This window comes from Streptomyces sp. NBC_01471, assembly GCF_041438865.1.
In the GTDB taxonomy this organism is placed as follows: Bacteria; Actinomycetota; Actinomycetes; order Streptomycetales; family Streptomycetaceae; genus Streptomyces.
The window spans coordinates 1,546,026-1,712,500 of record NZ_CP109450.1 but is presented as its reverse complement, the minus strand read 5'-3'; the positions used below and the strand labels follow the sequence as shown (position 1 = coordinate 1,712,500).

Here is a 166,475-nt window from a genome sequence, read left to right as displayed (position 1 = left end):
CGTGCCTTTTGAAGAATGAGCCTGCGAGTTAGCGGTGTGTAGCGAGGTTAACCCGTGTGGGGAAGCCGTAGCGAAAGCGAGTCCTAATAGGGCGTTTGAGTTGCACGCTCTAGACCCGAAGCGGAGTGATCTAGCCATGGGCAGGTTGAAGCGGCTGTAAGAGGTCGTGGAGGACCGAACCCACCAGGGTTGAAAACCTGGGGGATGACCTGTGGTTAGGGGTGAAAGGCCAATCAAACTCCGTGATAGCTGGTTCTCCCCGAAATGCATTTAGGTGCAGCGTCGTGTGTTTCTTGCCGGAGGTAGAGCACTGGATAGGCGATGGGCCCTACCGGGTTACTGACCTTAGCCAAACTCCGAATGCCGGTAAGTGAGAGCGCGGCAGTGAGACTGTGGGGGATAAGCTCCATGGTCGAGAGGGAAACAGCCCAGAGCATCGACTAAGGCCCCTAAGCGTACGCTAAGTGGAAAAGGATGTGGAGTCGCAGAGACAACCAGGAGGTTGGCTTAGAAGCAGCCATCCTTGAAAGAGTGCGTAATAGCTCACTGGTCAAGTGATTCCGCGCCGACAATGTAGCGGGGCTCAAGCGTACCGCCGAAGTCGTGTCATTCCAGCAATAGGGCCAACGCCTGCTGGGATGGGTAGGGGAGCGTCGTGTGCCGGGTGAAGCAGCCGCGGAAGCGAGTTGTGGACGGTTCACGAGTGAGAATGCAGGCATGAGTAGCGATACACACGTGAGAAACGTGTGCGCCGATTGACTAAGGGTTCCTGGGTCAAGCTGATCTGCCCAGGGTAAGTCGGGACCTAAGGCGAGGCCGACAGGCGTAGTCGATGGACAACCGGTTGATATTCCGGTACCCGCTTTGAAACGCCCAATACTGAATCCTCTGATGCTAAGGCCGTGAAGCCGTCCTGGAGCCTTCGGGCAAAGGGGAGTGGTGGAGCCGCTGAACCAAGGTGGTAGTAGGTAAGCGATGGGGTGACGCAGGAAGGTAGTCCAGCCCGGGCGGTGGTTGTCCCGGGGTAAGGGTGTAGCCCGTTGTCCAGGTAAATCCGGATGACATGGTGGGTGAGACCTGATGCCGAGCCGATTGTGGTGAAGTGGATGATCCTATGCTGTCGAGAAAAGCCTCTAGCGAGTTTCATGGCGGCCCGTACCCTAAACCGACTCAGGTGGTCAGGTAGAGAATACCGAGGCGTTCGGGTGAACTATGGTTAAGGAACTCGGCAAAATGCCCCCGTAACTTCGGGAGAAGGGGGGCCATTTCTGGTGATCCAATTTACTTGGTGAGCTGGGGGTGGCCGCAGAGACCAGCGAGAAGCGACTGTTTACTAAAAACACAGGTCCGTGCGAAGCCGTAAGGCGATGTATACGGACTGACGCCTGCCCGGTGCTGGAACGTTAAGGGGACCGGTTAGTCACATTTCGGTGTGGCGAAGCTGAGAACTTAAGCGCCAGTAAACGGCGGTGGTAACTATAACCATCCTAAGGTAGCGAAATTCCTTGTCGGGTAAGTTCCGACCTGCACGAATGGCGTAACGACTTCTCGACTGTCTCAACCATAGGCCCGGTGAAATTGCACTACGAGTAAAGATGCTCGTTTCGCGCAGAAGGACGGAAAGACCCCGGGACCTTTACTACAGTTTGATATTGGTGTTCGGTTCGGCTTGTGTAGGATAGGTGGGAGACTGTGAAGCGGCCACGCCAGTGGTTGTGGAGTCGTCGTTGAAATACCACTCTGGTCGTGCTGGATGTCTAACCTCGGTCCGTGATCCGGATCAGGGACAGTGTCTGATGGGTAGTTTAACTGGGGCGGTTGCCTCCTAAAGAGTAACGGAGGCGCCCAAAGGTTCCCTCAGCCTGGTTGGCAATCAGGTGTTGAGTGTAAGTGCACAAGGGAGCTTGACTGTGAGACCGACGGGTCGAGCAGGGACGAAAGTCGGGACTAGTGATCCGGCAGTGGCTTGTGGAAGCGCTGTCGCTCAACGGATAAAAGGTACCCCGGGGATAACAGGCTGATCTTCCCCAAGAGTCCATATCGACGGGATGGTTTGGCACCTCGATGTCGGCTCGTCGCATCCTGGGGCTGGAGTCGGTCCCAAGGGTTGGGCTGTTCGCCCATTAAAGCGGTACGCGAGCTGGGTTTAGAACGTCGTGAGACAGTTCGGTCCCTATCCTCTGCGCGCGTAGGAATATTGAGAAGGGCTGTCCCTAGTACGAGAGGACCGGGACGGACGAACCTCTGGTGTGCCAGTTGTCCTGCCAAGGGCATGGCTGGTTGGCTACGTTCGGAAAGGATAACCGCTGAAAGCATCTAAGCGGGAAGCCTGCTTCGAGATGAGTATTCCCTCCCCTTTGAGGGGTTAAGGCTCCCAGTAGACGACTGGGTTGATAGGCCAGATGTGGAAGCCCGGTAACGGGTGGAGCTGACTGGTACTAATAGGCCGAGGGCTTGTCCTCAGTTGCTCGCGTCCACTGTGTTAGTTCTGAAATAACGAACGACCGTGTTGTTATCCGGTGTTGGTTAATTTCATAGTGTTTCGGTGGTCATTGCGTTAGGGAAACGCCCGGTTACATTCCGAACCCGGAAGCTAAGCCTTTCAGCGCCGATGGTACTGCAGGGGGGACCCTGTGGGAGAGTAGGACGCCGCCGAACAATCTTTCAACGTCGGCCCCTGAACTTCGGTTCAGGGGTCGACGTTTTTTTATGCCCTGTCACTTGGTGTTCACGTGCGCCTAGCAGCATGCAGGCATGAGTACCGCGAGGTTCCTGAAGTCCGCAGGCGTCCGGGTCGGCGACGAGGTCGTCGTGCCGGCGTACGGTGATGCCGAAGCGGCAGCGGCCGTGGTCATGGTCGGGGCCAGGCCCGTCTTCGCCGACATAGATCCCGGGAGTTACTGCCTCGACCCGGACGCGGTCGCTGCCGTACTCACCTCACGTACTACCGCCGTGGTGGCGGTGTCCGCCTTCGGGCACCCGCCGGACCTGGCGCGGATCGGTGAACTCGGCCGTATTCATGGGCTGCTGGTCGTGGGACCCGGAGAGCCTCAGGGGGAGATCGTCACCGCCGACGAGGTGGAGCAACGCCGTGCCCACGCCGCCTACCTGGGCGACCGGCTGACCGGCGTACGGACACCGGTGCCGAACGCGGCCCACACGTACCAGCGTTACGTCGTGCGGGTCCCGGGCAACGGGCGGCCCGACCGTGACGCTTTCGCCCAGGCCCTGCGCCGCAGGGGAGTGGGGTGTGAGGTGCCCGTGACGACGCCCGTCCACCGCATGCCTGCCTTCCGCCGCGATGTACGGCTGCCCGAGACCGAGCGGGCAGCCGATGAGACCCTCGCGCTCCCCGTGCACGGTTCACTGCGCCGGCGCGAACTGCAGCGCATGGTCTCCTCCTGCAACGCCCTCGGTGGCTTGCTCCAACCGGCTTTCTGAGCAGTCGGTTTGGACCGGTGCGGGGCGGCGGCGCGTGGCGGGCGTGGTGGCGGGGAGCACTCTCGACTTCGGGTATGATCTATCTCGTTGCTGCGCCCCAATAGCTCAGTCGGTAGAGCGTCTCCATGGTAAGGAGAAGGTCTACGGTTCGATTCCGTATTGGGGCTCTCACACCGAAAGGCCCCCGCCGGTTGGCGGGGGCCTTTCGCGTATCGGCTACTTGGGCGGCTCGGGCACGCGCATGGCCAGGATCGCCATGTCGTCCGATGCGGGTTCGGCGGCGAACCGCTCGACCGCACGCAGGATACGGCCGGCCACCGCGCCCGCCGTCAGGCCGGTGCAGGTGCTGAGCACGTCGGCCAGTCCGTCGTCGCCGAGCATCCGGGTGCCCTCGCGGCGCTCCGTGACGCCGTCCGTGACGCAGAGCAGCACGTCGCCCGGTTCCAGGGTCACGTTCTGCTCGTAGAGCTCCAGGTCCTCCATCACACCGAGGAGCGGCTGAGGCTCCGCCGCGGGCTCCACGGTGCCGTCCTGACGCAGCCGCAGGGGGAGCGGATGCCCGGCGCAGACGACCTTGAGGAGGGCGCTGCCGTCCTCCTGGGGCCACAGCTCGCCGTAGAGGAGAGTGAGGAAGCGGCTGCGGGCGCCCTCGTCGAGGATGGCGGCGTTGAGCCTCTCCAGGACGGCGGGGCCGCCGAAGCCCTCCCGGGCGAGCAGCCGCAGCGCGTGGCGGGCCAGGCCGGTGACGGCGGCCGCCTCCGGGCCCGTACCGCAGACGTCGCCGATGGCGAAGCCGTACGCCCCGTCCCGGATCGGGAAGAGATCGTAGAAGTCGCCGCCGACCTCGTTGCCCTCGCCCGCTGCCCGGTAGATGACCTCCACCTCGACATTGGGCACGTCCGGCAGGCCAGGAGGCAGCAGGCTGCGCTGGAGGGCCTGGCTGATGGCGGTGCGCTCCGAGTACAGGCGGGCGTTGTCGAGCGCGAGTGCCGCACGGCGCGAGAGGTCTTCGGCGAGTTCGAGGATCTCCTGGCGGAAGTGGTCGTCGGACGGCTTGCCGAGCGTGAGCATGCCGATGACCCGGTTCCGGGCGACCAGCGGCAGGACGACGGTCTCGCCGCCGACCGCGGCGGCCGTGGCGAGCGTGGTTCCGATGCCCGAACCGAGCGCCGGGCTCGACCCGAGGCCCAGGCTGCGCATGGACGACGTCAGCGCCGCCTGGTGTGCCGCTTCACCGGGGGCGGCCCAGCTCCGGGCACCCGGGGTCGGGACGGGCTCGGGCGGGCTGATCCGGGAGAGCAGGGCCTTGAGCCCGTCGATGCGGTCCTCGTCCTCGTGCAGGACATAGGAGAGGTACGGCTCCGACGACTGGTCGGCGATCGTGTAGACGGCGCACCAGGCAGCCAGCGTCGGTACGGTCATCTGCGCCATGAGCGCCAGGGTCTGATCGCGGTCCAGGGTGCCCGCCAGCAGGTCGGACGCCTCGACGAGGAAGGAGAGCGAGCCGCGGCGCAGCTTCTCCAGCTCGCCGAGCCGGGCCGACTCGACGGCGAGCGCGATGCGGTCGGCGGCGAACTGGAGGCGCAGGGCCTGCTCGTTGGAGTACCGGCCGGGGGCTTCCGTGGAGACGCCCAGCGAGCCGGTGAGGCGGCCCTCGACCTTGAGCGGGACGGTGACGACTGAGCGCATGCCCGTGCCGTTCAGCAGCGGTACGGCGCCGGGCACGGCCGCCAGGTCTTCGTGGACTGCGGGCATCCGCGCCGATCCGTACCGTCCGGTGCCCGCTTCGACCGGGACCCGGGCGAACCGCTGGCGGGCCGATGGCAGCCCCGTCGTGGCCCGTACTTCCAGCTCCGTCTCGTCGTCCGTCGCGAGCAGCAGGAAGGCCGCGTCGGCGTCGAGCATGTCGCGGGCGCGTTCGACGGTGCGCTGGAGGAGGCCGTCGAGATCGTCGGGTGCGGGGGAGCCGATGAAGACTTCGAACGGGTCGGTGGTGCGGTGGTCGGAGAGGGCGTTCGAGTCGTTCTGCGGGGTGCGCGCCGGCGTCTGGAGGACCGCGCGCTCGAAGTCGTTGACCAGCAGGCAGACGGTGCTCGGTTCGCCCTGTGCGTCCCGCACCCGCAGATGCGCGGCGTACACGGGCACGACCCTGCCGTCGGCGGTACGGATGCCGTAACTGCCCTCCCAGCGGGACAGCTGGAGGGCGTCCGCGATACCGGTGCCGGTGCCCGGGGTGTGCGGCCAGGCCGCGAAGTCGGTGAGCTGCTTGCCGACGACCTCATCGGCGGGATGGCCGAAGAGCTCCGTCGCATCCTCGTTCCAGGCGGAGACGGCGCCGGTCCGGTCGATCTGGATCACTGCCACACGGACCCGTCCGTCCGTCACGGGGAGCAGCTCCGCGGGCAGCAGCGGGCCCGCCGAGCGGGCGCCCACCGGGCGCTGTGGCAGGTCGAGTTGGAACCAGACCTGCTTCTGGGTGGGTGTGTAGTCGACACCCCAGCGGGAGGCGAGCGCCGCGCAGAGCAGCAGTCCGCGGCCGCCCTCCCGGTCCGGGCTGCCGAAGGACTGGCCGCTGCCCTGGAGCGGGACCTCACGCTCCGGATAGTGGTCGGCGACCTCCACCCGTACGCCGTCCTCGGTCCGCAGGCACAGGACATCTGCGTTGGTGCCCGCGTGGACCACCGCGTTGGTGACCAGCTCGCTGGTGAGGACGACCGCGTCGTCGACGACGTCGGAATACCCCCACCCCTGGAGGGTGTCACGCACAAAGGTGCGGGCGGTCGCTACCGACCGTCCGACCGGTTCGAAACTGGCAGCCGCCCGCGCGGTGATCACAGAACTCCTCGTACGCGTCTCGACGCCCGGCTCTGCCATGTCGGCCCGCCCCTCGCTGCCCGGTGGTAGTACTGGTGCCTCCGCCCCCGCCGGGCGGACCGGGACGGTTGGACAGCCGGATGCCAGGTTACTTACCTTCCCGGTCCGTGCGGATGCCGGTTACGGGGTTTCCGCCCCGAGTGGGCGGGGACGGTATGCAAAGCTGCCGAACTGTTATGGCCTGGTCCTGCCATGGTGAAACACTGGGCAAGCTTCTCGGTACAGCCCGGGCAGTACGGCCAACCCCTGCGGGAGGGACACGGTGGAGTCTGGCACGGCGGCGCGTGACAAGAACACGCGCGCAAAAAGCGGACAGTCGCCAAAAAAGCGACACCACGGGACAACTGAAGTGGATACCGCAGCCCTGGGCAGACTTCTGACCGCTCTGGCCGCGATGCGCGACGGGAACTTCCGGCGGCGTCTGACGGTCTCGGGCGACGGCACGATGGCCGAGATCGCGGCCGTCTTCAACGAGGTCGCCGACCGCAATCTCCATCTGACGGGTGAGGTCGCCCGGGTACGCAGGATGGTGGGGCGCGAGGGCAAGCTGACCGAGCGGCTGGAGACCGGGGCCCTGGAGGGCTCCTGGGCCGTCGCGATCGACGCGGCCAACGAGCTGGTGGACGATCTCGCGCGGCCGGTGTCCGAGGTCGGCAGGGTGCTGTCGGCGGTGGCCGAGGGTGATCTGGAACAGCGGATGGACCTGCGGTCGCAGGCCATGGACGGCGTGGAGCGGCCACTGCGCGGCGAGTTCCTGAAGGTCGCCCGCACGGTCAACAACCTGGTTGACCAGTTGTCGGCGTTCACGGACGAGGTGACACGGGTCGCTCTGGAGGTCGGCACCGAGGGCAAGCTCGGCGGCCAAGCCCAGGTGCGGGGTATGTCCGGTTCGTGGAAGGGCCTCACGGATTCGGTGAACACCATGGCGTACCGGCTGACCGCGCAGGTACGTGACATTGCTCTCGTCACGACCGCCGTCGCCCGGGGTGATCTGTCACGCAAGGTCACCGTCCATGTGGCCGGCGAGATGCTCCAGCTCAAGAACACCGTCAACACGATGGTCGACCAGCTGTCCTCGTTCTCCTCCGAGGTGACCCGGGTCGCGCGCGAGGTGGGCACGGAGGGCGAGCTCGGCGGTCAGGCGGCTGTGCCCGGCGTGGCCGGTGTGTGGAAGGACCTCACCGACTCGGTGAACACGATGGCCGGGAACCTGACGTCGCAGGTGCGCGGCATCGCCGAGGTCACCACCGCCGTCGCCAACGGGGATCTCTCGCAGAAGGTCACGGTGAGCGCGCGCGGCGAGGTCGCCCAGCTCGCCGAGACCATCAACCAGATGACCGAGACGCTGCGTACCTTCGCGGACGAGGTGACCCGGGTGGCCAGCGAGGTCGGCGCCGAAGGGCTGCTGGGCGGCCAGGCGCAGGTGCCGGGCGCCGCGGGCACCTGGAAGGATCTCACCGACTCCGTCAACACGGTCTTCCGCAACCTCACGACGCAGGTGCGGGACATCGCCCAGGTGACGACCGCGGTCGCCAACGGTGACATGACGCAGAAGGTCACGGTGAACGTGGCCGGGGAGATGCTGGAGCTGAAGAACACCGTCAACACGATGGTGGACCAGCTGCAGTCCTTCGGTTCCGAGGTGACCCGGGTGGCGCGTGAGGTCGGCGTCGAGGGCCGCCTCGGCGGGCAGGCCGAGGTGCCGGGCGCCGCCGGTACGTGGAAGGACCTCACGGACTCGGTGAACACGGCCTTCCGTAACCTCACCGGGCAGGTCCGGGACATCGCCCAGGTCACGACGGCGGTCGCCAACGGCGACCTGTCCCAGAAGGTCACCGTGGATGTGGCCGGGGAGATGCTGGAGCTGAAGAACACCGTCAACACGATGGTGGCGCAGCTCTCGTCGTTCGCCGACCAGGTGACACGGATGGCGCGGGACGTGGGCACGGAGGGCCGCCTCGGCGGGCAGGCCCGGGTGGACGGTGTCAGCGGTACGTGGAAGGAACTCACCGACTCCGTCAACTTCATGGCGGGCAATCTCACGTCGCAGGTGCGCCAGATCGCCCAGGTGACCACCGCCGTGGCCCGTGGTGACCTGTCGCAGAAGATCGACGTGGATGCCCGCGGCGAGATCCTTGAACTGAAGAACACCATCAACACGATGGTCGACCAGCTCTCCGCCTTCGCCGAGCAGGTGACCAGGGTCGCCCGCGAGGTCGGTACGGACGGCCGGCTCGGCGGTCAGGCGCAGGTGCCCGGGGTGGCCGGGGTATGGCGCGATCTGACCGACTCGGTGAACGGGATGGCGGGCAACCTCACCGCGCAGGTCCGCAACATCGCGCAGGTCGCGACCGCGGTGGCCCGTGGTGACCTGTCGCAGAAGATCGACGTGGACGCCCGCGGCGAGATCCTGGAGCTCAAGAACACCCTGAACACGATGGTCGATCAGCTGTCGTCGTTCGCGGAGCAGGTGACGCGGGTCGCGCGTGAGGTGGGCACCGAGGGGATCCTCGGCGGCCAGGCGGAGGTCCAGGGGGTCTCCGGCACCTGGAAGGACCTCACCCAGTCCGTCAACTTCATGGCGAACAACCTGACCTCACAGGTGCGGAACATCGCCGAGGTGACCACGGCGGTCGCCAAGGGCGATCTCTCGAAGAAGATCACTGTCGACGCCAAGGGCGAGATCCTCGAACTGGTCACGACCGTCAACACCATGGTCGATCAGCTGTCGTCGTTCGCGGAACAGGTGACGCGGGTCGCGCGCGAGGTCGGCACCGAGGGCATCCTCGGCGGCCAGGCCCGGGTGCGCGGGGTCACCGGTATCTGGGAGGACCTCAGCGACAACGTGAACCTGATGGCCAACAACCTGACCAGCCAGGTGCGGAACATCGCCCAGGTCGCCACGGCCGTCGCCAACGGCGATCTCACCAAGAAGGTGACGGTGGAGGCGCGCGGCGAGGTCGCGCAGCTCGCTGACACCGTCAACACCATGGTGACGACCCTGTCGTCCTTCGCGGACGAAGTGACGCGAGTGGCACGTGAGGTGGGCACGGACGGTTCGCTCGGCGGTCAGGCGCGGGTGCCGGGAGTCTCCGGTACGTGGAAGGACCTCACCGAGTCGGTGAACTCGATGGCGTCCAACCTGACCGGGCAGGTGCGCCAGATCGCCACGGTCACCACGGCCATCGCCAAGGGCGACCTGACGAAGAAGATCGACATCGACGCCCAGGGCGAGATCCTGGAGCTGAAGACCACCATCAACACCATGGTCGATCAGCTGTCGAGCTTCGCCGAGCAGGTGACCAGGGTGGCCCGCGAGGTGGGCACCGAGGGCCAGCTGGGCGGGCAGGCACGGGTGCGTGACGTGGACGGCACCTGGCGCGACCTGACCGAGTCGGTGAACGAGATGGCCGGGAACCTGACCCGGCAGGTGCGCGCCATCGCGGCCGTGGCCACCGCGGTGACCCGCGGTGATCTCAATCTCAAGATCGATGTGGACGCCGCCGGCGAGATCCAGGCGCTCCAGGACAACATCAACACGATGATCGCCAATCTGCGTGACACCACGGTCGCCAACAAGGAGCAGGACTGGCTGAAGGGCAACCTGGCCCGGATCTCCGGCCTGATGCAGGGGCGCCGGGAACTGGTGGACGTGGCCTCGCTCATCATGAGCGAGCTCACGCCGGTGGTCTCGGCTCAGCACGGCGCGTTCTTCCTGGCGGTGCCGACCGGGTCGGCCGCGGAGAGCGGTGCGGGGGCCGAGAACGCGTACGAACTGCGGATGCACGGCAGTTACGGCTACTCGGCGGGCTCCATGCCGACGACGTTCCGGCCGGGGGAGACGCTCATCGGCACGGCCGCCGAGGAGAAGCGCACGATTCTGGTGGAGAACGTGCCGCCGGGGTACCTGAAGATCTCGTCCGGGCTCGGCGAGGCGCCGCCCGCCCACGTGATCGTGCTGCCGGTGCTCTTCGACGGGAATGTCCTCGGGGTGATCGAGCTGGCCTCCTTCCAGCCCTTCACGCACATCCAGAAGGACTTCCTCAACCAGATCGCGGAAATGATCGCGACGAGCGTCAACACCATCAGCGTCAATTCGAAGACCGAGGTGCTGCTCAAGCAGTCGCAGGAGCTGACCGAGCAGCTGCGGGAGCGTTCGGCGGAACTGGAGAACCGGCAGAAGGCACTTCAGGCGTCCAATGCCGAACTGGAGGAGAAGGCCGAGCTGCTGGCCCAGCAGAACCGCGATATCGAGGTGAAGAACACCGAGATCGAGGAGGCCAGGCAGGTGCTGGAGGAGCGTGCCGAGCAGCTCGCCGTCTCGATGCGCTACAAGTCCGAATTCCTGGCCAACATGTCGCATGAGCTGCGCACACCGCTCAACTCGCTGCTGATTCTCGCCAAGCTGCTCGCCGACAATGCCGAAGGGAATCTCTCCCCGAAGCAGGTGGAGTTCGCCGAGACCATTCACGGTGCGGGTTCGGATCTGCTCCAGCTGATCAACGACATCCTGGATCTGTCCAAGGTCGAGGCGGGCAAGATGGACGTCAGCCCGACCCGGATCGCGCTGGTCCAGCTCGTCGACTACGTCGAGGCCACCTTCCGTCCGCTCACGGCCGAGAAGGGTCTGGACTTCTCCGTACGGGTCTCGCCCGAACTGCCAGCGACGCTGCACACGGACGAGCAGCGGCTGTTGCAGGTGCTGCGGAACCTCCTCTCCAACGCGGTGAAGTTCACCGACACCGGGGCCGTCGAGCTGGTCATCAGGCCCGCCAACGCCAATGTGCCGAACGCCATCCGCGAGCAGCTGCTCGAAGCGGGCTCGCTGCGCGACGCCGACGCGGATCTGATCGCCTTCTCGGTCACCGACACGGGGATCGGTATCGCGGCGAGCAAGATGCGGGTGATCTTCGAGGCCTTCAAGCAGGCGGACGGGACCACCAGCCGCAAGTACGGCGGTACGGGGCTCGGCCTGTCCATCAGCCGGGAGATCGCGCGGCTGCTCGGCGGTGAGATCCACGCGGCGAGCGAGCCGGGACGCGGTTCGACGTTCACGCTGTATCTGCCGCTGTACGCCAGTGAGCTGCCTCCCCAGGGGTATCCGCAGCTCAGTCCCGGCGGCCTGGAGCGGCTGCCCGGCGGGAACGGGGACGGGGGGCGGCCCGAGACGGGCCAGGCACCCGGCATGGCGGCCACGGACGGCCAGGGCGGGCCCGCGGAACTGTTCCGCCGGCGGCGCAGGTCGCTGGGGCCGGCCGGCGGTCAGCCGGCTCTGCCCGCCAGTTCAGGTGTGACAGCCGCGACCGCGGAGCCCGAGTCGTGGGCGGAGGAGACCGAGGAAGCGGCGAAGCCGCGCCGGGTCTTCCAGTTCAACGCCGAGAAGGTGCTGATCGTCGACGACGACATCCGCAACGTCTTCGCGCTCACCAGCGTCCTCGAACAGCACGGACTCTCGGTGCTGTACGCGGAGAACGGGCGCGAGGGCATCGAAGTCCTTGAGCAGCACGACGATGTGACGCTCGTTCTGATGGACATCATGATGCCGGAGATGGACGGGTATGCGACGACGACGGCCATCCGCAGGATGCCGCAGTTCGCCGGGCTGCCGATCATCGCGCTCACCGCGAAGGCGATGAAGGGCGACCGGGAGAAGGCGATCGAATCCGGCGCTTCCGACTATGTCACCAAGCCTGTGGATCCTGATCATTTGCTCACAGTAATGGAGCAATGGATGCGCGGTGAGTGATCGATTGATGAGTGAATCTCTATGAGTTGCTGACTGACTGTGGTCGAAGGCGTGTGAGGCGGACGTATTCGGGGAACCTTCTGGTCCCCCGGCGCGTTTCTGCTACATGTGCCGTGACATCGCGGTGACAGGGTGTGGCGACAGGCGGGGTGCGGTTACCATGACCGGCACAAGGACGGACGGCGTTACGGAGCTGTCCCCTGGGGCGGCGCCCGGTGCACTGCCGGGACGAGGAGGACGGGCCATGGTGCAGAAGGCCAAGATCCTCCTGGTCGATGACCGGCCGGAGAATCTGCTGGCGCTGGAGGCCATTCTCTCCGCGCTCGATCAGACACTGGTGCGGGCATCGTCCGGGGAGGAAGCGCTGAAAGCGCTGCTGACGGATGATTTCGCAGTGATTCTGCTGGACGTCCAGATGCCGGGCATGGACGGTTTCGAGACAGCCGCGCACATCAAGCGGCGGGAGCGGACCCGGGACATCCCGATCATCTTCCTCACCGCGATCAACCACGGGCCGCACCACACCTTCCGGGGCTACGCCGCGGGGGCTGTGGACTACATCTCGAAGCCCTTCGACCCGTGGGTGCTGCGCGCGAAGGTGTCGGTCTTCGTCGAGCTCTACATGAAGAACTGCCAACTGCGTGAGCAGGCGGCGCTGCTGCGCCTCCAGCTCGACGGCAGCGCTCCCGCGGCCGGTGACACCAAGGAGCCCGCCGGGCTGCTGGCCGAACTGTCCGCCCGCCTCGCGGCAGTTGAGGAGCAGGCCGAGGCGCTCTCCAAGCAGCTCGACGAGGAGTCGGCGGACGCGGCCGCGGTTGCCACGGCGGCTCATCTGGAGCGCAAACTCACCGGTCTCCGCAGGGCTCTGGACGCGCTGGAGCCGGGCACCGGCGGCCCGACCGCGGCGGTCCCGTCGCAGAATTGACGGCCTGTCGGGTAGCCGCGCCCGCTGAGGACGTGTCACCGCACGTCACCGCGCGTCAAGAAGGCGTGATCACTCCGGCGACACGAACGGGTGAAGCGGTCAGCACACGTGTCCGGCGCCGCGGACACAGGTAACCTCGGCTCCATGGCCTCACGTACGTCCGGCAAGGGTTCCCCAGGCGCGGCGGGCACCGCCAAGCCGCGTGCCGGCCGTACCGGCCCAGTCAAGAAGGCAGCTCCGGCGAAGAAGGCCGCTGCGAAGAAGACCGCCCCCGCGAAGCGGGCGCCCGCCAAGAAGGCGGCAGCGAAGCCCGCGCCGAGACCGGCGCCGTCCCCCACCGGGGGCGTGTACCGGCTCGTACGGGCCGTCTGGCTCGGCGCCGCCCACGGCGTCGGGGCGATGTTCCGCGGCATAGGCCGCGGCGCGAAGGGCCTCGACCCGGCCCACCGCAAGGACGGGGTGGCCCTGCTGCTGCTCGGCCTGGCGCTCGTCATCGCGGCAGGCACCTGGTCGAATCTGCACGGCCCGGTCGGCGATCTCGTCGAAATGCTGATCACCGGCGCCTTCGGCCGGCTCGATCTGCTGGTCCCGATACTGCTGGGAGCCATCGCCGTACGGCTGATCCTCCACCCGGAGAAGCCGGAGGCGAACGGCCGGATCGTCATCGGGCTGTCCGCGCTGGTCCTCGGAGTGCTCGGCCAGGTCCACATCGCCTGCGGTTCTCCCGGGCGCGGGGACGGGACATCGGCCATGCAGGACGCCGGCGGCCTGATCGGCTGGGCCGCGTCCAAGCCGCTGGTCTTCCTGATGGGCGACGTCCTCGCCGTACCGCTGCTCCTGCTGCTGACCGTCTTCGGGCTGCTGGTCGTCACGGCCACCCCCGTCACCGCCATCCCGCACCGGCTGAGGGCACTCGGGGCCCGGCTGGGCATCGTCGAACCCGAGCCCGCCGCTCGCCACCTGGACGAGCCGGACGACGAGCGGTACGAGGAGCAGTGGCGCGAGTCGCTGCCCGCGGGCCGCCGTCCGGCCGCACCGCGCGGTGCCACCCCCGAGCTCTACGACGCCGAAGCGGCCGAGGAGCAGGCGCTCACCAAGCGCCGCAGCAAGCCGCGCAGGCCCTCCGTGCAGCCCGCACCCGGCCGGCCGATGGACGCGGTGGACGTCGCGGCCGCCGCCGCTGCCGCACTGGACGGGGCCGTGCTGAACGGGCTGCCGCCCTCCCCGCTCGTCGCGGACCTGACCCAGGGTGTGGCCGTCGAGCGCCCCGAGGCCACCCCGTCGGGCGCTCCGGCCGCGGCGCCCGTGCCGTCCGCCCGGGAGTCGGCGAAAGCCGGGAAGCCCGAAGGCGCGGGCGCCGCCGCGGCGGATGCGTCCGTGCCCGACCTGACGAAGAAGTCCCCGAAGCCGCCCGAGTCGCAGCCGCTGCCCTCCCGCGCCGAACAGCTCCAGCTCGCCGGCGACATCACCTACTCGCTGCCGTCACTGGACCTGCTGGTGCGCGGCGGTCCCGGCAAGACCCGCAGCGCCGCGAACGACGCGGTCGTCGCCTCGCTGTCGAACGTCTTCAAGGAGTTCAAGGTCGACGCGGCCGTCACCGGCTTCACCCGCGGCCCGACCGTCACCCGCTACGAGGTGGAGCTGGGGCCGGCCGTCAAGGTCGAGCGGATCACCGCGCTCACCAAGAACATCGCCTACGCGGTGGCCAGCCCGGACGTGCGGATCATCTCCCCGATCCCGGGAAAGTCCGCGGTCGGCATCGAGATCCCGAACACCGACCGCGAGATGGTCAACCTCGGCGACGTGCTGCGCCTCGCGGACGCGGCGGAGGACGACCACCCGATGCTGGTGGCGCTCGGCAAGGACGTCGAGGGCGGCTATGTGATGGCCAACCTGGCGAAGATGCCGCACGTCCTGGTCGCGGGCGCGACCGGCTCCGGAAAGTCCTCCTGCATCAACTGCCTGATCACCTCGGTGATGGTGCGGGCGACACCCGAGGACGTACGGATGGTGCTGGTCGACCCCAAGCGGGTCGAGCTGACCGCGTACGAGGGCATCCCGCACCTGATCACCCCGATCATCACCAACCCCAAACGCGCCGCCGAGGCGCTCCAGTGGGTCGTCCGGGAGATGGACCTGCGGTACGACGACCTCGCGGCGTACGGCTACCGCCACATCGACGACTTCAACCAGGCCGTGCGCAGCGGCAAGGCCAAGGCGCCCGAGGGCAGCGAGCGCGAGCTCACCCCGTATCCGTATCTGCTGGTCATCGTCGACGAGCTCGCCGACCTGATGATGGTCGCGCCGCGTGACGTCGAGGACTCCATCGTCCGGATCACCCAGCTGGCCCGCGCCGCGGGCATCCACCTGGTGCTGGCCACCCAGCGGCCGTCGGTCGACGTCGTCACCGGTCTGATCAAGGCCAACGTGCCCTCGCGCCTCGCCTTCGCCACGTCCTCGCTCGCCGACAGCCGGGTCATCCTCGACCAGCCGGGCGCGGAGAAGCTGATCGGCAAGGGTGACGGACTCTTCCTCCCGATGGGGGCGAACAAACCGACCCGTATGCAGGGCGCCTTCGTCACCGAGGAAGAGGTCGGTGAGATCGTCCAGCACTGCAAGGACCAGATGGCCCCGGTCTTCCGCGAGGACGTGGTGGTCGGGACGGCCAAGAAGAAGGAGATCGACGGAGACATCGGCGACGACCTCGATCTGCTGTGCCAGGCCGCCGAACTGGTTGTCTCCACACAGTTCGGCTCGACGTCGATGCTCCAGCGCAAGCTGCGTGTCGGGTTCGCGAAGGCGGGCCGGCTGATGGACCTGATGGAGTCGCGGAACATCGTCGGGCCCAGCGAGGGCTCGAAGGCCCGCGATGTGCTGGTGAAACCGGATGAACTGGACGGCGTCATCGCGGTCATCCGCGGCGAGACCGAGCCGTAGCCGGTCGGAGGGCAACCGTTTCCTCCGGCCGTACGTCAAGTTGGACAAGAACCAGGAATCACGAACACAGGACAGGTAAAGGTCCGGGGATGTCCCGCAGTCGGGTTGTCTCCGGGTCCGCCCGGCGGGTCGTCCGTGATTCGCCGACCTGATGGCGTACAAAGTGCGCGCTCAGGTTGCCCCACCCTTTCACCACCCCCCTAGACTGAACATGCAGCAGGTGGCTCACGCTCGAAAGGCGCCCCCGTGTCCATCGGCAACTCCCCCGAAGACGACCGGCCTTCGATCGGTCGCACCCTCCACCAGGCCCGCATCACCGCAGGTCTGACGGTTGAGGAAGTCAGCTCGGCGACACGGGTGCGCGTCCCCATCGTGCACGCGATCGAGCAGGACGACTTCTCCCGCTGCGGCGGCGATGTGTACGCCCGCGGTCACATCCGCACGCTGGCGCGCGCCGTCGCCGTCGACCCGGCGGCCCTGGTCGACCAGTACGACGCCGAGCACGGCGGCCGGCCCGAGCCCACCCCGGTCGCGCCGCTCTTCGACGCGGAACGGATCAAGCCGGAGCGCCGCCGTCCGAACTGGACGGCTGCCATGGTCGCGGCGATCGTCGTCGTGGTCGGCTTCGTCGGGTTCACCATGTTCAGCGGCGGCAGCGGCGACAAGGGCGGCAAGCAGGTCGCCGAAGGCCCCACGACCGCCACGAAGGCGCCCAGCGCCAAGCCCAGCAAGCCGGCCGACCCGAAGCCCAGCACCCCCGCCGCATCGGACAGCGCCATCGCGGCCGTGCCGAAGGACAAGGTGACGGTGAAGCTGTCCGCGGTCGACGACAAGAGCTGGATCTCCGCGAAGGCGCACAACGGAAAGCTGCTCTTCGACGGTGTGCTGGCCAAGGGCGAGTCCAAGACCTTCACGGACGCACAGCAGGTCGATCTGATCCTCGGGAACGCCGGAGCGATCCAGCTCTTCGTGAACGGCAAGGACGTCCACAACGACTTCCAGACCGGCCAGGTGGAGCGTCTCTCGTACACCAAGGGCGACCCCGAGGCGGGCTGATCACCCTCGCGCGACGGGTGTGGGCCGGGACAAAGTAGTCTTGAGCCCATGCCCGAACGCCGTACCGTCGCCCTTGTCACTCTTGGCTGCGCCCGTAACGAGGTGGACTCGGAGGAGCTCGCAGGCCGCTTGGCAGCGGACGGCTGGGACCTCGTCGAGGACGCCGCCGCTGCGGACGTGGCCGTCGTCAACACCTGTGGATTCGTCGAAGCCGCCAAGAAGGACTCCGTCGACGCCCTGCTCGAAGCCAACGATCTCAAGGAGCACGGCAGGACGCAGGCCGTCGTCGCCGTCGGCTGCATGGCCGAGCGGTACGGCAAGGATCTTGCCGAAGCGCTGCCCGAGGCCGACGGGATCCTCGGATTCGACGACTACGCCGACATCTCCGACCGCCTCCAGACCATCCTGAACGGCGGGATCCACGCCTCGCACACCCCGCGCGACCGCCGGAAGCTGCTGCCGATCAGCCCGGCCGAGCGCCAGGACACCGCCGGGGTGTCGCTTCCCGGCCATGCGCAGGACACTCCGCCCGAAGACCTTCCCGAGGGCGTCGCCCCGGTCTCCGGGCCGCGGGCTCCGCTGCGCCGCAGACTGGGCAACAGCCCCGTGGCCTCCGTGAAGCTGGCCTCCGGCTGCGACCGGCGGTGCTCCTTCTGCGCCATCCCGTCCTTCCGGGGCTCCTTCATCTCGCGGCGTCCTTCCGACGTGCTCGGGGAGACGCGCTGGCTGGCCGGCCAGGGGGTCAAGGAGGTCATGCTGGTCTCCGAGAACAACACCTCGTACGGCAAGGACCTCGGCGACATCCGGCTCCTGGAGACGCTGCTGCCCGAGCTCGCCGAGGTCGAGGGCATCGAGCGGATCCGGGTCAGCTATCTGCAGCCCGCCGAGATGCGGCCCGGGCTCATCGACGTCCTGACGTCGACGCCGAAGGTCGCCCCGTACTTCGATCTCTCCTTCCAGCACTCGGCGCCCGGCGTGCTCCGCGCGATGCGCCGCTTCGGGGACACCGACCGCTTCCTGGAACTGCTCGGCACGATCCGGAGCAAGGCGCCGCAGGCCGGCGCGCGCTCCAACTTCATCGTGGGCTTCCCCGGTGAGAGCGAGAGCGATCTGGCCGAGCTGGAGCGTTTCCTCACCGGCGCGCGGCTCGACGCCATCGGGGTCTTCGGGTACTCCGACGAGGACGGCACCGAGGCGGTCGGCTACGAGAACAAGCTGGACGCCGAGGTCATCGCCGAACGGCTCGAACACATCTCGCGGCTCGCCGAGGAGCTGACCGCGCAGCGGGCCGAGGAGCGCCTGGGAGAGACCCTCTCGGTGCTCGTGGAGTCCGTGGACGGCGAGGACGGCGCGGTGGGCCGGGCGGCGCACCAGGCGCCCGAGACGGACGGGCAGGTGGTCTTCACGGCAAGCGAGGGCCTGGTCCCCGGCCGTATGGTCGTGGCGAAGGTGGTCGGGACCGAAGGTGTCGACCTGGTGGCCGAATGTCTTGGTGAGGAGGCAGCCAGATGACCGGAGTCCCGGCATCCGCTACGGGCGGTACCGGTGCCAAGCCGGCGCCCGCCGGAAAGCTGGGCGCTGCGGTGGTCAATCAGGCCAGCCTCTGGAACGTCGCGAATCTGCTGACCATGGTGCGGCTCGTCCTCGTGCCGGGCTTCGTCCTGCTGCTGCTCCACGACGGTGGCTACGACCCGGTCTGGCGGGCCTGGGCCTGGGCCGCCTTCGCCGTCGCGATGATCACTGATGTCTTCGACGGCCATCTGGCGCGGACGTACAACCTGGTCACCGACTTCGGGAAGATCGCCGACCCCATCGCCGACAAGGCGATCATGGGGGCGGCGCTGATCTGCCTCTCGTACCTCGGTGACCTGCCCTGGTGGGTGACGGGCGTGATCCTCTTCCGGGAGCTCGGGATCACCCTGATGCGGTTCTGGGTGATCAGGCACGCAGTCATCCCCGCCAGCCGCGGCGGCAAGATCAAGACACTCGCGCAGGGCACGGCCGTCGGGATGTACGTCCTCGCCCTGACCGGGCCGCTGGCGACCATGCGGTTCTGGGTGATGGCGGTCGCCGTGGTGCTGACCGTGGTGACCGGGCTCGACTACGTACAGCAGGCCGTGACCGCGCGCCGCAAGGGGCTCGCCGCCGAGCGGGCCGCCCGGTGAGTTCGGCGGCCGCGGCCCGGGTACTGGACCTGCTGGCGGAACGGGGGGAGACCCTCGCCGTCGCCGAGTCGCTGACCGGCGGTCTGCTGGCCGCCGAGCTCACTTCCGTCCCGGGTGCCTCCCGGGTCTTCCGCGGGTCCGTCACGGCGTACGCGACGGCCCTCAAGCAGGATGTCCTCGGCGTCGACGGGGCTCTGCTGGCCGAGCGCGGTGCGGTGGATCCCGGGGTCGCCCGGCAGATGGCGGCCGGGGTGCGGCGGGTGCTCGGCGCGGACTGGGGGATGGCCACCACCGGGGTCGCCGGTCCTGACATGCAGGACGGGCAGCCCGTCGGGACGGTGTACGTCGCTGTTTCCGGACCGGGAGGGGCGGAGAATATGGCCCCATTGCGGTTGAACGGAGACCGGGCGGAAATCCGTAGAGAGAGCGTGCTGGGCGTTCTCGGACTGCTCTGCGATGAACTTCGCGCGAATGCGCGGACACAGGATACGGAAGAGAACGGGGGGAATTGATGTTTGCAGCCCTGAGTGAACACGACATCGCTCCCCGCACGGCCGCGGCGCAAGGCGGTACGGTGGGGCGTGAAGGATGCGGCTACGCGGTCCGAGGAGGGAGCCACCGATGATTCTGCTCCGTCGCCTGTTGGGAGACGTGCTGCGTCGGCAGCGCCAGCGCCAGGGCCGTACTCTGCGCGAAGTCTCCTCGTCCGCCCGAGTCTCTCTCGGTTATCTGTCCGAGGTGGAGCGGGGGCAGAAGGAGGCATCCTCCGAGCTGCTCTCCGCGATCTGCGACGCGCTTGACGTACGGATGTCCGAGCTCATGCGGGAAGTGAGTGACGAACTGTCGCTCGCGGAGCTGGCCGAGTCGGCAGCGTCGACTGAGCCCGTGCCTGTGCCGGTACGCTCGATGCTCAATTCCGTATCCGTGACGTCGGTCACGGGTGTTCCTACCGAGCGGGTGACGATCAAGGCGCCCGCCGAGGCCGTGAATGTAGTAGCGGCCTAGTACGAGCTTCCCGGCTCCGGCTGGTCCTCAGGGACCGGTCGGGGCCGCTTTTCTGTCTCGGGTGTCCGGTTTACGGATATTTGTGCCATGGTGGTGAAAACGTACGAACATATTGGGAGGCCTCGCATGTCTGGCGTGAAGAGTTCTCTGCCCGAAGCCGATCTGAAAGTGGTCGGAGACGCGCTCCAGGGTGCGCTCGCGGACCTGGTGGACCTGTCGCTGGTCGCCAAGCAGGTCCACTGGAATGTGGTGGGACCTCGCTTCCGCTCGATCCATCTCCAGCTCGACGAGGTGGTCGACACCGCCAGGCAGTACACGGACACGGTGGCCGAGCGGGCCTCCGCGATCGGTGTGACACCGGACGGCCGGGCCTCGACGGTGTCCAAGACGAGCGCCATCCGGGAGGTCCCCGAGGGCCGGATCAACGACGCGGACGCCGTACGGACGCTGGTGGCCGCGCTCGGGGCCGTCATTGCCCGGATGCGAGAGCGCATCGCCGCCACCGACGACCCCGACCCGGTGACACAGGACCTGCTCATCGGAGTCACCGCGGCCCTGGAGAAGCACGCCTGGATGTACCAGGCGGAGAACGCGTAACGGTGCGTATACGTGCCGGGCGGGCACTTCGTGCGCTCTCCCGCCGGGTGATGGGCCCCGGTCGGTGCCGCGGCCGGAAAGGGTTCCCGTGCGCCGCGCGCCGGTGCGCCTTTCCGGGGGCGGCACCGGCGTCAGCCGGAGGAGGCGGCCATGGTGCGGCGGTGGGTGCCGGCGGTGACGCTGGCTTTCATACTCGGCGGTCTGTGGTGGTGGGCCGTCCTGCGACTGGTGCTGGCGCCCGGTGAGTCCGGGCCGCTGGAAGGCGCAGTCGCGGCGGGGGGATGGGGGCTGAGCCTCCTGCCGGTGCATGTGGTCGCGCTTCCCGGCGGCCGCTCGGCGGCCCGGCGCCGTGCGCGTGCCCCGCGCTCCGCCGGAGTGCTGAGACGCCGGCCCGATGTGCGCCGGTCCGATGTGCGCCGGTCGGTGCTGCGCCGGACTACCAGGGCATGGCGACGCCGCCGTTCGGGCGCAGGATCTGACCCGTCGTGAAGGCGGCGGCGTCGGACGCGAGATGCAGTACGGCGTGCGCGATCTCCTCGGGCGCGCCCACCCGGCCCAGCGGCGACATCCGGGACATCAGTGCCGCGGTGTGCGCCTGGGCCTCGCTGTTGTTGTGCCGCTCGGTCATGGGTGTACGGATCCAGCCGGGGGCGACCGCGTTGACGCGGATCCCGTGGGGGCCCACCTCGGTCGCGAGGGTCTTGGTCAGCTGGAACACGGCCGCTTTCGTCACGCCGTAGCAGAGCAGCCCCGGTCCGCCGGTGTCCACGGCGCCCGATGCCATCGTGACGATGCTTCCCGCCGTGCCCGTCGCGATCATGCTGCGGGCCGCGGCCTGGCAGGCGTACAGCACGCCCTTGAAGTTGACGGCGAGGACGCGGTCCAGGTCCTCGTCCCGTGTCTCCAGGACCGGACTGCTGTGCATGATCCCCGCGACCGCCGCCAGGATGTCGAGCCGGCCCGAGGCCTTGGTCGCCGCGTCGACGGCTGCTTCCACGCCGCTGCGGTCGGAGACGTCCAAGGGATGGAGCTGCGCGGCGCCCCCCGCCGCGGTGATGGCCGCCACGGTATCGCGCAGTCCCGGTTCGTCGAGGTCCGCGCAGTGGACGGTGGCGCCTGCTTCCGCCAGAAGCACCGCGCTGGCGCGGCCGATGCCGCTCGCGGCGCCGGTGATGAACGCGGTGCGGCCGGTGAGGTCGTACGCCGTGACGGGCATGACGGGACCGTACGACCATATCTGACGAACCGTCAACCAGCAGGTGGGGGCGGAGGCTTCGCGGTGCTGGCGGGGTTGGTGGGCTTGGTGAGGTCGCCGGGCGGGGTGAGGTTGGTGGGTCCCGTCTGGCAGGTGGGGCACCAGTACGTCGGGCGCTGATGGCTGCCGTTGGCGTGACCGCTGTCCGTCCGGTCGGCCCGGCGTACGGAGGTACCGCAGCGAAGACAGGGGCGGGGCGCGCGTCCGTAGACGTACAGTCGCTGATTCGGCCGGCCCGTGGTGGAGCGGACGGGGCGGTCGCGGTTGGCCTCCAGGAGTTTCTTCGCGAGGGTCACCGCCCTTTCCGGCCGGGGGAGTTCGCCGATGGGAAGCCAGGGTGTGGCGCGCAGCAGAAAGCAGATCTCGGCCGCGAAGACATTGCCGATACCGGCGAGGTTGCGCTGGTCGAGAAGGGCTTCGATCAGCGGCCTGCCGGGGTCTGACAGCAGATTGGCGAGCGCGCCGGCCGGCTCCCAGTCCGGGCCGAGGAGGTCCGGGCCGAGGTGGCCGACGACCCTGTGCTCATCGGCGGTCCGCAGCAGTTCGAGTACGGGCAGGCGATAGCCGACCGCGGTGTGCCCGGCAGTTCCGACGACGGCGCGGATCTCGTACGAGGGGCCGCCGCGCCAGCGCTCGCCCGGGGCGTAGACCTTCCAGGCGCCTTCCATCCGCAGATGGCTGTGCAGGGTGAGGCCGCCCTCGACGCGCATCAGCAGATGTTTGCCGCGCGGAGTGACGTCGAGGACGGTACGCCCGGTGAGGTCAGCGGTGGCGAACCGGGGAACCCGCAGGTCGAACCGGGTGAGAGCGCGGTCGGCCAGCACCGAGTGCAGCCGCCGGGCGGCCTGGTGGACGCTGTCTCCTTCGGGCATGTCTCCATGATGCGGGCTTCGCGCGCGGGGTGAGGTCTGCGGCTGCTGCGGGGGGCGGCCGCACCGGGAGTGGCCGCGTCGTGCGGTGGTCGTGTCGTGGAGCGGTCGCTCCGTGGTCGTGCGGGCTGGTGCCTCTGGGGCACCAGCGCCCGGGGGCATCAGCCGCAGACACACCCCGGCACCCCTCAGCCGGTCCTCGGGTGCCGGACCCTGGCGGGTGGGGCGGGCGCGGCCTCCTGGGGCGGTGTGGAATTCCCCGGCACCGCAGATGTTCGTTTGCCCCGGCCGGAGCACCGGAACGCTGTTCCGCATTGTTGTCGGCCGGGCGTTCCGTTCGGTTGTCCCCGTGGCGCGATTCAGGCCCGCAGCCGCAGCCCCCGCGGGGTGGCGACGAAACCGGCTGCCTCCAGGGTCCGGCCCAGGTCGGATGTGAGGGCGGCCGCGCCGTTGGTGCGCTCCACGGTCACGGTGCCGAGCGCCCCCGAAGCCGCCGCGGCGGCGAGCGCCTGTCCGGCGGCCAGCAGTGCCGGATGGTCGGGCTCGGAGGGCCAGGCCAGCAGACTCTTGCCGCCGCGCTCCATGTAGAGGATCAGCTCTCCGTCCACCAGGACGACCAGCGCGCCCGCCTTGCGGCCCGGCTTGTGGCCCACCCCGCCCGGGGACTCCGGCCAGGGCAGCGCCGCTCCGTACGCGTTGGCCGGATCCGCAGCGGCCAGCACCAGCGCCCGGCCCGGTGCGCCCGCGTCCGTACGGTCGCGTGCGGTGGCCGCCGCACGCAGCCGGTCGACCGCGCCGTCCATCGCGAACTGTGCCGCTCCCAGGCCCTCCACGACATAGCCCCGCCGTGCCTGACCGCTGTCCTCGAACGCGGAGAGGATGCGGTAGACCGCGGAGAAGCCGCCCTCGACCCCCTCGGCCGATACCGCGCCGCGGGTGACGACACCGTGCCGGTCCAGGAGGGTGCGGGCCAGGGCGTGTCCGCGGCGCGTCGCGTCCGGCTCGGCGGCGGGGAGCACGGACCACCGGCCCGCCACCGTCGGCGGGCCGGTCCGAGACGCGGGGCGCGCTGCCGCGGTGAGTGCGCCGTACCGCCCGCGTGGGACCGTCCGGCGGGCGCGGTGGGCGGTGGAGCCGGCCGTCCGGCCCGAGCCGAGCAGGGAGCGGAGAGGGGCGAGCGTGTCGTTGGTCAGCCGCCCCGACCAGGCCAGGTCCCAGATGGCGTCGGCCAGTTGGGGATCGGTGCAGTCTGGGTGGGTGGTGGCGCGGATGTGGTCCTTGAGCTGGCGGAAGAAGAGCCCGTAGCCGGGGGCGAGGGCCTGGAGCACGGACTCGTGCAGTGCGCTCAGTTCCAGTGGGTGCGGCGGCGGGACGAGCAGCGGTGCGCTGTCCGCCAGGAAGAGGGAGATCCAGCCGTCCTTGCCCGGGAGCGCGCCCGCCCCGGCCCAGACGACCTCACCCGTGGTGGTGAGTTCGTCCAGGAGAGCCGGGGTGTAACCGGACACCCGCGACGGCAGGATCAGCTTCTCCAGCGCGGAGGCGGGGACGGGCGCCCCTTGCAGCTGCTCGACGGCGCGCGCCAGACCGTCGATACCTCGCAGACTGCCCGCGCCGAGGTGCTGCCACTGCGGCAGGAACGACGCGAGCGCCTCGGGCGGTACTGGTTCGAGCTCCTCGCGCAGGGCCGCGAGGGAGCGGCGGCGGAGTCTGCGCAGCACCGTGGCGTCGCACCATTCCTGGCCGATGCCGGACGGGTGGAACTCGCCCTGGACGACCCGGCCCGCCGCGGCGAGCCGTTGCAGCGCGCCGTCGGTGACCGCGCTGCCCAGACCGAAGCGCGCCGCTGCCGTCGATGAGGTGAACGGGCCGTGTGTACGGGCGAAGCGGGAGAGCAGGTCGCCGAGCGGATCCTTGACCGGCTCGGTGAAGGCCTCGGGCACACCCACCGGGAGCGCGGTGCCCAGCGCGTCGCGCAGTCTTCCCGCGTCCTCGATCGCCGCCCAGTGGTCGGTGCCCGCGATACGGACCCGGATGGCCCGGCGGGCGGCGGCGAGGTCCGGCGCCCACTGCGGCTCGGCCCCGCGCTCGGCCAGTTCGGCGTCGGTCAGCGGGCCGAGCAGCCGCAGCCGGTCCGCGACCCCCTCGGCGTCCTTGATCCGCCGGTCCTCCGTCAGCCACTGGAGTTCGCTCTCCAGCTCGTCCAGCACGTCGGCGTCGAGCAGTTCACGCAGTTCGGCCCGGCCGAGCAGCTCGGCAAGCAGCCGGGAGTCCAGCGAGAGGGCCGCCGCCCGGCGCTCGGCGAGCGGTGAGTCACCCTCGTACAGGAACTGGGCGACATAGCCGAAGAGAAGTGAGCGGGCGAACGGTGAGGGCTCGGCCGTGGTGACTTCGACGAGCCGCACGCGGCGGGACTCGATGTCGCCCATCAGCTCGGTGAGCCCCGGTACGTCGAACACGTCCTGGAGGCATTCACGGACGGCTTCGAGGACGATGGGGAACGAGCCGAACTCACTTGCCACCTGGAGGAGCTGGGAGGCCCGCTGCCGCTGCTGCCACAGCGGAGTCCGCTTGCCGGGGCTGCGGCGCGGCAGGAGGAGGGCACGGGCGGCGCACTCGCGGAAACGGGAGGCGAAGAGGGCCGAGCTGCCGACCTGGTCGGTGACGATCTGGTTGATCTCGCCCTTGTCGAAGGCCACATCGGCCGCCCCGAGCGGGGCCTGTTCGGTGTCGTACTCGACGCCCGGGGCGGCCGGATCGGCGTCCAGCAGGTCGAGGCCCATCAGATCCGCGTCGGGAAGCCGCAGCACGATCCCGTCGTCGGCGTGCATGACCTGGGCGTCCATCCCGTACCGCTCGGAGAGCTTGGCGCCCAGCGCGAGCGCCCAGGGGGCGTGCACCTGCGCGCCGAACGGGGAGTGGACGACCACCCGCCAGTCGCCCAGCTCGTCGCGGAACCGCTCGACGACGATGGTCCGGTCGTCCGGCACGTGGCCGCAGGCGCGGCGCTGTTCGTCCAGGTAGGACAGGACGTTGTCGGCGGCCCAGGCGTCGAGCCCGGCGGCGAGCAGCCGCAGCCGGGCGTCGTCCGGCGCCAGACCGCCCACCTCGCGGAGGAACGCGCCCACGGCACGGCCCAGTTCGAGTGGGCGGCCGAGCTGGTCGCCCTTCCAGAACGGCAGCCTGCCCGGCACCCCGGGGGCCGGGGTGACCAGCACCCGGTCGCGGGTGATGTCCTCGATGCGCCAGGAGGTGGTGCCCAGGGTGAAGACGTCGCCCACTCTGGACTCGTAGACCATCTCCTCGTCCAGTTCACCGACTCGCCCGCCGCCCTTCTTGGGGTCGGCCCCGGCGAGGAAGACTCCGAAGAGGCCGCGGTCGGGGATGGTGCCGCCGGAGGTGACAGCCAGGCGCTGTGCCCCGGGGCGGCCCGTGACCGTACCGGCGATCCGGTCCCACACCACGCGCGGGCGCAGCTCCGCGAAGGCGTCCGAAGGATAGCGTCCGGCGAGCATGTCCAGGACGGCTGTGAATGCGGACTCGGGAAGCGCGGCGAACGGCGCCGCACGGCGCACCACCGCCAGCAGGTCGTCGGCCTGCCAGCTGTCGAGAGCCACCATGGCGACCAGTTGCTGAGCCAGCACGTCCAGCGGGTTCGACGGGATCCGCAGCGCCTCGATCGAACCGGTCCGCATCCGCTCGGTCACCACGGCGGCCTGCACCAGGTCCCCCCGGTACTTGGGGAAGACGACACCGGTGGAGACGGCGCCCACCTGGTGCCCCGCGCGCCCCACCCGCTGGAGACCGGAGGCCACCGACGGAGGTGACTCGACCTGGATGACCAGATCGACCGCACCCATGTCGATCCCCAGCTCAAGACTGGAGGTGGCCACGACGGCGGGCAGCCGGCCGGCCTTCAGATCCTCCTCGACCTGGGCCCGCTGTTCCTTGGACACCGAGCCGTGATGGGCGCGGGCCAGCAGCGGCGGCGCACCCTTGGCGGCGCCCGACTCGGCCATCACCTCGGCGGGGGAGTGGGCCTCCGGCATGACCTCCCCGGTGGCCCGCTCGTACGCGATCTCGTTGAGCCTGTTGCACAGGCGCTCCGCCAGGCGGCGGGAGTTGGCGAAGACGATCGTCGAGCGGTGTGCCTGCACCAGGTCCGCGATGCGCTCTTCGACATGTGGCCAGATGGAGGGCTTCTCGGCCTTGTCGGGGTCCGTGTCGGAGGCCGGGGAACCGCCCAGCTCACCGAGGTCCTCCACGGGGACGACCACCGAGAGGTCGAATTCCTTGCCGGAGGGCGGCTGCACGGTCTCGGCCTTGCGCTGCGGCGAGAGATAGCGGGCGATCTCGTCCACCGGCCTGACCGTCGCGGACAGACCGATACGGCGGGCCGGGCGCGGCAGCAGCTCGTCCAACCGCTCCAGGGACACGGCGAGATGGGCACCCCGCTTCGTCCCGGCCACCGCGTGGACCTCGTCCAGAATCACCGTCTCGACGCCCGCCAGCGCGTCCCGCGCGGACGAGGTGAGCATGAGGAACAGCGACTCCGGGGTGGTGATCAGGATGTCCGGCGGCCGGAGCGCCATCGACCGCCGCTCGGCGGCTGGGGTGTCGCCCGATCGGATACCGACCCGCAGATCGGGCTCCGGCAGCCCCAGCCGCACGGACTCCTGGCGGATGCCGGTGAGCGGGCTGCGGAGATTGCGCTCGACGTCCACGGCGAGCGCCTTGAGCGGGGAGACGTACAGGACCCGGCAGCGCTTCCTGGCATCGGCGGGCGGTGGCGCCGACGCCAGCTGGTCGAGGGCGGCCAGGAACGCGGCGAGCGTCTTGCCGGAGCCGGTCGGGGCCACGACCAGCACATCGGACCCGGCACCGATCGCCCGCCACGCACCCTCCTGGGCGGGGGTGGGCGCGGTGAAGGCCCCCGTGAACCAGCCACGGGTCGCGGGGGAGAAGGAATCGAGCGCTGACCTCACCATGTCCCCATCGTGCACCCCGCCACTGACAACCGCCCGGACCTGGGGAAACAATGGAGGCATGGGAACGGGTGTACCGGACGGCGAGGAGCGTGCACGGCACTGGCGGCTCGACGGGCTGCCGGGGGTGGACCTGCTGCATGCCCGCTACATCCGCAAGTCCTTCGCCCGGCACACGCACGAGACGTTCGTCATCGCCGCGATCACGCACGGCGTCGAGGCGTTCCGCTACCGCGACCAGCTGGTCAGGGCAGGAGAGGGGGAGCTCGCCCTCGTCAACCCCGACACCGCGCACACCGGGTTCGCGGGCGTGCCCGAGGGCTGGGTCTACCGCACCCTCTACCCGCCCGCCGAACTGATAGCCGAGGTCGCCGCCGACATCAGCACCCTGAGCGGTCCGGTCGCTTTCACCTCACCTGTCGTCGATGATCCACAGGCCGCGCGGTTCGTCGTCGGAGTTCACCACGCGGCCGAGCAGGGCAACGCGCTGGCCGCCGGCAGCCTGCTGCGGCTCGCCGTCGCCCGGCTGCTGCGCACCCACGGGGGCCGGCTCCCCGAGCGTCCGCTCCGCACGGCCGGCACCGAGAACGCGGCCCGCGCGCGGGCCGCGCTGGAGGAGCGGATGGTGCGCCCGCCGTCCCTGGACCGGCTCGCCGCCGACCTGGGCACCAGCCCCTTCGCCCTGCTGCGCGCCTTCCGGGCGGAGTACGGCATGCCGCCGCACACCTGGCTCACCGACGCACGCGTGCGCCGGGCCAGGCACCTCCTGGATGCGGGTACGACACCCGCGGAGACGGCTGCCGCCGTCGGATTCACCGACCAACCGCATCTCAACCGTCATTTCACCCGGATCGTCGGGGTGCCACCGGGCGCGTACCAGCGGGAGCGCGCAAGAACGTACAAGACCGGGCCCGGCCGTACCTCGTAGCGTCCGCCGGGTGACAAGGGAACAGACAGCACTCACGCACGCCGGCGCAGGAACGGAACCGGAACCGAGACCGGACTCGGCCGTCATCAGGGACGGGCTGGGCGTCGGTGTCGCGGTAGGGCTCTCCGGGGTCGCCTTCGGCGTGACCTCGGCCGGCTCCGGTCTCAGCCTTCTGCAGACCTGTCTCCTCAGCCTGCTGGTCTTCACCGGCGCCTCGCAGTTCACGCTGGTCGCCGCGCTGGCGGCGGGAGGCAGCCCGTTCGCCGCCGCCGCGGGCGCCTTCTTCCTGGGGGTCCGCAACACCTTCTACGGTCTGCGGCTCTCCCAGTTGCTGGCTCTGCCGCGCGCGATACGTCCCTTCGCCGCCCACTGGGTGATAGACGAGACGACGGCCGTCACCCTCGCCCAGCCCACCCGGCGTGCCGCCCGGATCGGATTCACCACCACGGGCCTGACGCTCTATGTGCTGTGGAACCTCACCACGCTGCTCGGCGCGCTGGGTGCGGAGGCGCTCGGCGACACCGCCGCATGGGGCCTCGACGCGGCCGCACCCGCGGTCTTCCTGGCACTCCTCGCCCCCATGCTGCGGACGACGACGGAGCGGGCGGTCGCCGGGCTCGCGGTCGTCCTGGGGCTCGGACTGCTGCCGGTGCTGCCCGGCGGGGTGCCGGTACTGATCGCCGCGCTCGCGGCACCGGCCGTGCTGCTCTTCGAGGGGCGGGCCGGCGGACGTAGGACCGGGGCGGAGAAGAGAGACCGTTACGGCCGGGAAGACCAGAGAGACCAGAGAGACCAGGCGAACCAGACAGACCACGAACGGGCAGACCACGAACAGGCAGAGAAGAAGGGGCAGGAGCGTTGAGCGTCTGGATCGCGATCGGGGCTACGGCCGTCGGCTGTTACCTCGTCAAACTGCTCGGTCTGCTGGTCCCCGCAGGGATGCTTGAGCGGCCGGTCGTCAAGCGGCTGTCCCTGCTGCTCCCGGTCGCGTTGCTGGCGGCCCTCACCGCCCAGCAGACCTTCGGGAGCGGGCCCCACCTCTCGCTGGACGCGCGAAGCGCAGGGGTCGCGGCGGCGGCGCTCGCACTGGCGCTGCGCGCCCCCTTCCTCGTGGTCGTCGGGGCTGCCGTGGCGGTCACCGCCGGGGTCCGTGCCCTGGGCTGAACCCGGTGCGCCGGACAGCCGCCTTCCCTCCCGTACCGCTGCGTGCCGGGCGGCCCGGTCAGGCGACGGCCCGGTCAGGCGACGGCGCGGCCGTGGGCCCGCAGCGTCAGCAGCGCCTGGACCGTCACCATGGGCCGCGCCTCGATCTGCGGACCCGGTGCCCAGGAGTGCCAGTTGACCGGCCAGCCGCCGTCCTCGTGCTGCTCTCCCGCCAGATGGTCCAGCGAACGGGCCATCTCCTCGTCGGTGAACCAGCCGCGCGCCAGCGAACCGGGCACCCGCGCGTAGTCGTACGGAAAGTGTTGTTCCCCCGGCGCGTACCCCGGCGCGACCGGGTACGACGCGCGGTCCTCCGGGTCCAGCACGGCCAGCCGCTGCTCACGGACCTGCCGGCCCAGCCGGTCCGCCGCCGCCTCGGCCCGCGAACGGTCGGGGACGCCGTCCAGGAAGGCGACCGCCGCCTGGATCTCGTACGGATGGGAGTGCTCAAGGGCGTCGACCGCCTCCCAGCAGAAGTCGGTCGCCCGGAAGAGCCAGGCGTGCCAGACCTCGTTGCGGTGCAGTACGCCCACCACGGGCCCGGTGGCCAGCAGCTCGCTCGGCGGGTCGTCGACGACCGGGATGAACGGCGCCGACGGGTAGCCGCGCTGCGAGGGGTGGACCGCGGGCAGTGCGCCGTCTCTGGTGGACACCTCGGTCAGATACCGGCACACCCGCTCCACCCGCATCCCGCCGCAGCGCCCCACGGAGTCGAGTACGTGCAGGGCGTGCGCCGTGTGCAGCGGCTGGCTCACCGGTCCGCGCAGATCGGGTTCGAGCCCGTGTCCGTACCCGCCGTCCTCGTTGAGATGGGCGGCGAGCGCGGCCTCCACCGCGTCGGCGCGTCCGTCGAGGAAGTGGTACGCGAACCGCCGCTGTTCCAGCACCCGGGCCGTCAGCCAGATGAAGTGCTCGGCACGTGCGAGAGGAGATGCTCCGGTTCCAGCCATGCTCCGAAGGTAGAGCGGAAAAAGCTCAGGGCAAGGGTGACGGGCGAGGCTGCACTCTCAGGGGCTGGATACTGAAGTCATGCGGTTGACGATTTTCTGGGAGCGGATGGCGGAGCACTTCGGCGAGGGGTACGCCGATTCGTTCGCACGCGACCACGTGATGGCGGAGCTGGGCGGCCGTACGGTGCACGAGGCACTGGCCGCAGGCTGGGAGACGAAGGACGTCTGGCGGGGCGTCTGCGCGGCGGCGGGCATCCCCGCGGACCGGCGCTGAGCGCTGCCGGGTCCCGGGGCGTGCGGCCGGATGTCACACCGGTACGCGAGACTGGGTCTGTGCTGCCGACCGCCCCTGCCACCGACCGATGACCGATGAGACTGCCGAGGACCAGATGACCCCGGACGAGACCGCCGCCGACCGGACGACCGCGGGCGGGACGACCACGGACCGGACCCCGGGCGCCGTGCCGGCGCCTCCCGCCGCCGGGTCCGGCGCGCCGGCGGGCCGGGCGGCGATGCCCCGCTGGCTGCCGAAGGCGATGGTGCTCGCTCTGGCCCTCGTCGCCTGCTTCCAGCTGGGCAGCTGGGCGTTCTACCAGCTCATCGGGTTGCTGACGAATATCCTCATCGCGTTCTTCCTTGCTCTGGCGATCGAGCCGGCGGTGGGACGCATGGCGGCCCGCGGCATGCGCCGCGGCCTCGCCACCTTCCTTGTCTTCTTCGCGGTGGCGCTCGCGGCGGCCGGATTCGTCTTCCTGCTCGGCTCGATGCTGGCCGGACAGATCGTGGAGATGGTCGAGGAGTTCCCCAGGTACCTGGACGTGGTGATCAACTGGATCAACCACACCTTCCACAGTGAGCTGTCCCGGGTGCAGGTCCAGGACAGCGTGCTGCACTCGGACTGGCTGCAGAAGTACGTCCAGAACAGCGCGAGCGGTGTGCTCGACGTGTCGACCACCGTGCTGGGCGGCCTCTTCCGGCTCCTGACGATCTTCCTGTTCGCCTTCTACTTCGCGGCCGACGGCCCGCGGCTGCGGCGCGCGCTGTGCTCCGTACTGCCGCCGTCGAAGCAGACCGAGGTGCTGCGGGCCTGGGAGATCGCGGTCGACAAGACCGGTGGCTACCTCTACTCGCGGGGTGTGATGGCGCTGATCTCCGGCGTCGCGCACTACATCCTGCTGGTCGTGCTGAATGTGCCGTACGCCCCCGCGCTCGCGGTGTGGGTCGGCCTCGTCTCCCAGTTCATCCCGACCATCGGCACCTATCTGGCGGGCGCGCTGCCCATGCTGCTCGCCTTCACGGTGAACCCCTGGTACGCGCTGTGGGTGCTGGTCTTCGTGGTCGTCTACCAGCAGTTCGAGAACTACGGGCTCCAGCCGAAGCTCACGGCGAAGGCCGTCGACATCCACCCCGCGGTGGCCTTCGGCTCGGTCATCGCGGGGACCGCGCTGCTGGGGGCGGTCGGTGCGCTCATCGCCATTCCGGCGGTGGCGACGCTCCAGGCCTTCCTGGGTGCCTATGTGAAGCGGTACGACGTGACGGACGATCCGCGCGTCCACGGCAGGCGCGGACTCCGTGACGTACGGGGGCTGCGGGACGCGGCCGCGGTACCCGCGCGGCTCAGGGGTTCCCTCCGGGGGCGGGTCCCGCGACCGGGGAACGGAGCCGAGGACACCGATGTGACCTAGCACTTCAGCTGGCCGGTTGAGCATCACAGCTGGCCCCGTCATGTCCTCTTGCGTGAATACCTTCGACTGCCGTCGAGAAAGACGGTGGGCGGAGACGCCGGGGCCCTGAGCGCCCGACCGTTCCGTGCCGGTCCCGCCCGGGACGCGAGGTGCCATCGTGTACCAGGCGACGGCCGGGAGCCCGTACGAGGCGGCCCTGGCCCGGCTCTGCGACGCGTCCGGCGGGTGCTGATGACCCGTGCAGTGGGGCCCGCGACCCGGGCCCGGCCGACCGTTCGGGGCCAACAGCGCTCAGTCACGACCGGCGGGCTGAACACCCGTGTGTGCGCTTGACAGTGAAATCGAACAGCCGTTCTTATGGGGTTCTGGCCCGGTACTCGGACGAGTTGTCGTCCGAGTTGTCCACCGAGTTGTCCACAGGCGGGACGGGCTTCGGGGCCCATTGTCAGTGGCAGGGGTTAGCGTCATTGACGTGAAGCGATCGACTCAAGCAAATCGGGTGGAACCCATGGCAGCAGGTAACGACCGCGAGAAGGCGCTGGACGCCGCTCTCGCCCAGATTGAACGGCAATTCGGCAAGGGCGCGGTGATGCGCCTGGGCGAGCGGCCCAATGAGCCCATCGAGGTCATCCCCACCGGGTCGACCGCCCTCGACGTCGCGCTCGGTGTCGGCGGTCTGCCGCGCGGCCGGGTGGTCGAGGTGTACGGCCCGGAGTCCTCCGGCAAGACGACGCTGACGCTGCACGCGGTGGCGAACGCGCAGCGGCTCGGCGGCCAGGTGGCCTTCATCGACGCCGAGCACGCTCTCGACCCCGAGTACGCGAGGAAGCTCGGCGTCGACATCGACAACCTCATCCTGTCCCAGCCGGACAACGGCGAGCAGGCGCTGGAAATCGTCGACATGCTGATCCGCTCGGGCGCGCTCGACCTGGTCGTCATCGACTCCGTCGCGGCTCTGGTGCCGCGTGCGGAGATCGAGGGCGAGATGGGCGACTCGCACGTGGGTCTGCAGGCCCGGCTGATGAGCCAGGCGCTCCGCAAGATCACCGGTGCGATGAACCAGTCCAAGACCACCGCGATCTTCATCAACCAGCTCCGCGAGAAGATCGGTGTCATGTTCGGCTCCCCGGAGACGACCACCGGTGGCCGGGCGCTGAAGTTCTACGCGTCGGTACGGCTGGACATCCGCCGGATCGAGACGCTGAAGGACGGCACCGACGCGGTTGGTAACCGCACCCGGGTGAAGGTCGTCAAGAACAAGGTCGCGCCGCCCTTCAAGCAGGCCGAGTTCGACATCCTCTACGGCCAGGGCATCAGTCGCGAGGGCGGCCTGATCGACATGGGCGTGGAGAACGGCTTCGTGCGCAAGGCGGGAGCCTGGTACACGTACGAGGGCGACCAGCTCGGGCAGGGCAAGGAGAACGCCCGGAACTTCCTGAAGGACAACCCCGATCTGGCCAACGAGATCGAGAAGAAGATCCTGGAGAAGCTGGGCATCGGTGTCAGGCGGGAGGCCGAGCTCGGCGCCGAGCCGGGGGCGGACGCCGCAGCCGCCGTCGTGGCCGACGAGGCAGCGAAGACGGTTCCCGCTCCGGCCGGCGGCAAGGCCAAGACGGCCAAGACCGCCGCGGCCAAGAGCTGACCCGTGGTCCGGAGAACCGAATGGCCGGAAGCCACGGACTCCGGGGGCGACGACGGACATGGGGGCAGCGGGCAAGGGGACAGCAGCTACGGGGAGAGCGGATACGGGAACGGAGAAGCGGGACCGCGGCGGCAGCGGTCCCGGCAGAAGCGGTCCCAGGATCAGGGTCCGCAGAAGCCTCAGGATCCGGCGGAGCAGGCGCGGGCCATCTGCCTGCGTCTGCTCACCGGGACCGCACGCACCCGTAAGCAACTGGCCGAAGCACTGCAGAAGCGGGACATCCCCGACGAGGTCTCCGAGGAGGTGCTGTCCCGCTTCGAAGAGGTCGGGCTCATCGACGACGCGGCTTTCGCGGATGCCTGGGTGGAGTCCCGCCACCGTGGGCGGGGGCTTGCCAGACGGGCGCTCGCGCGGGAGCTCCGTACCAAGGGCGTGGACTCCGCGCTGGTCGAGGAGGCCGTCGGACAGCTGGACTCCGAGCAGGAGGAGGAGACCGCACGGGAGCTGGTCGCCCGCAGGCTCCGCTCGACGCGGGGGCTGGACCGCGACAAACGGCTGCGCCGCCTTGCGGGCATGCTCGCCCGCAAGGGATACCCGGAGGGCATGGCCGTGCGGGTGGTGCGGCAGGCGCTGGAGGCGGAGGGGGAGGACGACCTGGCGGACCTGGAGCATGACGAGTTCCAGGGCGGGGGGTTCTAGATGGCCCGGTTCCGGAGTGGAGGGGTCTGGATAGGCCGGTTCCAGGGTGGGGGTTCGGATCGGCCGGGCGCAGGGGGAAAGCATTCGACGGAGACGGGTGGCCGGGCGACGGCTCCCGCCGCCGCCCGGACGGCTCAGGGCGCGTCGACCGGGAGCCCTGCCGCGCGCCAGGCCTGGAAGCCGCCGATGAGGTCGGTCGCCCGGTACAGGCCCAGCTGTCGCAAGGACGCCGCGGCGAGGGACGACGCGTAGCCCTCATTGCAGATGACCACGGTCCGCAGGCCGTGGCCGGTGGCCTCCGGGGCACGGTGGCTGCCCTGCGGATCGAGCCGCCACTCCAGCTCGTTGCGCTCGACGACCAGCGCCCCGGGGATCAGCCCGTCACGCTCCCGCAGCTCCGCGTACCGGATGTCCACCAGCAGCGCCCCCTTTGCCGCGGCGTCGAAAGCGTCCCGGGGCCCGATCCGGTCGAGCCCCGACCGGACCTTCTCCAACAGCTCGTCCACGGAGACCGGCTGGGACACGGGGAGCTGCTCGGGCGCGGGGTCCGGCTCGTTCACTCCCACTCCCCGGGTCGCTCGACCTGCTCCAGGCGGAGCAGGGGGCCGGTGCGGCTGTAGCGGCGCATCAGCGGCAGCGGTGGATAGTAGACATGCACCGAGACGGCGTGGTCGGCGGCCGATTCATTGAGCACCTGGTGGACGTGGTGGGAGCCGAAGGCCCGTCCGTCGCCCGCCGTCAGCTGCCGGGTGCGGTCGACCCCGTCGGCAAGTTCGAGGGTCTTCCACCCTTCGGTGGGCAGTCGCGCGGCCAGCGAGTCCTCCGTGAGGACGCCGGTCGCTGTGGCGAACGCGCCCTGGGAGCCGCCGTGGTCGTGCCAGCCGGTACCGGTGCCCGGCGGCCAGCCGATCAGCCAGGCCTCGCTGCCGCCCGGACCGTCCAGCCGGATCCAGGTGCGGCCCTCGGGGTCGAGCGGGAGAGAGCGGATGAGTTCGGAGTCGGCGGCGGTGCGGCGTACGAAGTCGAGGAGCCGGCTCGCTGTGGGCGCCGTGGAGCGCACGGTCGCCGGGGCAGACAGGGGTGCGGAGAGAGACATGATGACCGTCCGGAATGGTTCGCGAGGACGTGCGGCGCGGCAGCCCGGAACAGCGCGGGGCGGCGCAGGCACGAAGGGAAAGGGCGAATCAGCGGGACGGGGGACACATGCAGCCCGCATAGCGGACGAGGTCCATATGGACCCTCCGCCACAGGCGCACATCGGTGTCGGTCACGCTCCGCAGTACACCATGTGCGCCCACGTCGGTCAATTGACGTCCGCGGTGCTCTCCTCCGGGACGGCCGTCGCCGCCCCGCCCCGCGCGGCGTCGGCCGCTTCGTACAGTTCGGCGGGGCGCACCCCGTTGAAGGCCGCCACCAGATGTCCGTCGGGACGCACCAGCAGGACCGTGTGCGCCGAAGCGCCGGGATAGGTCTCGGCCACCAGGAGTTCGCCCCTGACCGGGAGCGCGCTCACCGCGGCGGCCAGCCTCGGCATCACACCCGCCTTCACCCAGTGCCGCCGGTCCCACACCCCCGTACCCGGCGCGATCAGCACGACCAGCAGCCGCCCGCGCCCGAGCCGTTCGCGCAGGCGTACGGCAGTGCCGTCCGGCGCCGTGACCCGTACGTCGGCGACCGGAGCGCCGGCCCCCGTCCCCACCGCGGTCTGCGAGGGGGTGCGGGGCGGCGCCAGGGGCGAGTGGGCGTACACCGGGGGCGCGCCCAGCGCACCGCTGCCCAGATGTCCGTCCGCGAGGAGGGCGTCGTGCCCGCGCGCCCGCCCTGGCAGATACGCCCGCAGCCCTCCGCCGCCGCGCAGTATCGGCAGGGACTGGTCAGCGGCGCGCAGCCGGGCGGCGACAGCCGTACGCCGCTCCGTCTGGTAGCTGTCGAGCAGCGGATCGGAGGCCCCGTGGTGCCAGGCCTGTGCCAGTTTCCAGGCGAGGTTGTCGGCGTCCCGCAGCCCCTCGTCCAGCTCCTGGGTGCCGAGTGCGCCCAGCAGATGCGCGGCGTCCCCGGCGAGGAAGGCCCGGCCCACCCGCCAGCGCCTGGCCAGCCGGTGGTGGAGGGTGTAGACGCCGGTGTCGATCAGTTCGTACGGGGGTGTCTCGCCGCCGCACCAGCCCGCGAGGGCGGCCCGGACCCGTGCCACCAGCGCCTCGGGGGTGACCAGTTCGGCACGCGGGGGCAGCAGCCAGTCGATCCGCCAGACGTCGTCCGGCAGCGGACGGGCCGTCACCTCTTCTCCGCCGGTCCGCCACGGTGGCAGCCGGTGCAGCAACGCCTCGCCGGGCCAGGGCAGTTCGGCGCGCAGTGCGGCCACCGCGTGCCGTTCCACCGCCGTACGGCCGGGGAACCGGATGCCCAGCAGTTTGCGGACGGTGGACCGGGCTCCGTCGCAGCCGACCAGATGGCTGCCGCGCCACCAGGTGCCCTGCGGGCCTGCCGTGTGCACGGTGACGCCGTTGCGGTCCTGTTCGACGGTGTCCACCCGGCTGCCGGTGACGAGCTTCACCTGTTCCCGGGTCGCCACCGCGGCCCGCAGGGCACGGGTCAGCACGTGCTGGGGGAGATGCACCGGCGAGAGCTCTCCCGGGCCGGGCCCGCCAGACCTCTCGGCCAGGTCCGGCCCATCGAAGCCATTGGCCTCACCGCCCCCACCGGCCTGACCGGCGCCATCCGCTCCGTCGGCCTCCTCGGACCCGGGAAACCCGTACGGGCCGGATGAGCCGGATGGGGTGGCAGGGTCCGGAAGGCCGTCGGGCCCGCCCCGCGCGCCGCTCGCGCCGGGGGCGCCCATTCCACGGCCGCCGGGCCCCCCGGCGAGCCCCCGGCCGCTGTGCTCGACGAATCCGGCGGCCCCCCACCCCGGCTCGTCGAAAACGATCCGTTGCATCTGTTGGCTCCGCCTGATGGACCGCCAGGCGGCCCAGCGCGCGGTCTCGCCCGGTGAGGTCGTACAGCCGAGCCGGCCCAGGAAGTCAGCGGTGTCCGGGCGCAGTACGACCGTGCGGGCGGGGCGCGGTCCGTCCTCGCCGGTTCCCTCGTCCAGGACGACGGATGGCACATCCTGCGCGGCGAGCGCGAGGGCCAGCGCCAGCCCGACCGGGCCCGCGCCGACGATGATCACCGGGTCCACGGTGCGGCTCCTCGAACCCGTGCGGAGAAGTGACTGATGGCAGGTAGAGCCCGGTGCGCGATCACAGAACGTATGCAACCCACTGCGCGTGCTTGCGTCAAGTGACGGCGGGATGCGGCGGAGCCACTGTCACCCGCCGAGCTGCGGAAAGCGGCGGAGACGGGCGGACGGCGGGCAGCCTGAGCCGCTGCCCGCCGTCGGTGCCCGGAACAGGTCCGTGGCTGCAATGCTTCCGTGCCGTGAACGCGTGCGCACCCAGCACGTCCTGACGTGGGTTCACCTCACCCGCGTCGTTCTGCACATCCCGTGGTCTCCGCCGCCCGATGTGCGGAGCGGCGGAGACCACGGGATGTGCTCAGACCCCGGCCGGGCTGCCCCCGACCGCGTCGGACGCGCCCTGCACCTCGGGGGGTACGGCCGCGGGGCCCACGGAGATCCCCGTCTTCGTCCGGCGGCCGCGCTTCTCGATCCAGGTGGCGAGCGCCGACAGGAGCAGGCACATCGCCAGGTAGATGGCGCCGATGACGACGATCGTCGAGACGTACGGGTACTGCCCGTTGACCGGCGTGTTGCTGGCGATCAGCCGTGCGGTCGCCAGCAGCTCCGGATAGAGAATGATGTAGCCGAGCGACGTGTCCTTCAGCGTGACGACCAGCTGACTGATGATGGTCGGCAGCATCGCGCGGACGGCCTGCGGCATCAGCACCGTCGCCACGACCTGCGACTTCCGCATACCCAGGGCGTACGCGGCTTCGCGCTGCCCCTTCGGCACGGAGTTGATGCCGGCCCTGAGCACCTCGGCCTGCACACAGCCGTTGTAGACCGCCAGACCCAGAGCCAGCGCCCACATCGAGTAGTCGGTGAGGAACCCGACCCAGATCGCGTAGATGGTGATCAGCAGCGGGAGGGAACGGAACAGTTCGATGAACGCGGTCGCCAGCCACCGCACCGGGCGGTGGTCGGAGAGCCGGCCGACGACCAGCACCACGCCCAGGATGAGTGAACCCGCCGCGCCCAGCGCGAACGCCTTCAGCGTGGCGACGACGGCGTCGGCGATGTTCGTGCGGATACCGCTGTAGTTGAAGATGTCCCACATACCACCGTCGAGGTCTCCCTTGCTGGAGAGACGTACGACGGCGACGACGATCAGCGCGAGGATGGCCGCACTGCCGAGGACCGAGAAGATCCGGTTGCGTACGACGGCCTTGGGGCCGGGTGAGTCGTAGAGCACGCTGGCACTCATCGGGCGACCTCCATACGGCTCTCGACGAGGCGGAAGATGCCGCTGATCGCGAAGGTGATGATCAGGTAGCCGATGGCGACCCAGATGAAGATGGGGACGATTCCGTACCCCAGATCGCTCATGGCCTTCTGCCAGCCGAAGAGTTCGGTGACGCTGAAGGCACCCGCGATGGCGGAATTCTTGGTGAGCGCGATGATGATGCTGCTCAGCGGGGCGATGACGGTACGGGTGGCCTGCGGCAGCACCACCATCCGCAGGGTCTGCGAGAAGCTCAGACCGAGCGAGCGGGCCGCCTCGGCCTGTCCGACCGGGACCGTGCCGATACCGGACCTGATGGCTTCGCAGATGAACGACGAGGTGTAGAAGCCGAGCGCGAGCGATGCCAGGAGGAAGGGGCTCATGCCCGGGAAGAAGATCTCGGGGACCACGAAGGTGGCGACGAGGAAGAGCAGGGTCAGTGGGGTGTTCCGCAGGATCGTGACCCAGGCCGTCCCGAAGAACCGCAGCGGGGGCACGGGCGAGACCCGGAAGCCGGCGATGACGATGCCGAGGACGCAGGCGATGACCGTGCTGATGACGGTGATCTCCAGGGTTCCTATGAAGCCGTCGCGGAACGCCGAAAAGTGGTCGAAAAGTACGTTCATGAGGTCTCCGCGTCGGCGGGCAGCAGCTGGAAGACAGGGGGCGCGGCGCCCCGTACCCGGGTACGGGGCGCTTCAGCGCTTACGGACAGGCGGTACGGGCCGGCCGTTGGGGCGGCCGGTCCGCGGTGCCGGGTGGATCAGTAGCGCTCTACGGCCGGCGGTGCGACGTACGAGGAGCCCGACAGGCCCAGGGTGGCGTCGTAGATCTTCTTGTACGTGCCGTCCTTGACGTGCTTCTCCAGGGCCGAGTCCATGAAGTCGCGCAGCGCCTTGTCGCTCTTGTTCATGCCGATGCCGTAGGGCTCCACGGTGAACGGCTTGCCGACCACCTGAAGCTTCTTCGGGTTCTGGGCCGCGTACCCCTTGAGGATCGCGTCGTCGGTGGTGACCGCGTCGACCTGCTTCGTCAGCAGCTCCTGCACGCAGTCGGAGTACTTGGCGAGCTCGGTGGTCTTCGCGCCGTACTTCGGCTTCTCGATCTCCGCGAGCGGGGTGGAGCCCTTGATCGAGCAGACCTTCTTGCCCTTCAGGGTCTCCGGACCCGTGATGGCCTTCTCGTCCTTGCGGACGAGCAGCGAGGCGCCCGCCTTGTAGTAGGGGCCGGCGAATCCGACGAGCTTCTTGCGCTCGTCGTTGATCGAGTACGTGCCGACGAAGTAGTCGACCTGGCCCTTGGAGATGGCGGTCTCACGGATACCGGAGTCCACGGTCTTCCACTCGATCTGGTCCTTCGAGAAGCCCAGGTCCGCGGCGATCATCCGGGCGACCTCGACGTCGAAGCCGGAGCGCTCCTTGGTCGACTGGTCCTCGAAGCCGAGGTACGGCTGGTCGGCCTTCGCGCCGATGACCAGCTTGCCGCGCTTCTTGGCCCTCTTGAGCGTGGCGGAGTCGAGGGAGACGTTCTTGGCGACCGTGTACGTGGGGAGCTTGGGAGCGTTGGCGGCGCCGGGCTCCGCCGCGCCGTTGTCGCCGGCCGAACCAGACTTGCCGCCGCAGGCGGTTCCGGTGAGAGCGAGCACGGCGATCGTCGCGAAGGCGGCGGACTTACGGAACTTCATGCTGAACATCCTCTATTTCGGCGCACGTTGGACGTCTGTCTCATCAGTGGTGAAGGATCTTCGACAGGAAGTCCTTCGCGCGGTCACTGCGGGGGTTGCTGAAGAACTGCTCCGGGACGGCCTCTTCGACGATCTTCCCGTCGGCCATGAAGACGACCCGGTTGGCAGCGGAGCGCGCGAAGCCCATCTCGTGGGTGACGACGATCATCGTCATGCCGTCACGAGCCAGCTGCTGCATGACCTCGAGGACCTCATTGATCATCTCGGGGTCGAGCGCCGAGGTCGGCTCGTCGAAGAGCATGACCTTGGGGTCCATCGCCAGCGCCCGTGCGATGGCGACGCGCTGCTGCTGGCCGCCGGAGAGCTGCGCGGGGTACTTGTCGGCCTGCGCTCCCACGCCCACCCGGTCCAGCAGCGCACGCGCCTTGTCCTCGGCGGCCTTCTTCTCGGCCTTGCGCACCTTGATCTGGCCGAGCATCACGTTCTGCAGAACCGTCTTGTGCGCGAAGAGGTTGAACGACTGGAAGACCATGCCGACATCGGCGCGCAGCCTGGCCAGCTCCCGGCCCTCGGCGGGGAGGGGCTTTCCGTCGATCGTTATCGCGCCGGAGTCGACTGTCTCCAGACGGTTGATGGTGCGGCACAGTGTGGACTTGCCGGACCCCGAGGGCCCGATGACGACGACGACCTCGCCGCGGGCGATGGTGAGGTCGATGTCCTGGAGTACATGGAGCGCGCCGAAGTGCTTATTGACGTTGCTCAGTACGACCAGGTCGTCCGACACCGGCAAAGAGTCCTCGGCGGGCTCGGCGGACTTGGTCACTGGCACTCCGCTCATCGGCTGTTCGCTCCGTCCTCCTCAACCGCAAGTGCGGTCGGGGTTGATGAGGACAGTAATGAGATGCCCCTACCAGCGTCATCACATCTGAGCGGAAATTGAGCATCACGATCTGGTTGCACGTGGGCACGGCCCGGCCACTCCTGGTGAGCGAGGTCATGACCGGAGTACCGGGTGCGTAACGGAACCCCCGCAGGAACCGGAACACCCTTGACTGGTGCGGCAGCCATCGGCATGGATGACGAGACGTACGGATGACGGAAGAGCGCACCGCAGAAGGGGCCCATGAGACTGCTGCTCGTCGAGGACGACAACCACGTGGCCGCCGCCCTGTCCGCCGTACTGGCCAGGCACGGTTTCAAAGTCGTGCACGCCCGTAACGGTGAGGAGGCGCTCCGCTCCCTCCTGCCGGACGAGCAGGAGCCCTTCGGCGTCATACTGCTCGACCTCGGCCTGCCCGACCTGGACGGATACGAGGTCTGCAGCAAGATCCGCAAACGCACGGCGACCCCGGTGATCATGGTGACGGCCCGGGCCGACGTGCGGTCCCGCATCCACGGCCTGAACCTCGGCGCCGACGACTACGTCGTCAAGCCCTACGACACGGGCGAGCTGCTCGCCCGGATCCATGCCGTCAGCCGGCGCAAGGCTGCGGGCGAGGACACCGGGCCGGTCCCGGCGGCCGCGCTCCGGGTCGGGCCCGTCGAGATCCAGCTCCCCACCCGGCGCGTCAGTGTGGAGGGCAGCGAGATCCAGCTGACCCGCAAGGAGTTCGACCTGCTGGCGCTGCTCGCCCAGCGCCCCGGCGTCGTCTTCCGCCGGGAGCAGATCATCAGTGAGGTCTGGCAGACCAGCTGGGAGGGGACCGGACGCACCCTTGAGGTGCACGTCGCGTCGCTGCGCTCCAAACTGCATCTGCCCGCCCTGATCGAGACCGTGCGCGGCGTCGGCTACCGCCTCGTCGTCCCGGCCTGAGGCGCGGCCCGGCCCGTGCGCGCCCGACTGCTTCCGCTGCTCATCGTCCTCATGGCCGGAGTGCTGCTCGCGCTCGGCTTCCCGCTCGCCATGAGCGTGGCCGCCGCCGCGCAGCAGAACGTGGTCGTCGACCGGATCGACGACACCGCGCGGATGGCTGAGGAGGCGCAGTTCGTCACCGAGATTCCGGCCAGCGAGCAGGAGCGGCACGACACGCTCCAGAAGGAACTGGCCCGCTACGAGACGGTGTACGGCATCCGGGCCGGTGTCTTCTACCGCGACGGCATCGCCATGGCCGCGGCCCCGCAGTCCTGGACGGTACCGGCGCGCGGTGAGGGCCGGACCGCCTTCGAGGACGCGCTCGCGGGACGGCGCAGCCGGGACCCGGCGCAGATCTGGCCCTGGCAGCACGGGCGGCTGATCGTCGCGTCGCCCGTCGTGAGGAACGGCGACGTGATCGCGGTGGTGGTCACCGACTCGCCCACCGACCAGATGCGTTCCCGGACCCTCCGCGGCTGGCTGCTCATCGGCGCGGGCGAGGCGGGGGCGATGCTGCTCGCGGTGGGCGCCGCCTTCCGCCTCACGGGCTGGGTGCTGCTTCCGGTACGGACGCTGGACGCCGCCACCCACGGCATCGCGACCGGGCTGATGAAGTCACGGGTCGCCTCCGGCAGCGGTCCGCCGGAACTGCGCCGTCTGGCGCGGTCGTTCAACGAGATGGCCGACAACGTCGAGGACGTGCTGGAGCAGCAGCGGGCCTTCGTCGCCGACGCGTCCCACCAGTTGCGCAATCCGCTCGCCGCGCTGCTGCTGCGGATCGAGCTGCTGGCCTTCGAACTCCCCGAGGGCAATGAGGAGATCGCCTCCGTACGTACCGAGGGCAAGCGGCTGGGCCAGGTCCTCGACGACCTCCTCGACCTCGCGCTGGCCGAGCACACCGCCGCGGAACTGCGGCTCACCGACATCGCCGAGCTGGCGGCCGAGCGGGTCTCGGCCTGGCGCCCGGTCGCGGAGGGCAAGGGCGTCCGGCTCACCGAGGTGGGCGCCGCTGCGGTGACCGCCTGGGCCGACCCCGTCGCGCTCTCCAGCGCCCTGGACGCGGTGATCGACAACGCGCTGAAATTCACTCCCGGAGGAGAGGAGGTACGGGTCGAGACCGACTCCCACGGCTCCACCTCCCGGATCACGGTCGCCGACGGCGGACCCGGCCTGAGCAAGGACGAACTCGCCCGGATCGGCGACCGCTTCTGGCGCAGCGGCCACCATCAGAACATCAAGGGCTCGGGTCTCGGCCTCTCCATCTCGCGCGCCCTGCTCACAGCGGGCCGCGGCACGATCTCGTACGAACAGAACGAACCGCACGGGCTGCGGGTGACCGTGACGGTCCCGCGCACCTCGCCGGAAACCTAGGCTCCCGGCGCGCCGGTGTGCGACGCCGCCCCGGTCAGGGCTTGACCGACCGGTAGTAGCGCCGTGCGCCCTCGTCCAGCTTCAGCGGGTCCGTATAAATAGCCGTCCGTACGTCGACGAGCTGCGCCGCGTGCACCTGCCGCCCGATGCGGTCGCGGCTGCGGATCACGCTGCGGGTGAAGCCCTCGGTCAGCTTCGGGTCCTCGCGGTCGGTGGTGACGAGTACGTTCGCAACCGCGAAGGTGGGTACCGGGGCGCCGTTACGGGCCTGGCGGTAGGCGTCGGCCGGCATCACGGCCGAGCGGTAGTAGCGGGTGGTGCCGCCCGCCGCGTGCAGCCGCGTCACCAGATCGTCGAGCGGAATCAGCCGGATCGGATCGCGCGCGGCCAGATCGCGTACCGCGTCGGTCGGCAGCCCGCCCGACCAGAAGAACGCGTCGATCTTGCCGGCCTTGAGCAGCCCCGGGCTGGTGTCGATCCCCGCCGGCACGGCGGTGATGTCCTTGTGCGGGTCGATCCCGGCAGCGCGCAGCGCACGGTCCGCTATCAGCCGCACACCGGATCCGGGCTGGCCCACGGCGACCCGCTTGTGCCGCAGATCGGCGGCGCGCCGGACGGGGGAGCCGTCCTCGACGGCGAGCTGCACGTAGTCGTCGTACAGCCGCGCGCAGCCGCGCAGCCGGTCCGCGCCCGGCTTGCCGTCCTCGATGTACTTTGCGATCGCGTCGGCAGTCGCGATGGTGAAGTCGGCCTTGCCGGTCGCCACCCTGGCGAGATTCTGCTGGGAGCCCTCGCTCGGCTGGAGGCGTATGTCCACCCCGGGCAGGTCGTGGGCGAGCGTGGGGCTGAGCAGCTTCCCGTAGAGCTGGTACACGCCGGTCCGCACCCCCGTACTGAAGGTCACGGTTCCATGCGGGGAGGGCGAGCCGATGGGCAGCAGCCACCACATCAGCGGCCCGGAGATCACCAGTGCGGCCGCCGCGCCCTGGACGGCGCGGCGGCGGCTGATACGGGGCAGAGCCTTGGGCATGCGCGCGATCCTGCCAGTTCACGCCCCTGGCGAACAGGGGAGCGGGACAGCGGACGGGGTGGAGCGCCGGGGCGCGGTCCCGGCCCGTCGCCGTGCGCTGCCGGGCGGTCGCTCCTCCGTCACCCATCCGGAATTATTCGGTCCGGTCAGTGGCTGTCACTATTGATCGTTGATCACCAGTCGGCAGCCGATTGCCGCTGGACCGTGCCCCGGAGGACCGCAGTGACGTCGAGCCGAACCGTCGGACAGATGATGTCGACCAATGTCGTACGGGTGCAGCGGGGGACGTTCCTCAAGGAGATCGCCCGGCTGCTCACCGAACACCGGATTTCGGCCGTTCCCGTCGTGGATGACGACGACCGGCCGGTGGGCGTGGTCTCCGAGGCCGATCTGCTGCGCAAGCAGCTGGGCCTGACCGCCCTCCTGCCGGCCGTCCGGCAGGAGTCCGAACACCGGTCCAAGACCGAGGCGACCACCGCGGAAGGGCTCATGACCAGCCCGGCGGTGGTCGCGCACCCGGACTGGACCATCGTCGAGGCCGGCTGGCTGATGCAGGCCCGGAGCGTCAAACGCCTGCCGGTCGTCGACGACACCGGCCGGCTGGCCGGGGTGATCAGCCGCAGTGACCTCCTCCAGGTCTTCCTGCGCCGCGACCGCGCCATCCAGGAGGAGGTGCTCGAAGGCGTCCTGACCCGGACGCTGGGTCTCTCACCCTCCGCGATCACGGTGGACGTCAGCGACGGCCACGTCATGCTCAGCGGTCTGGTCGAGCGGCGGAGCGTGATTCCGGCGGCGGTACGGCTGTGCCGGGGGGTGGACGGCGTCGTCGAGGTCTCCCAGCGCCTGCAGTACGACGTCGACGACAGCACCGGCGGGAGCTGAGGGCCCCGGGCCCGCGTCCACGGCCGGGGCGGGAGCTCCGCCCGGCACCGCCTACCCTGGTGACATGACCGCGCAGGACACCCTGAACCGAAGTTACGAGATCCGCACCTACGGCTGCCAGATGAACGTCCACGACAGCGAACGGCTGTCGGGGCTTCTGGAGGACGCCGGATACGTCCGTGCGCCGGCGGGCGCCGACGGGGACGCCGATGTCGTCGTCTTCAACACCTGCGCGGTGCGCGAGAACGCCGACAACAAGCTGTACGGCAACCTCGGCAGGCTCGCCCCGATGAAGACCAGGCGCCCCGGCATGCAGATCGCGGTCGGCGGCTGCCTGGCCCAGAAGGACCGGGACACCATTGTCCGGCGGGCGCCGTGGGTCGACGTCGTCTTCGGCACCCACAACATCGGCAAGCTCCCGGTGCTGCTGGAGCGCTCCCGGATCGAGGGCGAGGCGCAGGTCGAGATCGCCGAGTCGCTCGAAGCGTTCCCCTCGACACTGCCGACCCGGCGCGAGAGCGCGTACGCCGCGTGGGTCTCGATCTCCGTCGGCTGCAACAACACCTGCACCTTCTGTATCGTGCCCGCGCTGCGCGGCAAGGAGAAGGACCGCAGGCCCGGCGACATCCTCGCCGAGATCGAGGCGCTGGTGGACGAGGGCGTCTCGGAGATCACGCTGCTCGGCCAGAACGTCAACGCGTACGGCTCGGACATCGGCGACCGCGAGGCCTTCTCCAAGCTGCTGCGCGCCTGCGGGAAGATCGAGGGTCTCGAGCGGGTCCGCTTCACCTCGCCGCATCCGCGGGACTTCACGGACGACGTGATCGCGGCGATGGCCGAGACGCCGAACGTGATGCCGCAGCTGCACATGCCGATGCAGTCCGGTTCGGACACGGTCCTCAAGGCGATGCGCCGTTCCTACCGGCAGGAGCGTTTCCTCGGGATCATCGACAAGGTGAGGGCCGCCATCCCGCACGCCGCGATCTCCACCGACATCATCGTTGGCTTCCCCGGCGAGACCGAGGAGGACTTCCAGCAGACGATGCACGCGGTCCGCGAGGCGCGCTTCGCACAGGCCTTCACCTTCCAGTACTCCAAGCGGCCGGGGACCCCGGCCGCGACCATGGACGGCCAGGTCCCCAAGGAGGTCGTCCAGGAGCGCTACATGCGGCTCTCGGCGCTCCAGGAGGAGATCTCCTGGGAGGAGAACAAGACCCAGGTCGGCCGCACGGTGGACGTCATGGTCGCCGAGGGCGAGGGCCGCAAGGACGGCGCGACGCACCGCCTCTCCGGACGGGCGCCGGACAGCCGGCTGGTGCACTTCACCAAGCCGGACACCGAGGTGCGCCCCGGCGATGTGGTGACGGTGGAGATCACTTACGCGGCGCCGCACCATCTGCTCGCCGAGGGCCCGGCCATGGCCGTGCGGCGCACCCGGTCCGGGGACGCCTGGGAGAAGCGCAACACCGCGGCGGCGGCCAGGCCGGCCGGAGTCATGCTCGGCATCCCGGGCATCGGCGCACCGGCGCCGGAACCGGCCTCGGCCGGAGGCTGTGGCTGCGACTAGGCCCTGTCCGGCCGGTCTTCGTGGATCAGCCCGCGACGCCCGGCACCAGGGTCTGCCGCCCCAACAGCCGCCCGGTGACGGCACCCTGGCCGTGGCGGCGGGTCTCGGGCTCCGGGCGGACTAGGCTGCGGATCATGCTCGTAGCCGCCGCCGTATGCCCCTGTCCGCCCCTGCTCGTGCCCGAGGTGGCCGCGGGTGCGGCCACCGAACTCGACGCCGCGAGGGCCGCCTGCCTCGACGCGGTCGGGGTGCTCGCCGCGGCCCGGCCCGACCTGCTGATCGCCGTGGGACCCGCCGGTGCCGCGCACCGGGGGACGCACCCCGAAGGCACCACCGGCTCGTTCAGCGGCTTCGGCGTGGACCTCCGGGTACGGCTGGGAACGTCGGACGCCAGGGGCGGAAGGGAACTCCCGCCGTCGCTCGCGGTCGCCGCTTGGCTGCTGGAACGCGCGGAGTGGGCCGGTTCACCGGTCGAGGGCCTGGGCGTCGGCGAACCGCTTGAGCCCGAACGCTGCCTGGCGGCCGGACAGGAGCTGGCCGCTCGCGCCGAACGGGTCGCGCTGCTGGTCATGGGCGACGGCAGTGCCTGCCGCACCCTGAAGGCACCCGGATACCTGGACGAGCGCGCCGCCGGCTTCGACGCGGCTGCCGCCCGTGCGCTGGGCGCGGCGGACGTGGCCGCGCTGAAGGCGCTGGATGTCCGGCTGGCGTACGAACTGCAGGCCGCGGGCCGGGCGCCCTGGCAGGTCCTGGCGGGCGCGGCCGAGGGCATGGAGCCGGGCGGACAGCTGCTCTACGCCGACGCTCCGTACGGTGTCGGGTACTACGTAGCCACCTGGACCTGAGACCCGACGGGGCTGTGCCCGGCGTCAGGGCTGCCCCCGGGCCCCGGAAAGAGCCCGAGCGGGGCCGCTCCCGGAACAGGCTGTCCCGGAACGCGGCGGGCGGTCGTGGAGCACCTTCGCTCCACGACCGCCCGCCGTGCCGGTTCAGGAAGCAGTGGGCGGCTTGGTCGTACCGCCGCCGTCCTTGTGCGAGAGGCGGTCCAGGGCTTCCTTGGCCTTGCCGGTGCCCGACTCGATCTTGTCGCTGTACTTGCCGTTGGTCCGGGCGTCGACCGTGTGGGCGGCCTTGTCCAGACCCTCTCCGATCTTGTCCCCGTGCTGCTGCGCGAGGTCGGAGACCTTGTCCTTGGCCGGTCCGAGCTTGGCTTTCACATTGTCCAGGAATCCCATGGCATACCTACTTCCCTCTGGAGGGCGTCCTACTTGCGAACGCCCTCACCGGCTTCGTTGTCCGCGGCCGCGGCGGCGGACTGCTGACGCGGGATCTCCACGCCCTCGGCGGTACCGCCAGCGGTGTTCTCCGCGGGCGTGTCCGCCGAGGACTCCCCGGCCCGGTCGTCGGACGCCGGCTCCGGGGCCGAGCTCTCGGCCGACTGCTCGGCAGACTTCTCATCCGGCTCCTGGGCCGGAGCGTCGGTCCGGGCATCCACGGCCGACTCCTCGATGGCGTCCTTCGCCTTCCGGCGAAACACTGCAAAAATACCCATATTCACTCCATAACGTACTCGTGTGAGCGAAATTCCTCGCCACCCGGGGCGGCTGATTGCGCCGACCGGGGCCACCGGTCGAAAGCCGTCGGCCGGAACCTCGGAAGAGGAAACGAATCCGGGCACCCGGCCGTCACGTAACTCATTCGGGGACAGGCCCCCGGGTTTGCGAGACTGAGGCGGTGAGAAGTGCAGCTCCCGCAGCGCGGGTCATCGCCGTCGTCGGTCCCACAGCGGCCGGAAAGTCCGATCTCGGCGTCGCCATCGCCCGGCATTTCGGCGGCGAGGTCGTCAACGCCGACTCCATGCAGCTCTATGAGGGGATGGACATCGGAACCGCCAAGCTGACGCTCGACGAGCGCGGCGGTGTGCCGCACCACCTCCTCGACATCTGGAGCGTGACCGAGGCGGCCAGTGTCGCCGAGTACCAGAGGCTTGCCCGCGCGGAGATCGACCGGCTCCTCGCCGCCGGCCGGATGCCGGTGCTGGTCGGGGGCTCCGGGCTCTACGTCCGCGGGGCCATCGACGCGCTGGAGTTCCCTGGCACCGACCCCGGCGTACGGGCACGGCTGGAGGACGAGCTGGAGCGGCACGGTCCGGGGGCCCTCCACGACCGGCTGGCCGCCGCCGACCCGGAGGCCGCCGCGGTGATCCTGCCCAGCAACGGCCGCAGGATCGTCCGGGCCCTGGAGGTCATCGAGATCACCGGAAAGCCCTTCACCGCCAATCTGCCGGGCCCCGACCCGGTCTACGACACCGTGCAGATCGGCGTCGACGTCGGGCGCCCGGAGCTGGACGAGCGCATCGCCGTGCGCGTCGACCGGATGTGGGACGCCGGCCTGGTGGACGAGGTCCGCACTCTGGAGGCCGGGGGGCTCCGCGAGGGGCGCACCGCATCGCGCGCCCTCGGGTACCAGCAGGTGCTCGCGGCGCTCGCGGGGGAGTGCTCCGACGACGAGGCGCGCGCCGAGACCGTACGTGCCACGAAACGCTTCGCGCGCCGCCAGGATTCATGGTTCCGCCGTGATCCACGGGTGCACTGGCTCAGCGGCGCGGCCGCCGACCGGACGGAACTTCCCGGGCAGGCGCTGGCCTTGGTCGAACGGGCGGTCACAGCCTGATCACGTGATGGCATCGGGACGCTCAGCCCGTCAGTCCGCGGTCGGGGGCCGTGCCATCATCGATCTGCGATCGACAGTGGAGTCCGAGTGGGGAGGGCGTGTGGCGATGGAGGCCGGCCCTCGCGACAGCGAACGCGACGGAGAGCGCGGCAGCGGCCAGGCGCACCCCGACGAGGCGCCGCGGCTCAGCCCCGACGGGCCCGACGCGCTGGACAGCCCCGAGGTGGCCCCCGAGGTCGAGGTCGAACTGCGGCCGCAGCGCAGACTGCGCATCTGGCAGCTCGCCCCGATCGTGGCGCTGGCCGCCGTCGGATCGCTGATGTTCGCGTTCCCCCTCGCCTTCGAGTTCGGTGACGGTGGCCCCGTGGTCGCGATGCTCGGGCTCCTGATCAGCTGCTGCGCGGCCGGCTGGGGCATGATGGCCGCCCGCCGTGTCGGCTACACCTGGCCGGGTCTGCCCGCCAGGGGCTCGGGGGTGCGCCCGGACTGGCGGATGGCAGCCCTCTACGTCCTGGCCTTCTGCGTGATCGTGGCGCTCGCCGTGGGTCGCGTGGCCCGGCTGCGCTGAACCGCACCCGTCCGCCCGTACCGCTGCCCACCTCGTACGATGGCAGAGTGACCACCTCGCAGATCGCCTTCCTCAAGGGCCACGGCACCGAGAACGACTTCGTGATCGTCCCCGACCCGGACAACGTCATCGGCCTGCCCGCATCCGCGGTCGCCGTGCTGTGCGACCGCCGGGCGGGCATCGGCGGCGACGGCCTGCTGCACGTCGTGCGGTCGGCCGCGCACCCGGAGGCCCGGGCGATGGCCGGGGAGGCGGAGTGGTTCATGGACTACCGCAACGGCGACGGCTCGACCGCCGAGATGTGCGGGAACGGCGTCCGCGTCTTCGCCCGCTACCTGCAGCGCGCCGGGCTGGTGGACGCCGGGGACCTGGCCATCGCGACGCGCGGCGGAGTGAAGCGGGCCCACCTCGCCAAGAACGGCGACATCACCGTCTCCATGGGCCGGGCGGTGCTCCCCGCGGACGGCGTGACCGTCACGGTCGGCGACCGCGCCTGGCCCGCGCTGAACGTGAACATGGGCAACCCGCACGCTGTCGCCTTCGTCGACGATCTGGCGGACGCCGGAGCCCTGCTCTCCGTACCGCAGTTCGCCCCGGCGTCCGTCTACCCGGACGGTGTCAACGTCGAGTTCGTCGTGGACCGCGGCGAACGCCATGTCGCCATGCGGGTGCACGAGCGCGGCTCCGGCGAGACCCGGTCCTGCGGTACGGGCGCCTGCGCCGTCGCCGTCGCGGCGGCCCGCAGGGACGGCACCGACCCCGCGCTGACCGGCGAGCCCGTGACGTACACCGTCGACCTCCCCGGCGGCCGGCTGGTGATCACCGAGCTGCCGGACGGCGAGATCGAGATGACAGGCGGCGCGGTCATCGTCGCCGAAGGCACGATCGACGCCGCGTTCCGGGAGACCGCCCTTTCCTAGGTCGTGTCCGGTCGGTCGTCGCGGGCCCGCGACGACCGACCGGACAGGATCCGGGCCGACACCGGGAGTACGCACCGGACGCCGCTCCGTGGCGGGCAAACGTTCCCTCCCGCGGTACGGGACGTCGCTCGAATGGGTGATCCGTTTCACGCTGGGCGGGAGCGGGCGGGCACCGCGTGGTGGGCTCGGTAGCATCAAGCACCGGCCCGGAGCGCCCAGTCGCAGCCAGCCCACCGCCGGTCGACACTGCCGGAGGTGCCATGAGTGCAGAGGCCGCCAGCCCCAACGGTGCGTCCCCGGAGATCCATCCGGTGGACCGCCCGGGCCGCAGACGCGGTCGCGCCAGAATCGACCTGCGCAGACTCGGCCGCGCCGCACTGTTCGGCCCCGCCTCGCGCGGCGGTCTGCCCGATGCCATCGGCCATGTCGCCGAGGCCCACCGCGCGCACTTCCCGGATGCTGATCTCGCCGTCCTGCGGCGGGCGTACGTCCTTGCTGAAACGTCCCACCGCGGCCAGATGCGCAAGAGCGGCGAGCCCTACATCACGCACCCGCTCGCGGTGACCCTGATCCTCGCCGAACTGGGCGCCGAAACCACGACCTTGACCGCGTCGCTCCTCCACGACACGGTCGAGGACACCGAGGTGACCCTCGATCAGGTACGGGAGGGCTTCGGCGACGAGGTCTGTTATCTGGTCGACGGCGTGACCAAACTGGAGAAGGTCGACTACGGGGCCGCCGCCGAGCCGGAGACCTTCCGCAAGATGCTCGTGGCCACCGGCGACGACGTCCGGGTCATGTCGATCAAACTCGCCGACCGGCTGCACAACATGCGCACGCTGGGCGTGATGCGCCCCGAGAAGCAGGAGAGGATCGCAAGAGTCACCCGCGACGTGCTGATCCCGCTGGCCGAACGGCTCGGTGTGCAGGCGCTCAAGACCGAGCTGGAGGATCTGGTCTTCGCGATCCTGCGCCCGGAGGAGTACGAGATCACCCGGGCCCTCATCGCCGCCCAGGACGCCACCGCCGACCCGCTCGTCACCATTGCCGAGGACGTCCGAAGGGTCCTGAGGGAGGCGGGGATCGCCGCCGAAGTCCTCATCAGGCCCCGTCACTTCGTCTCCGTGCACCGGGTCAGGATGAAACGCGGCGAGCTCTGTCCGGCCGACTTCGGCCGGCTTCTGGTGCTCGTCGGCGAGGATGCCGACTGCTACGGCGTACTGGGCGAGCTGCACACCTGTTTCACGCCGGTGATCTCCGAGTTCAAGGACTTCATCGCCTCGCCCAAGTTCAACCTCTACCAGTCGCTGCACACGGCCGTCGTCAGCACGGGCGGGGACGTCGCCGAAGTCCTCATCCGCACTCACCTGATGCACAAGGTCGCCGAGGCCGGGGTCGTCGCGCTCGGCAATCCGTACGTACCGCTCGACGGCCCGCCCGCCACCCCCGCGCACGCGGCCGCCGACGCGGCGGACGGTGAACGCGCCGACCCCACCCGCCCCGGCTGGCTCTCCAGGCTTCTCGCATGGCAGGAGTCGGCGCCCGACCCCGACACGTTCTGGTCCACCCTCCGCGCCGACCTCGCACAGGACCGGGAGATCACCGTCTTCCGGGCCGACGGCGGGACCCTCGGCCTGCCCGCGGGGGCGAGCTGTGTGGACGCGGCCTACGCGCAGCACGGCGAAAAGGCGCACTCCTGCATCGGCGCACGCGTCAACGGGCGCCTGGCGACGCTCAGTACGGTGCTCAGCGACGGCGACACCGTCCAGCTGCTGCTCGCCGAGGACACCGCGTCCGGACCGTCGCCCGACTGGCTCGGCCATGTGCGCACCCCCGGCGCGAGGATCGCGATCACCGGCTGGCTCGACGCCCACCCGGAAGGCACGGCCGTCCCGGCTGCGGCCCCCCGGCCGAGCGCCTCGGTCACCGGCGGGGCGATGCGCAGGGCGGCCGCCGGAGCCGTGGTGGGCGTGCCGAACGCGACCGTGCGGCTGGCCGGCTGCTGTACGCCGGTTCCGCCCGACGCCGTCACCGGATTCACCGTGCGCGGCGGCGCCGTCACCGTCCACCGTGAGGGATGCCCGTCGGTGACCCGGATGCTGTCCCTGGGACGGCCCCCCGTCGAGGTGAACTGGGGTGCCGCAGGAGACTGCAGGGTCACCCTGGTCGCCGAGGCGTTCGGACGGCCGCAGCTCTTCGCCGACCTCACCGAGGCCATCGCCACGGCAGGTGTCGCGGTCGTCTCGGCCACCGTGGAACCGCCATCGGAGCAACGCGTACGCCACACCTACACGCTGCAACTCCCGGACGCCGCAGGGCTTCCCGCGCTGATGCGCACCATGCGGGACGTGCCGGGCGTCTTCGACGTGAGCCGCGCCCAGCACCCGGCCACCGCCTGACCACACGACCGCCTGACACACGACCGGGTGACCACACGTTCGGGTGGCCCCTGCCGCGCTGCGCCGGGGCACGCGCGGCACGGGCTGGTAGCCGTAGTCCATGCTGCACATCTCCCGGCGGTCGCGAGCCGTCCTGCTCGCGACCGCGTCGGCGGCCCTCGTCGCCGCCACGCTGCCCGCTCCCGTTCCCCTCGGCATCGGCGATCCGCTCTTTCCACACCTGGGCAACCCCGGGTACGACGTCCTCTCGTACGACATCGGCCTCACCTATCCCGGCAGCAACAACGAACCGCTGGAGGCCGTGACCAGAATCGACGCCCGGACCACAGCGCCGCTGCGGCACATCAACCTCGACTTCGCGCGCGGCACCGTGCACTCGGTGGAGGTGAACGGTGAGCCCGCCGGGTTCGCCACCGCCGACGAGGACCTGGTCGTGACCCCGCACCACGCGGTCGGCGCCGGAAGTCCGCTGCGGATCACCGTGCAGCACACCAGTGATCCGCGGGGCACCGCGGACGGCGGCTGGATCAGGACCCCTGACGGTCTGGCCATGGCCAACCAGGCGGACGCCGCCCACCGCGTCTTCCCCTGCAACGACCACCCCTCGGACAAGGCCTTCTTCACCTTCCGGGTCACCGCCCCGCGGAAACTGACCGTCGTCGCCAACGGCCTGCCCGGGCCCCGGGCGACCCGCGCCGGCCGCACGACCTGGACCTACCGGACCCGCCACCCCATGGCCACCGAACTGGCCCAGGTGTCGATCGGCGACTCGGCCGTGATCCACCGGGCCGGACCGCACGGACTGCCGGTCCGTGACGTCGTACCGGTGGCCGACCGCAAGAAGCTGGAGCCCTGGCTGCGGAAGACACCCGCCCAGCTGGCCTGGATGGAGTCCAAGGCCGGGCCCTACCCCTTCGAGACGTACGGGGTCCTCATCGCCGACACGGACACCGGCTTCGAGCTGGAGACCCAGACCCTGTCGCTCTTCGAACGCCGGATGTTCACCGGGGACTCCTTCCCCGAGTGGTACGTCGACTCGGTCATGGTCCACGAGCTCGCCCACCAGTGGTTCGGCGACAGCGTCTCACCGCACAGCTGGTCCGACCTCTGGCTGAACGAGGGCCATGCCACCTGGTACGAGGCGCTCTACGCGGACGAGCACGACGGGAGGCCGCTGGCCACCCGGATGCGCGACGCCTATCGGCAGTCGGACGGCTGGCGGGCCGCGGGCGGCCCGCCGGCGGCCCCCAGGCCCCCGGTGGCCGGGCAGAAGATCAGCATCTTCCGGCCGGTGGTCTACGACGGCAGCGCGCTCGTCCTCTACGCACTGCGCCAGGAGATCGGGGCTGCGGCCTTCTCGGCGCTGGAGCACAGCTGGGTGAGCCGCTACCGCGACAGGTCGGCCACCAGCGCCGACTTCGCCGCGCTGGCCTCGCGAGTCGCCGGGCGCGATCTCTCGGGATTCTTCCAGGGCTGGCTGTACGGGAAGAAGACCCCGCCCATGCCCGGCCACCCCGACTGGCGGAGCGCCGTGCCCCCGCGGGCGCACAAGGGCTGAAACCCGGGTGACGGGCGTGAGCGCACCATGTCACTATCGACCCGTCGGCGGCGCTGCCGGACCCGGTGGGGCCTCAGGGAATCATCGGCGGCCGTCACGCGTTGTGACTGACGAACGAATCTTTCTACCGGCTCGACGTAAGGATCCAATGACCTCCTCTTCTTCCACTTCCCAGGACGCGCACGAGCAGGAAGCGCTGAGCTTCAACGAGAGCCTTCGGGCCGATGCCCTGATGGAAGAGGACGTCGCCTGGAGCCACTCGATCGACGGTGAGCGGGACGGTGACCAGTACGACCGCTCGGAGCGCGCCGCGCTCCGGCGGGTGGCCGGTCTCTCCACCGAGCTCGAGGACGTCACCGAGGTCGAGTACCGGCAGCTGCGTCTGGAGCGCGTCGTGCTGGTCGGCGTCTGGACCTCGGGCACAGCACAGGACGCGGAGAACTCCCTCGCGGAGCTGGCGGCCCTCGCCGAGACGGCCGGCGCGCTGGTCCTCGACGGAGTGGTCCAGCGCCGAGACAAGCCGGACCCGGCCACCTACATCGGGTCGGGCAAGGCGCAGGAGCTGCGGGACATCGTGCTCGAATCCGGTGCGGACACCGTCGTGTGCGACGGTGAGCTCAGCCCCGGCCAGCTGATCCATCTCGAAGACGTCGTCAAGGTCAAGGTCGTCGACCGTACGGCGCTGATCCTGGACATCTTCGCCCAGCACGCCAAGTCCCGGGAGGGCAAGGCTCAGGTCGCGCTCGCGCAGATGCAGTACATGCTGCCGAGGCTGCGCGGCTGGGGCCAGTCGCTGTCCCGGCAGATGGGCGGTGCCGGTGCGGGCGGTGGTGGCGGTATGGCCACCCGTGGTCCCGGTGAGACGAAGATCGAGACGGACCGGCGCCGGATCCGCGAGAAGATGGCGAAGATGCGCCGGGAGATCGTGGAGATGAAGACCGGGCGTGACATCAAGCGGCAGGAGCGCAAGCGTCACAAGGTGCCGTCGGTGGCCATCGCCGGATACACCAACGCGGGCAAGTCCTCGCTGCTGAACCGGCTGACAGGCGCGGGCGTACTGGTGGAGAACTCGCTGTTCGCCACCCTGGACCCGACCGTGCGCAAGGCCGAGACACCGAGCGGGCGGCTCTACACGCTGGCGGACACCGTCGGATTCGTCCGGCACCTGCCGCACCACCTGGTCGAGGCGTTCCGCTCCACCATGGAGGAGGTCGGCGAGTCCGACCTGATCCTGCACGTCGTGGACGGTTCGCATCCCGCCCCGGAGGAGCAGCTCGCCGCCGTGCGTGAGGTGATCCGTGAGGTCGGAGCCACCGACGTCCCGGAGATCGTGGTGATCAACAAGGCGGATGCGGCCGACCCCCTCGTTCTGCAGCGGCTGCTGCGCATCGAGCGCCGGGCCATCGCAGTGTCGGCCCGCTCGGGGCAGGGCATCGTCGAGCTGCTCGCGCTGATCGACGAGCAACTGCCCAGGCCGCAGGTGGCGGTCGAGGTTCTCGTGCCGTACACGCACGGACAGCTCGTCGCCCGCGCGCACTCCGACGGGGAAGTGATCTCCGAGGAGCACACCCCCGAAGGCACCCTGCTGAAGGCGCTGGTACACGAGGAACTGGCAGCCGATCTGGCGCCGTACGTACCCGTGGCGCCCTGACGCACTCAGCGCCACAGCCTCCTGGTGTTCTTCCGGCACCTTCCGTGCTGTCGGATGCCAACGGCCGAGGGCCTGACCACTCTGCGCAGAGTGGTCAGGCCCTCGGCCGTTGCCGGTGCTCCACACCGGCCTTCCGTCCTACTGGTTCGCGTACCGGTTGCTCATCGCCCGGTAGAGCTGCTCGGCACCCTGGCCGAGCCGCGGCCCTGCCAGCCAGCCCGAGATGACCGGGCCGATCGAGGTGTTGGAGACCAGCTCCGACTTGCCGTCAGGACCCGCGACGAACCAGCCGCCACCGGACGAACCGCCGGTCATCGTGCAGCCGATGCGCCACATCGCCGGTGTGCCGGGACCCACGGACAGCTGCCCCGGCCGGTCGACGCACTTGTTCATCAGCTGCCCGTTGAACGGTGGGGCGGCCGGATAACCCCAGGCGCCCATCGCGGAGATGCTCTTGGCCGCGGGGGCGTTGAAGTCGACGGTCAGCGCGTTGCCGACGGTCTCTTCGAGGGACTTGCCGCCGTTCTCCGGCTTCACGTGGAGCAGGGCGTAGTCGTACGCGGCGCCCTGCCCGCCGGTGGGGCCGCCGTCCTTGATCCACGCGTTGGACGTCATGGCCCAGTCGGCCCAGTAGTCGCCGTACGGGGCGACTTCCTGCGGCTGCGCGTTCCGCAGCTGGGCGATCGACTTGCCCTGGTCGTTGTACGACGGCACGAACATGATGTTCCGGTACCAGCCGCCCTTGCCGCCCGCGTGGACACAGTGGCCCGCGGTCCACACCAGATTGGACTTGCCCGGGTGCTTCGGGTCCTTGACGACTGTGCCCGAGCAGACCATGGAGCCCTCGGGGGAGTCGAAGAAGACCTTCCCGACGGGCGCCGCGTACCGGTGGTACGGGTGCTTCTCCTCCTGGGCCTTCACCGGAGCCGGTTCCGGGTCGGTCACGTTCTGGTCGCCCGAACTGTCGCCGTAGGCCATGGTCTTCTGCGGGTCCTTGGCCGTCTTCATCCGGTCGGGCTTCCACAGCCCCTTGATCACCGGATTCGCGAAGTCCTTGGCATCACGGAGCCACGTGTCCTTGTTCCAGTTCTTCCACTGGCCGCTCTTCCACTTCGCCAGGTCGACACCGTGGCGTTTGAGGGCGTCGGCCACCCCGGCCGCGGCATCGGCGCCGGACGCCGGGGACGCCGCGGATGCCGAGGAGGTGCCGGCCGCCGGAGCGGCGGCCTTGTCGTCACCACCGCCACACGCGGTGGCCGTCAGCGCCAGGGCCGCGGCCACTCCGGTGGCGGTCAGTATCGGACGGATGGATCGCATGGAACTGTTCCCCCTGATGGTGCGTGATCGTCGCCGCTGTCCACGGGACAAGGCGGGACAAGGTTGGGCCTACTGGCCTACTGGCCTGCGTACTTCTTGCTGACCGAGTCGTAGACGCCCTTGGCCACCTTCCCGAGCCGCGGACCGGCCAGCCAGCCTGCGGTCACCGGGCCTATGGAGGTGTTGGACACCAGCGTGGGCTTGCCGTCGGCGCCCTTGGCGATCCAGCCGCCGCCGGAGGATCCGCCGGTCATGGTGCAGCCGACGCGGTACATCGTCGGGTCGGCCGCGGAGAGCGAGAGCCGGCCCGGACGGTCGGAGCACTGGAACAGCTTCTGGCCGTCGAAGGGCGGCGCCGCGGGATAACCGGTCGCCGTCAGGCTCGGGATCTTCGGCACCGCGGGCGCGTTGAAGTTCACCGGAAGCGCGCCTCCGACCGTCTCCTCCAGGGACTTGGTGCTGCCCTTCTCCGGAGTGACGTGCAGGACCGCGAAGTCGTACGGGGCGCCCTGCCCACCGGTGGGGCCGCCGTCGTTGATCCACTGCTCGGAGGTCTGAGCCCAGTCCGCCCAGAAGACGCCGTACGGAGCGACCTCGTCCTTCTGGGCGTTCTGCAGCTGGGCGGCGGACTCGCCACTGTTGTTGTACGAGGGGACGAAGGCGATGTTCCGGTACCAGCCGCCCTTCTTCCCGGCATGCACACAGTGGCCCGCGGTCCACACCAGGTTGGACTTCCCGGGATGCGCGGGGTCCTCCACGACCGTGGCCGAGCAGACCATCGACCCTTCGGGGCTGTCGAAGAAGACCTTGCCCGCCTCGGGGATGCTCTGGTGGTACGGGGCGTTCACGCCCTGCGCGGTCACCGGCGCCGGAGTCGGGTCGGTCACCCCCTTGTCACCGGAGATGTCGTTGTCGACCGGCTTCTCCGGGGGCTTGGACGCGTGCCGCATCCTGGACGGATCCCAGAGCCCGGAGATCACCGGGTTGACGAAGTCCTGCGCCTCGCGCAGCCACTTGTCCCTGTTCCAGTTCTTCCACTCGCCGTGCTTCCACTTGTCCAGGTCGATGCCGTGCTTCTTCAGCGCGCCCTTGACGTTGTCCGGTATGACGACCTTGCCGTCCGAGGACGATGAGGTGCCGGAGGCCGGTTTGTCACTGGCGCCGTCGTCGCCCGGACCGCAGGCGGTCACGGTGAGGGCGAGCACCGCCGTCAGGCCAACCGCGGTCATGGCGGGGAGGGTTCGCCGGGATGCGCGCCTCCCGTGGCGTTCGGTGGAAGTCGGGTGCAGCGGTCGCATGTGGTGATTCCCCCTGGGACTCCGGAACAACAGATTTCGGCACTGTGGATGGGTACCGCACGGGTACCGCAATCGGTACTGCGGAGCTGAGCGGAACCAAAGTGCGGGCCCCACTATGCCGGTGCCGATGTGGACGGCATAAGGCAGGGCCACGGTTCCGCCACCGCAAGGATCTTCCGACTTACCCGTGATCCCCGGGTGACTTCGTCGTTGGTACGGATGGGGGCCTTTGGGCTGCGTTCGGCGCCGGGGCGACGGTCGTGGGGCGAGCGGCGCGACGGCCGATCCGTACAGCGGGAGGACCAACAGCAGTGGCCGTGACCGAAGCCGCACCGGCGACGACAGCGCACGAGGGGATCCTGCGCCGGCAGTCGCTGCGTGAATCCGCAGCCCGTACCTACGCGCGGTCGCTGCCGATCGTGCCGGTGCGCGCTCGCGGGCTGACCATCGAAGGTGCGGACGGACGGCGCTATCTCGACTGTTTGTCGGGGTCGGGGACCCTGGCGCTCGGACACAACCACCCGGTCGTACTCGAAGCGATCAAGAAGGTGATCGACTCGGGTGCGCCCCTGCATGTCCCGGATCTCGCCACGCCGGTCAAGGACGCCTTCACCACCGAGCTGTTCGAAACGCTGCCGCGCTCCTTCGCCGACCAGGCACGGGTGCAGTTCTGCGGGCCGGCCGGTACGGACGCGGTCGAAGCGGCCCTCGCACTCGTCCGCACCGCGACGGGGCGCAGCGGGATCCTCGCGTTCGCCGGTGCCTGCCACGGCATGACGGCCGGAGCGCTGACGGTGTCCGGCGGCGCCCCCGACGTGCAGGTCACCCGGCTGCCGTATCCGCAGGACTACCGCTGCCCGTTCGGCATCGGTGGTGCCCGGGGCTCGGAGCTGGCCGGCAACTGGACCGCGAACCTTCTCGACGACCCCAGGAGCGGGGTGGTTCCGCCCGCCGGGATGATCCTCGAACCGGTGCAGAGTGAGGGCGGGGTGATCCCCGGCCCGGACAGCTGGATGCGCCGCATGCGGAAGATCACCGGTGACCGGTCGATTCCGCTCATCGCGGATGAAGTGCAGACCGGCGTCGGCCGCACCGGTGCCTTCTGGGCGGTCGAGCACAGCGGGATCGTGCCCGACGTGATGGTGATGTCCAAGGCCATCGGCGGTTCCCTCCCGCTCGCTGTCATCGTCTACCGGTCGGAACTGGACTGCGGGGAGCCCGGTACCCACGCGGGTACTTTCCGCGGCAATCAGCTCGCCATGGCCGCGGGCGCCGCAACCCTTGCTCATGTCCGTGAGAACCGGCTCGCCGAACGGGCGGCCGACCTGGGCGCACGGATGATCGGCAGGTTGCGGGGCCTGGCCGCCGACCACCCCGTCATCGGAGACGTACGCGGCCGGGGCCTGATGATCGGCCTGGAGCTGGTCGACCCGGAAGCCGCCGAAGCCGCCGAAGCCGCCAGTACTGAAGCTGCCAGAACAACCGCCGCCGCGGATGCCCGCGGCCCGGGCGCCGGCGTCCCCGCCCCTGATGGCCCCTCTCCCGCTGACCCCGTGCTCGCGGCCGCTGTACAGCGGGCGTGTCTGGCCAGGGGGCTCATTGTCGAACTTGGCGGCCGCCACGCGAGCGTCGTACGTCTGCTGCCTCCCCTCACCCTCACCGACGAACAGGCGGAGGCCGTTCTGGACCGGCTGGTAGATGCCCTGTCCGCCGCCGAACGCGCCGTACACGGCCGCCTTGACACTTGCCCCCGCACTGAACCACCTCCCCCCCTTCCCCCCGGCCGCGCAAGGAAGCACTCCGTGAACCCCACGCCCGACCCTGATGCCCCCGAGACCGGTGACTCCGCCGTTCCCAGCAGTCGTACGGCAGGTCCGCTCCCGGCCAACCCGTTCCGGGCCGACTCCCTCACTGTCGGCCCGGTGTCGGCCGGTTCGCTCTCGGCAGGCCCGGAGACGGTGCCGCGCCAGATGCAGGCAGGCCGTACCCCGGACGGGCACCTGGCATCCGGCCTCTTCGAAGACCCCATCGACGCATCGGACTCCAACACGGCCGCCGAAGCTGCGGCCGTCGAGAACCTGCTCCGCTGCTGGGTACGGGAGACCAACCTCTCCGCGCCCACCGGGCCCACACTGCGCATTCCCCTCAACGCCAGCGGCATCGCGCTGCTCGTCCCTGTCCTGTACTGGTCGGCCACCGGCTGGCACCGGTTCGGCAAGCCGGTTCTCGAAGGCGGATCGATCGGTGCGCCCCGCGCCGACGCCGTCACGATCGCCGCTCTCCTTGGCAGGGAGGCGGGTCAGAGCGACAGCACTGAGATGGTGGGCCGGGTCGCCGACTCGGTCCAAAGGACCGCCGCGTTCATCACGGAGCGCCGTCTCAGTCCGGAGCCGTCCAGTGAGGCGGACCCCTTCCTGACCGCCGAGCAGTCTCTCCTGCTGGGTCACCCGCTGCACCCCACCCCGAAGAGTCGCGAGGGGCTGTCGGACGCCGAACTCCGACTGTATTCACCGGAGTTGCACGGTTCCTTCGCCCTGCACTGGATGGCCGTCGACCGTTCCGTGCTCGCGCAGGACTCGGCATGGACGGAAGGGGGGCGCACGCTGCCCGCCGACCAGCTCACCGTTCGCCTTGCGGGCGCCCTCCAGCACCCCGACAACACTGCCCTTCTGCCGCTCCACCCCTGGCAGGCCCGGGACTTGGCCCACCGCCCCGCAGTGGCCTCCCTTCTCGACGCGGGGCTGCTCCACGACCTCGGTCCGTACGGCGAGCGCTGGTATCCCACTTCCTCCGTACGCACCGTCCACCGCCCGGGCGTCGAAGCGATGCTCAAGCTGTCCCTCGGGGTCCGCATCACCAACTCCCGGCGTGAGAACCTCCGCAAGGAACTGCACCGCGGTGTGGAGGTCCACCGGGTGCTGAGGAGTGGCCTCGGTGGGGCGTTGCAAGCGGCTCACCCAGGGTTCGACATCGTCCGCGACCCCGCCTGGCTGGCCGTCAACACCCCTGACGGTGAACCGCTTCCGGGCTTCGACGTCGTCCTGCGCCACAACCCGTTCAGCACCACCGACGACGCCGTCTGCGTCGCCGGTCTCACCGCGATCCGCCCCCGCCCCGGCGGCTGCGCCATGCGCTCGCGGCTCGCCGACATCGTGACCGCACTCGCGGCCAGGACCGGGCGGTCCACCGGAGCGGTCGCCACCGAGTGGTTCCTGCGCTATCTCGACCACGTGGTACGCCCGGTGCTGTGGCTGGACGGCACCGCAGGCATCGCCCTCGAAGCGCATCAGCAGAACACCATCGTCATCCTCGGCCCCGGCGGCTGGCCCGTCGGCGGCCGGTACCGCGACAACCAGGGCTACTACTTCCGGGAATCCCACCGCTCCGCACTGGAGAAGCGTCTCCCCGGGATCGGGGCCGTAAGCGACACCTTCGTCGCCGACGACGTCACCGATGAACGCTTCGCCTACTACCTCGCCATCAACAACGTGTTCGGCCTGATCGGCGCCTTCGGCGCCCAGCGACTCGCCGACGAACAGCTGCTGATCGCCGCCTTCCGACAGTTCCTCACCCGAGCCACCGCACTCGGCTCCCCTTTGCCCGCTCAACTTCTGGACACCCCCGTTCTTCGTACCAAGGCCAATCTGCTGACCCGACTCCACGGGCTCGACGAGCTCGTCGGCCCGGTCGACACCCAGTCCGTCTACGTCCGTCTCACCAACCCCCTTCATCCCACTGGGGCATGATCCGACCGATAGCTGAGCAGAAATGAGGAGCGTGGCCGTGCACTCCACAGATGCGAGCACCGATACCGGGACAGGACCTGTCCCGCGGACCGACGAGGGGTCCGAGGACACCCTTGATCTGCAGTTGTCCGAGGATCTGCTGTCACTGCTGCGCACTGGTGACCCGGCACACGCTCCGTGGCCCGTCGCTCCCGGCTCCGCCGGGGGCGACCTGCTGGACAGACCCGGCGCCTGGAAGCCGGCCGCCACCCCGGCCGGTGTCTTCCAGCTCGTCCCCGTGGACATCGAACGCGACCTCTCTCTCCTCAGCCACTGGATGAACGACCCTGCCGTCGCCGCCTTCTGGGAACTGTCGGGCCCCGAGTCCGTCACCCGCGCTCACCTGCGTCCCCAACTGGACGGCGACGGCCGGAGCGTCCCCTGCCTCGGAGTACTCCAAGGCACTCCCATGAGCTACTGGGAGGTCTACCGCGCCGATCTCGATCCCCTCGCCCGGCACTATCCGGCACGCCCCCACGACACCGGTCTGCACCTTCTGATCGGTGGAGTCGCCGACCGGGGGCGTGGCACCGGCACCACCCTGCTGCGTACCGTCGCCGATCTCGTACTGGACAACCGACCACAGTGCACCCGTGTCGTCGCCGAGCCGGACCTGCGCAACACCCCCTCCGTGTCAGCCTTTCTCGGCGCGGGCTTCCGCTACTCGGCTGAGGTCGACCTTCCCGACAAACGTGCGGCGCTGATGGTCCGCGACCGCGCCTTCCGTGACCTGATGTGAACGCCTCCCTCCACCACCCCTCAGCGACCGTCCTCCGAGCGCCTGCTCTTACACCGCTCGCTTACCTCTGCACCCCCGATCCGTAGCTTTCTGTTCTCCACGCATCCCCGCCCGTGACGATCTGCTGCTTTTGATACACCGCCCGTCCCGAATCGGTTCCACCCCGAGGAGTCCCCGTGCTGAACCCGTCTGCTGGCTTCGACTCCGAAGCAGAACCGACCCTGCTCGCACCCGCCGAACTGAACCCCGAGGACTGGGACCGTGCGGCCCGCCGTCTTCTCGCCAAGATGCTCAGCGCCTTCGCCTACGAAGAGATCATCGAGCCGGTGGTACGGACCGGCGGCCGTTGCACCCTCACGCTGGACGACGATCTGCCGCTGACCTTTCATGCCCGGCGCGGCGCCTACGGGCACTGGCACATCGACCCGGACACCATCGCGCTCCAGGGCGAACCGTTCAGCGACCCGCTCCGCTTCCTCGTCCTGGCCCGCAGGCTCCTCGCACTGGACGGGGCGACTCTCGGGCACCTGGTCCGTGAGCTGACCACCACGCTCGCCGCCGACGCCCGTATCGATCACACCGCGCTCCCCGCCGCCGAACTCGCCGAACTCGACTACGCGCAGCTGGAAGGCCATCAGACCGGCCACCCCTGGCTCGTTCTCAACAAGGGCCGGATCGGATTCTCCGCGGCCGACGCCGCCCGCTGGACACCGGAGTCCCGCCGGCCCGCCCGACTGCCGTGGATCGCGGTCAGCACGGAACTCGCGCAGTACCGGGGCGTCACCGGCCTCGCGACACCCGACCGGCTCTACCGCCGCGAGCTCGACCCCGCAGTCCGGGAGTCCTTCGCCGCCGAGTTAAGGGAACGTGGGCTGGATCCGGAAGGCTATCTCTACCTTCCCGTCCACCCCTGGCAGTGGGACGAAGTGATCCTTCCGCTCTACGCACCGGCCATCGCCCACAGCCAGATCGTCCCGCTCCACGCCGATGCCGATCCACGACTGCCACAGCAGTCCATCCGGACTTTCCTCAACGTGGAACACCCCGAGCGGCACACCGTGAAGCTGCCGCTGTCGATCCTCAACACCCTGGTCTGGCGGGGCCTGCCCACTGAGCGCACTCTCGCCGCTCCGGCCGTCACCGCCTGGGTCCAGGGACTGCGCGACAGCGATGCGTTCCTGCGCGACGAGTGCGGCGTCATCCTGCTGGGCGAAGTCGCCTCCGTCGCTGTCGCGCACCCTCTGTACGACCATCTGCCCGAAGTCCCGTACCAATACCGGGAACTCCTCGGTGCCATCTGGCGCGAGCCGCTCGGTATCCAGCTGGCCGCCGGCGAAGGGGCTCGTACGCTCGCCTCCCTGCTCCACACCGATATTCAGGGGCGCTCGTTCACCGCGGAGCTCGTCGCCCGGTCGGGACTCACACCCACCGCATGGCTCGGCCGTCTCTTCGCGGCGCTCCTTCCCCCACTGCTGCGCTTCCTCTACCACTACGGGACGGTCTTCTCTCCGCACGGTGAGAACGCCATCGTCGTTTTCGACGCCCACGATGTCCCCGTACGGCTCGCGATCAAGGACTTCGTCGACGACGTCAACGTCAGCGCGGAGTCGCTGCCGGAACACGACTCGATGCCCGCCGACGTACGGGACGTGCTGCTGACCGAGGAGCCGGCTTTTCTGACGCAGTTCATCCATTCCGGACTCTTCGTCGGAGTGTTCCGCTACCTCGCCCCTCTCTGTGAAGATCAACTAGGAGTGGCGGAGGCCGATTTCTGGCGGCTGGTACGTGCCGAGATCCTCCGCCATCAGGCCAGGTTCCCCGAGCTCAAGGAGCGATACGAGATGTTCGACCTGCTCACTCCCCGGATCGAACGGCTCTGTCTGAATCGCAACCGGCTCCACCTCGACGGCTACCGCGACCGCCCGAACCGGCCGCACGCCGCCGTGCACGGGACGGTCGCCAACCCTCTGCATGAGGTGTGACCCCGATTGTCAGTGCTGCCCCGTAGGGTGGTCCCGCTATGACGAAGCCCTCCCTCCCCGAGCTCCTGCACGCCGCCGTGACCGCTGTGGGCGGTACGGAGCGGCCCGGCCAGGTCACCATGGCCGAGGCTGTTGCCGAAGCCGTTGACGACAACGCCCACCTGCTGGTCCAGGCCGGTACCGGTACCGGAAAGTCGCTGGGGTACCTGGTCCCCGCGCTGGCTCACGGGGAGCGGGTGGTGGTGGCCACCGCGACGCTCGCACTCCAGCGGCAGCTCGTGGAGCGCGACCTCCCGCGTACGGTCGAGGCCCTGCACCCACTGCTGCGGCGCCGCCCGCAGTTCGCCATGTTGAAGGGGCGGTCCAACTACCTCTGTCTGCACCGCCTGCACGAGGGCGTACCGCAGGAAGAGGAGGAGGGGCTGTTCGACCAGTTCGAGACGGCCGCCCCCAGCAGCAAGCTCGGCCAGGACCTGCTGCGTATGCGGGACTGGGCGGACGAGACGGAGACGGGGGACCGTGACGATCTCACTCCGGGTGTCTCCGACCGCGCCTGGGGGCAGATCTCCGTCTCCTCCAGGGAGTGTCTGGGGGCGAGCAAATGTGCCTACGGGGCGGAGTGCTTCGCCGAGGCCGCCCGTGAGCGGGCCAAACTCGCGGATGTCGTGGTGACCAACCATGCCCTGCTCGCCATCGACGCGATCGAGGGCGCCCCGGTCCTCCCGCAGCACGAGGTGCTGATCGTGGACGAGGCTCATGAGCTGGTCTCACGGGTCACCGGCGTAGCCACAGGCGAGCTCACTCCGGGCCAGGTCAACAGGGCGGTACGGCGGGCGGCCAAGCTCGTCAACGAGAAGGCGGCGGACTCACTCCAGACTGCTTCCGAGACTTTCGAACGTGTCATGGAGCTGGCGCTTCCGGGCAGACTCGAGGAAATTCCCGAGGATCTCGGATATGCGCTCATGGCCCTGCGTGACGCGGCCCGGACGGTCATCTCGGCCCTCGGTGCCACCCGGGACAAGTCCGTCCAGGACGAGGATGTCGTGCGGAAACAGGCGCTGGCGTCCGTCGAATCCATCCACGACGTCGCCGAGCGGATCACTCTCGGATCCGAGTACGACGTCGTGTGGTACGAGCGCCATGACCGTTTCGGGGCTTCCCTGCGAGTCGCGCCGCTCTCCGTCTCGGGGCTTCTCCGGGAGAAGCTCTTCGCCGACCGCTCCGTCGTCCTCACCTCCGCGACGCTCAAATTCGGGGGTGACTTCAATGGGGTCGGCGCCTCCCTCGGTCTCTCACCCGAGGGCGCCGAGGGGGAGGACGTCCCGCAGTGGAAGGGCCTGGATGTCGGCTCGCCGTTCGACTACGCCAAGCAAGGCATCCTGTACGTCGCCAAGCACCTCTCGGCCCCGGGCCGCGAGGGTTCACGTACCGACATGCTGGACGAGTTGGCCGAACTGGTGGAGGCATCGGGCGGACGCACACTCGGACTCTTCTCCTCCATGCGGGCCGCTCAGGCAGCGGCTGAGGAGCTGCGCAGCAGGCAGGACAGGCGTGTGCTGCTCCAGGGCGAGGAGACGCTCGGTGAGCTGATCAAGAATTTCGCGGCCGATCCCGAGACCTGCCTCTTCGGGACACTGTCCCTCTGGCAGGGTGTCGATGTGCCGGGACCGAGCTGTCAGCTGGTGGTGATGGACCGGATCCCCTTCCCCCGCCCCGACGACCCGTTGATGAGCGCTCGGCAGAAAGCGGTGGAGGAGGGCGGTGGCAATGGGTTCATGGCCGTTGCGGCGACGCATGCCGCTCTGTTGATGGCGCAGGGCGCCGGCCGACTGGTCAGGGCCATGGGGGACCGCGGCGTCGTCGCGGTGCTGGATCCCAGGCTGGCCACCGCGCGCTACGGCAGCTACCTGCGGGCTTCGCTGCCAGACTTCTGGTTCACCACGGACCGAAACCAGGTCCGCCGGTCACTGGCGGCAATCGACGCAGTGGCCAAGGAGGCCGGTCGGTAGGCCGTGACTGCGCTGCTGTGCCGCCAAAGCGAGAAACGGCGACAAGGGTCGAGAGGCTGAAAAAGCATGGGGAAGCGCGCCTGGATAAAGGCGCGGGAAAATGCTGAGAAATGGCAGGGCCCCGGAACCGGCGCAGTGAGTTCCGGAGCCCTGTTCAGGGCCGACGCGGTGCTCACACGCGTCGGAGCACAGCCACTACCTTGCCGAGGATCGTGGCGTCGTCACCGGGAATCGGCTGGTAGGCGGCATTGTGCGGCAGCAGCCACACGTGGCCGTCCTCGCGCTTGAAGCGCTTGACCGTGGCTTCGCCCTCCAGCATGGCTGCCACGATGTCGCCGTTCTCCGCGACCGGCTGGCGTCGCACGGTGACCCAGTCGCCGTCACAGATCGCGGCCTCGATCATCGAGTCGCCGACGACCTTGAGGACGAACAGCTCGCCGTCACCGACCAGCTGGCGGGGGAGCGGGAAGACATCCTCGACCGACTCCTCAGCCAGGATCGGCCCACCGGCGGCGATCCGGCCGACCAGCGGGACGTACGACGCTGCGGGCTTGCCCGTGGTGTCGGTGGTCTGGGTGCTCGGCTGGTCGGAGCCCCTGACCTCGTACGCCCGGGGCCGGTGCGGGTCGCGGCGCAGGAAGCCCTTGCGCTCCAGGGCCATCAGCTGGTGGGCGACGGACGAGGTGCTGGACAGCCCCACCGCCTGGCCGATCTCGCGCATGGAGGGCGGGTATCCACGGCGTTGCACGGAGTCCCTGATCACCTCGATGACCCGTCGTTGCCGGTCGGTGAGCCCGGAGCTGTCCGCCCGGATGCCGGGAGGCCGTCCGGGCAGCGAGCGCGCGGGGCGCGGGGGCAGCTGGCCCTCCGGGCCCGTAGCTGCGTCATTCATGGCATGCACCGGCTCGAGTCGGTTCTGCGAACGATCCTGGGCGGTGATGGTGGCGGTGTCTGCGGTCGTGGTCACGTCGTCGGCCCCTCTCGAGATGTTCTCTCCCTAGTTGGACAACGGTAGTGGCTTTCGAAAGGTTGCGCCAAACACACGTTCGAGTGAAAAAATGAAATATCCTTCACGTGAGCGCAGTGTCGGGTGTAAGAGCGCGGCCAGGGCCGAAAGGCAATTCGGTCGATTACGGTACCGTCCGCCGGTTGCGTTCGATGCCGCGGGGCGGTCGGCTGCGGAGCGTCGCACTGGGATCCCCGCCCGTCATCACCTTTTGTGCTGCCTGTGGCTGCCCGTCGTCGGCCGGTGGTCCCTGGTGGCCCGCGATCCGGCCGCCGAGGTGCTTCCCGTACTCTCTTGCGAGCCGGGCCGTCGCGGCGGCCGAGCGCGACACGCGCTCCGTGAAAGCGGTGGTGAACCCCAGATCTAGTGGTTGGATTGAAACAGCCACCCAGAAGTTGTGGTCCCTGGTCCTTCGTGGCTCGGGTCATCGCCTATGCTTGGGGCTGCTTCGAGGGGCTCGTTCCGGGCCCGGCGAGGCTATTCAGTCGTACTGCGAAGGAGGCTCGGGAACCATGCACTGCCCCTTCTGCAGGCACCCTGACAGCCGCGTTGTCGACAGCCGCACCACGGACGACGGCACGTCGATCCGCCGGCGTCGCCAGTGCCCCGACTGCTCCCGCCGTTTCACCACGGTGGAGACGGCCTCACTGATGGTGATCAAGCGCAGTGGGGTCACCGAACCGTTCAGCCGTACGAAGGTCATCTCGGGTGTGCGGAAGGCGTGCCAGGGGCGGCCGGTCACCGAGGACGCTCTCGCGAAACTCGGCCAGCAGGTCGAGGAGGCGCTGCGCGCCACCGGGGGTGCCGAGCTGACCACCCACGATGTCGGGCTGGCCATACTCGGCCCGTTGCAGGAACTCGACCTTGTCGCGTATCTGCGCTTCGCGTCCGTATACCGGGCTTTCAATTCGCTCGAAGACTTTGAGGCCGCCATCGCGGAACTCCGCGACGCGCAGCCCCCCGCAGTGGGATGTGAGTGCGGAGCGGCCCCTGTGGCCCCCGTACCCGCCACTGCTACCGACTGACCCTCCGGGGTCGGCGGACACAGACCTGCCTGCGGTGCTTCCTGCGCCGCAGGTGTCAGACAGACACAGTGCCATGGGAAGAACTGGGCACTTTTGGGCGTTTTAGCCCGCATATGGGAGGCGGCATGACAGAGACGGCGAGCGGCCCGGCACGAGGTTCCCGCGCGAAGGGAGCCAAGGCGGCTGCAAATCGGCAGGGGCTGCGCAGCGAGCGCATCCACACCACTCCCGGCGTGCATCCGTACGACGAGGTCGTCTGGGAACGCCGTGATGTCGTCATGACCAACTGGCGCGACGGCTCGGTCAACTTCGAGCAGCATGGCGTCGAGTTCCCCGACTTCTGGTCGGTGAACGCGGTCAACATCGTCACCAGCAAGTACTTCCGCGGCGCGGTCGGCGCGGACAACCGCGAGAACAGCCTCAAGCAGCTCATCGACCGTGTGGTGAAGACGTACCGCAAGGCTGGCGAGGAGAACAGTTACTTCGCCTCTCCGGAGGACGCCGAGCTCTTCGACCACGAGCTCACCTACGCGCTGCTGCACCAGGTCTTCAGCTTCAACTCGCCGGTCTGGTTCAACGTCGGCACGGCCCAGCCCCAGCAGGTCAGCGCCTGTTTCATCCTCTCCGTCGACGACTCCATGGAGTCCATCCTCGACTGGTACAAGGAAGAGGGGATGATCTTCAAGGGCGGCTCGGGCGCCGGCCTCAACCTCTCCCGTATCCGTTCCTCCAAGGAACTGCTCTCCTCCGGCGGCAACGCTTCGGGCCCGGTCTCCTTCATGCGCGGGGCCGACGCCTCCGCAGGAACGATCAAGTCCGGTGGCGCCACCCGCCGCGCGGCCAAGATGGTCGTCCTCGATGTCGACCACCCGGACGTCGAGGCCTTCATCGAGACCAAGGTGAAGGAGGAGGAGAAGATCCGCGCCCTGCGCGACGCGGGCTTCGACATGGACCTGGGCGGCGACGACATCACGTCCGTCCAGTACCAGAACGCCAACAACTCGGTCCGGGTGAACGACGAGTTCATGCACGCGGTCGAGGCCGGATCCCAGTTCGGTCTGCGCTCGCGCATGACCGGCGAGGTCATCGAGAAGGTCGACGCCAAGGCCCTCTTCCGCAAGATGGCCGAGGCCGCGCACGTCTGTGCCGACCCCGGGATCCAGTACGACGACATCATCAACCGGTGGCACACCTCGCCCGAGACGGGCCGGATCACCGCGTCCAACCCGTGCAGCGAGTACATGCACCTGGACAACTCGTCGTGCAACCTCGCCTCGCTCAACCTCATGAAGTTCCTGCGCGACGACGACCGGGGCAACCAGTCGTTCGACGCCGAGCGCTTCGCCAAGGTGGTCGAGCTGGTCATCACTGCGATGGACATCTCGATCTGCTTCGCCGACTTCCCCACCGAGAAGATCGGTGAGACGACCCGCGCCTTCCGTCAGCTCGGCATCGGCTACGCCAACCTCGGCGCGCTGCTCATGGCGACCGGTCACGCGTACGACAGCGACGGCGGCCGCGCGCTGGCCGGCTCCATCACCTCGCTGATGACCGGCACCTCGTACAGGCGCTCCGCCGAGCTCGCCGCGGTCGTCGGCCCGTACGACGGCTACGCCCGGAACGCGGACGCCCACCAGCGCGTCATGAAGCAGCACGCGGACGCCAACGCGTCGGCCACGCGCACCGACGACCTGGACAGCCCGGTCTGGGCCGCAGCCACGGAGGCCTGGCAGGACGTCCTGCGCCTCGGCGAGAAGAACGGTTTCCGCAACGCACAGGCTTCGGTGCTCGCACCGACCGGCACCATCGGTCTGATGATGGACTGCGACACCACAGGAGTCGAGCCCGACCTGGCCCTGGTGAAGTTCAAGAAGCTCGTCGGCGGCGGCTCGATGCAGATCGTGAACAACACGGTCCCCAAGGCCCTCAAGCGTCTCGGGTACCAGCCGGAGCAGGTCGAGGCGATCGTCGCCCACATCGCCGACCACGGCAATGTCGTCGACGCCCCCGGACTCAAGCCGGAGCACTACTCGGTCTTCGACTGCGCCATGGGTGAACGTTCCATCGCGCCCATGGGCCACGTACGGATGATGGCGGCCGCCCAGCCGTTCCTCTCCGGAGCGATCTCCAAGACGGTCAACATGCCGGCGTCCAGCACGGTCGAGGACGTCGAGGAGATCTACCTCCAGGGCTGGAAGCTCGGCACCAAGGCGCTCGCCGTGTACGTCGAGAACTCCAAGGTCGGCCAGCCGCTCTCGGCCAAGACCAAGTCCGCAGGGGAGGCTGAGGAGAAGACGGAGCCGAAGACCGAGAAGGTCATCGAGTACCGCCCGGTCCGCAAGCGCCTGCCGAAGGGCCGCCCCGGCATCACCACCTCCTTCACGGTGGGCGGCGCCGAGGGGTACATGACGGCCAACTCCTACCCGGACGACGGTCTCGGTGAGGTCTTCCTGAAGATGTCCAAGCAGGGGTCGACCCTCGCGGGCATGATGGACGCCTTCTCGATCGCGGTCTCGGTCGGTATGCAGTACGGCGTCCCGCTGGAGACGTACGTATCGAAGTTCACCAACATGCGCTTCGAGCCGGCCGGTATGACGGACGACCCCGACGTACGGATGGCGCAGTCGATCGTCGACTACATCTTCCGCCGTCTGGCGCTCGACTTCCTGCCCTTCGAGACGCGCTCGGCGCTGGGTATCCACTCGGCCTCGGAGCGTCAGCGCCACCTGGACACCGGTTCTTACGAGCCGGGCGACGACGACGTGGACGTGGAGGGCCTGTCCCAGTCCGCACCGCGCCAGGTGGAGGCCCCGAAGGCAGCCACGCCGCAGCCGGAGGCCGCTGCCGAGGTGCCCGCTCCGAAGCAGGCGCACAACTCGACCGAGTTGATGGAGATCACGCTGGGCCTGAACGCCGATGCCCCGCTCTGCTTCTCCTGCGGTACGAAGATGCGCCGTGCGGGCAGCTGCTACCTCTGTGAGGGGTGCGGCTCGACCAGCGGCTGCAGCTGACACGGGCAGCAATCGCGGCTGACGCATTCCTGAGCACCGGCCGCCGGGGACGCTGAACCGCGCCGGAGAGGGCGCCGACCACTGGTCGGCGCCCTCTTCCCGTGGCTCCGGAGGCCGCGGGGTGGCCCAACAGACCGTTGTGACCGCTTGGTTGACCGCAATGACCGACTATGTGATCGGTAGGGAAAGCGGCCCGGACGTATGCGGTAGCGGATCAGGACGGGCTTCGCCGGAGCGTGAGCGGCGTCACTCTCCTGGCCGTACGATGGCGCGGTGCTGGTCAAGTGGATTCGCTGCACGGTGACAGACCCCAGAGGGTTCGAGCAGGGGCAGCGGAGGTGGGCGGGGCTGCTGGGTGAGCCGGGATTCCGGGGGCAGGGGGGCGGTTGGAGCCGCGGTCGGCCGAGTGTGGCGCATGTGTTCGCCTTCTGGGAGAGCCGGTCCTTCTACGACTCGTTCATGGCGCGTGCGCACGACCGGCTCGCTGCCGCGCAGGCAGGCACGTTCAAGGACATGCAGGCCAAGCTCTTCGAGCACCGGTTCGATGTGAGAACAGGGTTCGAGCCCCGCTTCGGGGACGCGGACGTGGTCCGGGTCGCGCACTCCCGTGTGCACTCCGAGCGGGCCGAGCACTTCGCGCTGATGCAGGAGAAGATCTGGAACCCGGCGATGGCGGGGTCACCCGGGATGCTGCGCGCCATGTTCGGAGAGGCGCCCGGGGACGAGTTCCTCGTGCTCTCGATGTGGCAGTCGGCGGCCGAGCGCGGGAAATACCGGCCGGAGCGGATCGAGCGGCTGTCGCTGCGGGCCCAGACCGACGCGGATGTGGCGGCGCTGGCGGGCGACGTCGTTCAACTGGAACCGTCCTGGACCGTATGAGCGGCCATCGGCCGGTCGGACAGGCCAGGGGCTCATTGGCTCAGTCGGCGGCCATCCGATCTACTGTTTTGGCATGGCACGACCACAACGCATCGTTCTCGTCCGGCACGGGGAGTCGGAGGGCAACGCTGATGACACGGTGTACGAACGCGAACCCGACCACGCCCTGAGGCTCACCCCGAGCGGCTGGAGGCAGGCGGAGGCGACCGGGGCGCGGCTGCGGGAACTCTTCGGCCGGGAACAGGTGAGCACCTATGTCTCGCCGTATCGCCGCACCCACGAGACCTTCCGGGCCTTCGGTCTCGATCCGGAACAGGTAAGGGTCAGGGAGGAGCCCCGGCTGCGCGAGCAGGACTGGGGGAACTGGCAGGACCGGGACGAGGTGCGTCTCCAGAAGACATATCGCGACGCCTACGGCCACTTCTTCTACCGGTTCGCACAGGGGGAGTCCGGGGCCGATGTCTACGATCGCGTCGGATCGTTCCTGGAGAGCCTCCACCGGAGCTTCGAGGCGCCCGACCATCCGCCGAACGTCCTGCTGGTCACGCACGGGCTGACGATGCGGCTCTTCTGCATGCGCTGGTTCCACTGGTCGGTCGCGGAGTTCGAGGCGCTGTCCAACCCGGGGAACGCGGAGTCGCGGACACTGGTGCTGGGGGAGGACGGCAAGTACACGCTGGACCGGCCGTTCGACCACTGGCGCGTTCCGGAACCGTATGGCGTCACCGGTTAGAGTGGGGGCGAGATGACCGCTGAATCCTCTTTTCACTCCGTTTCCGGATCTCTTCCCGATGCTTTCGGACGCGCGCGGGCCAGCCTGCGCGGGCTCTCCGTCGGTGATGCCCTGGGCTCCCAGTTCTTCGCACCTGACAACTATCCGCTGCTGGCCCGGCGTGAGCCGCCCGCAGGTCCCTGGCGGTGGACCGACGACACCGAGATGGCCTGTTCGGTGCTGGCGGTACTGGCGTCGGAGGACCGGATCGACCAGGACGCACTCGCCACTTCCTTCGCCGCGCACCATGACTTCGACCGGGGCTATGGCCCGGCGGTCAACCGGATGCTGCGGCTGGTCAGGGAAGGGGGCGACTGGCGGGAACTGGCCAGCGCGCTCTTCGACGGCCGGGGTTCGTGGGGGAACGGCGCCGCGATGCGGATCGCCCCGCTCGGCGCCTGGTACGCCCACGATCCGGAGCAGGCCACGCACCAGGCCGAGATCTCCGCCTACACGACACATCAGCACCGTGAGGCGGTGGTGGGCAGCATGGCGGTGGCCGCTGCCGCCGCTCTGGCCGCCGATCCTGCGGGGCCCCCGACCGCAGCGGCCCTGCTGGACGGCGTGATCGGACTCGTACCGCGCAGCGCCGTGGAAGCGGGACTGCGCCGGGCCAAGGACATGCTGGACTACGACGACGCCGGTACGGTCGCCGCAGTGCTGGGATGTGGTCGGCGGACCAGCGCGCACGACACCGTGCCGTTCGCGCTGTGGTCGGCCGCGCGGGGCCTCGGTGATTTCGAGCGGACGTTCTGGACGACGGCCCAGGTAGGCGGTGACGTCGACACGACCTGCGCGATCGCGGGAGGCGTCGTGGCCGCGGGGGTGGGCGGTGTGCCGCCTGCCGATTGGCTGGAGCGGACCGAGGAACTCCCCGAGTGGACACCGTCGCGCCCGTCGTGACGTGACGGGCGCTGTGTTTGCCACTGGCGGGGTCGCCGCGCGGGGAAGGACGGGGAAGACGCGTAAGGCCGCCCGTTTGCCGATGTCGGCCGTCCAAGGAGCTCGTGTCGCCGACACGCTGTGGGCCGCGCTGCACGGACTGGTGACCGCCGCGACCGGCCAAGCCACTGTCGCAACGATCTTGGCCGGCTGTGCCAGGGCCCGCGACGCGCTGTTCTCCCCGCCGGGATTTGCGGTGCGCACCATACTTCACGAATGTGACAACGCTGCAGTGGAACGGTCCCATGAGCCGAACGCTGGCTGGTCGCCGCGCCATTCGCCCGACTCATCAAAGAGGTTGTGCAGCAACGAATCAGAGGTGGTGGGCGTTCGCCCGGACGGGTGGGCGATCTGATCTGCGGCGTGGGACCAGGGTCGAGGATGTCCCATTTGAATGTGTGCGGATGTGAATTTTTGGACAATGACATCGCCTGAACTGTCGACACAGTGATGGTGTCGCTGCCGCGTCGCTGGGGTCGTTGAATCCGGAGGCGGTACCGGGGTGTCGCGGGAGGTGTCAGGCGGCGTACCCTGACTGGCGCCATGCCGTACGAACCACCTACGCACACCGTCGAGCGCTCACTGCGCGCCACTACGGGTGCCAAGACCGTCGCCGGCGTCGACGAGGTCGGACGCGGAGCCTGGGCCGGTCCCGTCACCGTCTGCGCCGCAGTCACCGGACTGCGTCGACCGCCGACCGGACTCACCGACTCCAAGCTGATCAGCCCCAAGCGCCGTACGGAGCTGGTCGGCCTGCTGGAGTCGTGGGTCACTGCCTTCACACTCGGGCACGCCTCTCCGCTGGAGATCGACGAGCTGGGGATGACGGCAGCGCTGCGACTGGCCGCCGTGCGGGCACTCGAAGCACTTCCAGTCCGCCCGGACGCGGTGATCCTCGACGGCAAGCACGACTATCTCGGTCTTCCCTGGCGGGTCCGAACGGTGATCAAGGGTGACCAGTCCTGCGTCGCCGTAGCGGCCGCCTCGGTGATCGCCAAGGTGCGCAGGGACGCGATGATGGCCGAGCTCGCTGCGGAGTCCGATGTGTGCGGGGGCTTCGCCTTCGAAGCCAACGCGGGCTATCCCTCGCCTGTGCACAAAGCGGCGCTGGAGGAGCGGGGGCCCACCCCGCACCACCGGCTCTCCTGGTCCTATCTGGACGGGCTGCCCCAGTGGCGGCACCTGAAGAAGACCCGTCTCCCCACGGAGGCCGTCGCGCTGGAAAGCGGAGGCCAACTCGGCTTCGACTTCTGAACTTTCAGTGGACCGGCGGAGAAAAAATCTGTCCGAATCGCACTGACGTGCCCACCCGGTGGTGCCACGTGCGCCACCGTTTGATAGACATCCATTCATGCCTCTCATCCCCGAGGAGTCTCAGATTCACGAGAGTGCCCAGGGTCCCCGCGTTGCTCCGGCCGCCGGCCGTACTGCGTCGACCCCTCGTCCCGTACCCGGCCCGCGTCCCGCGGCCGTGCCACGCCCCGCTCGTCCGGGGCCCCGTCCTGCTGCCAGGCCTGCGCCCACCGCGCCTCCCGCGCAGCGGACATCCTCTTCCCAGCGTTCGGACAACCGGTCGGGCAACCGTCCGGAGGCCCGTCCTGAGACACCTGCTGGAGACTCTTCCGCGCCGCAGGTCCAGCTGATCCCCGCTTCGGCGGACGGTGCGCTGGACGCGGCGGAGGAAGCGGTCGACCTGCTGCTCGACGCCGGTCGCGCACCGGGCGACGTCCTGGTGTTCACCACCGGCGAGCAGCACCCGTGGGCAGCTCACGAGCTGTCCTTCGGTGAAGTCGCCTACTGGGCGCAGCACGATGCCCGCGAGGACGTCTTCTACGCGAGCGCCGATGCCGTGGGCCGGGCGAAGGCCCGTCCCGTAGTGGTGGTCGCGCTCAACGGCGGAACCGATGAATCCATTGCCCAGGTGCTGCCTGCGGCAAGGGAGTACGCGGGCGCGCTGCTGATCGTCTGTGGTGACCCGCAGCGCGTCAGTGCCGGGCTCGGTGCAGGCGTCTGAACCGTACGTCCCGTCCCGCCCGGCCCACTCCGGCAAGGAGTGGGCCGGGCGGAGCACGTTCGGCCGGGGGCTTGCCTGGCGCGGAAGGTACGGCAACGGACGTTGTTGCGGCGAGTCGTTGGGTGCCCCTCAGACGGCCTCGGTCAGCGGGCCGCGACCCGGCGCAGCGCGGCCGGTGCACCCGAACGGATAGGCGCCGGGGGCGAGTCGGTGCCGCTGCTGCCGATGCCGGCCGGGTGGGAGAGCGAGTTGGGCCGCCGCCCCCCGCGACCCTCGCCCAGCACCTGCCAACCGCCCCGGGTGAGCGTGATGTACGCCCCGCAGCGCAGCCCGTGCAGCGTGCAGGCATCGCGCAGTCCCCACATCCACGCACCGTCCTCCTCCGTCCACCGCTCGTCCCCCTCGCGGCAGTAGAGCAGTACGGCGGTGCGGATCGGCGTGCGGCGGCGGAGATCGTGCGGGACGACCCGGCGCAGATGGTCGAGGAGCGCGTTGCGCAAGTCCCAGCCGTCCGCGGGAGTGGAACGGCGGGTGAACGAGGCGCTGGCGACGAGCCGTTCCTCATGATCGAGCACGGCCACGACGGCGGTCGAAGGAGTGGGGTGATGTCTGGAGTGCAGACCGCTTACGACCTCACGGGGGCTGCGGAGCAGGGGTATGCCCGCGGCGGCCCACTCGGCAGGTTCCAGCATCCGCCCGATCCGGTTGCCCGAGTCTGCGGACACGGACGTCGAAGAGGCTGTCAGGGCGGCGGACGGAGCGAATCCGAAGGTCATGGTCCTCCCTTCGCATACGCGCCCATGGTGCGGGCAGGGTCGGGTGAGGCGCACCTGGACACAGCCCTTCCGAACACAGGCGGGCTGTGCGGGGAGCAATCCCAATTCTTCCCGCCGTACGGGTGGGCGGCAACGAGCAATTCGTACGACTGACGCGATTCTTCGTGGGTGGCTCACATATCCATGCCCACCGTGGCCCCTGGCGACCCCTGCCTTCACCCCTGAATGGCGAGGACCAGCGGAAACACCCCCTTCGCTCCGGACCGGCACAGCAGCCTGGCCGCCACGGCGAGAGTCCATCCGCTCGCCGAGAGGTCGTCGACCAGGAGAACGGGACCGCCGGCGGAGGCGAGCGCCGCGGCCAGTTCGGGTGGCACCGTGAACGCTTCGTGCAGCGCGCGCACCCGCTGGGCGCTGTTGCTCGGCGGGATCCGTTCGTAGGCCGACTGTGCGTACTCGACCCGGCCTAGCAGCGGCATGCGCCCGATGTCCGCGATGCGATGGCCGAGTGATTCGATGAGCTGGGGCCGGGTGTGCGAGGCGATGGTGACGACACCCACCGGCCGGGGCGGTGCGTCCTGACCACCCGAGGCCCATCCTCCCGGTCCCCGGGCCCAGTCGGCCAGCACGGTCACCACAGCGTCCGCCACCGCGTCGGGCACCGGGCCGTCGGGGGCCTGCGGTGCGAGCATCGGGCGCAGTCTGTTGCCCCAGCCGATGTCCGAGAGCCTGCCGAGCGCCCTGCCGGGAAGTGCCTGTTCGCCCTTGGCGATGCGGCCCTTGAGGTCGATGCCGACCGCTGCGAGTCCCGTCGGCCACATCTTCCGGGGCTCTACTTCTACGCCCGGCCTGCTCAGTTCACCCCGCGCCCCGTCCAGCGCCGCAGTGGAAACGTCTGCGGTGAAGCGGCCGCCCGCGCAGTTGTCGCAGCGACCACAGGGCGCTGCCTCCTCGTCGTCCAGCTGCCGGCGCAGAAACTCCATCCGGCAGCCGTCGGTGGTCGCGTAGTCCCGCATGGCCTGCTGTTCCGCCGCCCGCTGTCTGGCCACCCAGGCGTAGCGCTCCTCGTCGTAGGTCCAGGGCTGTCCCGTGGTGGTCCAGCCGCCCTTCACCCGGTTCACCGCGCCGTCGACGTCGAGGACCTTCAGCATCGTCTCCAGCCGGGTGCGCCTCAGCTCGACCAGGGGCTCGATGGCCGGCAGCGAAAGGGGCCTCCCCGCCTGGGCAAGGACGTCGAGGGTGCGCCGCACCTGCTGTTCGGGCGGGAAGGCGACCGAGGCGAAGTACTGCCAGATCGCTTCGTCCTCCTTTCCAGGCAGCAGCAGGACTTCCGCATGCTCGACACCGCGGCCCGCGCGGCCCACCTGCTGGTAGTACGCGATGGGGGAGGAGGGCGAACCGAGGTGGACCACGAACCCGAGATCGGGTTTGTCGAAGCCCATGCCCAGTGCGGATGTGGCGACGAGTGCCTTGACGCGGTTGGCGAGCAGATCGTCCTCCGCCTGCTGGCGGTCGGCGTTCTCGGTCTTGCCGGTGTACGAGGAGACGGCGTGGCCGCGCTGGCGCAGATAGGCGGCAACCTCCTCGGCAGCGGCGACCGTCAGTGTGTAGATGATTCCGGAGCCAGGCAGCTCGTCGATGTGATCGGCAAGCCAGGCCAGTCGGTGTGCGGCGTCCGGGAGCTGTACGACACCCAGGCTCAGGCTCTCCCGGTCGAGCGGACCCCGCAGGACCAGTGCGTCCGTACCCGCTCCTGTCCCCAATTGGTCGGCGACATCGGCGGTGACTCGCGAATTGGCCGTGGCCGTGGTGGCGAGCACGGGCACACCCGGCGGAAGGTCCGCGAGCATGGTACGCAGCCTCCGGTAGTCGGGCCGGAAATCGTGGCCCCAGTCGGAGATGCAGTGGGCCTCGTCGACCACGAGCAGACCAGTGGCCGCCGAGAGCTTGGGCAGTACGTCGTCCCGGAAGTCCGGATTGTTCAACCGCTCCGGACTCACCAGCAGCACGTCGACCTCGCCTGCGGACACTTCGGACTGGACCGTTTCCCATTCCTCAGTGTTCGAGGAGTTGATGGTGCGCGCCCTGATGCCGGCCCGTGCTGCGGCGTCCACCTGATTGCGCATCAGCGCCAGGAGGGGAGAGACGATCACAGTGGGGCCGCTCCCCTGAGCCCGCAGGAGCGAGGTCGCCACGAAATAGACCGCGGACTTGCCCCACCCGGTCCGCTGCACGACCAGCGCCCGGCGCTTGTCCGCGACAAGGGCCTCAATGGCCCGCCACTGGTCCTCGCGCAGTGTGGCGGCGCCGGTGGGGTCGCCGACGAGACGGGCCAGTACGGAGTCGGCCGATGCCCTGAGGCCGGAGCGGTCTGAGTTGGTCATGCCCCCATGCAACCTGATCGCACTGACAATGCGCGAATGAGACGGCCAGCCTGTGGATAACGTTATCCACAGGGGTCGCGGACCCGGGCGGATCGCGGGATCTTCGAGCCATGAACAAGCACGACGAAACAAACGGTCCTTCGCCCGTCCAGGAACAGGTCACGTTGCGCGGCCCTGCCGAACTCGCCGATGCGCTCCCCTATTTGCTCGGGTTCCATCCGACCGACTCAGTCGTGATGGTCGCGCTGCACGGAGCCCGTGGCCGTTTCGGCGGACGGCTCAGGCTCGGCATTCCACGCTCGCCGCAGGAGTGGCAGCCGGTCGCCGGCCAGCTCGCCGACGGGCTGGTCACCGGCAGTGAGAACCGGGGCCGGCGGCCGGAGGGCATCATCGTCTTCCTCTGCCAGGACCCTGGGCCGGGGGAGACCCCGGCGGACGTCATGGAACGCCTTCGTCCGTTCGCCCAGCACCTGCGTACGGCCTGCGGTGCCCTGGATGTGCCCGTTCCCGAAGCCCTCTGCATCTCAGACGGCAGATTCTTCTCCTACTGCTGTCCCGACACTCGATGCTGCCCTTCCGACGGGAATCCCATGGCCCTGCCCGGCACGTCGGTGATGGCCGCGGCTGCGGCGTACGCGGGAATCCAGGTGCGCGGATCGCTCCAGGAAATGGAGGCCAGGCTGACCCCGTGGCAGCCGCCTCGCACAGAGGCTCAGGAACGTGCACTGGACGAGGCGGCGGGCGCCCTGGTGCCGAAGATCCTGGCCGGAGCCGATCGTGAACAGGTAGGACAGGAGACGCTGGATGCGGCCCGGCGACTCGTCCGCCGCATCGGGCGGTCGCCGCAGGCGCCGGGCTGGGCCGAGGCCGATGCGGCGGACGATGCGCTCATCACCGACGATGAGGCCGCACTGGTTCTTCTGGGGCTCCAGGACCGCACGACACGCGACCGCGCCGCCGAGTGGATGGAAGGCCCGTCCGCCGGATCGGTCGTTCGGCTGTGGCGTGCTCTGGCCCGCCGCTGTGTCGGCCCGTACGCCGAATACGCCGCGGCGCCACTGACTCTCGCAGGATGGGTGGCCTGGTCGACAGGCGACGAACCGAGTGCCCGGGTGGCCCTGGGACGCGCTCTCGCCCTCGACCCCGGATACGTCTTCGCCCGGTTGCTTCACCAGGCGTGTAACGAAGGTCTCGACCCCGAGGCGCTCCGGCACTGCCTGCGCCGGGAGCGGAGCAATCGGGTGGCATCCGGGAAACCGCCGGCGCGGAGCGGCCGGCGTACCCCTCCCAAACCGCCGGGTGCCCGCCAGGACCCCCTTCCGGGAACCGATCGGCCCGGGACGCCGGCCGGGCGCGGCCGTTCGCGCCGCCGCAGCGGTCAGCGCGGGACGAGGAGCGGCCGATGAGAGCGGGACACAGGTGTGGCCGTGACCCGGCCGTGTCCGGCGCCGTTCATCCGGGTGGTGGTGCGCGGCGGTCCGCGCCGGGAGCTCCGCCGCAACCGGCCGCAGCGCTCAGGAGGCGGAAGATGGCTCTCAGCGTCCCTTCAGGAACACGCGGTGCGGCCGGGGGCCGTTCCACGGCGCCCGCTCCCGGGGCTGTGCCCGTAGGCCCGCGTCGGCGGGGCGAACTGCCCTCCGTGCACAACGCGTTGATCTGCGTGGGCCTTCCCGGACTCGCCATTTCGCCTGAGCACGGGCAACTTACCGGCCAGGGCTTCGACGGCTATTACCAGTCGGGGCGACGGCTCCTCTCCCGCTGCCATGTGCGGGTGTCCGGGCGTGAACCGGTTTCCGTCCGGGGCGGGTTGATCGCAGCCGGCCGGGCCCGGTTCGTCGCCGTTGTGCGTCTGCCCGGCGCGGCGGGGCCCGACCCCGAGCTGGTCGTGGAGCGCCTCCGCTCCGCGGATGGCACCGAGCGGATCACCCTGCGCAGCGCCTCGGACCGGGTTCTGCGGGTGCCGGTGGAGATCGGGCTCGGCACGGACCTGGCGTTCCTGGGAGCCGTCGCGGCCGGATCCCCGGGGGCGGAACTGCCCGCTACTGTCCATGGAGCAGGTCTACGCTGGGCGGGAGACGGGTGCCATGCCGTCGTCACGGCAGACCCTCCGCCGGAGGATGCGCTGGCCGCCACAGGACTGCTCAGGTGGCAGCTCGAAGTCCCTGCGGGGGGCTCCACAGACATTGAACTCCGAATCCGTACGGACACGCCGACCCGTCCGGCGGGCCCGCTGTTCACGGGCGCGCTCTCCCCGGCGAGTGCGGACGGCGACGATCCCCGGGCGCAGTCCCTGCTGCGCTCCAGCCTTGCGGATCTGCGCGCGATGCTCGTGCGCGATCCGGGCCACCCCGCCGACATCTATCCGGTGGCGGGCGTGCCATGGCGCTGCGGGTTCGCGCCGGCGGAGATCCTCTGGACCGCCCGGATGACGCTTCCCCTCGGTACACGTCTCGCCGCCGCCGCGCTGCGCAGACTCGCCCGCACCCAGCTCGGGGGGACCGGGCCCGGTGCCGGTCGTATCCCGGGGCCCCTCAGGGATGCCGGCCCCCATCTCCCACCCAGCTGTACCGGGGTGGAGGCGACGCTGCTCTTTCCCGTGCTGCTGGCGGAGGCCAGGCTCTGGGGCCTGGCCGAGCAGGAAGTGACAGCGCTGCTCCCGGCAGCCGAGCGATGTCTTGCATGGCTTCGCGCGGCGGCGGACGAGGAGAGCCTGCTCGGCGAGCCCGGAGCGGGAGGTCTGCAGCGCGCGGAGACCCAGGCGCACGCCCACCGTGCCGCGGTTCTCGCGGCCGAGCTGCTCGACGGGTGCGGCCGTCCGGGCGCGGACGGCTGGCGTCAGTGGGCCGCCACGCTCCGGGGCGGGTTCCGGCAGGCGTTCTGGATCGAGGACCGGACAGGGGGCAGACCCGCCGCCGCTCGTACCCCCGACGGCCAACTGGTTCCGCATCTGGGCGCCGGGACGGCTCATCTGCTGGACACCGGGCTGCTGGGCGGCGGCAGGTTCGCCGAGGGGCTGCTGGACAAGGTGCGGACCGAGCAGGTCGCCAGACTGCTGGGCGGTCCGGCGATGGACTCCGGCTGGGGGCTCCGCGGCCTCGGTGCCAGGGAGCGAGGCCACAATCCGTTCGGGCACCGGGGTGGAGCCGTACGAGTGCATGAGACGGCTGTCGCGGTCGCAGGGCTGGCGGCCTCGGGGTTCGAGAAGGAGGCGTCCTCGCTGCTCGGCGGAGTGCTCGCCGCGGCCGAGTCCTTCGGCCATCGGCTTCCTGAAATGTACGCCGGGGTGCAGCGGACTGAGGGTGGCGTCCCCCTTCCGCATCCGGCTGCCTGCCGTCCGGCGGCCGTGTCCGCAGCGTCCGGGATCCATCTCCTCATGACTCTCGCGGGTGTCCGTCCCGATGCTCCGGCAGGAACGGTCGCACTCAGACCGATGAGCAGCGCTCCGCTCGGCGCGATCCAGCTGTCGGGGCTGTCGGTGGCCGGACAGCCTTTCTCGGTGCGCGTCAGCAGGCTGGGTCTCGGGATGGTCGAGGAAGCCGCGGCCGGACTCCAACTGGGGTTGTGAACGGGCATGAGAGGCGACGGAGTACGGGTGAATTGGAGAACACCGTGGATGCCGAAGCGCGTGTTTATCGTCAGAGAGACGACTATGATCATGCCATGTCGCCCTACGACCCGTCGGCCTTTCCGCCCTTCGCTGTCACCGTCGATCTGGTCGTGCTCACGGTGCGCAGTCATGCGCTGTGCGCACTGGCTGTGCGCCGCGGAGAGGCGCCCTTCCAGGGCCGGTGGGCGCTGCCCGGCGGTTTCGTCAAGACGGATGAGGATCTCGGCGCAGCCGCTGCGCGGGAGTTGGCGGAGGAGACCGGGCTGTGTGCCCTCGATCCCTCGACCCCGGTCCCGGCTCCCGGCAACGGTGCGCATCTCGAACAGCTGGGCACCTACGGTGACCCGAAGCGTGACCCACGCATGAGGGTCGTCAGCGTGGCCCACCTGGCACTCGCCCCGGATCTGCCCGCGCCCCGTGCCGGTGGCGACGCCCACAGTGCCCGGTGGGCGCCCGTCGAAGTCCTCCTGGGCCAGGAGGGCGCAGTCGTCCGGGCTGCCGAGCCGCCCGAGCCCCTTGCCTTCGATCACGCGCGGATCCTCGCGGACGGTGTGGAGCGGGCCCGGTCGAAGATCGAATACTCCTCGCTGGCCACTGCCTTCTGCCCTCAGGAGTTCACGGTCGGTGAGCTCCGCCGGGTGTACGAGGCGGTATGGGGCGTGGTCCTCGATCCCCGTAATTTCCACCGCAAGGTCACCGGTACGCCGGGCTTCCTGGTTCCCTCGGGAGGCACCACGACCCGCCAGGGCGGTCGTCCCGCACAACTGTTCAGAGCGGGAGGCGCGACGCTGCTCAACCCCCCGATGCTCCGCCCCGAAGTGTGAGAACCACTGCCACGCTGCACCAAAAGTCCTAAATGTCGCGTTATCTTGCTTCGGTAGCCGCCCACGCCGCCCGGCGGCCCTGCTACCCGCGAGAGAAGCGATGCTCCAGGCCATCGGACTCACCAGCAACCCCCGCAAAGATGTGCCACCCGCGGTGGATGATTTGACCTTCGAGGCCGAAGCCGGCCAGATCACGGCACTGCTCGGCGCTCCGGGCGCCGGCAAGACCACCGCCCTGCGGCTGATGCTCGAACTGGACCGGGGTCGTGGCATCACCTACTTCCGTGGTCTTCCGCTGCATCGGATCGCCCGCCCGGCCGCCGAAGTGGGTGCGCTGCTCGGTGATGTGCCGGGGAACCCCGTGCGAACCGTGCGTGGGCAACTGCGCATGCTCTGTGCTGCGACGGGGGTGCCGGTCTCCCGCGCCGACGAATTGCTCGAAGGTATGGATCTCGAGAGCCTCGCCGATCAGCGGCTGGGCACGCTCTCCCACGGAATGGACCGCAGGCTCGGCCTCGCGGTCGCCCTGCTCGCCGATCCGCAGACGCTTGTCCTGGACGACCCGGCTGAAGGGCTCTCGCCGCGGGACAGCAGCTGGCTCTTCGGGCTGCTTCGCGACCATGCGGCCCAGGGCGGCACCGTTCTGTACACCACAAGCGACCCCAAGGCGGCGGCCCGCACGGCGGACCATGTCGTCACCATCGACGCCGGACGGCTCGCGGCGGACCAGAGTGGAGCCGAGTTCGCCCGCACCCGGCTCCGCCCCCGGGTTGCCGTACGCACACCCCACACGGCACGCCTTGCCGGACTGCTCGGCCGGGAGGCGCGCGAGGGACACCGCTCCGTGGAAGTCGTGGCTGAGAGCGGCAGCAGGCTCTCCGTCTACGGAAGCAGTTGCGCCGAGGTCGGCGAGACCGCGTTCCGGCACGGAGTTCTGATCCATCAGCTCGCCGACGAAACCGGCGACATGGGCCCGTCCGGCGAGACCGGCGCCCTGGTTCCCGGCGCGGTCGGCTCCGAACCCTTTGATCCCGGGCCTTCCGCGCCTCAACCCGTCCACCCGGAAGTGCCCGGCCCGGATGGTTCCCCCCGCGGCGCATCGGATCAGGATCACGGACCCTTCGACTCTGTGGGTTCTGCTGCTGACGCCCCCGTACCCGCGGCCCGATCCGCGCTTCCGGAGCTCCAGTCCCTGATCGCGGCGCGATCCGAACTCTCCGAACGGCAGCCGATGATCACTCCCCTCCCGGCCAGGGGGCCGATCAGGCCGCTCCGTTACGAGTTGCGCCGAGTCTTCGGCGTCCGGACGACGCTTCTCGTCGTAAGCGCTATCGTCGCCGTCTCCATCGTCCTGTCCGTCGTGCTCGCCAGGACCGGGCAGGCGCCGCTCTCTCATTCGCTGATGGCGTGGCCTGCGCTCCTTCCCCTGCCGCCCGCAGCCTTCGCGGCCGGGCTGCTCGGAGCTCTCGCGTTCGGTGACGAATTCCGCTACCCGACGCTGGCTGTGGGTCGTGGCGGTGTCCCGAGGCGGTTCGGCCTGCTCGTCGCCAAGCTCGCCGTATCGGGTGCGACGGCCCTCCTGCTGGCCCTGATCACGGCCGCGGCCGATGCCGGGGCCCTCCGCCTCGTGTACGGGGGCGACTTGGGCGACCTCCCGCAGAATTGGCTGTCCCTGGTGGTGGGTTGGTCGGGGCTGGCCATCGGCTGCGCCTGGGCGGGGCTGCTGGGTGCCGGTGTCTTCAGGAGTACGACAGCGGGGCTGGCCGCCGTACTCTCGGTCCCGGTCGCCGTAGTGCCGCTGGTGCAGGCCGCACTGGCGGCACCGGCCGCCCGCTCGGTCGCGGGGCTCCCCGGCAGGCTCCGTGAACTCGCGTGGGGCTGGCCCCACGAGGCGGACCGCTGGCTGATCGCTGGTCTCCGGCTCCTGTCGCAGCCTGTCGGCGTGGCCCTCTCGGTGTCGCTCGGGGCCCTGCTCTGCGCATATCTGCTCACCGGCCTTCGAGGCAGGGCCCGTTGGTGATCATCCAGGCCCGCTTGGCTGCGCCTTGCAGGCAACTCCTGGGAGTATGCCCGGTTCTTTCCGATAAGGCGTCAATTGCGGGGAGGTCGGTGATCACCCTTTCGTGTGCTTTTCACCAAAGACCTCAAGGGGGGCCCTGGGCGCGCCGACAAAGGATGCGTGACTACCCTTGCGCACTCCATGATGACCAACGCCCGCTCCGCCGAGTCCGGCCTCGCAGGCTCGGGTGAACTCGACCGCTATCCGTACGCAGAGGCACCCGGTGCCGGCCGCGCCGGAGCTCCTTCCTGGAACGGCGGCGATGCCGAACTGGGAAGGGCGGGCCGGCGGGCGACGGGCAGCCGTGGCCGCGGTCTGCACGGCCAGCTGGTTCAGCAGCTCGGCCAGATGATTGTCTCCGGCGACCTCGGTGCCGACCGCCCGCTGGTTCCCGAGGAGATCGGTCAGCGTTTCGAGGTGTCCCGCACGGTGGTGCGGGAGTCGTTGCGTGTTCTTGAGGCCAAGGGTCTGGTCAGTGCCCGTCCCAATGTGGGGACCCGCGTCCGCCCGGTCAGTGACTGGAATCTGCTGGACCCGGACATCATCGAATGGCGTGCATTCGGGCCGCAGCGGGACGACCAGCGACGGGAGCTGAGCGAGCTGCGCTGGACGATCGAGCCGCTGGCCGCGCGCCTGGCCGCGGGGCATGGGCGTGAGGACATGCAGCAGCGTCTCGCGGACATGGTCGAGATCATGAGCCACGCTCTGGCTCAGGGTGATTCGGTGACTTTCTCCCGCGCCGATGCCGAGTTCCATGCCCTGCTGATCCAGCTCGCGGGCAACCGCATGCTGGAGCACCTCTCGGGCATCGTCTCGGGCGCCCTCCAGGTCTCCGGTGGCCCTGTCACGGGGTGTGACCGTCCCACCGAGATCTCTCTCGTCCATCACGCGCGGATCGCTGACGCGCTCGCCGCGAACGACCCGCAGGCCGCGGAGGCGGCCATGCGTCAACTGCTGACCGTCCACCCGGAGGTGGAGCGCGTCGTTCCCGCGCCGCGCGTGCATTGAGCGCCCGGCGCAGCCGGGAAGCGGGCGTGAACCCGGTGCCGCCGGATCCCCGGGGGGTCCGGCGGCATAATTGTGGGTATGCGTCCATTGGGGAGCCGTATGTCGCGAATAGGGTGTGACTCGGGCCACGCGGATTGGGCGTAACACTCTTTGAGGCAGCGCGATGACCTAAGAGGTGGTAGCCGAAGAGGGAATGCAGGCGTCGTTGGCGGCGCTGTACAGCTCCGAAGCTCAGCCCGCGCCGTCGGTCATCCCCAGCCGGCGGTCGTCGGTTCCAGGCCCGTCAAGGGCGGAGCCGGAAGCCGTTTCCATCGTTTCGAGAGGTTGTTCGTGTCGGCCAGCACATCCCGTACTCTCCCGCCGGAGATCGCCGAGTCCGAGTCTGTCATGGCGCTCATCGAGCGGGGAAAGGCTGATGGGCAGATCGCCGGCGACGATGTACGCCGGGCCTTCGAGGCTGACCAGATTCCGGCCACCCAGTGGAAGAACGTTCTGCGCAGCCTCAACCAGATCCTCGAGGAAGAGGGTGTGACTCTGATGGTCAGTGCCGCGGAGTCGCCGAAGCGCCCCCGCAAGAGCGTCGCAGCGAAGAGCCCGGTGAAGCGCACCGCCACCAGGACTGTCGCGGTCAAGACGACCGCGTCGAGGACCGTGGCGGCCGCTGCCGCTCCTTCTGCCGACAGTGTGGACGCTGTGGCTGACGATGCCGAGCCCGCGAAGAAGGCTGCTGCCAAGAAGACGGCTGCCAAGAAGACCGCCGCGAAGAAGACGGCAGTCAAGAAGACCGCGGCCAAGAAGACCGCCTCCAAGAAGGATGCCGACGAGCTCCACGACGGCGACGAGGCCGCCGAGGAGACCCCGGTCGCCAAGTCCGGCGAGGAGGAGGAAGAGGGCGGCGAGGCCAAGGGCTTCGTTCTCTCCGACGACGACGAGGACGACGCGCCCGCGCAGCAGGTCGCCGTTGCCGGTGCCACCGCGGACCCCGTCAAGGACTATCTGAAGCAGATCGGCAAGGTCCCGCTCCTCAACGCGGAGCAGGAGGTGGAGCTCGCCAAGCGCATCGAGGCCGGGCTCTTCGCCGAGGACAAGCTGGCCAACGCCGACAAGCTCGCGCCGAAACTCAAGCGTGAGCTGGAGATCATCGCGGAGGACGGCCGCCGGGCGAAGAACCACCTGCTCGAGGCCAACCTCCGTCTGGTGGTCTCGCTCGCCAAGCGCTACACGGGCCGCGGCATGCTCTTCCTGGACCTGATCCAGGAAGGCAACCTCGGTCTGATCCGCGCGGTCGAGAAGTTCGACTACACCAAGGGCTACAAGTTCTCCACGTACGCCACCTGGTGGATCCGTCAGGCGATCACCCGCGCCATGGCCGACCAGGCCCGCACCATCCGTATCCCGGTGCACATGGTTGAGGTCATCAACAAGCTCGCGCGCGTACAGCGCCAGATGCTCCAGGACCTGGGCCGCGAGCCCACCCCGGAGGAGCTGGCCAAGGAGCTCGACATGACCCCTGAGAAGGTCATCGAGGTCCAGAAGTACGGCCGTGAGCCGATCTCCCTGCACACTCCGCTGGGCGAGGACGGTGACAGCGAGTTCGGTGACCTCATCGAGGACTCCGAGGCGGTCGTCCCGGCCGACGCGGTCAGCTTCACGCTCCTCCAGGAGCAGCTGCACTCGGTCCTGGACACGCTCTCCGAGCGTGAGGCGGGCGTGGTCTCCATGCGCTTCGGTCTCACCGACGGCCAGCCGAAGACGCTGGACGAGATCGGCAAGGTCTATGGCGTGACGCGTGAGCGTATTCGCCAGATCGAGTCGAAGACCATGTCGAAGCTGCGACACCCGTCGCGTTCGCAGGTGCTGCGCGACTACCTCGACTAGTCCGTCCGCCGCAGGATGCGCCGAAGCGGGTCCGTATCTCTCCGTAACGAGGGGTGCGGGCCCGCTTCGCGTTCCCGGTGTGGGTGTACGTGCCACGAGACTGGTTCACTCTGAGTGAGACAAGTTCACTGGAGAGTCAGGAAGTCGTATGTGTCGTCCTATCGTCCGAGCACTGACAGGCGTGCTGGCGCTGGCCGCGACAGCACTGCCGCTGGGCGCGCCCGTGCCCGCCTCCGCCGCGGAAAGGGCGGTGATCGGCGGTCAGGGGGTATCCGTGACGGACAGCCCCTGGGTGGTCGCCGTGTCCAGCCGTGAGCGCTTCGGGGCGAGCCGGGCGGGCCAGTTCTGCGGGGGAGTGGTCGTGTCGCCGCGGGAGGTTGTTACGGCGGCCCACTGTCTGAGTCAGGAAGTCCTCGGGGCCTCGCTGGGCCAAGTGCATGACCTGTCGGTCGTCGCGGGCCGCAGTGACCTGCGTACGTCGGCCGGCCGGGAGATCCACGTGCAGTCCACCTGGACCGACCCGCGGTACGACCGGGTGAGCAATGCGGCAGATCTCGCCGTGCTGACGCTTTCCCGGGCACTGCCCAGCTCGTACGCGATCAGGATCGCCGATCCGCATGACCCGGCGGAGGAGCCCGGTACGGACGCGACCGTCTACGGCTGGGGCGATACGGCCGGTACGGGGGACTACCCCTCCGGGCTGCATGCGACCCGGGTCTCGGTACTGCCTGACGCGCAGTGCGCGTCCGCGTACCCGGGGTCGTCGAGCGGTACTTTCCAGGCGGAGACCATGCTCTGCGCCGGTGAGCCCCAGGGTGGGCATGATGCGTGTCAGGGCGACAGCGGGGGGCCGCTCGTTGCTCGGGGGCGGCTCATCGGACTGGTCTCGTGGGGTGCGGGCTGCGGCCGGGCGAAGAGCCCGGGTGTCTACACGCGGATGTCCGCGATGGCGCAGGCTGTGGCGTCGCACAGCTGACGGGGGCCGACAGTGGCCGTTGCCGGGCGCTGGCCGGTCCCGCGCCGGACACGCCGACTAGGCGACCTTGGCGTCTCATGTGACGCGTCAGAGGCCCGCTGAAGCCCTCGGGGTCGTTGCCTCGTCCGGGCATGAGAACGGGCGGCCTCTCCTGTGGGTGCAGGCGGGGCCGCCCGTCGACCGGGCTGATACCGGTCCTTGGCTCGTCGTGGGTGCGAGGTGTCAGCGGTCCTCTTCTTCGGAATGGTTCGGGACGGCCGTCAGGCGATCCGTCTCATCCTGGATGTCCGCGGCGATCTTCTTGAGTTCTGGCTCGAACTTGCGACCATGGTGGGCGCAGAAGAGCAGTTCGCCACCGCTGGTGAGGACAACGCGCAGGTATGCCTGGGCGCCGCACCGGTCGCAGCGGTCAGCGGCCGTCAGCTGGCTCGCGGGGGTCAGAACAGTAGTCACGTCGCCTCTTCTCTAGCTCGACGAGCTGTCGTACCAGGGTCAACATCCAACCAGGCCCAAAACGTTCCCGCTCGTGGCTTTTCCTTGAAACTTTTTGTCAAGGTGGCTGTCTGATGCCGATTGGCGGCGAATAAGCCGTATTGCGGTGGCTTTACGGTTTCGCGTTGCTTGTCATCGGTTGATCCTCCCGGCTGGCTGCCGGTTGTTGATGAGGACGTGCCCGGAGCCTAAATGGTTCATGCCTGGAAGGGAACGTGATGTGTGCTTCACTCCATCCAGCTATCGAACAGATGTACGGTGCTGGTTTGGCGCCCGTCTCTTCTAGGGTGGCGTAACAACGGCTCTACCAGGGCTCGATAGGCTCTGACGGGCGACCGACGCCCGGGCCTTACCCATTGGGCCCCAAAATAAATTCAGCGAGGAGCGAACCGCGTGACCGCCGATACGTCCGTGCCTTCCACTGCGCTGCTGAGCGGTGCAGACCGTGACGGCTCCAACTACACCGCGCGGCACCTGCTCGTACTCGAAGGGCTCGAAGCGGTCCGCAAGCGGCCCGGCATGTACATCGGGTCCACCGACAGCCGCGGTCTGATGCACTGCCTCTGGGAGATCATCGACAACTCGGTCGACGAGGCTCTTGGTGGCTACTGCGACCACATCGATGTGACCCTCCATGAGGACGGCTCCGTCGAGGTCAGGGACAACGGCCGGGGGATTCCGGTCGACGTCGAGCCCAAGACCGGGCTCTCGGGCGTCGAGGTCGTGATGACCAAGCTGCACGCGGGCGGGAAGTTCGGCGGCGGCTCGTACGCGGCCTCCGGCGGGCTGCACGGCGTCGGCGCCTCCGTCGTCAACGCCCTCTCCGCCCGGCTGGACGTCGAGGTCGACCGTGGCAGCGCCACCCACTCGATCAGCTTCCGCCGCGGCGTTCCCGGGATCTTCACCGAGGCGGGGCCCGACAGCCCCTTCGACCCGGCCAACGGGCTGCTCAAGGGCAAGCGCGTACCCAAGGCCAGGACGGGCACCCGGGTCCGGTACTGGGCGGACCGCCAGATCTTCCTCAAGGACGCCAAGCTCTCCCTGGACCACCTGTACCAGCGGGCCCGCCAGACGGCGTTCCTGGTACCCGGTCTGACTCTCGTGGTGCGCGACGAGCGCGGCCTCGACGGTGCGGGGAAGACCGAGGAGACGTTCCGCTTCGACGGGGGGATCAGCGAATTCTGTGAATACCTCGCTCAGGACAAGGCCGTCTGCGACGTACAGCGGCTCTCCGGGCAGGGCACCTTCAAGGAGACCGTCCCGGTCCTGGACGATCGCGGCCACATGACCCCGACCGAGGTCACCCGCGAGCTGGGCGTGGACATCGCGCTTCGCTGGGGCACCGGCTACGACACCACGGTCAGGTCCTTCGTCAACATCATCGCGACGCCCAAGGGCGGCACGCATGTGTCGGGCTTCGAGCGCTCGCTGACCAGGACGGTCAACGAGGTGCTCCGCTCGGCGAAGCTCCTGCGGGTCGCAGAGGACGACGTGGTGAAGGACGACGCGCTGGAAGGGCTGACCGCTGTGGTCACCGTGCGCCTCGCCGAGCCGCAGTTCGAGGGCCAGACCAAGGAGGTGCTCGGTACCTCTGCGGCCAACCGGATCGTTTCCAACGTCGTCGCCAAGGAGCTCAAGGCCTTCCTGACCTCCACCAAGCGCGATTCCAAGGCGCAGGCCCGTGCGGTGCTGGAAAAGGCCGTCGCCGCGGCCCGTACCCGGATCGCGGCTCGCCAGCACAAGGACGCCCAGCGCCGCAAGACCGCTCTGGAGTCGTCGTCCCTGCCGGCCAAGCTCGCCGACTGCCGCAGTGACGACGTCGGGCGCAGCGAGCTCTTCATCGTCGAGGGGGACTCCGCGCTCGGTACTGCCAAGCTCGCCCGGAACTCCGAATTCCAGGCGCTGCTGCCCATCCGGGGCAAGATCCTCAATGTCCAGAAGGCGTCAGTCTCGGACATGCTGAAGAACGCCGAGTGCGGCGCCATCATCCAGGTCATAGGAGCGGGCTCCGGGCGGACCTTCGACATCGACGCGGCGCGGTACGGCAAGATCGTGCTGCTGGTCGACGCCGATGTCGACGGCGCGCACATCCGCATCCTGCTTCTGACGCTCTTCCAGCGGTACATGCGGCCGATGGTGGAGGCGGGCCGGGTCTTCGCCGCGGTACCGCCGCTGCACCGGATCGAGCTGGTTCAGCCCAAGAAGGGCCAGGACAAGTACGTCTACACCTACTCCGACAACGAGCTGCGGCAGAAGCTGCTGGAGTTCCAGCGCAAGAACGTCCGTTTCAAGGACTCGATCCAGCGCTACAAGGGGCTGGGCGAGATGGACGCCGATCAGCTGGCGGAGACCACCATGGACCCGCGGTTCCGTACGCTGCGGCGGATCAACATCGGCGACCTGGAGTCGTCCGAGCAGGTCTTCGACCTGCTGATGGGCAACGAGGTCGCGCCCCGCAAGGAGTTCATCACCAGCTCGGCCGCGACGCTGGACCGCTCACGGATCGACGCCTGAGCCACCGAGTGGGCGGCTCCACCGAGGGGCTCTCCACCCCTGGGTGGAGCCGCAAGCTCCACCCAGGGTCCACCTCTGCTCCGATCTGCTGACCCGCGCGTTTCCGTAGCGTCGAAGGCGTCAACCTTCCTCGCTCGCCGGAGGCATTCATGTCAGCGTCCACACTCACCGATGTCGCGGTGGCTGTCGCAGTCGTCGCCCTGGTGCTCGTGCGGCAGTTCCGCCCCCAGCAGGTCGATCACGACAGACGCTGGTGGCTGCTGCCCGCCATCCTGGTCTTCGTCGCTCTGCGTCAGCACGGCCTGCTTGACGCGCATCACCCCGCTCTGTCCGTCCTGGTGATCGGGGCCGAGCTGGTGGCCGGGCTGCTCATGGGTGCGGGCTGGGCCTGGACGACCAAGGTGTGGAACGAGCCGGACGGGTCGGTCTGGACCAGGGGTACGAAGGCCACGGCGGCTGTCTGGATCGTGGGGCTGATCGTGCGGTTCGGCGTGGCGGGTCTTGGCGCGCTGGCCGGAGTGAGCCTCGGGAGCGGGGCGATGCTGCTCGCGCTGGCGTCCTCCTTGCTCGTACGGGCCGGGGTGCTCGCATGGCGGGCTGGGCGAATACACCCGTCGTACGGTGTCACTGCCGTCTGATTGCCCGGAGGGGCGAGGAAGGACCGCGTATGACGCCCGGTGCCTGGACGAGCTGGCCCTCCCGGGAAGCCCTTTCCCGGGCGGGTGTGACCGGCGCGCGGCGTTCGCTCGGCTGGACTGTTCGGCTCGTCGCCCTGGGCGCCCTGTTGTGGAGTGCCTTCGCGAAGATCGGCGAAGACGCCTGGGCGCTGGCCGCCGCGGTAACCGGCATCGGGGTCTGCGTCGCAGCGGCCTGGGCCTTCTACCGGGCCAGCCTCGAACACCGTCTGTGGCCTTCCGTGGCCTTGCTCGCAGTTCTGCTGGGTGCTGCCATGCTGGCTCAGCAGGCGGGATTCTCCGGTCCGGCTGCTGTCCTCTGGTGCGGTTGCGCTGTCACCGCATTGGAGCGGCTGCCGCTCGCGGCGGCCCTGCCCTGTACGGCGGCGGCCCTCGGCGCCTATGCCCTGCTCAGCGACGACCAGCGGCTGACGATCGCGGTGACCACCGCCGGGCTGGCTCTGGTCGGATATGTAATGCGGCTCGACGCGGAGGCCAGGGGCAGTGCTCAGCGGTTGCTGGCACAGGAAAGGGCAGCACGGGCGGCCGAGGCGGAGTCCGCGGCGCTGGCGGAGCGCTCCCGCATCGCCCGGGAGATCCACGATGTTCTCGCCCACAGCCTTTCCGCGCAGATGGTGCATCTGGAGGCGGCCAGGCTGCTGATCGAGCGCGACGCGGGACGGGACCAGATCCTGGAGCGGGTGGTGGCGGCGCGCGGGATGGCCCGGGAGGGGCTCGTCGAGACCCGGCAGGCGCTCTCGGCGCTGCGTGGTGAGATGACACCGGTTGAGGAGTTCCTGGAGGAGGTGGCGGGCAGCTCGCGGCTCGCTGTGACGGGGGACCGCAGGCCGCTGCCTGCCGAGGCCTCGCAGACCGTAAGGCGGGTGGCGCAGGAGGCGATGACGAATGTGCGCAAGCACGCTCCGGGCGCCGAGGTCCGGCTGCGTCTGGAGTACTTGCCGGACGAAATCGCTCTGGAAGTAAGGGACTCGGGCCCCGGGGAACCGGTTGGTGAACTCGCTGTCACTGGCTCGGGATACGGTTTGGCCGGAATGCGGGAGCGTGCCGAGCTGCTCGGCGGGACGCTGGAGGCTGGGCCGGACGAGGAGGGCTTCTTGGTACGGCTGAGGGTGCCGGCATGACGGCACGGGTGGTCGTGGCCGACGACCAGTCCGTTGTGCGTGAGGGCATCGTGATGCTGCTGGGGCTGCTGCCCGGGATCGAGGTCGTGGGTGCGGCGAAGGACGGTCTGGAGGCCGTCGCACTGGTCGGTGAACACGCCCCCGACGTGGTCCTGATGGATCTGCGGATGCCCCGCTGCGACGGGGTGGAGGCGACTCGTCGTATCCGCGAGCAGTATCCGTCCACCCAGGTCGTGGTTCTCACCACGTTCTCCGACGACGACTCGCTCTTTCCCGCCCTCCAGGCCGGGGCGCGCGGGTATCTCACCAAGGACGCGGGTGGCGAGGAGATCGTCCGGGCCATCGAGGACGTCATGGCCGGGCAGGCCGGGCTCTCGCCGAGCGTGCAGCGGCTGCTCGTCGAGCGGGTCACCGCACCGCCCGCGCCGGCCCCTCGGACCGCGGTCGAGCTGCCCGACGGCCTCACTCCCCGGGAGGCCGAGATCCTGGCGCTCATCGCGGAGGGGCTCTCCAACGCGGAGATCTCCCGCGCACTGCACATCTCGCCGGCCACCGTGAAGACGCACATCAACAATCTCTTCGCCAAGGCCGGGATCCGCGACCGGGCGCAGGCCGTGCGGTATGCCTACCGGCACGGTCTTGCCCTGCCGCCGGGCACGTCCATCACCTGAAGGGGTGAAGAGGGGGCGATAAGGGTTCGGAAGCCCTCCGAAGTACCCATCCTTGGGCACGCGGCCAAGCGGTCGCGCACAGGGAGAGGGTGTTCGGTGGAGAAGGACGACGGGCTCGACGCCGCTGAGGTGCGGTTGGACGACCCCTGGTACGACGCGTTGGCCTCCGGCTGGGGCGAGTTGGACGGCACTGGTACCCCCGCCGCCGTACCAGCCCAGGGAGGCCCGGAGCGGGGACGCAGCGCGGCCGACATCTATCTGGAAGTACAGAGCAGTGCGGCATTCCAGGAAGTGCGAAGCCGCTACCGGAGGTTCGTCGTCCCCGCTGTGTGCGCGTTCTTCGCCTGGTACCTCGCGTACGTCGTCATGGCCACGGCCGCACCGGGGTTCATGGCGCGCCCGGTGGCCGGAGCGGTGAACGTGGCGATGCTGGCGGGGCTCGGTCAGTTCCTCTCCACTTTCCTGCTCACCTGGGCCTACACCCGTCACGCGCGGCTCCGCAGGGACCGGGCGGCGCTCGACCTCCGCTGGGACACACAGGAACTGACGCGAGGGATCAGCCGTTGAGCAGCCACACGATCACCACGCAGCACCAGACCCTGGCGCTGTTGCTGTTCGGCGTCTTCGTCGCGGCCACTCTCGCGATCACCACCTGGGTGAGCCGCAACCGGCATGGTTCCGCAGAGGAGTTCTACGTCGGCGGGCGTCTCTTCTCCCCGATGGAGAACGGTTTCGCCATCGCAGGCGACTACATGTCGGCGGCATCCTTCCTCGGTATCTCCGGGCTGATCGCCCTCTTCGGCTACGACGGCATGCTCTACTCGGTCGGCTTTCTCGTCGCCTGGCTGGTCGTTCTGCTTCTGGTGGCCGAACTGGTGCGCAACTGCGGACGGTTCACGCTGGCCGACGTCGTGGCGGCCCGGATGAGTGAGCATCCGGTCCGGATCGCGGTGGGCTCGTCATCCGTCACGGTGTCGGTGCTCTACCTGGTGGCGCAGATGGTCGGCGCCGGAAGCCTCGTCTCGCTCCTGCTGGGCGGCAACAGTGGCGCGGCCCAGGCCTGGGCCGTGATCGGTGTCGGCGCGCTGATGGTGATCTATGTGACGCTCGGCGGGATGCGGGCCACCACCTGGATCCAGATCGTGAAGGCCGTCCTGCTGATGACGGGTTCGATCCTGCTCACGGTGCTCGTCATGGTGCGCTTCCACGGGGACTTCAACCAGCTGCTCACGTCCGCCGCCCACCGCAGTGGCCACGGGGCGAAGTTCCTGGCGCCCGGGCTCAAGTACGGCGGGGACTGGACCTCCCGCATCGACTTCATCAGTCTCGGGCTGGCTCTGGTCCTCGGGACGGCCGGACTTCCGCACATCCTGTCGCGCTTCTACACCGTGCCCACAGCCCGTGCCGCCCGCCGCTCCGTCGTCTGGTCGATCGGGCTCATCGGCGGCTTCTACCTGATGACGATCGTGCTCGGCTTCGGTGCGGCCGCGCTCGTCGGGTCCGAACAGGTACGGGCGTCGAATCCGGCGGGGAACACCGCGGTACCGCTGCTCGCGCTGGAGATCGGCGGGGGAGCGGGGTCCACCGGAGGGACGGTGCTCTTCGCCGTGGTCGCCGCAGTCGCCTTCGCCACCATCCTCGCCGTCGTCGCGGGCATCACGCTGGCCTCGTCGGCCTCCGTCGCCCACGACCTCTACGCGACCCTCAGGCGCCGCAGTGCCAAGCAGCACAGCGAGGTGGCCGTCGCCCGTGTCGCGGCAGCCGGGATCGGCGCCGTGGCCATCGGGCTCAGCCTGCTGGCGAAGGACCTGAACGTCGCTTTCCTGGTGGGGCTGGCCTTCGCCGTCGCGGCGTCGGCGAATCTCCCGGTGCTGCTCTTCTCGCTGTTCTGGCGGAACTTCACCACACGCGGCGCGGTCTGGTCGGTGTACGGAGGGCTCATCCCCGCGGTTGTCCTGGTGGTCCTCTCGCCGGTCGTGTCCGGGAGCCCCACCTCGCTCTTCCCCGGCATGGACTTCCAGTTCTTCCCCCTGGAGAATCCGGGGCTGCTCTCCATTCCTCTCGGCTTCCTCGCGGGATGGCTCGGTACGGTCACCTCGTCCGAGCCGCCGGACGCCGCCCGGCACGCCGAGACGGAGGTGCGGTCACTGACCGGTGCCGGGGCCGTCTGATCCGGGCGCGGCCCAGGCGTAGCGATGCTCGGGACGCCCCGTGTCGCCGTACTTGAGGGTCAGCCTGAGCCGCCCCGTCTGCTCCAGCTGACGCAGGTACCGCTGGGCCGTGGATCGGCTCAGCCCCGTCCTGGCCGCCACCTGATGGGCCGAAAGCGGCTGCCGGGCGCCGGTCAGGACCTCGCGGATCAGGTCGGATGTCGGTACGGAGTGCCCGCTGGGCAGCCCTGAGGACGCCGAGGGCCCGGTGGTCCGCAGCGCGCCGAAGATCCGGTCGACCTGTTCCTGCCCCGCGCTCTGCCCGCTGCCTCCGACGCGGCTCACGGTGCGCCGCAGCGCCGCATAGCCCTCCAGCCGGGATCGCAGCACCGAGAAGGCGAACGGCTTGACCAGATAGTGCAGGGCGCCATGGCGCATGGCGTCCTGCACGGTGGCCACGTCGCCCGCCGCCGTAACCATGATCACGTCGGTGTGGTGGCCCAGTTCCCGCATCCGCCGGACCAGTGAGAGACCCGTCTCGTCAGGCAGGTAGTGGTCGAGCAGGACCAGATCGATGCGTTCACGCCCCAGGGCGGCCATGGCCTGGGCAGCGCTGTGCGCCCGGGCCGCGACGCGGAATCCGGGAACTTTGCCCACGTACGCAGCGTTGATCTCAGCGACACGGAAGTCGTCATCGACCACCAGGACTTCAATCATCGGGCCGCTCTCTGTCCATACCGGCTCTGTCCATACGGCTCTGTCCGTACCGGACCGGCTCTGTCCGTACCGGTCTGAGTCGTTCTTGTTAACCACGTAGTTGTAGCGCGCGCAAAACGAGCACAACAGTCTCTTGCAGGCAGAAGACTGCCTTGCGCCCACAAGCCTGCCGCTGTGCTGTGTGCCACATCTACGGTCCCGGTTCATGAGCACAGACATGAGCCCCGCCATTGAGCTGCGAGGCGCCAGCAAGGTGTTCCGCACCCCGTCGGGGGTGCCGCACACCGCCGTGCGGGAGTTGGATCTCACCGTCGGGCGCGGTGAGTTCGTCGCCGTCGTCGGCCCCACAGGCTGCGGCAAATCGACCACGCTGACCTTGGTCAGCGGCCTGGAGGAGCCCACCGAGGGCGAGGTGCTGGTGGCCGGCGAACCGGTTCGCGGCATCGGCGACAAGGTCGGATTCGTCTTCCAGCAGGACGCCGTCTTCCCCTGGCGGACGGTCCTGTCCAATGTGATGGCGGGTCCGCGTTTCCGCGGCGCGACGAAGGCCGAGGCCAAGGAGAAGGCCCGCGAGTGGCTGGCCCGCGTCGGCCTCTCCTCCTTCGAGGACCGCTATCCCCACCAGCTCTCCGGGGGCCAGCGCAAGCGGGTCGCGCTCGCCGCGACCTTTGTCAACGACCCCGAGATCCTGCTGATGGACGAGCCCTTCTCCGCGCTCGACGTCCAGACCCGGGCGCTGATGTCCGACGAACTCCTCGAACTCTGCGCGGGCACCGGGACGTCGGTCGTCTTCGTCACCCATGACCTGGAGGAGTCCATCGCGCTCGCCGACCGGGTGGTGGTGATGACGGCGGGCCCGGCGACCGTCAAACAGGTCTTCGACATCGACCTGCCCAGGCCTCGCAAGGTCGAGGCTGTGCGGCTCGAGCCCCGGTTCGTCGAGATCTACCGGGAGATCTGGTCCTCGCTGGGCGAGGAAGTCCGTATCACCCGTGAGCGAGGTGCCGCCGATGCCGCCTGAGACCGAGCCCATGCCGGGCGCCGCCACCACCGCCCTGTCGTCCGCCGGCCCGGTGGCCACCCCCGACAAGAGGACCGGCCGGACCGAGGAGCGCCGGCGGGCCGCCCGCAACCGCCGTGCCGTGGTGTACGTGAGCCGCGTGCTGCTGCTGATCGCCGTGGTCGCTCTCTGGGAGATCCTGGCCCGCGCCAAGGTCATCGACCCCTTCAACTTCTCGATGCCGTCCAAGATCTGGGACCAGATACGGGAGTGGGCGCTGCATGGCACCGCTCAGGGATCCCTCTGGGAACAGATCTGGTACACGATGTACGAGGCGCTGCTCGGCTGGGTCATCGGTGTGATCACCGGTGTGGTCCTGGGCATCACCCTTGGCCGCATCCGTTTCCTCTCCGATGTGCTCGGCCCGTACATCAAGGTCCTCAACGCCATTCCGCGTATCGTGCTGGCGCCGGTCTTCCTCATCTGGTTCGGACTCGGCCCCGCCTCGAAGGTCGCCTCCGCCGTCGTGCTGGTCTTTTTCCCCGTCTTCTTCAACGCCTTCCAGGGGGCCAGGGAAGTCGACCGCAATCTGGTGGCCAACGCCCGGATCCTCGGGGCGAGCAACCGGCGCGTCACCTTCCAGGTAGTGATCCCCTCCGCCACCTCCTGGATCTTCACCAGCCTTCATGTCAGCTTCGGCTTCGCGCTCATCGGCGCGATCGTCGGCGAGTACATCGGCGCGACCAAAGGCCTGGGACTGCTGGTCTCCGCCTCCCAGGGCACCTTCAACGCCGCTGGCGTGTATGCGGCGATGGTGATCCTCGCGGTCGTCGCGCTGATCACCGAAGGACTGCTGACCTTCGCCGAGCGGCGGCTGTTCAGGTGGCGTCCGGTCGAAGCCGGCAGCGAGCGCTGACGGCGCGGCGCCAACGGGTGCCTGCGGATCCGGTATTTCCCGGACCCGGCCCCCCGGATTCGGCGCCCCTCCGGAGCCGGTACCTCAGCCCCGGACCTTCCGGCAATTCAGCACAAGGCAATTCGCCACAAGTCAATTCGGTAGAGGGCAATTCGGTAGAGGGAAATTCCGCACCAAGCGGTTCCGTACGAATCACAGGGACGTGATGAACATGCGCACCATCAGCAGAGTGTCGGCAGTCGCGGTGACAGGTGTGCTGGCGCTGACCGCGCTCACCGGCTGTGGCGGCGACTCCCCGGGTGAGGGCAAGAATGCCAACAAGATCAAGATCATGGTGGGTGGCCTGGACAAGGTCATCTACCTGCCCGCGATGCTCACCCAGCGGCTCGGATACTTCAAGGACGAGGGCCTCGACGTCTCGCTGCTGACCGAACCCGCGGGTGTCCAGGCCGAAACCGCGCTGGTCTCCGGGGATGTCCAGGGCACGGTCGGCTTCTACGACCACACGCTGGATCTCCAGTCCAAGGGCAAGCACGTGGAGTCAGTGGTTCAGTTCTCCCATGCGCCCGGCGAGGTCGAAGTGGTCTCCAACAAGGCCGCCGGGTCTCTCACCGGGCCCAAGGACTTCAAGGGCAAGAAGCTGGGTGTCACCGGCCTCGGTTCGTCCACCGACTTCCTCACCAAGTATCTGGCGGTACGCGGGGGTGGCCGGAGCAGCGACTTCACACCCGTGGCGGTGGGTGCGGGGCAGACGTTCATCGCCGCCCTGAAACAGGGCTCGATCCAGGGCGGGATGACGACCGACCCGACGGTCGCGAACATCATCGACCAGAAGCTCGGCAAGGTCCTCATCGACATGCGCACCCCCGAGGGCTCGCAGGCGGCGCTCGGGGGCCCCTATCCCTCGTCCAGCCTCTACATGAACGCCGACTGGGTGGACGGCCACAAGCCGGCGGTGCAGAAGCTGGTCAACGCGTTGGTGAAGACCCTGAAATGGATGTCGTCGCACTCGCCCGAGGAAATCGCGGCGAAGATGCCGGCCGACTACGCACAGGGCGGCAAGGGCCTCTACGCAGAGTCGATCAAGGCGACACTGCCGATGTTCACCAAGGACGGTGTGATGCCGGCCAACGGCCCCGAGACGGTGGAGAAGGTGCTCAAGGCGTTCAACCCCAACCTCAAGAACACCGCGGTGGACCTGTCCAAGACGTACACCACGGAGTTCGCGAAGAAGGCCCGGTAGGGCCTTGTCCGGAGGTGCGATCAGGCGGCCGGGAAAGGGCTGGAGGCCGTCGTGTCCGGGCCGGTGGTGTGCAGGCGACCGTGACACGCCGGGGAGGTGAGGCCCATGAACGCTGTATCGATGGGGGTGTCCCCCTTCCCGTCATGGCCGGGCGGTTGACGTAGGTGTCGCCGGGAGCGCCTCGACAACAGGGCACCCCCGAAGGGCAACACCTGTGCGTTCTCTGCAGTTCACCGCCGAGTCGTCGTCGAGGGCATGGTCGTACGCGACTTCCTCGTGGGCGATGCCCCGGCGTCCTCCGGTCCCCGGCCTCCGATGCGACCGGTCGCGCGCCCCTCGTGCTGGGCACGGCGGCGGAAACCACAAGAAGCACCCGGCGATGGCGGGCCGGGCGCAGCTCGCCGAGCCCGAGTGCCGGGCGACCCTGGACGCCCTCCACGAACGTCCGGGGGCCGGCGCCGACGGGGCGGTCGGTTTCTGGGGCATCAACATGGGCACCTGGGGGTTCAACATGGGCACCGTCACCGGCGTCCCGCTGGTGGCGATCGAACCCAGAATCAAGGCCGCGGTCTTCGGCCGGCTCCGGCCCGATGCCCTGGCCGAGAGGGCGAAGCGGATCACCATCCCGATCGAGTCCGACATGCGGTGGGACGACGAGCACATCTCGCGTGAGGAAGGTCTTGCGCTGTTCGACGCCTTCGCCTCGAAGGAGAAGTCGTTGCACGTGAACTCGGGCCAGCACAAGGAGCTGCCCCGGTTCGGGGCCGACAGCGCGGTCCGGTTCTTCACCAGGTGCCTCGGCAGCGAGGTCACCTCGCCGGCCTGACGTGCGCGGTTGCGGCGTCCGGCTTGACGGCCGGGCGCCGCAACCGCGCACCCGGGTTGAGGCTGCGTATCCGGATGACGGAACCGGATGGGCGGAGACCCTCCATCAGCGCGGTGAACATGCCGGTGTCGCGCCCCTGGGCAAAGTCATGGCCGTCTGACGGGCCCCGAACTCCTCGCATGACGCCAGCCATTGACCAGCCCCTCAGACCCTGGGTGTGCGCTGGGTGTGCCCTGGGTGTGTCCTGAAGGTGCCTCAGAACGGCGTCGTCCGGCCGCCCGGCGGGATGATCCGGTGTGCGCGATCGCGAGGCGGAGTAACGATCCGGCTTGGCAGATCCGGGGACCCGAAAATACTAACGCTGTTAGATAATCCAACGCTGCGAGGAGTTCGGGTGGGGAAGCGGGAAGACGTGTGTCTGCGGACGTTCGCCGAGATCCTGGAGAGCGCCGGCCGGATGGCGGAGGCGAAGGGCTGGCAGGCCGTGACGATCCGGCGGATCGCCGCCGGGATCGGCTACAGCGCGCCAGTGATCTACCAGCACTTCCCGAGCAAAGAGGCCGTACTGCGAAAGCCGTTGGAGCAGGTCAATGCCGACCTGCTGGAGCGGATGCGGACCGCCGTGGACGGCGAACCGGCGTCGCGGGGACCACACCTGGCGGCAGCCGCGTACCTGGAGTTCGCTCGATTGCGGCCGGGTCTGTACCAGCTCGTGTCGGGCGGGTCCGGCACGGACGTCGATGCCTCGACCCGCCGCGCGGCCGCCGCGGAAGTGCTCGCCTTCACACGGCAGATCATCCGCGCGTGGGCGGCTGAGACCGGAGCCGAACCGCCCTGTATCGAGGACGCCAGCGACCTGCTGTGGGGCGCGCTGCACGGTCTCGCCGGCATCGGGTCGATCGAGGACGTCGGATTCGACCGTGCCCTGCACCTGGCCGAACAGGCGGTGTCGGCCCTGCTCGGCTACTGGTCCGGCCCGCCCGCGAACCCCCAGGAGCGCCGCCCGACGTCAACCGTCCGCCCGTCCCGTCCGACCGTAAGAGGAGAGAAATGATCTACCACCACAACCGTTTCTCCTTCAAGAGGACCGCTGCCACCGAGTAGCGCGAGGAGGCACTCGCCGGCCTGCGCAACCAGGGCGAGTCGATGGACGCAGTCGTGCGGTACGTCGTCGGCAGGGATGTCGGCGGCGAGTTCGAGTACGGCGCCGTGTTCGTTCTTGAGGACCTCGACGGTACGGGGAGTACCTGATGGCGCCCTCGCACGCCCACACCGACCGGATCGGCCTGCCGCTGGTCGAGACCTTCGTCTCCTACGACACCACCGACAGCGACGACCCCGGCATCGCGCAGAAGATCGCCGAGCTTCACCCGCGTCGCTGTACGGGCGACCCGGTCCTCACCGAGCTGGTGGCCGCTCTCCCTTCCTACAGCGGCAGCAGCGCTCCGGTCAGCGGCCCGCACAGCTAGTGCCGGGGCAGGCCGTGTCCGCAAGACCCCGCCCGGCTCACGACGCCGGGTGAGCTGCGGCCGATACCCTCCAGACCAAGATCCAGACCAAGATCCAGATCCGGTTGACGACCCTGAGGAGATTCCCGTATGGCCGCCGTCCAGCATCCCGCCCAGACCGCCTCCGCCACCGACCTCCAGCACCTGCACACCGCTGTCACGGTCGCTCAGCGCGCCCGCGCCGCCGGTAACCACCCCTTCGGTGCGGTGCTCGCAGGCCCCGACGGCACGGTCCTGCTGGAGGCGGAGAACACCGTCACGACCGAACGGGACGCCACCGGTCACGCCGAGACCAACCTGGTGCGCCTGTCCACCGCCGCACACGACGCGGAGTTCCTGCGTACCTGCACGCTCTATACGAGCACCGAGCCCTGTGCGATGTGTTCGGGCGCGATCTACTGGTCCAACATCGGCCGTGTCGTCTACGCCCTGGGTGAGGACCAGTTGCTCGCCATGACCGGAGCCGACCCGGAGAACCCCACGATGGCCCTTCCCTGCCGTGACGTCTTCGCAGCGGGCCAGCGCGACGTACCGGTCGTGGGACCGGTCGACATGGACGGTGCCCGAGCCGTCCACGAGGGCTTCTGGAACTGACCCCGTCCGGGGAGTCGGGCCGGGCCGGGCGCGTGGCTGTGAGCGCCCCGGCCCGGTGCCTCCGCACACCGCACACCGCACCCGACGGGGGGAAGGACTGCGGCGCTGACGGTGGCATCGCCATCAGGCCCGTGAGACCTCCGTCGGCACCACCAACTACGCTGCTCGAAGCCGCGATCCCGTGTTCGGGATCCGAGGCCGAGCCTCGGCTGTGTGCGGCTCGGAACGGCCTCTGGAGGTTGATCGATGCGTCTTGCCGATGGTCCGCACGTCGAGTGTCAAATCGAGATCGCCGCTGCACCGGAGCAGGTGTGGGAGCTCGTGTCGGACATCGCGACCTCGGCCGCCACAGCCCGGAGCTCCAGGAAGTGACGTGGCTGGACGGTGCCGAAGGCCCGGCCGTCGGCGCGTGTTTCTCCGGCCGCAACCGCAATGAAGTGCTGGGGGAGTGGCACACCGTCAGCCGCATCACGGAGATGGAGGAGCCGCGCACCTTCCAGTGGGAGGTCGTCTACACCGACGACCGGCGGGGCGGCGATCCGCTGGCCATATGGACGTACACGCTGGAGGCGGTCACGGGAGGGTCCGGCACCCGTCTTCAGCACGGCATGCGGATCGGAACTGCCCGCGGCCCGATGCACGACTTCGTCGAGAAGCACCCGGAGAAGGAGAAGGAGATCATCGCCAGTCGGCTCGACCTGCTGCGCAATGGCATCGAGGCGACGCTGGCCGGTGTGAAGGCGGAGGCTGAGGCGTAGCCGGGGCCGGCGACCAGAGTCCTTCGCCCGAGGGGCAGGAGCGCACCGGACATGCCCGGCGCGCTCCTGCCCGCCGTCGTCCGTGCCGGTGTGCGCTGCCCGGTCGTCAGCCCGACGGTCGTCAGACCGCTGTCTCCCGCGCCGCTGTCCGCTGCCCGGTCAGCGCCTCAGGGAGTAGGACGGTGAACTCGGCGCCGCCGTCCGCACCGGAGCCGACCCGGGCGCTGCCGCCCTGCCGCTCGGCGAGTCTGCGCACCAGCGGCAACCCCAGGCCACGCTTCCCGTGCGCGGGCGGCTTCTTGGTCGACCAGCCCTCCGTGAAGATCAGCTCATGCTGCTCCTGCGGTATCCCCCCGCCGCTGTCGCAGACCCGCAGGACGGCCGTGTGACCCTCGGTGACCAGCTCGACCTCCACCCGCGCACCGGCCGAACCGGACACCGCGTCCAGGGCGTTGTCCACCAGATTGCCCACGATCGTCACCAGACCCTGCGGGTCGACCAGCCGGTCGGGCAGCAGCGTTTCCGGGGTGAGGTGCAGAGCGACCCCGCGTTCGGCCGCCACGGTGGCCTTGCCGACCAGCAGAGCGGCGAGCAGCGGATCGTGGATCTTCTCGGTGACCTGCTCGGCAGTGGTGCGGTGCGCCCCGACCACCTCGGCGATGAACTCCGCGGCCTCGTCGTGCATCTCCAGTTCGAGGAGGCCGAGCAGGGTGTGCATCCGGTTGGCGTGCTCGTGGTCCTGGGCGCGCAGTGCGTCGATCAGCCCACGGGTGGAGTCGAGTTCACGGCCCAGCCGCTCCAGCTCGGTCCGGTCGCGGAGGGTGGCCACGGCGCCCCCGTCGTCGGTGGGCATCCGGTTGGTGACCAGGACGCGGCGGCCGCGGACCGCCAGCAGGTCCTCGCCCGTGACCCGGCCCGCCAGCACATCGGTGGTGCGCCCCGCGCCCAGCGCTTCGGTGAGGGGGAGCCCGATGATCTCGGGGCCGAGGTCCAGCAGCCGCTGGGCCTCGTCGTTCATGAGCCGTATCCGGCCGGCGCCGTCCAGCGCGACGACGCCCTCGCGGATGCCGTGCAGCATCGCCTCGCGCTCGGCGAGCAGCGCCGAGATGTCGGAGAACGCAAGGTCGTGAGTCTGCCGCTGGAGCCGTCGCGAGATCAGATACGCGGCCAGCGCCCCGGCCGCCAGTGCCCCGCCGGCGTACGCGAGAAGCCCCGGGATCGCCGAGAGCAGATGCGCGCGCACGCTCTCGTATCTGATGCCGACCGACACCGCGCCGACGATCCGGTGGTGGCTGTCGCGCAGCGGGACCTTGCCCCGGGCGGACCGGCCGAGGGTGCCGCTGTCGATCTGCATGACCTCGTGGCCGGACAGCGGGGCCTCGGCGCTGGTCGACACGGGACGGCCGATCTCGGAGCGCGTGGTGTGCGACCACCGGATCCCGCGCGCGTCCATGACCACGATGTACTCGGCGTGGGTCGCACGCCGGATGCGTTCGGCCTCGGCCTGGACGGGGCCGGCGGGCGTCGGCCGCGAGGCGAGGAGCTCCGCCGCCAGCCGGGGCGAGGCGGTGGTCTCGGCGATCGCGAGGGCACGGCGCATGGCCTGGTCGTCCAACTGCGCACCGAGGGGGCGCAGGAAGAGACCGGTGGCCACGACCAGCACTCCGCCGGCGATGGTCAGCTGCATCAGCAGCACCTGGGAGAAAACCCGTCGGGGCAGTCCGATGCGACGTTTCCAGGGCTGTCCGGTGTTCATGTGGCAGAACGGTAGAGGGCCGGAGGAGCTGCCGGAAGTTCCCCACAGTACGCAAACCACTTGCGGGCTTTGCGCTAATCTTGCGCGCATGACGCGACGACTTGCACAGGTGGCACAGAAGGTTGGGGTCAGCGAGGCCACGGTCAGCCGGGTACTCAATGGCAGGCCCGGCGTCTCGGAGGCCACGCGCCAGGCTGTCCTGTCCGCGCTCGACGTGCTGGGGTACGAACGTCCGACCCAGCTGCGCGGCGAACGGGCCCGGCTGGTGGGCCTGGTGCTCCCGGAACTCCAGAATCCCATCTTCCCGGCCTTCGCCGAAGTGGTCGGCGGCGCTCTCGCGCAGCAGGGCCTGACACCCGTGCTCTGCACCCAGACCAAGGGCGGGGTCTCCGAGGCCGACTACGTCGAACTCCTGCTGGAGCAGCAGGTGTCCGGGGTGGTTTTCGCGGGCGGTCTCTACGCTCAGCTCGACGCCCCGCACGACCACTACAAGGTGCTCGCGGACCGTAGGATTCCGGTCGTCCTGATCAACGCGGCCATCGCGCACCTCGGCTTTCCCGGTGTCTCCTGCGACGACGCGGTCGCCCTGGGCCAGGCCTGGCGCCATCTGGCGTCCCTCGGGCACGAGCGGATCGGCCTGGTGCTCGGACCGGGCGACCACGTTCCGTCGATGCGCAAGCTGGACGCGGCCCGGGTGATCGCGGCGGAGCTCGGCGCCGAACTGCCCGACGAGCGCGTCGTGCGGGCGATGTTCTCGCTGGAGGGCGGCCAGGCCGCGGCGACCAGACTGCTGGACCAGGGCGTCACCGGAGTCATCTGCGCCAGCGACCCGCTCGCGCTCGGCGCGGTGCGTGCCGCCCGCCGCCGGGGACTCTCGGTGCCCGGGGACATCTCGATCGTCGGCTATGACGACTCGGCCTTCATGAACTGCACGGAACCGCCCCTGACCACGGTCCGCCAGCCCATCGAGGCGATGGGACGCGCCGCGGTGGAGCTGCTGTCGGTGCAGATCGGGGGCCGTACGGCCCCCTCGGACGAGCTGCTCTTCGAGCCCGAGCTGGTGGTGCGCGGGTCGACGGCGCAGGTGTCGCGCGGCGGGGCGCGCTAGCTGTCAAAAATTTGCGGAATCTGCACGACATCTTGCGAAGCGCTGTGGTCGGTGGTTGAGTTTGCGCCGCCACACAGCGACGCAGCTGTGGGCTTCCAGCGCTCTTGCCCACAAGGGGACCACCGATGAGAAGCACCTGGTTCCGCCCGACCCGCCGCCGTACCGCGGCGGCTGCCCTTGTCTCCGCGCTCGCCCTGACCGCACTGGCCGCCTGCGGTACCAGCAGCAGCGACAGCAACGAGGGATCAGGTGGCGGCAGTTCGGATCCGTCCGCTCCACTCGACCCGAAGACCAAGGTCACGCTGACCATGGACTGCATGCCGCCGGCGGCGAAGGCGGCCGAGCTGCGCGAGTGGAAGGAGGACATCAAGACGTTCAACAAGCAGTACCCGAACGTCACGATCGACGGCAAGTCCACGCCGGGCCAGTGCGAGGAGCCCACGCGCTTCACCGCCGCGCTCAAGGGGAAGTCGCAGCCGGACGTGTTCTACACCTACTTCACCGACCTCCAGCAGGTGCTGGACAACGGCGGCGCCGCCGACATCTCGGCGTATGTGAACGCGAAGACGGTTCCCGCGCTCGGCAGTATCGACCCGGATGTCATGAACGTCCTGAAGAAGGACGGCAAGACCTACGGCCTGCCCACCAGCAACTACACGATGGGCTTGATGATCAACCGCAAGCTCTTCAAGCAGGCCGGGCTCGACCCGGACAAGCCGCCGACGACCTGGGCGGAGGTCCGCAAGGACGCCAAGGCCATCGCCGGTCTCGGCAACGGCGTCGCGGGCTACGGCGACTACAGCGCGACCAACCAGGGTGGCTGGCACTTCACCGCGGAGATGTACGGCCTCGGCGGCGACGTCGTCAGCCCGGACGGCAAGAAGGCCGCCTTCAACGACGCCATCGGCAAGCAGGTGCTGACGAACCTCAAGGCCATGCGCTGGGACGACGACAGCATGGGCAAGACCCAGCTGCTCAAGTGGGGCGATCTGCAGAAGCAGATCTCCACCGACAAGCTCGGGATGTTCCTCGCGGCCCCCGACGACCTCACGTACATGGTCCAGCAGCTCGGTGCCAAGTACGAGGACTACGGCATGGGGCCGATCCCCGGCGGGCGGGCCACACTGTTCGGCGGCAACGACTACATGATCAAGCAGGGCAGTTCCCCGGACAAGATCAAGGCGGCCATCGCCTGGATCAACTTCAAGACGCTCACCCCCGGCAAGGGGCAGTTCGACTGGGCGCGCTCCAAGTCCGACAAACTGCCGGTCGGTCTGCCGCAGCCGAACTTCTGGACCGGCGACACCAAGGCCGGGGACCTCCGGTCCCGGACCGACAACGCGACCATGCCGGTGGAGAACTTCAAGCCCTTCATGGACAACCCCGTCAAGGGCAAGGCCGAGCCGGCGAAGGCGCAGGAGATCTACAAGGTCCTGGACAACGCGATGTCCGGAGTGCTGACCAACAAGAACGCCAACGTCGACTCCCTGCTCTCCACCGCTGAGCAGCAGGTCAACCAGGTCCTGGCGAATTAGAGCGACCGGCCACAGCACCGTGCGGGCCGGGACCGAGCGGTCCCGGCCCCGCCCAGCCCGAGAACCGGCGCCAAGGAGAGACGATGTCGGCCCCCACCCTGTCCACGAGCAGCATGCCGGTGAAGCCGCCGCAGCACGACGGCCCGCCACCGGTGGCCCGCCGCGAGATCCTCGTCCGCAATCTGCGGCGCAACCTCTCGGCACACGGCTTTCTGATCGGCGCCGTGCTCTGCTTCGCCTTCTTCTCGTGGTATCCGATGGTCCGGGAATTCCTCCTGGCCTTCCAGAAGAACGCGGCAGGCAGGACCACCTGGGTCGGACTGGACAACCTGGACTACGTCTTCCACGACCCGGCCTTCTGGCAGGCCTGGCGCAACACCCTGCTCTTCACCGGTCTGGCGCTGGTGCTCGGCTTCCTCGTGCCGTTCGTCATCGCGATCGTGATCAATGAATTCCGGCATGCACAGGGGTACTTGCGGCTGCTGGTCTACCTCCCCGTGATGCTGCCGCCGGTCGCGTCCGTCCTGCTCTTCAAGTACTTCTACGACCCCGGCTACGGGCTCTTCAACGGCATCCTGCACTTCCTGCACCTGCCCGAACAGCAGTGGCTCCAGTCCACCAGCACCTCGATGCTCTCCGTGGTCATCGCCTCGACCTGGATGAACATGGGCGGTGCGACGCTGATCTACCTCGCCGCCCTACAGGGCATCCCGGGCGAGCTGTACGAGGCGGCCGAGCTGGACGGCGCCGGGATCCTCCGGAAGATCTGGCACGTGACCGTCCCGCAGACCCGGCTGATCCTCTCGCTGCTCCTGCTGATGCAGATCATCGCGACGATGCAGGTCTTCACCGAACCGTTCCTGCTGACCAACGGCGCCGGACCCGAGGGCTCGACGACGACCGTCGTCTACCTCATCTACCAGTACGCCTTCAACTTCAACAACTACGGCGCCGCAGCCGCACTCGGCCTGGTCCTGCTCGTACTGCTCGCCGGATTCTCGGCCGCGTACGTCCGGCTCAGCCGCGACAGCGAAAGCTAGGGACAGGAGTACGACGATGGCAGAGCGCACTCTGATCTCACCCGCCCAACTGGGCAGGCCCCGCGGAAAGGCCGTCTACTGGGGCGTCCTCACCCTGGTCCTCCTCCTCTTCACGCTGGTCTTCCTCGGGCCGCTCTACTGGATGGTGACCGGCGGTCTGAAGACCGCGCAGGAGATCGCCCAGTCACCGCCCACCGCCTTCCCCAAGAGCCTCCACCCGGACAACTACTCCAAAGCCTGGCACGTGATGCAGCTGTCCAAGCTGCTTCTCAACACGCTCTACTACGCCTTCGGGGCGCTCGTCTTCCAGCTGGTCCTCGACGTCGCCGCGGCCTATTCGCTCTCCAAGCTCCGGCCCGTCCTCGGCAAGGTCATCCTCGGAATGATGCTGGCGACGCTGATGATCCCGGCCACCGTGCTCGTCGTACCGCAGTACCTCACCGTGCTCGACATGCCGGTATTCCAGCGCAACCTGCTCAACTCGCCCTGGGTGATCTGGCTGCCCTCCGTGACGAACGCCTTCAACATCTTCCTGCTGAAGCGGTTCTTCGACTCGATCCCGCGGGAACTGCTCGACGCGGCCTCCATCGACGGGGCCTCACCGCTGCGCACGCTGCGCTCCGTGGTGCTGCCCATCTCCCGGCCCATCCTGGGAGTTGTCTCGATCTTCGCGATCGTCGGCGTCTGGAAGGACTTCCTCTGGCCGATGCTCACCCTGCCCGACCCGAACAAGCAGACCCTCAACGTCGGTATCTACTCGCTGGCCCAGGGGGTGCCCGAGAACTGGCTCATCGCCGCACTCGCCATGGCCTCGGCGCCGACGCTGATCATCTTCCTGATCTTCCAGCGCAACATCATGAGCGGTCTGACCGCGGGCAGCCTGAAGGGCTGACCGCCGGCTCCGGACCACTTCTCCCTCTGCGCTCCGCCGCCGGCCCCGTCCCGGCGCCCCGCTGCCCGGGGCCGGCGGCGGAGTCCCACCTGCCCGAAAGGACCGTCACGTGGCAGCCATCCCTCCGTCCGAGGCCGCTGATGACTGGTGGCGCTCCGCTGCCATCTACCAGGTGTACGTACGCAGTTTCGCCGACGCGGACGGTGACGGAACCGGTGATCTGGCGGGTGTGCGCAGCAGACTGCCGTACCTCGTCGAACTGGGCGTCGACGCACTCTGGTTCACACCCTGGTATCTCTCGCCGCTCGCGGACGGCGGCTACGACGTGGCCGACTACCGCAGTATCGACCCGGCGTTCGGCACCCTCGGCGAGGCCGAGAAGCTCATCGCCGAAGCGCGTGAGCTGGGCATCCGCACCATTGTCGACATCGTCCCCAACCATGTGTCCGACCAGCACGCCTGGTTCAGGGCCGCACTCGCCGCCGGTCCCGGCAGCCCGGAGCGCGAGCTCTTCCACTTCCGCCCGGGGCGGGGGGAGCACGGCGAACTCGCCCCCAACGACTGGCCGTCCCAGTTCGCCGGGTCCACCTGGACCCGGGTGGACGACGGCGAGTGGTACCTCCATCTCTTCGCCCCCGAGCAGCCCGACCTCAACTGGGCCCACCCCGTGGTGCGCGAGGAGCACGAGAACGTGCTGCGCTTCTGGTTCGAGCGGGGGGTCGCGGGCGTACGGATCGACTCGGCCGCGCTGCTCACGAAGGCGGACGGGCTGCCCGACTTCGTCGAGGGGCGCGATCCGCACCCCTACATCGACCAGGACGAGATCCATGACATCTACCGCTCGTGGCGGGCCGTCGCCGACGAGTACGACGGTGTCTTCGTCGGCGAGGTCTGGCTGCCGGACTCGGAACGGTTCGCACGCTATCTGCGCCCGGACGAGCTGCACACAGCCTTCAACTTCAACTTCCTGAGCTGCCCGTGGGACGCCGCCCGGTTGCGTACGGCGGTCGAGGAGACCCTGGCGGAGCACGCCCCGGTCGGGGCCCCGGCGACCTGGGTGCTGTGCAATCACGACGTGACGCGGACGGTCACCCGCTACGGCCGCCGGGAGACCGGCTTCGACTTCGCGGCCAAGGTCTTCGGCACCCCGACCGACCTCGGCCTCGGGACCCGCAGAGCCCGTGCTGCGGCACTGCTCTCGCTGGCGCTGCCCGGATCGGTCTACCTCTACCAGGGCGAGGAACTGGGGCTGCCCGAGGTGGAGATCCCGTTGCACCGGATCCAGGATCCGATGCACTTCCGCTCCGGCGGCACCGACCCGGGCCGCGACGGCTGCCGGGTGCCGCTGCCCTGGTCGGCCGAACCGCCCGCCGTCGAGCCCTGGCTCCCGCAGCCGGACGGCTGGACCGGCTACGCGGCCGAACTCCAGGCGGAGGAACCGGATTCGATGCTCTCGCTGTACCGGGCCGCGCTCGGTCTGCGCCGGACGGAGGCCGGATTCGGGGACGGGCCGCTGACGTGGCTGCCCGCGGCCGACGGCGTCCTGGCCTTCGCCCGGTCCGAAGGACTGATCTGTGTCGTCAACCTGGCCGGGGAGCCCGCCGTGCTCCCCGGGCACTCGCACACCCTGCTCAGCAGCGGTCCTCTGGACGGGGGAGGGCGCCTGCCGCAGGACACGGCGGTCTGGCTGCGGGCCTGACGCCGCTCGCCCTTCCCGTCTCCGGGCAGTCTCAGGGAAGGGGCGGTGGCAGGGGCAGCGCCTGCGGCGGGCGTGGCCCGTTGTACTGGCCGCTCGGGCGCAGCCGGAGCGGCCGTTCCGCGTACTCCTCCAGCGCATGGGCGATCCAGCCCGCGGTCCTCGCCACGGCGAACAGCGCTTCGCCCGCCTCGGCGCGCATCCCCGACGCCACGGAGAGCACGGCGAGCGCCAGATCGACATTGGCGTGCAGCTCGGTGTGGCGGGCCGTCGTCGTCACCACGTCGCGGGCCGCGGCGAGCGCGGGACCGGCCGCCGGGACCCGGTCGAGCAGCGCGAACAGCGCCGCCGCCCGGGGGTCCTCGCCCCGGTACAGCCGGTGGCCGAGCCCCGGTACCCGTCGTCCGGCCCGCAGATGGTCGGCGACGACCGGGGCCGCCCCGCCCCGCTCCAGTACGTCCGCGAGCATCCGGTGGGCCAGTCCGCTGGCCGCGCCGTGCAGGGGGCCCTCCAGCGCGCCGAGCCCGGCGGAGACGACGGCGTAGGGATGGGCACGGGCTGATGCCGCGACCCGCGTGGCCAGTGTGGAAGCCGCCAGATCGTGGTCGATGAGCAGCACAAGTGCCGCTTCCAGCACCCTGAGTGACGCGTCGTCAGGTCCGTGCGGGGTGAGCCGGCGCCAGAACCGGGGCACCAGCCCTTCGCCCTCCCCGGCCGCGCCCTCCGGGTCCCGTGCGCCTTCCACCGGGAGTGAGCCCACCAATGTGGGGATCAGGGCGCGTGCCGTCCCCAGCACGGCGTCCGGCGAGAGATCGAAACGCAGCGGATCGGCCGCCGACGCGGCGACGGCTGCCGCCCGCAGCCGGTCCATCACCGTGCTGTGCGCGGGCAGCGCCCCGACCGCGCGCTGCCCGGCCGCCAGCGCCTCGTGGGGAGCGCTGAACAGCACCCCGGGGCGGAGCGTTCCGGTCCACAGCCATTCCGCCACCTCCTCGTAGCCGTACCGCCCGGCGAGTTCGGTCGCGTCCACCCCCCGGAAGTAGTAGCGGTCGGTGTCCGGGTCGATCAGCGTCACGCCGGTGCGGAAGGCGAGGTCGCCGCCGGAGGGCTGGGGCTCCCGGCGTGTGCCGCGTGCGGCCAGCGCCTCGACCTCGGCGGCGTCGAAGGTGCTGCCCCGGCCGCCCGGTGCGCGGCGGCTGCCGAGCTGGCCGCGGCTGACGTACGCGTACACGGTCTCGGGCTTCACCCCGAGCCGGTCGGCCGCCTCCCTGGTGGTCAGCCGCCGGGGTTCCGCTGCCGCTGGTTGATCGCTCATGTGGTTCACCGTATCTACATTGATTCAATCAACATTGACAGGATTCAAGTCAATCATGGACAGTCGAATCAATGAAGAGGGAACGCGTCACGAGGCACACCTGACGAGGCGCATTCGACCAAGGAGACAGCCATGTCCACCATCACCGCCCCACGAGGGCTCGCGGGCGTCGTCGTCACGGACACCGAACTGGGGGACGTGCGGGGCCGCGAGGGCTTCTACCACTACCGGCAGTACTCGGCGGTCGACCTCGCCCGGCTCCGTACCTTCGAGGACGTCTGGTACCTGATGGTCCACGGCGAACTCCCGGACGCAGCCCGGCGCGAGGCCTTCACCGCCCGGACCGCCACGCTGCGCAGGCTGCCCGACGGAGTCCGGGACGTGCTGCCCGCCCTCGCCCGGGCCGGATCGGGCCCGCTCGCCGGGCTGCGGACCGCGCTCTCCCTGCTCGGCGCCGAGTCCGGCTTCCGGCCGGTCTACGACATCGGTACGGACCGCCGGGTCGCCGACACCCTCGCCGCCTGTGCGGTCGTGCCGACGCTGCTGGCCGCGCTGTACCGGACCGGCCGGGGCCTGGAGCCCGTCGAGCCGCGCGACGACCTGCCCGCAGCGGCCAACTACCTCTACATGATCACTGGTTCGGAGCCGGACCCGGACCGGGCGCGCGCCGTCGAGCAGTACCTGGTCTCCACCGTCGACCACGGCTTCAACGCCTCCACCTTCACCGCCCGCGTCATCGCCTCCACCGGCGCCGATGTGGCGGCCTGCCTGGTCGGTGCGGTCGGCGCCCTCTCCGGGCCGCTCCACGGCGGAGCGCCGAGCCGGGCGCTGGACACCCTCGACGCGATCGGCACACCGGACCGCATCGACCCGTGGATACGGGAGAGGGTGCTGGCCGGCGACCGGATCATGGGCTTCGGGCACCCCGTCTACCGCACCGAGGACCCGCGCTCGCGGATGCTGCGGGAGATCGCCCAGGGGTTCGGCGGACCCCTCGTCGACTTCGCCGTCCAGGTCGAGGAGCGCGTGGAGATGCTGCTCGCCGAACTCAAACCCGGCCGTGAACTGCACACCAACGTCGAGTTCTACGCGGGGGTCGTCATGGAGCAGTGCGGGCTGCCGCGGGAGATGTTCACACCGACCTTCTGCGTGGCGCGGGTGATCGGCTGGAGCGCCAACATCCTGGAGCAGGCGGCGGACTCCAAGATCATCCGCCCGGCGGCCCGCTATGTGGGCCCGCCCCCGCCGCAGCCGGTACCGGCCGTCGGCTGACCCGGCGGGGGCCGGGCCGCCGGGCCGGTCCGCCAGGTCTCCGGCTCCATTAGGATCGGTGCCCATGTCCAGGAAACCCGTGCCCGTCGTCGTCCTCGCGGGATTCCTCGGATCCGGCAAGACCACGCTCCTCAACCATCTGCTGCGGCAGAGCAGAGGCACCCGGATCGGCGCCGTCGTCAACGACTTCGGCGCGATCGAGATCGACGCGATGACCGTCGCCGGGCAGGTCGACTCGATGGTGTCGCTCGGCGACGGCTGTCTGTGCTGTGCCGTCGACACCAGCGAACTCGACGAGTACCTGGGCCGGCTCTCCCGCCCCGACCTGCGGATCGACGTCATCGTCATCGAGGCGAGCGGCCTCGCGGAGCCGCAGGAGCTCATCAGGATGATCCTGGCCAGCGGCAATCCGGACATCGTGTACGGGGGACTCGTCCAGGTCGTCGACGCCGCCGAGTTCGACGCGACCCGCAGCCGCCACCCGGAGACCGACCGTCATCTGACCCTCGCCGATCTTGTCGTCCTCAACAAGGCCGACCGGGTGGACGAGGCCGGCCGGGCGCGCATCCGGGCCGCGGTCGGCGAGCACGCCGTCGGGGTTCCGGTGATCAGCGCCGCGTACGGGCAGATCGATCCCGGGCTGCTCATCGACCGCAGACCGGCCGGCGAGCGCGTCGGGCAGCTCTCCTTCGACGACCTGCGGGACGACGGGGAGCCGGACGGTACGGACACCGCACCCGCGGAAGCGGGCACCCGCGCGGACGGCGGTGATCACAGCGGCCATCTGCACGAGCTCTACGAGAGCGTCGGATTCGTCTCGGCCGAGCCGATGAACCCCCGGCGGTTCATGGAGTTCCTGGACGCCCGGCCCGACGGTCTCTACCGCATCAAGGGGTTCGTCCACTTCGGCGTCCCCGGCCACCCGGAGATGTACACCCTGCACGCGGTCGGCAACTTCCTGCGCTTCTACCCCTCGACCCGGGCCGAGGGCGATGAGGCCCGCACCGATCTGGTCCTCATCGGGTCCGGCATCGACGCCGGTGCCGTACGCGGGCGGCTCGACTCCTGCCGCGAGCACGCGCCGCAGGACGTCCCCGCCGAATCCATGTGGGGCGTCCTGCGCTATGTGCCCGGCCTCTCCGAAGGGCCCGGGGAACCGGACGCGGCCGAAGAGGCCGGGCTGCCGTACTGAGCGTGCGGTACGCGGATCCGTGACCGGCCCGCCGCCGCCCGGCGGGGTGATGGTGCGGCATCGCGAACGGGTGCCGCACCGCGCGGCCGCGGTCAGGGGGAGTCCCGCTGCCCACGGCCGCGCTGCTGCTCAGCGGACCCGCACCGTCACCACGTCAGAGGTGTGCAGACGCACGGGCTTCCGGTCGTGCTTGCTGGTCAAGCCGTACAGCACCGCGCGGAACCGCAGGTCGCCGCGGCGTGCGGAGGTGCCGTCCGCGGTGACGTGCGCTTCGCCCTTGACCGCAGCGCTGCACGTCTCCTGGTGCCACCCCTCGCCGAAGCCGTTCTCCTCCAGGCACAGCTGATGCAGGTAGCCCGCGCTGTCGTCGCCGCCGTGCGCCTTGACGGCGATGGTCCTGCCGACCTTGGCGGTGTGCGGCGCCGTGATCTCCACAGAGCCCTTGGCGAATGCCGGCGCCGCGGCCAGCGCCACGGAGGCCAGCCCCAGCGCACCGAGCACAGCCACCTGGGCGCCCCGCGCCTTCATTCCGGTCTTCTTCGTCCTGGTCATGGACTTTCCTTCCATGGATCTCCCCGCAGGGTGAGACCCAACCCCTGTCGCGAAGGCGCCCGGTGCGCCCTGCTGGTAAGCCAGATGGGCCGGCCTCCCCGCACGTTGCGCCCCGTTTGTTCCGTTACAGATCCAGGACATGAACCGCCGGCGGTGCCCGGCCCGACCAACAGTCACCACATCGCTTCGCGGCAGCGGCAACCCGCGCGCCGGGCCGGCAGAGGGCCGGCCCGGCTGGGTGCCGCCCCCGGTTACACCGGTCCCGCGAGCTTCGCCACCGCCGAGGTGAGCGGCAGGCCCGAGCCGTCGCGGCGCGGGTCCGGTTCCGGCAGTTCGGCCGGGGCGCCGTTCACGGCGGCGGCCCGCACCGGGGTCTCTCCCGCCCAGGCCAGCACGAGCAGGTCCTCGCCCTTCAGGAAGCGCTGGCAGCGCACCCCGCCGGTCGCCCGGCCCTTGCGCGGGTACTGGTCGAACGGGGTCAGCTTCGCCGTACGCACCGAGTCGTCCAGCGTGCCGTGCGAGCTCGCGACGGTGAAGACCACCGCACCGGCCGCCGGATCCACCGCGGTGAACGAGATCACCTTGGCCCCGTCGGCCAGCTTGATCCCTGCCATACCGCCCGCCGGGCGGCCCTGCGGCCTGACCTGTCCGGCCGGATAGCGCAGCAACTGCGCGTCGTCCGTGATGAAGACCAGGTCCTCCTCGCCGGTCCGCAGCTCGGCCGCGCCGACGATCCGGTCGCCGTCCCGGAGGCCGATGACCTCCAACTCGTCCTTGTGGGCGGGGTAGTCGGGCACCACCCGCTTGACGATGCCCTGTTCGGTGCCGATCGCCAGACCGGGTGACGACTCGTCGACCGTGGTGAGGCAGACGACCCGCTCACCGTCGGCGAGCGAGACGAACTCCGCGATCTGCGCGCCGCCCGCCAGGCTGGGCGCCGACGCGGTGTCCGGCAGCTGCGGCAGGTCGATCACCGCCAGCCGCAGCAGCCGCCCGGCCGACGTCACCACACCGATGTCGCCCCGCGCGGTCGCCGGTACGGCCGAGACCACGACATCGTGCTTGGTGCGCTTCTGCCCCTCCGTGCTGAGCGCTTCGGCGGTGGCCGTACGCGCCAGGAGCCCCGTGGACGACAGCAGCACCCGGCACGGGTCGTCGGCGACCTCCAGCGAGGCCGCGGCGACCGGGGTGCCCGCCGACTCCAGCAGTACCGTACGGCGGTCGGTGGAGAACTTCTTCGCCACCGCGGCCAGTTCGGCCGAGACCAGCTTGCGCAGCTCCGCGTCGGAATCCAGGATCCGGGTCAGCTCTTCGATCTCGCTGTTCAGCCGGTCGCGCTCGCTCTCCAGCTCGATCCGGTCGAACTTGGTGAGCCGGCGCAGCGGAGTGTCCAGGATGTACTGCGTCTGGATCTCGCTCAGCGAGAAGTGCGAGATCAGCCGCTCCTTGGCCTGCGCCGAATTGTCGCTGGAACGGATGAGGCGGATGACCTCGTCGATGTCGAGCAGCGCCACGAGCAGCCCGAGGACCAGGTGCAGCCGGTCCTGCCGCTTGGTCCTGCGGAACTCGCTGCGCCGCCTGACGACCGAGAAGCGGTGGTCGAGATAGACCTCCAGGAGCTCCTTGAGGCCCAGCGTCAGCGGCTGTCCGTCGACCAGCGCCACGTTGTTGATCCCGAAGGACTCCTCCATCGGGGTGAGCTTGTAGAGCTGTTCGAGCACGGCCTCCGGCACGAAGCCGTTCTTGATCTCGATGACCAGCCGCAGCCCGTGCGCCCGGTCGGTGAGGTCCTTCAGATCGGCGATGCCCTGAAGCTTCTTCGACGCCACCAGGTCCTTGATCTTGGCGCGGACCTTCTCCGGGCCGACCGCGAAGGGCAGTTCGGTGACGACGATGCCCTTGCGGCGCGGGGTGACGTCCTCCACGGTGGCCGTCGCGCGGATCTTGAAGGTGCCGCGCCCGCGCTCGTAGGCGTCCCTGATCCCGTCAAGACCCACGATCCGGCCACCGGTCGGCAGGTCGGGGCCCGGCACGAAGCGCATCAGGGTGTCGAGGTCGGCGCCCGGGTGCTTGATCAGGTGGCGGGCCGCCGCGATGATCTCGCCCAGGTTGTGCGGGGGCATGTTGGTCGCCATCCCGACCGCGATCCCGGACGAGCCGTTGACCAGCAGGTTCGGATAGGCGGCGGGGAGCACGACGGGCTCGCGCTCCTGGCCGTCGTAGTTGGGCTCGAAGTCGACCGTGCTCTCGTCGATCGACTCCGTCATCAGCGACGTGGCGTCGGCCATCCGGCACTCGGTGTAACGCATCGCGGCCGGCGGGTCGTCGTTGCCGAGCGAGCCGAAGTTGCCGTGTCCGTCGACCAGCGGGAGCCGCATGGAGAAGGGCTGCGAGAGCCGCACCAGGGCGTCGTAGATCGACGCGTCACCGTGCGGGTGCAGCTTGCCCATGACCTCGCCGACGACACGGGCGCACTTCACATAGCTGCGGTCGGGCCGCAGCCCCATCTCGTTCATCTGGTAGAGGATGCGCCGGTGTACGGGCTTCATGCCGTCACGGGCGTCCGGCAGGGCCCGTGAGTAGATCACCGAGTACGCGTACTCCAGGAAGGAGCCCTGCATTTCATCGACCACGTCGATGTCGAGAATCTTCTCCTCGAAGTCCTCCGGCGGCGGGGTCTTCGTGCTGCGGCGGGCCATCGCTGCTGCGGCTCCTTCACGTGCCTGGTCCGGTACTGACGCCGACCATTGTGGACTGTCCCACCGACAACACCGACCGCGACCCGTGCACACCGGGATGGCTGCCAGGTGTCGGCGCGCTTGCATACAGTGGCAGGACTGCATTTCAACGCGGTCAACACACGCGATCGAAGGGACGTACATGCCCATGGGTCACACGGCCACAGCCGAGGCCGGTTCCGGCGGCCTGACAGCGACCGAACACCGGCTGGCCAACGGCCTGCGGGTGGTGCTCTCCGAGGACCACCTGACCCCGGTCGCCGCGGTCTGCCTCTGGTACGACGTCGGTTCACGCCACGAAGTCAAGGGGCGTACCGGACTCGCCCACCTCTTCGAGCACCTGATGTTCCAGGGCTCGGGACAGGTCGAGGGCAACGGCCACTTCGAGCTGGTGCAGGGGGCCGGGGGCTCGCTCAACGGCACCACCAGCTTCGAGCGCACCAACTACTTCGAGACGATGCCCACGCACCAGCTGGAGTTGGCGCTCTGGCTGGAGGCCGACCGGATGGGCTCCCTCCTCGCCGCGCTCGACGAGGAGTCCATGGAGAACCAGCGGGACGTCGTCAAGAACGAGCGCCGCCAGCGCTACGACAACGTGCCGTACGGCACGGCGTTCGAGAAGCTGACCGCCCTCTCCTACCCGGAGGGCCACCCGTACCACCACACGCCGATCGGTTCCATGGCCGACCTGGACGCGGCGACGCTGGAGGACGCCCGCGCGTTCTTCCGTACGAACTACGCGCCGAACAACGCCGTGCTGTCCGTCGTCGGCGACATCGACCCGGAGCAGACGCTCGCCTGGGTCGAGAAGTACTTCGGCACCATCCCCTCCCACGACGGCAAGCAGCCGCCGCGGGACGGCTCACTGCCCGACACCCTCGGCGCCGAGGTGCGCGAGGAGCTGTACGAGGAGGTGCCCTCGCGTGCCCTGATGGCCGCCTACCGGCTCCCCGAGGACGGCACCCGCGCGTGCGACGCGGCGGACATCGCACTGACCATCCTGGGCGGCGGCGAGTCGTCGCTGCTCCACAACAGGCTGGTGCGCCGGGACCGTACGGCCGTCGCCGCGGGCTTCGGCCTGCTGCGGCTCTCCGGCGCCCCCTCGCTCGGCTGGCTGGACGTCAAGACGTCGGGCGGTGTCGAGGTCCCGCAGATCGAGGCGGCCGTCGACGAGGAGCTGGCCCGCTTCGCCGCGGTGGGGCCCACGGCCGAGGAGATGGAGCGCGCGCAGGCCCAGCTGGAGCGGGAGTGGCTCGACCGGCTCGGTACGGTCGCCGGCCGCGCCGACGAACTGTGCAGGTACGCCGTGCTGTTCGGCGACCCGCAGCTGGCGCTGACCGCCGTCGGCCGGGTGCTGGACATCACGGCCGACGAGGTGCAGGAGGTAGCCAAGGCCCGGCTGCGCCCGGACAACAGGGCTGTGCTGGTGTACGAGCCCGTCACCGCCGATGAGCCCGAAGAGACCAGTGCGGACGGCGTATCCGACGAGGCCGCCGCGACCACCGAGAGCACAGAGGCGGACCAGTGACCGACCCCGCGGCCGTGACGATGACCTTCCACCCGCAGCCCCAGGCGGGTGCCCCCAGGCCCTGGGCCTTCCCGGCCCCCGAGCGCTCCACCCTGCCCAACGGCCTGACGGTGCTGCGCTGCGACCGTCCCGGACAGCAGGTCGTCGCTGTCGAGATCAGCCTCGACGCCCCGCTGGACGCCGAGCCCGAGGGGCTCGACGGCATCGCCACGATCATGGCGAGGGCCTTCTCCGAGGGCACCGACAAGCACAGCGCCGAGGAGTTCGCCGCTGAGCTGGAGCGCTGCGGCGCCACACTCGACGCGCACGCCGACCACCCCGGTGTCCGGGTCTCCCTGGAAGTGCCGGTCTCCCGGCTGCCCAAGGCGCTCGGCCTGCTCGCGGACGCACTGCGCGCGCCCGCCTTCGCCCCGAGCGAGGTCGAGCGGATCGTGGGCAACCGGCTGGACGAGATCCCGCACGAGCTGGCCAACCCGGCCCGCCGCGCCGCCAAGCAGCTCTCGAAGGAGCTGTTCCCGGCCACCGCGCGCATGTCGCGTCCGCGCCAGGGCACCGAGGAGACGGTGGCGCGCATCGACGCGCCGGCCGTCCGTGCCTTCTACGACGCGTACGTCCGGCCGTCGACAGCCACCGCCGTGGTCGTCGGCGACCTGGCGGGCACCGACCTGGACGCGGTGCTCGCCGAGACCCTCGGCGAGTGGAAGGGCAACGCGGGCACGCCCCGCCCGGTGCCCCCGATCACCGCGGACGACACCGGCCGGGTGGTCGTCGTGGACCGCCCCGGAGCGGTCCAGACCCAGCTGCTGATCGGCCGGATCGGTGCCGACCGGCACGACCGGGTCTGGCCCGCCCAGGTCCTCGGCACGTACTGCCTGGGCGGCACGCTCACCTCCCGTCTGGACCGCGTCCTGCGCGAGGAGAAGGGCTACACCTACGGTGTGCGGGCCTTCAGCCAGGTGATCCGCTCCGCGCCCGACGGGACCGGCGCCGCCATGCTCGCCATCAGCGGGTCGGTGGACACCGAGTCGACCGGACCCGCGCTCGACGACCTCTGGACGGTGCTCAGGACGCTGGCCGCGGGCGGGCTGACCGACGCCGAGCGGGACGTCGCCGTACAGAACCTGGTGGGCGTCGCCCCGCTGAAGTACGAGACGGCCGCCGCCGTCGCGGGCACGCTGGCCGATCAGGTCGAGCAGCACCTGCCGGACGACTTCCAGGCACAGCTGTACGCGCACCTCGCCGCGACCGGCACGGTCGAGGCGACCGCGGCCGTGGTCTCCGCCTTCCCCGACGACCGGCTGGTGACGGTCCTGGTGGGGGACGCCGCACAGATCGTGGAGCCGGTCAGGGCGCTGGGCATCGGTGAAGTGACCGTGGTCGCGAGCTGACGTCACGGCCGCCCCGAGGCACGGGCGGCCGCAGCGGATCCCCGGGGTCCCGGTGGGCGGCGCGCCCACCGGGACCCGGCTGCGTGCCGGGGTACAGAGTCCCGGGCTGTATGTCGTGGTTGTCGGATGCGCGGCCTTTGGCGGCTGCTGCCGGTGGGATGTCCTGTGGGATGTGCGACAAAACCCGCTCTCTGTTTGGCCCGACCGGCACCGCTCACTTACCGTCACATGCGCTGTCCGTCGGACGTAAGCCGCAACCGCGGCGCCGGGCAGCGATCGCCGAGTCCCCGTCAGGCGCGAGCCCGGGGAGCCGGGGACCCACTCAGTCCCTGGGGTGAATCGGGGCCGCTCCGCAGGGGCGGGCCCGTAGGAGACCTTCCTGCTCCGAACCCGTCAGCTAACCCGGTAGGCGAGAGGGAAGGAAAGGACCAGCCCCTTCATGGCGTTCAGCCGCCCTACCGGCAAGCACCGTGCCCCGAACCGTCCGACCCGCAGGACCGCGGGCGTCGCCGGAGTCGCCACCCTCGCCACAGCCGGTGTCATCGGCACCCTCGCCTCCCCGGCGATGGCCGACAGCGCGAAGGTCTCCACCGCACAGGAGGCCCGCCTCGACCGGACCATACTGGTCGGTGACACCGTCGCCGACCGGATAGCCGCCCAGGCCACGGCCCAGCGGCACGAAGCCGCCCACGCCGAGGCCTTGGCGAAGGCGAAGGCCGCCGCCAAGGCCAGGGCGGCAGCCGCGAAGGCGAAGGCCGAGCGGGAGCGCGAGGCGAAGGCGGCCAAGCAGCGCGCGGCCCGGGCCGAGGCCCGCAAGCGCCTCAACGCCTTCGTGCCCCCGGTCGCCGACTCGTACGTGTCCACCGGCTACAAGACCGGCGGCAGCCTCTGGTCCTCCGGCAGCCACACCGGCATCGACTTCCACGCCGCGAGCGGCACCCCGGTCCATGCCGTCGGCGCCGGCACGGTCGTGGAGGCCGGCTGGGGCGGCGCGTACGGCAACAACATCGTCATCCGGATGCACGACGGCACGTACACGCAGTACGGCCACCTGTCGTCCATCGGCGTCTCGGTCGGCCAGTCCGTCACATCGGACCAGCAGATCGCGCTCTCCGGCGCCACCGGCAATGTCACGGGCCCGCACCTCCACTTCGAGGCCCGCACCGGCCCCGACTACGGCTCGGACATCGACCCCGTCGCGTACCTGCGCTCGCACGGTGTGAAGGTCTGACCCGGCGCGTCCCGTGTGGCCCCGGTGCTCGCCGCGCCGGGGCCACACGCGTCCCGGGTGTTCGCACGGACATTTTCCTAACGCCCGGTGTTCGTACGTCCGGTTTTTACATGGCCAAAAGATATCCATGATTTACCGGGGGCCTTCGGGAATTAACCTGCCCTGCCATAGAGTCGCCGCACAGGTGCGTACAGACCGCGATATGCGGGCGTCGATGCGGAGGTTCGGTCATGCGCATTCCCGCGCATTCGGTATGCACGGCAATCCGTGACGACATCATCTCGGGGGTGTACGAGCGGGGTGGCCGGCTGACCGAGGAGGTGCTCGCGCGCCGCTACGGCGTCTCCCGTGTCCCTGTCCGTGAGGCGCTGCGGACCCTGGAGTCCGAGGGGTTCGTCGTCACCCGCCGCCACGCGGGCGCCTGTGTCGCCGAACCGACCGAGCGGGAGGCGGCCGACCTGCTGGAGATACGGATGCTGCTGGAGCCGATGGGCGCGGCGCGCGCCGCCCAGCGGCGGACCGATGCTCATCTGAAGGTGCTCCGCGGCCTGGTCAGGCTGGGGCAGGAACGTGCCGGGCGCGGCCAGGGCGAGGACCTGCGGTCGCTCGGCGGCTGGTTCCACGAGACGCTGGCACAGTCATCGGGCAGTGCGGCGCTGACCACGCTGCTCGGCCAGCTGCGGCAGAAGATCAGCTGGATGTACGCGGTCGACCAGCCGGTCCTTCCCGTCGTCTCCTGGGCCGAGCACGGCTCGATCGTGGACGCGGTGGCGCGCGGCGACGCGGAGCGGGCCCGTGCCCTCACCGCGGTGCACGCCGAGCGCGCCGCCGCGGCGCACCGGCTGCGGAAACAGGGCCGCGTGAGGGATTCGCAACATGCTGTAAACATTGCGAGCATCACCGATTAACAGTGCTGCCGTATACAGGGGAGAAGGGAATATCCCGGCGCGGCTCTCCGTGCTCTCGGGGTTTCCTCTTTATGTTCTGCTTTTCTGATCCCGGAAAAGAGGGAAAGGCAGAACCGCAGTGTCCAGAATTCGGAACACTGCGGTCCGGGGCGCTGTGAGGGCCGCTTCAGACGGTCTCGGGGAGTTCGTCGAGCCCTTCGGTGACCAGCTTGGCCAGCCGGTCCAGGGCGGCGTCGGCGCCCTCCACGTCCGAGGTGAGCACGATCTCCTCGCCGCCCTCCACGCCCAGGCCGAGGACCGCGAGCATCGACGCGGCGTTGACCGGGTCGCCGCCGTTCTTCGCGATCGTCACCGGGACGCCGGAAGCCGTGGTGGCACGGACGAAGATGGAGGCCGGTCGGGCGTGCAGGCCCTCGGTCCAACCGACCTTGACGCGACGCTCAGCCATGGTGTTGCCCTTCGAGTTCCGCGAGAGTTGTCTAGACCATTCTTGCACGGGGGTCCGGCGTTCTGAGGCTCCGCCGCGTCCCAGACTGCACCGCTCCCCTGACCACCGCGACCCGTACGCTTTCAGCATGCAGCCCCCGCTGGAGGAGAACCCGCACCAGGAGTACCCGGCCCACTGGGAGGCGGACGTGGTGCTGCGCGACGGCGGTACCGCGCGGATCAGGCCGATCACCACCGAGGACGCCGACCGGCTGGTCAGCTTCTACGAGCTGGTCTCGCCCGAGTCGAAGTACTACCGCTTCTTCGCTCCGTACCCCCGGCTCTCCGCCAAGGACGTCCACCGCTTCACCCATCATGACTACGTCGACCGGGTGGGTCTCGCGGCGACCGTCGGCGGCGAGTTCATCGCGACCGTCCGCTACGACCGGATCGGCGCGCACGAGGCCGAGGTCGCCTTCCTCGTGCAGGACGCCCACCAGGGGCGCGGCGTGGCCTCCGCGCTGCTCGAACACATCGCGGCGGTCGCCAGGGAGCGCGAGGTCAGCCGCTTCACCGCCGAGGTGCTGCCGGCCAACAACAAGATGATCAAGGTGTTCACGGACGCCGGGTACGAGCAGAAGCGCAGTTTCGAGGACGGCTCGGTCCACCTCACCTTCGATCTGGAACCCACCGAGGCGTCCCTGGCCGTCCAGCGCGCCCGCGAACAGCGCGCGGAGGCGCGGTCGGTGCAGCGGCTGCTGGCCCCCCGCTCCGTCGCCGTCGTCGGGGTGGGGCGCACCCCCGGCGGGGTGGGGCGCGCCGTCCTGCGCAATCTGCACGGATCCGGCTTCACCGGGCGCACCTACGCGGTGAACCGTGCCTTCCCCGACGGCCTCACCGAAGTGGACGGTGCCCCCGCCCACCGGTCGGTGGCGTCCGTCGCCGCCACCGGGGACGCGGTCGACCTGGTGGTCGTCGCCGTACCGGCCGCACAGGTGCCCGACGTGGTCGCCGACTGCGGGGCGAGCGGGGTGCAGGGGCTCGTCGTGATCTCCGCCGGTTACGCGGAGAGCGGGCCCGAAGGGCTGCTGCGCCAGCGCGAACTGCTGCGCCGGGCCCGCTCGTACGGTATGCGCATCATCGGGCCGAACGCCTTCGGCCTCATCAACACCGCGGAAGCCGTCCGGCTGAACGCCTCACTGGCCCCCGAGTCCCCGGCGCGCGGCCGGATCGGACTCTTCACCCAGTCCGGTGCGATCGGCATCGCGCTGCTCTCCGCGCTGCACCGGCGCGGCGCCGGACTCTCCTCCTTCATCTCGGCCGGCAACCGCGCCGATCTGTCGGGCAACGACTTCCTCCAGTACTGGCACGACGACCCGGACACCGATGTCGCCCTGCTCTACCTCGAATCGATCGGCAACCCCCGGAAGTTCACCCGCCTCGCCCGGCGCACCGCGGCGGTGAAGCCGGTCGTGGTCGTCAAGGGCGCCCGGCACAGCGGCAGCGCCCCGCCCGGCCACGCTGTCCCGGTCACCCGCGTCCCGGACGCCACGGTCTCCGAGCTGCTGCGGCAGGCCGGTGTGATCAGGGTCGACACCGTCACCGAACTGGTCGACGCGGGTCTGCTGCTGGCCGACCAGCCGCTGCCTGCCGGACCGCGCGTCGCGATCCTCGGCAACTCCGAATCGCTCGGCCTGCTGACCTACGACGCCTGTCTCACCGAGCGCCTGCGCCCGCTTCCGCCCGTCGACCTGACGACCGACGCGGCCCCGCAGGACTTCCGCGACGCGCTCGGCCGGGCCCTGGCGGACGACGGCTGCGACGCGGTGCTGGTCACGGCGATCCCCTGGGTGGGCGAGAACGGCGTGACCGAGTCGGGGGACGGCGAGGTGCTGGCGGCCGCCCTGCGCGAAGCGGCAGCGGACGCCCCCGCCAAGCCGGTCGCCGTGGTGCATCTGGAGATCGGCGGTCTCGCCGAGGCGCTGGCGGCGGCCTCCGGCACCGTACGAGCCGCCCGCGGAACGGCCGCCGCGACATCGGCTCCGGACCCGTCGGCCACCCAGGACGGCGGCGGGGGAGAAGCCCCGCCCGCCGGGGCGAACACAGCGCACGTCACCAGCACAGCCGCCACCGCGGATGCGGCCGCGGACACAGCCGCCGCGCCTCCCGCCGCCCGCACCCGGGGCATCCCCGCCTACCCGGCCGCCGAGCGGGCCGTCCGCGCACTCGCCCAGGCCGTCCGCTACGCACAGTGGCGCCGCCAGTCCGCCGAGCCCGGCCGGGTCCCCGAGTACGACGACATCGACGAGAGCGCCGCCGCCGGCCGGATCGAGGCGCTGCTCGGCACCGCCCGCGTCGATGTCACACGCGGCCTGGCGCTCTCGCCCGACGACGCCTGCGAACTCCTCGGCCTGTACGGCATCCGCGTCCTGCCGACCCGCCCCGCCCCGGACGCGGACACCGCCGTCGCCGCTGCGGAGCACCTCGGCTACCCCGTCGCGCTCAAGGCCACGGCGCCCCATCTGCGCCACCGCCCCGACCTCGGAGGCGTCCGGCTCGACATCGCGACCGAAGCGGGGCTGCGCCGCGCCTACGCCGAACTCTCCGGCGACCTGGGCAGCCCGGCCGAGGTCCGGCCCGTGGTGCAGGCGATGGTGGGACGCGGCGTGGACACCGTCGTACGGTCCGCGATCGACCCGGCCGTCGGAGCCGTCCTCTCCTTCGGCCTGTCCGGTGCGCCCTCCGAACTGCTCGGCGACACCGCTCACCGCCTCGTCCCCGCCACCGACCGGGACGCGGCCGAACTCATCAGATCGATCAGGACGGCGCCGCTCCTGTTCGGCTGGCGCGGCTCGGCACCCGTCGACACCGCAGCCCTGGAGGAGCTGCTGCTGAGGGTCTCCCGGCTGGTGGACGACCACCCCGAAGTGGTGTCCGTCGCTCTTGAACCGGTGGTGGTCGGACAGAAGGGACTCTCCGTGCTCGGGGCCGCCGTGCGCCTGGCCCCGGCGAACGCGCTCGGCGACCTCGGCCCGCGCCGCCTCCCGAGCTACTGAGCGGGCCCTGCGCCCGGATACCGTGCCCCGCTCCTGCGGCCTCTCCACCCTGAACCGGCGGTCTAAGATGGAGCCCATGGCGAAGACCGGTACAACGACCCAGGGGCTGCGCGCGGCGATCGAGCGCAGCGGCTACTACCCGGCCCTCGTGGCCGAGGCGGTGGAGGCCGCCGTCGGCGGCGAGCCGGTTTCTTCGTACCTGGTGCACCAGGAGACGACGTTCGATTCCAACGAGGTCCGCCGCCATGTCACGGTCCTCGTCCTGACGGGCAACCGCTTCATCGTCAGCCACACCGACGAGCAGGCCGCCGACGGCAGCTCCCCGACACCGTTCGCCACCACGTCGACCGAGTCGGTGAAGCTGGGCCGGATCTCCTCCGTGGTGCTCAGCCGTGTCGTGGCGAACCCGGAGAAGTACGTCCCCGGCACGCTGCCCCGCGAGGTCGTCCTGACCATCGGCTGGGGCGCGGTCGCCCGGCTCGACCTGGAGCCCGCCGCCTGCGGCGACCCCAACTGCGAGGCGGACCACGGCTATACGGGCAGCTCCACCGCCGACGACCTCAGCCTGCGGGTGAGTGAGGCGGGCGACGGGCCGGACACGGTCCGCCAGACCCTCGCGTTCTCCCAGGCGCTCTCCGAGGCGACCGCGGCGGCCGGCCGCTGATGGCTCTGCCCGACTGGCCGTACGAGGACGACACCGCCCCGCTGGACCTCTCCACCGCCCCGGTGCCGGAGTACGGCTCGGGTTCGCTCGCCGACCTGCTGCCGACGCTCGCCGCCGGGCTGGGAGTTCCCGGCTGCACCGCCGCGATCCCGGAGTTGGCACCCGCCGACCGGAACTGCGTCTTCCTCATCGACGGGCTCGGCTGGGAGCAGATCCGCGCTCACCCCGACGAGGCCCCGTACCTGCACTCGCTGCTGCCGACCTCGCGCGGTGCCACCGGCCGTCCGCTCACCGCCGGGTTCCCCGCCACCACGGCGACCTCGCTCGCCTCGGTCGGGACCGGACTGCCGCCCGGTGCGCACGGCCTCACCGGGTACACCACCCGCAACCCGGCCACCGGTGAGCTGATGAACCAGCTGCGCTGGCGCCCCTGGACCGACCCGCACGTCTGGCAGCCGTACCCCACGGTCTTCCAGCTCGCCGACAAGGCGGGCGTGCACACCGCGCAGGTCTCCTCACCCGACTTCCAGAACACCCCGCTCACCAAGATCGCGCTGAGCGGCGGCACCTTCAGGGGCCAACTCACCGGCGAGGACCGGATGGATCTGGCCGCCGCCCAACTGGGCGCTGCCGACCGTTCGTTGATCTACACCTACTACAGCGAGGTGGACTCCAAGGGCCACCGGTTCGGCATGGACTCGGACGCCTGGCGCGGCCAGCTGATGTACGTCGACCGGCTCGTCCAGCGCCTCGCCGAACAGCTCCCGCCCCGCTCGGCCCTCTATGTCACCGCCGACCACGGCATGATCGACATCCCGTTCGACGAGGAGTCGCGCATCGACTTCGACGAGGACTGGGAGCTGGGCGCGGGAGTCGCCCTGCTGGGCGGCGAGGGCCGGGCCCGGCACGTCTACGCGGTTCCGGGCGCTCAGAGCGATGTGCTCGCCGTCTGGCGCGAGGTGCTCGGCGAGCAGTTCTGGGTGGCGAGCCGCGACGAGGCCATCGCGGCGGGCTGGTTCGGCCCGGCGGTCGACGAGCGGGTGTACGGACGGATCGGCGACGTCGTCGCCGCGGCCCACGCCGACGTGGTGATCACCGCGTCCCGCCGCGAGCCGCACGAGTCGGCCATGGCCGGCATGCACGGCTCGATGACCCCCGCGGAGCAGCTGGTACCGCTGCTCGAAGTACGCTCGTAACCGCGCCCGCCGCGCCCTCTCCCCGCAGACCCGAAAGGCCCGCGACCTCTCATGCCTGAGCTGGTGTTCTTCTCCGGAACGATGGACTGCGGAAAGAGCACTCTCGCTCTGCAGATCGAGCACAACCGCTCCGCGCGCGGGCTCCAGGGCATGATCTTCACCCGCGACGACCGCGCCGGTCGGGGCAAGCTCTCCTCCCGCCTCGGTCTCGTCACCGAAGCGGTCGAGGCGGGCGAGGGCTTCGACTTCTACGCACACCTCGTCGGCCACCTCTCGCACGGCGGCCGAGCGGACTACGTCATCGCGGACGAGGCGCAGTTCCTCGCCCCCGGACAGATCGACCAGCTCGCCCGGGTCGTCGACGATCTCGGGGTCGACGTCTTCGCCTTCGGGATCACCACCGACTTCCGCTCCAAGCTCTTCCCCGGCTCGCAGCGGCTCGTCGAGATCGCCGACCGGGTCGAGGTGCTCCAGGTGGAGGCGCTCTGCTGGTGCGGCGCCCGCGCCACGCACAACGCCCGAACGATCAACGGGGAGATGGTCGTGGAAGGCGCCCAGGTGGTCGTCGGCGACGTCAACAACCCGCCGGGCGAGATCGGTTACGAGGTGCTCTGCCGACGGCACCACCGGCGGCGGACGACCGCCGCGGCGGCCCGCGCCGCAGCCCTCTCGCCCGATGTGCTCCCGGTGGACCGCCAGGACATCAGCGCTCCGTCCTGACGACGGTGAAGACCGCGCCCTCCGGGTCGGCGACCGTGGCCAGCCGCCCGGTCTCGCCCTGGCGCGGCGGCTGGAGCACATGCCCGCCCAGTTCGGTCACCCGGCGCACGGCCGCGTCGACGTCCGCCACCTCGAAGTACGTCATCCAGTGCGCGCCCCTGTCGCGGGGCAGCGCCTGGCCGACCCCGTGCAGCGAGGCCACCGCCCGCCCGTCCAGATACAGCGTCAGGTAGTCGAAGTCGGCCGACACGACCGCCTCCGTCTCGTAACCGAACACCGCCTGGTAGAACTTGCCGACCGACCCGGTCTCCCGGGTCACCAGTTCGTTCCACACCGGCGTTCCGGGCACGCCCGACTCCGCGGTGCCCAGGTGGGCCGCCGCCTGCCAGATACCGAAGACCGCGCCGTCGGGGTCCGACCCCATGGCCAGCCGCCCCGCCTCGCCCGCGTCGAGCGGGCCCACGCCGACCGTCCCGCCGCAGTGCCTGACGGTTCCCGCGGTCGCGTCGACGTCGTCGGATGCCAGATAGGTGGTCCAGGCGATCGGCAGGTGGCGGTCCGGCGGCATCTGCCCGATCCCCGCGACCTCACGGCCGTCCAGCAGCGCGCGTACATAGGGGCCCAGCTGCTCGGGACCCGGCCGGAACTCCCAGCCGAACAAGTCGCCGTAGAACTGCTGGGTCTCTGACAGGCCGTGCACCATCAGACTCACCCAGCAGGGGGTTCCGGGCCTGCGCCGCGAGGCTGCCTCGGTCATTTTCGCTCTCTCCTCGGACCATCGGTGGTGGCCGTGCGGGGGTCGGTGGGCCGCCCCCCGCCCAGATGCTTCCACCACCTGCCGTGCGCCGCGCCCCGGCCGCGCCGCATTTTGCACGTTCCAGCAGGAGGATGCCTGTTTTGGCACTCCCCGTCCTTTTCTACGGCGTTACGTGCGCGTCTTCCACGGCGTTACGTGTGCGCCGGACTCTGGGCGAGGATGGCAGTCATGACACCCATCATTACCGCATCCGATCTCGCGAGCGAGTTGGCCGGACCTCGTCCGCCGGTGCTCCTCGACGTCCGCTGGCAGCTCGGCGGCCCGAACCTCCGCCCCGAATACGAGGCCGGTCACCTCCCCGGCGCGGTCTTCGTCGACCTGGACAGTGAGCTGGCGGGACCGCCCGGCGCGGGCGGCCGCCACCCGCTGCCCGACCCCGCGGAGCTGGGCGCGGTGCTGCGCCGGGCGGGCGTCTCGCGGGACACCCCGGTCGTCGTGTACGACGGCGGCCAGGGGTGGGCCGCGGCGCGCGCCTGGTGGCTGCTGCGGTGGACGGGGCACCCGGCTGTCCGGGTACTGGACGGAGGTCTCGCATCCTGGTCGGGGCCGCTCTCCACGCGGACGCCGGCGCCCGAGCCGGGCGACTTCGTCCCCGTGCCCGGGGCGCTGCCGCTCCTCGACGCGGACGGCGCGGCCGAGCTGGCCCGCAAGGGCGTACTGCTGGACGCCCGCGCCGCCGAGCGCTACCGGGGCGACGTGGAGCCCATCGACCGGGTCGGCGGGCACATCCCCGGGGCGGTGTCGGCCCCGACGTCGGAGAACACCGGAGCCGGCGGGCACTTCCTCGCCGCGGGTGAACTGACCGCGCGGTTCGCCGCGTTGGGGGCGGCGGACCAGGGCACGGAGGTCGGCGTGTACTGCGGATCGGGCGTGTCGGGGGCGCATGAGGTGCTGGCCCTGGAGATCGCGGGGATCCGGGCCGCGCTCTACGCGGGTTCCTGGTCGCAGTGGTCGTCGGACGAGTCCCGCCCGGTCGCCACGGGGCCCACGCCGTAGAGGCGCGATCGCACGGCACCGGGGCCCGTACGCACTGCGTACGGGCCCCGGCTCAGCTACTGCTGCTACTCCTGCTTCTTGCGCCGGGTGCCGAAGACGATCTCGTCCCAGCTCGGCACGGCCGCGCGCCGGCCGGGGCGCACACCGTCCGCCTCGGCCTGCCGGTCCGTCGTCCCGGTCAGCCGGTCGCGGTGACCGGCCACCGCGCGCGGCATCAGCACGTCCGCGTACGCCGAACCGGCCCCGGCGGATGCCGCGGGCGGCTCCTCGGACTCCGGCTCCTGTGCGGGCTCGGACGGAGGGAGTTCGGGCGGCGCGGGACGCTCGGGCACGACCATGTCGCCCCGGAAGCTCGGTACGGCCTCCAGCAGGCTGGTCAGCGAGTCCCGCTCACCGCTGCCGATCTCCTCCGGCTCGGGAGGGGCGGGCACCGGTGCGCTGGGCCGCTCCATCTGCCGGTCCAGGGCGCGGTCGAGCGGCCGGTCGCGGGGCAGCCGGGCGATCCTCGGTACGAACGGGAAGCTCGGCTCCGGCGCCGCCAGCGAGTCGTCCGACTCACCGATCAGCGACCGCGCCTCGTCGTCCATGGCCTGCACCAGGCGGCGCGGCGGGTCGTAGGACCAGCTCGCCGAGTGCGTCTCGGTGGCGACCCGGTAGACCAGCAGGACCTCCCAGGTCCCGTCGTCGCGGCGCCAGGAGTCCCAGAGCACGGTGTCCCGCTCGGCGCCGCGCAGCAGCAGCCGTTCGTTCACGGCCTCGCCGAGCTGCGGACCGGTGCCGGTGTTCTCACCGGCGCGCCGTACGGGTGTCTTGCGGGCGCGTTCGGCCATGAACGCACGCTCCGCGAGCACGGGTCCCTCGAAGCGGCGGACCCGGTCGACCGGGATCCCGGCCATCTGGGCGACCTCTTCGGCGGAGGCACCGGCCCTTATGCGCGCCTGGATGTCACGGGGACGGAGGTGGCTCTCCACCTCGATCTCGATCTGGCCGAGCCGGGCGCGGTCATTACGGACCGCGGCACGCAGCCGCTCATCGATCGGAAGCGTGTACTCCGTACTGTCCGCAGCTTTGAGCACCAGTCGTGTGCCGTCATTCGAGACGGCCACGACACGCAGTTCGGGCATGGGAACCTCCCGGGTGGTGCCTGCCGACGTCACGTGCGTCGCTGCTTCCGCTAGTCGAGTGTGGCCTGCCCGGGTACAGCACGCCACAACCTTGCCGAGTTATCCGGCGTGTCGGGCCTCAGCCCTGGAACGCCGTTATGGCACGGTTACCTGTTTGCGACGCAGAGCGACCGTCGGTCACTCTGTGCAGCGAGGCGCCCGTGCAGTGCCTATGGTGCCGCCGGTTCGAGTGCCGCCTTAGGCCCCCTCCCGTTGGTCCGGACACCCCTGAGGGAGGCCGGGCCCAGGGCTCGCCACAGTACTCCATTCGGGCCAAGCGGGTGGACGGCTCGCCGCTGAACTTCCCGCGGCCGGTGGCGGGGGAGCCCCCTGTGAGCCGACCGCGTATGCCTCTGGGTGTTGTGCTTCACACAATCTTCCGAAATGGAACTATCCACTTCGCTCAAATGTCCCTTTCTGGTGCAGGGTGTAACCAGATGGGCAAACAGGGGCTGGTGATGGAGCAGAAGCCGGACGGCGGCACGGAGGCCGGAAGCGGGAAGAGGAGGCAGCTCGATCTGAGCGTCCCGCAGGTCGCGGGCAGCGCGTTCGCCGCTGTGGTGGCGGCGGTGCTTGCCTCGCAGCTCGGCGTGTACGGAACGATCATCGGCGCGGGCCTGGTGAGTGTGATCGCCACCTGTGGCGGCACGATCTTCCAGCATCTCTTCCGGCGCACCGGGGAGCAGATCCGCGAAGTGACGGTCCAGGTCAAACCGAGGGTCCTGAAGGTCCCGGTCCAGCAGGTGCCGGGGGCGTCGGAACCGGGAGAGGCGCCACCGACGATCGCGGCGCCGTGGCCCGGGCAGTTCGACGCCGACCGGACGGAGTGGACCGCCCGGGTCCCCGGCGACGGAGAGCCGGATGCGACGCGGCTCCTGACACCGGTCGTCGGCGAAGGATTCACCGAGGCCACGACCCACGGGACACGGATGCGGGGCTGGAAGCGGTCCTCGCTCGCGGCGCTGGTCGTGTTCGTCGTCGCGATGGCCGGGATCACCGGCTTCGAGCTGCTGTCGGGGCACGGCCTCAGCGGCGGCTCGGGGACGACCGTGGGCTCCGTGGTCCAGGGCGACAGCGGGACCCGGCACCACTCGCCGGCGCCCGCGGTCTCGACGGATCCGCAGCAGAGCCAGGACCCGCAGCAGCACGACCGGCAGCCGAGCACCGGCCCCGACCCGTCGCCGGGCACCGGATCCGGCGACACCGGGCAGTCGAAGCCCGATCCCGGTAAGAGCGGCACGTCGGCAGATCCGACGCCCAGCCCCTCGCAGCCCGCGACGGGCGGCGGGGAGACTCCGGATCCGACGCCGTCCGGCTCGTCCGGTGACGGCTCGGGCTCCACTCCGGGGCACGACAGCCACGACAGCACCGGCCGGCAGGACAACGCGCCGGACACCGGCGCGGAGAACCCGGCGGGATGACACCGCTCCCGGGTGCCGGGCCCCCACCGGGGGCCCGGCACCCGGGAGCGGTCAGTCGCCCAGGACCCGGCGCAGGTAGTCGTTGCCGAACAGCCGCTGGGGGTCGAGCCGGTCGCGTACCGCCGTGAACTCGCCGAAGCGCGGGTACACCTCCGCCAGATACGCCGCGTCACGCGTGTGCAGCTTGCCCCAGTGCGGCCGGCCGCCGTGCGCGGTCATGATCCGCTCCACCGCGGTGAAGTACGCCCGGTGCGGAGTGCCCCGGTACAGATGCACCGCGATGTACGCGCTCTCCCGGCCCGAGGCCGTGGAGAGCGCGATGTCGTCCGCGGGCGCCGTGCGGACCTCGACGGGGAAGCTCACCCGCAGCGGTGAGCGCTCCACCATCGCCCTGACCTCCCGCAGCGCCTCGACCAAGGCCTCCCGGGGCAGGGCGTACTCCATTTCCACGAAGCGCACCCGGCGCGGACTTGTGAAGACCTTGTACGGGATGTCGGTGTAGGTGCGGGCGGACAGGGCGCGGCTGGAGATCTTCGCGATCGCGGGAATCGTCGCGGGGACGGCCCGGCCCAGCGAACACGCCGCCTGGAAGACACCGTTGGAGAGCAGCTCGTCCTCGATCCAGCCGGACACCCAGCCGGGCGGGGCGGCCGGCCCCGCACTGCGGTTGTTGCGCTTCGTGTTGCAGTTGCCGGTGTGCGGGAACCAGTAGAACTCGAAGTGCTCGTTCTCGGCGACCAGCTGGTCGAACTCGGCGGTCACCCGGTCGAAGGCCATCGGCTCCTCGCGGGCCGTCAGCAGGAAGACCGGCTCCACCGCGAAGGTGATCGCCGTGACGACACCCAGCGCGCCGAGCCCGATCCGGGCGGCCGCGAAGACGTCGGGGTGCTCGGACGCCGAACACGTCAGCACCGAGCCGTCCGCCGTCACCAGTTCGAGCGCCCGGATCTGCGCGGATATCGAGGCCGACTCGCGGCCGGTGCCGTGGGTGCCGGTGCTGGTGGCGCCCGCCACCGTCTGGTCCATGATGTCGCCCATGTTCGTGAGGGTGAGCCCCTCACGCGCCAGCGCCTGGTTGAGCCGCTTCAGCGGAGTCCCGGACTCGACGGTCACGGTGCCCGCCGCGCGGTCGATCTCCCGGATGCCGGTGAGGAGACCGGGACGTATCAGCAGTCCGTCGGTGGCCGCCGCAGCCGTGAAGGAGTGGCCGGTGCCGACGGCCTTCACCTTCAGGCCCTCGTCGGCCGCCCGCCTGACGGCGTCGGCCAGCTCGGCGGCGGACGCCGGGGTCACCTCCCGCGCCGGGCGGGCGGTGACGGTCCCCGCCCAGTTACGCCAGGTCCCCGGCGCCCGTACCGCCGTCGCCGTCCGTGCCGCAGCCGGTGTTCTTGGTGTACCGGTCATCCGCCCCGCTCCCGTCTAGTGGCACCGGCACAGTGAGCCGGCGGTACCCGGGCAACGCCACCACGGCCGCGAGCGCTCCCGCCACGAGCGGCACCAGATACCCCTGGCGTGCCCCGCCCGCGTCGACCGCCCAGCCGGCGGCCGAAGAGCCGAGTGCCACACCGACGGCGAGCCCGGTACTCGTCCAGGTCATGCCCTCGGTCAGCCTGCTGCGCGGTACGTGCTGCTCGACGAGGGCCATCGTGGTCACCATCGTCGGCGCCACGAAGAGACCCGCGACAAAGAGCGCCCCGGCCAGAAACGGCAGGTTCCCGGCCAGTTGGAGGGGGATCATACTCAGCGCCATCGCGCACACCCCCACCAGCCACCTGCGGGAAGCGGACCCCCGGAGATGCAGCAGCCCGAAGACCGCCCCGGCCAGACAGGATCCGAGCGCGTACACCGCGAGCACCAGACTGGCCAGCGCCTTGTGGCCGCGCTCGTCGGCGAACGCCACCGTCACCACGTCGATCGACCCGAAGATCGCGCCCGTCGCCACGAACGTCAGGACCAGCAGACGCAGCCCCGGTGAGCCCAGCGCGGAGCCGCCGGAGCCGTGCCCGTGCGGATGCGGGACCGGTTCGGTGGCGCGCTGGGCCGTCAGCCAGAACACACCCACGACGAGGAAGCCGCCCGCCATCAGCGGACCCGCCTCGGGGAACCAGGCGGTGGACAGCCCGATGGAGAGGATCGGACCGAAGATGAAGCACACCTCGTCGACGATCGACTCCCAGGAGTACGCCGCGTGCAGCTTGCGCGGATCGCCCCGGTGGATCGCCGCCCAGCGGGCCCGGACCATCGAGCCGACACTCGGGACGCAGCCCCCGCCGGCCGCGAAGACGAAGAGCGTCCAGTCCGGCAGCCGCTGCTGCGCACAGACCAGCAGCCCCGCCACGGCGACGGCGGAGACGACGGTCGCCCGGCGCAGCACCCGCCGCTGTCCCTGCCGGTCGACGAGCCGGGAGATCTGCGGGCCGATGGCGGCGGCGGACAGCGCGAGCGTCGCCGAGAGCGCGCCGGCCAGCCCGTACCGGCCGGTGAGCTGCGAGATCATGGTCACCACGCCGATGCCCAGCATGGACAGCGGCATCCGGCCGAGGAGTCCGGCCGCCGAGAACCCCTTGGTACCGGGGGCGGCGAAGATCGCACGGTAAGGACTGGTCAAGAAGGGCTCCGGTAAGGCGTACTGATGGTTTGCGCAGCTTACGGGTGATGAGCCGCTCCGAGCACCGGGGGGCGGCTCCGACCAGGCGTTCCGTGGGGGGTCCCGGAGCCTGTCGGACCCGGGTGGCAGGATCTGGGGCATGTCCGATCAGCGTGATCCAGCTCCGTACGACGCCCTCCTGCTGCTCTCCTTCGGCGGCCCCGAGGGCCCGGACGACGTGGTCCCGTTCCTGGAGAACGTGACCCGCGGCCGCGGCATCCCGAAGAAACGGCTCAAGGAAGTGGGCCGGCACTACTTCCTGTTCGACGGGGTCAGCCCCATCAACGGCCAGAACCGCGCCCTCCTCGACGCGCTCCGCGAGGACTTCGCCGGACACGGTCTCGACCTGCCGGTCTACTGGGGAAACCGAAACTGGGCGCCGTATCTGACCGACACTCTGCGCGAGATGACAGCCGACGGGCACCGCCGTATCGCCGTGCTCGCCACCAGTGCGTACGCCTCGTACTCCGGCTGCCGCCAGTACCGCGAGGACCTCGCGGGGGCGCTGGCCACGCTGGCGGCGGAGGGCCTGGAGCTGCCGCGCGTCGACAAGCTGCGGCACTACTTCAACCACCCGGGATTCGTCGGGCCCATGGCCGACGGCGTCCTGAAGTCCCTCGCGGAGCTGGACGAGTCTGTCCGGGCCGGCGCCCACCTGGCGTTCACCACGCACTCCATCCCCACCGCCGCCGCCGACAGCTCGGGGCCCGGGGGCGGGGCGTACGTCGCCGAGCACCTGGACGTGGCCCGGGTGATCGTCGAGAAGGTCCGCGCGGAGACCGGCGTCGCCCACCCCTGGCAGCTCGTCTACCAGTCGCGCAGCGGCTCCCCGCAGACCCCGTGGCTGGAGCCGGACATCTGCGACCACCTCACGGAGCTGCACGGGGCGGCGGTGCCCGCGGTCGTCATGGTGCCCATCGGCTTCGTGTCGGACCACATGGAGGTCCTGTACGACCTGGACACCGAGGCGGTCGCGAAGGCGGCCGAACTGGGCCTGCCCGTCGTACGTTCGGCGACCGTCGGCGCCGACCCGCGCTTCGCCGCGGCGGTACGTGACCTCGTGCTGGAGCGGGCCTCCGCCGAGCGCGGCCGCCCGGTGGAGCGCTGCGCGCTCGGCGAGCTGGGCCCCTCGCACGACATCTGCCCGGTCGGCTGCTGCCCGGCGCGCACGGCCAGGCCGGCGGCGGCGGGCGCCGACAGCCCGTACGCGTGAACCAGAACCCTTACGCGCGATCAGAGGGAGAACCGTGACCGACCCGCTCCACACCGAACTGCTCGAACTGGCCCTGGAGGCCGCCCGGCGCGCCGGGGCGCTGCTGCGGGACGGGCGCCCCGCCGACCTGGGCGTGGCGGCGACCAAGTCCAGCCCCATCGATGTCGTCACGGAGATGGACATCGCGGCCGAGAGGCTGATCACGGGTTACCTCGCCGACTTCCGTCCCGACGACGGCTTCCTGGGCGAGGAGGGCGCGAGCTCCGAGGGCAGCACCGGTGTCCGCTGGGTCATCGACCCGCTGGACGGCACCGTGAACTACCTCTACGGGCTGCCCACTTGGTCCGTCTCGATCGCCGCCGAACAGGACGGCGAGACGGTCGCGGGGGTGGTGGCGGCCCCGATGCGCGGCGAGACGTTCCAGGCGGTGCGCGGCGGCGGGGCCCATCTCGGCGGCGCACGCCTGCGGTGCAGGCCGTCGCCCCCGCTCGACCAGGCGCTCGTGTCGACCGGCTTCAACTACGTCGCGACGGTGCGCACCCACCAGGCGGCCGTGGCCCAGCGGCTGATCCCGCAGCTGCGGGACATCCGGCGCGGCGGCTCGGCCGCCATCGACCTCTGCGATGTGGCCGCCGGGCGGCTCGACGGGTACTACGAGCGGGGGCTGCACCCCTGGGACCGGGCGGCCGGCGACCTGATCGCCCGCGAGGCGGGAGCACTGACCGGCGGACGGCCGGGGGAGCGCCCGACGGACGACCTGACGGTCGCCGCGTCGCCCGGCGTCTTCGAACCGCTCCAGACGCTGCTCGAACAGTACGGCGCCTGGCACGACTGACCGCGAACGGCGGCGCGTGCAGCGCATACGAGGCCCCCGGCACCGTCCCAGGTGCCGGGGGCCTCGCACCGCGTGCTGTGCGGGTCAGACGCCCGCGGTGTGGATGTCCGCGCCGGACTCGGCGGTCAGGGTCGGCTCGACCGCCACGCCGTGCTCGGCGGCGAGGCGGTGAAGATCGTCCAGCTCGCCCTGCTCGACCTCCGCGAGGAAGTCGTCGCCGGACTCGCGGGCACGCGTCAGGTCGGTCTGGGTCGTCTTTATACGCTGCAGCAGACCTGCGGTGAATGCGTCCATGGTGCGCCCCCTCGTCGTGGGTCGGTGGCACGGGGGTGTGCCGAGGGTAATCAACTGATCACGCATCCCCGGTGGTGGCGGAGCGGGGTGTGGCGCGCCCCGTACAGGGCGTGATCGGCGGGTGTGCAGTCGTCCTCCCCTTGCTCCGCCTCAGAGAAACCTCAACCGCACCGGGAATCCCTGAATTCCCCGGCGTCCGCTGCCGGGCACTGCCTTACAGCCGGTTTATGGCCGTACGGGGCAGGATGGAAGTACACACCCCAGGCCAGACCTGCCCGGACACGGGCTGTAACGGAAGGACAAGCGCCGTGCGCGTACTCGTCGTCGAGGACGAGCAGCTGCTCGCCGATGCGGTGGCCACCGGACTTCGCCGGGAGGCCATGGCCGTCGACGTCGTGTACGACGGCGCCGCGGCCCTGGAGCGGATCGGGGTCAACGACTACGACGTCGTGGTCCTCGACCGGGACCTGCCGGTGATCCACGGCGACGACGTCTGCCGCAAGATCGTCGAACTCGGCATGCCCACCCGGGTCCTGATGCTCACGGCTTCGGGCGACGTCAGCGACCGCGTGGAGGGGCTGGAGCTCGGCGCGGACGACTATCTGCCCAAGCCCTTCGCGTTCACCGAGCTGACCGCCCGGGTCCGGGCTCTCGGGCGCCGTACGACGGTCGCGCTGCCGCCCGTGCTGGAGCGGGCCGGCATCAAGCTGGACCCCAACCGCCGCGAGGTCTTCCGGGAGGGCCGCGAGATCCAGCTGGCGCCCAAGGAGTTCGCCGTGCTCGAAGTGCTGATGCGCAGCGAGGGCGCGGTCGTCTCGGCCGAACAACTCCTGGAGAAGGCCTGGGACGAGAACACCGATCCCTTCACCAACGTCGTACGGGTGACCGTCATGACGCTCCGCCGCAAGCTCGGTGAGCCCCCGGTCATCGTGACCGTGCCGGGCTCGGGTTACCGGATCTGAGCGCCCCGTGGCCAACAGTCCGGCGGCGCCGGCGGCGCCGCCCAAACCGACCTGGGACCCGAAGAGCTCGGAGTCCCTCTCCCCGCTGCTGCGGCCGACCATCCGGATACGTCTGACCCTGCTGTACGGCGGGATGTTCCTGATCGCCGGGATCCTGCTGCTGACGATCATCTACATGCTGGCGGCGCAGGCGCTGCACAACGGCAGCCAGCCGCCGTTCCGTCTCATTCCCGACAGCAAGGTGCAGCTGACCAGTAACTCGTGCCCGGCCCTTTCGGCGAACGGCATCTCGGCGGACCAGGCGAACGCAGCCCTCCAGGCCTGTGTCTCCGCCCAGCGCCAGCACGCGCTCGACGACCTGCTGACCCGCTCGCTGTACGCCCTCGTCGGCCTCAGCATCATCGCCTTCGCCTTCGGCTACGCCGTGGCCGGCCGGGTGCTGTCCCCGCTCGGCAGGATGACCCGTACGGCCCGCCGCGTGGCCGGTACGGACCTGACCCGGCGGATCGAGCTGGACGGCCCGGACGACGAGCTCAAGGAGCTCGCCGACACCTTCGACGAGATGCTCGACCGGCTGGAGCGGGCCTTCACGGCGCAGCAGCGGTTCGTCGCCAACGCGTCGCACGAACTCCGCACGCCGCTGGCGATCAACCGGACGCTCCTGGAGGTCCACCTCTCCGACCCGGGCGCTCCCGTCGAGCTGACCCAGCTCGGCAAGACCCTGCTGGCCACCAACGAGCGCAGTGAGCAGCTGGTCGAGGGGCTGCTGCTGCTCGCCCGCAGCGACAACCAGATCGTCGAGCGGAAGCCGGTCGACCTGGCCGAGGTGGCGACCCGCGCCATCGACCAGACCCTCGCCGAGGCAGCGACGAAGGGGGTGGAGATCCGCGGGCAGCAGTCGCCCGCGGTCGTTCAGGGCAACGGCATCCTGCTGGAGCGGATCGCCCTCAACCTGGTCCAGAACGCCGTGCGCTACAACGTCGCGGAGGACGGCTGGGTGGAGGTCACCACCGAACTGCAGCCCGGCCAGGCGCTGCTGGTGGTTTCGAACACGGGTCCCGTGGTTCCCGCTTACGAGATCGACAACCTCTTCGAGCCGTTCAGGCGCCTGCGCACCGAGCGGACCGGCAGCGACAAGGGGGTCGGACTCGGCCTGTCCATCGCGCGCTCGGTCGCCCGGGCTCACGGAGGCCGTATCATCGCGGAGCCCCGCGAGGGCGGTGGCCTCGTGATGCGTGTCACGTTGCCTGTCTGAGCCGGTCTGCGGGGGTAGTCCGGATGTTCGCTTTGCGCGGAATTTTCGGGACGCGTTCCGGTCGGTCAGGTGTGCGATCGGTCACAGGATTGATTTTCGGTTCACCTACTCTCCGTGATCCCCAAATCCCCGAAAACCTGGGAAAAACCTGGGTTTCCAGGGGGTGCCATCACGGGAAGTACACGGGGTGGCACCCGCAGAGCGTCACCCCGGGACCGTGTACGGTCCCGATCGCCATCCAAATGGATCTCTCCCCAGGGATCCGGTTGGGTGTCGATTGAGTAACAGACCTTGATGTGAGGCAAAATCTCCGCCTCGGGTCGGGCACAAGTCCGGCCTCTCACGCGTTACGTGCGCTGGAGACACCGCAAATACCCAGAGGGGGAGAGCGCGACATGGCTACGGATTACGACACTCCACGCAAGACCGACGACGACAGCGACCAGGACAGTCTGGAAGAGCTCAAGGCACGTCGGAACGACAAGTCGACGGCTGCCGTCGACGTCGACGAGTTCGAGCAGGCCGAGGGTCTTGAGCTGCCCGGCGCGGACCTGTCCAACGAAGAGCTGTCGGTCCGGGTGCTGCCCCGGCAGGCCGACGAGTTCACCTGCATGAGCTGCTTCCTCGTGCACCACCGCAGCCAGCTGGCGCGCGAGAAGAACGGCCAGCCCATCTGCCGCGACTGCGACTGAGGCAGTCGGCCGTGGCAGGCGCGACACCGTCCCGGAAGCGACGCTTCCGGCGGAAGGGTTCCCCCGAGGACCAGCAGGGCGGCACGGGCCCGGCAGAGGGTGCGGAAGCACCCGCCGAGCCCCGCGTCCTCCGGCCCCCGGAGGGTGACCAGGGGGCGAGCGCGCTCGTCAGCAGCGCACGTGACGACGAGCGGGGCCTTCCGGCCTCGCTCGACGAAGCGGCGCCCTTCGCGGCGGTGGCACGGGGGATGCAGGACGGACCCACGACCGGGGCCCGTCGGCTGGGCGCTCTGAGGCACGGCATACAGCACGGGATACAGCAGGGCATCCAGAAGGGCGGCGAAGGCGCGAAGGCGGGGTTCGCGTACATCACCGACCGCATCATCGACATCGCGCCCCGGATCCCGGTCCGCGATCTCACGACGCTGCGCAAGCACTTTCCCGGTCTCGGACCGGAGGAGATCGCCGACCGGCTCGTCGCGGGCGCGGCCAACGCGACCTCCACCGTCGGCGCGGGCATCGGAGCGGCCGCGATGCTGCCCGTACCGCTCGCCATGCCGGCCGAGATCGCCGCGGAGATCACCGGAGTGGCGGCGATCGAGCTGAAGCTCGTCGCCGAACTGCACGAGGTCTACGGCATGCGCCCGCCGGGCGGCCTCAAGGAGCGCTCCACCGCCTATCTGCACGCGTGGTCGGGCGAGCGCGGGTTCGACATCACCAAGCCGGCCACGTTCACGGCCCTCGGCGGCCAGATGAAGCGCGAAATGCGCCAGCAGATCATGAAGCGCACGGTCCGCGACCTGCCGAACCTGATGCCGTTCATGGTGGGCGCCACCGTGGGTGCCGTGATGAACCGCCGGGACACCAGGAAACTCGCCGACAAGGTGCGCAAGGACATGCGCAAGCGCCAGGTCCCCTGGGACGCCCTCCCGGAGCTGCCACCGCTGCAGCAGCCGAAGGAGCTCCCCGGCGGACGGACCGAGGAGCGCTAGGCGGCGGGCACCGCGGCCAGCGCCGTCTTGAGCGCCTCGGGGTCGCGGGTCGAGAGATAGGCGTACGGCGTCGGGTCGGTCGGGTCCGTGATCTCCACCCGCAGGGCCGTGCGCACATAGCTGCGCATCAGCATGAAGGCGCGCGGATCAGCCTTGTACGAGCGCCAGGCGACCGTCTCCTCGGCATCCAGCACCGTGGCCTCGCCCAGCGCGGACAGCGGGATCTTCGCGTCGCCCGCGACGAGTGAGCCCGCGACGACCCGGATGCGGACCGAGCCGTACGAACTCACGATGATGCCCGCCACCGCCGCCCCGCCGACCAGGCCGCCGAGCATCGGCAGCGTGCCGAGCGGCAGAGTGATCAGCGCGCCCGCGATCCCGACGAGCAGGGCGATGAGCCACCAGGAACGGGGCGCGGTGAGACGTTCTTCGTAAGGCTGCATAAAGCCAAGCTTGGCATGGTGCCGTCGCCGCGTTGCCGCGCGGGTAATGTCTGCGGCTGTGACACGAACATCTTCAGCGCTGACGCCCCCGGCCGACGCCATAGCGCCCGTGCGCCACCACGATGCCCCGGCCCCCGGAGAGCTGCTCGGAGCGCACTACGCGCACTGTTTCGGCTGCGGCGAGGGGCAGCCGCACGGGCTGCACCTCCAGGCGCGCGCCGGTGAAGGTGTGACCGTCACCGCCGAGTTCACCGTGAAACCCGCCCATCAGGGCGCGCCGGGCCTCGCGCACGGCGGTGTGCTGGCCTCCGCCCTCGACGAGACGCTCGGATCGCTGAACTGGCTGCTGCGGGTGATCGCGGTGACCGGCCGGCTGGAGACCGACTTCGTACGGCCGGTCCCGGTGGGCACCGCGCTCCACCTGGAGGCCCGGATCACCGCGGTGAGCGGCCGGAAGATCTACTCCACCGCGACCGGCCGGATCGGCGGCCCCGAAGGGCCCGTGGCCGTCCGCGCCGATGCCCTGTTCGTCGAGGTCAAGGTCGACCACTTCACCGAGAACGGGCGTCCTGAGGAGATCCGGGCCGCGATGGACGACCCCGACCAGATCAAGCGCGTCCGCGCCTTCGAGGTGAACCCATGAGCCGTGACCCCGTAGACGTACTGATCCGCCGCGTCGACCCCGAGGTGCCGCTCCCCGCCTACGGGCACCCCGGCGACGCCGGCGCCGATCTGATGACCACCGAGGCCGCCGAGCTGGCGCCGGGGGAGCGGACCGTGCTGCCCACCGGGATCTCGGTGGCGCTGCCCGACGGGTATGCCGCCTTCGTGCACCCACGGTCCGGGCTCGCGGCCCGCTGCGGAGTTGCCCTGGTGAATGCCCCGGGGACGGTCGATGCCGGGTACCGTGGAGAGATCAAGGTGATCGTGGTCAATCTCGATCCGCGCGAGACGGTGCGGTTCGAGCGCTTCGACCGGATCGCCCAGCTGGTAGTACAGCAGGTCGAGAAGGTGCGCTTCCATGAGGTGGCGGAGCTTCCGGGCTCGGCACGGGCCGGAGGGGGCTTCGGGTCCACCGGCGGACATGCCGCTGTGGGCGGGCCACAGGGTGGGAATCGATACGCATCGGTCGTATCCGACCGGGAAGGACAGTGACGTGTTCGGACGTCGCAAGAACAGCGGTTCCGACGAGGACGCGACGGGCGAGGCCGGTCAGTTCGCATCCGACGGCGCCGGCGGCGATGAGTCGGCAGAGGTGAGCGGTGTGCGCAGGTCCGGCCTGCCCCCCGCGCCGCGCCCCGACGGTCCGTGGGACATCTCCGAGGTCCGTGAGGCGGCCGAGGGACGGGTGGACCTGGGCGGTCTGTTCGTCCCCGGGGTCGAGGGCATGGAGCTGCGCGTCGAGGTCGCGGGGGACGCGATCGTCGCGGCCACGGTCGTCCTGCGCGACAGCGCCGTCCAGCTCCAGGGCTTCGCGGCGCCGAAGAAGGAAGGCATCTGGGGCGAGGTGCGCGAGGAGATCGCCTCGGGCATCACCCAGCAGGGCGGCATCATCGACGAGGTCGAGGGCCCGCTCGGCTGGGAGCTGCGGGCCCAGGTGCCCGTCCAGCTCCCGGACGGTACGAACGGCGTGCAGCTGGTGCGCTTCGTCGGCGTCGACGGGCCGCGCTGGTTCCTGCGCGGCGTCATCTCGGGACAGGGCGCGGTCCAGCCCGAGGCGGCCGGTGTGCTGGAGCAGATCTTCCGGGACACTGTGGTCGTCCGCGGTGAGGGCCCGATGGCTCCCCGGGACCCGATCGTCCTCAAGCTGCCGGACGACGCGCAGATGATGCCCGACGGCGTCCAGCAGGAGGAGCAGGAGGGCTCGCGCTTCTCCGGCGGCATGGGTCAGCTCCAGCGCGGACCGGAGATCACCGAGATCCGCTGACCCTCCGCACAGCACAGCACAGCACAGCACAGCACAGCAGGGCCGGTGGCCCGCACTCCCCGACGGGAGTGCGGGCCACCGGCCTTTCCGCTGGTCAAGGCCGTGTGTGCTCGGGTCACGGGCCGCCGCGTAGGGATCGCGTCAAGGGCGGGGCGCTCGCCGTATGGGAGGCGTCAACGAACGGCTGGGGCGCCGTTCGAGGGGGTTTGCTCAGGGAGTCCGTTCTTTCGAATCCTCGAACTGTTTCAGGAGCTCACGATGGCCGATGTGGCCTTCGTCGTCACCATGGTCGCGGTTTTCGCGCTGGTGGCGCTCATCGCCAAGGGGGTGTCGAAGCTGTGACCGGTTCTGCCGTGGAAGCGGTGATCGGCCTCGTGGTGGCCGTCGCCCTGCTGGGCTACCTCGTCCTCGCCCTCATCCACCCGGAGAGGTTCTGAGACCTGATGAGCCCCCTCCTCGCCGGTGTGCTCCAGATGCTCGCGCTCATCGTGGCGCTTGGTCTGGTCTACCGGCCGCTCGGCGACTTCATGGCCCGCGTCTACTCGTCCGACCGGCATCTGCGGGTCGAGAAGTGGATCTACAAGGCCATCGGCGCCAACCCCGACTCCGCGATGCGCTGGCCGGCGTACCTCCGCGGGGTCCTCGCCTTCTCCCTGGTGAGCATCCTCTTCCTCTATCTGCTCCAGCGGGTGCAGGGCGGGCTGCCCGGCTCGCTGGGCTTCCGGTCGATCGACCCGGACCAGGCGTTCAACACCGCTGCCTCCTTCGTCGCCAACACCAACTGGCAGTCGTACTCGGGCGAGCAGGCCATGGGCCACGTCGTGCAGACCGGTGGCCTCGCGGTGCAGAACTTCGTCTCGGCCGCCGTCGGCATGGCCGTCGCGATCGCTCTCGTACGGGGCTTCGCCCGCTCCCGCACCACCGCGTCCGGCGGGGGTGAACTGGGCAACTTCTGGGCCGACCTGGTCCGCGGCACCGTCCGCATCCTGATCCCCATCGCCGTCGTCGGCGCACTGGTCCTGGTGGCGTGCGGCGCCATCCAGAACTTCGCGGGGATCCACGAGGTGGGCCAGTTCGGCGGCGGATCGCAGCAGTGGAACGGCGGCGCTGTCGCCTCGCAGGAGGCCATCAAGGAGCTGGGCACCAACGGCGGCGGCTACTTCAACGCCAACTCCGCCCACCCCTTCGAGAATCCGAACGGCCTCTCCAACCTCCTGGAGGTCTTCCTGATCCTGGTCATCCCCTTCGCGATGACGCGCACCTTCGGCCGCATGGCGGGCTCCCTCAAACAGGGCTACGCGATCCTGGCGACGATGGTGACCATCTGGATCGCCTTCACCGCCCTGATGATGTGGACCGAGTTCCACCACGGCGGCCCCGCCTTCGACCTCGCGGGCGGCGCCATGGAGGGCAAGGAGACCCGCTTCGGGATCGGCGGCTCGTCGATCTTCTCGGTGGCGACCACGCTCACCTCGACGGGCGCGGTCAACTCCTTCCACTCGTCGTTCACCGGCTTCGGCGGCGGCATCACGATGCTCGGCATGCAGCTCGGTGAGATCGCGCCGGGCGGCGTCGGCTCCGGCCTCTACGGCATGCTGATCATGGCGGTCATCGCGGTGTTCATCGCGGGCCTGATGGTCGGCCGCACGCCCGAGTACCTGGGCAAGAAGATCGGCGTCCGCGAGATCAAGTTCGCGGCCTGCTACATCCTCGTCACCCCGGCACTGGTGCTCTGCTTCACCGCGGCCGCGATGGCGCTCCCGACCCCCGGCCACTCGATGACCAACTCCGGGGCGCACGGCTTCTCGGAGATCCTCTACGCCTATACGTCCGGCGCCAACAACAACGGTTCGGCCTTCGCCGGACTCGGCGCCGACACCCAGTGGTTCAACACCACCATCGGGCTCGCCATGCTGCTCGGCCGGTTCGTGCCGATGGTGTTCGTCCTGGCGCTCGCGGGTTCGCTCGCCGAGCAGCGCCAGATCCCCGAGACCTCCGGGACCCTCCGTACCGACAAGCCGCTCTTCGCCGGGCTCCTGGTCGGCACGATCATGATCATCGCTGGTCTGACCTACTTCCCGGCGCTCGCGCTGGGCCCGCTCGCTGAAGGGCTGGCGTCATGAGTACCCTCACCCCGGCCCGCGTCCCCCACCAGGACGCACCGCAGGACCCGAAGTCCGAAGGCCGCGTCGGCGGCGGTCTTTTCGACCCCCGGCAGCTGCTCAGGTCCTTCCCCGACGCGCTGCGCAAACTCGACCCGCGGATCATGGTCAAGTCGCCCGTGATGTTCGTGGTCGAGGTCGGCTCCGTCGTCACCACCGGGTTCGCCCTCAAGGACCCCGGCGACTGGTTCGGCTGGGCCATCACCGGCTGGCTCTGGCTGACCACGGTCTTCGCCAATCTGGCGGAGGCGGTCGCCGAGGGCCGCGGCAAGGCCCAGGCCGACACGCTCCGCAAGGCCAAGAGCGACACCGTCGCCCGGCGCCTCGACGGAGCAGTGGAGGCGCAGGTGCCGGGCGCCGCGCTGCGCATCGGCGATCTGGTGGTCTGCGAGGCCGGTGACACCATCCCCGGGGACGGCGACGTCGTCGAAGGGGTGGCCTCGGTCGACGAGTCCGCCATCACCGGTGAATCGGCCCCCGTCATCAGGGAGTCGGGCGGTGACCGGTCGGCCGTCACCGGCGGTACGAAGGTGCTGTCCGACCGGATCGTCGTCAAGATCATGACGAAGCCCGGCGAGACCTTCATCGACCGGATGATCAGGCTGGTGGAGGGCGCCGCCCGGCAGAAGACGCCCAACGAGATCGCGCTGAACATCCTGCTCGCCTCACTCACCATCGTCTTCCTGCTGGCGGTCGTGACCCTCCAGCCGTTCGCGACGTACGCCGGTGCGAAGCAGTCGATGATCGTGCTCACCGCGCTGCTGGTCTGCCTGATCCCGACCACCATCGGGGCCCTGCTCTCCGCGATCGGTATCGCGGGCATGGACCGGCTCGTCCAGCGCAATGTGCTGGCCATGTCCGGACGCGCGGTCGAGGCCGCGGGCGATGTGTCGACCCTGCTGCTCGACAAGACCGGCACCATCACGCTCGGCAACCGGCAGGCCGCCGCGTTCGTCCCCGTCAGGGGTGTCACCGAGGCCGTGCTCGCCGATGCGGCGCAGCTCTCCTCGCTGGCCGACGAGACGCCGGAGGGCCGCTCGGTCGTCGTACTCGCCAAGGAGAAGTACGGGCTGCGCGAGCGCAGCCGGGGCGAGCTGACCGGGGCCGACTGGATCTCCTTCACCGCCCAGACCCGGATGTCGGGTGTGGACACCGGCGGGCGCCGGATCCGCAAGGGCGCGAGCGGCTCCGTGGTGGCCTGGGTCCGGGAGAACGGCGGCCGGGTCTCCGAGGACGCGCAGACGCTCACCGACGCGATCTCGGAGGCGGGCGGCACCCCGCTGCTCGTCGCCGTCGAGGACGGGGAAGGCGCCCGGGTGCTCGGCGTCATCCACCTCAAGGACGTCGTCAAGGAAGGCATGCGGGAGCGGTTCGACGAGCTGCGCCGGATGGGCATCAAGACCGTCATGATCACGGGCGACAACCCGCTGACCGCCCGGGCCATCGCCCAGGAGGCAGGTGTCGACGACTTCCTCGCCGAGGCCACCCCCGAGGACAAGATGGCGCTGATCAAGCGTGAGCAGGCCGGCGGCAAGCTCGTGGCGATGACCGGTGACGGGACGAACGACGCCCCCGCGCTGGCCCAGGCGGACGTCGGGGTGGCCATGAACACCGGAACCTCGGCCGCCAAGGAGGCCGGGAACATGGTGGACCTGGACTCCAACCCCACCAAGCTGATCGAGATCGTCGAGATCGGCAAGCAACTGCTCATCACCCGGGGCGCGCTGACGACGTTCTCGATCGCCAACGACGTCGCCAAGTACTTCGCGATCATCCCCGCGATGTTCGCGGTGGCGTACCCGAGCCTCGACAAGCTCAACATCATGCGCCTGTCGTCGCCCGAGACCGCGATCCTCTCGGCCGTCGTCTTCAACGCGCTGATCATCGTCGCGCTGGTGCCGCTGGCGCTGAAGGGCGTGCGGTACAAGCCGACCGGCGCCGACCGGATGCTCCGCCGCAATCTCGGGATCTACGGTCTCGGCGGCCTGGTCGCACCCTTCATCGGCATCAAGATCATCGATCTGCTCATCTCCCTCATACCGGGTATCGGGTGACCATCATGAACAACTCCGTGAGCGGAACGGGCCGGCTGCTCTGGGCCGGTCTGCGCGCCCTTCTCGTCCTCACCGTCGTCTGCGGTGTGATCTACCCGCTCGCCGTCACCGGCGTCGCCCAGGCCGTCATGGGCCACCAGGCCAACGGCTCGGAGATCACCTCCGGCGGCAAGGTCGTCGGCTCCTCCCTCATCGGGCAGAGCTACACCCTGCCGCTGAAGAAGGGGCAGCAGACCCCGGCACCCGACCTCAGGTGGTTCCAGCCGCGCCCCTCCAACGGTCTGGGCACCAACAGCGTCAACACCCAGTACAAGCTGCTGGTGTCCGGCGCGACCAACCGGTCCGGGGACAACGCCGAACTGATCAAGTGGGTGAAGGACGCCAAGTCCGCCGTGATCAAGGACAACTCGACCGCCGGTTACCGGGTGCGGCCGTCCGACGTGCCGGCCGACGCCGTCACCTCGTCCGGCTCCGGTCTCGACCCGGACATCTCCCCGCAGTACGCGAAGCTCCAGGTGCACCGGATCGCCGAGCGCAACCACCTCACGGTGGCGCGGGTCGACCGGCTGGTCGCCGACCACACCACCGGCCGGATGCTCGGCTTCGCGGGGGAGCCCCGCGTCAACGTCCTGGAGCTCAACGTGGCACTGAAGCAGCTGGTCGAAGGCTGACCGGCGGCCAACTGCCCGGCGGCGCGAGACGGTTCCGGACGTCCGGACCGTCGCGGGCCGCCGGGCCGCGTCCTGTCCCGGTCACCCGGATGGCCCCCGGACACCCGGTCGGCCCCGCCTGACCAGGGCGGACCGGGGCCCGCCGCAGCCCATCAGGATCCCGTCAAGACACCCGCGCGGGCGGCCCCCCGTCCGTTATGCCGGAATCCCTGGCCGTAAGGTCGACGGAGAGTACTCAGCTGTTCTCCGAAAGACAATGGGGCCATGGCACGAGGCAAGCTTCGAATATTCCTCGGCGCGGCACCGGGCGTCGGGAAGACGTACGCGATGCTGTCCGAGGCCCACCGCCGGGTGGAGCGCGGAACCGACTGCGTCGTCGCCTTCGTCGAGCACCACGACCGGCCGCGCACCGAGGTGATGATGCACGGCCTGGAGCAGATCCAGCGCCGTGAGATCGCCTACCGCGGCGGCGTCTTCACCGAGATGGACGTGGACGCGGTCCTGGAACGCGCGCCCGCCGTCGCCCTGGTCGACGAGCTGGCCCATACCAATGTCCCGGGCTCGCGCAACACCAAGCGCTGGCAGGACGTGGAAGAGCTGCTCAAGGCGGGCATCGACGTCGTCTCGGCCGTCAACATCCAGCATCTGGAGTCGCTGGGCGACGTCGTGGAGTCGATAACGGGCGTCGCCCAGCGCGAGACCGTCCCCGACGAGGTGGTCCGCCGGGCGGACCAGCTCGAACTGGTCGACATGTCGCCCCAGTCGCTGCGCCGCCGGATGGCCCACGGCAACATCTACAAACCCGACAAGGTCGACGCCGCCCTCTCCAACTACTTCCGCCCCGGCAATCTCACCGCCCTGCGCGAGCTCGCGCTGCTCTGGGTGGCCGACCGGGTGGACGAGTACCTTCAGCAGTACCGCGGCGAGCACAACATCCGGTCCACCTGGCAGGCCCGCGAGCGCATCGTGGTGGGGCTCACCGGCGGCCCCGAGGGCCGTACGCTCATCCGCCGCGCGGCCAGGATGGCCGCCAAGGGGTCGGGCAGCGAGATCCTCGCCGTGTACATCGCCAGGAGTGACGGCCTGACCTCCGCCTCGCCCAAGGAACTGGCATTCCAGCGGACGCTGGTCGAGGACCTGGGCGGCACCTTCCACCACGTCATAGGCGAGGACGTTCCCTCCGCGCTGCTGGAGTTCGCCCGCGGGGTGAACGCCACCCAGATCGTGCTCGGCTCCAGCCGCCGCAAGACCTGGCAGTACATCTTCGGTCCCGGCGTCGGACAGACCGTGGCCCGGGATTCCGGGCCCGACCTGGACGTCCACATCGTCACGCACGAGGAGGTCGCCAAGGGGCGCGGACTGCCGGTCGCGCGCGGGGCGCGCCTGGGCCGTGTGCGGATCATCTGGGGCTGGCTGGCCGGAGTGGTCGGACCCGCGGTCCTCACCGTGCTGCTGACCAATGTCGACGCCGAGCTCGGCCTCGCCAACGACATGCTGCTCTTCCTGTCGCTGACGGTGGCCGCCGCGCTGCTGGGCGGTCTGCTGCCGGCTCTCGCGTCGGCGGCCTTCGGCTCGCTGCTGCTGAACTACTACTTCGCGCCACCGCTGCATCTGCTGACCATCTCGAACTCCAAGAACATCGTCGCCATCGTGATCTTCGTGTCGGTGGCCGTCGCGGTGGCGTCCGTGGTGGACCAGGCAGCCCGCCGTACCCACCAGGCGGCCAGGCTGCGCGCCGAGTCGGAGATCCTCTCCTTCCTGGCGGGCAGCGTCCTGCGCGGCGAGACCACGCTGGACGCCCTGCTCGAACGGGTGAGGGAGACGTTCGCCATGGAGTCCGTGGCACTCCTCGAACGGAAGAGCGACGTCGACCCGTGGGTCTGCGTGGGCAGCGTCGGTCCCCGGCCGCTCGCCCGCCCCGAGGACGCGGACGTGGACATGCCGATCGGCGACCACATGGCGATGGCGCTCACCGGCCGGGTGCTGCCCGCGGAGGACCGCCGGGTCCTCGGCGCCTTCGCCGCCCAGGCCGCCGTCGTACTGGACCGCCAGCGCCTCGTCGGCGAGGCCGAGGAGGCCCGCAGGCTGGCCGAGGGCAACCGCATCCGTACGGCGCTGCTGGCCGCCGTCAGCCACGATCTGCGGACCCCGCTCGCCGCCATCAAGGCGGCCGTCAGCTCGCTGCGCTCCGACGACGTCTCCTGGTCCGACGCGGACGAGGCCGAGCTGCTCGCGGGCATCGAGGACGGGGCGGACCGCCTCGACCACCTCGTCGGCAACCTCCTGGACGTCTCGCGGCTCCAGACCGGCACCGTCACCCCGCTCATCCGTGAGATCGACCTGGACGAGGTCGTCCCGATGGCGCTGGGCGGTGTTCCCGAGGGCAGCGCCGAGCTGGACATCCCGGAGACGCTGCCCATGGTGGCCGTCGACCCGGGACTGCTGGAGCGGGCCGTCGCCAACATCGTCGAGAACGCCGTCAAGTACAACCCCGGTGATGTGCCCGTCACCGTGGCCGCCAGCGCGCTGGGCGACCGCGTGGAGCTGCGCGTCGCCGACCGGGGGCCCGGTGTCCCCGACGAGGCCAAGGAACGCATCTTCGAACCCTTCCAGCGCCTCGGCGACGCCCCGCGCGGCGTGGGCGTCGGACTCGGACTCGCGGTCGCCCGCGGCTTCGCCGAGGCCATGGGCGGCACGCTCGGCGCCGAGGACACCCCCGGCGGCGGCATGACCATGGTCCTCACCCTGAGAGCGGCCGCGGGACCGGCAGGCGCGGACTCCGCACCGCCGTCCGGTTCCACTCCGGCCACCCCATCGGCAGAAAGGCAGAACCAGCTATGACCCGGGTGCTCGTGGTCGAGGACGATCCGCAGATTGTGCGCGCCCTTGTGATCAACCTGAAGGCACGCAAGTACGAGGTGGACGCCGCCCAGGACGGGGCCACCGCACTCCGGCTGGCCGCCGCCCGCCACCCCGACGTGGTCCTCCTGGACCTCGGGCTGCCCGACATGGACGGCGTGGAGGTCATCAAGGGCCTGCGCGGCTGGACCCGGGTGCCGGTCCTGGTGCTCTCCGCACGGCACACCTCGGACGAGAAGGTCGAGGCACTGGACGCGGGCGCCGACGACTACGTCACCAAGCCCTTCGGCATGGACGAGCTGCTGGCCCGGCTGCGCGCCGCGGTCCGCAGGGCCGAGCCCGTCGGGCCGGACTCCGGCGCGGGCGGCGGGGACGTCTCACTGGTGGAGACCGCGGAGTTCACGGTCGACCTGGCGGCCAAGAAGGTGCAGCGCGCGGGCCGTGACGTACGTCTGACGCCCACCGAGTGGCACCTCCTGGAGGTGCTCGTACGGAACACCGGCCGGCTGGTCAGCCAGAAACAGCTGCTCCAGGAGGTCTGGGGCCCCTCGTACGGCACGGAGACCAACTACCTGCGCGTCTACATGGCCCAGCTGCGCCGCAAGCTGGAGGCCGACCCCTCGCACCCCAGGCACTTCGTCACCGAGCCCGGCATGGGGTACCGCTTCGAGCACTGACGGAGTCCGCGCACTGACGGAGTCCGCGCGCTCACGGAGAGAAGGGGCGGTACGGCCGGCCGGGCCGGTGCCGGAGGGGCCGGCAGGGGAGGGGGTCCAGAGGGGTCCGTGTGGGCGGGACCAGCGGGGGCGGCAGGTACCGGGGCCCCGGTACCCTTCACCTATGAGTGTTAAGCCGACCGGCCGCTTCCGCCGGATGATCGACCGGCTGTCGACCTCGCAGGAGGATCTGCACTCCGCGGAGCTGCAGGAGGACTCGCAGGCCACGGGATGCACCCGGATCTCCGAGTGCACCGACCGCCAGATCGTCAAGGTGACTGGTACCTTGCGCACGGTCACCCTGCGTCCCCGGGCCGGTGTGCCCGCCCTGGAGGCCGAGCTGTTCGACGGCACGGCCCCGCTGGACGTGGTGTGGCTGGGGCGGCGCTCGATCGTCGGCATAGAGCCCGGCCGCAAGCTGATCGCCTCCGGCCGGATCTCCATGAGCCACGGCCGGCGGGTGCTGTTCAACCCCAAATACGAACTGCGACCGCTCGGACAGGAGTAGCCGGTGACGTCTCTCGACAAGCCGACCACAACCGACCAGGAAACCGCTGCTGCCAGAGCCGTCACGGAGGCAGCCCTCTTCGAAGCCTTCGGCGGGGTACGGGGCATGGTGGAGACCGTGCTCCCGGGCCTGCTGTTCGTGACGATCTTCACGATCAACAAGGACCTGAAGACCTCCGCGATCGCCGCCGTCGCGGTCTCCCTGGTGCTCGTCGTGGTGCGGCTGGTCCGCAGGGACACCGTCAAGCACGCCTTCAGCGGTGTCTTCGGCGTCGCGTTCGGTGTGGTCTTCGCGATGATGACCGGCAACGCCAAGGACTTCTACCTGCCGGGCATGCTCTACACGCTGGGCCTGGCGCTCGCCTACCTCGTCACGGCGGCGGCGGGCTTCCCGCTGATCGGGGTGATCCTCGGGCCGGTCTTCAAGGAGAACCTCTCCTGGCGCACCCGTAACCCCGGCCGTAAGTCGGCGTACGCGAAGTCGAGTTGGGCCTGGGGGCTGATCCTCCTCGCCAAGTGCGCGATCCTCTTCCCGCTGTACTGGTGGGCCGACACCACGCAGTTCGGCTGGGTGCTGATCGCGCTGAAGATCCCTCCGTTCCTGCTCGCGGTCTACCTCACCTGGGTGTTCCTGGCGAAGGCGCCCCCGCCCATCGACGTGTTCGCGGAGATGGAGGCCGAGGAGAAGGCCGAGAAGGACCGCAAGGCGGCCGCCGCCGAGGCACAGCGCGGCGAGGCATAACCGGCCCGCACACCGCCCTCTGCCCGACCGCACAGAAAGAACGCCGTACCGGCAGGTTCCGGTACGGCGTTCTCGTTCTCTCCGTCCGGAGCGGCTACCCGGCCGCGCCCTCCCGGCGTACCGACAGCAGGTCCTCCAGCTGCTCCTCGCGCGCCTGCGCGGCCACGAACAGCAGCTCGTCGCCCGCCTCCAGGGTCTCCTCCGGGCTCGGCGTCAGGACGCGCGTGCCGCGGATGATGGTGACCAGCGAGGTGTCCTCGGGCCACGCCACGTCACTGACCTGGGTACCGGCCAGCGCCGACTCGGGCGGCAGCGTCAGCTCGACGAGGTTGGCGTCACCGTGGCTGAAGCGCAGCAGCCGTACGAGGTCGCCGACACTCACCGCCTCCTCGACCAGCGCCGACATCAGCCGCGGCGTGGAGACCGCGACATCGACTCCCCAGGACTCGTTGAACAGCCACTCGTTCTTCGGGTTGTTCACCCGGGCCACGACCCGCGGTACCCCGTACTCCGTCTTGGCGAGCAGCGAGACCACCAGATTGACCTTGTCGTCACCGGTCGCCGCGATCACCACGTTGCACCGCTGCAGCGCCGCCTCGTCCAGCGAGGTGATCTCGCAGGCGTCCGCGAGCAGCCACTCGGCCAGTGGCACCCGCTCCACCGAGATGGCGGTGGGAGCCTTGTCGACGAGCAGGACCTCGTGCCCGTTCTCCAGGAGCTCGCCCGCGATGGAACGTCCCACCGCGCCGGCCCCGGCAATAGCCACACGCATCAGTGACCGCCCTCCTCGGGGCCTCGGGCGAAGGCTGCCTCGACCTTTTCGACCTCGGTCGTGTGCATCATGACGTGGACCAGATCACCTTCCTGGAGCACGGTCCGGGACGTGGGCAGCGTCGCCTCCCCCAGACGTGTGAGAAACGCGACGCGCACGCCCGTCTCCTCCTGGAGCTGGCTGATCCTGCGGCCGATCCACGCAGCCGACGTGTGTACCTCGGCGAGCTGCACACCCCCGCTCGGGTCGCGCCACAGCGGTTCGGCGCCGGACGGCAGCAGCCGCCGCAGCATCTGGTCGGCGGTCCAGCGGACCGTCGCGACGGTCGGGATGCCCAGGCGCTGGTAGACCTCGGCACGGCGGGGGTCGTAGATGCGGGCTGCGACGTTCTCGATCCCGAACATCTCGCGGGCGACCCGCGCCGCGATGATGTTCGAGTTGTCCCCGCTGCTCACCGCGGCGAACGCACCGGCCTCCTCGACGCCCGCCTCACGGAGGGTGTCCTGGTCGAAACCGACTCCGGTGACCCGGCGGCCGCCGAACCCGGCGCCCAGACGGCGGAAGGCCGTGGGGTCCTGGTCGATGACTGCGACCGTGTGCCCCTGCTGTTCCAGGGTCTGCGCGAGAGCGGCTCCCACTCGCCCGCAGCCCATGATGACGATGTGCACGACCGTCCTTCCACACGTCCGTAAATTTTCGGTCATAACTGTTCCACCGGAAAATGGCCCCGGCCAAGGAATAAAGACTCTCAGACAAGCGGCAAAGCTACACACGCACGGTGCGGGTCGGCGCCTGTACGGGCGGCCTCCGAGGGGGAAGGGGGGATTCCGTCGTGATGAGTCCGTGGTGATGAGGGGGTGGGGGGTGCGCGCTCTCTATATGGACCGCTTACGATCCTCACCGTGTCCAAACTGACCGACGTGCCCAAACGCATCCTGATCGGCCGGGCGCTGCGCAGCGACAAGCTGGGCGAGACCCTTCTCCCCAAACGCATCGCGCTTCCCGTCTTCGCCTCCGACCCCCTGTCCTCGGTGGCGTATGCCCCGGGAGAAGTGCTGCTCGTCCTCTCCGTCGCGGGTGTGTCGGCCTACCACTTCAGCCCGTGGATCGCGGTTGCCGTCGTAGTACTGATGTTCACCGTGGTGGCGTCCTACCGGCAGAACGTGCACGCCTACCCCAGCGGCGGCGGTGACTACGAGGTCGCGACCACCAACCTCGGGCCGAAGGCCGGGCTGACCGTGGCCAGCGCCCTGCTCGTCGACTACGTACTCACCGTGGCGGTGTCGATCGCATCCGGCGTCGAGAACCTCGGCTCGGCGATCCCCTTCGTCGTCGAGCACAAGGTGCTCTGTGCCGTCGGCACCATCGTTCTGCTGACCCTGATGAACCTGCGCGGTGTGAAGGAATCGGGGAAGCTTTTCGCCATTCCCACGTACGTCTTCGTCGCGGGCGTCTTCATCATGATCGCGTGGGGCGCCTTCCGCGGTCTGGTGCTCGGCGACACGATGAAGGCCCCGACCGCGGGCTTCACGATCCACGCGGAGCGGGGCGGCCTGGGCGGCTTCGCCATGGTCTTCCTGCTGCTGCGGGCCTTCTCCTCCGGCTGTGCGGCGCTCACCGGAGTCGAGGCGATCAGCAACGGCGTACCGGCCTTCCGCAAGCCGAAGAGCAAGAACGCCGCGTCCACGCTGGCACTGATGGGCGTCCTGGCCGTCACGATGTTCTGCGGGATCATCGCCCTCGCCATGGTCACCAAGGTGCGGATGGCGTCCAACCCCGGCACCGATCTGCTCAGCCACGGAGTCCCGGTGGGGGCCGGCTACAACCAGGACCCGGTGATCTCGCAGGTGGCCGCCGCCGTGTTCGGCAACGGCACCTTCTTGTTCGTGGTCCTCGCCGCAGCGACCGCGCTGGTCCTCTTCCTGGCTGCCAACACCGCGTACAACGGCTTCCCGCTGCTCGGCTCGATCCTCGCCCAGGACCGCTACCTGCCGCGCCAGCTGCACACCCGCGGCGACCGGCTGGCCTTCTCCAACGGCATCGTGCTGCTGGCCGGTGCGGCCATCCTGCTCGTGGTGATCTACGGCGCCGACTCGACGCGGCTGATCCAGCTGTACATCGTCGGCGTGTTCGTCTCCTTCACGCTCAGCCAGACCGGCATGGTCCGGCACTGGAACCGCCACCTGGCGACCGAGAAGGACCCGAACAAGCGCCGCCACATGATCCGTTCGCGCGCGATCAACACCTTCGGTGCCTTCTTCACCGGTCTGGTGCTGGTCGTCGTCCTGGCCACCAAGTTCACCCACGGTGCCTGGGTCGCCCTGCTCGGCATGGTGATCTTCTTCGGGACCATGACGGCGATCCGCAAGCACTACGACCGGGTGGCCGACGAGATCGCGGCACCGGACGAGCCGTCCGAGGACAGCCTGCGCCCGTCCCGCGTCCACTCGATCGTGCTGGTCTCCAAGGTCCACAAGCCGACGCTGCGCGCGCTCGGCTACGCGAAGCTGATGCGCTCGGACCATCTGGAGGCGCTCTCCATCGGCGTGGACCCGGCCGAGACGAAGGCGCTCAGGGAGGACTGGGAGCGGCGCGGCATCAACGTGCCGCTGAAGATCCTCGACTCTCCCTACCGCGAGATCACCCGGCCGATCATCGAGTACGTGCGGGGCCTGCGGCGCGAGAGCCCGCGGGACGTGGTCTCCATCTACATCCCCGAGTACGTGGTGGGTCACTGGTACGAGCACGTCCTGCACAACCAGAGCGCCCTGCGCCTGAAGGGGCGGCTGCTCTTCACCCCCGGTGTCATGGTCACCTCGGTCCCGTACCAGCTGGAGTCCTCGGAACTCGCGAAGAAGCGGGCCAGGAAGCGGGCCGACTGGAATGCGCCGGGTGCGGTCCGCCGCGGGCCGGTGACCAGGCGGTACGACGAGTCCGCGGGATCGTCCACCAAGGGCGCGAAGGGCGCGAAGGGCACCAAGGGGCCCAAGGGCACGAAGGACACCAAGGACACGAAGGGCAAGAGCTGAGCGGATCGGATCATCGCGGGCCGGTCCCGCACTGTCCCCGGTATCCGACTGGTGAACGGCCGGGCAGCATCCACGTAGACTGGTGGGTCGTTGTCCGGCTGTTCCCTTTTGATCTTCTGGAGTCCCCCCGCCATGCAGACAGAACCCACGTCATCGCTGGTCGGGGAGGAGTACGAGGTCGAGGTCGGCCCCGTCGCGCACGGCGGCCACTGCATCGCCCGCAACGAGGAGGGCCGGGTCCTCTTCGTACGGCACACCCTGCCCGGCGAGAAGGTCGTCGCCCGGGTGACCGACGGCGAGGAGGGCTCACGCTTCCTGCGGGCCGACGCCGTCCGGATCATCGAGGCATCCAAGGACCGGGTCGAGGCCCCGTGCCCCTACTCGGGTCCGGGCCGGTGCGGCGGCTGCGACTGGCAGCACGCCAAGCCGGGCGCGCAGCGCAGGCTCAAGGGTGAGGTGATCACCGAGCAGCTCCAGCGTCTGGCGGGCCTGACCCCGGAGGAGGCGGGCTGGGATGGCACTGTGATGCCCGCGACCGGTGACAAACTGCCGGCGGGCGAGGTTCCCGCGTGGCGTACCCGGGTCCAGTACACGGTGGACGAGCAGGGCAGGGCGGGGCTGCGCAAGCACCGGTCCCACGAGGTCGAGCCGATCGACCACTGCATGATCGCGGCGCCGGGCGTCACGGAACTGGGCATCGAGAAGCGCGAGTGGCCGCAGCTGGCGTCCGTCGAGGCCATCGCGGCGACCGGCTCCAGCGACCGCCAGGTCGTCCTCACCCCGAAGCCGGGCGGCCGGCTGCCCCTGGTCGAGCTCGACAAGCCCGTCTCGGTGCTGCGCGTCGAGGAGCACGACGGCGGGGTGCACCGTGTCCACGGCCGCCCCTTCGTCCGCGAACGGGCCGACGGCCGCACGTACCGCGTCGGCATGGGCGGCTTCTGGCAGGTCCACCCGCAGGCGGCCGACACCCTGATGAAGGCCGTGATGCAGGGCCTGATGCCCCGCAAGGGCGACTCGGCGCTCGATCTGTACTGCGGCGTCGGTCTGTTCGCGGGCGCCATCGCCGAACGGGTCGGCGAGCAGGGCGCGGTGCTCGGCATCGAGTCCTCCAAGCGCGCGTGCGAGGACGCCAGGCACAACCTGAAGGAACTCCCGAGGGTCCGCATCGAACACGGCAAGGTCGAGGCGGCCCTGCCCCGCACGGGCATCACCGAGACCGACCTGATCGTCCTGGACCCGCCCCGGGCGGGAGCGGGCAAGCAGACGGTCAAGCACCTGGCATCCCTGGGCGCCCGCCGTATCGCGTACGTCGCGTGCGACCCGGCGGCACTGGCCCGGGACCTGGCGTACTTCCGGGACGGGGGGTACGGGGTGCGGGTGCTGCGGGCGTTCGATCTGTTCCCTATGACGCATCATGTGGAGTGCGTGGCGATCCTTGAACCCATCGCGAAGGCTGCCTGACCTGCGGGTCTGGATGGTGTGCGTTATATGCGGTGTGGGCGTTACGGGCGATATCTTGACGCTCGTGACGCTCAAATGAGGCTTGTTCTGACGGGATGTCACCTGACTGATTCTGTAGGTCGTGCCAGGTGGAGGGCGTGTTCCCGCAGGCTGTCTCTGCAGGAACTCGAAGGAAACTAAGCCGAGTTCCTGCATGCTGTAGTTCCGCGGGTCGGACGTTGGCTGAGTGGGCGCTCATAGGTCGGTCCGTAAGGGCTCCAGTGCCCGAGGAAGGGCCTCAGGTCGTCGGCTCGCGGTTCGTGGACGTCGGGCAACCAGGGCGGTGAGCTCAGCGGGTCGAGGCGCTCGACGGTGGTCGCTGCCCAGCTGATCCCTGCTTCAGCGTCGTTCGGGCCTGCCCCGGCGGCATGGCCTCGAGTCGCGCGCACAGCGCTCCAAGGGCATGGACGTCGGGCCGCCCTCGTCCACAACCAGCTGGAGATCGCCACCCTGCCGGCCAAGCCGCCCAGCCTCATGGTTCCCCCTCTCGTCGCGCATGCCGCGACGCACATTGCTGCGCCCGGCTGAGGCCGTGGCGGGGACAGCTCTCGCCGGTTCGGACTTCTTCTCGGGCCGGGCCAGGTCGGCCGTCTTCAAGAAGGCAGTCCAGGGGCTGTCTCGGTCGTTCACGGTTTCCCACGAGATTCCGGCGCCTGGACGGTGTTTGGTACTGCCAGTTGGAACCGGACTACTGCTTCACCACCGATGGGTACACCGAATGCCCCTTCGCCGAACGGCTCTTGGCAGGGCATCAATCGTCTCGACCGGCGTCCGGCGGTCCGAGGCCTGACCCGCAGGTGCCGGCAAGGCGTACGACGTCCCTCACCTGCGGCGATGGCTCTGAGGCAAGCACATCGGGGTCCGCATCGCACGCAAGGGCATCGGGTCCAGCGAGCGGCTCGGTCGACGCAGGTGGGTCATCGAACGCACCATGTCCTGGCTGACCGGCTACCGCCGGCTCAACCACCGATACGAGCGGAAACCAGGCAACTACCTGGCCTTTCTCGGACTCGCAGCCGCACTCTGCTGCTACAAACGGTTCCTCAAACTGACCATGTAGGACACCGTCTGAGTGCGCCGCTTCGCCAAGGCATCGCACTGGGAACCCCCAAAATTGTGGGCGGAACCAAGCTCAGATATCACCGGTTGTGTGCACGTTCACGTCGCCCAAACGGATTGCCAGCAGCAGGAGTTGAGCCCTGTTGGTTACGCCCGTCTTCAGTCGGATACGGCGCACGTAGGCATCGACCGTGTGGGGGGAGATGCTCATGCTACGGGCGATGGCCGTGTAGGTCCTGCCGAGGGCCATGTGCCTGAGCACCTCCGCCTCGCGGGCGCTGAGGTCCGCGGTGGGCCTCGGGAGTGCACCGTTCATATTGATCTCCTTCGTTGTCGGCTGCGCGAAGCGGTCGGTGCCCGAAGGCTGCCGCCGTGTGCGCACCTCCGTGTTCACGGCGATCTCCGCGGCGCAGAGTCTCCCGGCCCTTCACCAACTTGAATGGCAGCAAAGAGTGCAGGGGACGGAGCATCCCTTACCGTCCATAGAGTTCATAACGCGATCGCCGGTGTGCCTTCCCATAGTCGCCCATCGTGATCAACGCCCGATCAGCGGGAGATCGATAGGTGCCGACTACCGGGAAGGGGCCGCCCTTGACATACGCGGGCCACGGTCGCGCGTTCCGGACAGCGCACCGAATACATCGCCTCACCTGCGTATTGATCGCATGTTGATCACGATCTGACACCGTGACGAGGTGCTGCGGGCCCCGGCGGCACGCGTCGGTGTGGCGGCTGCTGACCGGCCGGCTCGGATGGAGCCTGCAACGGCCCGAGCGGCGGGCGGTCGAGCGGGACGAGTCGGAGATCGCCCGTTGGATCGCGCACGAGTGGCCGCGCATCAAAAAAGGGGCCGTGAACAAACGTGCCTGGATCGTCTTCCTCGACGAATCAGGCGTCTCCCTGCTCCCTCAGATCCGCCGCACCTGCTCGCCCCGAGGGCGGACACCGCTCCTGCGGCACCGCCAGAACTGGAAGCGCGCGTCGATGGCCGGGGCCTTGGGTTACCACTCCACCGACCCCCGTCGCGAGGCGCGCCTGTGCTTTCACTTCAAGCCCGGCAGCCACGACACCGCCGGACTCATCGAGGTCCTGGAGCAGATGAAGGTGTTCTACCGCGGCGAGCCAGTGGTCCTGGTCCGGGACGGCCTGTCCGCGCACTGGAGCCGGGCGATGCGGGCCTGGGCCCCCGAGCTCAAGAAGCGTGAACTCGCCAACCTCGCCGGCGACCACCTCGCCGATGTCGCCGACGCCACCGGGCAGGGCATCCCCCGCATCAACACCAATCCCCGACTGCCATGGTCATTCCTCGCCCATACCGGCCTGACCATCCACCCACCACACCCACCGAACTTACGAAAAGCTCAAGTAGGGTTTGTTCAATCAACGGGGCATTCGCGTGGGGACACGTCTTCTGGACGGGCAGCCTGCAGTAGCCGTTGGGCTGAGTCTGGGTGGTGACGCCACAGCGGGTCTCGGCCCACCGGG

The 166,475-nt window shown here is 69.8% G+C and carries 135 protein-coding genes, 1 tRNA gene, 2 rRNA genes, 2 pseudogenes and 1 riboswitch (1 of these 141 only partly in view); of the genes and pseudogenes, 103 read left to right on the top strand and 37 right to left on the bottom strand.

What is annotated here, in order from left to right; translation table 11 throughout:
* The 4 genes from OG285_RS07525 to OG285_RS07510 all read left to right on the top strand — a co-directional run.
* Positions 1 to 2,462: ribosomal RNA gene (locus OG285_RS07525) — 23S ribosomal RNA — on the top strand; it begins 661 nt to the left of the window's first position.
* Between the two features lie 79 nt (positions 2,463 to 2,541).
* Positions 2,542 to 2,658: ribosomal RNA gene (gene rrf / locus OG285_RS07520) — 5S ribosomal RNA — on the top strand.
* A 96-nt stretch (positions 2,659 to 2,754) separates the two neighbouring features.
* Positions 2,755 to 3,441, top strand: coding sequence for a DegT/DnrJ/EryC1/StrS family aminotransferase (locus OG285_RS07515; protein ID WP_356829869.1), 687 nt, complete (start codon positions 2,755 to 2,757; stop codon positions 3,439 to 3,441).
* 94 nt (positions 3,442 to 3,535) lie between these two features.
* A tRNA-Thr gene (locus tag OG285_RS07510) sits at positions 3,536 to 3,608 on the top strand.
* 49 nt (positions 3,609 to 3,657) lie between these two features.
* Here the strand turns inward: OG285_RS07510 and OG285_RS07505 are convergent.
* Positions 3,658 to 6,315: a SpoIIE family protein phosphatase gene (locus tag OG285_RS07505; protein WP_356829871.1), complete on the bottom strand. Its 2,658-nt coding sequence runs from the start codon at positions 6,313 to 6,315 to the stop codon at positions 3,658 to 3,660.
* 262 nt (positions 6,316 to 6,577) lie between these two features.
* On the opposite strand from OG285_RS07505, the gene OG285_RS07500 reads away from it, so the two are divergent.
* The 10 genes from OG285_RS07500 (at position 6,578) to OG285_RS07455 (ending at position 21,235) form a co-directional block, all read left to right on the top strand.
* Entirely contained in the window at positions 6,578 to 12,061 is a 5,484-nt protein-coding gene (locus OG285_RS07500; protein WP_356829873.1) for a HAMP domain-containing protein, read from the top strand.
* 244 nt (positions 12,062 to 12,305) lie between these two features.
* Positions 12,306 to 12,986 carry a response regulator gene (locus OG285_RS07495; protein WP_356829875.1) on the top strand — a complete coding sequence of 227 codons (681 nt, stop codon included), beginning with the start codon at positions 12,306 to 12,308 and terminating at the stop codon, positions 12,984 to 12,986.
* Positions 12,987 to 13,130: 144 nt separating this feature from the next.
* Positions 13,131 to 15,923 (top strand): DNA translocase FtsK, encoded by a 2,793-nt coding sequence (locus tag OG285_RS07490; RefSeq protein ID WP_356829877.1) that lies wholly within the window; start codon positions 13,131 to 13,133, stop codon positions 15,921 to 15,923.
* 246 nt (positions 15,924 to 16,169) lie between these two features.
* A complete protein-coding gene (locus OG285_RS07485; RefSeq protein ID WP_356829879.1) occupies positions 16,170 to 16,979 on the top strand; it encodes a helix-turn-helix domain-containing protein in 810 nt (269 codons plus the stop codon).
* A 48-nt stretch (positions 16,980 to 17,027) separates the two neighbouring features.
* Positions 17,028 to 18,491, top strand: coding sequence for a 30S ribosomal protein S12 methylthiotransferase RimO (gene rimO, locus OG285_RS07480; RefSeq protein WP_356829881.1), 1,464 nt, complete (start codon positions 17,028 to 17,030; stop codon positions 18,489 to 18,491).
* Positions 18,488 to 19,144 carry a CDP-diacylglycerol--glycerol-3-phosphate 3-phosphatidyltransferase gene (gene pgsA, locus OG285_RS07475; protein WP_356829883.1) on the top strand — a complete coding sequence of 219 codons (657 nt, stop codon included), beginning with the start codon at positions 18,488 to 18,490 and terminating at the stop codon, positions 19,142 to 19,144. The genes rimO and pgsA overlap by 4 nt, the downstream gene beginning before the upstream one ends.
* Positions 19,141 to 19,656 carry a nicotinamide-nucleotide amidohydrolase family protein gene (locus tag OG285_RS07470; protein ID WP_356829885.1) on the top strand — a complete coding sequence of 172 codons (516 nt, stop codon included), beginning with the start codon at positions 19,141 to 19,143 and terminating at the stop codon, positions 19,654 to 19,656. Before pgsA ends, OG285_RS07470 begins: the two co-directional genes overlap by 4 nt.
* Before the next feature lie 109 nt (positions 19,657 to 19,765).
* Positions 19,766 to 20,149, top strand: coding sequence for a helix-turn-helix domain-containing protein (locus OG285_RS07465; protein WP_164266895.1), 384 nt, complete (start codon positions 19,766 to 19,768; stop codon positions 20,147 to 20,149).
* Between the two features lie 126 nt (positions 20,150 to 20,275).
* A complete protein-coding gene (locus tag OG285_RS07460) occupies positions 20,276 to 20,746 on the top strand; it encodes a DNA starvation/stationary phase protection protein (protein WP_356829888.1) in 471 nt (156 codons plus the stop codon).
* Positions 20,747 to 20,896: 150 nt separating this feature from the next.
* On the top strand, positions 20,897 to 21,235 hold the full coding sequence (locus OG285_RS07455) for a hypothetical protein (protein WP_371790562.1): 339 nt from the start codon (positions 20,897 to 20,899) through the stop codon (positions 21,233 to 21,235).
* Here the strand turns inward: OG285_RS07455 and OG285_RS07450 are convergent.
* The 3 genes from OG285_RS07450 to OG285_RS07440 all read right to left on the bottom strand — a co-directional run bounded on the left by OG285_RS07450 (position 21,183) and on the right by OG285_RS07440 (position 27,855).
* The gene (locus tag OG285_RS07450) at positions 21,183 to 21,962 is read right to left on the bottom strand and encodes an SDR family NAD(P)-dependent oxidoreductase (protein ID WP_371790561.1); all 780 of its coding nucleotides are present in this window, start codon (positions 21,960 to 21,962) and stop codon (positions 21,183 to 21,185) included. The genes OG285_RS07455 and OG285_RS07450 overlap by 53 nt on opposite strands.
* A gap of 32 nt (positions 21,963 to 21,994) precedes the next feature.
* The gene (locus OG285_RS07445) at positions 21,995 to 22,873 is read right to left on the bottom strand and encodes an Fpg/Nei family DNA glycosylase (protein ID WP_371790560.1); all 879 of its coding nucleotides are present in this window, start codon (positions 22,871 to 22,873) and stop codon (positions 21,995 to 21,997) included.
* 356 nt (positions 22,874 to 23,229) lie between these two features.
* Complete coding sequence (locus tag OG285_RS07440) at positions 23,230 to 27,855, bottom strand: ATP-dependent helicase (RefSeq protein ID WP_371790559.1); 4,626 nt, start codon at positions 27,853 to 27,855, stop codon at positions 23,230 to 23,232.
* Between the two features lie 58 nt (positions 27,856 to 27,913).
* Between OG285_RS07440 and OG285_RS07435 the strand changes: the two genes are divergently transcribed.
* The 3 genes from OG285_RS07435 to OG285_RS07425 are packed head-to-tail and all read left to right on the top strand — an operon-like array spanning position 27,914 to position 29,944.
* Positions 27,914 to 28,780, top strand: coding sequence for an AraC family transcriptional regulator (locus OG285_RS07435; RefSeq protein ID WP_356829898.1), 867 nt, complete (start codon positions 27,914 to 27,916; stop codon positions 28,778 to 28,780).
* 10 nt (positions 28,781 to 28,790) lie between these two features.
* Positions 28,791 to 29,642 carry an AzlC family ABC transporter permease gene (locus tag OG285_RS07430; protein WP_371790558.1) on the top strand — a complete coding sequence of 284 codons (852 nt, stop codon included), beginning with the start codon at positions 28,791 to 28,793 and terminating at the stop codon, positions 29,640 to 29,642.
* Positions 29,639 to 29,944 (top strand): AzlD domain-containing protein, encoded by a 306-nt coding sequence (locus tag OG285_RS07425; RefSeq protein WP_371790557.1) that lies wholly within the window; start codon positions 29,639 to 29,641, stop codon positions 29,942 to 29,944. Before OG285_RS07430 ends, OG285_RS07425 begins: the two co-directional genes overlap by 4 nt.
* 74 nt (positions 29,945 to 30,018) lie before the next feature.
* Here OG285_RS07425 and OG285_RS07420 read toward each other — a convergent pair whose 3' ends face one another.
* Positions 30,019 to 30,933: a hypothetical protein gene (locus OG285_RS07420; protein WP_356829904.1), complete on the bottom strand. Its 915-nt coding sequence runs from the start codon at positions 30,931 to 30,933 to the stop codon at positions 30,019 to 30,021.
* Between the two features lie 79 nt (positions 30,934 to 31,012).
* Between OG285_RS07420 and OG285_RS07415 the strand changes: the two genes are divergently transcribed.
* From OG285_RS07415 to recX, 4 genes are all read left to right on the top strand, one after another.
* Positions 31,013 to 31,207 carry a DUF3046 domain-containing protein gene (locus tag OG285_RS07415; protein WP_328319981.1) on the top strand — a complete coding sequence of 65 codons (195 nt, stop codon included), beginning with the start codon at positions 31,013 to 31,015 and terminating at the stop codon, positions 31,205 to 31,207.
* Positions 31,208 to 31,445: 238 nt separating this feature from the next.
* Entirely contained in the window at positions 31,446 to 32,618 is a 1,173-nt protein-coding gene (locus OG285_RS07410; RefSeq protein ID WP_356830382.1) for an AI-2E family transporter, read from the top strand.
* 508 nt (positions 32,619 to 33,126) lie between these two features.
* Positions 33,127 to 34,260, top strand: a complete 1,134-nt coding sequence (gene recA / locus OG285_RS07405; RefSeq protein ID WP_356829906.1) for a recombinase RecA — start codon at positions 33,127 to 33,129, stop codon at positions 34,258 to 34,260.
* A gap of 3 nt (positions 34,261 to 34,263) precedes the next feature.
* Positions 34,264 to 34,959 carry a recombination regulator RecX gene (gene recX, locus OG285_RS07400; protein ID WP_356829908.1) on the top strand — a complete coding sequence of 232 codons (696 nt, stop codon included), beginning with the start codon at positions 34,264 to 34,266 and terminating at the stop codon, positions 34,957 to 34,959.
* Between the two features lie 134 nt (positions 34,960 to 35,093).
* Here recX and OG285_RS07395 read toward each other — a convergent pair whose 3' ends face one another.
* The 8 genes from OG285_RS07395 to OG285_RS07360 all read right to left on the bottom strand — a co-directional run bounded on the left by OG285_RS07395 (position 35,094) and on the right by OG285_RS07360 (position 41,920).
* A complete protein-coding gene (locus tag OG285_RS07395) occupies positions 35,094 to 35,525 on the bottom strand; it encodes a rhodanese-like domain-containing protein (protein WP_371790556.1) in 432 nt (143 codons plus the stop codon).
* Positions 35,516 to 36,055 (bottom strand): cysteine dioxygenase, encoded by a 540-nt coding sequence (locus tag OG285_RS07390; protein ID WP_356829912.1) that lies wholly within the window; start codon positions 36,053 to 36,055, stop codon positions 35,516 to 35,518. Before OG285_RS07390 ends, OG285_RS07395 begins: the two co-directional genes overlap by 10 nt.
* An 88-nt stretch (positions 36,056 to 36,143) precedes the next feature.
* Positions 36,144 to 36,215, bottom strand: a complete 72-nt coding sequence (locus tag OG285_RS07385) for a putative leader peptide (protein WP_371793477.1) — start codon at positions 36,213 to 36,215, stop codon at positions 36,144 to 36,146.
* 47 nt (positions 36,216 to 36,262) lie between these two features.
* Positions 36,263 to 38,137 carry an FAD-dependent monooxygenase gene (locus OG285_RS07380; RefSeq protein ID WP_371790555.1) on the bottom strand — a complete coding sequence of 625 codons (1,875 nt, stop codon included), beginning with the start codon at positions 38,135 to 38,137 and terminating at the stop codon, positions 36,263 to 36,265.
* 355 nt (positions 38,138 to 38,492) lie between these two features.
* Positions 38,493 to 39,380, bottom strand: coding sequence for an amino acid ABC transporter permease (locus tag OG285_RS07375; protein ID WP_356829917.1), 888 nt, complete (start codon positions 39,378 to 39,380; stop codon positions 38,493 to 38,495).
* Positions 39,377 to 40,024 carry an amino acid ABC transporter permease gene (locus OG285_RS07370; RefSeq protein ID WP_356829919.1) on the bottom strand — a complete coding sequence of 216 codons (648 nt, stop codon included), beginning with the start codon at positions 40,022 to 40,024 and terminating at the stop codon, positions 39,377 to 39,379. The genes OG285_RS07375 and OG285_RS07370 overlap by 4 nt, the downstream gene beginning before the upstream one ends.
* Positions 40,025 to 40,161: 137 nt before the next feature.
* Positions 40,162 to 41,082 (bottom strand): glutamate ABC transporter substrate-binding protein, encoded by a 921-nt coding sequence (locus OG285_RS07365; protein ID WP_356829921.1) that lies wholly within the window; start codon positions 41,080 to 41,082, stop codon positions 40,162 to 40,164.
* 43 nt (positions 41,083 to 41,125) lie between these two features.
* Positions 41,126 to 41,920: an amino acid ABC transporter ATP-binding protein gene (locus OG285_RS07360; RefSeq protein WP_356829923.1), complete on the bottom strand. Its 795-nt coding sequence runs from the start codon at positions 41,918 to 41,920 to the stop codon at positions 41,126 to 41,128.
* A gap of 285 nt (positions 41,921 to 42,205) precedes the next feature.
* Between OG285_RS07360 and OG285_RS07355 the strand changes: the two genes are divergently transcribed.
* The gene (locus OG285_RS07355) at positions 42,206 to 42,895 is read left to right on the top strand and encodes a response regulator transcription factor (protein WP_356829925.1); all 690 of its coding nucleotides are present in this window, start codon (positions 42,206 to 42,208) and stop codon (positions 42,893 to 42,895) included.
* Between the two features lie 15 nt (positions 42,896 to 42,910).
* Positions 42,911 to 44,305 (top strand): ATP-binding protein, encoded by a 1,395-nt coding sequence (locus tag OG285_RS07350; RefSeq protein ID WP_371790554.1) that lies wholly within the window; start codon positions 42,911 to 42,913, stop codon positions 44,303 to 44,305.
* A gap of 34 nt (positions 44,306 to 44,339) precedes the next feature.
* Here the strand turns inward: OG285_RS07350 and OG285_RS07345 are convergent, their stop codons facing one another.
* Positions 44,340 to 45,335, bottom strand: a complete 996-nt coding sequence (locus OG285_RS07345) for a TAXI family TRAP transporter solute-binding subunit (RefSeq protein ID WP_356829929.1) — start codon at positions 45,333 to 45,335, stop codon at positions 44,340 to 44,342.
* A gap of 249 nt (positions 45,336 to 45,584) precedes the next feature.
* On the opposite strand from OG285_RS07345, the gene OG285_RS07340 reads away from it, so the two are divergent.
* The 3 genes from OG285_RS07340 to OG285_RS07330 all read left to right on the top strand — a co-directional run bounded on the left by OG285_RS07340 (position 45,585) and on the right by OG285_RS07330 (position 48,629).
* Positions 45,585 to 46,217, top strand: coding sequence for a CBS domain-containing protein (locus OG285_RS07340; RefSeq protein ID WP_371790553.1), 633 nt, complete (start codon positions 45,585 to 45,587; stop codon positions 46,215 to 46,217).
* 64 nt (positions 46,218 to 46,281) lie between these two features.
* Positions 46,282 to 47,784: a tRNA (N6-isopentenyl adenosine(37)-C2)-methylthiotransferase MiaB gene (gene miaB, locus OG285_RS07335; protein ID WP_356829932.1), complete on the top strand. Its 1,503-nt coding sequence runs from the start codon at positions 46,282 to 46,284 to the stop codon at positions 47,782 to 47,784.
* Between the two features lie 134 nt (positions 47,785 to 47,918).
* Positions 47,919 to 48,629 carry a class III extradiol dioxygenase subunit B-like domain-containing protein gene (locus OG285_RS07330; protein ID WP_371790552.1) on the top strand — a complete coding sequence of 237 codons (711 nt, stop codon included), beginning with the start codon at positions 47,919 to 47,921 and terminating at the stop codon, positions 48,627 to 48,629.
* A gap of 144 nt (positions 48,630 to 48,773) precedes the next feature.
* On the opposite strand, the gene OG285_RS07325 is transcribed toward OG285_RS07330, so the two are convergent.
* Together OG285_RS07325 and OG285_RS07320 are read right to left on the bottom strand one after the other, a co-directional pair.
* A complete protein-coding gene (locus OG285_RS07325) occupies positions 48,774 to 49,019 on the bottom strand; it encodes an antitoxin (RefSeq protein ID WP_356829936.1) in 246 nt (81 codons plus the stop codon).
* 29 nt (positions 49,020 to 49,048) lie between these two features.
* Complete coding sequence (locus OG285_RS07320; protein WP_356829938.1) at positions 49,049 to 49,336, bottom strand: hypothetical protein; 288 nt, start codon at positions 49,334 to 49,336, stop codon at positions 49,049 to 49,051.
* Between the two features lie 182 nt (positions 49,337 to 49,518).
* On the opposite strand from OG285_RS07320, the gene miaA reads away from it, so the two are divergent.
* The 6 genes from miaA to hflX all read left to right on the top strand — a co-directional run bounded on the left by miaA (position 49,519) and on the right by hflX (position 57,553).
* Complete coding sequence (gene miaA / locus OG285_RS07315; RefSeq protein WP_356829940.1) at positions 49,519 to 50,457, top strand: tRNA (adenosine(37)-N6)-dimethylallyltransferase MiaA; 939 nt, start codon at positions 49,519 to 49,521, stop codon at positions 50,455 to 50,457.
* A 106-nt stretch (positions 50,458 to 50,563) separates the two neighbouring features.
* Entirely contained in the window at positions 50,564 to 51,025 is a 462-nt protein-coding gene (locus OG285_RS07310; protein WP_371790551.1) for a hypothetical protein, read from the top strand.
* Between the two features lie 47 nt (positions 51,026 to 51,072).
* Positions 51,073 to 51,945 carry a diaminopimelate epimerase gene (gene dapF, locus OG285_RS07305; RefSeq protein ID WP_356829944.1) on the top strand — a complete coding sequence of 291 codons (873 nt, stop codon included), beginning with the start codon at positions 51,073 to 51,075 and terminating at the stop codon, positions 51,943 to 51,945.
* A 260-nt stretch (positions 51,946 to 52,205) separates the two neighbouring features.
* Positions 52,206 to 54,344 carry a bifunctional (p)ppGpp synthetase/guanosine-3',5'-bis(diphosphate) 3'-pyrophosphohydrolase gene (locus OG285_RS07300; RefSeq protein ID WP_371790550.1) on the top strand — a complete coding sequence of 713 codons (2,139 nt, stop codon included), beginning with the start codon at positions 52,206 to 52,208 and terminating at the stop codon, positions 54,342 to 54,344.
* A gap of 100 nt (positions 54,345 to 54,444) precedes the next feature.
* Positions 54,445 to 55,902 carry a M1 family metallopeptidase gene (locus tag OG285_RS07295; protein ID WP_371790549.1) on the top strand — a complete coding sequence of 486 codons (1,458 nt, stop codon included), beginning with the start codon at positions 54,445 to 54,447 and terminating at the stop codon, positions 55,900 to 55,902.
* A gap of 148 nt (positions 55,903 to 56,050) precedes the next feature.
* Positions 56,051 to 57,553: a GTPase HflX gene (hflX, locus tag OG285_RS07290; protein ID WP_371790548.1), complete on the top strand. Its 1,503-nt coding sequence runs from the start codon at positions 56,051 to 56,053 to the stop codon at positions 57,551 to 57,553.
* Between the two features lie 138 nt (positions 57,554 to 57,691).
* On the opposite strand, the gene OG285_RS07285 is transcribed toward hflX, so the two are convergent.
* Together OG285_RS07285 and OG285_RS07280 are read right to left on the bottom strand one after the other, a co-directional pair.
* Positions 57,692 to 58,870, bottom strand: a complete 1,179-nt coding sequence (locus OG285_RS07285; RefSeq protein WP_356829952.1) for a hypothetical protein — start codon at positions 58,868 to 58,870, stop codon at positions 57,692 to 57,694.
* Positions 58,871 to 58,947: 77 nt separating this feature from the next.
* The gene (locus OG285_RS07280; protein WP_371790547.1) at positions 58,948 to 60,168 is read right to left on the bottom strand and encodes a hypothetical protein; all 1,221 of its coding nucleotides are present in this window, start codon (positions 60,166 to 60,168) and stop codon (positions 58,948 to 58,950) included.
* A gap of 260 nt (positions 60,169 to 60,428) precedes the next feature.
* On the opposite strand from OG285_RS07280, the pseudogene OG285_RS07275 reads away from it, so the two are divergent.
* The 5 genes and pseudogenes from OG285_RS07275 to OG285_RS07255 all read left to right on the top strand — a co-directional run.
* A pseudogene (locus tag OG285_RS07275) lies at positions 60,429 to 61,862 on the top strand (diaminobutyrate--2-oxoglutarate transaminase family protein); the annotation flags it as partial.
* Positions 61,863 to 61,970: 108 nt separating this feature from the next.
* Complete coding sequence (locus tag OG285_RS07270) at positions 61,971 to 63,914, top strand: IucA/IucC family siderophore biosynthesis protein (RefSeq protein ID WP_371793476.1); 1,944 nt, start codon at positions 61,971 to 61,973, stop codon at positions 63,912 to 63,914.
* 22 nt (positions 63,915 to 63,936) lie between these two features.
* Positions 63,937 to 64,692 (top strand): GNAT family N-acetyltransferase, encoded by a 756-nt coding sequence (locus OG285_RS07265; protein ID WP_371790546.1) that lies wholly within the window; start codon positions 63,937 to 63,939, stop codon positions 64,690 to 64,692.
* A gap of 176 nt (positions 64,693 to 64,868) precedes the next feature.
* Positions 64,869 to 66,674: an IucA/IucC family siderophore biosynthesis protein gene (locus OG285_RS07260; protein WP_371790545.1), complete on the top strand. Its 1,806-nt coding sequence runs from the start codon at positions 64,869 to 64,871 to the stop codon at positions 66,672 to 66,674.
* Between the two features lie 38 nt (positions 66,675 to 66,712).
* Positions 66,713 to 68,683, top strand: a complete 1,971-nt coding sequence (locus OG285_RS07255) for an ATP-dependent DNA helicase (protein ID WP_356829963.1) — start codon at positions 66,713 to 66,715, stop codon at positions 68,681 to 68,683.
* A gap of 172 nt (positions 68,684 to 68,855) precedes the next feature.
* Here OG285_RS07255 and lexA read toward each other — a convergent pair whose 3' ends face one another.
* Entirely contained in the window at positions 68,856 to 69,650 is a 795-nt protein-coding gene (lexA, locus tag OG285_RS07250; RefSeq protein WP_371790544.1) for a transcriptional repressor LexA, read from the bottom strand.
* Between the two features lie 551 nt (positions 69,651 to 70,201).
* Between lexA and nrdR the strand changes: the two genes are divergently transcribed.
* The 7 genes from nrdR to OG285_RS07215 all read left to right on the top strand — a co-directional run bounded on the left by nrdR (position 70,202) and on the right by OG285_RS07215 (position 78,332).
* Positions 70,202 to 70,714: a transcriptional regulator NrdR gene (nrdR, locus tag OG285_RS07245; protein ID WP_356829967.1), complete on the top strand. Its 513-nt coding sequence runs from the start codon at positions 70,202 to 70,204 to the stop codon at positions 70,712 to 70,714.
* 125 nt (positions 70,715 to 70,839) lie between these two features.
* Positions 70,840 to 73,725, top strand: a complete 2,886-nt coding sequence (locus OG285_RS07240; RefSeq protein ID WP_371790543.1) for a vitamin B12-dependent ribonucleotide reductase — start codon at positions 70,840 to 70,842, stop codon at positions 73,723 to 73,725.
* 273 nt (positions 73,726 to 73,998) lie between these two features.
* Complete coding sequence (locus OG285_RS07235; protein WP_371790542.1) at positions 73,999 to 74,604, top strand: YdbC family protein; 606 nt, start codon at positions 73,999 to 74,001, stop codon at positions 74,602 to 74,604.
* A gap of 73 nt (positions 74,605 to 74,677) precedes the next feature.
* The gene (locus OG285_RS07230) at positions 74,678 to 75,337 is read left to right on the top strand and encodes a histidine phosphatase family protein (protein ID WP_356829973.1); all 660 of its coding nucleotides are present in this window, start codon (positions 74,678 to 74,680) and stop codon (positions 75,335 to 75,337) included.
* Between the two features lie 12 nt (positions 75,338 to 75,349).
* Positions 75,350 to 76,279 carry an ADP-ribosylglycohydrolase family protein gene (locus OG285_RS07225; protein ID WP_371790541.1) on the top strand — a complete coding sequence of 310 codons (930 nt, stop codon included), beginning with the start codon at positions 75,350 to 75,352 and terminating at the stop codon, positions 76,277 to 76,279.
* A gap of 582 nt (positions 76,280 to 76,861) precedes the next feature.
* Positions 76,862 to 77,572 (top strand): ribonuclease HII, encoded by a 711-nt coding sequence (locus OG285_RS07220; protein ID WP_371790540.1) that lies wholly within the window; start codon positions 76,862 to 76,864, stop codon positions 77,570 to 77,572.
* Positions 77,573 to 77,669: 97 nt separating this feature from the next.
* Positions 77,670 to 78,332, top strand: a complete 663-nt coding sequence (locus tag OG285_RS07215; protein ID WP_356829979.1) for a hypothetical protein — start codon at positions 77,670 to 77,672, stop codon at positions 78,330 to 78,332.
* 143 nt (positions 78,333 to 78,475) lie between these two features.
* Here OG285_RS07215 and OG285_RS07210 read toward each other — a convergent pair whose 3' ends face one another.
* Both OG285_RS07210 and OG285_RS07205 read right to left on the bottom strand, forming a co-directional pair.
* Positions 78,476 to 79,108 carry a hypothetical protein gene (locus OG285_RS07210; protein ID WP_356829981.1) on the bottom strand — a complete coding sequence of 211 codons (633 nt, stop codon included), beginning with the start codon at positions 79,106 to 79,108 and terminating at the stop codon, positions 78,476 to 78,478.
* Positions 79,109 to 79,323: 215 nt separating this feature from the next.
* Entirely contained in the window at positions 79,324 to 81,492 is a 2,169-nt protein-coding gene (locus tag OG285_RS07205) for a RecQ family ATP-dependent DNA helicase (protein ID WP_371790539.1), read from the bottom strand.
* Positions 81,493 to 81,602: 110 nt separating this feature from the next.
* Here OG285_RS07205 and OG285_RS07200 point away from each other — a divergent pair, with 110 nt between their 5' ends.
* From OG285_RS07200 to OG285_RS07170, 7 genes are all read left to right on the top strand, one after another.
* Positions 81,603 to 82,898 (top strand): DUF4192 domain-containing protein, encoded by a 1,296-nt coding sequence (locus tag OG285_RS07200; RefSeq protein ID WP_371790538.1) that lies wholly within the window; start codon positions 81,603 to 81,605, stop codon positions 82,896 to 82,898.
* A gap of 122 nt (positions 82,899 to 83,020) precedes the next feature.
* Entirely contained in the window at positions 83,021 to 85,057 is a 2,037-nt protein-coding gene (locus OG285_RS07195; protein ID WP_371790537.1) for a glycogen debranching N-terminal domain-containing protein, read from the top strand.
* A gap of 95 nt (positions 85,058 to 85,152) precedes the next feature.
* A complete protein-coding gene (locus OG285_RS07190; RefSeq protein WP_356829989.1) occupies positions 85,153 to 85,923 on the top strand; it encodes an NUDIX domain-containing protein in 771 nt (256 codons plus the stop codon).
* 100 nt (positions 85,924 to 86,023) lie between these two features.
* Positions 86,024 to 87,943, top strand: coding sequence for an ATP-binding cassette domain-containing protein (locus tag OG285_RS07185; protein WP_371790536.1), 1,920 nt, complete (start codon positions 86,024 to 86,026; stop codon positions 87,941 to 87,943).
* Between the two features lie 105 nt (positions 87,944 to 88,048).
* The gene (locus OG285_RS07180; RefSeq protein ID WP_371790535.1) at positions 88,049 to 88,990 is read left to right on the top strand and encodes a FadR/GntR family transcriptional regulator; all 942 of its coding nucleotides are present in this window, start codon (positions 88,049 to 88,051) and stop codon (positions 88,988 to 88,990) included.
* Positions 88,991 to 89,320: 330 nt separating this feature from the next.
* Complete coding sequence (locus OG285_RS07175) at positions 89,321 to 90,868, top strand: RNA polymerase sigma factor (protein WP_356829995.1); 1,548 nt, start codon at positions 89,321 to 89,323, stop codon at positions 90,866 to 90,868.
* Positions 90,869 to 91,016: 148 nt separating this feature from the next.
* Positions 91,017 to 91,844, top strand: coding sequence for a serine protease (locus tag OG285_RS07170; protein WP_356829997.1), 828 nt, complete (start codon positions 91,017 to 91,019; stop codon positions 91,842 to 91,844).
* A gap of 222 nt (positions 91,845 to 92,066) precedes the next feature.
* Here the strand turns inward: OG285_RS07170 and OG285_RS07165 are convergent, their stop codons facing one another.
* Positions 92,067 to 92,297 (bottom strand): hypothetical protein, encoded by a 231-nt coding sequence (locus tag OG285_RS07165; RefSeq protein WP_356829999.1) that lies wholly within the window; start codon positions 92,295 to 92,297, stop codon positions 92,067 to 92,069.
* 432 nt (positions 92,298 to 92,729) lie between these two features.
* Here OG285_RS07165 and OG285_RS07160 point away from each other — a divergent pair, with 432 nt between their 5' ends.
* The 6 genes from OG285_RS07160 (at position 92,730) to OG285_RS07135 (ending at position 99,508) form a co-directional block, all read left to right on the top strand.
* Complete coding sequence (locus tag OG285_RS07160) at positions 92,730 to 94,850, top strand: DNA topoisomerase IV subunit B (RefSeq protein ID WP_356830001.1); 2,121 nt, start codon at positions 92,730 to 92,732, stop codon at positions 94,848 to 94,850.
* Between the two features lie 149 nt (positions 94,851 to 94,999).
* Complete coding sequence (locus tag OG285_RS07155; protein WP_356830003.1) at positions 95,000 to 95,488, top strand: DUF1453 domain-containing protein; 489 nt, start codon at positions 95,000 to 95,002, stop codon at positions 95,486 to 95,488.
* A 29-nt stretch (positions 95,489 to 95,517) separates the two neighbouring features.
* A complete protein-coding gene (locus OG285_RS07150) occupies positions 95,518 to 96,666 on the top strand; it encodes a histidine kinase (protein WP_356830005.1) in 1,149 nt (382 codons plus the stop codon).
* The gene (locus tag OG285_RS07145; protein WP_356830007.1) at positions 96,663 to 97,337 is read left to right on the top strand and encodes a response regulator transcription factor; all 675 of its coding nucleotides are present in this window, start codon (positions 96,663 to 96,665) and stop codon (positions 97,335 to 97,337) included. Before OG285_RS07150 ends, OG285_RS07145 begins: the two co-directional genes overlap by 4 nt.
* Before the next feature lie 96 nt (positions 97,338 to 97,433).
* Positions 97,434 to 97,904: a DUF485 domain-containing protein gene (locus OG285_RS07140; protein ID WP_371790534.1), complete on the top strand. Its 471-nt coding sequence runs from the start codon at positions 97,434 to 97,436 to the stop codon at positions 97,902 to 97,904.
* 11 nt (positions 97,905 to 97,915) lie between these two features.
* Complete coding sequence (locus OG285_RS07135; RefSeq protein WP_356830384.1) at positions 97,916 to 99,508, top strand: cation acetate symporter; 1,593 nt, start codon at positions 97,916 to 97,918, stop codon at positions 99,506 to 99,508.
* Here the strand turns inward: OG285_RS07135 and OG285_RS07130 are convergent.
* Positions 99,482 to 100,204, bottom strand: a complete 723-nt coding sequence (locus OG285_RS07130) for a response regulator (RefSeq protein WP_356830011.1) — start codon at positions 100,202 to 100,204, stop codon at positions 99,482 to 99,484. The genes OG285_RS07135 and OG285_RS07130 overlap by 27 nt on opposite strands.
* 205 nt (positions 100,205 to 100,409) lie before the next feature.
* On the opposite strand from OG285_RS07130, the gene OG285_RS07125 reads away from it, so the two are divergent.
* The 8 genes from OG285_RS07125 (at position 100,410) to OG285_RS07090 (ending at position 107,049) form a co-directional block, all read left to right on the top strand.
* Positions 100,410 to 101,225, top strand: coding sequence for an ABC transporter ATP-binding protein (locus OG285_RS07125; RefSeq protein WP_356830013.1), 816 nt, complete (start codon positions 100,410 to 100,412; stop codon positions 101,223 to 101,225).
* The gene (locus tag OG285_RS07120; protein WP_371790533.1) at positions 101,215 to 102,120 is read left to right on the top strand and encodes an ABC transporter permease; all 906 of its coding nucleotides are present in this window, start codon (positions 101,215 to 101,217) and stop codon (positions 102,118 to 102,120) included. Before OG285_RS07125 ends, OG285_RS07120 begins: the two co-directional genes overlap by 11 nt.
* Positions 102,121 to 102,331: 211 nt before the next feature.
* Positions 102,332 to 103,363, top strand: a complete 1,032-nt coding sequence (locus tag OG285_RS07115) for an ABC transporter substrate-binding protein (protein ID WP_356830015.1) — start codon at positions 102,332 to 102,334, stop codon at positions 103,361 to 103,363.
* Between the two features lie 379 nt (positions 103,364 to 103,742).
* The gene (locus OG285_RS07110; RefSeq protein WP_371790532.1) at positions 103,743 to 104,189 is read left to right on the top strand and encodes a hypothetical protein; all 447 of its coding nucleotides are present in this window, start codon (positions 103,743 to 103,745) and stop codon (positions 104,187 to 104,189) included.
* A 394-nt stretch (positions 104,190 to 104,583) separates the two neighbouring features.
* Positions 104,584 to 105,243, top strand: a complete 660-nt coding sequence (locus OG285_RS07105) for a TetR/AcrR family transcriptional regulator (RefSeq protein WP_371790531.1) — start codon at positions 104,584 to 104,586, stop codon at positions 105,241 to 105,243.
* 196 nt (positions 105,244 to 105,439) lie between these two features.
* A complete protein-coding gene (locus tag OG285_RS07100; RefSeq protein ID WP_371790530.1) occupies positions 105,440 to 105,658 on the top strand; it encodes a hypothetical protein in 219 nt (72 codons plus the stop codon).
* Between the two features lie 129 nt (positions 105,659 to 105,787).
* Positions 105,788 to 106,291, top strand: coding sequence for a nucleoside deaminase (locus tag OG285_RS07095; protein WP_371790529.1), 504 nt, complete (start codon positions 105,788 to 105,790; stop codon positions 106,289 to 106,291).
* 311 nt (positions 106,292 to 106,602) lie between these two features.
* The gene (locus OG285_RS07090) at positions 106,603 to 107,049 is read left to right on the top strand and encodes an SRPBCC family protein (protein ID WP_371790528.1); all 447 of its coding nucleotides are present in this window, start codon (positions 106,603 to 106,605) and stop codon (positions 107,047 to 107,049) included.
* A gap of 121 nt (positions 107,050 to 107,170) precedes the next feature.
* Here OG285_RS07090 and OG285_RS07085 read toward each other — a convergent pair whose 3' ends face one another.
* Positions 107,171 to 108,805 (bottom strand): ATP-binding protein, encoded by a 1,635-nt coding sequence (locus OG285_RS07085; protein WP_371790527.1) that lies wholly within the window; start codon positions 108,803 to 108,805, stop codon positions 107,171 to 107,173.
* 88 nt (positions 108,806 to 108,893) lie between these two features.
* Here OG285_RS07085 and OG285_RS07080 point away from each other — a divergent pair, with 88 nt between their 5' ends.
* From OG285_RS07080 to OG285_RS07060, 5 genes are all read left to right on the top strand, one after another.
* Positions 108,894 to 109,913: a LacI family DNA-binding transcriptional regulator gene (locus OG285_RS07080; protein WP_356830027.1), complete on the top strand. Its 1,020-nt coding sequence runs from the start codon at positions 108,894 to 108,896 to the stop codon at positions 109,911 to 109,913.
* Between the two features lie 125 nt (positions 109,914 to 110,038).
* Entirely contained in the window at positions 110,039 to 111,448 is a 1,410-nt protein-coding gene (locus tag OG285_RS07075; RefSeq protein WP_356830029.1) for an extracellular solute-binding protein, read from the top strand.
* Positions 111,449 to 111,531: 83 nt separating this feature from the next.
* Entirely contained in the window at positions 111,532 to 112,488 is a 957-nt protein-coding gene (locus OG285_RS07070; protein ID WP_356830031.1) for a sugar ABC transporter permease, read from the top strand.
* Between the two features lie 16 nt (positions 112,489 to 112,504).
* Complete coding sequence (locus tag OG285_RS07065) at positions 112,505 to 113,380, top strand: carbohydrate ABC transporter permease (protein WP_356830033.1); 876 nt, start codon at positions 112,505 to 112,507, stop codon at positions 113,378 to 113,380.
* A 109-nt stretch (positions 113,381 to 113,489) separates the two neighbouring features.
* Complete coding sequence (locus OG285_RS07060; protein ID WP_371790526.1) at positions 113,490 to 115,079, top strand: glycoside hydrolase family 13 protein; 1,590 nt, start codon at positions 113,490 to 113,492, stop codon at positions 115,077 to 115,079.
* A gap of 31 nt (positions 115,080 to 115,110) precedes the next feature.
* On the opposite strand, the gene OG285_RS07055 is transcribed toward OG285_RS07060, so the two are convergent.
* On the bottom strand, positions 115,111 to 116,391 hold the full coding sequence (locus OG285_RS07055; RefSeq protein WP_371790525.1) for a citrate/2-methylcitrate synthase: 1,281 nt from the start codon (positions 116,389 to 116,391) through the stop codon (positions 115,111 to 115,113).
* A 132-nt stretch (positions 116,392 to 116,523) separates the two neighbouring features.
* On the opposite strand from OG285_RS07055, the gene OG285_RS07050 reads away from it, so the two are divergent.
* Both OG285_RS07050 and OG285_RS07045 read left to right on the top strand, forming a co-directional pair.
* Positions 116,524 to 117,663, top strand: coding sequence for a citrate synthase/methylcitrate synthase (locus OG285_RS07050; RefSeq protein ID WP_356830039.1), 1,140 nt, complete (start codon positions 116,524 to 116,526; stop codon positions 117,661 to 117,663).
* A gap of 64 nt (positions 117,664 to 117,727) precedes the next feature.
* Positions 117,728 to 118,855 carry a GTP-binding protein gene (locus tag OG285_RS07045; protein WP_371790524.1) on the top strand — a complete coding sequence of 376 codons (1,128 nt, stop codon included), beginning with the start codon at positions 117,728 to 117,730 and terminating at the stop codon, positions 118,853 to 118,855.
* Between the two features lie 129 nt (positions 118,856 to 118,984).
* On the opposite strand, the gene OG285_RS07040 is transcribed toward OG285_RS07045, so the two are convergent.
* Both OG285_RS07040 and OG285_RS07035 read right to left on the bottom strand, forming a co-directional pair.
* Positions 118,985 to 119,407, bottom strand: coding sequence for a hypothetical protein (locus OG285_RS07040; protein WP_371790523.1), 423 nt, complete (start codon positions 119,405 to 119,407; stop codon positions 118,985 to 118,987).
* Between the two features lie 251 nt (positions 119,408 to 119,658).
* Positions 119,659 to 122,106: a DNA topoisomerase IV subunit A gene (locus OG285_RS07035; protein WP_356830045.1), complete on the bottom strand. Its 2,448-nt coding sequence runs from the start codon at positions 122,104 to 122,106 to the stop codon at positions 119,659 to 119,661.
* Positions 122,107 to 122,287: 181 nt separating this feature from the next.
* Here OG285_RS07035 and OG285_RS07030 point away from each other — a divergent pair, with 181 nt between their 5' ends.
* The 4 genes from OG285_RS07030 to OG285_RS07015 all read left to right on the top strand — a co-directional run bounded on the left by OG285_RS07030 (position 122,288) and on the right by OG285_RS07015 (position 127,200).
* Positions 122,288 to 123,673 carry a M16 family metallopeptidase gene (locus OG285_RS07030; RefSeq protein WP_371790522.1) on the top strand — a complete coding sequence of 462 codons (1,386 nt, stop codon included), beginning with the start codon at positions 122,288 to 122,290 and terminating at the stop codon, positions 123,671 to 123,673.
* Positions 123,674 to 123,693: 20 nt separating this feature from the next.
* Positions 123,694 to 125,061, top strand: a complete 1,368-nt coding sequence (locus OG285_RS07025) for a M16 family metallopeptidase (RefSeq protein ID WP_371793475.1) — start codon at positions 123,694 to 123,696, stop codon at positions 125,059 to 125,061.
* Between the two features lie 267 nt (positions 125,062 to 125,328).
* A riboswitch (cyclic di-AMP (ydaO/yuaA leader) is annotated at positions 125,329 to 125,488 on the top strand.
* Positions 125,489 to 125,500: 12 nt separating this feature from the next.
* Entirely contained in the window at positions 125,501 to 126,292 is a 792-nt protein-coding gene (locus OG285_RS07020) for a M23 family metallopeptidase (protein WP_356830049.1), read from the top strand.
* Positions 126,293 to 126,522: 230 nt separating this feature from the next.
* Positions 126,523 to 127,200: a GntR family transcriptional regulator gene (locus OG285_RS07015; RefSeq protein ID WP_371790521.1), complete on the top strand. Its 678-nt coding sequence runs from the start codon at positions 126,523 to 126,525 to the stop codon at positions 127,198 to 127,200.
* Positions 127,201 to 127,366: 166 nt separating this feature from the next.
* On the opposite strand, the gene OG285_RS07010 is transcribed toward OG285_RS07015, so the two are convergent.
* Positions 127,367 to 127,648: an HPr family phosphocarrier protein gene (locus OG285_RS07010; RefSeq protein ID WP_356830053.1), complete on the bottom strand. Its 282-nt coding sequence runs from the start codon at positions 127,646 to 127,648 to the stop codon at positions 127,367 to 127,369.
* A gap of 127 nt (positions 127,649 to 127,775) precedes the next feature.
* On the opposite strand from OG285_RS07010, the gene OG285_RS07005 reads away from it, so the two are divergent.
* The 4 genes from OG285_RS07005 to OG285_RS06990 all read left to right on the top strand — a co-directional run bounded on the left by OG285_RS07005 (position 127,776) and on the right by OG285_RS06990 (position 133,262).
* Positions 127,776 to 130,682, top strand: a complete 2,907-nt coding sequence (locus OG285_RS07005; protein ID WP_371790520.1) for a GNAT family N-acetyltransferase — start codon at positions 127,776 to 127,778, stop codon at positions 130,680 to 130,682.
* Between the two features lie 76 nt (positions 130,683 to 130,758).
* Positions 130,759 to 131,346 (top strand): DUF5998 family protein, encoded by a 588-nt coding sequence (locus tag OG285_RS07000; protein ID WP_164260094.1) that lies wholly within the window; start codon positions 130,759 to 130,761, stop codon positions 131,344 to 131,346.
* Complete coding sequence (locus OG285_RS06995) at positions 131,346 to 132,542, top strand: nucleotide pyrophosphatase/phosphodiesterase family protein (RefSeq protein ID WP_356830058.1); 1,197 nt, start codon at positions 131,346 to 131,348, stop codon at positions 132,540 to 132,542. Before OG285_RS07000 ends, OG285_RS06995 begins: the two co-directional genes overlap by 1 nt.
* 51 nt (positions 132,543 to 132,593) lie before the next feature.
* Positions 132,594 to 133,262, top strand: a complete 669-nt coding sequence (locus OG285_RS06990) for a thymidine kinase (RefSeq protein WP_356830060.1) — start codon at positions 132,594 to 132,596, stop codon at positions 133,260 to 133,262.
* On the opposite strand, the gene OG285_RS06985 is transcribed toward OG285_RS06990, so the two are convergent.
* Positions 133,246 to 134,019, bottom strand: a complete 774-nt coding sequence (locus tag OG285_RS06985; protein ID WP_356830062.1) for a VOC family protein — start codon at positions 134,017 to 134,019, stop codon at positions 133,246 to 133,248. The genes OG285_RS06990 and OG285_RS06985 overlap by 17 nt on opposite strands.
* 228 nt (positions 134,020 to 134,247) lie before the next feature.
* On the opposite strand from OG285_RS06985, the gene OG285_RS06980 reads away from it, so the two are divergent.
* Positions 134,248 to 135,075, top strand: coding sequence for a sulfurtransferase (locus tag OG285_RS06980; protein ID WP_356830064.1), 828 nt, complete (start codon positions 134,248 to 134,250; stop codon positions 135,073 to 135,075).
* Positions 135,076 to 135,140: 65 nt separating this feature from the next.
* Here the strand turns inward: OG285_RS06980 and sepH are convergent, their stop codons facing one another.
* Positions 135,141 to 136,199 carry a septation protein SepH gene (gene sepH, locus OG285_RS06975; RefSeq protein ID WP_356830066.1) on the bottom strand — a complete coding sequence of 353 codons (1,059 nt, stop codon included), beginning with the start codon at positions 136,197 to 136,199 and terminating at the stop codon, positions 135,141 to 135,143.
* A gap of 476 nt (positions 136,200 to 136,675) precedes the next feature.
* On the opposite strand from sepH, the gene OG285_RS06970 reads away from it, so the two are divergent.
* Positions 136,676 to 137,659: a hypothetical protein gene (locus OG285_RS06970; protein ID WP_356830068.1), complete on the top strand. Its 984-nt coding sequence runs from the start codon at positions 136,676 to 136,678 to the stop codon at positions 137,657 to 137,659.
* A gap of 51 nt (positions 137,660 to 137,710) precedes the next feature.
* On the opposite strand, the gene OG285_RS06965 is transcribed toward OG285_RS06970, so the two are convergent.
* Complete coding sequence (locus OG285_RS06965) at positions 137,711 to 139,063, bottom strand: D-arabinono-1,4-lactone oxidase (RefSeq protein ID WP_371790519.1); 1,353 nt, start codon at positions 139,061 to 139,063, stop codon at positions 137,711 to 137,713.
* Positions 138,990 to 140,267 carry an MFS transporter gene (locus OG285_RS06960; protein ID WP_356830072.1) on the bottom strand — a complete coding sequence of 426 codons (1,278 nt, stop codon included), beginning with the start codon at positions 140,265 to 140,267 and terminating at the stop codon, positions 138,990 to 138,992. The genes OG285_RS06965 and OG285_RS06960 overlap by 74 nt, the downstream gene beginning before the upstream one ends.
* 139 nt (positions 140,268 to 140,406) lie before the next feature.
* Here OG285_RS06960 and OG285_RS06955 point away from each other — a divergent pair, with 139 nt between their 5' ends.
* Together OG285_RS06955 and OG285_RS06950 are read left to right on the top strand one after the other, a co-directional pair.
* Positions 140,407 to 141,519 (top strand): ferrochelatase, encoded by a 1,113-nt coding sequence (locus OG285_RS06955; RefSeq protein WP_371790518.1) that lies wholly within the window; start codon positions 140,407 to 140,409, stop codon positions 141,517 to 141,519.
* A 34-nt stretch (positions 141,520 to 141,553) separates the two neighbouring features.
* Positions 141,554 to 142,354, top strand: a complete 801-nt coding sequence (locus OG285_RS06950; protein ID WP_371790517.1) for an inositol monophosphatase family protein — start codon at positions 141,554 to 141,556, stop codon at positions 142,352 to 142,354.
* A gap of 84 nt (positions 142,355 to 142,438) precedes the next feature.
* Here the strand turns inward: OG285_RS06950 and OG285_RS06945 are convergent, their stop codons facing one another.
* Positions 142,439 to 142,648: a hypothetical protein gene (locus OG285_RS06945; protein ID WP_371790516.1), complete on the bottom strand. Its 210-nt coding sequence runs from the start codon at positions 142,646 to 142,648 to the stop codon at positions 142,439 to 142,441.
* A gap of 308 nt (positions 142,649 to 142,956) precedes the next feature.
* Between OG285_RS06945 and OG285_RS06940 the strand changes: the two genes are divergently transcribed.
* The 4 genes from OG285_RS06940 to OG285_RS06925 all read left to right on the top strand — a co-directional run bounded on the left by OG285_RS06940 (position 142,957) and on the right by OG285_RS06925 (position 146,549).
* Positions 142,957 to 143,610 (top strand): response regulator transcription factor, encoded by a 654-nt coding sequence (locus OG285_RS06940; RefSeq protein WP_327294825.1) that lies wholly within the window; start codon positions 142,957 to 142,959, stop codon positions 143,608 to 143,610.
* Between the two features lie 7 nt (positions 143,611 to 143,617).
* On the top strand, positions 143,618 to 144,865 hold the full coding sequence (locus tag OG285_RS06935; RefSeq protein ID WP_356830080.1) for an ATP-binding protein: 1,248 nt from the start codon (positions 143,618 to 143,620) through the stop codon (positions 144,863 to 144,865).
* 395 nt (positions 144,866 to 145,260) lie between these two features.
* Positions 145,261 to 145,557, top strand: a complete 297-nt coding sequence (locus OG285_RS06930) for a DUF4193 domain-containing protein (RefSeq protein WP_164260119.1) — start codon at positions 145,261 to 145,263, stop codon at positions 145,555 to 145,557.
* Between the two features lie 11 nt (positions 145,558 to 145,568).
* Positions 145,569 to 146,549 carry a hypothetical protein gene (locus OG285_RS06925; RefSeq protein WP_356830083.1) on the top strand — a complete coding sequence of 327 codons (981 nt, stop codon included), beginning with the start codon at positions 145,569 to 145,571 and terminating at the stop codon, positions 146,547 to 146,549.
* Here OG285_RS06925 and OG285_RS06920 read toward each other — a convergent pair.
* Positions 146,546 to 146,992: a DUF3093 domain-containing protein gene (locus OG285_RS06920; RefSeq protein ID WP_356830085.1), complete on the bottom strand. Its 447-nt coding sequence runs from the start codon at positions 146,990 to 146,992 to the stop codon at positions 146,546 to 146,548. The genes OG285_RS06925 and OG285_RS06920 overlap by 4 nt on opposite strands.
* A 58-nt stretch (positions 146,993 to 147,050) precedes the next feature.
* On the opposite strand from OG285_RS06920, the gene OG285_RS06915 reads away from it, so the two are divergent.
* The 11 genes from OG285_RS06915 to OG285_RS06865 all read left to right on the top strand — a co-directional run bounded on the left by OG285_RS06915 (position 147,051) and on the right by OG285_RS06865 (position 158,630).
* Entirely contained in the window at positions 147,051 to 147,635 is a 585-nt protein-coding gene (locus OG285_RS06915) for a PaaI family thioesterase (RefSeq protein WP_356830087.1), read from the top strand.
* Positions 147,632 to 148,147, top strand: coding sequence for a dUTP diphosphatase (gene dut / locus OG285_RS06910; protein ID WP_356830089.1), 516 nt, complete (start codon positions 147,632 to 147,634; stop codon positions 148,145 to 148,147). Before OG285_RS06915 ends, dut begins: the two co-directional genes overlap by 4 nt.
* Position 148,148: 1 nt before the next feature.
* Complete coding sequence (locus OG285_RS06905; protein WP_356830091.1) at positions 148,149 to 148,919, top strand: DUF3710 domain-containing protein; 771 nt, start codon at positions 148,149 to 148,151, stop codon at positions 148,917 to 148,919.
* A 353-nt stretch (positions 148,920 to 149,272) separates the two neighbouring features.
* On the top strand, positions 149,273 to 149,356 hold the full coding sequence (gene kdpF, locus OG285_RS06900; protein ID WP_371793474.1) for a K(+)-transporting ATPase subunit F: 84 nt from the start codon (positions 149,273 to 149,275) through the stop codon (positions 149,354 to 149,356).
* Positions 149,357 to 149,362: 6 nt separating this feature from the next.
* Complete coding sequence (gene kdpA / locus OG285_RS06895; RefSeq protein WP_356830095.1) at positions 149,363 to 151,042, top strand: potassium-transporting ATPase subunit KdpA; 1,680 nt, start codon at positions 149,363 to 149,365, stop codon at positions 151,040 to 151,042.
* The gene (gene kdpB / locus OG285_RS06890; RefSeq protein WP_356830097.1) at positions 151,039 to 153,135 is read left to right on the top strand and encodes a potassium-transporting ATPase subunit KdpB; all 2,097 of its coding nucleotides are present in this window, start codon (positions 151,039 to 151,041) and stop codon (positions 153,133 to 153,135) included. Before kdpA ends, kdpB begins: the two co-directional genes overlap by 4 nt.
* Before the next feature lie 5 nt (positions 153,136 to 153,140).
* On the top strand, positions 153,141 to 153,806 hold the full coding sequence (locus OG285_RS06885; protein ID WP_371790515.1) for a potassium-transporting ATPase subunit C: 666 nt from the start codon (positions 153,141 to 153,143) through the stop codon (positions 153,804 to 153,806).
* Positions 153,807 to 154,070: 264 nt separating this feature from the next.
* Positions 154,071 to 156,647, top strand: coding sequence for an ATP-binding protein (locus OG285_RS06880; protein ID WP_371790514.1), 2,577 nt, complete (start codon positions 154,071 to 154,073; stop codon positions 156,645 to 156,647).
* On the top strand, positions 156,644 to 157,342 hold the full coding sequence (locus OG285_RS06875) for a response regulator (RefSeq protein ID WP_356830103.1): 699 nt from the start codon (positions 156,644 to 156,646) through the stop codon (positions 157,340 to 157,342). The genes OG285_RS06880 and OG285_RS06875 overlap by 4 nt, the downstream gene beginning before the upstream one ends.
* Before the next feature lie 196 nt (positions 157,343 to 157,538).
* Positions 157,539 to 157,889, top strand: coding sequence for an OB-fold nucleic acid binding domain-containing protein (locus OG285_RS06870; protein WP_327299539.1), 351 nt, complete (start codon positions 157,539 to 157,541; stop codon positions 157,887 to 157,889).
* A 3-nt stretch (positions 157,890 to 157,892) separates the two neighbouring features.
* Complete coding sequence (locus OG285_RS06865; RefSeq protein WP_356830105.1) at positions 157,893 to 158,630, top strand: DUF3159 domain-containing protein; 738 nt, start codon at positions 157,893 to 157,895, stop codon at positions 158,628 to 158,630.
* 94 nt (positions 158,631 to 158,724) lie between these two features.
* Here the strand turns inward: OG285_RS06865 and OG285_RS06860 are convergent, their stop codons facing one another.
* Both OG285_RS06860 and OG285_RS06855 read right to left on the bottom strand, forming a co-directional pair.
* Positions 158,725 to 159,402 carry a TrkA family potassium uptake protein gene (locus OG285_RS06860; RefSeq protein ID WP_266852181.1) on the bottom strand — a complete coding sequence of 226 codons (678 nt, stop codon included), beginning with the start codon at positions 159,400 to 159,402 and terminating at the stop codon, positions 158,725 to 158,727.
* Entirely contained in the window at positions 159,402 to 160,070 is a 669-nt protein-coding gene (locus OG285_RS06855; protein WP_356830107.1) for a TrkA family potassium uptake protein, read from the bottom strand. The genes OG285_RS06860 and OG285_RS06855 overlap by 1 nt, the downstream gene beginning before the upstream one ends.
* A 234-nt stretch (positions 160,071 to 160,304) precedes the next feature.
* On the opposite strand from OG285_RS06855, the gene OG285_RS06850 reads away from it, so the two are divergent.
* From OG285_RS06850 to OG285_RS06840, 3 genes and pseudogenes are all read left to right on the top strand, one after another.
* The gene (locus OG285_RS06850) at positions 160,305 to 162,431 is read left to right on the top strand and encodes an APC family permease (protein ID WP_371790513.1); all 2,127 of its coding nucleotides are present in this window, start codon (positions 160,305 to 160,307) and stop codon (positions 162,429 to 162,431) included.
* A gap of 132 nt (positions 162,432 to 162,563) precedes the next feature.
* The gene (locus OG285_RS06845; RefSeq protein ID WP_371790512.1) at positions 162,564 to 163,892 is read left to right on the top strand and encodes a class I SAM-dependent RNA methyltransferase; all 1,329 of its coding nucleotides are present in this window, start codon (positions 162,564 to 162,566) and stop codon (positions 163,890 to 163,892) included.
* Positions 163,893 to 164,793: 901 nt separating this feature from the next.
* A pseudogene (locus tag OG285_RS06840) lies at positions 164,794 to 164,991 on the top strand (transposase); the annotation flags it as partial.
* A 72-nt stretch (positions 164,992 to 165,063) separates the two neighbouring features.
* Here the strand turns inward: OG285_RS06840 and OG285_RS06835 are convergent.
* On the bottom strand, positions 165,064 to 165,384 hold the full coding sequence (locus tag OG285_RS06835; RefSeq protein WP_371790511.1) for a response regulator transcription factor: 321 nt from the start codon (positions 165,382 to 165,384) through the stop codon (positions 165,064 to 165,066).
* Between the two features lie 293 nt (positions 165,385 to 165,677).
* Here OG285_RS06835 and OG285_RS06830 point away from each other — a divergent pair, with 293 nt between their 5' ends.
* Positions 165,678 to 166,448 carry a transposase gene (locus tag OG285_RS06830; protein ID WP_371790510.1) on the top strand — a complete coding sequence of 257 codons (771 nt, stop codon included), beginning with the start codon at positions 165,678 to 165,680 and terminating at the stop codon, positions 166,446 to 166,448.
* The last annotated feature ends 27 nt before the right edge of the window (positions 166,449 to 166,475 follow it).

What these genes read in the sequence shown, in the direction of transcription:
- OG285_RS07515 (WP_356829869.1), top strand. Translation starts at nt 2,755, where the DNA reads ATGAGTACCGCGAGGTTCCTGAAGTCCGCAGGCGTCCGGGTCGGCGAC.
- OG285_RS07505 (WP_356829871.1), bottom strand. Translation starts at nt 6,315, where the DNA reads ATGGCAGAGCCGGGCGTCGAGACGCGTACGAGGAGTTCTGTGATCACC.
- OG285_RS07495 (WP_356829875.1), top strand. Translation starts at nt 12,306, where the DNA reads ATGGTGCAGAAGGCCAAGATCCTCCTGGTCGATGACCGGCCGGAGAAT.
- OG285_RS07490 (WP_356829877.1), top strand. Translation starts at nt 13,131, where the DNA reads ATGGCCTCACGTACGTCCGGCAAGGGTTCCCCAGGCGCGGCGGGCACC.
- rimO (WP_356829881.1), top strand. Translation starts at nt 17,028, where the DNA reads ATGCCCGAACGCCGTACCGTCGCCCTTGTCACTCTTGGCTGCGCCCGT.
- pgsA (WP_356829883.1), top strand. Translation starts at nt 18,488, where the DNA reads ATGACCGGAGTCCCGGCATCCGCTACGGGCGGTACCGGTGCCAAGCCG.
- OG285_RS07465 (WP_164266895.1), top strand. Translation starts at nt 19,766, where the DNA reads ATGATTCTGCTCCGTCGCCTGTTGGGAGACGTGCTGCGTCGGCAGCGC.
- OG285_RS07460 (WP_356829888.1), top strand. Translation starts at nt 20,276, where the DNA reads ATGTCTGGCGTGAAGAGTTCTCTGCCCGAAGCCGATCTGAAAGTGGTC.
- OG285_RS07455 (WP_371790562.1), top strand. Translation starts at nt 20,897, where the DNA reads ATGGTGCGGCGGTGGGTGCCGGCGGTGACGCTGGCTTTCATACTCGGC.
- OG285_RS07450 (WP_371790561.1), bottom strand. Translation starts at nt 21,962, where the DNA reads ATGCCCGTCACGGCGTACGACCTCACCGGCCGCACCGCGTTCATCACC.
- OG285_RS07445 (WP_371790560.1), bottom strand. Translation starts at nt 22,873, where the DNA reads ATGCCCGAAGGAGACAGCGTCCACCAGGCCGCCCGGCGGCTGCACTCG.
- OG285_RS07440 (WP_371790559.1), bottom strand. Translation starts at nt 27,855, where the DNA reads ATGGTGAGGTCAGCGCTCGATTCCTTCTCCCCCGCGACCCGTGGCTGG.
- OG285_RS07435 (WP_356829898.1), top strand. Translation starts at nt 27,914, where the DNA reads ATGGGAACGGGTGTACCGGACGGCGAGGAGCGTGCACGGCACTGGCGG.
- OG285_RS07420 (WP_356829904.1), bottom strand. Translation starts at nt 30,933, where the DNA reads ATGGCTGGAACCGGAGCATCTCCTCTCGCACGTGCCGAGCACTTCATC.
- OG285_RS07415 (WP_328319981.1), top strand. Translation starts at nt 31,013, where the DNA reads ATGCGGTTGACGATTTTCTGGGAGCGGATGGCGGAGCACTTCGGCGAG.
- OG285_RS07410 (WP_356830382.1), top strand. Translation starts at nt 31,446, where the DNA reads ATGCCCCGCTGGCTGCCGAAGGCGATGGTGCTCGCTCTGGCCCTCGTC.
- recA (WP_356829906.1), top strand. Translation starts at nt 33,127, where the DNA reads ATGGCAGCAGGTAACGACCGCGAGAAGGCGCTGGACGCCGCTCTCGCC.
- OG285_RS07390 (WP_356829912.1), bottom strand. Translation starts at nt 36,055, where the DNA reads ATGTCTCTCTCCGCACCCCTGTCTGCCCCGGCGACCGTGCGCTCCACG.
- OG285_RS07375 (WP_356829917.1), bottom strand. Translation starts at nt 39,380, where the DNA reads ATGAGTGCCAGCGTGCTCTACGACTCACCCGGCCCCAAGGCCGTCGTA.
- OG285_RS07370 (WP_356829919.1), bottom strand. Translation starts at nt 40,024, where the DNA reads ATGAACGTACTTTTCGACCACTTTTCGGCGTTCCGCGACGGCTTCATA.
- OG285_RS07365 (WP_356829921.1), bottom strand. Translation starts at nt 41,082, where the DNA reads ATGAAGTTCCGTAAGTCCGCCGCCTTCGCGACGATCGCCGTGCTCGCT.
- OG285_RS07360 (WP_356829923.1), bottom strand. Translation starts at nt 41,920, where the DNA reads ATGAGCGGAGTGCCAGTGACCAAGTCCGCCGAGCCCGCCGAGGACTCT.
- OG285_RS07355 (WP_356829925.1), top strand. Translation starts at nt 42,206, where the DNA reads ATGAGACTGCTGCTCGTCGAGGACGACAACCACGTGGCCGCCGCCCTG.
- OG285_RS07345 (WP_356829929.1), bottom strand. Translation starts at nt 45,335, where the DNA reads ATGCCCAAGGCTCTGCCCCGTATCAGCCGCCGCCGCGCCGTCCAGGGC.
- OG285_RS07340 (WP_371790553.1), top strand. Translation starts at nt 45,585, where the DNA reads ATGATGTCGACCAATGTCGTACGGGTGCAGCGGGGGACGTTCCTCAAG.
- miaB (WP_356829932.1), top strand. Translation starts at nt 46,282, where the DNA reads ATGACCGCGCAGGACACCCTGAACCGAAGTTACGAGATCCGCACCTAC.
- OG285_RS07330 (WP_371790552.1), top strand. Translation starts at nt 47,919, where the DNA reads ATGCTCGTAGCCGCCGCCGTATGCCCCTGTCCGCCCCTGCTCGTGCCC.
- OG285_RS07325 (WP_356829936.1), bottom strand. Translation starts at nt 49,019, where the DNA reads ATGGGATTCCTGGACAATGTGAAAGCCAAGCTCGGACCGGCCAAGGAC.
- OG285_RS07320 (WP_356829938.1), bottom strand. Translation starts at nt 49,336, where the DNA reads ATGGGTATTTTTGCAGTGTTTCGCCGGAAGGCGAAGGACGCCATCGAG.
- OG285_RS07310 (WP_371790551.1), top strand. Translation starts at nt 50,564, where the DNA reads ATGGAGGCCGGCCCTCGCGACAGCGAACGCGACGGAGAGCGCGGCAGC.
- OG285_RS07300 (WP_371790550.1), top strand. Translation starts at nt 52,206, where the DNA reads ATGAGTGCAGAGGCCGCCAGCCCCAACGGTGCGTCCCCGGAGATCCAT.
- OG285_RS07295 (WP_371790549.1), top strand. Translation starts at nt 54,445, where the DNA reads ATGCTGCACATCTCCCGGCGGTCGCGAGCCGTCCTGCTCGCGACCGCG.
- hflX (WP_371790548.1), top strand. Translation starts at nt 56,051, where the DNA reads ATGACCTCCTCTTCTTCCACTTCCCAGGACGCGCACGAGCAGGAAGCG.
- OG285_RS07285 (WP_356829952.1), bottom strand. Translation starts at nt 58,870, where the DNA reads ATGCGATCCATCCGTCCGATACTGACCGCCACCGGAGTGGCCGCGGCC.
- OG285_RS07280 (WP_371790547.1), bottom strand. Translation starts at nt 60,168, where the DNA reads ATGCGACCGCTGCACCCGACTTCCACCGAACGCCACGGGAGGCGCGCA.
- OG285_RS07265 (WP_371790546.1), top strand. Translation starts at nt 63,937, where the DNA reads ATGAGGAGCGTGGCCGTGCACTCCACAGATGCGAGCACCGATACCGGG.
- OG285_RS07255 (WP_356829963.1), top strand. Translation starts at nt 66,713, where the DNA reads ATGACGAAGCCCTCCCTCCCCGAGCTCCTGCACGCCGCCGTGACCGCT.
- nrdR (WP_356829967.1), top strand. Translation starts at nt 70,202, where the DNA reads ATGCACTGCCCCTTCTGCAGGCACCCTGACAGCCGCGTTGTCGACAGC.
- OG285_RS07240 (WP_371790543.1), top strand. Translation starts at nt 70,840, where the DNA reads ATGACAGAGACGGCGAGCGGCCCGGCACGAGGTTCCCGCGCGAAGGGA.
- OG285_RS07230 (WP_356829973.1), top strand. Translation starts at nt 74,678, where the DNA reads ATGGCACGACCACAACGCATCGTTCTCGTCCGGCACGGGGAGTCGGAG.
- OG285_RS07225 (WP_371790541.1), top strand. Translation starts at nt 75,350, where the DNA reads ATGACCGCTGAATCCTCTTTTCACTCCGTTTCCGGATCTCTTCCCGAT.
- OG285_RS07220 (WP_371790540.1), top strand. Translation starts at nt 76,862, where the DNA reads ATGCCGTACGAACCACCTACGCACACCGTCGAGCGCTCACTGCGCGCC.
- OG285_RS07215 (WP_356829979.1), top strand. Translation starts at nt 77,670, where the DNA reads ATGCCTCTCATCCCCGAGGAGTCTCAGATTCACGAGAGTGCCCAGGGT.
- OG285_RS07210 (WP_356829981.1), bottom strand. Translation starts at nt 79,108, where the DNA reads ATGACCTTCGGATTCGCTCCGTCCGCCGCCCTGACAGCCTCTTCGACG.
- OG285_RS07205 (WP_371790539.1), bottom strand. Translation starts at nt 81,492, where the DNA reads ATGACCAACTCAGACCGCTCCGGCCTCAGGGCATCGGCCGACTCCGTA.
- OG285_RS07200 (WP_371790538.1), top strand. Translation starts at nt 81,603, where the DNA reads ATGAACAAGCACGACGAAACAAACGGTCCTTCGCCCGTCCAGGAACAG.
- OG285_RS07195 (WP_371790537.1), top strand. Translation starts at nt 83,021, where the DNA reads ATGGCTCTCAGCGTCCCTTCAGGAACACGCGGTGCGGCCGGGGGCCGT.
- OG285_RS07190 (WP_356829989.1), top strand. Translation starts at nt 85,153, where the DNA reads ATGTCGCCCTACGACCCGTCGGCCTTTCCGCCCTTCGCTGTCACCGTC.
- OG285_RS07185 (WP_371790536.1), top strand. Translation starts at nt 86,024, where the DNA reads ATGCTCCAGGCCATCGGACTCACCAGCAACCCCCGCAAAGATGTGCCA.
- OG285_RS07170 (WP_356829997.1), top strand. Translation starts at nt 91,017, where the DNA reads ATGTGTCGTCCTATCGTCCGAGCACTGACAGGCGTGCTGGCGCTGGCC.
- OG285_RS07155 (WP_356830003.1), top strand. Translation starts at nt 95,000, where the DNA reads ATGTCAGCGTCCACACTCACCGATGTCGCGGTGGCTGTCGCAGTCGTC.
- OG285_RS07150 (WP_356830005.1), top strand. Translation starts at nt 95,518, where the DNA reads ATGACGCCCGGTGCCTGGACGAGCTGGCCCTCCCGGGAAGCCCTTTCC.
- OG285_RS07145 (WP_356830007.1), top strand. Translation starts at nt 96,663, where the DNA reads ATGACGGCACGGGTGGTCGTGGCCGACGACCAGTCCGTTGTGCGTGAG.
- OG285_RS07130 (WP_356830011.1), bottom strand. Translation starts at nt 100,204, where the DNA reads ATGATTGAAGTCCTGGTGGTCGATGACGACTTCCGTGTCGCTGAGATC.
- OG285_RS07125 (WP_356830013.1), top strand. Translation starts at nt 100,410, where the DNA reads ATGAGCACAGACATGAGCCCCGCCATTGAGCTGCGAGGCGCCAGCAAG.
- OG285_RS07120 (WP_371790533.1), top strand. Translation starts at nt 101,215, where the DNA reads ATGCCGCCTGAGACCGAGCCCATGCCGGGCGCCGCCACCACCGCCCTG.
- OG285_RS07115 (WP_356830015.1), top strand. Translation starts at nt 102,332, where the DNA reads ATGCGCACCATCAGCAGAGTGTCGGCAGTCGCGGTGACAGGTGTGCTG.
- OG285_RS07110 (WP_371790532.1), top strand. Translation starts at nt 103,743, where the DNA reads ATGGCGGGCCGGGCGCAGCTCGCCGAGCCCGAGTGCCGGGCGACCCTG.
- OG285_RS07100 (WP_371790530.1), top strand. Translation starts at nt 105,440, where the DNA reads ATGGCGCCCTCGCACGCCCACACCGACCGGATCGGCCTGCCGCTGGTC.
- OG285_RS07095 (WP_371790529.1), top strand. Translation starts at nt 105,788, where the DNA reads ATGGCCGCCGTCCAGCATCCCGCCCAGACCGCCTCCGCCACCGACCTC.
- OG285_RS07085 (WP_371790527.1), bottom strand. Translation starts at nt 108,805, where the DNA reads ATGAACACCGGACAGCCCTGGAAACGTCGCATCGGACTGCCCCGACGG.
- OG285_RS07080 (WP_356830027.1), top strand. Translation starts at nt 108,894, where the DNA reads ATGACGCGACGACTTGCACAGGTGGCACAGAAGGTTGGGGTCAGCGAG.
- OG285_RS07075 (WP_356830029.1), top strand. Translation starts at nt 110,039, where the DNA reads ATGAGAAGCACCTGGTTCCGCCCGACCCGCCGCCGTACCGCGGCGGCT.
- OG285_RS07070 (WP_356830031.1), top strand. Translation starts at nt 111,532, where the DNA reads ATGTCGGCCCCCACCCTGTCCACGAGCAGCATGCCGGTGAAGCCGCCG.
- OG285_RS07065 (WP_356830033.1), top strand. Translation starts at nt 112,505, where the DNA reads ATGGCAGAGCGCACTCTGATCTCACCCGCCCAACTGGGCAGGCCCCGC.
- OG285_RS07055 (WP_371790525.1), bottom strand. Translation starts at nt 116,391, where the DNA reads ATGAGCGATCAACCAGCGGCAGCGGAACCCCGGCGGCTGACCACCAGG.
- OG285_RS07050 (WP_356830039.1), top strand. Translation starts at nt 116,524, where the DNA reads ATGTCCACCATCACCGCCCCACGAGGGCTCGCGGGCGTCGTCGTCACG.
- OG285_RS07045 (WP_371790524.1), top strand. Translation starts at nt 117,728, where the DNA reads ATGTCCAGGAAACCCGTGCCCGTCGTCGTCCTCGCGGGATTCCTCGGA.
- OG285_RS07040 (WP_371790523.1), bottom strand. Translation starts at nt 119,407, where the DNA reads ATGACCAGGACGAAGAAGACCGGAATGAAGGCGCGGGGCGCCCAGGTG.
- OG285_RS07035 (WP_356830045.1), bottom strand. Translation starts at nt 122,106, where the DNA reads ATGGCCCGCCGCAGCACGAAGACCCCGCCGCCGGAGGACTTCGAGGAG.
- OG285_RS07030 (WP_371790522.1), top strand. Translation starts at nt 122,288, where the DNA reads ATGCCCATGGGTCACACGGCCACAGCCGAGGCCGGTTCCGGCGGCCTG.
- OG285_RS07025 (WP_371793475.1), top strand. Translation starts at nt 123,694, where the DNA reads ATGACCTTCCACCCGCAGCCCCAGGCGGGTGCCCCCAGGCCCTGGGCC.
- OG285_RS07020 (WP_356830049.1), top strand. Translation starts at nt 125,501, where the DNA reads ATGGCGTTCAGCCGCCCTACCGGCAAGCACCGTGCCCCGAACCGTCCG.
- OG285_RS07015 (WP_371790521.1), top strand. Translation starts at nt 126,523, where the DNA reads ATGCGCATTCCCGCGCATTCGGTATGCACGGCAATCCGTGACGACATC.
- OG285_RS07010 (WP_356830053.1), bottom strand. Translation starts at nt 127,648, where the DNA reads ATGGCTGAGCGTCGCGTCAAGGTCGGTTGGACCGAGGGCCTGCACGCC.
- OG285_RS07005 (WP_371790520.1), top strand. Translation starts at nt 127,776, where the DNA reads ATGCAGCCCCCGCTGGAGGAGAACCCGCACCAGGAGTACCCGGCCCAC.
- OG285_RS07000 (WP_164260094.1), top strand. Translation starts at nt 130,759, where the DNA reads ATGGCGAAGACCGGTACAACGACCCAGGGGCTGCGCGCGGCGATCGAG.
- OG285_RS06995 (WP_356830058.1), top strand. Translation starts at nt 131,346, where the DNA reads ATGGCTCTGCCCGACTGGCCGTACGAGGACGACACCGCCCCGCTGGAC.
- OG285_RS06990 (WP_356830060.1), top strand. Translation starts at nt 132,594, where the DNA reads ATGCCTGAGCTGGTGTTCTTCTCCGGAACGATGGACTGCGGAAAGAGC.
- OG285_RS06985 (WP_356830062.1), bottom strand. Translation starts at nt 134,019, where the DNA reads ATGACCGAGGCAGCCTCGCGGCGCAGGCCCGGAACCCCCTGCTGGGTG.
- OG285_RS06980 (WP_356830064.1), top strand. Translation starts at nt 134,248, where the DNA reads ATGACACCCATCATTACCGCATCCGATCTCGCGAGCGAGTTGGCCGGA.
- sepH (WP_356830066.1), bottom strand. Translation starts at nt 136,199, where the DNA reads ATGCCCGAACTGCGTGTCGTGGCCGTCTCGAATGACGGCACACGACTG.
- OG285_RS06970 (WP_356830068.1), top strand. Translation starts at nt 136,676, where the DNA reads ATGGGCAAACAGGGGCTGGTGATGGAGCAGAAGCCGGACGGCGGCACG.
- OG285_RS06965 (WP_371790519.1), bottom strand. Translation starts at nt 139,063, where the DNA reads ATGACCGGTACACCAAGAACACCGGCTGCGGCACGGACGGCGACGGCG.
- OG285_RS06955 (WP_371790518.1), top strand. Translation starts at nt 140,407, where the DNA reads ATGTCCGATCAGCGTGATCCAGCTCCGTACGACGCCCTCCTGCTGCTC.
- OG285_RS06945 (WP_371790516.1), bottom strand. Translation starts at nt 142,648, where the DNA reads ATGGACGCATTCACCGCAGGTCTGCTGCAGCGTATAAAGACGACCCAG.
- OG285_RS06930 (WP_164260119.1), top strand. Translation starts at nt 145,261, where the DNA reads ATGGCTACGGATTACGACACTCCACGCAAGACCGACGACGACAGCGAC.
- OG285_RS06920 (WP_356830085.1), bottom strand. Translation starts at nt 146,992, where the DNA reads ATGCAGCCTTACGAAGAACGTCTCACCGCGCCCCGTTCCTGGTGGCTC.
- dut (WP_356830089.1), top strand. Translation starts at nt 147,632, where the DNA reads ATGAGCCGTGACCCCGTAGACGTACTGATCCGCCGCGTCGACCCCGAG.
- kdpA (WP_356830095.1), top strand. Translation starts at nt 149,363, where the DNA reads ATGAGCCCCCTCCTCGCCGGTGTGCTCCAGATGCTCGCGCTCATCGTG.
- kdpB (WP_356830097.1), top strand. Translation starts at nt 151,039, where the DNA reads ATGAGTACCCTCACCCCGGCCCGCGTCCCCCACCAGGACGCACCGCAG.
- OG285_RS06885 (WP_371790515.1), top strand. Translation starts at nt 153,141, where the DNA reads ATGAACAACTCCGTGAGCGGAACGGGCCGGCTGCTCTGGGCCGGTCTG.
- OG285_RS06880 (WP_371790514.1), top strand. Translation starts at nt 154,071, where the DNA reads ATGGCACGAGGCAAGCTTCGAATATTCCTCGGCGCGGCACCGGGCGTC.
- OG285_RS06875 (WP_356830103.1), top strand. Translation starts at nt 156,644, where the DNA reads ATGACCCGGGTGCTCGTGGTCGAGGACGATCCGCAGATTGTGCGCGCC.
- OG285_RS06870 (WP_327299539.1), top strand. Translation starts at nt 157,539, where the DNA reads ATGATCGACCGGCTGTCGACCTCGCAGGAGGATCTGCACTCCGCGGAG.
- OG285_RS06860 (WP_266852181.1), bottom strand. Translation starts at nt 159,402, where the DNA reads ATGCGTGTGGCTATTGCCGGGGCCGGCGCGGTGGGACGTTCCATCGCG.
- OG285_RS06845 (WP_371790512.1), top strand. Translation starts at nt 162,564, where the DNA reads ATGCAGACAGAACCCACGTCATCGCTGGTCGGGGAGGAGTACGAGGTC.